203 protein-coding genes and 1 pseudogene (2 of these 204 running past the window's edge) are annotated in these 230,686 nt (G+C 55.4%); 96 read left to right on the top strand and 108 right to left on the bottom strand.

All coding sequences use genetic code 11. The annotated features are described in order from the left end of the window. The 4 genes from sapC to pspF all read right to left on the bottom strand — a co-directional run. Positions 1–51: the 5' end (the start) of a putrescine export ABC transporter permease SapC gene (gene sapC / locus K5Y30_RS01915; RefSeq protein WP_101764289.1), read on the bottom strand. Its footprint begins 840 nt before the window's first position; only the first 51 of its 891 coding nucleotides appear in the window; its start codon is at positions 49–51; its stop codon lies beyond the left edge, outside the window. After that, complete coding sequence (gene sapB / locus K5Y30_RS01920) at positions 38–1,003, bottom strand: putrescine export ABC transporter permease SapB (RefSeq protein WP_101764290.1); 966 nt, start codon at positions 1,001–1,003, stop codon at positions 38–40. Before sapB ends, sapC begins: the two co-directional genes overlap by 14 nt. A gap of 2 nt (positions 1,004–1,005) precedes the next feature. Continuing rightward, positions 1,006–2,628 (bottom strand): ABC transporter substrate-binding protein SapA, encoded by a 1,623-nt coding sequence (gene sapA / locus K5Y30_RS01925; protein WP_110866234.1) that lies wholly within the window; start codon positions 2,626–2,628, stop codon positions 1,006–1,008. A 464-nt stretch (positions 2,629–3,092) separates the two neighbouring features. Continuing rightward, positions 3,093–4,091, bottom strand: coding sequence for a phage shock protein operon transcriptional activator (gene pspF, locus K5Y30_RS01930; protein WP_222182223.1), 999 nt, complete (start codon positions 4,089–4,091; stop codon positions 3,093–3,095). A gap of 164 nt (positions 4,092–4,255) precedes the next feature. Here pspF and pspA point away from each other — a divergent pair, with 164 nt between their 5' ends. From pspA to tyrR, 7 genes are all read left to right on the top strand, one after another. After that, positions 4,256–4,921, top strand: coding sequence for a phage shock protein PspA (gene pspA, locus K5Y30_RS01935; RefSeq protein ID WP_222210361.1), 666 nt, complete (start codon positions 4,256–4,258; stop codon positions 4,919–4,921). A 60-nt stretch (positions 4,922–4,981) separates the two neighbouring features. Further along, positions 4,982–5,209, top strand: a complete 228-nt coding sequence (gene pspB, locus K5Y30_RS01940) for an envelope stress response membrane protein PspB (RefSeq protein WP_007888081.1) — start codon at positions 4,982–4,984, stop codon at positions 5,207–5,209. Next, positions 5,206–5,553 (top strand): envelope stress response membrane protein PspC, encoded by a 348-nt coding sequence (pspC, locus tag K5Y30_RS01945; protein ID WP_101764292.1) that lies wholly within the window; start codon positions 5,206–5,208, stop codon positions 5,551–5,553. The genes pspB and pspC overlap by 4 nt, the downstream gene beginning before the upstream one ends. A gap of 47 nt (positions 5,554–5,600) precedes the next feature. Beyond that, positions 5,601–5,849, top strand: coding sequence for a phage shock protein PspD (gene pspD, locus K5Y30_RS01950; RefSeq protein ID WP_007888070.1), 249 nt, complete (start codon positions 5,601–5,603; stop codon positions 5,847–5,849). Further along, the gene (locus K5Y30_RS01955; protein ID WP_222182220.1) at positions 5,830–7,227 is read left to right on the top strand and encodes a YcjX family protein; all 1,398 of its coding nucleotides are present in this window, start codon (positions 5,830–5,832) and stop codon (positions 7,225–7,227) included. Before pspD ends, K5Y30_RS01955 begins: the two co-directional genes overlap by 20 nt. Then, a complete protein-coding gene (locus tag K5Y30_RS01960) occupies positions 7,224–8,297 on the top strand; it encodes a YcjF family protein (protein ID WP_222210362.1) in 1,074 nt (357 codons plus the stop codon). Before K5Y30_RS01955 ends, K5Y30_RS01960 begins: the two co-directional genes overlap by 4 nt. 213 nt (positions 8,298–8,510) lie before the next feature. Then, the gene (gene tyrR, locus K5Y30_RS01965) at positions 8,511–10,076 is read left to right on the top strand and encodes a transcriptional regulator TyrR (protein WP_222210363.1); all 1,566 of its coding nucleotides are present in this window, start codon (positions 8,511–8,513) and stop codon (positions 10,074–10,076) included. Between the two features lie 135 nt (positions 10,077–10,211). On the opposite strand, the gene K5Y30_RS01970 is transcribed toward tyrR, so the two are convergent. The 3 genes from K5Y30_RS01970 to tpx all read right to left on the bottom strand — a co-directional run bounded on the left by K5Y30_RS01970 (position 10,212) and on the right by tpx (position 14,425). Next, entirely contained in the window at positions 10,212–12,260 is a 2,049-nt protein-coding gene (locus K5Y30_RS01970; protein WP_222210364.1) for a glycoside hydrolase family 31 protein, read from the bottom strand. After that, positions 12,257–13,636 carry a glycoside-pentoside-hexuronide (GPH):cation symporter gene (locus tag K5Y30_RS01975; protein WP_222182214.1) on the bottom strand — a complete coding sequence of 460 codons (1,380 nt, stop codon included), beginning with the start codon at positions 13,634–13,636 and terminating at the stop codon, positions 12,257–12,259. The genes K5Y30_RS01970 and K5Y30_RS01975 overlap by 4 nt, the downstream gene beginning before the upstream one ends. Positions 13,637–13,921: 285 nt before the next feature. Beyond that, entirely contained in the window at positions 13,922–14,425 is a 504-nt protein-coding gene (tpx, locus tag K5Y30_RS01980) for a thiol peroxidase (protein ID WP_101764298.1), read from the bottom strand. Positions 14,426–14,579: 154 nt separating this feature from the next. On the opposite strand from tpx, the gene ycjG reads away from it, so the two are divergent. Continuing rightward, a complete protein-coding gene (ycjG, locus tag K5Y30_RS01985; protein ID WP_222210365.1) occupies positions 14,580–15,566 on the top strand; it encodes an L-Ala-D/L-Glu epimerase in 987 nt (328 codons plus the stop codon). Here ycjG and mpaA read toward each other — a convergent pair. Then, the gene (mpaA, locus tag K5Y30_RS01990; RefSeq protein WP_222182210.1) at positions 15,535–16,248 is read right to left on the bottom strand and encodes a murein tripeptide amidase MpaA; all 714 of its coding nucleotides are present in this window, start codon (positions 16,246–16,248) and stop codon (positions 15,535–15,537) included. The two genes, ycjG and mpaA, sit on opposite strands and share 32 nt — an antisense overlap. A 209-nt stretch (positions 16,249–16,457) precedes the next feature. On the opposite strand from mpaA, the gene K5Y30_RS01995 reads away from it, so the two are divergent. From K5Y30_RS01995 to K5Y30_RS02005, 3 genes are all read left to right on the top strand, one after another. Beyond that, the gene (locus K5Y30_RS01995; RefSeq protein WP_222210366.1) at positions 16,458–18,077 is read left to right on the top strand and encodes an ABC transporter substrate-binding protein; all 1,620 of its coding nucleotides are present in this window, start codon (positions 16,458–16,460) and stop codon (positions 18,075–18,077) included. A 121-nt stretch (positions 18,078–18,198) separates the two neighbouring features. Beyond that, positions 18,199–19,182, top strand: coding sequence for a zinc transporter ZntB (gene zntB, locus K5Y30_RS02000; RefSeq protein ID WP_222210367.1), 984 nt, complete (start codon positions 18,199–18,201; stop codon positions 19,180–19,182). A 255-nt stretch (positions 19,183–19,437) separates the two neighbouring features. Continuing rightward, positions 19,438–19,584 carry a hypothetical protein gene (locus K5Y30_RS02005; protein ID WP_222210368.1) on the top strand — a complete coding sequence of 49 codons (147 nt, stop codon included), beginning with the start codon at positions 19,438–19,440 and terminating at the stop codon, positions 19,582–19,584. Between the two features lie 51 nt (positions 19,585–19,635). Here the strand turns inward: K5Y30_RS02005 and ttcA are convergent, their stop codons facing one another. Continuing rightward, positions 19,636–20,571, bottom strand: a complete 936-nt coding sequence (gene ttcA / locus K5Y30_RS02010) for a tRNA 2-thiocytidine(32) synthetase TtcA (RefSeq protein WP_222210369.1) — start codon at positions 20,569–20,571, stop codon at positions 19,636–19,638. Between the two features lie 281 nt (positions 20,572–20,852). Here ttcA and K5Y30_RS02015 point away from each other — a divergent pair, with 281 nt between their 5' ends. Next, positions 20,853–21,053, top strand: a complete 201-nt coding sequence (locus K5Y30_RS02015; protein ID WP_008106442.1) for a DUF2767 family protein — start codon at positions 20,853–20,855, stop codon at positions 21,051–21,053. A 56-nt stretch (positions 21,054–21,109) separates the two neighbouring features. On the opposite strand, the gene nifJ is transcribed toward K5Y30_RS02015, so the two are convergent. Both nifJ and K5Y30_RS02025 read right to left on the bottom strand, forming a co-directional pair. After that, positions 21,110–24,637, bottom strand: a complete 3,528-nt coding sequence (gene nifJ / locus K5Y30_RS02020) for a pyruvate:ferredoxin (flavodoxin) oxidoreductase (RefSeq protein ID WP_222210370.1) — start codon at positions 24,635–24,637, stop codon at positions 21,110–21,112. 138 nt (positions 24,638–24,775) lie between these two features. Continuing rightward, positions 24,776–25,432: an MgtC/SapB family protein gene (locus K5Y30_RS02025; protein ID WP_061718808.1), complete on the bottom strand. Its 657-nt coding sequence runs from the start codon at positions 25,430–25,432 to the stop codon at positions 24,776–24,778. A gap of 189 nt (positions 25,433–25,621) precedes the next feature. On the opposite strand from K5Y30_RS02025, the gene K5Y30_RS02030 reads away from it, so the two are divergent. Further along, positions 25,622–25,894 (top strand): DUF333 domain-containing protein, encoded by a 273-nt coding sequence (locus tag K5Y30_RS02030; protein WP_061718809.1) that lies wholly within the window; start codon positions 25,622–25,624, stop codon positions 25,892–25,894. Positions 25,895–25,910: 16 nt separating this feature from the next. Here the strand turns inward: K5Y30_RS02030 and K5Y30_RS02035 are convergent, their stop codons facing one another. Then, positions 25,911–26,903, bottom strand: a complete 993-nt coding sequence (locus K5Y30_RS02035; RefSeq protein ID WP_137385858.1) for a 2-hydroxyacid dehydrogenase — start codon at positions 26,901–26,903, stop codon at positions 25,911–25,913. Between the two features lie 171 nt (positions 26,904–27,074). On the opposite strand from K5Y30_RS02035, the gene K5Y30_RS02040 reads away from it, so the two are divergent. The 4 genes from K5Y30_RS02040 to K5Y30_RS02055 are packed head-to-tail and all read left to right on the top strand — an operon-like array spanning position 27,075 to position 31,559. Next, a complete protein-coding gene (locus K5Y30_RS02040; RefSeq protein ID WP_222210371.1) occupies positions 27,075–29,693 on the top strand; it encodes a YdbH family protein in 2,619 nt (872 codons plus the stop codon). Then, the gene (locus K5Y30_RS02045; protein ID WP_008106429.1) at positions 29,690–29,878 is read left to right on the top strand and encodes a YnbE family lipoprotein; all 189 of its coding nucleotides are present in this window, start codon (positions 29,690–29,692) and stop codon (positions 29,876–29,878) included. The genes K5Y30_RS02040 and K5Y30_RS02045 overlap by 4 nt, the downstream gene beginning before the upstream one ends. 11 nt (positions 29,879–29,889) lie before the next feature. Then, positions 29,890–30,210: a YdbL family protein gene (locus K5Y30_RS02050; protein WP_222182917.1), complete on the top strand. Its 321-nt coding sequence runs from the start codon at positions 29,890–29,892 to the stop codon at positions 30,208–30,210. 35 nt (positions 30,211–30,245) lie between these two features. After that, complete coding sequence (locus K5Y30_RS02055) at positions 30,246–31,559, top strand: MFS transporter (protein WP_222210372.1); 1,314 nt, start codon at positions 30,246–30,248, stop codon at positions 31,557–31,559. 5 nt (positions 31,560–31,564) lie between these two features. Here K5Y30_RS02055 and K5Y30_RS02060 read toward each other — a convergent pair whose 3' ends face one another. The 3 genes from K5Y30_RS02060 to K5Y30_RS02070 all read right to left on the bottom strand — a co-directional run bounded on the left by K5Y30_RS02060 (position 31,565) and on the right by K5Y30_RS02070 (position 33,666). Then, entirely contained in the window at positions 31,565–32,224 is a 660-nt protein-coding gene (locus K5Y30_RS02060; RefSeq protein WP_222182201.1) for an NAD(P)H-binding protein, read from the bottom strand. A gap of 48 nt (positions 32,225–32,272) precedes the next feature. Further along, the gene (locus K5Y30_RS02065) at positions 32,273–32,977 is read right to left on the bottom strand and encodes a GNAT family N-acetyltransferase (RefSeq protein ID WP_222210373.1); all 705 of its coding nucleotides are present in this window, start codon (positions 32,975–32,977) and stop codon (positions 32,273–32,275) included. An 89-nt stretch (positions 32,978–33,066) separates the two neighbouring features. Further along, positions 33,067–33,666 carry an FMN-dependent NADH-azoreductase gene (locus K5Y30_RS02070; protein WP_222182197.1) on the bottom strand — a complete coding sequence of 200 codons (600 nt, stop codon included), beginning with the start codon at positions 33,664–33,666 and terminating at the stop codon, positions 33,067–33,069. Between the two features lie 231 nt (positions 33,667–33,897). Here K5Y30_RS02070 and hrpA point away from each other — a divergent pair, with 231 nt between their 5' ends. After that, positions 33,898–37,794, top strand: coding sequence for an ATP-dependent RNA helicase HrpA (gene hrpA / locus K5Y30_RS02075; RefSeq protein WP_222210374.1), 3,897 nt, complete (start codon positions 33,898–33,900; stop codon positions 37,792–37,794). Positions 37,795–37,949: 155 nt separating this feature from the next. Here the strand turns inward: hrpA and K5Y30_RS02080 are convergent, their stop codons facing one another. The 5 genes from K5Y30_RS02080 to rstA all read right to left on the bottom strand — a co-directional run bounded on the left by K5Y30_RS02080 (position 37,950) and on the right by rstA (position 43,208). Further along, complete coding sequence (locus tag K5Y30_RS02080) at positions 37,950–38,756, bottom strand: serine protease (protein WP_137385851.1); 807 nt, start codon at positions 38,754–38,756, stop codon at positions 37,950–37,952. Positions 38,757–39,034: 278 nt separating this feature from the next. Then, on the bottom strand, positions 39,035–39,505 hold the full coding sequence (asr, locus tag K5Y30_RS02085) for an acid resistance repetitive basic protein Asr (RefSeq protein ID WP_222210375.1): 471 nt from the start codon (positions 39,503–39,505) through the stop codon (positions 39,035–39,037). Positions 39,506–39,675: 170 nt separating this feature from the next. Then, complete coding sequence (locus tag K5Y30_RS02090; RefSeq protein ID WP_222182193.1) at positions 39,676–41,163, bottom strand: carboxypeptidase M32; 1,488 nt, start codon at positions 41,161–41,163, stop codon at positions 39,676–39,678. Positions 41,164–41,175: 12 nt separating this feature from the next. Continuing rightward, complete coding sequence (rstB, locus tag K5Y30_RS02095) at positions 41,176–42,486, bottom strand: two-component system sensor histidine kinase RstB (protein WP_137385849.1); 1,311 nt, start codon at positions 42,484–42,486, stop codon at positions 41,176–41,178. Further along, complete coding sequence (gene rstA, locus K5Y30_RS02100; protein WP_101764317.1) at positions 42,483–43,208, bottom strand: two-component system response regulator RstA; 726 nt, start codon at positions 43,206–43,208, stop codon at positions 42,483–42,485. Before rstA ends, rstB begins: the two co-directional genes overlap by 4 nt. A gap of 176 nt (positions 43,209–43,384) precedes the next feature. Between rstA and K5Y30_RS02105 the strand changes: the two genes are divergently transcribed. Then, positions 43,385–43,798: a hypothetical protein gene (locus K5Y30_RS02105; protein ID WP_222182189.1), complete on the top strand. Its 414-nt coding sequence runs from the start codon at positions 43,385–43,387 to the stop codon at positions 43,796–43,798. Here the strand turns inward: K5Y30_RS02105 and K5Y30_RS02110 are convergent. Then, on the bottom strand, positions 43,795–45,186 hold the full coding sequence (locus tag K5Y30_RS02110) for an amino acid permease (protein WP_222210376.1): 1,392 nt from the start codon (positions 45,184–45,186) through the stop codon (positions 43,795–43,797). The two genes, K5Y30_RS02105 and K5Y30_RS02110, sit on opposite strands and share 4 nt — an antisense overlap. A gap of 224 nt (positions 45,187–45,410) precedes the next feature. Beyond that, the gene (gene ydgH, locus K5Y30_RS02115) at positions 45,411–46,367 is read right to left on the bottom strand and encodes a DUF1471 family protein YdgH (RefSeq protein ID WP_217546543.1); all 957 of its coding nucleotides are present in this window, start codon (positions 46,365–46,367) and stop codon (positions 45,411–45,413) included. A 539-nt stretch (positions 46,368–46,906) separates the two neighbouring features. On the opposite strand from ydgH, the gene pntA reads away from it, so the two are divergent. After that, the gene (gene pntA / locus K5Y30_RS02120) at positions 46,907–48,436 is read left to right on the top strand and encodes a Re/Si-specific NAD(P)(+) transhydrogenase subunit alpha (RefSeq protein WP_101764319.1); all 1,530 of its coding nucleotides are present in this window, start codon (positions 46,907–46,909) and stop codon (positions 48,434–48,436) included. Positions 48,437–48,447: 11 nt separating this feature from the next. Beyond that, the gene (gene pntB, locus K5Y30_RS02125; protein ID WP_222210377.1) at positions 48,448–49,836 is read left to right on the top strand and encodes a Re/Si-specific NAD(P)(+) transhydrogenase subunit beta; all 1,389 of its coding nucleotides are present in this window, start codon (positions 48,448–48,450) and stop codon (positions 49,834–49,836) included. A 79-nt stretch (positions 49,837–49,915) separates the two neighbouring features. Here the strand turns inward: pntB and uspE are convergent, their stop codons facing one another. Both uspE and K5Y30_RS02135 read right to left on the bottom strand, forming a co-directional pair. Further along, complete coding sequence (uspE, locus tag K5Y30_RS02130) at positions 49,916–50,872, bottom strand: universal stress protein UspE (protein ID WP_101764321.1); 957 nt, start codon at positions 50,870–50,872, stop codon at positions 49,916–49,918. Between the two features lie 118 nt (positions 50,873–50,990). Beyond that, entirely contained in the window at positions 50,991–51,743 is a 753-nt protein-coding gene (locus K5Y30_RS02135) for an FNR family transcription factor (RefSeq protein WP_008106391.1), read from the bottom strand. A 296-nt stretch (positions 51,744–52,039) separates the two neighbouring features. Between K5Y30_RS02135 and smrA the strand changes: the two genes are divergently transcribed. Beyond that, positions 52,040–52,606: a DNA endonuclease SmrA gene (gene smrA / locus K5Y30_RS02140; RefSeq protein ID WP_222210378.1), complete on the top strand. Its 567-nt coding sequence runs from the start codon at positions 52,040–52,042 to the stop codon at positions 52,604–52,606. Here smrA and K5Y30_RS02145 read toward each other — a convergent pair. Beyond that, a complete protein-coding gene (locus K5Y30_RS02145) occupies positions 52,603–53,523 on the bottom strand; it encodes a LysR substrate-binding domain-containing protein (RefSeq protein WP_222210379.1) in 921 nt (306 codons plus the stop codon). The genes smrA and K5Y30_RS02145 overlap by 4 nt on opposite strands. Before the next feature lie 322 nt (positions 53,524–53,845). Here K5Y30_RS02145 and K5Y30_RS02150 point away from each other — a divergent pair, with 322 nt between their 5' ends. Continuing rightward, on the top strand, positions 53,846–55,180 hold the full coding sequence (locus tag K5Y30_RS02150; protein ID WP_101764324.1) for an aromatic acid/H+ symport family MFS transporter: 1,335 nt from the start codon (positions 53,846–53,848) through the stop codon (positions 55,178–55,180). 88 nt (positions 55,181–55,268) lie between these two features. Next, positions 55,269–56,606 (top strand): VOC family protein, encoded by a 1,338-nt coding sequence (locus tag K5Y30_RS02155; protein ID WP_222210380.1) that lies wholly within the window; start codon positions 55,269–55,271, stop codon positions 56,604–56,606. Positions 56,607–56,660: 54 nt separating this feature from the next. Here the strand turns inward: K5Y30_RS02155 and K5Y30_RS02160 are convergent, their stop codons facing one another. After that, a complete protein-coding gene (locus K5Y30_RS02160) occupies positions 56,661–57,095 on the bottom strand; it encodes a DoxX family protein (RefSeq protein ID WP_222210381.1) in 435 nt (144 codons plus the stop codon). 192 nt (positions 57,096–57,287) lie between these two features. On the opposite strand from K5Y30_RS02160, the gene K5Y30_RS02165 reads away from it, so the two are divergent. Further along, entirely contained in the window at positions 57,288–58,805 is a 1,518-nt protein-coding gene (locus K5Y30_RS02165; RefSeq protein ID WP_222210382.1) for a carboxylesterase/lipase family protein, read from the top strand. Positions 58,806–59,018: 213 nt separating this feature from the next. Further along, on the top strand, positions 59,019–60,686 hold the full coding sequence (locus K5Y30_RS02170; protein WP_222210383.1) for a methyl-accepting chemotaxis protein: 1,668 nt from the start codon (positions 59,019–59,021) through the stop codon (positions 60,684–60,686). On the opposite strand, the gene K5Y30_RS02175 is transcribed toward K5Y30_RS02170, so the two are convergent. Further along, complete coding sequence (locus K5Y30_RS02175) at positions 60,683–61,525, bottom strand: LysR substrate-binding domain-containing protein (RefSeq protein ID WP_222210384.1); 843 nt, start codon at positions 61,523–61,525, stop codon at positions 60,683–60,685. The two genes, K5Y30_RS02170 and K5Y30_RS02175, sit on opposite strands and share 4 nt — an antisense overlap. A 126-nt stretch (positions 61,526–61,651) precedes the next feature. Here K5Y30_RS02175 and K5Y30_RS02180 point away from each other — a divergent pair, with 126 nt between their 5' ends. After that, the gene (locus K5Y30_RS02180; RefSeq protein ID WP_222210385.1) at positions 61,652–62,818 is read left to right on the top strand and encodes a methionine aminotransferase; all 1,167 of its coding nucleotides are present in this window, start codon (positions 61,652–61,654) and stop codon (positions 62,816–62,818) included. Positions 62,819–62,834: 16 nt separating this feature from the next. Further along, entirely contained in the window at positions 62,835–63,614 is a 780-nt protein-coding gene (locus K5Y30_RS02185; RefSeq protein WP_110866208.1) for a transporter substrate-binding domain-containing protein, read from the top strand. A gap of 542 nt (positions 63,615–64,156) precedes the next feature. Here K5Y30_RS02185 and pepT read toward each other — a convergent pair. Further along, entirely contained in the window at positions 64,157–65,383 is a 1,227-nt protein-coding gene (gene pepT, locus K5Y30_RS02190) for a peptidase T (protein ID WP_137385839.1), read from the bottom strand. Positions 65,384–65,509: 126 nt separating this feature from the next. Here pepT and K5Y30_RS02195 point away from each other — a divergent pair, with 126 nt between their 5' ends. Further along, complete coding sequence (locus K5Y30_RS02195) at positions 65,510–67,105, top strand: ABC transporter substrate-binding protein (protein ID WP_110866206.1); 1,596 nt, start codon at positions 65,510–65,512, stop codon at positions 67,103–67,105. Between the two features lies 1 nt (position 67,106). On the opposite strand, the gene K5Y30_RS02200 is transcribed toward K5Y30_RS02195, so the two are convergent. After that, a complete protein-coding gene (locus tag K5Y30_RS02200) occupies positions 67,107–68,033 on the bottom strand; it encodes a LysR family transcriptional regulator (RefSeq protein ID WP_137385838.1) in 927 nt (308 codons plus the stop codon). 148 nt (positions 68,034–68,181) lie between these two features. Here K5Y30_RS02200 and K5Y30_RS02205 point away from each other — a divergent pair, with 148 nt between their 5' ends. Together K5Y30_RS02205 and K5Y30_RS02210 are read left to right on the top strand one after the other, a co-directional pair. Further along, complete coding sequence (locus K5Y30_RS02205) at positions 68,182–69,603, top strand: M20 family metallopeptidase (protein ID WP_222210386.1); 1,422 nt, start codon at positions 68,182–68,184, stop codon at positions 69,601–69,603. Further along, on the top strand, positions 69,600–70,874 hold the full coding sequence (locus tag K5Y30_RS02210) for an MFS transporter (RefSeq protein WP_222210387.1): 1,275 nt from the start codon (positions 69,600–69,602) through the stop codon (positions 70,872–70,874). The genes K5Y30_RS02205 and K5Y30_RS02210 overlap by 4 nt, the downstream gene beginning before the upstream one ends. 599 nt (positions 70,875–71,473) lie before the next feature. On the opposite strand, the gene aldA is transcribed toward K5Y30_RS02210, so the two are convergent. The 3 genes from aldA to K5Y30_RS02225 form a co-directional block, all read right to left on the bottom strand. After that, complete coding sequence (gene aldA, locus K5Y30_RS02215; RefSeq protein ID WP_222210388.1) at positions 71,474–72,910, bottom strand: aldehyde dehydrogenase; 1,437 nt, start codon at positions 72,908–72,910, stop codon at positions 71,474–71,476. Between the two features lie 201 nt (positions 72,911–73,111). Continuing rightward, a complete protein-coding gene (locus K5Y30_RS02220; RefSeq protein ID WP_137385834.1) occupies positions 73,112–73,210 on the bottom strand; it encodes a YoaK family small membrane protein in 99 nt (32 codons plus the stop codon). Between the two features lie 14 nt (positions 73,211–73,224). Continuing rightward, positions 73,225–73,548, bottom strand: coding sequence for a hypothetical protein (locus tag K5Y30_RS02225; RefSeq protein ID WP_222210389.1), 324 nt, complete (start codon positions 73,546–73,548; stop codon positions 73,225–73,227). A gap of 366 nt (positions 73,549–73,914) precedes the next feature. Here K5Y30_RS02225 and rhaT point away from each other — a divergent pair, with 366 nt between their 5' ends. Next, positions 73,915–74,949 (top strand): L-rhamnose/proton symporter RhaT, encoded by a 1,035-nt coding sequence (gene rhaT / locus K5Y30_RS02230; protein WP_222210390.1) that lies wholly within the window; start codon positions 73,915–73,917, stop codon positions 74,947–74,949. Between the two features lie 27 nt (positions 74,950–74,976). Here rhaT and rhaR read toward each other — a convergent pair whose 3' ends face one another. Next, positions 74,977–75,843, bottom strand: a complete 867-nt coding sequence (rhaR, locus tag K5Y30_RS02235; RefSeq protein ID WP_137385833.1) for an HTH-type transcriptional activator RhaR — start codon at positions 75,841–75,843, stop codon at positions 74,977–74,979. Between the two features lie 15 nt (positions 75,844–75,858). Further along, positions 75,859–76,680 carry an HTH-type transcriptional activator RhaS gene (gene rhaS, locus K5Y30_RS02240; protein ID WP_222210391.1) on the bottom strand — a complete coding sequence of 274 codons (822 nt, stop codon included), beginning with the start codon at positions 76,678–76,680 and terminating at the stop codon, positions 75,859–75,861. A 290-nt stretch (positions 76,681–76,970) separates the two neighbouring features. Here rhaS and rhaB point away from each other — a divergent pair, with 290 nt between their 5' ends. The 4 genes from rhaB to rhaM are packed head-to-tail and all read left to right on the top strand — an operon-like array spanning position 76,971 to position 80,849. After that, complete coding sequence (rhaB, locus tag K5Y30_RS02245; RefSeq protein ID WP_222210392.1) at positions 76,971–78,443, top strand: rhamnulokinase; 1,473 nt, start codon at positions 76,971–76,973, stop codon at positions 78,441–78,443. Further along, entirely contained in the window at positions 78,436–79,692 is a 1,257-nt protein-coding gene (locus tag K5Y30_RS02250; RefSeq protein ID WP_176970493.1) for an L-rhamnose isomerase, read from the top strand. The genes rhaB and K5Y30_RS02250 overlap by 8 nt, the downstream gene beginning before the upstream one ends. Before the next feature lie 10 nt (positions 79,693–79,702). Continuing rightward, positions 79,703–80,545 (top strand): rhamnulose-1-phosphate aldolase, encoded by an 843-nt coding sequence (gene rhaD / locus K5Y30_RS02255; RefSeq protein WP_222210393.1) that lies wholly within the window; start codon positions 79,703–79,705, stop codon positions 80,543–80,545. After that, a complete protein-coding gene (gene rhaM / locus K5Y30_RS02260) occupies positions 80,535–80,849 on the top strand; it encodes an L-rhamnose mutarotase (RefSeq protein ID WP_008108878.1) in 315 nt (104 codons plus the stop codon). Before rhaD ends, rhaM begins: the two co-directional genes overlap by 11 nt. 67 nt (positions 80,850–80,916) lie before the next feature. Here rhaM and K5Y30_RS02265 read toward each other — a convergent pair whose 3' ends face one another. Beyond that, positions 80,917–81,570, bottom strand: a complete 654-nt coding sequence (locus tag K5Y30_RS02265) for a TetR/AcrR family transcriptional regulator (protein WP_222210394.1) — start codon at positions 81,568–81,570, stop codon at positions 80,917–80,919. A gap of 295 nt (positions 81,571–81,865) precedes the next feature. Here K5Y30_RS02265 and K5Y30_RS02270 point away from each other — a divergent pair, with 295 nt between their 5' ends. Further along, positions 81,866–82,123, top strand: coding sequence for a YdgH/BhsA/McbA-like domain containing protein (locus K5Y30_RS02270; protein ID WP_101764345.1), 258 nt, complete (start codon positions 81,866–81,868; stop codon positions 82,121–82,123). 81 nt (positions 82,124–82,204) lie between these two features. Here K5Y30_RS02270 and K5Y30_RS02275 read toward each other — a convergent pair whose 3' ends face one another. The 3 genes from K5Y30_RS02275 to K5Y30_RS02285 all read right to left on the bottom strand — a co-directional run bounded on the left by K5Y30_RS02275 (position 82,205) and on the right by K5Y30_RS02285 (position 85,437). Further along, positions 82,205–83,389 carry a sugar transporter gene (locus K5Y30_RS02275; protein WP_222210395.1) on the bottom strand — a complete coding sequence of 395 codons (1,185 nt, stop codon included), beginning with the start codon at positions 83,387–83,389 and terminating at the stop codon, positions 82,205–82,207. Between the two features lie 365 nt (positions 83,390–83,754). Further along, on the bottom strand, positions 83,755–84,012 hold the full coding sequence (locus K5Y30_RS02280; protein ID WP_101764347.1) for a hypothetical protein: 258 nt from the start codon (positions 84,010–84,012) through the stop codon (positions 83,755–83,757). 168 nt (positions 84,013–84,180) lie between these two features. Beyond that, positions 84,181–85,437 carry an MFS transporter gene (locus K5Y30_RS02285; protein WP_222182148.1) on the bottom strand — a complete coding sequence of 419 codons (1,257 nt, stop codon included), beginning with the start codon at positions 85,435–85,437 and terminating at the stop codon, positions 84,181–84,183. Between the two features lie 94 nt (positions 85,438–85,531). On the opposite strand from K5Y30_RS02285, the gene K5Y30_RS02290 reads away from it, so the two are divergent. The 4 genes from K5Y30_RS02290 to K5Y30_RS02305 all read left to right on the top strand — a co-directional run bounded on the left by K5Y30_RS02290 (position 85,532) and on the right by K5Y30_RS02305 (position 90,139). After that, a complete protein-coding gene (locus K5Y30_RS02290; protein WP_137385824.1) occupies positions 85,532–86,428 on the top strand; it encodes a LysR family transcriptional regulator in 897 nt (298 codons plus the stop codon). Positions 86,429–86,562: 134 nt separating this feature from the next. Next, entirely contained in the window at positions 86,563–87,780 is a 1,218-nt protein-coding gene (locus tag K5Y30_RS02295) for an ROK family protein (protein WP_222210396.1), read from the top strand. A 102-nt stretch (positions 87,781–87,882) separates the two neighbouring features. Continuing rightward, positions 87,883–88,587 (top strand): dethiobiotin synthase, encoded by a 705-nt coding sequence (gene bioD, locus K5Y30_RS02300; protein ID WP_222210397.1) that lies wholly within the window; start codon positions 87,883–87,885, stop codon positions 88,585–88,587. 178 nt (positions 88,588–88,765) lie between these two features. Continuing rightward, positions 88,766–90,139, top strand: coding sequence for a nucleobase:cation symporter-2 family protein (locus tag K5Y30_RS02305; protein ID WP_222210398.1), 1,374 nt, complete (start codon positions 88,766–88,768; stop codon positions 90,137–90,139). Between the two features lie 144 nt (positions 90,140–90,283). On the opposite strand, the gene osmV is transcribed toward K5Y30_RS02305, so the two are convergent. Genes osmV through K5Y30_RS02325 form a run of 4 tightly spaced genes read right to left on the bottom strand, consistent with a single transcriptional unit; the run spans position 90,284 to position 93,736 of the window. Further along, positions 90,284–91,420: an osmoprotectant ABC transporter ATP-binding protein OsmV gene (gene osmV / locus K5Y30_RS02310; protein ID WP_101764353.1), complete on the bottom strand. Its 1,137-nt coding sequence runs from the start codon at positions 91,418–91,420 to the stop codon at positions 90,284–90,286. Next, positions 91,420–92,067 carry an osmoprotectant ABC transporter permease OsmW gene (gene osmW, locus K5Y30_RS02315; protein ID WP_064738719.1) on the bottom strand — a complete coding sequence of 216 codons (648 nt, stop codon included), beginning with the start codon at positions 92,065–92,067 and terminating at the stop codon, positions 91,420–91,422. Before osmW ends, osmV begins: the two co-directional genes overlap by 1 nt. A gap of 9 nt (positions 92,068–92,076) precedes the next feature. After that, entirely contained in the window at positions 92,077–93,003 is a 927-nt protein-coding gene (locus tag K5Y30_RS02320; RefSeq protein WP_008108905.1) for a glycine betaine ABC transporter substrate-binding protein, read from the bottom strand. Between the two features lie 16 nt (positions 93,004–93,019). After that, positions 93,020–93,736, bottom strand: coding sequence for an ABC transporter permease (locus K5Y30_RS02325; protein ID WP_222182139.1), 717 nt, complete (start codon positions 93,734–93,736; stop codon positions 93,020–93,022). Positions 93,737–94,120: 384 nt separating this feature from the next. Between K5Y30_RS02325 and K5Y30_RS02330 the strand changes: the two genes are divergently transcribed. Then, positions 94,121–95,581, top strand: coding sequence for an MDR family MFS transporter (locus K5Y30_RS02330; protein WP_222182137.1), 1,461 nt, complete (start codon positions 94,121–94,123; stop codon positions 95,579–95,581). 31 nt (positions 95,582–95,612) lie between these two features. On the opposite strand, the gene K5Y30_RS02335 is transcribed toward K5Y30_RS02330, so the two are convergent. Together K5Y30_RS02335 and K5Y30_RS02340 are read right to left on the bottom strand one after the other, a co-directional pair. Further along, positions 95,613–95,909: a DUF1161 domain-containing protein gene (locus tag K5Y30_RS02335; RefSeq protein WP_222182915.1), complete on the bottom strand. Its 297-nt coding sequence runs from the start codon at positions 95,907–95,909 to the stop codon at positions 95,613–95,615. Positions 95,910–95,961: 52 nt separating this feature from the next. Continuing rightward, entirely contained in the window at positions 95,962–96,297 is a 336-nt protein-coding gene (locus K5Y30_RS02340) for a DUF1283 family protein (protein ID WP_222182135.1), read from the bottom strand. A gap of 130 nt (positions 96,298–96,427) precedes the next feature. Between K5Y30_RS02340 and K5Y30_RS02345 the strand changes: the two genes are divergently transcribed. Then, positions 96,428–96,757, top strand: a complete 330-nt coding sequence (locus tag K5Y30_RS02345; RefSeq protein WP_192233901.1) for a YnfA family protein — start codon at positions 96,428–96,430, stop codon at positions 96,755–96,757. A gap of 105 nt (positions 96,758–96,862) precedes the next feature. On the opposite strand, the gene ydfG is transcribed toward K5Y30_RS02345, so the two are convergent. After that, positions 96,863–97,609 carry a bifunctional NADP-dependent 3-hydroxy acid dehydrogenase/3-hydroxypropionate dehydrogenase YdfG gene (ydfG, locus tag K5Y30_RS02350; protein ID WP_222182133.1) on the bottom strand — a complete coding sequence of 249 codons (747 nt, stop codon included), beginning with the start codon at positions 97,607–97,609 and terminating at the stop codon, positions 96,863–96,865. Positions 97,610–97,993: 384 nt separating this feature from the next. On the opposite strand from ydfG, the gene guaD reads away from it, so the two are divergent. The 5 genes from guaD (at position 97,994) to dcp (ending at position 106,010) form a co-directional block, all read left to right on the top strand. Next, positions 97,994–99,322, top strand: coding sequence for a guanine deaminase (guaD, locus tag K5Y30_RS02355; RefSeq protein ID WP_222182131.1), 1,329 nt, complete (start codon positions 97,994–97,996; stop codon positions 99,320–99,322). After that, positions 99,319–100,761 (top strand): xanthine dehydrogenase small subunit, encoded by a 1,443-nt coding sequence (gene xdhA, locus K5Y30_RS02360; RefSeq protein ID WP_222210399.1) that lies wholly within the window; start codon positions 99,319–99,321, stop codon positions 100,759–100,761. Before guaD ends, xdhA begins: the two co-directional genes overlap by 4 nt. Next, a complete protein-coding gene (gene xdhB / locus K5Y30_RS02365; protein ID WP_222210400.1) occupies positions 100,751–103,117 on the top strand; it encodes a xanthine dehydrogenase molybdopterin binding subunit in 2,367 nt (788 codons plus the stop codon). Before xdhA ends, xdhB begins: the two co-directional genes overlap by 11 nt. Next, positions 103,104–103,886, top strand: a complete 783-nt coding sequence (gene xdhC / locus K5Y30_RS02370; RefSeq protein WP_222210401.1) for a xanthine dehydrogenase accessory protein XdhC — start codon at positions 103,104–103,106, stop codon at positions 103,884–103,886. The genes xdhB and xdhC overlap by 14 nt, the downstream gene beginning before the upstream one ends. 72 nt (positions 103,887–103,958) lie before the next feature. After that, positions 103,959–106,010 carry a peptidyl-dipeptidase Dcp gene (dcp, locus tag K5Y30_RS02375; protein WP_222210402.1) on the top strand — a complete coding sequence of 684 codons (2,052 nt, stop codon included), beginning with the start codon at positions 103,959–103,961 and terminating at the stop codon, positions 106,008–106,010. Between the two features lie 87 nt (positions 106,011–106,097). Here the strand turns inward: dcp and hpxO are convergent, their stop codons facing one another. Continuing rightward, entirely contained in the window at positions 106,098–107,255 is a 1,158-nt protein-coding gene (gene hpxO / locus K5Y30_RS02380) for an FAD-dependent urate hydroxylase HpxO (protein ID WP_222210403.1), read from the bottom strand. Between the two features lie 250 nt (positions 107,256–107,505). Between hpxO and K5Y30_RS02385 the strand changes: the two genes are divergently transcribed. Both K5Y30_RS02385 and K5Y30_RS02390 read left to right on the top strand, forming a co-directional pair. After that, positions 107,506–107,745 (top strand): hypothetical protein, encoded by a 240-nt coding sequence (locus K5Y30_RS02385; RefSeq protein WP_101764365.1) that lies wholly within the window; start codon positions 107,506–107,508, stop codon positions 107,743–107,745. Between the two features lie 75 nt (positions 107,746–107,820). Beyond that, positions 107,821–109,083: a phosphatase PAP2 family protein gene (locus K5Y30_RS02390; protein ID WP_222210404.1), complete on the top strand. Its 1,263-nt coding sequence runs from the start codon at positions 107,821–107,823 to the stop codon at positions 109,081–109,083. A gap of 41 nt (positions 109,084–109,124) precedes the next feature. Here K5Y30_RS02390 and K5Y30_RS02395 read toward each other — a convergent pair whose 3' ends face one another. The 11 genes and pseudogenes from K5Y30_RS02395 to K5Y30_RS02445 all read right to left on the bottom strand — a co-directional run bounded on the left by K5Y30_RS02395 (position 109,125) and on the right by K5Y30_RS02445 (position 119,697). Continuing rightward, positions 109,125–109,625 carry an RES family NAD+ phosphorylase gene (locus K5Y30_RS02395; protein WP_222210405.1) on the bottom strand — a complete coding sequence of 167 codons (501 nt, stop codon included), beginning with the start codon at positions 109,623–109,625 and terminating at the stop codon, positions 109,125–109,127. After that, a complete protein-coding gene (locus K5Y30_RS02400) occupies positions 109,625–110,107 on the bottom strand; it encodes an antitoxin Xre/MbcA/ParS toxin-binding domain-containing protein (protein ID WP_222182116.1) in 483 nt (160 codons plus the stop codon). The genes K5Y30_RS02395 and K5Y30_RS02400 overlap by 1 nt, the downstream gene beginning before the upstream one ends. Before the next feature lie 117 nt (positions 110,108–110,224). Then, positions 110,225–111,709, bottom strand: coding sequence for an FGGY-family carbohydrate kinase (locus K5Y30_RS02405; protein WP_222210406.1), 1,485 nt, complete (start codon positions 111,707–111,709; stop codon positions 110,225–110,227). A gap of 60 nt (positions 111,710–111,769) precedes the next feature. Further along, a complete protein-coding gene (locus K5Y30_RS02410) occupies positions 111,770–112,609 on the bottom strand; it encodes a class I fructose-bisphosphate aldolase (protein ID WP_222182112.1) in 840 nt (279 codons plus the stop codon). Continuing rightward, a complete protein-coding gene (locus tag K5Y30_RS02415) occupies positions 112,593–114,347 on the bottom strand; it encodes a glycerol-3-phosphate dehydrogenase/oxidase (RefSeq protein ID WP_222210407.1) in 1,755 nt (584 codons plus the stop codon). The genes K5Y30_RS02410 and K5Y30_RS02415 overlap by 17 nt, the downstream gene beginning before the upstream one ends. Further along, positions 114,340–115,329, bottom strand: coding sequence for a sugar-binding transcriptional regulator (locus K5Y30_RS02420; RefSeq protein ID WP_222182108.1), 990 nt, complete (start codon positions 115,327–115,329; stop codon positions 114,340–114,342). The genes K5Y30_RS02415 and K5Y30_RS02420 overlap by 8 nt, the downstream gene beginning before the upstream one ends. A gap of 13 nt (positions 115,330–115,342) precedes the next feature. Then, positions 115,343–116,338, bottom strand: a complete 996-nt coding sequence (locus K5Y30_RS02425; protein WP_222182106.1) for an ABC transporter permease — start codon at positions 116,336–116,338, stop codon at positions 115,343–115,345. Beyond that, complete coding sequence (locus K5Y30_RS02430) at positions 116,335–117,843, bottom strand: sugar ABC transporter ATP-binding protein (RefSeq protein WP_222182104.1); 1,509 nt, start codon at positions 117,841–117,843, stop codon at positions 116,335–116,337. The genes K5Y30_RS02425 and K5Y30_RS02430 overlap by 4 nt, the downstream gene beginning before the upstream one ends. A 10-nt stretch (positions 117,844–117,853) precedes the next feature. Beyond that, the gene (locus K5Y30_RS02435) at positions 117,854–118,879 is read right to left on the bottom strand and encodes a substrate-binding domain-containing protein (RefSeq protein WP_222210408.1); all 1,026 of its coding nucleotides are present in this window, start codon (positions 118,877–118,879) and stop codon (positions 117,854–117,856) included. Positions 118,880–119,144: 265 nt separating this feature from the next. Then, positions 119,145–119,300: pseudogene (locus K5Y30_RS02440) on the bottom strand (LysE family translocator); the annotation flags it as partial. Positions 119,301–119,358: 58 nt separating this feature from the next. Then, a complete protein-coding gene (locus tag K5Y30_RS02445) occupies positions 119,359–119,697 on the bottom strand; it encodes a cupin domain-containing protein (RefSeq protein ID WP_222182100.1) in 339 nt (112 codons plus the stop codon). Between the two features lie 105 nt (positions 119,698–119,802). Between K5Y30_RS02445 and K5Y30_RS02450 the strand changes: the two genes are divergently transcribed. The 3 genes from K5Y30_RS02450 to K5Y30_RS02460 all read left to right on the top strand — a co-directional run bounded on the left by K5Y30_RS02450 (position 119,803) and on the right by K5Y30_RS02460 (position 122,542). After that, positions 119,803–120,315, top strand: coding sequence for an AAA family ATPase (locus K5Y30_RS02450; RefSeq protein WP_222182098.1), 513 nt, complete (start codon positions 119,803–119,805; stop codon positions 120,313–120,315). Positions 120,316–120,493: 178 nt separating this feature from the next. Then, entirely contained in the window at positions 120,494–121,756 is a 1,263-nt protein-coding gene (locus K5Y30_RS02455) for a DUF1479 domain-containing protein (RefSeq protein ID WP_222210409.1), read from the top strand. 42 nt (positions 121,757–121,798) lie between these two features. Further along, complete coding sequence (locus K5Y30_RS02460) at positions 121,799–122,542, top strand: DNA-binding transcriptional regulator YciT (protein ID WP_222210410.1); 744 nt, start codon at positions 121,799–121,801, stop codon at positions 122,540–122,542. Between the two features lie 40 nt (positions 122,543–122,582). On the opposite strand, the gene K5Y30_RS02465 is transcribed toward K5Y30_RS02460, so the two are convergent. From K5Y30_RS02465 to K5Y30_RS02480, 4 genes are read right to left on the bottom strand one after another with little or no spacing between them, the layout of a single operon-like run. Continuing rightward, on the bottom strand, positions 122,583–123,536 hold the full coding sequence (locus K5Y30_RS02465; protein ID WP_222210411.1) for a sugar-binding transcriptional regulator: 954 nt from the start codon (positions 123,534–123,536) through the stop codon (positions 122,583–122,585). 15 nt (positions 123,537–123,551) lie between these two features. After that, positions 123,552–124,490: a sugar phosphate isomerase/epimerase gene (locus K5Y30_RS02470; protein ID WP_222210412.1), complete on the bottom strand. Its 939-nt coding sequence runs from the start codon at positions 124,488–124,490 to the stop codon at positions 123,552–123,554. A gap of 10 nt (positions 124,491–124,500) precedes the next feature. After that, on the bottom strand, positions 124,501–126,027 hold the full coding sequence (locus K5Y30_RS02475) for a glycerol-3-phosphate dehydrogenase (protein WP_222210413.1): 1,527 nt from the start codon (positions 126,025–126,027) through the stop codon (positions 124,501–124,503). A gap of 10 nt (positions 126,028–126,037) precedes the next feature. Then, positions 126,038–127,585: an FGGY-family carbohydrate kinase gene (locus K5Y30_RS02480; protein WP_222210414.1), complete on the bottom strand. Its 1,548-nt coding sequence runs from the start codon at positions 127,583–127,585 to the stop codon at positions 126,038–126,040. Between the two features lie 422 nt (positions 127,586–128,007). Between K5Y30_RS02480 and K5Y30_RS02485 the strand changes: the two genes are divergently transcribed. The 8 genes from K5Y30_RS02485 to K5Y30_RS02520 all read left to right on the top strand — a co-directional run bounded on the left by K5Y30_RS02485 (position 128,008) and on the right by K5Y30_RS02520 (position 135,127). Beyond that, the gene (locus K5Y30_RS02485) at positions 128,008–128,661 is read left to right on the top strand and encodes a DUF2291 domain-containing protein (protein ID WP_222182084.1); all 654 of its coding nucleotides are present in this window, start codon (positions 128,008–128,010) and stop codon (positions 128,659–128,661) included. Next, a complete protein-coding gene (locus K5Y30_RS02490) occupies positions 128,658–130,196 on the top strand; it encodes a sugar ABC transporter ATP-binding protein (protein ID WP_222182082.1) in 1,539 nt (512 codons plus the stop codon). Before K5Y30_RS02485 ends, K5Y30_RS02490 begins: the two co-directional genes overlap by 4 nt. A gap of 22 nt (positions 130,197–130,218) precedes the next feature. Next, entirely contained in the window at positions 130,219–131,274 is a 1,056-nt protein-coding gene (locus tag K5Y30_RS02495) for an ABC transporter permease (RefSeq protein WP_008104141.1), read from the top strand. A gap of 73 nt (positions 131,275–131,347) precedes the next feature. Then, a complete protein-coding gene (locus K5Y30_RS02500; protein ID WP_222182080.1) occupies positions 131,348–132,295 on the top strand; it encodes a D-ribose ABC transporter substrate-binding protein in 948 nt (315 codons plus the stop codon). 106 nt (positions 132,296–132,401) lie between these two features. Continuing rightward, positions 132,402–133,262, top strand: coding sequence for a DeoR/GlpR family DNA-binding transcription regulator (locus K5Y30_RS02505; RefSeq protein ID WP_101764389.1), 861 nt, complete (start codon positions 132,402–132,404; stop codon positions 133,260–133,262). A gap of 195 nt (positions 133,263–133,457) precedes the next feature. Further along, positions 133,458–134,189, top strand: a complete 732-nt coding sequence (locus tag K5Y30_RS02510; RefSeq protein WP_222182914.1) for a YoaK family protein — start codon at positions 133,458–133,460, stop codon at positions 134,187–134,189. A 202-nt stretch (positions 134,190–134,391) separates the two neighbouring features. Next, a complete protein-coding gene (locus K5Y30_RS02515; protein WP_061718879.1) occupies positions 134,392–134,601 on the top strand; it encodes a glycine zipper 2TM domain-containing protein in 210 nt (69 codons plus the stop codon). Between the two features lie 94 nt (positions 134,602–134,695). Continuing rightward, positions 134,696–135,127 carry a hypothetical protein gene (locus tag K5Y30_RS02520; RefSeq protein WP_222182078.1) on the top strand — a complete coding sequence of 144 codons (432 nt, stop codon included), beginning with the start codon at positions 134,696–134,698 and terminating at the stop codon, positions 135,125–135,127. Positions 135,128–135,157: 30 nt separating this feature from the next. Here the strand turns inward: K5Y30_RS02520 and idnD are convergent, their stop codons facing one another. From idnD to K5Y30_RS02540, 4 genes are all read right to left on the bottom strand, one after another. Further along, positions 135,158–136,198 carry an L-idonate 5-dehydrogenase gene (idnD, locus tag K5Y30_RS02525; RefSeq protein ID WP_255606553.1) on the bottom strand — a complete coding sequence of 347 codons (1,041 nt, stop codon included), beginning with the start codon at positions 136,196–136,198 and terminating at the stop codon, positions 135,158–135,160. Between the two features lie 11 nt (positions 136,199–136,209). Continuing rightward, positions 136,210–137,565, bottom strand: a complete 1,356-nt coding sequence (locus K5Y30_RS02530) for an MFS transporter (RefSeq protein WP_222210896.1) — start codon at positions 137,563–137,565, stop codon at positions 136,210–136,212. A 17-nt stretch (positions 137,566–137,582) separates the two neighbouring features. Then, entirely contained in the window at positions 137,583–138,875 is a 1,293-nt protein-coding gene (locus K5Y30_RS02535) for an MFS transporter (protein ID WP_222182077.1), read from the bottom strand. A gap of 74 nt (positions 138,876–138,949) precedes the next feature. Beyond that, positions 138,950–139,717, bottom strand: coding sequence for an SDR family oxidoreductase (locus K5Y30_RS02540; protein WP_222210415.1), 768 nt, complete (start codon positions 139,715–139,717; stop codon positions 138,950–138,952). Between the two features lie 286 nt (positions 139,718–140,003). On the opposite strand from K5Y30_RS02540, the gene K5Y30_RS02545 reads away from it, so the two are divergent. Next, complete coding sequence (locus tag K5Y30_RS02545) at positions 140,004–140,705, top strand: FadR/GntR family transcriptional regulator (RefSeq protein WP_110866446.1); 702 nt, start codon at positions 140,004–140,006, stop codon at positions 140,703–140,705. A gap of 85 nt (positions 140,706–140,790) precedes the next feature. Beyond that, positions 140,791–142,047: an enolase C-terminal domain-like protein gene (locus K5Y30_RS02550; protein WP_255606554.1), complete on the top strand. Its 1,257-nt coding sequence runs from the start codon at positions 140,791–140,793 to the stop codon at positions 142,045–142,047. Between the two features lie 46 nt (positions 142,048–142,093). Here the strand turns inward: K5Y30_RS02550 and K5Y30_RS02555 are convergent, their stop codons facing one another. Continuing rightward, entirely contained in the window at positions 142,094–142,927 is an 834-nt protein-coding gene (locus tag K5Y30_RS02555; protein WP_176970434.1) for a helix-turn-helix domain-containing protein, read from the bottom strand. 207 nt (positions 142,928–143,134) lie between these two features. Here K5Y30_RS02555 and K5Y30_RS02560 point away from each other — a divergent pair, with 207 nt between their 5' ends. Genes K5Y30_RS02560 through K5Y30_RS02570 form a run of 3 tightly spaced genes read left to right on the top strand, consistent with a single transcriptional unit; the run spans position 143,135 to position 147,735 of the window. Then, positions 143,135–144,700: a sugar hydrolase gene (locus tag K5Y30_RS02560; RefSeq protein WP_222210417.1), complete on the top strand. Its 1,566-nt coding sequence runs from the start codon at positions 143,135–143,137 to the stop codon at positions 144,698–144,700. A 13-nt stretch (positions 144,701–144,713) separates the two neighbouring features. Continuing rightward, complete coding sequence (locus tag K5Y30_RS02565; RefSeq protein ID WP_222210418.1) at positions 144,714–146,117, top strand: MFS transporter; 1,404 nt, start codon at positions 144,714–144,716, stop codon at positions 146,115–146,117. Between the two features lie 10 nt (positions 146,118–146,127). Then, positions 146,128–147,735, top strand: coding sequence for a carbohydrate porin (locus K5Y30_RS02570; RefSeq protein ID WP_222210419.1), 1,608 nt, complete (start codon positions 146,128–146,130; stop codon positions 147,733–147,735). Positions 147,736–147,978: 243 nt separating this feature from the next. On the opposite strand, the gene K5Y30_RS02575 is transcribed toward K5Y30_RS02570, so the two are convergent. After that, complete coding sequence (locus K5Y30_RS02575; RefSeq protein ID WP_110866151.1) at positions 147,979–148,287, bottom strand: hypothetical protein; 309 nt, start codon at positions 148,285–148,287, stop codon at positions 147,979–147,981. A gap of 125 nt (positions 148,288–148,412) precedes the next feature. Between K5Y30_RS02575 and K5Y30_RS02580 the strand changes: the two genes are divergently transcribed. The 3 genes from K5Y30_RS02580 to K5Y30_RS02590 all read left to right on the top strand — a co-directional run bounded on the left by K5Y30_RS02580 (position 148,413) and on the right by K5Y30_RS02590 (position 150,940). After that, positions 148,413–148,694, top strand: a complete 282-nt coding sequence (locus K5Y30_RS02580) for a VF530 family DNA-binding protein (RefSeq protein WP_110866150.1) — start codon at positions 148,413–148,415, stop codon at positions 148,692–148,694. Positions 148,695–148,984: 290 nt separating this feature from the next. Beyond that, complete coding sequence (locus K5Y30_RS02585; RefSeq protein WP_222182071.1) at positions 148,985–150,415, top strand: cytosine permease; 1,431 nt, start codon at positions 148,985–148,987, stop codon at positions 150,413–150,415. Positions 150,416–150,535: 120 nt separating this feature from the next. Continuing rightward, a complete protein-coding gene (locus tag K5Y30_RS02590; protein WP_222182069.1) occupies positions 150,536–150,940 on the top strand; it encodes a cupin domain-containing protein in 405 nt (134 codons plus the stop codon). A 46-nt stretch (positions 150,941–150,986) separates the two neighbouring features. Here K5Y30_RS02590 and K5Y30_RS02595 read toward each other — a convergent pair whose 3' ends face one another. From K5Y30_RS02595 to K5Y30_RS02610, 4 genes are all read right to left on the bottom strand, one after another. Then, positions 150,987–152,105 carry a beta-propeller fold lactonase family protein gene (locus K5Y30_RS02595; protein WP_222210420.1) on the bottom strand — a complete coding sequence of 373 codons (1,119 nt, stop codon included), beginning with the start codon at positions 152,103–152,105 and terminating at the stop codon, positions 150,987–150,989. A gap of 9 nt (positions 152,106–152,114) precedes the next feature. Continuing rightward, on the bottom strand, positions 152,115–153,458 hold the full coding sequence (locus K5Y30_RS02600) for an enolase C-terminal domain-like protein (RefSeq protein WP_222210421.1): 1,344 nt from the start codon (positions 153,456–153,458) through the stop codon (positions 152,115–152,117). Then, positions 153,436–154,788 carry an MFS transporter gene (locus tag K5Y30_RS02605; protein ID WP_222210422.1) on the bottom strand — a complete coding sequence of 451 codons (1,353 nt, stop codon included), beginning with the start codon at positions 154,786–154,788 and terminating at the stop codon, positions 153,436–153,438. The genes K5Y30_RS02600 and K5Y30_RS02605 overlap by 23 nt, the downstream gene beginning before the upstream one ends. Before the next feature lie 726 nt (positions 154,789–155,514). Then, the gene (locus tag K5Y30_RS02610) at positions 155,515–155,766 is read right to left on the bottom strand and encodes a helix-turn-helix domain-containing protein (protein ID WP_101764402.1); all 252 of its coding nucleotides are present in this window, start codon (positions 155,764–155,766) and stop codon (positions 155,515–155,517) included. 147 nt (positions 155,767–155,913) lie between these two features. Between K5Y30_RS02610 and K5Y30_RS02615 the strand changes: the two genes are divergently transcribed. Then, complete coding sequence (locus tag K5Y30_RS02615; RefSeq protein ID WP_222182059.1) at positions 155,914–156,942, top strand: NADP-dependent oxidoreductase; 1,029 nt, start codon at positions 155,914–155,916, stop codon at positions 156,940–156,942. A gap of 109 nt (positions 156,943–157,051) precedes the next feature. Continuing rightward, positions 157,052–158,305: an SfnB family sulfur acquisition oxidoreductase gene (locus K5Y30_RS02620; protein ID WP_222210423.1), complete on the top strand. Its 1,254-nt coding sequence runs from the start codon at positions 157,052–157,054 to the stop codon at positions 158,303–158,305. On the opposite strand, the gene K5Y30_RS02625 is transcribed toward K5Y30_RS02620, so the two are convergent. From K5Y30_RS02625 to K5Y30_RS02645, 5 genes are read right to left on the bottom strand one after another with little or no spacing between them, the layout of a single operon-like run. Next, on the bottom strand, positions 158,302–159,669 hold the full coding sequence (locus K5Y30_RS02625) for an LLM class flavin-dependent oxidoreductase (RefSeq protein ID WP_222210424.1): 1,368 nt from the start codon (positions 159,667–159,669) through the stop codon (positions 158,302–158,304). The two genes, K5Y30_RS02620 and K5Y30_RS02625, sit on opposite strands and share 4 nt — an antisense overlap. 12 nt (positions 159,670–159,681) lie before the next feature. Next, positions 159,682–160,668: an ABC transporter permease gene (locus tag K5Y30_RS02630; protein ID WP_370634169.1), complete on the bottom strand. Its 987-nt coding sequence runs from the start codon at positions 160,666–160,668 to the stop codon at positions 159,682–159,684. After that, a complete protein-coding gene (locus K5Y30_RS02635) occupies positions 160,661–161,674 on the bottom strand; it encodes an ABC transporter permease (RefSeq protein WP_222210425.1) in 1,014 nt (337 codons plus the stop codon). Before K5Y30_RS02635 ends, K5Y30_RS02630 begins: the two co-directional genes overlap by 8 nt. After that, entirely contained in the window at positions 161,671–163,194 is a 1,524-nt protein-coding gene (locus K5Y30_RS02640) for a sugar ABC transporter ATP-binding protein (protein ID WP_222182044.1), read from the bottom strand. Before K5Y30_RS02640 ends, K5Y30_RS02635 begins: the two co-directional genes overlap by 4 nt. Then, positions 163,184–164,161, bottom strand: coding sequence for a sugar ABC transporter substrate-binding protein (locus K5Y30_RS02645; RefSeq protein WP_222182043.1), 978 nt, complete (start codon positions 164,159–164,161; stop codon positions 163,184–163,186). The genes K5Y30_RS02640 and K5Y30_RS02645 overlap by 11 nt, the downstream gene beginning before the upstream one ends. A 294-nt stretch (positions 164,162–164,455) precedes the next feature. Here K5Y30_RS02645 and K5Y30_RS02650 point away from each other — a divergent pair, with 294 nt between their 5' ends. Next, complete coding sequence (locus K5Y30_RS02650) at positions 164,456–165,220, top strand: hypothetical protein (protein ID WP_176970418.1); 765 nt, start codon at positions 164,456–164,458, stop codon at positions 165,218–165,220. 134 nt (positions 165,221–165,354) lie between these two features. After that, positions 165,355–166,095 (top strand): nitroreductase family protein, encoded by a 741-nt coding sequence (locus tag K5Y30_RS02655; RefSeq protein WP_101764410.1) that lies wholly within the window; start codon positions 165,355–165,357, stop codon positions 166,093–166,095. A 37-nt stretch (positions 166,096–166,132) separates the two neighbouring features. On the opposite strand, the gene rluF is transcribed toward K5Y30_RS02655, so the two are convergent. Beyond that, on the bottom strand, positions 166,133–167,014 hold the full coding sequence (rluF, locus tag K5Y30_RS02660) for a 23S rRNA pseudouridine(2604) synthase RluF (RefSeq protein WP_176970416.1): 882 nt from the start codon (positions 167,012–167,014) through the stop codon (positions 166,133–166,135). A 179-nt stretch (positions 167,015–167,193) separates the two neighbouring features. Here rluF and K5Y30_RS02665 point away from each other — a divergent pair, with 179 nt between their 5' ends. Further along, on the top strand, positions 167,194–167,931 hold the full coding sequence (locus tag K5Y30_RS02665) for an HPP family protein (RefSeq protein WP_222210426.1): 738 nt from the start codon (positions 167,194–167,196) through the stop codon (positions 167,929–167,931). Here K5Y30_RS02665 and K5Y30_RS02670 read toward each other — a convergent pair. From K5Y30_RS02670 to K5Y30_RS02695, 6 genes are all read right to left on the bottom strand, one after another. Next, positions 167,901–168,842 (bottom strand): metallophosphoesterase, encoded by a 942-nt coding sequence (locus tag K5Y30_RS02670; protein WP_222210427.1) that lies wholly within the window; start codon positions 168,840–168,842, stop codon positions 167,901–167,903. The genes K5Y30_RS02665 and K5Y30_RS02670 overlap by 31 nt on opposite strands. 12 nt (positions 168,843–168,854) lie before the next feature. Beyond that, the gene (locus tag K5Y30_RS02675; RefSeq protein WP_222210428.1) at positions 168,855–169,673 is read right to left on the bottom strand and encodes a carbohydrate ABC transporter permease; all 819 of its coding nucleotides are present in this window, start codon (positions 169,671–169,673) and stop codon (positions 168,855–168,857) included. Further along, positions 169,670–170,584 (bottom strand): carbohydrate ABC transporter permease, encoded by a 915-nt coding sequence (locus tag K5Y30_RS02680; RefSeq protein WP_222182035.1) that lies wholly within the window; start codon positions 170,582–170,584, stop codon positions 169,670–169,672. Before K5Y30_RS02680 ends, K5Y30_RS02675 begins: the two co-directional genes overlap by 4 nt. Then, entirely contained in the window at positions 170,584–171,858 is a 1,275-nt protein-coding gene (locus K5Y30_RS02685; RefSeq protein ID WP_222210429.1) for an ABC transporter substrate-binding protein, read from the bottom strand. Before K5Y30_RS02685 ends, K5Y30_RS02680 begins: the two co-directional genes overlap by 1 nt. Positions 171,859–171,885: 27 nt before the next feature. Beyond that, positions 171,886–172,986 carry an ABC transporter ATP-binding protein gene (locus K5Y30_RS02690; protein ID WP_222210430.1) on the bottom strand — a complete coding sequence of 367 codons (1,101 nt, stop codon included), beginning with the start codon at positions 172,984–172,986 and terminating at the stop codon, positions 171,886–171,888. A gap of 129 nt (positions 172,987–173,115) precedes the next feature. Continuing rightward, complete coding sequence (locus K5Y30_RS02695; protein ID WP_222210431.1) at positions 173,116–173,778, bottom strand: GntR family transcriptional regulator; 663 nt, start codon at positions 173,776–173,778, stop codon at positions 173,116–173,118. A gap of 168 nt (positions 173,779–173,946) precedes the next feature. Here K5Y30_RS02695 and K5Y30_RS02700 point away from each other — a divergent pair, with 168 nt between their 5' ends. The 7 genes from K5Y30_RS02700 to K5Y30_RS02730 are packed head-to-tail and all read left to right on the top strand — an operon-like array spanning position 173,947 to position 181,399. After that, positions 173,947–175,437: an ABC transporter substrate-binding protein gene (locus tag K5Y30_RS02700; RefSeq protein WP_110866135.1), complete on the top strand. Its 1,491-nt coding sequence runs from the start codon at positions 173,947–173,949 to the stop codon at positions 175,435–175,437. Next, complete coding sequence (locus K5Y30_RS02705) at positions 175,434–176,294, top strand: ABC transporter permease (RefSeq protein WP_101764420.1); 861 nt, start codon at positions 175,434–175,436, stop codon at positions 176,292–176,294. The genes K5Y30_RS02700 and K5Y30_RS02705 overlap by 4 nt, the downstream gene beginning before the upstream one ends. A gap of 1 nt (position 176,295) precedes the next feature. After that, positions 176,296–177,210 (top strand): ABC transporter permease, encoded by a 915-nt coding sequence (locus K5Y30_RS02710; RefSeq protein WP_222210432.1) that lies wholly within the window; start codon positions 176,296–176,298, stop codon positions 177,208–177,210. Then, on the top strand, positions 177,207–178,610 hold the full coding sequence (locus K5Y30_RS02715; RefSeq protein WP_222210433.1) for a M20 family metallopeptidase: 1,404 nt from the start codon (positions 177,207–177,209) through the stop codon (positions 178,608–178,610). The genes K5Y30_RS02710 and K5Y30_RS02715 overlap by 4 nt, the downstream gene beginning before the upstream one ends. Next, positions 178,610–179,608, top strand: a complete 999-nt coding sequence (locus K5Y30_RS02720) for a 1-aminocyclopropane-1-carboxylate deaminase/D-cysteine desulfhydrase (protein ID WP_210080645.1) — start codon at positions 178,610–178,612, stop codon at positions 179,606–179,608. The genes K5Y30_RS02715 and K5Y30_RS02720 overlap by 1 nt, the downstream gene beginning before the upstream one ends. Beyond that, complete coding sequence (locus tag K5Y30_RS02725; RefSeq protein ID WP_222210434.1) at positions 179,608–180,591, top strand: ornithine cyclodeaminase; 984 nt, start codon at positions 179,608–179,610, stop codon at positions 180,589–180,591. The genes K5Y30_RS02720 and K5Y30_RS02725 overlap by 1 nt, the downstream gene beginning before the upstream one ends. Continuing rightward, positions 180,581–181,399: a sulfurtransferase gene (locus K5Y30_RS02730; RefSeq protein ID WP_222210435.1), complete on the top strand. Its 819-nt coding sequence runs from the start codon at positions 180,581–180,583 to the stop codon at positions 181,397–181,399. The genes K5Y30_RS02725 and K5Y30_RS02730 overlap by 11 nt, the downstream gene beginning before the upstream one ends. Here the strand turns inward: K5Y30_RS02730 and K5Y30_RS02735 are convergent. The 7 genes from K5Y30_RS02735 to K5Y30_RS02765 all read right to left on the bottom strand — a co-directional run bounded on the left by K5Y30_RS02735 (position 181,385) and on the right by K5Y30_RS02765 (position 189,932). After that, positions 181,385–182,992, bottom strand: coding sequence for an ABC transporter ATP-binding protein (locus K5Y30_RS02735; RefSeq protein WP_192233821.1), 1,608 nt, complete (start codon positions 182,990–182,992; stop codon positions 181,385–181,387). The genes K5Y30_RS02730 and K5Y30_RS02735 overlap by 15 nt on opposite strands. 242 nt (positions 182,993–183,234) lie before the next feature. After that, complete coding sequence (locus tag K5Y30_RS02740) at positions 183,235–184,209, bottom strand: sugar-binding transcriptional regulator (protein WP_008104043.1); 975 nt, start codon at positions 184,207–184,209, stop codon at positions 183,235–183,237. A 193-nt stretch (positions 184,210–184,402) separates the two neighbouring features. Further along, positions 184,403–185,260, bottom strand: coding sequence for a phosphogluconate dehydrogenase C-terminal domain-containing protein (locus tag K5Y30_RS02745; RefSeq protein ID WP_101764427.1), 858 nt, complete (start codon positions 185,258–185,260; stop codon positions 184,403–184,405). A gap of 4 nt (positions 185,261–185,264) precedes the next feature. Then, positions 185,265–186,074: a sugar phosphate isomerase/epimerase gene (locus K5Y30_RS02750; RefSeq protein WP_222210436.1), complete on the bottom strand. Its 810-nt coding sequence runs from the start codon at positions 186,072–186,074 to the stop codon at positions 185,265–185,267. Then, positions 186,074–186,847, bottom strand: coding sequence for a triose-phosphate isomerase family protein (locus tag K5Y30_RS02755; protein WP_222210437.1), 774 nt, complete (start codon positions 186,845–186,847; stop codon positions 186,074–186,076). The genes K5Y30_RS02750 and K5Y30_RS02755 overlap by 1 nt, the downstream gene beginning before the upstream one ends. A 3-nt stretch (positions 186,848–186,850) precedes the next feature. Further along, positions 186,851–188,596: a dihydroxyacetone kinase family protein gene (locus K5Y30_RS02760; protein ID WP_222210438.1), complete on the bottom strand. Its 1,746-nt coding sequence runs from the start codon at positions 188,594–188,596 to the stop codon at positions 186,851–186,853. Position 188,597: 1 nt separating this feature from the next. After that, positions 188,598–189,932 (bottom strand): MFS transporter, encoded by a 1,335-nt coding sequence (locus K5Y30_RS02765; RefSeq protein WP_222210439.1) that lies wholly within the window; start codon positions 189,930–189,932, stop codon positions 188,598–188,600. Positions 189,933–190,378: 446 nt separating this feature from the next. Between K5Y30_RS02765 and K5Y30_RS02770 the strand changes: the two genes are divergently transcribed. Both K5Y30_RS02770 and tkt read left to right on the top strand, forming a co-directional pair. Next, positions 190,379–190,837 (top strand): RpiB/LacA/LacB family sugar-phosphate isomerase, encoded by a 459-nt coding sequence (locus K5Y30_RS02770; RefSeq protein ID WP_101764432.1) that lies wholly within the window; start codon positions 190,379–190,381, stop codon positions 190,835–190,837. A gap of 29 nt (positions 190,838–190,866) precedes the next feature. Beyond that, on the top strand, positions 190,867–192,858 hold the full coding sequence (tkt, locus tag K5Y30_RS02775; protein WP_222210440.1) for a transketolase: 1,992 nt from the start codon (positions 190,867–190,869) through the stop codon (positions 192,856–192,858). Between the two features lie 65 nt (positions 192,859–192,923). Here tkt and K5Y30_RS02780 read toward each other — a convergent pair whose 3' ends face one another. The 3 genes from K5Y30_RS02780 to K5Y30_RS02790 all read right to left on the bottom strand — a co-directional run bounded on the left by K5Y30_RS02780 (position 192,924) and on the right by K5Y30_RS02790 (position 195,088). Beyond that, the gene (locus K5Y30_RS02780; protein WP_137385767.1) at positions 192,924–193,529 is read right to left on the bottom strand and encodes a TetR/AcrR family transcriptional regulator; all 606 of its coding nucleotides are present in this window, start codon (positions 193,527–193,529) and stop codon (positions 192,924–192,926) included. A gap of 54 nt (positions 193,530–193,583) precedes the next feature. Then, complete coding sequence (locus K5Y30_RS02785) at positions 193,584–194,339, bottom strand: alpha/beta fold hydrolase (RefSeq protein ID WP_222210441.1); 756 nt, start codon at positions 194,337–194,339, stop codon at positions 193,584–193,586. A 68-nt stretch (positions 194,340–194,407) separates the two neighbouring features. Further along, positions 194,408–195,088 carry a type 1 glutamine amidotransferase domain-containing protein gene (locus K5Y30_RS02790; RefSeq protein ID WP_179451778.1) on the bottom strand — a complete coding sequence of 227 codons (681 nt, stop codon included), beginning with the start codon at positions 195,086–195,088 and terminating at the stop codon, positions 194,408–194,410. 204 nt (positions 195,089–195,292) lie between these two features. On the opposite strand from K5Y30_RS02790, the gene K5Y30_RS02795 reads away from it, so the two are divergent. Further along, positions 195,293–196,309, top strand: a complete 1,017-nt coding sequence (locus K5Y30_RS02795) for a lipoate--protein ligase A (protein ID WP_222210442.1) — start codon at positions 195,293–195,295, stop codon at positions 196,307–196,309. A gap of 96 nt (positions 196,310–196,405) precedes the next feature. On the opposite strand, the gene K5Y30_RS02800 is transcribed toward K5Y30_RS02795, so the two are convergent. Then, positions 196,406–197,797, bottom strand: coding sequence for a PTS transporter subunit EIIC (locus tag K5Y30_RS02800; protein WP_222210443.1), 1,392 nt, complete (start codon positions 197,795–197,797; stop codon positions 196,406–196,408). A gap of 304 nt (positions 197,798–198,101) precedes the next feature. Between K5Y30_RS02800 and K5Y30_RS02805 the strand changes: the two genes are divergently transcribed. Then, a complete protein-coding gene (locus K5Y30_RS02805; RefSeq protein ID WP_222210444.1) occupies positions 198,102–199,301 on the top strand; it encodes an enolase C-terminal domain-like protein in 1,200 nt (399 codons plus the stop codon). Between the two features lies 1 nt (position 199,302). Here K5Y30_RS02805 and K5Y30_RS02810 read toward each other — a convergent pair whose 3' ends face one another. Next, positions 199,303–200,019 (bottom strand): GntR family transcriptional regulator, encoded by a 717-nt coding sequence (locus K5Y30_RS02810; protein WP_192411866.1) that lies wholly within the window; start codon positions 200,017–200,019, stop codon positions 199,303–199,305. A gap of 105 nt (positions 200,020–200,124) precedes the next feature. Then, on the bottom strand, positions 200,125–200,796 hold the full coding sequence (locus K5Y30_RS02815; RefSeq protein WP_222210445.1) for a pirin family protein: 672 nt from the start codon (positions 200,794–200,796) through the stop codon (positions 200,125–200,127). Positions 200,797–201,000: 204 nt separating this feature from the next. Between K5Y30_RS02815 and K5Y30_RS02820 the strand changes: the two genes are divergently transcribed. Next, on the top strand, positions 201,001–201,564 hold the full coding sequence (locus K5Y30_RS02820; protein ID WP_222210446.1) for a TetR/AcrR family transcriptional regulator: 564 nt from the start codon (positions 201,001–201,003) through the stop codon (positions 201,562–201,564). A gap of 2 nt (positions 201,565–201,566) precedes the next feature. Here K5Y30_RS02820 and K5Y30_RS02825 read toward each other — a convergent pair whose 3' ends face one another. From K5Y30_RS02825 to K5Y30_RS02845, 5 genes are all read right to left on the bottom strand, one after another. After that, positions 201,567–202,148, bottom strand: coding sequence for a TetR/AcrR family transcriptional regulator (locus tag K5Y30_RS02825; RefSeq protein WP_222210447.1), 582 nt, complete (start codon positions 202,146–202,148; stop codon positions 201,567–201,569). Positions 202,149–202,279: 131 nt separating this feature from the next. Further along, the gene (locus K5Y30_RS02830; RefSeq protein WP_222210448.1) at positions 202,280–203,713 is read right to left on the bottom strand and encodes an efflux transporter outer membrane subunit; all 1,434 of its coding nucleotides are present in this window, start codon (positions 203,711–203,713) and stop codon (positions 202,280–202,282) included. A 1-nt stretch (position 203,714) separates the two neighbouring features. Continuing rightward, positions 203,715–206,870: an efflux RND transporter permease subunit gene (locus tag K5Y30_RS02835; protein WP_222210449.1), complete on the bottom strand. Its 3,156-nt coding sequence runs from the start codon at positions 206,868–206,870 to the stop codon at positions 203,715–203,717. 2 nt (positions 206,871–206,872) lie between these two features. Further along, positions 206,873–208,015 carry an efflux RND transporter periplasmic adaptor subunit gene (locus K5Y30_RS02840; RefSeq protein ID WP_222210450.1) on the bottom strand — a complete coding sequence of 381 codons (1,143 nt, stop codon included), beginning with the start codon at positions 208,013–208,015 and terminating at the stop codon, positions 206,873–206,875. 310 nt (positions 208,016–208,325) lie between these two features. Further along, a complete protein-coding gene (locus K5Y30_RS02845) occupies positions 208,326–208,967 on the bottom strand; it encodes a glutamate racemase (protein WP_222210451.1) in 642 nt (213 codons plus the stop codon). Positions 208,968–209,071: 104 nt separating this feature from the next. On the opposite strand from K5Y30_RS02845, the gene K5Y30_RS02850 reads away from it, so the two are divergent. Then, positions 209,072–209,623: an AAA family ATPase gene (locus K5Y30_RS02850; protein ID WP_222210898.1), complete on the top strand. Its 552-nt coding sequence runs from the start codon at positions 209,072–209,074 to the stop codon at positions 209,621–209,623. Positions 209,624–209,665: 42 nt separating this feature from the next. Here the strand turns inward: K5Y30_RS02850 and K5Y30_RS02855 are convergent, their stop codons facing one another. Then, on the bottom strand, positions 209,666–212,026 hold the full coding sequence (locus K5Y30_RS02855) for a membrane-bound PQQ-dependent dehydrogenase, glucose/quinate/shikimate family (protein WP_222210452.1): 2,361 nt from the start codon (positions 212,024–212,026) through the stop codon (positions 209,666–209,668). 367 nt (positions 212,027–212,393) lie between these two features. Between K5Y30_RS02855 and K5Y30_RS02860 the strand changes: the two genes are divergently transcribed. The 3 genes from K5Y30_RS02860 to K5Y30_RS02870 all read left to right on the top strand — a co-directional run bounded on the left by K5Y30_RS02860 (position 212,394) and on the right by K5Y30_RS02870 (position 215,866). Further along, positions 212,394–213,323: an aliphatic sulfonate ABC transporter substrate-binding protein gene (locus tag K5Y30_RS02860; RefSeq protein ID WP_222210453.1), complete on the top strand. Its 930-nt coding sequence runs from the start codon at positions 212,394–212,396 to the stop codon at positions 213,321–213,323. Then, positions 213,320–214,663: an LLM class flavin-dependent oxidoreductase gene (locus tag K5Y30_RS02865; RefSeq protein ID WP_222210454.1), complete on the top strand. Its 1,344-nt coding sequence runs from the start codon at positions 213,320–213,322 to the stop codon at positions 214,661–214,663. The genes K5Y30_RS02860 and K5Y30_RS02865 overlap by 4 nt, the downstream gene beginning before the upstream one ends. 237 nt (positions 214,664–214,900) lie before the next feature. Then, the gene (locus K5Y30_RS02870) at positions 214,901–215,866 is read left to right on the top strand and encodes a GT-D fold domain-containing glycosyltransferase (RefSeq protein ID WP_222210900.1); all 966 of its coding nucleotides are present in this window, start codon (positions 214,901–214,903) and stop codon (positions 215,864–215,866) included. Between the two features lie 84 nt (positions 215,867–215,950). Here the strand turns inward: K5Y30_RS02870 and K5Y30_RS02875 are convergent, their stop codons facing one another. Then, a complete protein-coding gene (locus K5Y30_RS02875; protein WP_222210455.1) occupies positions 215,951–216,583 on the bottom strand; it encodes a DapH/DapD/GlmU-related protein in 633 nt (210 codons plus the stop codon). A 132-nt stretch (positions 216,584–216,715) separates the two neighbouring features. Here K5Y30_RS02875 and K5Y30_RS02880 point away from each other — a divergent pair, with 132 nt between their 5' ends. Continuing rightward, the gene (locus K5Y30_RS02880; protein WP_222181982.1) at positions 216,716–217,618 is read left to right on the top strand and encodes a ParB/Srx family N-terminal domain-containing protein; all 903 of its coding nucleotides are present in this window, start codon (positions 216,716–216,718) and stop codon (positions 217,616–217,618) included. Between the two features lie 131 nt (positions 217,619–217,749). Here the strand turns inward: K5Y30_RS02880 and K5Y30_RS02885 are convergent, their stop codons facing one another. Next, positions 217,750–218,844 (bottom strand): tRNA-dihydrouridine synthase, encoded by a 1,095-nt coding sequence (locus K5Y30_RS02885; RefSeq protein WP_222210456.1) that lies wholly within the window; start codon positions 218,842–218,844, stop codon positions 217,750–217,752. Positions 218,845–218,947: 103 nt separating this feature from the next. Between K5Y30_RS02885 and K5Y30_RS02890 the strand changes: the two genes are divergently transcribed. After that, positions 218,948–219,823 (top strand): LysR family transcriptional regulator, encoded by an 876-nt coding sequence (locus K5Y30_RS02890; protein ID WP_222210457.1) that lies wholly within the window; start codon positions 218,948–218,950, stop codon positions 219,821–219,823. Positions 219,824–220,092: 269 nt separating this feature from the next. Here the strand turns inward: K5Y30_RS02890 and K5Y30_RS02895 are convergent, their stop codons facing one another. Further along, the gene (locus K5Y30_RS02895; protein ID WP_222210458.1) at positions 220,093–222,486 is read right to left on the bottom strand and encodes a TIM-barrel domain-containing protein; all 2,394 of its coding nucleotides are present in this window, start codon (positions 222,484–222,486) and stop codon (positions 220,093–220,095) included. A 14-nt stretch (positions 222,487–222,500) separates the two neighbouring features. Next, positions 222,501–223,802, bottom strand: a complete 1,302-nt coding sequence (locus K5Y30_RS02900; RefSeq protein ID WP_222181975.1) for an MFS transporter — start codon at positions 223,800–223,802, stop codon at positions 222,501–222,503. Between the two features lie 230 nt (positions 223,803–224,032). Here K5Y30_RS02900 and uxuA point away from each other — a divergent pair, with 230 nt between their 5' ends. From uxuA to K5Y30_RS02920, 4 genes are all read left to right on the top strand, one after another. Next, positions 224,033–225,226, top strand: coding sequence for a mannonate dehydratase (gene uxuA, locus K5Y30_RS02905; RefSeq protein ID WP_222181973.1), 1,194 nt, complete (start codon positions 224,033–224,035; stop codon positions 225,224–225,226). After that, complete coding sequence (uxaC, locus tag K5Y30_RS02910) at positions 225,223–226,641, top strand: glucuronate isomerase (RefSeq protein WP_222210902.1); 1,419 nt, start codon at positions 225,223–225,225, stop codon at positions 226,639–226,641. Before uxuA ends, uxaC begins: the two co-directional genes overlap by 4 nt. Before the next feature lie 121 nt (positions 226,642–226,762). Beyond that, on the top strand, positions 226,763–227,539 hold the full coding sequence (uxuR, locus tag K5Y30_RS02915) for a Uxu operon transcriptional regulator (RefSeq protein WP_222181971.1): 777 nt from the start codon (positions 226,763–226,765) through the stop codon (positions 227,537–227,539). A 46-nt stretch (positions 227,540–227,585) separates the two neighbouring features. Continuing rightward, positions 227,586–228,479, top strand: a complete 894-nt coding sequence (locus tag K5Y30_RS02920; RefSeq protein ID WP_008110036.1) for a LysR family transcriptional regulator — start codon at positions 227,586–227,588, stop codon at positions 228,477–228,479. 108 nt (positions 228,480–228,587) lie between these two features. Here the strand turns inward: K5Y30_RS02920 and K5Y30_RS02925 are convergent, their stop codons facing one another. Together K5Y30_RS02925 and K5Y30_RS02930 are read right to left on the bottom strand one after the other, a co-directional pair. Beyond that, entirely contained in the window at positions 228,588–229,970 is a 1,383-nt protein-coding gene (locus tag K5Y30_RS02925; protein WP_222210459.1) for a Xaa-Pro peptidase family protein, read from the bottom strand. A gap of 590 nt (positions 229,971–230,560) precedes the next feature. Next, positions 230,561–230,686, bottom strand: the final stretch of a protein-coding gene (locus tag K5Y30_RS02930) for a sorbosone dehydrogenase family protein (RefSeq protein WP_222210460.1). It continues 1,167 nt past the right edge of the window; the window shows 126 of its 1,293 coding nt (coding positions 1,168–1,293); its start codon lies off the right edge, out of view; its stop codon occupies positions 230,561–230,563.

Here is a 230,686-nt window from a genome sequence, read left to right on the forward strand (position 1 = left end):
ACGCAGCGTGCTGGGCAGCCGCTTCTCGTCGTAGACATTATCTAAGGGCATACCATTCCTTATGTTTCAGCGGGTTAAGTGCCGCACCCAGAATGTCGGATAACACGCTGACCAGAATCACCAGACCGCCCACCACCATCACGCCAGCGGAAATCGCCGCGTAATCCTGCTGGCGAATCGCGTTAATCAGCCAGCGGCCGAGGCCCGGCCAGTTGAACACCACTTCGGTAATCATCGCCAGAGTCAGCATGGTGGAAAATTGCAGGCCAAGGCGCGGAATCACCGGCGGCAGCGCATTGTGCAGCACGTGGCGGCGGATCACCGTGAAGCGCGACAGCCCGCGCGTGGCGGCGGCTTTGACGTAATTTTTGTCCATCACATCGCTGGTGCTGCTGCGCAGTAAGCGGATCATCTCGGTAGCAGGCGCAACGGCGAGAACGACCACCGGCAGAATCATGTGCGTTAAGGCGCTGACCAGCATTTCATGACGCCACGGCGACGGGCTCAGCCAGGCATCAATCAGCGCGAAGCCGGTAACGTTTTGCACCGGATAGAGCAGGTCGAAACGTCCGGACACCGGCAACCAGCCGAGCGTTAACGAGAAGAACAGCGTAAACAGCAGCGCCAGCCAGAATACCGGCATCGAGAAGCCGAGCAGCGCCAGCGCGCTGATGGCTTTATCCTGCCATTTTTTACGCATCACGCCGGCGCAAATTCCCAGCGGAATGCCCACCAGCAGCGCCAGAATAAATGCCATCACGCACAGCTCCAGCGTGGCGGGAAACACTTCGCGCAGCTGAAGATCAATCGGCTGGCCGTTGGTGCTGGAGACGCCAAAATCGAACTGCAGCAAGCCCTTAAACCAGAACCACCACGCATCAAACAGCGACGCACCTTCAAGCGGGGCGTTTGGCGTGAAGTAGCTCAGACTGAAGCTCACCAGCGACAGCAAAAACAGGGTGATCAGCAGCAGCACCACGCGACGCAGAATATAGATAATCATGCTTACTCCTCGCTGCTCTCATCGCGGTAAACGCCAGCGAACGAGGCGTTACCAAACGGGCTCAATACCAGGCCTTTGATGTCATGCCGATAGGCTTGCAAACGCAGCGATGACGCCAGCGGCAGCACCGGCAACTCCTGCGCCAAAATCTGCTGAGCCTTGTCATAGCTGTCAATGCGCGCCGATAGCTGCTGGGACAACAGTGCATGCTGCAACGCTTCATCAAAAGCGGGCGAGCACCAGTGTGCGTAGTTGGTTTGCGAACGGATCGCCGCGCAGCTTAACAGCGGACGGAAGAAACTGTCGGGATCGTTACTGTCGGTTGCCCAGCCGGTGAGCGTGAGGTCATGGTTCATCTCCATCAACTGCGCTTCCTGGAAGCGGCCTTCCACCGGCGCGATAGTGACGCGCACGCCAACCTGAGCCAAATCCGCTTGCAACAATTCAGCGGTTTTTAGCGGGCTGGGATTCCACGACTGCGAGGAAGAGGGCACCACTAAACGTAAATGTAAATCTTCCAGCCCCAGCGCTTTCAACTCTTCACGCGCTTTAGCCGGATTGTATTCGGTGACGCGCGCATCGTTGTCATACGCCCAAGACGCACGCGGCAAAATGGAGGCGGCAGTTTCGGCGGTGCCGTAATAGATCGACTCCATCAGGCGTTCGTTATTGATCGCCAGCGCCAGCGCGTGACGCACTTCCGGGCGATCCAGTGGCGGTTTGCGCGTGTTGAACGCCAGATAGGCGATGTTCATGCCGGGACGCAGCGTCATGCGCAGGCGCGGATCGTCACGCAAAATGCTCAGCTGGCTGGCGGCGGGATAGGCCAGCACATCGCATTCGCCGGTCAGCAGTTTGGATAACCTTCCGGTGCCGCCGACGCCCAAATCAATCACCACCTGCTGCAGACGCGGCACGCCTTTCCAGTACTGCGGATTACGCGCCAGGCGGAGATATTGCCCGGTACGGTATTCGCTCAGCTGGAACGGGCCGGTGCCGACCGGTTCGCGGTCCAGCTGTTCCTGCTGGCCTTTAGCGCTGAGTTTATTGGCGTACTCCTGCGACAAAATCGGCGCGTAATGCGTCGCGATATGCCACAAGAAAGAGGCGTCCGGGCTGTTCAGGCGGATTTCAACCGTATCGCTATCGAGCTTTTTCACGCTCTGCACCGAATCGGCAAACTGCAGGCTATCAAAATAGGGATAGCTGCCGCCGTTGACGTTGTGCCACGGATGCTTGCGATCAAACATGCGTGCAAAGCTGAACACCACATCATCGGCGTTCATTTTACGCGTCGGTTTAAACCAGTTGGTGTGCTGGAAGGCGACATCTTTACGCAGGTGAAAACGGTAGGTTGCGCCGTTATCCCGCACTTCCCAGCTCTGGGCGAGGTCGGGAATCAGCCGATAAGTATAAGGATCCACGTCCAGCAGCCGGTCATACAGCTGCGCCGCCAGCGTATCGACGACTAAGCCGCTGCTGACCATTTGTGGATTGAAGGTATTAACCGTGCCGTTAACGCAATAGACAAAACCGCTGTTGCGGATGTTGTCCGTTGGCGCGGCCCACGCTGACGCGCTCATCATGCTGAGACCCAGCAGCAGAGAGGGGAATAATTTTGGCATAGAACTCAACGATTCTGAGGCAATAGCGTGAGTGTATCTTAAACGTCACGTACTCCCCAAATTCGCGACGCTTCTGTTGTGTTTTTCGCCAAACTGGCGATGGGGTAATCACAATCTCTGTGTGGAGATGAGAAAAATTCTCAATTAAGGGTTTACAGATGATAATAAGAATGATTATTATTCTTCTGCGCTTCGACGGTGGCTCTACCGAAGAAGAGCACGACATTGCTCACATTGCTTCCAGTATTAGTTGCCCGCGTTAACCCGCGGGCCTTTTTTCGTCCTGTTTCGAGCGGCTGCTGCGTTGGCTGCGCTCGTCCACCCTGGTCACATACTTATGTATGCTCCCAGGGATGTCCTCGCTTGCCGCCTTGCATCTACTCGAAACAGTTAGAAAAAAACACCGTGCGATTTGCTTAAAAAAAATAAAATCAAATTAATACACGCCATTTATGGCGACCTGGTTAATCCTCGTCACGGGCCTGAATACCGTGCTTTTTCATCATGGCGCGTAATTGGTGATACGTCACACGCAATAACTCGGCGGCGCGGCGCTGGTTGTATTTGGCTTGCTGTAAACTCGCTTCAACCAGCTCGCGTTCCTGTTGATTTTGCCACTGACGCAAATCCAGCGGCAGGGAAGGCAAGGCAGATACGTCCGCCTGGGCAATGACGTCGGCGGGCGGCGTGCGGGGGGCGAACGGGTTAATGATAATGTTATCCAGCTCATCGTCGGCGCTGTGATGGCGATAAACCGAACGCTCGACCACGTTCTTCAGTTCACGCACGTTGCCGGGCCAGCTGTGATTCAGCAGCGTCAGCTGGGCGCGATCGCTGAAGCCAGGGAACAGCGGCAAGCCCAGTTCGCGGCACATCTGAATGGCAAAATGGTTGGCCATCACCAGAATGTCACTGCGACGTTCACGCAGCGGCGGCAGCTGCACCACATCAAAGGCGAGGCGATCGAGCAGGTCGGCGCGGAATTTTCCGGCGGCGGCAAGCGCCGGCAGATCTTCATTGGTGGCGCACACCAGACGTACATTCACCTGCAACGATTGATTGCCGCCAACGCGCTCCAGCTGGCCATATTCAATCACGCGCAGCAATTTCTCCTGCACCAGCATCGGCGCGGTGGCGAGTTCATCAAGAAACAGCGTGCCGCCATCGGCGCGTTCGAAGCGTCCCAGATGGCGTTTTTGCGCCCCGGTAAACGCGCCGGCTTCATGACCGAAGAGTTCGGAATCGAGCAGGTTTTCATTCAGCGCAGCACAGTTCAGCGAAACAAACGGCCCTTCCCAGCGGTTTGACAGATAATGCAGGCGGCTGGCAATCAGCTCTTTGCCGGTGCCGCGTTCGCCAATCACCAGCACCGGTTTTTCCAGCGACGCTAAGCGGGAAACCTGCTCTAATACTTCCAGAAAGTTATTGGATTCACCCAAAAGGTTGTCTGAACTGTTCGACATGATGAAATTCGCCACTGATTAATCAATTTCACTACCTTAAGGGATGTTCTGGCGGATGTAAAATAAACAAATTGCGTAAAATCAATAAATTAAAAGTTGGCACGCGAATTGTATTAGTAATGAGCGCCTCGCGCACCTACATACAAAATTTGAGGAACATCATTATGGGTATTTTTTCTCGTTTCGCCGACATCGTGAACGCTAACATCAACTCTCTGCTGGAGCGCGCCGAAGATCCGCAGAAACTGGTACGCCTGATGATTCAGGAAATGGAAGACACGCTGGTAGAAGTCCGTTCAACCTCAGCCCGCGCGCTGGCAGAAAAGAAACAGCTGCTGCGCCGTATTGAGCAGGCTGACATTCAGCAGGCCGAATGGCAGGAAAAAGCGGAGCTGGCGATCAATAAAGGTAAAGAAGATCTGGCGCGTGCTGCTTTAATTGAGAAGCAAAAGCTGACCGATTTGATTGCTGCGCTGCAGCAGGAATCGACTCAGGTTGAAGAGACGCTGGACCGCATGAAAGGCGAGATCGGTGAGCTGGAGAAAAAACTCACTGAAACCCGTGCGCGTCAGCAGGCGTTAACGCTGCGCCATCAGGCAGCATCGTCATCACGTGATGTGCGTCGTCAACTCGACAGCGGCAAGATTGATGATGCGATGGCACGTTTCGAATCCTTTGAACGTCGCATCGATCACATGGAAGCAGAAGCAGAAAGCCAGCGTTTTGGTAAACCAAAAGGTTTGGATCAGGAGTTCGCCGAGCTGAAAGCCGATGATGAAATCAGCCAGCAGCTGGCCGCGCTGAAAGCTAAAATGAACCGCCCTGAGTGATCGCCACGGGCCTGATTGCGGGCCCGAGTTAAAAATGGTGTTAGTGATTAAGGAGAGTCAATGAGCGCACTTTTTTTAGCCATACCTTTAACGATTTTCGTGCTGTTTGTCGCACCAATTTGGTTATGGCTGCATTACAGCAACAAACGCAACGGCGGCGCCGATCTATCGTCGAGTGACCTGCAGCGTTTGCAACAAATTACCCAGGATGCGCGCCGCATGCGTGAGCGTGTTGAAGCACTGGAAGCCATTTTGGATGCCGAACATCCAAACTGGAGGCAACCATGATGAATGGCCGTAAACTGTGGCGCATTCCGCAGCAGGGCAAAGTACGCGGCGTCTGCGCGGGTATCGCCGAGTACCTCGACATTCCGGTGCGCTTGCTGCGTGTGATTGTGGTGCTGTCGCTGTTCCTTGGACTGTTTATGTTCACCATCGTCGCCTATTTTATTCTGGGCTTTGTGCTGGACGAGAAACCCGTTGATGCGACATCTGAACGGGCACCCAGCGCACGTGAACTGCTCGACGAGCTGGAAACAACGCTGCAAAGCGATGAGCGAAAGGTGCGTGAAGTTGAACGCTACGTTACTTCAGAGACGTTTAGCGTGCGCAGCCGCTTCCGCCAGATTTAAATTCCCGGGCTTTCGGGCCCACTTCTTCTATTGTGATAAGAGGCTCTATGCAAACTCAACGTTTTACTGCTCTGCGCCGTCGCGCGACACCTGCGTTGATGTCGGCGGGGAAATTTATCATCATTAGTGCAGTAACTTACGGGCCCGGCGGTATCGCTGGCTGGGCGGTGAAATCGGTGGCGCGCCGTCCGCTGCGCCTGTTGCTGGCGGCCGCCCTGGAACCGTTGCTGAGCAAAGCGTTTAAACGTTTATCGGCACGATTCATCAGGGAGAACGATGAAAAGACTGCAAAATGAATTTGTGGCGTTGATGAACCGCGGTGTTGACCGCCATCTGCGCCTGGCTGTAACCGGTTTAAGCCGTAGCGGTAAAACCGCGTTTATCACTTCGCTGGTTAACCAGCTTCTCAATGTCCACAGCGGCGCACGTTTGCCGCTGTTTTCCGTGGTGCGTGAAGATCGCCTGCTGGGCGTCAAGCGTGTGCCGCAGCGCGAACTCGGCACGCCGCGTTTCACCTACGACGAAGGTCTGGCGCAACTGTACGGCACGCCGCCGATGTGGCCGACGCCGACGCGTGGCGTAAGCGAAATGCGTCTGGCGCTGCGCTATCGTCCGGATGAATCGCTGCTGCGCCATTTCAAAGATACCGCCACGCTCTACCTCGAAATTGTCGATTACCCCGGCGAATGGCTGCTGGATCTGCCGATGCTGGCACAGGATTATCTCAGCTGGTCACGCCAGATGGTGGGCTTGCTGCAGGGCGATCGCGCGGGCTGGTCAGCGCAATGGCGCAGCTTGTGCGCCGATCTCGATCCTTTTGCGCCCGCCGATGAAAATCGTCTGGCAGCCATTGCCGCTGCCTGGACCGATTATCTGCACCAATGCAAAAGCGAAGGCTTGCACTTTATCCAGCCGGGCCGCTTTGTATTGCCGGGCGATATGGCCGGCGCGCCGGCGCTGCAGTTCTTCCCGTGGCCGCAGGTCGACGAGATGCAGGTTAGCAAGCTGGCGCAAGCGCCAGCAGGCAGCAACTTCGCCATGCTGCAGCAGCGTTTCAACTATTACTGCCAGCACGTGGTGAAAGGATTCTATAAAAATCATTTCCTGCGTTTCGATCGCCAAATCGTGCTGGTCGATTGTCTGCAACCGCTTAACAGCGGGCCGCAAGCGTTCAACGATATGCGTCTCGCCTTGACGCAACTGATGCAGAGTTTCCACTACGGTCAGCGCACGCTGTTCCGCCGTCTGTTCTCTCCGGTGATCGATAAGCTGCTGTTTGCCGCCACCAAAGCCGATCATGTGACTTCGGATCAGCACGCCAATATGGTGTCGCTGCTGCAGCAACTGGTGCAGGACGCGTGGCAGAATGCGGCGTTCGAAGGCATCAATATGGATTGCCTCGGTTTAGCCTCGGTGCAGGCCACAGAAAGTGGGCTGGTTGATCATCGTGGCGAGAAATTACCGGCGTTGCGCGGTCATCGTCTTGCCGATAATGAAGCGCTGACGTTCTATCCTGGCGAAGTGCCGCCGCGCTTGCCTGGCCACAATTTCTGGCAGCAGCAGGGATTTCAGTTTGAACAATTCCGGCCGCAGCAGCTGGATGTCGATCGCCCGCTGCCGCACATTCGCATGGATGCCGCACTGGAATTTTTACTGGGAGATAAATTGCGATGAGCGACGAAACACCTTTAAAAGGACGCATAGATTTTTCCCGTCCGCTGACGGTGGAAGCGGAAAAACCGCTGCGCGCCGCACAAACCTTTAGCGCGGACAGCGAGAAAGCCTTTCTCGCCACGGCGGAAGCCGAGCCGCTGGAAGAGGGCGAAGGCGAAAAAGTGGTGGAAGCCGCGCTGCGGCCGAAGCGCAGCCTGTGGCGTAAAATGGTGGGCGTTGGCCTCGCTATTTTCGGCGTCAGCGTGGTGGCGCAGGGCGCGCAAACGCTGCACGATGCGTGGCTGGTGCGCGACTGGTTTACCCTCGGCACCGGCGTGGCAGGCACATTGATAGTTGCCGCGGGGGCGGGTGCGCTGATTGGTGAATGGCGGCGTTTATATCGTCTGCGTCAGCGGGCCGAAGAGCGCGATATTGGCCGCGAATTGCTGCACAGTCATGGTGTCGGCAAAGGTCGCGCGTTCTGTGAAAAACTGGCGCAACAGGCGCAGCTCGATCAGGCGCATCCTGCACTGCAGCGCTGGCATGCGGCGCTGCATGAAACCCACAACGATCGTGAAATTGTCACATTATATGCCCAACTGGTGCAGCCAGTGCTGGATCGTCAGGCGCGCCGGGAAATAAGCCGTCACGCCGCCGAATCGACGTTAATGATCGCCGTCAGCCCGCTGGCTTTGGTCGACATGGCGTTTATCGCCTGGCGCAATCTGCGGCTGGTCAATCGCATCGCGGCGATCTATGGCATTGAGCTGGGTTACTTTAGCCGCATCCGCCTGTTCCGCTTAGTGCTGCTCAATATGGCGTTTGCCGGGGCTTCCGAACTGGTGCGCGAAGTCGGGATGGATTGGATGTCACAGGATCTTGCCGCACGCCTGTCAACCCGCGCTGCGCAAGGGATTGGTGCCGGTTTGCTCACCGCACGTCTCGGCATTAAAGCCATGGAGCTGTGTCGCCCGTTACCGTGGCTGGAAGATGATAAGCCGCGTCTGGGCGATTTCCGTCGCGAGTTAATCGGTCAGCTGAAAGAATCCCTGGTAAAAAGTGGGGATAAAGCAGGGCAGGCTGCTAAATAATCAGCACTTGCGTACCTTTCACGCTGCAACTGGCGTGAAAGGTAAAATTATCTGTGTTACCACGCATATTCGGCGGGATTTTTGTTGGTCACTCCGTTACACTTCCCTTTATCACCTGCCTCTGGCTGTCAACTTTTCCTGACAGGCCTCTTCTGAGGCGCTGCAAGTTAGCGTATTATCACTAAAATCAAAACCTGACTAAGGCTCATCGCAATGCGTTTGGAAGTTTTCTGCCAGGACCGAATCGGTCTGGCGCGCGAGTTGCTCGACCTGCTGGTTGCCCGCAATATCGACCTGCGCGGCATCGAAATTGCGCCACTTGGTCGCATTTACCTCAATTTTACCGCGCTGGAGTTTGAACCCTTCAGCAATCTGATGGCGGAAATCCGCCGTACACCTGGCGTGACAGATGTGCGTACCGTCTCGTTTATGCCCTCTGAACGCGAGCATCGCGCATTGAGCGCGCTGCTGGTGGCGATGCCAGAACCGGTGTTATCCATCGATCTGAAATGCAAAGTCGAGCTGGCCAATCCGGCAGCACAGAATCTGTTCACCCTTGATGAACAGAAGCTGCGCAATCAAAACGTTGGCACCCTCATCACCGGCTTCAATTTCCAGCGCTGGCTGGAGAATGATCGCGTTGACGCACAGGCGCAGCATGTGGTGATTCAGGGACGCGATTTCCTGATGGAAGCGCGACCAATTTATCTGGCAGAAGAAGAGGGCCAGAGCGACCTGCCGGTCGGCGCGATGATCACCCTGAAATCGACCGCGCGTATGGGCCGACAGTTGCAGAATCTTACCGTTACCGATGAATCGGAGTTCGATCATATCGTGGCGGTTACGCCAAAAATGCGTCAGGTGATCGATCAGGCGCGCAAGCTGGCGATGCACGATGCGCCGCTGTTAATCGTGGGCGATACCGGCACCGGCAAAGATATGCTGGCGCGTGCCTGTCATTTGCGTAGCGCGCGCGGCAAAAAACCGTTCCTGGCGCTGAACTGCGCCTCATTGCCGGATGATGTGGCGGAGAGCGAGCTATTTGGTCACGCTGCCGGTGCTTATCCCAATGCGCTGGAAGGCAAGAAAGGCTTCTTCGAGCAGGCTAACGGCGGTTCGGTATTGCTGGATGAGATTGGCGAAATGTCGCCACGCATGCAGACCAAACTATTGCGTTTCCTCAACGACGGCACGTTCCGCCGCGTGGGTGAAGAGCATGAAGTGCACGTTGATGTGCGCGTGATTTGCGCCACGCAGAAGAATTTGATTGAGCTGGTGCAGCGTGGTGAGTTCCGCGAAGATCTGTTTTATCGCTTGAATGTGCTGACGCTCAATCTGCCGCCGCTGCGTGAACGTCCACTGGATATTCTGCCGCTCACCGAAATGTTTGTCGCGCGTTTCGCCGATGAACAAGGCTTGCCGCGTCCGCGCCTCTCATCGCAGCTAACGCCGTTCCTGACGCGTTATAACTGGCCGGGTAACGTGCGCCAGTTGAAGAATGCGCTGTACCGCGCGCTAACGCAACTGGAAGGTTACGAGCTTGGGCCACAAGATATTGTGTTGCCAGAGCAGGCGCTGGATGTGTCATTTGGTGAAGAGGCGATGGAAGGTTCGCTGGACGATATCACCAGCCGTTTCGAACGTTCGGTGCTGACGCGTCTCTATCTCTCTTATCCCAGCACGCGCAAACTGGCTAAACGCCTCGGCGTCTCGCATACCGCGATTGCCAATAAGCTGCGTGAATATGGGTTAGGGCAGAAGCGCAACGAGAGCGAGTAATAAGGCGCGTACATCTCGTAACGTCGTTCCGCCTGTAGGGTCGCCATTCATGGCGGCCTGGTCCGCAAACGTGCATCTACACTTGCAAGCAGATGTCTTGTCATTGGTCGCCATGAATAGCGACCCTACGGTTATTTAGCTGGTTTTTTCGTCGGGTGCGCGAATATTTACCTGACTTCCTTCCCTCATAAACACCGGAATTTCGCTCAGTGGCGCGGCAACGCTGATGCGTTGGCCGCCTTGATAGCACTCGCCATTGCGGGCAATCCATTGCTCGCCAGCAGGTAACCACACTTCACGTTCACGCTGGCCAGCGTGTAGCACCGGCGCCACCAGAAGGTCGCGGCCCAGCAGATACTGATCTTCCACTTGCCAGCTCTCTGGCTGCTGCGGGTAGTGATAGAACAGCGGGCGCATCACCGGATCACCGAGCTCATGCGCTTCGCGCATCAGGCCATCAATATAGGGGCGAATCTGCTCACGTTGCAGCAGGCAGCTTTTCATCAGCGCGTAATTCTCCTCACCGTAACTCCATACTTCATTGGGTGAGCCGCTGTTGCACTGCGCAATGCCATCGCGCCAGGTTTCTTCAGGTGCAATTTGTGGCTCGCGGTAACCATGCAAACGCATCACCGGACAGAATACCGCCCATTGGAACCAACGGATCAACAGTTCATGAAACGCCGGATCATGAGTATTCCCGCCCTGAAAACCGCCGATGTCGGTGGTCCACCATGGAATACCTGCCATCGCCATATTCAGCCCGGCAGTAAACTGATTACGTAAGGCATGGAACGAGGAGTGAACGTCGCCCGACCAGGCAAGCACGCCGTAACGCTGGCTGCCCGCCCAGGCGCAGCGCACCAGATTGACGATCTCGCTCTCGCCCTGTTGTTGCAGACCTTCATAAAATCCGCGGGCAAACAGCTGCGGATAGATATTGCCCACTTCCTGTACCGGGCCGAGATGATAGCGGTAATTATCAAAATCGTAGGCGCGGTATTCTGGCTCTGCTTCGTCGAGCCAGAAAGTGCGGATGCCGTGGTCATAATAGTTGCGCTTAACTTCCTGCCAGACGAACTCGCGTGCGGCGGGATGCGTGGCGTCAAAAAAGGTGGTATTGCCCATAAAATCAAGGTTCACCGATACGCCGCGCTCGCTGTTAACCAGCAAGCCTTTGGATTTCATCAGACGATAGTTATCACTGCGGCTATCCACCGTGGGCCACACCGACACCATGGTTTCGATGCCCATCTCTTTCAGCTCCTGCACCATAGCACGCGGATCCGGCCAGTCGCGCGCATCGAAACACCAGGTTCCCTGATTTGGCCAGTGGAAAAAGTCGATGACGATCACCGAGAGCGGTAGCTGCAGGCGGCGATATTCGCGCGCGACCTCCAGCACTTCCTGCTGAGTGCGATAGCGCAGTTTGCATTGCCAGAAACCGGTCGCGAAGCTGGGCATCATCGGCGCTGTGCCGGTGGCGCGTCCATACTGACGCACGATCTCAGCGGGTGTGTCGCCTGCGGTGATCCAGTAATCCATCTGATCGGTTACTTCGGCTTGCCAGCGCGTGCCGTTTTTACCAAAGGTCACTTCGCCGATGGCCGGATTATGCCACAGCAAGCCGTAGCCGAGATTGGATACCATAAACGGCACGCTGGCCTGCGAGTTGCGCTGCGCCAGCTCAAGCGTGCAGCCTTTCAGATCGAGACAATCCTGCTGATACTGGCCCATGCCATAGATTTTCTCTTCGGCACGCGCTTCAAAGCGCACGCTCAGCTGATATTTCCCTCCCGGAATCGGTCGAAAGGCGCGCGCATCCAGCTTCAGGGCGCTGATGTATTTGTCCTGGCTCTTTTCGCTGGCACCGATGCCCACGGTGCTGCGCTGACGCCAGAACTCCTCGAGCAGCAATTCGCCGTGCTGATTATAGAAAGCCAGCTGGCCGCGAATATTCAGCGTGGCGGTGATATTGCCGTTACGCAGGCTGAGAGATTCATGCTCGCGCTGGATCTCCACCTCGCAAGCCGCAGGCGATAACAACGCCCAGTCATGGTCGATCAGTTCGGGCTGACAGGTGGCTCGTACTCGCAGGCTATGCGCGCCCCAGGGTTCGATAACCAGCGTCTGACGGTCAAATGTCCAGATAATACGCTGGGATTCGGCGCGTAATTCACTCATGACAACTCCTGTGGTTGTAAAAGGGGGGAAGCAGTGGCAGTCGGTTGGGCTGACACTTTGTGCTGATTGATGGTGCGCATGGTGGCATCGTTTAGTTTGTAGCCGCGCATCGCCAGCGCGCTTAACAGCGACAGCAGGCCGGGAACTACCGAAAACAGTGCCACGATGGCCATCATGGCGGCGGGTTGCTGATGCGGTGCCTGAGCGACGTAACCGCTCAGGCCAAGCGTCCAGCCGACAATCGCGCCGCTAATGGCCATGCCCATTTTCAATACGGCGAGCAGAGTCGAGAAGACGGTGCCATCGAGGCGTTTTCCCTGACGATATTCACCGTAATCCACCACATCGGCCATCATCACCCACATCAGCGTGGTGGTGACTTGATAGAAGCTGGAGACGATGAATGTCATGCCAACCAACAGCGCCAGCGAGCCGGGAAGGAACACGATGCTGATGCTTAGCACGCCAGCAGTAATGGCGCTGAGCGTAAAGGCGGTGATTTTGTTCAGGCGGCGCGTCAGCAGTTTCGCCAGCACGCTACCGACGCTTTTGCCGACAATATGCGCGGCCAGCAGCCACATGAAGAGGCTGGCATCACCCAGAAAATAGGTGACGTAGTACATCATCGCGCCGAGCCGCACCACGCCGAATGAGATATTGCAGAACACCAGCAACGCGACCACGCGCCACTGATCGTTACGCAGCAAATCGCGCAGATCGGCAAGAAAGTTGCCGTGGTTAGCGGGAGCATTGATGCGTTCGCGTGTATTGAGAAAACAGATAAAAAACAGCAGGGTTGCCAGCGTCGCCATTATCGACATTGCTGCGAAGTAACCGTCCAGTTTGTTACCGCCGCCCAGCCAGGTGGCGAGCGGGATCATCAGGAAAGTGGACATCGCGCCGCCCAGCGTGGCGAGGAAGAAGCGCCATGATTGCAGGGAGATGCGCTGATTATCATCGGCGGTGATAATCGCCCCCATCGAGCAGTAAGGAATATTGATGGCGGTGTACATCAGCATCATCAGGCTGTAGGTCACGGCGGCGTAAATCATCTTGCCAGTCAGCGACAGGCTTTCCGGCACCGCATAAATCAACATACAGCTCACGCCGAACGGTACCGCGAGCATCAATAGCCAGGGACGGAATTTGCCCCAGCGTGAACGGGTTCGGTCAGCCACCATCCCCATCGCCGGGTCGATCACCGCATCGGCGACGCGCGCCAGTAAAAACAGCGTGCCAACAAAGATTGCGGGCAAACCCACCACATCGGTGTAGTAAAAGGTGAGAAAAATAATGACGTTATCGATGGCGATATGGCTGGCCATATCACCGAGGCCGTAACTGAACTTTTCTTTAATGGATAAGCTTGCTTGCATAAAGATTCCCGCCTGTCTTTGAATCGCTTAAGTGCAATTGACGGTTAGTTATAGGTAGCGATGCTGATGGGAACAATTGCGGGATTTGTTACGGGTTTTATGTTTTTTAATTAATGTGATACGGGTAACAAGAATCACAGTAAAAATGCAACATGGCGGGAAGAAGTGCTACGTATCGCGATAAATCAACAGGTTGAAAATTGAGCCATCCTGAAGGTGAGCATAAAAAAAGCACCGACGCGTTAATCATTCGGTGCTTTTTGTTTCGCCTGGCAGGCGAGAGATTTACTTCAGCGCAGCCAGCGCGGCATCGTAGTTTGGCTCTTCGGTGATTTCATTCACCAGCTCGCTGTAAATCACTTTATCGTTTTCATCCAGCACCACAACCGCACGTGCGGTCAGGCCTTTCAGCGGGCCATCAGCAATCGCCACGCCATAGTTTTCTTTGAACTCGGCGCCGCGCAGGGAAGAGAGCGTGATCACGTTGCTGACGTTCTCTGCGCCACAGAAGCGTGACTGGGCGAAAGGCAGGTCGGAGGAGATGCACAGCACAACCGTGTTGTTCGCTTCACCTGAACGCTCGTTAAACTTACGCACCGATGCCGCACACACGCCAGTATCAATGCTTGGGAAAATGTTCAGAACTTTGCGTTTGCCTGCATAATTAGCCAGGGATACGTCAGTAAGATCTTTTGCGACCAGGTTGAAAGGTTTAGCTTGCTCGCCAACTTGTGGGAACTGGCCTGCAACCGGCACCGGATTGCCCTGAAAGTGAACAGTCTGAGACATGCGATTTCCTTTTTTAACGATGAAATATCTGACTTTTGGAACGTCAGAACAGGTATAGCGCTTGTTTATGACATAATTTTTAAGGGTTTACGAGCGCATTTCCTGCCGATAATCGAGCCGGCTCGCATTAAAGCGACGGATTTAAGGAGAAATAATGAGAACAGTGAAGAGTTATCCGGAAGCCTGGCCGTTACATTCGCCTTTTGTTATTTCGCGCGGCAGCCGCACCGAGGCGCATGTTGTGGTAGTGGAAATCGAGCAGGATGGCGTTAAAGGTGTTGGCGAAGCGACGCCTTACGCGCGCTACGGTGAAAGTGAGGAGTCGGTGCTCAAGCAGATCGCCTCGCAGCTAAGCGCGTTGCAAAGCGGCATGACGCGAGAAGCGCTGCAACAGGCGTTACCGGCGGGCGCGGCACGCAACGCGATTGACTGCGCAATGTGGGATCTGGCACGACAGCAGCAGGGCGAAAGTCTGGTGCAATTGTGCGCGGTACCACTGGCTGAAGAGATTGTCACCGCACATACCATCAGCATCGATACGCCAGATGCGATGGCCAGCAGCGCGCAGGCGCTGTGGCAACATGGCGCGCGTTTATTGAAGATTAAAATGGATGATCACCTGATCAGCGAACGTTTGGTGGCGATACGCAGCGCGGTACCGGACGCGACTTTGATTGTCGATGCCAACGAATCCTGGCATGCCGAAGGCCTGGCGGCACGCTGTCAGCTGCTGGCCGACCTCAATGTCGCGATGCTGGAACAGCCGCTACCGGCCGCAGAAGACAGCGCGCTGGGCAACTTTATCCATCCGCTGCCAATCTGCGCCGATGAAAGCTGCCATACGCGTGAAAGCCTGCCGCAGCTGAAAGGGCGCTATGAGATGGTGAATATCAAGCTGGATAAAACCGGCGGATTAACGGAAGCGCTGGCGCTGGCAGAGGCGGCGCAGCAGCAGGGATTCGCGATTATGCTCGGCTGCATGCTCTGCACGTCGCGGGCGATTCGTGTGGCATTACCGCTGACGGCGCGCGCGACCTTCGCGGATCTCGACGGTCCAACCTGGCTTGCGGCCGATGTTGAACCGTCGCTGCATTTCTCTCACGGCGTACTCAAGCCGCTGGCTGCCAGCGCAGCAGATTGATCATCGCTTCCAGATAGACTTCGGTGGCTTCGTCCACCGAAATCGGCGGCATCTCGGCGGTAATGCATAACAGGCCGAGATCGTCGCACCAGCTGCCAAACGAACCCGGCGTGGCATAACCCACGCTGCTCACCACCGGCAGCGCGGTCTGCTGCGCCAGCCACTGCGCTAAATCGCTGTGGTGCGGATCATCAATACAGGCCAGCGGTTCATGCCACGAAACCACCCAACGCGGTTTGATCTGATGAATCAGCTGGCACAGCGCGCGGGTTTCTGGTTCGGAAGAGGGCGCTGATCCGGTTGAAAGCACCACATCACGCTCATCCGCTTCGCTGTTCCAGCGATACACCGTGTCGCCATGCTGCCAGTTAGCGGCGGGGAAGTTACGGTTGAGATCGACGCCATTGGCGTTGGCGCGCAGCCCCAACTGACAACCATCGGGATTGACCGCCAGAACAACGTGATGACGCCGCAGCCCGTCCGGCAAGGTGCGCATCGCGCCCGATAAGGTGGCAATCGCGGCATTCTCGTCGCCGTGCGTGCCAGCAATAATCAGCCCGCTTTCGGCATCGGCGGCGGGTGCCGGAAACCACAGCAGCGGTGCACCCAGCACCGATTGCCCGTATTGTTGCCAGACAGCGTCCAGCTTGCCGCGCAGCGGACGTGGATGGTATGACGACATGACGTTCCTCTATGAAATGCTTCCAACACCGCCAAAAGCTTTCTGGCGCTCAAGGTAAAAATGTGACCGGGAATCCAGCCTCAACATAACGGTAAATAGCCTGCGGGGAAATAGCTATATATCAATCAGCAATTTGCGATAAAGTGCCAAAAGTTGCTGGCGACACAATCTCTTCGCGGTCGCCATTTTTTTCGCGTAAAGGAGTGGTGATGAAACTAACGTTCCGCAAAACGCTGACTGCCTTAATTGTAGCCAGTGCAGCCTCACCCGCATTCGCCGCCAACGTGCCGCCGGGCGCACAGCTGGCCAGCACCCAGGAAATTGTTCGCCATATTAAAGATGAACCCGCTTCACTCGATCCGATGAAGGCGGTTGGCTTGCCAGAAATTCAGGTGATGCGCGATCTGTTTGAAGGGCTGACCAATCAGGACGCCCACGGAAAAATCGTGCCGGGCGTGGCGCTAAGCTGGAGCAGCAACGACAACAAAACCTGGATCTTCACCCTGCGGAAAGATGCGCGCTGGTCAAATGGTGAGCCGGTTACCGCGCAGGATTTTGTCTATAGCTGGCAACGTTTAGTTGAGCCGAAGAACAGTTCGCCGTTTGCCTGGTTCGCCGCCTTAAGCGGCATTGAAAACGCCGAAGCAATCACCAAAGGACAGATGAGCGCCGATAAGCTGGGCGTGACGGCAACCGATGCGACCCACCTTAAGGTGACGTTGTCACGTCCTGTGCCGTGGTTCCCGAGCATGGTCGCCAACGCCGCGATGTATCCGGTATCGAAGCAAGTAATTGAAAAAGAGGGCGATAGCTGGACGTCACCGGGCAAGCTGGTGGGCAATGGCGCTTATCAGCTGCAGGATCGCGTGGTGAACGAAAAAATTGTATTGGTGCGCAACGCTAACTATTGGGATGACCAAAAATCGGTGCTGACGAAAGTCACGTTTATTCCGATTAATGAAGAATCCAGTGCTACCAAACGCTATCGTGCCAACGATATCGATATCACCGAATCCTTCCCGAAAAACATGTACGCGCTGCTGAAAAAAGAGTTGCCTGGTCAGGTGTATACGCCGGATCAGCTTGGCACCTATTACTACGCGTTCAATACCGAGAAAGGGCCAACCGCTGATGTACGCGTACGCAAGGCGCTGTCGTGGAGCATCGATCGTCGCATCATTGCGGAGAAAGTATTGGGCACCGGCGAAAAACCGGCCTGGCACTTCACGCCGGACGTTACCGCCGGTTTCACCCCGATGAAGAGCTATCTGCAGCAACATAGCCAGCAGGAACTGAACGCGCAGGCCAAAGCATTGCTGACAGCGGCAGGTTATGGACCGGGCAAACCGCTGCATTTGACGCTGCTCTACAACACCTCGGAAAGCCATCAGAAAATTGCTATCGCGGTGGCGTCAATGTGGAAAAAGAATCTTGGCGTGGATGTCACCTTGCAAAATCAGGAGTGGAAAACCTATATCGACAGCCGTAACAGCGGCAATTTCGATGTGATCCGCGCGTCATGGATCGGCGATTATAATGAGCCTTCAACCTTCCTCAGTCTGCTGACCTCGACCCACACCGGCAATATCGCGCGCTTCCGCAGTGCCGATTACGATGCGGTGATCACCAAAGCCAGCACTGAAACCAGCGTGGCGGCGCGTAACACCGATTACAACAAAGCCGAGCAGATCATCGCCGATCAGGCACCGATCGCACCGATCTACCAATACACTAACGGCCGCTTAATCAAGCCGTGGGTGAAAGGTTATCCGATCACCAATCCTGAAGACGTGGCGTACAGCCGCGAGCTGTGGATTGAGAAGCATTAATCCCGCACATCCGCAGGCGGTGATTGTCACCGCCTGTCATCTTTGCTCACAGCCTTATGATTGCAACTGGTCTGCGCCACGCTAGACTGTATCGTATTGATTTTGATAGTGAGGCGAGTTCGTGAACGTCATTGAAGGAAAAGCGTTACAAGTATCCGATGCCATTGTGTCCTGTCAGCTGGATGGCGCAGGCGGCATGATCCCCATCGAAGATAAAGACGTCATCAACTGCGAACGTCCCTGCTGGTTGCACCTCAATTACACCCAACGACAAAGTGCGGAATGGCTGCAAAACACGCCGCTGATCCCCGATTCGGTGCGTGATGCGCTGGCGGGCGACAGCATGCGGCCGCGCGTGACAAGGCTCGGCGACGGCTTCATGATTGTATTGCGCAGCGTTAACCATAACGCCGATTCACGTCCCGATCAGCTGGTGGCGATGCGCGTATTTATCAACGATAAGCTGATTGTCTCGACGCGCCGGCGCAAAGTGTACGCCATTGATGCCGTGCTGACCGATCTACAACAAGGTAACGGTCCGGTTGATGGCGGCAGCTGGCTGGTGGATGTGTGCGATGCGTTAACCGATCACGCCAGCGAATTTATCGAAGAGATGCACGATAAAATTATCGAGCTGGAAGATGCGCTAATGAATCAGGAAGTACCAGCGCGCGGCGATTTGGCGCTGCTGCGTAAGCAGCTGATTGTGATGCGTCGTTATATGGCACCGCAGCGCGATGTCTATGCGCGGCTGGCTAGCGAGAAGATGGCGTGGATGAACGACGACGATCGTCGCCGTATGCAAGAAGTTGCCGATCGCTTAGGTCGCGGATTGGACGATCTTAATGCGGGCGTGGCGCGTACTTCGATTCTGGCGGATGAAGTGGCGTCAATCCTTGCGGAATCGATGAACCGCCGCACTTATACCATGTCGTTGATGGCGATGATTTTTTTACCGGCCACGTTCCTTACCGGCTTATTCGGCGTCAACCTCGGCGGCATTCCGGGCGGCAATTGGGCGCTGGGCTTTACCGCTTTCTGCGTGCTGCTATTGGTGATGGTTGGCGGCGTGGCGATATGGTTGAAACGGCGGAAATGGTTGTAAGGCAGAAAAGCGGATTAAACCTGATCGATATCAATATCCCGCCAGCGCAATCAGGGCAAACTCTTTCCCGCAGGTGAATGCAACGTCAAGCGATGGGCGTTGCGCTCCATATTGTCTTACTTCCTTTTTTGAATTACTGCATAGCACATTTGATTCGTACGACGCCGGCTTATCCGCCGGCTTTTTTTTGCCCGCCTGGCTTGCTCGGCCAACCTTTCCTATGCTTAAAGGACATTCAGCGACAAGGAGAAGGGCATGCAAGCGATCATTGCCAGCGAACCAATTCCTACCGATCCACCACCGATTCCCGAACCGATTCCACAACCGCAGCCGATACCACCCGCACAGCCACCGCACGATCCCGAATTCCCACCGATCCAGGATCCACCGCCGCACCGCTAATAAAAATGGCGCGTAGCCGAAGCGACGCGCCTTTTTTCACAGCTAATACCGTTATTTTATTTCCAGCACATCTAGACGCACGTTAAGATTCGGCGCGTCGTCTTCTTCTGGCTGCCAGCCCGCAGGTTGTACCGGCAAGCTTTCGCGATCAAACGCCAAATCACCGCCATCCACCACGGCATCACCGTGTTTGATGCCCTTGAAATCGAACAGATTAATGTCGGCCATATGTGATGGCACCACATTCTGCATCGCGGTAAACATGGTTTCGATACGGCCCGGATAACGTTTATCCCAGTCACGCAGCATGTCGGCAACCACCTGACGTTGCAGATTCGGCTGCGAACCGCACAGGTTGCACGGAATGATCGGGAACTGGCGCGCTTCCGCAAAACGAATGATGTCTTTCTCGCGGCAGTATGCCAGCGGACGAATCACAATATGTTTACCGTCATCGCTCATCAGTTTTGGTGGCATGCCTTTCATCTTGCCGCCGTAGAACATGTTGAGGAACATGGTCTGCAGAATATCGTCGCGATGATGACCTAAGGCGATTTTGCTACAACCCAACTCGGTGGCGGTGCGATACAGAATACCGCGGCGCAGACGCGAACAGAGCGAGCAGGTAGTTTTGCCTTCAGGAATCTTATCTTTAACGATGGAATAAGTGTCTTCGTTAACGATGTGATACTCAACGCCCTGTTGTTCCAGATAGGCTGGCAGAATATGCTCCGGGAAACCGGGCTGTTTCTGGTCGAGATTCACTGCTACCAGCGAGAAATTCACCGGTGCGCTCTGCTGCAAATTACGCAGGATCTCCAGCATGGTGTAGCTGTCTTTACCACCAGACAGACAAACCATGATGCGATCGCCTTCTTCAATCATGTTGAAGTCAGCAATGGCTTCGCCAACGTTGCGACGCAAACGCTTCTGCAGTTTGTTGAGGTTGTACTGCTCTTTTTTTGTTACTTCTTGATTTTCTGACATTATTTTCACGCTTGAGAGTGAAGGCGAGGGCCGTTAGCGGCTGAAGCAATCTTCAACGGCAATAAACCCTATAAACATGACTGCGTATGGTACGGATTGCGGGCGCGAATGCTAGCCTGAAGTGATCTCTTTCTGATGATAACTCATTGCGCTTGAGACATAGACGCACACTTTGTCAGAACAATCTGGCTATTTATTGATCTGGGCAAATATTTACCTCATCTGGGCCTGACAGGATGGCCGAAGTGCTTTTTTTACTTTCTTTAGGTGAGGAGCGGCAAATGCAAACGTACGATATGGTTTTTGAAGAGGCATGTCGGCTGGTGGGGCAATGTTATCTGGAGCTGGCACAGCGTGGCGCAGCAACCGAAAAAGAGGTGTTAGCCAGCGAGTTGCGCAATCTACAGTTGCGCTATCGTGAACTCACCGGCTCACCGAATCGGGCGGTAGAGATGGCCATCGTTCAGCTCAAGCCTTGTTAATCCATCAACATTAACCCAGCAAAGAAACGCCCGGTCATCGCGCCGGGCTTTTTCATCTACTCACTTTTCTCGGTTTTCCCGGCTAACTCGGCCAGCCGCTGATAACGCTGACTGGCGGCTTCCGTTGCATCACGCCACAGCTGCGACGCTTCTTCTGGCCGCTGAGTTTGCAACTGGCGGAAACGCTGCTCGTTCATTAATGCTTGTTCGAGTTCCGAGGTCGGCGAACGCGAATCCAGCGCCAGCGCGGCTTTACCTTGCTGGGCGCGTCGAGGATCAAAACGATAAAGCGGCCAGAAACCGCTGGTGGTCAACAGGCGCATCTGCTCGTGGCTATAAGCCAGATCGTAACCATGCTCTTCACACGGGCTGTAAGCGATGATCAGCGAGGGTCCCGGCCAGGCTTCCGCTTCCTGAATCGCTTTCACGGTTTGATTGAGCTGCGCGCCCAGCGAAATCTGCGCCACATACACATGCCCATACAGCAGCGTCGACATGCCGAGATCCTTGCGCGCCTTGCGTTTCCCCTGTTCGCCAAACTTGGTCACCGCGCCGAGCGGCGTCGCTTTTGATGCCTGGCCGCCCGTGTTCGAGTAGCACTGCGTATCCAGCACCAGCACGTTGACGTTTTCGCTCAGGCTCATCACGTGATCGAGGCCGCCGTAGCCAATGTCGTACGCCCAGCCATCGCCACCAATCAGCCAGACCGATTTCTCCACCAGCGCATCGGCTGCATCGTATAACGCTTTGGCTTCAGGCTGCGGTAAAGCCGCGAGCAGGGCGCGCAGCTGTGTAATCTGCTCGCGTCGCTGCGATGTGGTGACATTGTCACCTTTTAGTTCATTAACCAATGCCGCCGGTAGCTGCGCAGCACATTGCTCCAGTAACCTCAGTGCGCGCTGTTTCTGCTGGTCGACGCTCAAGCGGAAGCCCAGACCAAATTCGGCGTTATCTTCAAACAGCGAATTCGCCCACGCCGGACCGCGACCTTCTGCATTGGTGGTGTAAGGCGTGGAAGGCAGATTGCCGCCATAAATGGAGGAGCAGCCGGTGGCGTTAGCAATTAGCAGGCGATCGCCATACAGCTGCGTCAGTAGTTTGATATAGGGCGTTTCCCCGCAGCCCGAGCAGGCACCGGAATATTCAAACAGTGGAGTAATCAGCTGCGAGGTGCGGATATCAATACGTTCCAGCTGCTCGGCAGTGATCTCCGGCAGCGCGAGGAAGGCATTGTAATTGACCTTTTCCGTCTCAACATGCTCCAGGCGTGATTTCATGTTGATGGCTTTGATTTCTGGATGCTGGCGATCGCTGGCCGGGCACACTTCCACACACAGATTGCAGCCGGTGCAATCTTCCGGCGCCACCTGCAGCACGTATTTCTGTCCGCGCATATCGCGCGATTTCACCTCCAGTGAAGCGAGTGAAGCTGGCGCATCGTCCAGCGCTGCAGGATCAACCACTTTGGCGCGAATGGCTGAGTGCGGGCAGGCGGCGACGCAATGGTTGCACTGCGTACAGAGATCGGGCTGCCAGATCGGCACGGCTTCGGCGATATTACGCTTTTCCCATTGCGTGGTGCCAACTGGCCAGGTTCCATCAGGCGGCAGTGCCGAAACCGGCAGTTTATCGCCAAGGCCGGCAAGCATCGCTGCGGTGACGGTTTTAACGAAATCGGGTGCGCTATCGGACACCACCGGCGGGCGATGCGGACTGCGATCGTCTACCGGCTGCAGTGGCACCCTCTGCAGCGCTTGTTGTGCCATCGCCAGCGCTTGCCAGTTGCGCTGCACCAGCTCTTCGCCTTTGCTGCTGTAGCTGCGCGCAATGGCGTTTTGCAGTTCAGTTAATGCGCTATCGCCTGGCAAAATCTGGGTCAGCTGGAAAAAGGCCATCTGCATCACGGTGTTAATGCGCGCGCCCAGCTGGCATTCGCGCGCGATACGCGCAGCGTTGATCACATAAAATCGCGCCTGTTTATCGTTGAGCTGGCTTTGAACTTCCTGCGGCAGGCGCGGCCACACCTCCTCAGCGCTGTAAGGCGTATTGAGCAGAAAAATCCCACCCGGCTTAAGCTTATCGAGCATCGAATACTTATCGATAAACTGCAGCTGATGGCAGCCAATGAAATCGGCTTGCTGAATCAAATAGGCGGATTGAATCGGATATTCACTGACGCGCAGATGGGAAACCGTCAGGCCGCCGGCTTTTTTCGAGTCGTAGACGAAATAGCCCTGCACCTGCCACGGTGTGGCGTTACCGATTATCTTCAGGTTGTTTTTACTGGCGCTGACGCTGCCGTCGCTGCCCAAACCATAAAACAGCGCTTCAAGCCGTGCGCGATTCGGCACGATATTGGCTTCCAGCGGCAGCGAAAGATGGGTGACGTCGTCGTAAATGCCGACGGTAAAACGCGCTGGCGGTGTTTCGCGCAGCAAGGCACGAAACACCGCCAGCACCGCATCGGGTGCGAACTCTTTCGATGACAAACCATAGCGACCGCCGATTACCTTCGGCAGCGACGCACGCTCGCCACGGCTGTAAGCTTCAGCCAGCGCGGTCATCACATCCAGGAATAGCGGTTCGCCGAGCGCGCCGGGCTCTTTGGTGCGATCGAGCACCGCAATTCGCTGGGCGGAAGCGGGGATCTTTTGCAGCAAATGCGCCGCCGAAAACGGGCGATAGAGGCGCACTTTCAACAGCCCGACTTTCTCGCCACGCTGCAGCATTTGATCAATCGCCTCTTCCGCCGTGCCGCAGCCGGAGCCCATCATCACCATTACGCGCTCGGCCTGCGGATGGCCGTAAAACTCAAACGGCTGATAATGGCGGCCGGTATTTATGCCAAACGCGGTCATTGCAGCCTCAACGTGCTGCGTGCAATCGTCGTACCAGCGGTTGGTGGCTTCGCGTGACTGAAAATAGGTATCAGGGTTGGCGGATGTGCCGCGAATCGTTGGTCGATCTGGCGTTAATGCACGAGCGCGATGGGCGTTAATTGCCTCGGCGGGCATCAGCGCCTGCAAGGTTTCATCGCTGATCGGCACGATCTTGTTGATCTCGTGCGAGGTGCGGAAGCCATCGAAGAAGTGGATAAACGGGATGCGGCTATTCAGTGAGGCGATTTGGGCAATCAGGGCAAAATCCTGCGCTTCCTGCACGCTGGAGGCGCAGAACTGCGCGCAGCCGGTTTGTCGTACTGCCATGACATCGGAGTGATCGCCAAATATCGACAGCGCGTGCGTCGCCACGGTCCGCGCCGCGACGTGCAGCACAAACGGCGTCAGCTGGCCCGCCAGTTTGTAGAGCGTCGGGATCATCAACAGCAATCCCTGCGAAGAGGTGAAGGTGGTTGAGAGTGCGCCGGTTTGCAGCGCGCCGTGCACCGTGGCAATCGCGCCGCCTTCAGATTGCATCTCGACCACGCGCGGCACATCGCCCCAGATATTACGGCGGCCTTCGCCGGACCAGCTATCCGCCAGCTCGGCCATGGTTGAGCTGGGCGTGATGGGATAAATGGCAATCACTTCGCTGGTGCGGAAGGCGACTGAAGCCACTGCACCGTTACCGTCGACGGTAATCATAAATCGTCCTTTGCTACGCTGAGAAACCCGCAAAATTTACGGGGGTTATCAATTCAGTTTAGCAAAGGGCTAAGACGCGACTTTTTCATCTGTGTGCTGGCGAGATGGCAGCGCACCGCAATCTAACATTGATGATTTTTACATCATCTCCAGCGATTGAACGCCTTTGATTTCCATCACTTTGTCATAGATGTTATGCATTGGTGTACGTCGTGACAATGTCACCTCAACGCTCAATTCGCACAGACCAACCTCTTCATCACGGTTCACTACGGCGATGTGACCGTAGCGCACATTTTCGCGTTGCAGCACCAGCAACACCAGCGGCACGCTTTTCGGTTTGAGGTGCACCAGCAGCGTATGGTGACGGCCAATCAGCCAGTGACTGATGCGACGGAACGTCTCCAGCACCACCAGTGCCAGCACGGTGCCGTAAATGCCGATTTCATACATGCCGCTACCGATCACCAGACCAATCGCCGCCGTTACCCATAAACCGGCAGCGGTGGTGAGACCTTTCACCACTTGCTTTTGAATAATGATGGTACCGGCACCGAGGAAGCCCATGCCGCTCACCACCTGCGCCGCAATACGACTGGGATCAAGCGCCACATGGTCGCTGACTAACATGTCGGCAAAGCCATATTTCGATACCAGCATAAACATCGCGCTGCCGATACCGACCAGAATATGCGTGCGCAATCCGGCCTCTTTGGCGCGTAGCTGCCGTTCCAGGCCGATCAATCCGCCGAGAATCCCAGCCAGCGCGATGCGGATCAGCATATCCGTCAACATCGTTCTCTCCTTATTTGTTGATAAACAGACCATCCGCCGGGTGAAAAGGGCGGAAACATCTCAAACAGGATAATTCTGCTTGCAAACAATGAAATTAAATTTTGTAAAAAGCTGTGTCGCCTATCGATCCCTCACCGCACCTGACATATGCTGGTGCGACTTTTTCGCTCATTCCCCGGAGCCCCATCGATGAAAGCCGCTCTCTTCCTGCTGGCTGGCGCCACCTTGTTACTTTCTGCCTGTAGCAGCAACAGTGACAACGAACCGCCGCAACAAGCTACTGCCGCCCACGTACAACCGCGCGTTGTGATGTCATCAATGGCTGAAGTGAATTGCAGTAATGCCGGGGGATCGCTGGCGTTTTCGCGTCAGTTAGACGGTTCACGCATTGGGATGTGCCAGTTGGCTAATGGTCGTCGCTGTGACGAACAGGCGCTAATGGGTGGAAGCTGCGCCCGCTAAGGCAGGCGCAGAAGGGTTAAGCGGTGACCTGATTCGGGCTGGTTTCGCCGCGCTCCAGCTGCTGCAAGTTGCTGAGCGTGGTTTCTGAAATTGCCGTCAAGGCTTCGGCGGTCAGGAAAGCCTGATGGCCGGTGAATAGTACGTTGTGACAGGCCGACAGACGACGGAACACATCATCCTGAATCACGTCATTCGATTTGTCTTCAAAGAACAGATCGCGCTCGTTTTCATACACATCCATTCCCAGCGAACCAATCTTCTGCTGTTTAAGCGCATCGATCGCCGCCTGTGAATCAATCAAACCGCCACGGCTGGTGTTGATGATCATCACGCCATCTTTCATTTGGCTGAACGCCTGCGCGTTGAGCAGATGGTGGTTTTCCGGCGTAAGCGGACAGTGCAGCGTAATCACATCGGCTTCAGCGAACAGCGTTTTGAGATCGACATATTCCGCGCCCAGCTCCAGCGCCGCCTGGCTTGGATAGGGATCGAACGCTAACAGGCGCATGCCAAATCCCTTGAGAATACGCATCGCCGCGATACCAATCTTGCCGGTTCCGACCACGCCCGCGGTTTTGTTATGCATGTTGAAGCCGGTTAAGCCATCCAGCGAGAAGTTAGCGTCGCGCGTGCGTTGATAGGCGCGGTGAATGCGACGATTCAGCGTCATCATCAGGCCAACCGCATGTTCCGCCACCGCTTCTGGCGAATACGCCGGGACGCGCACCACGTTTAAGCCGAGCGCTTTCGCCGCCGCCAGATCGACGTTATTGAAACCGGCACAGCGCAGCGCAACGTGCTTCACGCCCAGCGCCGCCAACTCTTCCAGCACCGCTTTGCTGGCATCATCGTTGACGAAAATACACACCGCATCACAGCCCGCGGCGTTCTTTGCCGTCGCCGGTGTCAGCAGGAAGTCAAAAAACTGCAGCTCAAATCCGTAGCTGTCGTTGACGTGTTCAAGGTATTTTTGGTCGTAATGCTTGGTGCTGTAAACCGCAACTTTCATTGTTTCGCTCCTGAAAAATGCAACGTCGGTATCACAACAGGATAACGTTTTCCGCGTCATTTTGCTGTGCTTCAGCCAGACTATGTCGCTAACACCTTCATTTGCCGGACGTAACATGCCATCATTTGGCTCCTCGTCAGGATTGTGTAAAGAACAGGAACGTTAACTGCCATGACGCGTGGCCTTCGCCGAACACTTGCTGCGCTGCTGGCGCTAATACTGCTGCTATTGGGATTGCTGCTGACGCTCACGCAATGGTTGCCGCGTCTGGCCGGTATCTGGCTGCCTGAAAACACCCGAGTGGAACTCAACGGCACGCCGCGCTGGCAGCAAGGCGCGCTGCATTTCCCTTCGGTGCGCTATTTGGCGGGCGATTGTGTACTGGCAAACGTCAGCGATGCGGCGCTCGGCTGGCAGCAAAAGCGCTGGCAACTTAGCGCGGGAGAAGTCCAACTCAATAGCGACTGCCTGCAATCGCTGCCGCACAGCGAAGCCAGCGGTGCGCCGCGCAGCCTGACTGACTGGCAGAAGATGTTGCCTGGCGCCGATGTCCACCTGCAAAAAATCACCATTCTGCCGTGGCAACAATATGCCGGACGTTTCGATCTCACCTTAAATAACGATGTGCAGCGGCTGCATTATCAGGGCGACAACCTGAGTGTGGATGCGCGGTTGCAAGGCCAACTGCTGCAGATTGCCCAGCTGCAGCTCAGTCATCCTTTACTGCCCAAACCGCTCAACCTGCATGGCGATGTCACCTTGCCAACCTTTGCCGATGGCTTGCCGGTAGCGGGCGAACTCAGCGCTGACCTCAATATTGTGCAGTGGCAGCAGCCGCTGGCCCTGACGCTTAACTGGCGGCAACAGCAAGGCACCTTGACGGTGAAGCAGCAGGATGAGGATCAGCCGCTGCTGCAGCTGCCGTGGCAGGTAGATGAGCGGCAGATTCGTATTACGCAAGGTCAATGGCGCTGGCCGCAGGCCGATCAGCCGCTATCGGGTGGCGTGGCAGTAACGCTGGAAAACTGGCAGCAAGGACTGGAAAACACGCTAGTCAGCGGGCGATTTAATTTGCTGACGCAAGGGCGCGGCGGTAAAGGCAATCTGGTATTAAGCGTTGGCCCTGGCAAACTGAGCATGGTCGATAGCGCCTTGCCGTTCCAGTTGACCGGCGAGAGCAAATTCGCCGATCTGCAGCTGTTTGGCAGCATGCCGGGCTTACTGCACGGCGTGCTGACCGATCCGCAATTGACCCTGAAACAAGGCGCGCTGCTGCGTTTGCGCGGTCGCTTGCTCTCAACGCTGGAAGTGGATGAAGCGCGCTGGCCGCTGGCGGGCGTGACGGTGGCGTCGAGCGGAATTAATGGTCGCCTCCAGGCGATACTTAAGGCACACGATCCCAGCTTTGGTCGCTTCAGGTTGCATCTCGATGGCCGCGCCAGCGATTTCTGGCCCGACAGCGGCGTGTGGAACTGGCGTTATTGGGGGGACGGCCTGATCGAGCCGCTCACCGCCAAATGGGACGTGAAGGGCACCGGCAGCTGGCAGGACACTTTGATCAGCCTCGACACGCTGAATACCGGTTTCGATCAGCTGGCGTACGGCATGGTGCAAGTGGCTAAACCGCGCCTGACGCTCAATGCGCCGGTGCGCTGGCAGCGCGATCCCTCGCATCCGGCGTTTAACGGTGGCTTCACGCTCAAATCCGGTCAAACCCAGTTCAGCTACGGCGGCTGGCTGCCGCCATCAGAACTCAATTTTGAAGCCAAAGGCAGCGATCCCAGCCAGTTTATCTGGCGCGGTCAGCTGACGGCGGAGGATATTGGCCCGGTACGCGTGCATGGCCGCTGGGATGGCGAACGTCTGCGCGGCGAAGCCTGGTGGCCGGCGCAATCTTTGACGGTGTTCCAGCCGCTGCTCAGCAGCGATTTAAAAATGCGTATCCAGTCGGGTGAACTGCGCGCGCAGGTGGCATTCTCGGCGGCCAGCGAGCAGGGCTTTGAAGCGGGCGGTCACTGGACGGTGAAAAACGGCAGCCTGTGGATGCCGGACAGTGAAATCAACGGCATCGATTTCTCGCTGCCGTTCCGGCTGAAGGATCATCAATGGCAGCTTGGACGGCGCGGCCCGGTTTCACTGCGTATCGCCGAAGTAAAAAATCAGTTCTCGCTGCAAAACATCACCGCCGATTTGCAAGGTCACTATCCATGGCAGGAGCGCCAGCCGTTAACGCTCAGCAACGTCAATCTCGATCTGTTAGGCGGACACGTCAGCATGCCCGAACTGCGCATGCCACAGCATCAAGCGGCGCGCGTCTCGCTGAAGGAGATCAATCTCAGCAAGCTGGTCAGCGCGATCAAACCCAAGCAGTTTGCCATGTCTGGCAAGGTCAATGGCGAATTGCCGCTGTGGGTGAATAATCCGCAATGGCTGGTTGAAAAGGGCTGGATCGCCAACAGCGGTCCGCTCACCTTCCGGCTGGATAAAGATATGGCGGACGCGATTGTCAGCAATAACTTTGCGGCCGGAGCGGCGCTGGATTGGCTGCGCTACATGGAAATCTCGCGTTCATGGGCCACTATCGATCTGGATAACTTCGGCAATCTGATCATGCAATCGGAAGTGAAAGGCGTTAGCCAGTTCAGTAACCGCCGACAGACCGTTAATCTGAACTACCGGCATCAGGAAAATTTGTTCCAGCTGTGGCGCAGCCTGCGCTTTGGCGATAATTTGCAATCTTGGGTGGAGCAAAATGCCACCTTACCCTCGAAGAAGGATCCCCAACCATGAGCCTCAGGGCATTACTGGTGCTGGCAGCCTGGCTGCCGCTGATTGGCTGCGTGCCGCGCATTGAAGTTGCGGCGCCGAAAGAGCCCATCACCATCAATATGAACGTCAAAATTGAGCATGAGATTCACATCAAGGTGGATAAAGATGTGGAAGCGCTGCTGAAGAATCAGAGCGGACTGTTTTGAGGAGAAGCATGATGAAACGCAAGGGGATCGCGCTGCTTGCGGCGCTGCTGCTGATGCCGTCTGCCTGGGCGCTCACGCTGGATGAGGCGCGTCAACAGGGGCGCGTGGGCGAAACGCTCAGCGGCTATGTGGCGGCGCGTCAGCAGGACGAAGAAACGCTGGCGCTGGTCAAGCGCATCAACGATGGCCGCCTGCAGCAATATCAGCGCGTGGGGCAGCAAAATAACCTGACTGCCAGCGAAGTGGCGCGCATCGCCGGCGAAAAGCTGGTGAACCGCGCAGGTAGCGGCGAGTATGTGCGCGGCATCAATGGGCAGTGGCTGCGTAAGTAAGGTTTATCCGCAGATAATCTTTTTGGGAGCTTAAAATGCCAATGCCGCAAACGACAACGGATGCACAGAAGCGCGCCTTAATCGCCGGTTCAGTAGGCAATTTCATTGAATGGTACGAGTTTGCGGTTTATGGCTTTCTCGCGACGGTGATCGCGCAGAACTTCTTTCGCCTGCAGGGCGAAGCCGAGCTGACCGGCATTATTTTGACCTACGCTTCCTTCGCCATCGCCTTTTTCTTCCGTCCGTTGGGCGCAATATTTTTTGGCCGCATGGGCGATCGTATTGGGCGCAAGCCGACGCTGATTTTTGTCTTGATCATGATGACGCTGGTAACGACCGCGATCGGCATTATTCCCACCTATGCCAGCATTGGCGTGGCGGCGCCGCTGATCATTACCGGTCTGCGTATTCTGCAGGGCTTGTTTGCTGGGGGGGAATACGGCGGTGCGGTGTCACTGATGACAGAGTTTGCCCCCAAAGGGCAGCGAGGACGTTACGGTGCCTGGCAATCATTCACCGTGGCGTTGGGCCTGCTGGCGGGCGCTGGCATTGTCGCGTTGCTGTCGGCGGTGTTGAGTGTGGATCAGATGCACAGTTGGGGCTGGCGCATTCCCTTCATCCTCGCCTTGCCGATGGGGATGGTGGCGCTGTGGCTGCGCTATAGCATGGAAGAAACGCCCAGCTTCGTGCGTCAGCAGCAAACGCAAAAAGCGCATCAGCCAATGGCGGTCAGCGCCAGTTTTGGCGCGACGCTCAGGATTATCTTGCTGGCAATCAGCCGCGTGATGGTGTGGTCAGCGGCGGGCTATACCTATCTGGTGATCATGCCAACCTATCTGCAATCTTCGCTGCACACCGGCTTTAACCAGGCGCTATTGATTGCGGTGATCTCCAATCTTGGCTTTGCCGCCACCATCATTCCAGCGGGCATGCTTAGCGATAAAATCGGACGCCGCAGCGTGATGGTTATCGCGGCATGTTTGTTGCTGGTGCTGGCATTGCCGTTACTCAAAGTGTTGCAGGCCGATTCCTCAACGCTGTTGATCAAGGCGCTGGTAGTGTTTGTGGCGGGGGGGATTGTGGGATTGCTGGCAGGACCGGGCCCGGCAATGTTAGCTGAAATGTTCCCCACGCGCGTCCGCTATACCGGGCTGGGACTGGCCTATTCACTCTCTAACGCAGTTTTCTCGGGGTGTGCCGGACTGATTATCACCTCCCTGATTAAGCAAACGGGGAATCTGGATATCCCCGCCTGGTACATCATGGTCACAGCTGCAATCAGTATTCCGGCGCTGATGACGCTAAACAAAAAAGACCATCTGCGTTCGCTGGATGAAGCAGATGGTTGAAGACGCTAGCGTGTTGCCAGTTGCTTAACTGCTTCATGCACCGGCACTTCACCGCCGGTTAACTCAATGATCACCCGGCTGACCGCCGGTTGATCGATGATTTCAGCCAGCGTCGCCGCCACGTCATCGCGAGGAATATCGCCATACGGGATGGCCAAACCAGCACGCACCCGGCCTTGGCTTTGCTCATCCGTTAGCGTGCCGGGGCGTAAAATCACCCAATCCAGATCGCTTTGCGCCAGCTCGACATCCGCTGCTTTCTTCACGCGCATGTAATTTTCGAAGCTGGCGGAGAGGTTTTTGTTTCTGCCGGCTTCAGGGAAAGCCGACACCAGCAGAAAGCGTGAGATGCCGGCCTGCTGCGCGGCAGCAACCGCGGTGGTTAATCCTTTGCCATCAATGGCGTTCGTCATCTCTTCACCGCCTTTGCCGCCGGCACCGGCGGTAAAGACCACCACATCGCTGCCCTTCATTAGCGCGGCCAGCGATGTTGCGTCCAGCGCGGTTAAGTCGCCGTTAACCGGCTCCGCACCCCGTTCACGCAAAGGCTGCTCCTGTTCCGCTTTGCGAAACAGCGGGCGCGCAACGTGCCCGTTTGCGGCCAGCAGTGATGCCAGACGACGGCCAATGTTGCCTGCGCCGCCAATGATAAATACCTTGGACATGAGTACCTCTTCAATTGCGTGGATAACAGCGAGTCAGTATAGCCAACGTCAATCTGCGGAGAAAAAGCAGCGCAGCTTTTGCCTTTCGCGTCCGTGCTGATCCATATTCTCCACCGCCAGCCATTGGCTTAAGGCCTGCTGAATCGGCGGCCATTCGCCATCAATGATTGATAACCAATCGGTATCGCGATTGCGCTGTTTGCGCGTCATTGCCTGACGAAAGCGGCCTTCAAAGGTAAAGCCGATGCGTTCAGCGGCGCGTCGGGAAGCCAGATTTAGGGAATCACAACGCCAAGCCACGCGGCGATAACCGAGCGCGAAGGCCTGCTGCAACAGCAGATATAACGCTTCACTGCCCAATACGTTGCGCTGCATCAGCGGCGACCAGGTCACATGGCCAATCTCAATCGCGCCGTTCTGCACGTCGATATTGGCGAAACAGACCGCGCCAACCGCTTGCTGATTAGCCTGATCGATCACCGCATAACTGACCAATCCACGGTCACCTATTTTGTTAGCAATCCAATCGTTCATCTCGGCTAACGATTGCGGCTGCGATGCGCCAAGCCAGGTCCAGTCGCGATCGTCGGGTGCCAGCAAAAAGGAGGTAAGCAGGGCAGGCGCGTGATTGAGTTGAAGCGGTGTGAGATGGCAAAAGCGGCCAGTGAGAATAGCAGCGGGCGGGAAGATTGCGGGTTGCCAGTCGGGTAGCGCAAAACCGATAGGCTGACCATATTGATTGTGTTGTGTCACTTCATCTCCTTTCGCTGTGCTGAAAAATAACAGCAAAAAAAATGCCCGCCAGTTAAGCCTGACGGGCATTGATCATGCGAAAAAAATGATTACGCAGCAACAATTTGTTTGATGGCGTCTTTTGCATCGTTAGCCGCTTTGGTCGCCACTTCTGGACCATAAGCGATGCCTTCCGCGAACACGAAGTCTACGTCAGTGATACCGATGAAGCCGAGGAACAGCTTCACGTACGGGGTCAGCAGATCGCTGGCCGTATCTTTATGGATGCCGCCACGGCTGGAGAGGATCACCGCACGTTTGCCGGTCACCAGGCCTTCCGGACCTGCTTCGGTGTAACGGAAGGTCACGCCAGCGCGGGCAATCAGATCGAAGTAATTTTTCAACTGAGTTGGAATGTTGAAGTTGTACATGGGGGCGGCAATAACCACGGTGTCATGGGCTTGCAGTTCAGCAATCAGCTCATCGGAGAGAGACAGCGCTTCCTGCTGACGTGGTGACAGTGGGGCATCGGATGGGCGCAGCGCGCCAACCAGCTCACCATCCAGCACCGGAATCGGCTGCGCGGCTAAATCACGTACGGTAACCGAGTCACCTTTAGCGCGTGCTTCGTCAGCGTAGAAGTCAGCCAGTTGATTTGACTGAGAGTAACCAGCGAGGATGCTTGATTTCAGAACTAAAACTTTGCTCATGGTATTTTCCTGTGCGTTACGCGGTTGGCTTACCGCTCAATGCTTTACACTGTACGGAGTTAGCCCGCGGGGTAAAAGCGCAATATTTCGAGATCAATGTTCGAAATAATTGAATAACCTCGCACGTCCCGTTCAGGCAGGTGTTCCAAATTGTGCTATGATGCCGCCCATTAATTGCTTGAATCCGCCGGGAAATCATCTGCCCGCTGCAACAACAGGTAACGCATCGCTATGTCATCATCCGACTCTTCACCTTTAGCCTCCCTCTGGCCGCGGCTCGATAATCTGACGCTGCGCGACAGTCAACGTCTGCGACGTCGACTGCTGGGCGCTGCAAAGGTGAAAAATCCTGCGGCGCAGCAGGGCATTGTGGCTGAACTGGAGCCGGAATTTGTCGCGGCGGAGCAGCGCCTGGCGCAGCGCACGGCGGCGACACCGCGCATCACTTTCCCTGACAACCTGCCGGTGAGTCAGAAGCAGCAGGACATTGCTGATGCGATCGGTCAGCATCAGGTGGTGATCGTCGCGGGTGAAACCGGATCGGGTAAAACCACGCAGCTGCCGAAAATCTGCCTGGCGCTGGGGCGCGGGGTTAAAGGGCTGATTGGTCACACTCAGCCGCGTCGTCTGGCGGCGCGCACCGTGGCCAACCGCATTGCCGATGAGCTGGAAACCTCGCTCGGCGGCACCATCGGTTACAAGGTGCGCTTTAACGATCAGGTGAGCGAAACCACCCAGGTTAAGCTGATGACCGACGGTATCCTGCTGGCAGAAATCCAGCAGGATCGCCTGTTGCTGCAGTACGACACCATCATTATCGATGAAGCACACGAACGCAGTCTGAACATCGATTTCCTGCTCGGCTATCTGCGCGAACTTTTGCCGCGTCGTCCCGACTTAAAAGTCATTATCACGTCAGCGACCATCGATCCGCAGCGCTTCTCACGCCATTTCCACAATGCGCCGGTGATTGAAGTGTCCGGCCGGACGTATCCGGTCGAAGTACGTTATCGCCCAATGGTGGAAGAGGCTGACGACACCGATCGCGATCAGCTGCAGGCTATTTTTGATGCGGTCGATGAGCTGGGACAAGAGAGCCGCGGCGATATCCTGATCTTTATGAGCGGCGAGCGCGAAATCCGCGATACTGCCGATGCGCTGATGAAGCGCGATATTGCGCACACCGAGATTCTGCCGCTGTATGCGCGCCTGTCGAACGCCGAGCAAAACCGTGTGTTCCAGTCGCACAGTGGACGCCGCATCGTGCTGGCGACCAACGTGGCGGAAACCTCGCTGACCGTGCCTGGCATCAAATACGTTATCGATCCTGGTACCGCGCGTATCAGCCGCTACAGTTTCCGCACTAAAGTGCAGCGCTTGCCGATTGAGCCGATTTCGCAGGCTTCCGCTAATCAGCGAAAAGGGCGCTGCGGCCGCGTTTCGGAAGGTATCTGTATTCGCCTCTATTCCGAGGATGATTTCCTCAGCCGCCCGGAATTTACCGATCCTGAAATTCTGCGTACTAACCTCGCCTCGGTGATTCTGCAGATGACCGCGCTGGGACTGGGCGATATTGCTGCCTTCCCATTTGTCGAAGCACCGGACAAGCGCAATATTCAGGATGGCGTGCGCCTGCTGGAAGAGCTGGGTGCCATCACGCTGAGTGAAGACGAAACCTACAAGTTGACGCCTTCGGGCCGCCAGCTCGCGCAGTTGCCAGTCGATCCGCGTATGGCGCGCATGGTGCTGGAAGCGCAAAAATTTGGCTGCGTACGTGAAGCGATGATCATCACCGCGGCGCTATCGATTCAGGACCCGCGCGAGCGTCCTTCGGATAAAAAGCAGGCATCTGACGAAAAACATCGTCGTTTTGAGGATAAAGAGTCTGATTTCCTCGCCTTCGTAAATCTGTGGAATTACCTGCAGGAGCAGCAAAAAGCGCTCTCCAGCAATCACTTCCGCCGCTTGTGTAAAACCGAGTTCCTTAACTATCTGCGCGTGCGTGAATGGCAGGATATCTACACGCAACTGCGTCAGGTGGTGCGGGAACAGGGGATGCCAGTCAACAGCGAACCTGCGCCGTATCGTGAAGTGCACTGCGCTTTGCTTACCGGTTTGTTGTCGCATATTGGTCAGAAAGATAACGACAAGCAGGAGTTTACCGGCGCTCGCAACGCGCGCTTCGCCATCTTCCCCGGTTCCGGGCTGTTTAAGAAGCCGCCGAAGTGGACCATGGTGGCGGAACTGGTGGAAACCAGCCGTTTATGGGGCCGCGTTGCCGCCCGTATCGATCCGGAATGGATCGAACCGCTGGCGCAGCATCTGATTAAACGCAGTTACAGCGAACCGCACTGGGAAAAAGCAAAGGGCGCGGTGATGGCGACGGAAAAAGTGACGCTTTACGGCCTGGCAATTGTGCAGGCGCGTAAGGTTAATTACAGCCGCATCGATCCGCAACTGAGCCGCGAGCTGTTTATCCGTCATGCGCTGGTGGAGGGCGATTGGCAGACGCGTCACGCGTTCTTCCGCAATAACCTGAAACTGCGCAACGAAATTGAAGATCTGGAGCACAAATCGCGTCGTCGCGACATTCTGGTCGATGATGAAACGCTGTTTGCTTTCTACGATCGCCGCATTGGCAGCGACGTGGTGTCTGCACGCCATTTCGATAGCTGGTGGAAGCAGGCAAGCAAAGAGAATCCGGATCTGCTGAGCTTTGATAAGCAAATGCTGATCAAAGACGGCGCGGACAAAGTCAGCCAGCTCGATTACCCCAACTTCTGGCATCAAGGCAACCTGAAACTCAAACTGAGCTATCAGTTTGAACCGGGCGCGGATGCCGATGGCGTGACGGTGCACATTCCGCTGCCGCTGCTGAACCAAATCGAAGAGACCGGTTTTGAGTGGCAAATTCCTGGCGTGCGCCGCGAACTGGTTATCGCGCTGATCAAATCGCTGCCCAAGCCGGTGCGCCGTAATCTGGTACCCGCGCCCAACTACGCCGAAGCGTTTCTCGGTCGCGTAACGGCGATGGAACTGCCGTTGCTGGATGCGCTGGAACGCGAATTCCGCCGCATGACCGGCGTCACCATTGACCGGGAAGCCTGGCAGTGGGATCAGGTGCCCGATCACCTGAAAATGACTTTCCGGGTGGTTGACGAGCACAACCGTAAGCTGCAGGAAGGCAAAAATCTGCATCAGCTGCGGCTGCTGCTGAAAGGCAAAGTGCAGGAAACGCTGTCGAAAGTGGCGGATGATGGCCTGGAACAGAGCGGTTTGCACATCTGGAGCTTTGGCGATTTGCCGCAAAGCTACGAGCAGAAGCGCGGCAGCTATCAGGTCAAAGCCTGGCCGGCGCTGGTGGATGAAAAGGACAGCGTGGCGATTCGCCTGTTCGATAGCGAAGTGGAACAGCAGAAAATGATGTGGCGCGGTCAGCGTCGCCTGCTGCTGCTCAACATTCCGTCGCCAACCAAGTATCTGCACGAGAAGCTACCGAACAAAGCCAAACTCGGTTTGTACTTCAATCCCTACGGCAAAGTGCTGGAACTGATCGATGACTGCATCGCCTGCGGCGTGGATAAGCTGATGGCGGAGGCGGGCGGCCCGGCGTGGCAACAGGAAAACTTCGAACAGCTGCGCGACAAAGTGCGTGCTGATTTGAATGAAACCGTGGTCACCATCGCTAAACAGGTCGAACAGATCCTGACCTGCGTGTTCAATATCATCAAGTTCCTTAAAGGACGCGTGGACATGTCGCTGGCGCTGGCGTTAGGCGATATCAAAGCGCAAATGAATGGCCTGGTGTATCGCGGTTTCGTCACCGGCAATGGCTGGTCGCGTCTTGGTGATACGCTGCGCTATCTGCAAGGTATTGAGCGTCGTCTCGAGAAGCTGCCGGTCGATCCTCACAGCGATCGTGCGCGTATGCTAAAAGTGCAGGCGGTGGAGCAAGCCTGGCAGACGTGGCGGAATAAATTGCCGCCTCAGCGTCAGGATGATGCCGACGTGCAGGCGATTCGCTGGATGCTGGAAGAGCTGCGAATTAGCTATTTCGCCCAGCAGCTGGGCACGCCTTATCCAATTTCGGATAAGCGTATTCTGCAGGCGATGGAGCAGTTGAGTTAATTGTTAGATGGCGCGATAAATCGCGCCGCAACGAAACAGCGCGGTTTTAACATCGCACAATTCTCGAAGAAAACGGCAAGGCGGGGCAGCGGCCCCAGGGATGGCCCACGACGACGTTACGGAGCGGCCCCGCCTTTTTGCCTGAGAGCGCGGAATTACTGAGCTAACTCTTCCAGCTTATCTTTAAAGGACGGCACCGCAATCGCGCGGTTATCGGCACGGTAACGATCGGCCGGCGCGGGTGCTGAACTCTGTACCGCAATCAACTGCCACTCATCACCGTTCTTCAACAGCAGCGGCGAACCGCTGTCGCCCGGCAAGGTATCGCATTGATGCGACAACACTGCACGCTGCGCCCAACCGGTCACTAAACAATCGCTGTGCGAATAGAGCGTATCCAGATGATCGGCCGGATATCCGGCTTGCGTCACTTTACGTTGCGTGGTTTTCAACGCGGCGGTTAAATCGCCACGCGAACCCTCAAACAATGGAATCGGCACAATACCGGAGGGCGGGTTATGCAAAATAACCAGTCCATAATCGTAGGGTGCGGCTCCCGGCGGCACGATCCAGCCTTCGCCGTCTGCCTGCAACCGGCGCGCTAAAGAGGGCTCAACGCGCGCATCAATATCATGAATCTCGTAGCGCCAGCCTTTCGCGCTGGCCATAAAACGCAGCGCCACCGGCTTATCAAATTTGCCGGGCGGAGCCAATAAACAGTGTCCGGCGGTCAACGCCAGATGGGCCGAAATCAGGGTGGCAGTGCAGAGGTTACCGCTTTCGGTCTCTAACTGACCGATGGCATCCCAGGGCGCGGCGCTCACGTCGCTAATCGCCTGGCGATGATCTTTGCCAAAGAACAGTGTTTTGATGTCTTCCGGGCTTGGCCCATCTTCATCATCGGCATGTGCTGTGTGGGTAAAACTGAAAAGACCAACGAGTAACAGGATAGCCAGGCGCATAGTTCTCTCAATGGCGAGAATAAGTAGAAGTTGTTGTCATCACGCTTGAGCGATAACTATAGTCGGTGAGCGGTGAAAAAGGGAGAAATATTGGAGTAATCAGCACGCTACAACGACTAGATAAAAAAGCTGGCTGCAACTATGCCACAGAGGATCATCACAATCAGAATAATTTCGAAGCGATAGCGACGCACCATTTTTCGCTACTCCAGTAAATAAACACCCGGCATAACCGGGTGTTTTCAATCATCAATACGGTGTTGGCGCTAAAGGCGATCTTATTTAGCTGCTTTTTTCACTTTGTGATGCTTTTTAGCAGCCTGAGCTTTCTGCGCAGCTGGCTTGGTTACTTTGTGGTGCTTTTTAGCAGCCTGAGCTTTCTGTGCAGCTGGTTTGGTTGCTTTGTGGTGCTTTTTAGCAGCCTGAGCTTTCTGTGCAGCTGGCTTGGCTGCTTTTTTGTGGTGCTTTTTCGCAGCCTGGGCTTTCTGTGCCGCTGGCTTGGTTGCTTTTTTATGATGCTTTTTAGCGGCCTGAGCTTTCTGTGCAGCTGGCGCTTTCTTCTCTACTTTTTTGTGCTTCTTAGCCGCCTGCGCTTTCTGAGCAGCAGGTTTCTTATGGTGTACTGCTTTGTGTTTCGCTGGCGCTGCAGTGGTTGCTGGCGTTGCTGGAGCAGCTGTGGTCTCAGCAGCGAAAGCAACAGAAGACATACCCATAGCAGCGGCGATCACCAGTGCAAATAATTTTTTCATTGCAAAATCCTCGAACTATTTTTTCATGTGTAGCCCACTGCGGGGCCGGTGAAAACACTATATGAAAAACAATTCAGGCTTTCCGTGAGGCATTGGTATCGGCGTGTAACGGATTGTACAAAGCGGCGTAAAGGAAGAGAAAAGGGCGGCCGCATCGGCCGCCGCGCAGTTTACTCAGAGAGATAACGTTGTTCAAGGTGCTGACGGAAATAGCGCGGATTCAGCGCTTCGCCGGTGGCATTAATCAGCAGCTGCTGCGTTGGGAAACGGCTGCCGTGCTGCCAGATGTTTTGCTGTAACCAGTCGAACACCGGCTGCAACTCACCTTGCTGGATCAGCGTCTCAACCTGCGGAATCGCACGCTTCACTGCCTGGAACAGCTGGGCTGCATACATCGCGCCCAAGGTGTAGGTTGGGAAATAGCCAAACGCGCCGTCAGTCCAGTGAATATCCTGCATGCAGCCATCGCGATAATTACCACGCGTATCAATACCCAACGATTGCTGCATCTTCTCGTCCCACAGCGCCGGGATATCATCAACCTCAATCTCGCCCTCAATCAGCGCGCGCTCGATCTCGTAACGTAAAATCACGTGCGCCGGATAACTCAGTTCATCAGCGTCGACACGAATAAAGCCCGGCTTCACGCGCTGCGCCTGACGGATAAAGTTGTTTAGCGCCAGCGCAGGCTGATCGCCCATCAGCGCCACCACCTGCGGATGGATATGTTGCAGGAAGGCTTCACTGCGCCCCAACTGCATCTCCATAAATAGGCTTTGCGACTCATGAATTGCGGTAGAACGCGCTTGCGCCACCGGCTGACCGCGCCACTGTTTTGGCAAATTCTGCTCGTAGCGCGCATGGCCGGTTTCATGGATCACGCCCATCATGGCGCTGAGGAAGTCGTTCTCGTTGTAACGCGTGGTAATACGCACATCTTCCGGCACGCCGCCACAGAACGGGTGCGCACTCACATCTAAACGACCGTGATTGAAATCGAAGCCCAGCGTTTTCATCACGCTCAGGCCGAGCTGTTTCTGCGATTCGATAGCGAACGGACCCACCGGCTGCGCGATCGGGGTTTGCTGCTGCTTCGCCACGGCTTTTTGTAGCAGGTCGGGCAGCCAGCTTTTGAGATCGCCAAAGGTTTGATCCAGCTGCGCGCTGGTCATGCCAGGCTCAAACACATCCAGCAGCGCGTCGTAGCGCGATCCGCCGAGTGCATCGGCACGCAGCTGCGCCTCTTGACGACTCAGCTTGACCACTTCTTTCAGATTGGCGGAGAAACCTTGCCAGTCGTTCGCCGGACGCTGCTGACGCCAGGCGTGTTCACAGCGCGAACCGGCCAGCGACTTGGCTTCAACCAGTGAGGCGGGCAGCAGCGTTGCTTGCTGCCAGGCGCGCTGCATCTCGCTCAGGTTAACCTGTTCGACATCATTCAATGATTCCTGCTGCGCGGCATCAAACAGCACGCCGAGGCGTTTATCGGTCAGCACTTCGTGCATGAACACGCTCAGTTCGGCCATCGCTTCACCGCGCGCCTGGCTGCCGCCCGGCGGCATGGTGGTTTGCATATCGACACCGGCAATGGCGCCTAAATGGCCAAAGCGGGAGAGACGCTGAAAAGTGCGGCTAAGTTCTTGATAAGCTGAAGTCACGTAAAAAGCTCCTTATGACGGTAAGCGTGGCGCAATGTCCCGCAAGGGTAGATCAACCGGCCAGCAAAAGCGAACGCTGGCGCCGCCAAGCGGGCTGCTCTCAATCGAGACATTTCCCTGCATGGCCAGCGCAATGGAGTGCACGATCGCCAGACCCAAACCACAACCGCCGGTGGCGCGATCGCGGCTTGGATCGAGGCGTACAAAAGGTTCAAACACGCGGGCGCGCTCTTCCTGCGGAATGCCCGGACCGTCGTCTTCCACCTGCAAACAGCCCAACGCGCCATCAAACCATAAGCTGACGCGCAGGCGCTGTTGCGCATAGCGCAGGGCGTTATTCACCAGATTATCCAGCACACGCTCCATCAGGCGCGTATCGGCGCTGCCGACGTTCTCCAGCTGCGGGATATCCAGCGCAATCTGCGTCTGCGGATTCATGGTTTGCACGTCTTCAATATGTACACGTAGCCATTGCGCCAGATCGAAGGATTGCAGATGAAGATCAACGCGCGGACGATCCAGGCGCGCATACGTCAGCAACTCCTCAATCAAACTCTCCAGCTGACCCACATCGCGGTTCAGCGCGGCGGATTCCGTGGCGGTGAGGTTATCGCTCATCTCCAGCCGGTAGCGCAGTCGCACCAGCGGCGTACGCAACTCGTGTGCGATGCCGTCAATCAGTTGTTTCTTACTGGCAACCAGCGTGTTGATGTTCTCCGCCATCTGATTAAACGCCACGCCAAGACTGTGCAGGCTAGACGTGCTTTCAAAATGGGTGCGCACGTCGAGTTCGCCACGGCCAAAACGCTGCGCGGCTTTCTCTAGCCGCTGCATCTCTTGCCAGTGCGGACGCAGCCAGATAAACACCGGCAGCGCCAGCGACATCCCGATAAATGCCAGCAGCGCGATATCCAGAATGCGCATCTGATGCAGATAGAAAAGATACGGAATCGGGCCAACGGAAAGCACATAGTGGCTGCGCGGAATATGCTGTAAGAAGGTGTACTGATCGTCAATCGCCACGATTTCGCCAGCGCGCAGACGCTTCATGTCTGCATCACCCAGCTGATATTTGCTCATCGGTTCAATATTCAGATCAAACGACAGGTCAAGATCGAGGCTGCGAATGGTTTTGCTCCAGTCGCGCGGTGGGATCTCGCGCAGTTCGCTGCGCATCAAAAAAAGCGAGCTGGCCATCAAGTCGTTCATCGACTGGCGTCCGGCGCGTTCGGCGGTGAATTTGTACACCAGCCCAACCAGCAGCGTCATCACCAGAAAACAGACGAACAGCAGCAAATAGAACTGAATAAAGAGCTTTCTCATGCGGAACGGGTATCCCAGGCCTGCGGCGCGAACAGATAGCCTTTGTTACGGATGGTTTTGATGCGGAATGGTTCGGTGGCGCTGTCGTAGAGTTTTTTGCGTAAGCGAGAAATCGCCACGTCGATGCTGCGATCCATGCCATCGTAGGTGACGCCGCGCAGGGTTTTCAGCAGCGCATCGCGATTGAGGATCTGTCCGGCGTGATTCGCCAGTTCCCACAGCAGATCGAAATCGGCGGTGGATAGCACAATATTCTCCTCAAACAGCGTCACCTGGCGATTGAGCGAGTCGATGGTCAGGGAACCAAAACGCAGCACGCGTTGTGAGCTTTGTAGGGCGGGCGTCACTTCCGGCTGACCGGCATGCGCCTGACGCAGATGCAAACGCAGGCGCGCCAGCAACACCGCCGGCGGCGTGGTTTTGAGGATGTAATCGTTAGCGCCCATCTCCAGCGACAGAATGTGGTTCATGTCGCTGTCAAGCGAAGTGAGCAAGACAATCGGACCTTGCCAGCTAGCACGCAGATCGCGGCACAGTGTCATGCCATCTTTGCCGGGTAACATGATATCCAGCATCACTAAATCGGGATCGTGCAGGGCGATGGTGGCTTCGGCGCGGTCACCGCGCGTTTCAACAATAACTTCAATATCGTGGCGGCCAAGATAAGCGGCGATCAGTTCGCCTACTTCTGGCTCATCTTCCACATAGACGATTTTGTTCATAATTTACTGTGACGGATGAGAATCTCAGCAGCATAGCTTTTCCTGGTCCTGAGCTCTACGCTATCGCACGAAATATCCCTGCGTGACTGGTATGTATACCGTGAAATGTGCCATCATTAGCGGCGCGTTGTCGCGCAAGGTTCGGAACCGTAACGAAAAACAGGAGGAGTGCGAGAGTGTCTGATAAAGAGCTGGCTTCAGCCGGATACAGTGATCGCATCTGCTTCAATTACAGTGATTTTCTCTCCGCTTCCTGCAAAAAACGCTGGAGTTTTGTCGATGCCATTTATGGCGTGATGCCTATTTTTGGCATGGTGACGCGTAAATCGGCGCACAACCTTCAGGCCAGCGACGATCATCTGAAAGAATTAGCATTACAAATCATTTCAACACAGGTGAGCGACGAGATTAATATCGCGCGTTTGATCACCCTGGCCGAACAACAACACATCAGCCGCTTTGATATTCAGCTGCCGTATCCGCTGTCAACCGAGCAGCTTGACGCTATTCATCAGGAATACCGTAAGCCGCTCAATCTGTCACAGCAGGATGACCTGCTGTGCGTTTCCATTCCGGTTCAGCCGCACTAATTCGTTAGCTGCCACAACGCGGGCAGTGACGCCGCAATCAACAACACAATCGCGATGCGCTCCAGCTGTGACAACAATTTGTCGCCACGGCCGCCGCGTCGTGCAAACAGGAACAGCAGCAATCCAGGCGCATAGAGCACAACAGAGAGCAGCAGATGCAAAGGACCCGACGCATACAGCAGCCAAATGCCATACGCGCTGGCACCGACGCCGGTAAACATCGCCCAGGGTTTGTTCTGCCCGCGCACCACCTTAATCAGATACAGACCCACCAGCAGATAGGGCACCAAAATCATTTCTGAAGCGATGGTCAGCAGCGTGTTGTAATCCGCACCGGTTAAGGCGATCAAAATCAGGCAAACCTGTACGCTGCCGTTGGTCAGCCATAACGACGCCGAAGGGGAGTTGTGGCGGTTCTGACGCGCGATGCTGCGCGGGAAGGCACCTTGTTGTGCGGCGAGGAACGGCACTTCAGCGGCCATAATCGTCCAGCTCAGATAAGCGCCGCACACTGAAATAATCAATCCGACCGCAATCACCGCATCGCCCCAGTGACCGAGCAAATGCTTCATCAAACCCGCCATAGAAGGATTGCGCATCTGCGCCAACTCGGCACGCGGAATCACGCCTAACGACAGCAGCGTAACCAGCAAGTAGACCAGCAGCGCGGCCAGCACCGCCATCAGCGTGGCGCGTCCGACATCCTGTTTATTACGCGCACGCGCAGAGACCACTACCGCGCCTTCCACACCAATAAATACCCACAAGGTGATCAGCATGGTTTGCTTCACCTGCTGCCACAGCGGCTGACCGAGTTCCACGCCGCTGAAATCAAAGCGGAAGCGATCATAGTTGAATGCCAGCAGCGCCAGCACCACAAACAGCAACAGCGGCACCAGTTTTCCCAGGGTCGCCAGCACATTAATGCTGGCCGCAGTTTGCACGCCGCGCAGCACCAGACAATGCACCAGCCACAGCAGCACCGACGCGCCGAGCATCGCCTGCCACGTATTGCCATCACCAAACACCACGCGATCCGGCGTGTCGGTAAAGAAACTCAGCGCCGAGAAGACAATCACCAGATAAGAGACGTTGGCAATGACCGCACACAGCCAATATCCCCACGCCGAGCAGAAGCCCATCAGCTCGCCAAAGCCGGCGCGCGCATAGGTAAAGATGCCGCCATCCAACTCCGGCTTCAGCCGCGTTAGCAACAGCATGGCGAGCGACAGGAAGATGATGCCAACGCCGGTGATGAGCCAGCCGATCAGCAGCGCCGCCGGGCCGGCAACCGCTGCCATATTTTGCGGCAGGCTAAACACGCCAGCGCCCAGCATAGAGCTGAGTACCAACGCGGTGAGCGCACTAAGACCTAATTTTTTATCCAAAACGCCCATCCTAAACAGCAGAGTATGCTGGGTGGTGACGATTCCGCTGGAGTGTCGCGTGGCAATGAGCCAACTTTGAAACGGAATCCCCTAAAAACAGGCGGCAGATTTTACGGAGTGCAAAAGGGGAAGGCAATGCAAGACTATGCAAATCTGCGCACAGATTATGCAGTTAGTATGAAGGAGATTTTGAAAAGGGCGACGGACGCCGCCCTTAATCGCTATTACTTGAACAGATCGGCGGTGACGGTCAGGTTGCCGCCGCTCTGGTTCTGCCATTGACGCGTGATGTGGTAGTACTTAGCGCCTTTTTCCACTGCGCGTTTGCCAACCGCTTCCGAGATTTCGGTTGGGGTACCAAAGTGATCGGAGAAGGTGATGGTGTCAAACGGCTGCATCTGCGCAGCAGTAATCGCATTCACTTCCTGCACGCTACGGCCATCGGCAGTTTTCACCGTGTAACGTTGGCCGGTTGAGCTTTGCGTTTCGAAGAAACGACCAACGTTGCGGCTTGGGGTATCCGAAGAGGCCACGCCAGGAATGGCCACTTTAGTGGCGGCGGTGCCACCTGCGGCCAATGCTGCTTTACCGGCTTCAGAATCTGCTGGGATTGAATCAGAGGTGTTCTGTACTTTACGTTCTGGCGCATCAGCCTTGTAAACATACGCGGTCACGTACTGGTTGCCGCCGTTGTTAGCATCAACCTGACGCACGATAAAGAACGATGCCGCACCTTTATTTTTGGCTGCCTTGGCAATCGCTTCATTAACATCTGGCTGGCTGGAGAAGAAGCCATTTACCGATACGGTGTCATACGGCTCAAGGCGATAGGCTTCTGCTTTCGGCAGCTCTTTCACGCCTAAGAAGGTGCGATATTTAGTGGAGTCATCCGCTTTCGGTGCGTTAGCTTTATACAAATCAGCCGTTACGCGCCAGTTACCGCCGTTGCCGTTGCTATCATTAATACCCTGAACATAGAAAGAGTCAGCGCCTTTGGCATCGGCTTGTTTGGAGATGGCATCAGTTGCATCGCCAATCGCATTGAAACGGCCGCTGATATTAATACGTTCGAATGGTTTCAACGCGGCCGCTTGCTCTGGCGTTAACTCTTTAGCAGCAAACGCATTCGCTGCCAGCAGTGATAACAAGGTTGACGCCAGAATGGTGTTCTTCAGCTTCATAAAAATGATCCTTCGCCTTACGCAAAATGAGTACGAAAACGTGCTGGACTCTTGATGTATAACAGATTAGCCGTTGATTATTGCATGTAATAATCGGCCTGTCTCAGCCAATTTAAGCGCATAACATTGACAATCTCTGCCGTTTATTCATCGACCTGTCATTGACTTCTGTTACGGCTCTTTTTTGCACAGATAACCACTTATTCTGGTAACACTTAGTACCATAATAGTTAAAGCATTGTTAATTAAAGGTTTTTAAAAACACTTAATTCGACATGACACGATTTTGCGCAGCAGAATATTTTTTAATAAACACCAAATGCAGTGGCAAAACATGGCATTCAATCTTTGTGTCTGAATATTTGTGTGAATGTCATAAGTGGGCGTTATCGCTGTGGATCACTCTTCATATTTTCAGTAGGTTATAAAGACTTTGTTACATTGTGCATTTTGCTCATAAAAAGCTGAAACACTGTTTCGGCTTTTGAGCTTTTTGCCACTTACAGAACCTCATCCTTTAATTGTTGAAAGGAAACAGTATGTTAATTGGGATACCCAAAGAACGGTTAGCCAACGAGTCGCGCGTGGCCGCCACGCCAAAGACCGTTGAGCAACTGATCAAGCTGGGATTTAGCGTCACCGTTGAACAGAGCGCAGGACTTCGCGCCAGCTTTGATGATGAAAGCTTTATCGCCGTCGGCGCCACCATTACTAACACTCACGATGTGTGGCAATCGGACATCGTTTTGAAAGTGAATGCGCCGGACGATCAGGAGATTGAACTGACGCGCGCCGGTAGCACGCTGGTGAGCTTTATCTGGCCTGCGCAGAATCCCGCGCTGTTAGAAAAGCTGGCAGCACGCAACGTCACCGTGATGGCGATGGATTCGGTGCCGCGTATTTCTCGTGCGCAGGCGCTGGATGCGTTGAGCTCAATGGCGAACATCGCGGGTTATCGCGCCATCGTTGAAGCCGCTCATGAATTCGGCCGCTTCTTCACCGGTCAAATCACCGCTGCCGGTAAAGTGCCGCCAGCCAAAGTGATGGTGATCGGTGCGGGCGTCGCGGGATTAGCGGCCATCGGTGCGGCAGGCAGTTTAGGCGCCATCGTGCGTGCTTTCGATACGCGTCCGGAAGTGAAAGAGCAGGTGCAGAGTATGGGCGCCGAGTTCCTTGAGCTGGACTTTGAAGAGGAAGCGGGCAGCGGCGATGGTTATGCCAAAGTGATGTCTGAAGCCTTTATTAAGGCAGAGATGGAGCTGTTTGCCGCGCAGGCGAAAGAAGTGGACATTATCGTCACCACCGCGTTGATTCCTGGCCGTCCGGCCCCGAAGCTGATTACTGCCGAGATGGTTGCCAGCATGAAACCAGGCAGCGTAATCGTCGATCTGGCTGCGCAAACCGGCGGTAACTGCGAATTGACGGTGGCCGATCAGGTGACCTTAACCCCTAACGGCGTGAAGATTATCGGTTATACCGATTTGCCAAGTCGCCTGCCAACGCAATCCTCACAGCTTTACGGCACCAACCTTGTCAACCTGCTGAAACTGCTGTGCAAAGAGAAAAACGGCGAAATTACCGTTGATTTCGACGACGTGGTGGTGCGCGGGGTGACGGTGATACGTGATGGCGAAGTGACATGGCCAGCGCCGCCGATTCAGGTTTCCGCCGCGCCGAAAGCGCAACCCGCCGCACAGCCGCTGCCGAAGGCCGAAGCCAAACCGGTTTCGCCATGGCGCAAGTATCTGCTGCTGGCATTGGCGGTGGTGCTGTTTGCCTGCCTGGCCAACGTCGCGCCGCCGGACTTCCTGTCACACTTCACCGTGTTCGCGCTCTCTTGCGTGGTCGGCTATTACGTGGTGTGGAACGTGAGTCACGCATTGCACACGCCGTTGATGGCCGTCACCAACGCCATTTCCGGCATTATTGTGGTGGGTGCGGTGCTGCAGATGGGCCACGGCGGTTGGGTAACGATTCTTTCGTTTATCGCCGTACTGATCGCCAGCATCAATATCTTCGGTGGTTTCACCGTCACCCAGCGCATGCTGAAAATGTTTCGTAAGAATTAAGGGGTAGCAACATGTCTGGCGGATTAGTTACTGCAGCATATATTGTTGCCGCGATTCTGTTTATTTGCAGCCTTGCCGGTCTCTCGAAACACGAGACCTCAAAGCAGGGTAATATTTTTGGTATGAGCGGCATGGCGATTGCGCTACTCGCCACCATTTTTGGCCCGAACACCGGGAACGTGGCCTGGATTCTGCTGGCGATGGTGATCGGTGGTGCGATTGGTTTGCGTCTGGCGAAGAAAGTCGAAATGACCGAAATGCCGGAACTGGTTGCCATTCTGCACAGCTTCGTGGGTTTGGCGGCGGTGTTGGTGGGGTTCAACAGCTACATCGATCACGCTCCGGGCCTCGCGCCGGTGATGGAAAATATCCATCTGACCGAAGTGTTCCTCGGCATCTTCATCGGTGCGGTGACCTTTACCGGCTCACTGGTGGCGTTTGGCAAACTGCGCGGCAAGATTTCCTCTTCAGCGCTGATGCTGCCACATCGTCATAAAATGAACCTCGCGGCCTTGGTAGTTTCCTTCCTGCTGATGCTGTGGTTCGTGCAAACCGGTAGCACCGGCGCGCAGGTGTTTGCGCTGCTGCTGATGACCCTCATTGCGCTGGTGTTTGGCTGGCATTTAGTGGCGTCGATTGGCGGAGCGGATATGCCAGTAGTGGTTTCGATGCTGAACTCATACTCCGGTTGGGCAGCAGCGGCGGCAGGCTTCATGCTGAGCAATGATTTGCTGATCGTTACCGGTGCGCTGGTCGGTTCTTCCGGTGCCATCCTCTCTTACATCATGTGTAAAGCGATGAACCGCTCCTTTATCAGCGTGATCGCCGGTGGTTTTGGTACCGACGTAAGCGTGGGCGGCGAAAGCGATGAAGTTGGCGAGCACCGTGAAATTACGGCGGAAGAGACGGCAGAAATGCTGAAAGCCTCTTCTTCTGTGGTGATCACGCCGGGTTATGGCATGGCGGTAGCGCAGGCGCAGTACCCGGTTGCTGAAATTACCGAAAAGCTACGCGCGCGCGGTATCAAAGTTCGCTTTGGTATTCACCCGGTTGCCGGTCGTTTGCCTGGTCACATGAACGTACTGCTGGCGGAAGCGAAAGTACCATACGATGTGGTGCTGGAAATGGATGAGATTAACGATGACTTCAGCGATACCGATACCGTTTTGGTTATCGGCGCGAATGACACCGTTAACCCAGCCGCACTGGAAGATCCGCGCAGTCCAATCGCAGGCATGCCGGTGCTGGAAGTGTGGAAAGCGCAGAACGTGATTGTATTTAAACGCTCTATGAGCACCGGATATGCGGGTGTCCAGAATCCGCTGTTCTTTAAAGACAATACGCAGATGCTGTTTGGCGATGCGAAAGCGAGCGTGGAAGGCATTCTGCGCGCGCTGTAAAAAAAGCAGGGCGGTGATGTGATTCACCGCCCTGAGTAGAAATAAGTAGGGCGGCCATGGGGAGCCGCCCTTTTTTTAATCAATCGTCTTCATCTTCTTCGTCATCGTGATCAATCGGCGATTTGAAATCGTCTGGCTTGATCGCCAGCAAATCACAACGCAGATGATCAATCACCTGTTCCGCAGTGTTACCCAGGAACGCGGCTGACAAACCGGTACGGCCGATGGTGCCGAGCACCACAATGCCGGCGTCCAGATGCGAGGCAATGTCCGGAATCACTTCCTCGGGCAAACCTTTCGCCACGTGGGTGAACTCTTCACTGATGGAGAATTTTTGACGCAGCGCTTTCATCGCCACTAAATGCTGGCCGCGAATCGCGTCGTTATAGACGCTGGGATCAAAGTCGGGCAGTTCGATAGCAATGTTGATCGGTGTGATGGGATAAGCGCCAACCAAATGCACTTCGGTGTGATTCACCATCTCGGCAAGCAGCGTGGTTTCACGAATCAGCTTCTGATTCAGCTCATCATGATGCGGCTCTTCGCTGGCTAAGTTGACCGCTACCACCGCTTTGCCGCCTTCAGGCCACGCCTGATCTTTCACCATCCACACCGGACATGGACATTTACGCAGCAGATGCCAATCCGTCGGCGTAAATATTACCGCTTCGAGGCGATCGTGCTGGTGCGCCATTTTCAACACTAAATCATGCTGATGTGCCAGAATTTCCTGGATGATGGCTTCATAGGGACGGTTATGCCAAACCACTTTGATTTCAATTTCAACGCCAGCCTCAATATATGCTTGGGCCTGTTGGCGGATCCATTCGGTACGTTGACTGATCACCCCTTTGCGCATATTGGAGCGCTCGTCGGGCGACAGCAGCGTGGTCATTTCATATGAGAAGTCGTAAATAGGCAGGAAAGCTTTGATTTTTCCGCCAATACGTTGATTGAGATAAACCGCACGACGCAGCGCGGGCTGATCGTCCTGCTGGGCATCAATAGCCACCAGAATATTTTGGTACCGGGACATAAGCCGATCTCCTAAAACCAAAGCAAGTTGGGTTAAAGATAGCCTAAGTTTGGACAGGGCAGAAGCGGAAAAGTTGTTGCCGGATCAATAAAATAACTTTTATTAACCCGGCACAGAATCACGCGGCTTGTTCGGTCTGGCCAGCTAATTCTGCCAGCAGAGCGTGGTTCTCAATAGTGATATATTTGCCTTTTACGGCCAGCATGCCACTTTTCTGGAAGCGACCCAGCAGACGACTGATGGTTTCTACGGTTAGTCCCAGATAGTTACCAATGTCGCCACGCGTCATGGTCAAACGGAATTCACGCTGTGAGAAGCCGCGCTGACCGAAACGACGCGACAGATTCCAGACAAATGCCGCCAGACGCTCTTCAGCATTTTTCTTCGACAGCAGCAGAATCATATCCTGATCGCCTTTGATTTCACCGCTCATCAAACGCATCATCTGCTGACGCAACGCCGGCATTTTACCGGAGAGGTCGTCGAGCGTTTCAAACGGGATTTCGCACACCATCGCGGTCTCCAGCGCTTGCGCAAAGCTTGGATGTTTGGCACCGACAATGGCGTCAAAACCCACCAAATCGCCTGCCAGATGGAAGCCAGTAATTTGCTCGTCGCCTTGTTCAGTGATGGTGTAGCTTTTGATGGTACCGGAGCGGATTGCGTAGAGAGATTTCAGCTCATCACCGGCTTTGAACAGCGTCTGGCCTTTTTGAATCGGCTTTTTGCGCTCAATGATGTTATCCAGCTGATCCAGTTCGTGCTCGTTCAGCGTGAAGGGAATACACAATTGGCTGATACTGCAATCCTGACAATGGATGGCACAACCGCCAGACTGAATACGTCGAATGCTGCGTTTTTCCTGGATCATATAGTTACGCTCGATGATTATTGACTGCGGTCAATTTTAACATTTTTCTAAGCGAAGGGAACTCATCCGAGCAGTAAATGTCCTTAAAACCCCACAAATGTCAGGTATTACGCGGTTTGCGCTGGTCTGACTGAAGCGCATTTATTGTTCTGGAACGTTTTGTTGCCAGGTTTACAGCTATGGCGCGCTTGATACAGCGCAAAAAGTGACAGATGTTTTGCCCATAATCCTTTGCTACTCTTTTGCTTTAGCGTCGAATTGGACGCGCAGGCAAACACCAGGCGAGAGGAAACACCATGAACCTTGATGATGAAGACCTTTTCCGTGATGCCATGGGTGATGTGACACCATTAAAAAATTGCGCTAATACCCAATGGCTGCGCGCACCTTCGCCTAAAGCGCCGAGTACGCCGCAGGAAAGTGACGAGCAGGAAAATTTCCTCACGCGTGGCTATCTCGACATCGTTCCGCTGACCACACCGCTGGAATTCAAAGTTGAAGGCGTACAGCAAGGCGTGCTGGATAAGCTGCGACTGGGCAAATATCCGCCTCAAGCCAGCCTTAATCTGTTGCGTCAGCCGGTGGAAACCTGTCGTCAGGCGCTGTTCAGCTTTATGCAGCAGGCCAATAAACATGGGTTGCGCAATCTATTGATTATTCATGGCAAAGGGCGTGACGATGAGTCGCACGCCAATATCGTGCGCAGCTATGTGGCGCGATGGTTGCCGGAGTTTGCAGAAGTGCAGACCTTTTGTACGGCGCAGCCGAAAGATGGTGGGGCGGGCGCGCTCTATGTCGGTTTACGAAAAACCGAACAGGCGCGCCTTGAGAACCGTGAGCGTCATGCAAAACACAGTCGCTAGCTGTGGAATTTGCGGATGGTCGCCATCAACACTTCGGCGCTCAGGCTTAATGGACTGCCGCTGCGTGTAATAATGCCCACCGGTTCGCCTGGCCCTGGCGAGGCAATCGGTAGCGCGCACAACGCATCGTGATTTAAATCTTCTTTGATGGCGCCAGAAGGCACAAACCACACATAGTCGTAACGCAATGACAGCTGTCGCGCCAGCGATGTCGATGAGGTTTCGACGCAGTTTGCTGGCAAGGTACAACCTTGCTCATTCAGCATATGCTGCGCGATACGGCGCGGTGCGGTGCCTTCCGGCGAAATCACTACCGGCCACTGCATCGCGCGCGACAGCATAACGTTCTCGCTTAATAGCGGATGATCGGGGCGCACCACCAGTTTAAGTGATTCCAGAAACAGCAATTCATAAGTGAGTCCGGCCATCATATCGCTGTCCGCCATACGACCAATCCCGACATCAAACTCACCGGCACGTAAACCGGCCAACAACACGTTGTTATGCAATGTCGCAACCTGCACCGTGGTGTTAGGTTGCTGTTCATGGAAGCGATCGAGGATTTGCGGCAGCATGCCCATCGCCGCAGTCGTCAGCGCGCCGAGTCGAATCACCACCGGTCGGCCCGGCTGCGGCGCGTTGAAGCTCTGACCAGCATGATTAAGCGCATCCAGCACTTTCACCGCATGAATCAGAAACTGTTCGCCCAGCGTGGTGAGCTGCGCGCCGAGTCGTCCGCGCTCAAACAGTCGCGCGCCCGCCAACTCTTCCAGCTCATTCAGTGTTTTCGATAAAGCGGGCTGGCTCAGATTGAGCGTTTCAGCGGCACGACCGAGCGTGCCTTGCTGCGCCACCGCCACAAAGGTATGTAAATGACGCAAGCGAATGCGCTGATTGAAAAGGATATTTTTGTCCATACGCTCAACATAATGAGTTATGCCGAGGAGCAGCAATGAGGAAACGTTAATTATGTTAACTTGCCTGCAAATTTATATTAACAAAACCACCGCTATGCAAGCTTCGCCACTAACCTGCTGTATCTATTAGTAAAGCTGAAAAAGACACTTTTTGCAGCCTATTCACGCGTTTTAAAATCAACAACATACACCGATAAAAGTTGAATAATTCTCAGTTACATTCAAAAAGAGTGCCTGTTATTGTTAACGATGAGCTATGATAAGCGCCGTTTTTTTTACTAAAACTGATGCCCTAAACGGTTAAAAGTGCAGGAGTCGTTACGTGACCAGCGTTGAAGCAGTAGACGTTCGCCAGCTTATCAATAAGAGTGCGCTTAGCAGCTGGCAGAAGCGCTTAATCGCGCTGTGCTTCGTGGTGGTGGCGCTGGACGGCATGGACATTGCGCTGATGGGCTTTATTGCGCCCACGCTGAAAGCCAGTTGGGGCGTCACTAATCATCAACTCGGCATGGTGATCAGCGCGGCGTTGATTGGTCTGGCATTGGGTGCGATGGTCGCCGGACCGCTGGCCGATCGCTATGGTCGCCGCGTGATGATCCTCATCAGCGTGCTGTTTTTCGGTCTGTGGACGCTGGCCACGGCGATGGCGCAGAACATCGAACAGATGATGCTGTTCCGCTTTCTCACCGGCTTAGGGCTTGGGGCCGCGATGCCCAACGTGGGCACGCTGGTGGCCGAATACGCGCCCGAACGTCGCCGCTCATTTATTATTACCGTGGTGTTCTGTGGCTTTACCTTTGGTGCCGCGACGGGAGGCTTTGCCGCTTCGTGGCTGCTGCCGCGCTATGACTGGCACTCCGTTATGCTGATGGGCGGCGTGCTGCCGCTGCTGGTGCTGCCTTTTTTAGTGCGCGGCTTACCGGAATCGGTACGTTTTCTGATTAGCCGTCGCGCGCCTGCCGCACGTATTCACGCCATCCTCGAACGTATGCTGCCCGGCAGCGTGCAGCCGGATAGCCATTATCAAAGCACTGAGCTGCCGACCGCGCGTAAAGGCTCGGTGGCGACCGTGGTGTCGCGCCGCTATCTGTTCGGCAGTTTGATGTTGTGGGGCGGCTACTTTATGGGGCTGTTCCTCGTTTACCTGATTGGCAGCTGGATGCCTTCATTGATCAGCACGCTCGGCATGTCGGTGACGGAAGCGGCGATTGTTACGGCGATGTATCAGGCCGGCGGAACCCTTGGCTCGCTGTTTGCGGGTTGGTTGATGGACCGCATCAACGCCAACCTGGCGCTGGCGGTGATCTATTTCTGCGGTGGCATTGCGATTGTGGCGCTGGGTTTTTCACCCGCGCAGGTCGGCTTAATGAGCGCCATCGCTTTCTGCAGCGGCTTCTGTTTTAACGGCGCCAATACCGGCATGAATGCGCTCTCCGCCAGTTATTACCCAACTCATGCGCGTGCCACCGGCTCCAGCTGGATGCACGGCATTGGTCGCATCGGCGCCATTATTAGCGCCTTTGTCGGTGCCGAGTTGTTAACGCTTGGCTGGACGTTCAGTCAGATCTTCCTGCTGCTGGCGATTCCTGCCGTGTTAACCACCATCATGCTGGTGCTGAAATGTCGCTTTGGTGACCAGTCAAACCTCACCGAGTGACAAGGCGATCACAGTTCCACGAAATTGTTACCCGCCGCTAAAGGGTTGATCTACAGTAGCAACAACCCGTTAGCCCAAGGTGATGATGATGCCAAACTTTCTCAGCAGCGATGCCATCCGCACGCTGTTCTCGCAGGCAATGTCGACCCTGTATCAGCAGGAAGTGCCGCAATACGGCACGCTGACGCAGTTGGTCACCGCTGTTAATGAACGTACGCTGGAAGCCAATCCCGAGTTAAAAAACCGCTTGTCGGCCGCCGATGAACTGAGTCGCCTGAGCGTCGAGCGTCACGGTGCGATTCGCGTCGGCAAGGCTGATGAACTCAGCACGTTGCGCCAGATGTTTGCCGTGATGGGCATGGAAGCAGTGGGGTATTACGACCTGTCGCAAGCCGGTGTGCCGGTGCACTCCACGGCGTTTCGTCCGGTCAGCGATCGCGCGTTGCGCCATAATCCATTCCGCGTTTTCACTTCGTTGCTGCGTCTGGAACTGATTGATGATGCGGCGCTGCGCGAGAAGGCCGCTGCAATTCTCGCCGCGCGCGATATCTTTACGCCAGGTTGCCGCGCGTTGATCGCTAAGCATCAGCAGCAGGGCGGTTTGAACGCCGCGGATGCCGCCACTTTCGTGCATGAAGCGCTGGAAACCTTCCGCTGGCATGCGCATACCACCGTAGACAGCGCCACTTATCGCGCACTGAGCCAGCAGCATCGTCTGATTGCCGATGTGGTGTGTTTCCGTGGTTGCCACATCAACCATTTGACGCCGCGCACGCTGGATATTGATCGGGTGCAAGCGCTGATGCCTTCACGCGGCATCGATCCCAAAACCCTGATTGAGGGCCCGCCGCAGCGTAAAGTACCGATTCTGCTGCGCCAGACCAGCTTCAAGGCGCTGGAAGAAGCGGTGCACTTTAACGATGGCACGCCGGGCACGCACACCGCGCGCTTTGGTGAGATTGAACAGCGCGGCGCGGCGCTCACCCCGAAAGGACGCGAACTTTACGATCGTCTGCTGGCCGAAGCCGGTACCGGCAGCGATAACCAGCATCACCAGCAACATCTAAGTGAAGTGTTTGGTGATTTCCCCGACGACGAAGAGTCTTTGCGCGAGCAGCAGCTGGCGTGGTTCCGCTATCGCCTGACCGAAAAAGGCGAGCATTTGCCGCCACGCGCGGGCGAAAGCGTGACGCAGTTGCTGGCTGAAGAGCGTTTGAGTGCCGAACCGATCGTTTACGAGGATTTCCTGCCGGTCAGTGCCGCGGGGATTTTCCAGTCGAATCTGGGCGACGTGGCGCAAACACGCAGCGCGGGGAATGCCAGCCGAGCGGATTTTGAAAGCGCGTTAGGTTGCGCGGTGCAGGATGAAATGGCGTTGTACCAGCAGATGCAGCAGCGCAGTCTGGAACGCTGTGGCGTAGCCTGAGGGGAAATGTTACAGCCGGTCTGAAATTCAGCAGACCGGCTGCTTTTCTTGTGGTTATTGCAAGCGCGAATCACGCACCAGCGTGTACTTCCCGGCACCCAAAAACATAATGGCGAGCGCACCCAGCAGGTAAAGCGCTTCTGTCTCCAGCGCCCACGCACCGACGTCGGTGCGGTGCCAGACAGCGCCCATTTTTACCAGCAGTGTCGCAACAATCATGTTCACCGCAATGACGAACGCCACAGGGCGCGTCAAAAATCCGATGATCACCATTACAGGTGCCGCTATTTCCCCGATGTAAGCACCGTAAGCGATGAAACCTGGCATTCCTTTGACGGCGAGCATGTGCGCAATCCAACCCACGCCATGCACCACTTTGAACGCCCCATGAAACAGCAGCAATCCGCCAAACGTCAGGCGCAAAAGCAGTTTGCCAAGGTCCGGGTGATCGCACATCCGGTTGAACATTTGATTAATGCCACCAAACATGGTGTTTCTCCGTCGCGCCAGGTTAACTTGCAACCTTAAAACAAATGGCCTCGATGGGGTTAGCCAAAATATTTGATGGAGTTGTTCAAAGAATCGCGCCGCGTTTCGGCTTAATCTGCAAATGCTTTCAGAACATGGACATTCGTCCAAGGCCTGCAAATAATGGAACGATGCATTATCAGGGAACCCGAGATGAAAAATGAACGACGTCTGAGGATCATGACCGCAGAAGGGGAACTCAGAGGCCTGATGGACGAAGATCTTTTTGTCTTTAAAGGAATACCGTACGCAGCTGCACCTACTGGCGCTTTACGCTGGCGACCGCCGCAGCCGGTCCAGCCGTGGCAAGCGGTGCGTGATGCGACCGAATGGGGCGCAGCAAGCTGGCAAAATCGTGACTATTGCGTGGCCGCCGGCGGTGGCGATCCCGGTCGCTTCAGTGAAGATTGTCTCTACCTGAATATCTGGACGCCAGATGTCGAGCCCTCGCGGCCGTTGCCGGTGATGGTCTGGTTGCACGGCGGCGGTTTTTCCATCGGCGCAGGTAATCTCGATCCCTATCGCGGTAAAGCGCTGGCGGTGCAAGGCGTGGTGGTAGTAACGCTCAACTATCGGCTTGGTCACTTCGGTTTCTTCTCTCATCCGGCGCTGGACGCGCAATATCCCGCCGGGCGCGTGATCAACAACTTTGCCTTACTCGATCAAATTGCTGCGTTGCAGTGGATTCAGCGCAACATTCCGGCCTTTGGCGGCGATCGCCATAACGTGACGCTGTTTGGTGAATCCTCCGGCGCGCGCAGCGTGTTATCGCTGTGCTGTTCACCGCTCTCCGAGGCGCTGTTTCACAAAGGCATCGTACAAAGTGCCTACAGCTTGCCCGACATCTCGCAAAAGCAGGCACAACAGATTGGTTTGCAGGTCGCGGCGCATTTTGCTTTACCCGAAGATGCCAGCGCCGAGCAGCTGCGCGAGCTGCCCGCCGAACAATTCTGGCCGTTAGAGCGCCCCCTGGCGCTCGGCCCGGTTCCCATCAGCGGCGATGCGGTGCTGCCGAAACCGATGTTAACCACGTTTATCTCCGGCAAGCAGCATCGCATTCCGTTAATGATTGGCAGCAACAGCGATGAAGCCAGCGTGCTGGACTATTTTGGCGTGGATGCCACCGCGGTGTTGCGCCAGATGCGCAGCAAGAACCGCGTCAGTTATCGCCTGATGAAGTGGCTGTACGACATTCATGATGATGCGCTGCTGGGACGCGCGGTGGCGCGTGATATGGCGTTCACGGTGTTACCCTTGATAGTCGCTCAGGCGCAGCACAATATCGGCATGCCCGCATGGCGTTACTGGTTCGATTACGTCTCCGAAAACGCGCGCGATCTCTATCCGCATGGTACCTGGCACGGCAATGAAATTCCCTATGTCTTCAATACGCTGGATACGCTAACGCCGCCAGCGGAACGCAGCTACAGCGAGCAGGATAAAGCGTTCGCCTCCACAGTCAGCGCTTATTGGGTCACCTTCGCGCGTGAAGCCAGCGAGTTTAGCTCGCACTTAGCGGGTGAAGTAGATTGGCCAGCCTGGCGACCGGGCGACGATCTGACGCTGGCGCTGGGCGAACAGGGCAAAGCCCAGGCGGTGGTGAAGGCGCGCTTTATGCGTGGACGGCTGCGTTTGTTCCGTTTGATGATGCGCAGCCACGTTAAGCTTTAATGAGCGTGCTAATGGTGTAATCTGGCAAATCAATTTATAAGGCAAATTTTCGCCTATCTTGCTGATAAATCTTAAAAGCGCATATTCCTCACCCGCGTCAGTAAGCAATTAATTAGCTTACAAAACCGTTACATTTTCCCAATCCGATGCCGATAAACGCAATATGCCCGATTTTATCGGGCCTCCTTCGCGTTTCACACCAAGGGATTATGTATGGGTATCTTAAAAAATTTCACCATCCGCGCCGTATTGCTCACCATTCTTGGGCTGTTTTGCCTGCTGTGGTGTGCCGTTGGGCTGTTTAGCGTCCACTCACTGAACGCCCTCGGCGAGGGCAACGAGATTGACCGCCAACTGGTCAATCAAATGACGATTTTAAGCAAAGGAAATGATCAATATTTTCGTGTCGTTACGCGTCTGTCTCGCGTGATGGAAGGCCGCGCCTCCGGCAGCGCAGTCGGTGCTGATGCTTTTACCCCGGTGCAACAAGCGCTCGACAATATGAAAACGCTGCTGGCGCAGTTTAAAACCATGGCGCCAGGTCCGATGGATGCGGAGACCGCCAATAGCGTCATCACCAACTGGCAAAAACTGCTCGATGAAGGCATCGCACCGCAGGTTTCGCTGGCGCAGCAGGGCACGCTTGAAGCCTATCGTGCGCAAGCCAATAACGTCACGCCGCCGCTTAGTCGTGCGTTTGGTGCCAGCGCGGAAGCTTTCAATAAAGCCGCAGGCAGCAAACTGGATGAGACGCGCGTCACCGTCGATAAGCTCACCAGCATCACTAAAGTCATTATTCTGGTGGCGGTGGTGATTGGCTTGTTTATCTTGCTGTTTACCGATCGCTATCTGGTGGCGATGCTGGTGAAACCACTGGAGCGTATCCGTAACCATTTCACGATTATTGCGCAGGGCGACCTCAGCCAGCCGGTGGAAGATTTTGGCCGTAACTGCGTCGGCAAGCTGGTGCCGCTGCTGCGTGCCATGCAGGACAGCCTGCGCGAAGCGGTAAGCGCGATTCGCAGCGGCACTGAAAACATCTATCGCGGCGCAGCGGAGATCTCCTCCGGCAACAACGATCTCTCATCGCGTACCGAAGAGCAGGCGGCCGCGCTGGAGCAAACGGCGGCCAGCATGGAGCAGTTAACTGCCACCGTGAAGTTCAACGCTGACAACGCGCGTCAGGCCAGTTCGCTGGCCGAAACCGCCACCGGCACCGCGCAGCAGGGCGGACGGTTAGTGGGTGAAGTGGTTACCACCATGCAAGGCATCTCCGGCAGCTCGAAGAAGATCGCTGAGATAACCAGCGTGATAAACAGCATCGCCTTCCAGACCAACATCCTGGCGCTGAACGCCGCGGTAGAAGCCGCACGCGCCGGTGAACAGGGCCGCGGTTTTGCCGTGGTGGCCAGTGAAGTGCGCAATCTGGCACAGCGCAGCGCCGGTGCGGCGAAAGAGATCGCCACATTGATCGAAGATTCCGTGCAGCGCGTGGAAAAAGGGTCGGCGCTGGTGAGCAGCGCGGGCAGCACCATGCACGACATTCTTAAGTCGGTGCAGGATGTAAATGAAATCATGAAGCACATCGCTGCGGCGTCAGAAGAGCAGAGCAAAGGGATTTCGCAGGTCGGTACCGCCGTCACCGAGATGGACAGCGTCACTCAGCAGAACGCCTCGCTGGTTGAGGAAGTTTCTGCCGCTGCCAGCGCGCTGGAGCGCCAGACGCAGGAGCTGCAGGCCTCGGTGGCGAAATTCCGTCTGTCGGACAGCGCGCCTGTGAATAAGGTCGTGGTATCGCCAACCGCGCTGCGTCGGCCGTTGTTGACCGGCGCAGGCCTCGCACAGCCGAAATCAGCCTCTGACGAATGGGTCTCGTTCTAAACCTCAGATAACCACGCCACCAGTTCCGGCAGGAACGGTGGCGCATCTTTTTCCGCCCGCTGTAACAGGCTGTAGCTTGCGCCGGTCGCCACACTGGTGGCAAACGGCGCAATCAGTCGCCCATTCACCACATCGTTCTGCACCAAGGTGACATCCGCCACCGTGATGCCAAATCCCTGAATCGCAGCGCTGATCGCGAGATCCATGGTGGCGAAATGCTGATTGCGCGCCATTGGTAACGCGGCATCCAGCCCGGCCAGCCAAAGCTGCCAGTCGCGTGAATCCGGCGTGGGATGCAGAAAAGTAAACTTTGCCAGTTCGCCAATCTGCGTGGGCGGCGTGACGCTGCTGGCCATCACCGGCGTTAAACGCTCCTCAAACAGGCAAATCGAACCGGCTGGCGACGGGCCAAACACAATCGCCGCGTCAAAGTTATCGAGCTGTGAGCCATGATCGAGTGTGGTGGTCAACGCTACGTGAATATCTGGCCGCTGCTGTTCCAGCGCCACCAGACGCGGCACCAGCCAGCGCATGGCGCAGGTAGGCGCTTTCAGACGAATCGAGGCGTTGCTGCAGCTGGCTTTTTCTGTGGCATTCACCAGCATGGCGAAACCTTGCTGCAGTTCCGGCAGCAGCGCGGCACCTTGTTCGGTGAGATGCAGGCCACGCGCGTGGCGGGTAAACAGCGCGAATCCCAGCCAACTCTCCATTGTGGCGATTTTACGGCTCACCGCGCCTTGAGTGATGCACAGTTCGCTGGCGGCACGCGTCAGGTTGAGATGGCGCGCGGTGACCAGAAACGCGTGGATGGCATTGAGCGGCAGAGCAGAGCGGGACATAACAACCTCAAGCTATGATTTTTAATCATGGCTATTATGACAACAATTCGCTTGTCGACTCAAGCCGCACACCGTTGAATAGAAATCTACTTTCGATACGTGGTTATGCAACCTCACGAGGCACCGATGACCCTGAATAGCAGTGTTAACATCTCTTCCAAACAGCCCGATGTCGGCACGACGATTTTTAGCGTCATTGGCCAGCTGTCGGCGCAACATAAAGCCATTAACCTGTCGCAAGGCGCACCGAACTTCCCCTGCGATCCACAGCTGGTTGAGCTGGTCAGCCAGGCGATGCGTGACGGTCATAATCAATACGCTTCAATGACCGGCCTGCCGTCGCTGCGTGAAGCGCTGGCGGAGAAAGTTCACACGCTGTATGGCCAGCACTATGATGCCGGCAGCGAAGTGCTGATCACCGGCAGCGCCAGCCAGGGCATTTACATGGCGATTTCCGCGCTGGTCCACGCAGGCGATGAAGTGATCTTCTTCGAGCCGGCGTTTGACAGCTACGCGCCGGTGGTCCGTCTGCAGGGCGCTACGCCAATTGGCCTGAAGTTGCAGGTGCCGGATTTCGCCATCAATTGGGACGAACTGCGCGCCACCATTACGCCGCGCACACGCATGATCATCATCAATACGCCGCACAATCCCAGCGCGCAGGTGCTGTCAGCTGCGGATCTGGATCAGTTAGCCGCGTTGACGCGCAACACCGATATTGTGGTGCTGTCTGACGAAGTCTATGAACACATCCTGTTTGATGGCCGCAAGCACTGCGGCATGGCAACGCATCCGGAACTGGCGCAGCGCAGCGTGGTGGTTTCCTCCTTCGGTAAAACCTTCCATGTCACCGGCTGGCGCGTGGGTTATGCGCTGGCACCGGCAGCGCTGATGGAAGAGATCGTTAAAGTCCATCAGTTCATGATGTACGCCGCCGATACGCCGATGCAGGTCGGTTTTGCTCACTATCTGCAAAATCCGCAGAACTATCTGCAGCTGTCGCCGTTTTATCAGGCGAAGCGCGATCGCCTGCTGACCTTGATGCAGGATTCGCCGTTTAAGCTGCTGCCGTGCGCCGGTTCGTTCTTTATGTTGGCCAGCTACGGACATTTCAGTGACGAAAGTGATAGCGAAATGGTAAAACGTCTCATCGTCGATCACGGTGTGGCCACCATTCCGTTGTCGGCGTTTTATATGGACGGCACTGACAATAAATTAATTCGCCTGTCATTCGCAAAAGACGACGCAACACTTCAGGCCGGTGCAGAAGCGCTCTGCCAGGTCAAAGGGTAACTTAGGGGTAAATATAATGAAAAAATTGAACGCACTGTTTGTCGCTTTGGGCATGCTGACTTCGGCGCACGCGCTGGCGCAGGAAACCTTACGCTATGGTCTTGAATCGCAGTATCCGCCATTTGAGAGCCGCAACGCGCAGGGCGAACTGGAAGGTTTCGATATCGAACTGGGTAAAGCGATTTGTCAGGTAGGCAACTTCGACTGTAAGTGGGTGGAAAGCAGCTTTGATGCGTTGATTCCGGCGCTGCAGGCGAAAAAATTTGATGCCATTAACTCCGCAATGAACATCACCGAAGCGCGGGCGAAAAGCATCGACTTCACTAAGCCGATCTACCGCATTCCGACCATGTTAATCGTGAAAGAGGGCGAGAAGCTGCTGCCAACCGCCGAATCACTGAAAGGGAAAAACATCGGGGTGCTGCAGGGTTCGATCCAGGAAACCTATGCCAAGAAGCACTGGGAAGCGCAGGGCGTTACAGTGACCTCTTATCAGGATCAGAACCAGGTTTACAACGACATGGTTGCCGGTCGTCTTGACGGCACGCTGGTGATGTCAGCTGCCGGTCAATCGGGCTTCCTCGAAAAGCCGCAGGGTAAAGGTTTCGCCTTTGCCGGCAAGCCGGTAGAAGATGACACCATTCTCGGCACCGGTATCGGTTTTGGTCTGCGTAAAGGCGATGACAAACTGAAACAAGAGCTGGATGCGGCAATCACCAAGGTGCAAGCCGATGGCACCGTCACTAAGCTGGCGGCGAAATTCTTCCCTGGGATTGATGTTTCAGCGAGCAAATAACTTAAAACAGGTCGCGTAATGCTTGCCGGTTTAACCAACGGTGTTTGCGCAGGCCGGGGCCACTTTTGGTCCGGCGGTCCTCGCGCCGCTTACGCGGTTCCTTCACTTCGTTCGTCTGCCTGACGGACCGGCGGAGACGTGACTTCCATGTCCCGGCTCCGCCTTTCGCCCGCGTCCTGCGGGCTCTCCTGGCTTCCTCGCTTCGTTCAGCGCTGCGGATTGCCTGCCCAAAAGTGGCCCCGGCCTGCTTCTTAGCTTCCGTACATGTTGTTGAAAACGACTCAATTTTGAGAGGCGCTGGCACGTCTGCTGCGGCAAAAGGGCTATTCGCAGCGCTGAGGCTTTTACGTTGGGCCAGGAGCCTCACCCATGGATGCGTGAGGCAGTTCGGGGTCGGCCAGGACGGCCGATCCGCGAACGGTCCGTTGGCACAACGTGGAAGCCGAAGGCACCGCGCTAGCGGCGCGAGGACGGCCCGTGACGCAGCAGATGTGTCAGCGCCCGCAGGAGTTCGTGTCGTCATTTATGACGACCTTCTTCTTTTATTTCGCGGCTAAATAACACAACGCTTCGGCCACCTGATACGACTTCACAAATGAGGGAACCGGCAAAAACTCAAAACGCGAATGGAAATTGTGCGCGCCGGTGAAGAAGTTCGGCGTCAATAATCCTTTCGCTGATAGCGCTGCACCGTCGGTGCCGCCGCGCATCGGGATCACCTTCGGTTCCACGCCCACTTGCTCTAACGCGGCAAAAATCAGGTCAATCGCACGACGATCTTCACCAATTGCATTACTTATATTGCTGTAAGTATCGTTAATCGTCAGCGCTACATGGCCGGTGGGATAACGCGCGGCGATTTCATCGGCCACTTCCACCAGTTGCTGTTTCTTTGCATCAAAACCCTGCAAATCGAAATCACGAATCGAGGCTTTCAACACCGCGCGGCTGGCGTTGGCATTCATATCGTTGAACCAGATATAACCTTCGCGGCCTTCGGTATGTTCGGGGGTTTTTAAGCGATCGAAGCGGGAGATGAAGTCATGCGCCATCAGCAGCGGATTGACCAATACGCCTTTGCCCGACATCGGATGCGCCGGCACGCCGGTAAACACCAGCTCAGCGGCGGCAGCATTGAAGTTTTCATACACCACTTCACCCAGCTCGCAGCAGTCGATAGTCCAGGCGAAATCGACGTTAAAGCGCTGCTCAAGATCCAGCGCTTTAGCGCCGCGCAGGCCAATCTCTTCATCGGGCACAAACGCCACCACGATATCACCGTGATCGCCGCGCAGGTTCTCCAGCAACGTCATCACCACCGTCACCGCTGCTTTGTTATCGGCGCCCAGCACGCTGGTGCCGTCGCTGAAGATAATCTCCTGCCCGAGATAAGGTTTGATCTCCGGATGTTCCGCCACGCGCAGCCAGATGTCCTGCGTGCTGTTAAGGCACAGATCTTCCCCGGTGAACCTGAGGGTTTGCGGGTGGATATCCGGCGACAGGCCAACATCCACGGTATCAATATGGGTGATAAAACCGATACGCGGCGCATCAGGGCGATTACCGGGTTTCACCGCAGTGACCGTGGCGTGCTGGTCAATCACGATATCCTGCAAACCCAGTTCGCCCAGCTCTTTTGCCAGTAACTCCGCCATCGCATGTTGGGACGGCGTACTCGGCAGCGTGGTTGATTTGGCATCGCTCTGGCTGGAAACCGCCAGATAACGGTAGAAACGCTGGGTCAATTGGCTGGCAAGTTGGTCTGTCATCACAATTCCTTATTAGCATTGCGGCGTCTGTAGTACGCGTGCTGGTTAAATCATGTTATTTATTAATCAGATGAACATTACATAACGAAGCAGACTCATGGAAGTCAATAAAAAGCGAGGATCATGATGAAAAAAATGATGGCAAATCTCACTCTCACTGCAATCGGCTTGGCGGTCGCGGGCGGGGTTTCGGCAAAAACGCTGGTGTACTGTTCAGAAGGATCGCCAGAGAACTTTAACCCGCAATTGTACACGTCGGGAACCAGCGTCGATGCCAGCGCGGTACCGATTTTTAACCGACTGGTGGACTTCACGCCCGGCACCACCGAACTGGTGCCGAGCCTCGCCGAGAGCTGGGATATCAGCCCGGATGGTAAGGTCTACACCTTCCATCTGCGCAAAGGGGTGAAATTCCAGAGCAACAAGCTATTTAAGCCGTCGCGCGATTTTAACGCCGACGACGTAATCTTCTCGTTTATGCGCCAGATGGATGCCAAAAACCCCTACCACAATGTCTCCGGCGGTAACTATGCAAACTTCGAAAGCCTCGAGCTGGCGAAGCTGATCACCAGCATTGAGAAGGTCGATGACAATACCGTGCGCATCACCTTAGCTCACGCTGAAGCGCCATTCCTCGCCGACTTAGCCTGGTATTTTGCCTCGATCCATTCGGCTGAATACGCCGACCAGATGTTGAAAGCCGGCACGCCGGAGAAGGTCGATATGGAGCCGATTGGCACCGGGCCGTTTGAGCTGGTGCAGTATCAAAAAGATTCGCGCATTCTCTATAAAGCCTTCCCGGAATACTGGCAGGGCAAGGCGAAGCTCGATCGTATTGTCTTCTCGATCACGCCGGACGCCTCGGTGCGTTATGCCAAGCTGGAGAAAAATGAATGCCAGATTATGCCGTTCCCCAATCCGGCCGATCTGGAGAAGATGCGCACCAATCCCGATTTAACGCTGGAACAGAAATCAGGCCTGAATACCGGTTTCCTGTCGTTCAACACCACCAAAGCACCGCTGGATAACGTCAAGGTGCGTCAGGCGCTGGCGATGGCGATTAACAAACAGGCGATCATTGATGCCATCTTCAAAGGTACTGGCACGGTAGCGAAAAACATCCTGCCGCCGGACGTGTGGAGTGCAGATAAAGATCTGAAGGATTACGACTACGATCCGCAGAAAGCCAAAGCGCTGCTGCAGGAGGCGGGGATTAAGCCAGGCACCGAAATCGCCCTGTGGGCGATGCCGGTACAGCGACCGTATAATCCAAACGCGCGACGAATGGCGGAGATGATTCAGGCGGACTGGGCCAACGTGGGTATCAAAGCCAATATCGTCAGTTATGAGTGGGGCGAATACCTCAAGCGCGTGAAAGGCGGTGAGCATCAGGCGGCGCTGATGGGCTGGACCACGGCGACCGGCGATCCGGATAACTTCTTCGGCCCGCTCTACAGCTGCACCTCGGCGAATGGCGGCTCCAACTCGTCAAAATGGTGTTATCAGCCGTTTGAGAAGATCATTACCGAAGCGCGCGCCGAGCAAAATCACGACAAACGCGTGGCGCTGTATCAGCAAGCGCAGCAGATTATGCATGATCAAATGCCAGCGGTGATGATTGCTCACTCAACCATCTTCGAGCCGGTGCGCAAATCGGTGAGTGGTTATCAGGTCGATCCGTTCGGTAAACACATCTTCTACCCGGTGGATATCAAGAACTGAGTCACGGCTTCCAGCGCTGGCGCAGCGGTTCCTCTAACGCATCCAGCTGTTGCAGCATAAAGGTGAGAAACACATTCAGGGCGGCACTGCGAGGTCGCCCTGATTGCGTCTGCAGCTGCAAGGTGCGCTGGCTCAGCTGATCGATGCCTACCGAGCGCAAAATCAAACCGTGCGTTTCCGCTTCCTGCAGCACGGTAAAGGCGCTGCAAATTGTCACCGCCTGCGGCGTGCGCAGCAGGAATTGAAACAACATCGAAAAGGTATCGCAGGTCATCACCGGCTCAACCAGGCTGCCATTCATATGGCTGGCGAGCTCAAACAGTTGCCGCACGGTGGTGTTTTGCTGCGGCAAGGCCAGCGGATAGTGACTGAGATCGGCGAGCGTGACCTGCGGCGCGTTGGCCAGCGGATGCGTTTGATGCATCACGATTAATACCGGTGCCGGCCACGAACCCATCACTTCCACACCGCGCTCAGCGTGAAGACTAAATTGCAGCGCCACGTCACACTCGCCGTTGCGCAGCGCTTCCGCCACGCCTTGCGTGCTGGCGACTTTCACATCAAACAGCACGCCCGGATTGTCATTGCGAAAATCTGCGATCAAACGCGGTAGCAGCGTAAATGCCAGCCCATCGGTGCAGGCCACGCGAATCAACGTGCGGCGCACCGCTTTCAGTCCCTTAATTTCCGCCAGCGCATACTCCATATCCAGCAGGTTCTTTCGAACGTGATGTGCAAAGATTTCGCCCGCTTCGTTCAACACCATGCCGCGCGCGTGACGCGCAAACAGCGGCACGCCAACCTGATTTTCCAGCCGCTGAATTTGCCGGCTGATCGCCGACACCGCCACAAACAGCTGTTCGCTGGCGGCGCTGAGCGAGCCAGTATTAGCGACGGCGAGAAAATAGCGGATTTCACTGCTTAACATGCGGATGCCTCATGGTGGTGCATGCCTCGAAATCGGGCAGGCTAGCTTTGCTATAAAAGCAAATCTTACTCGATAAATTGATAATTGTGGCAAAGCAGTGTTTCCGCAAAGATGCCTTAACGACAAAACAATAAAAGACAGGGCAAACATGACAGCACAACAGGCGGTTCAACAGGCCACCGCTTATTTTGACAGCGGGGAGTTTCAACGAATTTTGGCGCGTCGCGTGGCGCAACGTACCGAAAGCCAGCGCGACGATCGTGACAACGAATTACAGCGCTATTTGCAGGATGAGATCGGCCCGCAGCTGATCGCTCTGGGCTTCACGTTGCATTTCATCGACAACGCGGAAGCTGCTAATCGACCGTTCCTCGTGGCGGTACGCATTGAAGATCCCATGCTGCCAACCTTGCTCAGCTATGGTCACGGCGATGTGGTGTTTGGTGATGATGAAAACTGGCGCGACGGCTTATCGCCATGGCAGATGGTTGAAGAGGGCGATCGCTGGTATGCGCGCGGCAGCGCAGATAATAAGGGCCAGCACTGCGTCAATCTGGCGGCGCTGGAGCAGGTGTTTGCGTTGCGCGGTGGCAGCCTGGGCTTTAACTGCAAAATACTGTTCGAGATGGGTGAAGAGATCAGCTCGCCGGGGCTGGCGCATTTGTGCCAGCAGCATGGCGAGCTGCTGCAAGCCGATCTGTTTATTGCTTCAGACGGTCCGCGTCTCAATGCGGTTCGTCCAACGCTGTTCCTGGGCTCACGCGGCGCGGTTAATTTCCGTTTGACCGTTAACGCGCGTGACAACGCTTATCACTCCGGCAACTGGGGCGGATTGTTGAGCAATCCGGGTACGCAGTTGGCCAACGCCATCGCTTCGCTGGTCAACGCGCAGGGCGTGTTGCAGGTCGAGGCGCTGAAACCCAACTCTTTGACGCCGCAGGTGCGCGATATTCTCGGCGATATCGAGGTGGGCGGCATGCCGGGCGATCCCGATATCGACGTGAACTGGGGCGAGCCGGGACTGACGCCAACCGAACGCCTGTATGGCTGGAACACGCTGGAAGTGTTGTCGTTTCTCACCGGCAATCCGGCGCGTCCGATGAATGCTATTCCGGGCAGCGCCACCGCCGTTTGTCAGCTGCGTTTTGTGGTGGGTACCGACTGGGAAAATCTCGCCCAGCATGTGCGCGCCCATCTGCATCAGCACGGTTTTGACTATGTGGAGGTGGAGTTTATGCGCGGATCGCCCGCGACACGCCTTGATCCCACCGATCCGCTGGTCAATTGGGTGCTGACCAGCATGGCGGAAACCAGCGGCAAGAAACCGGCGCTGCTGCCTAACCTCGGCGGCTCGCTGCCCAATGACGTGTTCTCCGATATTCTCGGTTTGCCAACCTTATGGGTGCCGCACTCGTATCCAGCTTGCGGCCAGCATGGCGTCAACGAGCATATGTTGAAATCGATTGCCCGCGAAGGTTTGCAGATTATGACGCGTCTGCTGTGGGATCTCGGCGAGCAGGGAGCGGAACTGGTGGCGCAGCATCGTGCGCACGTTGGAGGTGGCCAATGAGTACATTAAATACCACGATGCCGTTGAACGCAGCGAAGCCCAATCTGCACAAAACGCTGTTCGCGACCTGTATCGGTAACGCGCTGGAGTGGTTTGATATCGCCGTGTACGGCTTTTTTGCCAGCTACATTGCGCATGCCTTCTTTCCTACCAGCGATCCGTCGGTTTCAATGTTGCTCACCTTTGGCAGTTTTGGTGTGTCATTCCTGATTCGTCCGCTGGGCGCGATTGTGCTGGGCAACTATGCCGATCGTCACGGTCGAAAAAAAGCGCTGCTGTTATCGATCAACCTAATGATGCTCGGCGGCGCGGTCATCACCTTTATGCCGAGCTACAGCAGCATTGGCCTGATGGCACCGCTGCTGATTTTGCTGGCGCGTCTGGTGCAGGGTTTCTCTGCCGGGGGCGAATTTGGCAGCTCGACGGCGTTCCTGGTTGAACACTTCCCGGAGCGCAAAGCCTTTATCGCCAGCTGGCAGTTCGCCACGCAGGGCGCCAGTACGTTGATGGCGTCGGCATTTGGACTCGGACTGACGCAGATTCTCAGCGAAAGCCAGATTCAGGATTGGGGATGGCGTATTCCCTTCGCCTTCGGCCTGCTGATTGGCCCGCTGGGGATCTATATTCGACGTCACGTACATGAACCGGCGAGCTTTGCTGAGCACAAACCGGAAGCCGCGCCGCTGAAAAGCCTGTTTGGCCGCCAGAAGGAATTGATGTTGTTGGCGATCGGCCTGATGGTGATTTCGACTGCGGTGAACTACATGCTGAACTATGTGCCGACTTACGCCACCAAAAATCTGCACCTGTCGGGCAGCGTGGCGTTTACTGCTACCTTGTTGGCGGGTGTGATTTTGACGGTGGTCACGCCAATTATGGGGTTATGGGCCGAGCGGGTGGGGCGCGTGCCGCTGATGTGGGGATCGTTGATTTTGCTGATCGTCACCATCTATCCGGCCTTTAAGCTGGTGGTTGATCACACCACGCCGACTACGTTGATTTTGCTGGTGTGCTGGATGGCGCTGCTGAAGTCGATCTACTTCTCAACGGTGCCGTCGGTGATGGCGGATCTGTTCCCGATGGGTACGCGCGCCAGCGGCATGGCGATCAGCTATAACGTGGCGGTTACGGTGTTTGGTGGCTTTGCCCCGCTGATTTGTACACTGTTGATTAGCGTGACCGGCACCAGTCTGGCGCCCGGTTATTATCTGATGGCGATGTCGGTGTTAAGCGGCCTGGCGCTGCTGCGCAGCCAGAAGCGGGTTTTATAAAGGTTTCAGGGTTACAGGTCGCCACTTATGGCGTAATGCTTGTCAGCTAAGGCAACGGCGAGTGTGCTGGCCGGGGCCACTTTTGGGCCGGCGGTCCTCGCGCCGCTAGCGCGGTACCTTCACTTCACTCGTCTGCCTGACGGACCGGCGGAGACGGGACGTCCTTGTCCCGGCTCCGCCTTTCGCCCGCGTCCTGCGGGCTCTCCTGGCTTCCTCGCTTCGTTCAGCGCTGCGGATTGCCGGCCCAAAAGCGGCCCCGGCCTGCTCATCAACTTCAGTGCGTATTATTGAAAAGGGCTCATTTGCCAGAGGCGCTGGCGCGTCTGCTGCGGCAAAAGGGCTATTCGCAGCGCTGAGGCTTTTACGTTGGGCCAGGAGCCTCACGCAGGGATGCGTGAGGCAGTTCGGGGCCGGCCATGGATGGCCGATCCGCGAACGGTCCGTTGGCACAACGTGGAAGCCGAAGGTACCGCGTTAGCGGCGCGAGGACGGCCCGTGACGCAGCAGATGTGTCAGTGCCCGCACGAATAGCAATCCTGAAGAAAAATGCTTTCTTACTAACAAGCATTTCGCTGTTCATGGCTTCTGGAGATCACTATCTACGAGAACTGCAAATACGCCACGTGCGTCTGCAAGAACTCTTCCAAACCGTGACGGCCATCAGCGCCGCCAATGCCCGATTTACGCCAGCCCGCATGGAAGCCTTGCATCGCTTCGAAGTTCTCGCGGTTGATATAGGTTTCACCAAACTTCAACTTACGCAGGGCAACCATCGCGGTGTTGAGGTTCTGAGTGTAAATCGATGAGGTCAGACCATATTCACAGTCATTCGCCAGCGCTACGGCTTCATCAAGGGTTTTAAAGGTCATCACTGGCAGCACTGGACCAAAAATCTCCTGCTGCATGATCTCCATATCCTGACGCACGCCCGTGATAATGGTTGGTTCAAAATAGAAGCCTTTGCTGCCTGCACGCTTCCCGCCTAGCACTACTTTGCCGCCATCCGCGACCGCGTTCGCCACTTTCTGCTCAACGCGTTCCAGCGCGGCCGCAGTGATTAGCGGCCCCATATCGATATCGTTTTGCTCGGCCGGATTACCAAACTTCACCTGCTGCATGGCGGTAGTCAGCGCGCTAATAAAGCGGTCGTAGATGCCTTCCTGCACGTAAACGCGCTCAGCACAGTTACACACCTGTCCGGTGTTGATCACGCGGGAGCTAACAATCGCTTTGACCGCCAGATCGAGATCGGCATCATCCATGACGATGGCTGGCGCTTTTCCGCCCAGTTCAAGCGAGACTTTGGTAACGTTTTTCGCTGCGGCTTCCATGGTGGCTATACCGGCGTTGACGCTGCCGGTCAGACTGACTAAGCCGACTTTCGGGTTGCCTGCCAGCTCCTGACCAATCTCCGGGCCATAGCCGTAAACAAAGTTGATCACGCCTTTCGGCAGACCAATTTCATGGATGATGTGCGCAAAAATCGCCGCATTGTTAGGCGTCAGCTCACTTGGCTTGATAACAATGGTATTGCCGGTTACCAGCGCGGGCGCGGCTTTACGTGCAATCAGGAAGAAGGGGAAGTTCCACGGCAGAATGCCGGTGGTGACGCCAATCGCTTTCCTGAACACAAAGATGTTTTCGTTGGGACGATCGCTATTAACGATCTCGCCATCATAACGGCGTGCCCATTCGGCCATGTACTCAAGATAATCAGCTGTAAACAGTACTTCAGTTTGCGCCAGACCCTGGGTTTTTCCGCCTTCGGCGACGATAGTGGCGGTCAGTTCTGGTTCACGCTGACGAATAGCAGCGGCAATTTTGCGCAGCCAGTTGCCGCGTTCAACGGGGGGGAGCGCTTCCCAATTCGGCTGCGCCACTTCAGCAGCGTCGATGGCCTGCGCGGCGTCGTGTTTACTGCCTTCCGGCACGCGCGAAAGTAATGCCTCAGTTGCTGGGTTAATCACTTCTATCCACTTATCGTTCTGATCGGCAACAAACGCGCCATTAATATAATGTTGATGGTGTGTTGTCATGTGCAGGTTCTCCGCGATCGGTTTCGTTAAAGATTTGTGAATTGCAGAGTGAAACAGATCAGGGCATAGCACCTTTTTGCTATTGCCAATGCAACTTGAGGGATGGCAAAGAAGGGAAGAACAACACGACAGACGCAGCATTCCTGGCGAAATGCCGCGCTTTCAGCGGCTTAGTAGTGATTTAAGGTATGTTAAAAAATGTCAGGAACCTGGCATCGCCGCGCCGCTGACAATAAACCACGCCAAAAAACTGACGCCAGCAATGATGATGGCAATAGGGAAAAGCAGTCCGATTTTCATAGTCATCCCGAGAGTTAAGCGATCTGCACGATCGCGCGATGGGTTTTCATCATACTGAACAGCTGGAATTGCGTGGCGTCGTCGACCTTACGCAGATGCTCACCTTTCTGATAATGAATCGCATGAACGTGACCCAGCTGTCGCCACACCACAATCACCGAAGCCAGCAGGGCGCAATTCTCCTCGCTCTGCACGCAATCCAGCGTGGCGTAATGTGCTTCATCTAATCCATTAATAAAGACGTTCAGCGCCTGCGCCGGCACGATGGCCCGGATGTCATCCAGCATCACGCGGCTCACCGATTGTGACAGCAAAAGCCGCAATCTTTTGGTATTCATCTCAATCCTTCGTCCTGATGATTTTCCCAACGTTATACGGATTAAACGCCTGCGGGGAAAGTCTGGTACGCGGCTTTGTGTGACTGCCATGTTAACTGTTGCAGTGGCAGTGAATCAAAAACTGTGCTGATCGGCACAGCATAATAGAAAAATATGTCGAATAATAAGCCACTTATAAAAATCACCCCATGACCTGCCTGCAAATGCGATTTTGTGATCCTTATGTTGACGACCCACCGAATTTTGCCAGCAACCTCCGCTTTCCGGCAGCCATCCAAAGGCTGACGAAAAGCTGCCCACCGTAGACTGCCGGTAATCGGGAAACCGCCGGTTTCCTGTTGGCCTCAACCTTACGAAGGAATAACAATGAACAGTGCCATCATTGCAGGTATTTTCTGGCATCTGGTGGGTGCCGCCAGTGCCGCCTGTTTTTATGCTCCATTTAAGCAGGTGAAAAAGTGGTCCTGGGAAACGATGTGGTCAGTAGGCGGCGTCATGTCGTGGCTGATTCTTCCCTGGGCAGTCAGTGCGGTATTATTGCCGAACTTCTGGGCGTATTACGGCAGCTTTAGTTTCTCTCAACTGATGCCGGTATTTCTGTTTGGTGCCATGTGGGGCATCGGTAACATCAACTATGGTTTGACCATGCGCTACCTCGGGATGTCGATGGGCATTGGTATTGCCATCGGTATCACGTTAGTGGTGGGAACCCTGATGACGCCGCTACTACAAGGCCGCTTTGTCGAGCTGTTCAGCTCACCCGGCGGACGTATGACGCTGCTCGGCGTGTTAGTTGCGCTGATCGGCGTAGGGATTGTATCGCGTGCCGGTCTGTTAAAAGAGCGGGCGCTGGGCATCAACGCCGAAGAGTTCAACCTGAAAAAAGGGCTGATTTTGGCCGTGATGTGCGGCATCTTCTCGGCCGGCATGTCGTTTGCGATGGATGCCGCCAAGCCGATGCACGAAGCCGCAGCCAATCTGGGCATCAATCCACTCTATGTCGCGTTGCCAAGCTATGTGGTGATCATGGGCGGTGGTGCGTCAATCAATCTGGCTTACTGCTTCATCCGTCTGGCGGTAAAAACCGATATTTCAGTACGCCGTGATTTCTCCGTCGCCAAACCAATGCTGCTGGCCAATATCGCGTTTGCCGTGCTGGGCGGCACCATGTGGTATCTGCAGTTCTTCTTCTACGCCTGGGGACACGCCAAAATTCCGGCACAGTATGACTTCATCAGCTGGATGCTGCATATGAGCCTCTACGTGCTGTGCGGTGGTTTGGTTGGTCTGGTACTAAAAGAGTGGAAATCGGCGGGTCAACGTCCGGTTCGCGTTCTGTCACTGGGTTGTGTGGTAATTATCATTGCTGCCAATATTGTTGGATTAGGCATGGCAGCCTGATGTAAAGCCTGACGCCGCTACGGCACGTCAGGCTTTCACTTTCTCTGCTGAGAGTTCACGCTGCGGCAGGAAACGCTGCCGCCAGGCGCTCGGCGTTAAACCGGTTTCCCGCGTAAACACCACCGAAAAGTAGTTACTGTCATCGAAGCCGCAACGCGCGGCCACTTCACTGATTAAGCAATCCTGCGTCCGCAGCAGATATTTCGCCTGACACAGCTGTAGTTGCCGCAGATAGTGTCCCACGGTCATACCGGTTTGCTGGCGAAACAGTTGTTTCAACGCACGCTCGCTCAACTGATTCTGCTGGCAGAACACTGCCAAATCGAATGGACGGCTGATGGCACCTTGCAGCGCCGACATCAGCAGATCTAATTGTTCTCCTTCAGGTAATGCCCAAGGCCGATCGGCAGCATAACCGTGACGGCGCAGAATCAATGCTAATTGCAAAAACAGCGCCTCAGAGAGTTGAATCGATAGCGAATCACTTTTGCGGCTTTCGCGTTCCAGCTGGCTAATCACACCGCGCGCTAACGCCATCCCGCGGGTGGTCAAACGCCAGCAGCCCGGCGAATCTTCTTCTTGCGGCGGCAACAACTGGCTCCAGTCAAGGCTAAGACGAAAGCGATCGCGGCAGTAAAGAATGTTATCCAGCGCCAGATCGTTGACGCTGTCATAACTGTGGCAGTCATTATCGTGAATGTAAAAAACGTCGCCGCAGGTTACCAACCATGGACGATCGTTCAACACATGCAGGCCGTTACCGCGCCAGACGATAACGATTTCACTGAATTCATGACGGTGCGGAGGAAAGGAGGGCTGCGGCATGCGCTCGGCCACCGCAATCGGCAGATTGGTGGCCGGAAAATAGTCTTCGCGCGTTAAGATCAGCGACATGAGGAAACGCTCCAGTTATAGCATCTGCTGGCGCTCCGCTCTGGGCGCACAGCCAAATTCCCGCCGGAACAGCGTGGAGAAGTGATTGCTGTCACCAAATCCACACTGGTAGGCGATGTCTGTAATGCGCATATCGCTATGACGCAGTAAATGCCGCGCCTGTAACAGGCGAAGCCGATTAAGGTAACGCTGCGGTGTATTACCGGTTTGCTGCTTCATCTGGCGGTGCAGAGTGCGCAGCGACAATGAAAAACGATCGGCTAATGCATCCCACACAATCTCTTCACTGTAGTGCTCATTGAGCCAGTCGAGCAACCGATGTAAGCGTGCTTCCTGATCCTGTAATTGATCGTTGTGAGCCGCTTCGCGCAACAACACCAGCAGTTGCAGAAAAAGTTGCTCCTGGCGTGCGTGACGTTCCAGTGACCACACATCTTGCTGCTTCATCTGCGTAACGATTTGTAGCGCCTGCGCCATCACCTTGTGATTAATGCGCCAGTGCGACGCGTAGTGATCCTCTTCTTCGCGCGGCAGGAGCGCCTGCAAACCCGAGAGAAAACGAAATGACGCCGGACTGCGATACAGCACGTTGGTTAGACACAAATTTTCCGTTTGCTCATAAAGATGACGATCGTGATCGCGCACAAAGCACACGCATCCTGCGGATAAAGCTTGCGGCTGACCGTTAAACACATGAATGCCAGAACCTTGTTCCACCAACACGATTTCATGGAAATCATGATGGTGCTCCGGAAATGCCTGCTGCGGCACACGCGGCTCGATGGCGATGGCGTAATTCCCTTCAGGGAAGAAATCTGCGCTATGTAGAACGGTCATGTTTCGCCTCTTAATTAACTCAACCGTTGCCGAGTCTACGCAGGCGCCCCGCACCTTACCTTGAATTTTCATCTTAGTGACGCAGGAAAATGGCTAATTTTTCAAGATCTCACCGGCGATTGACAGAAATGCGGCAAGGCTCACATCTCGCCACTTGTGTGGTTCTGTGAGCTTTCTCACGAACTTCTTTGTCAGCCTGCCAGTGACTATTACGCACTGGCAGTAAGGGGAAGGTGGCAAAAAGCGGAGATTTCTAATCTGTAGTCATCTCATTACAGGAAGAACACGCCATGAGTATGCGTAACATTGTTGCCATTGATTTAGGCGCATCCAGCGGGCGCGTGATGCTCGCACAATGGAGTTCAGCGAATCAGCAGATCAGCCTGCGCGAAGTGCGTCGCTTCACCAATCAGCGTGTGCGCCGTGCAGATTATGATTGTTGGGATTTGGAGCGACTGGAGCAAGAGATTCGTTTAGGGCTGGCCCAGCTTGATGATGAAGGCATTGTGCCGGACAGCATTGGCATCGATACCTGGGGCGTTGATTTGGTGTTGCTGGATGCCAACGGTAAACGCGTCGGCGAGGCGGTAAGTTATCGAGATAAGCGTACAGAAGGGCACATGGCTCAGGCCATTAACGATCTCGGCAAAGGTGCAATCTATCAGCGCACCGGCATTCAATTCTTGCCGTTCAACACCCTTTATCAACTGCACGCACTGCATCAGCAGCAGCCAGATTGGCAGGAAAAAGTGCAGTATGCGCTGATGATTCCTGACTATCTGCACTATCGCCTTACCGGCCAGATGAACTGGGAATACACCAACGCCACCACCACACAACTGCTCAATATTCACAGCGGCGAATGGGACAGCGATTTGCTTGCGTGGGCTGGCGTGCCGGCTAAGTGGTTCGGCAAACCCACATCGCCAGGTAACACTGTCGGTAACTGGACCAGCGCCAGCGGCAACCACGTTCCGGTGATCGCGGTTGCGACTCACGATACGGCGAGCGCGGTTTTGGCCACCCCGTTAATGCAGGATGATGCCGCTTATCTCAGCTCGGGAACCTGGTCACTGATGGGGATTGAGAGCTTGCAGCCTTGTGTCAGCACGGCGGCGCTCAATGCCAACGTAACCAATGAAGGTGGAGCAGAAGGCTACCGCGTTCTGAAAAACATTATGGGTTTGTGGCTGCTGCAACGTGTCTGCACCGAGCTGCAAATTACCGATCTCTGTTCGCTGATCAAAGAAGCCGCAAAAGAGCCCGCCTGTCGTGCGCTGGTTAACCCCAATCACAGCCGTTTTATCAATCCAGACAGCATGGTTCAGGAGATTCAAAACGCCTGCGCCGAACAGAACATGCCCGTACCGCAGACGCCGGCTGCGCTGGCTCGCACCATCTTCGACAGTCTGGCCTTACTCTATCGCCAGGTGATTGGCGAACTCGCCACACTGCGCGCGGCACCGCTGCGTCAACTGCATGTGGTGGGCGGCGGCAGTCAGAACCCGCTGTTAAATCAATTGTGTGCCGATGCCTGCCAACTTCCGGTATTGGCGGGGCCGATTGAAGCCTCGACGCTCGGTAACGTCGGCTGCCAGCTCATAGCCTTAGGCGAATTGCGTGACGTGAGTGATTTACGCCGCTGCATTAGCCAAAACTTCCCGTTAGAAAAATTTGAACCGTTGAACAACAGCGCCTTCGCTGCCCATCAGGCACGCTTTGCCGCGCTCAGCCAACCTGCTAAGGAACTTGCATATGACTAAGCTGATTGAACAGGCCTTCGAACTGGCCAAACAACGCTACGCCGCCATCGGTGTGGATGTGGAACAGGTAATGGCACAGCTGGATGGCATTCCGGTCTCGATGCACTGCTGGCAGGGTGATGACGTGCGCGGCTTCGAAAATCCGAACGGTGAACTGACCGGCGGTATTCAGGCTACCGGCAACTATCCGGGACGTGCACGTAATGCTGATGAGCTGCGCTCTGATGTTGAAAAAGCGATGTCACTCATTCCGGGTGCTAAACGCCTCAACCTGCATGCGATTTATCTGGAGAGCGATAAGCCGGTCGACCGTGATGCGATTGAACCGAAACACTTCAGCAACTGGGTGGAATGGGCCAAAACGCACAAGCTGGGCCTCGATTTTAATCCAAGCTGTTTCTCCCATCCGCTGAGCGCCGATGGCTTTACCTTGTCACACGCCGACAAAGGGATTCGTCAGTTCTGGATCGATCACTGCAAGGCCAGCCGTCGTATCTCTGCACACTTTGGTGAGCAACTGGGTACCGCATCCGTTATGAATATCTGGGTGCCGGACGGAATGAAAGATCTCACCGTCGATCGTTTAGGACCGCGTCAACGCCTGGCGAGTGCGCTTGATGAAGTAATCAGTGAAAAACTCAATCCTGCGCACCACATTGATGCGGTAGAGAGCAAACTGTTTGGCATCGGCGCAGAGAGCTACACCGTGGGTTCCAATGAATTCTGCCTGGGTTATGCCAGCAGCCGCCAGACCGCGCTGACTCTGGACGCCGGCCACTTCCATCCAACCGAAGTGATTTCCGACAAAATTTCCACGGCCATGCTGTATGTGCCGCGCCTGCTGCTGCACGTAAGCCGTCCGGTGCGCTGGGACAGCGATCACGTGGTGATTCTCGACGATGAAACCCAGGCCATCGCTACCGAGATCGCGCGTCACAAATTGTTCGACAAGGTGCACATCGGTCTCGACTTCTTCGATGCGTCGATCAACCGCATCGCGGCGTGGGTAATTGGGACACGCAATGCCAAAAAAGCGCTGCTGCGTGCTCTGCTGGAACCTACCGACCAGTTACGCAAGCTAGAGAGCGAAGGGGATTACACCGGCCGCCTGGCGATGCTGGAAGAACAAAAATCGTTGCCGTGGCAAGCGGTGTGGGAAGCCTGGTGTCTGCGCCACGATGTCCCTGCTGATGCCAGCTGGCTGAGCGAAGTCCGTCATTATGAACAACAAACACTGCGTCAACGTTAAGGGACACACCATGCAAAATATTCTCTCTTCCGCTTTTGTTCAGGGAATGGTTAAAGCGACCAGCGACATGTGGTTGAAGGGCTGGGATGAACGTAACGGCGGCAACGTCAGCTTACGTTTACTGCCGGAAGAAGTTAAAGATTTCGCCGGTGATTTCTATGCCGAGCCGCGCTGTATTGAGCTCACCAAACCTGCTCCAGCACTGGCCAATGATTGGTTCCTGGTCACCGGGTCGGGTAAGTTTTTCCGTAACGTTCAGCTCGACCCGGCCGACTGTCTGGCGCTGCTTCATGTGGATGACAAAGGCTTGTCATACAAAATCCATTGGGGTTTGAGTAACGGCGGCCTGCCAACATCAGAGTTGGCAGCTCACTTCCAGTCGCACAGCGTGCGCAAGCAGGTCTCAAACGGCATTGATCGCGTCATCATGCATTGCCACGCCACCAACTTTATGGCGCTGAGCTATGTGGTCGATCTGGATTCCGCACGATTCACACGCCTGTTGTGGGAAGGCAGCACCGAATGTCTGGTGGTGTTCCCGGATGGCGTAGGTATTCTGCCGTGGATGGTGCCCGGCACCGATGGAATTGGTCAGGCAACGGCAGACGCAATGGCAAATCACAGCATTGTGATGTGGCCGTTCCATGGCATCTTTGGCGCGGGTCCAAACCTCGACGAGACTTTCGGCCTGATCGATACGGCGGAGAAATCCTCCGAAGTGGTGGTAAAAGCGCTGTCAATGGGCGGCATTCGTCAAAGCATCACCACTGAGCAGCTGATCGCGCTGGGTGAACGCTTCAACGTTAAGCCGTGGCAAGCCGCGCTGCAGGCGGAGCGCAGCGATGTTGCGTAAAGCCTTTGTGATGCAGGTGCATGCACACTGCCACGATGAGTATCTGCGCCGTCATACGCCAATTTGGCCGGAGCTGGCTGAGACGCTAAAAGCGCATGGCGCGCACAATTACGCTATCTGGCTGGATGCTGAACGCAATCTGCTGTTTGCCAGCGTGGAAATTGAGTCTGAAGCGCGCTGGGAAGCAGTGGCAAAAACGGAAGTGTGTCAGCGCTGGTGGGCATCGATGAAGGATTTAATGCCATCGAATCCGGATAACAGTCCGGTGAGTGCAGCGTTGAAACCGATGTTTTTCCTGCCTTAACGCTCGCTCACCTCAGTATTTGTATGGAGGCAATAATTTTAGGCCGACACGGAAGTCGGCCTGAATTTTATTTGGTGCTCAATTCACAATATCCCGCCAGAGCGGGCCAGATTGCCATCTGCGTATCCACGATCTGGTCAAGGTCCTCACGATTAGCGCCTTCACGCGCACGCACCGACATTCCCTGCAGTAAACACGCCAGGTAGCGGGCTAACCTTGCACTATTGGCACATTGCGGTAACTCGCCGCGCTGCTGCCGGGTATCAAGAAATGCTTTTAACGCTGATTCCTGCGCGTGATGCTGTTGAGCCAGCATTTGCGCCACTTCTTCTGAGCCGGAAGAGAGCGCGCTCGAGGTACAAATAAAGAAACAGCCAGCAGGCTTATCACATTCGGTGAAGCATGCGGCGGTTGCGCGAAAATAGGCTTCAATGGCCGTTTTCACGTCTAAAGCATCATCATTTAGCACGGCGTTGCGCTGCGCGCTGAACGTTTCAATGTATCGCTGCATCGCCGCACGGAATAACCCTTCTTTATTTTCAAACTCAGCATAAAGGGTTGGGGCCTTAGCGCCGGTAGCGTTAACCAAATCGGACAGCGAAGTGCCTTCATAGCCATGCGCCCAGAACAACATCAATGCCTTGTCCAGGGCATCGTTGCGATCAAACACTTTCGGACGGCCGCGCATTTTCCTGTTCACCACATCGATAACTTCTGTCATTGGGCACCTCAAAGCGTAGAAACACCCCATTAAATTACCGATCATTAAATAAATATGCAAGCGCAGCCCGGAATGAGTCTATTCGTCTTTGCCCGTTTGTGCTTTTTGCTGGCGAAAGCACCCAAATGGATAAGTCAAAAAGGGCTGGGAAGCCCATAATCACGCCACTTCCGATTAAAATAATGACCGTTAATAAAATGATTGACGCGCGGGTCCATTCGGCAGTAGCATTTAATTAACGGTTGTTAACTTAATCGCGACCGACCCCAATTCACCTGTTTAAGAGAGCAAAATTATGAAAAGCATCAAACTGACTTTGGCCGCTGTAGCATTGTCTTCAATCGCGTTTGGTAGCATGGCTGCAGACTTAGTAAACGAAGCGCCGTTGAATCAACAACAGATTGGTGTGGTTAGCGCATCAGGTAGCACTAACCTGACATCGCTGGAGAATCAGCTAGCGGAAAAGGCCAGTGCTGCCGGAGCAAAGTCATTCCGCATCACTTCGACCTCTGGCAACAACAAGCTAAATGGCACAGCAGTAATTTATAACTAAGAGAATTGAGCGGAGGGCAATTAAGCATTCCGCAGGAAGTGAATAAAAGGCTTCAGAAGATAACCTTCTGAAGCCTTTTTTTTATCCGTTAGAACGCAGCTGTGGATAGCGGCGGAAGATAGCGATACACCAAAACAGTGCGGCAAGGCCAATAATGCCGCCGACGTTACCAACATCCGACATTTGCATATGCAAGCTGACCTGATTACCGAGCAGCGCACCCGCGCCGATACCGATGTTATAGATACCCGAGAACAGCGACATCGCGACGTCGGTGGCATCCGGTGCCAGCGCCAAAACGCGCACCTGCATCGCCAGACCAATCATCATCATTGCCATGCCCCAAATGATGCACAGCATGGTGATTGCAGCGGGACGTACTGCAGCAAACACCAGCAAGCCCATGCTTAACGTGATCATCGCAATTGCGGCGATCAGCATCGCAGAAGGGAATCTATTGCCCAGCGTACTAAACAGCACGCTGCCGAGAATGCCCGCTGATCCAAACAGCAGTAACAGCAGCGTGGTGAAATTATCATCGGCATTAGCCACCACCTGCATAAACGGTTCGATGTAGCTGTAAGCGGTGTAATGCGCCGTCACCACCACGGTAACCAGAACGTACATTGCCACCAGCGCCGGACGGCGGAATAGCATCGGAACGCTGCTCAGTGAACCCGTGTGCTCGCTCGGCAGACGCGGCAGTATGCGCATCAGCAAAATCAGCAATACCAAAGCAGACAAGCCGATCATGCCGAAAGTAGTGCGCCAGCCAAGATATTGACCGACGATACGCCCAATCGGCACGCCCAGCACCATCGCCAGCGCGGTACCGGTTGCCAGCATACTCAACGCCTGAGTTTTCTTGCCTGCAGGCGCCACGCGAATGGCCAGCGAAGCGGTAATTGACCAGAACACGGCGTGCGCTAAGGCAATACCGATGCGCGAGATAACCAGTGAGGTGAAATCCCATGCCAAAGACGAGAGCACATGGCTGGCAACAAACACAATGAACAACACCGCCAACAGCAGGCGACGCTCAATATTGCGCGTTAACAGCATCAACGGCAGTGACAATAGCGCGACAACCCACGCGTAGATGGTCAGCATAATGCCAACATCGGCAGTCTTCATGTCATAGCTGGCGGCGATATCCGACAGCAGACCGACAGGCACGAATTCTGTGGTGTTAAAGACAAAAGCAGCAATAGCCAGCAGTACAACGCGTAGCCAGGCCGTTTTACGGGAAACAGTAGTAGATTGCATGGAGTTCAAATCAGTCAGACGGCAAATGAAAGGGCAAAAAGCACCCCAGAAAGTGACCGGAGTCACAAATTGCCGCTATTGTGGAGCATTAATGAGCGGAGGGAAACCGTTTGTCGGGCTTTTATTACTGAATATTTTTTATCAAGAGTGGCGTAATTAATAGCCTGAGGTTTTTACGCTTTCTGTCATCAATACGAGAGCGAGCAAGATTAACAACGGGGGAGAAAGAGGCAACTGGACCTGACGCCACCTTGAACGCCTTAAGGTCCAGTTATTATTACACTTAAATTTATAATTATTATGAAACGCCGCAGTGCTGCTTAACAAAAGAGTTAGGTCTGCTGACCACTCTCACATCATGATTATCAGAGTCGCACCATATGTTTTAGTGCCACACTATTCTGAGTCGTCATGTTTTTTTTTAACCCCACCGGACAGCAGTGCTCGCAGCCCAGCGCGCTGGCATAAAATTTACGCGCTTGCTGAATGGCGGCATTTGGCGTGTAGAAAGTCCCAAGGAAACGGCGTGCCTCATCGGCGGGTAGGTACGGGCATCCCGTTGCGTGTACTACATGGTTGTCGTTATAGCCGGCATGCTTATCGACGTAATAATAGAGTCCCATCTATCGTCCTCATTGCTGTGAAATAATAAAAGTCTAACTATTGTTGGAATGGAATGAATTATAGCGACGATTGGCCGTTTTGTTTTATCTGGGACTGTGAGATCACCGGATGGCGTGGACTTGATGAGAGAACGGGGCGCATTAGCCCCGTTTAACAGATGAAAGGTATTACAGTTTCCGGCACTGCAATCGCCAGCCGACCAACAAAGCCATTAATAATAGCAAGCTAATGAATGCCGTAACGCCCATCCAGCCATAGCTGTGCCAGAACACGCCGCCCAATGTACCCGCCACGCTGGATCCAACGTAATAGCTAAACAGATAGAGTGACGATGCCTGGCCTTTAGCCCGACGCGCACGCGGGCCAATCCAGCCGCTGGCAACAGAGTGCGCCGCAAAAAATCCGGCGGTGAACAACATCATGCCGGGTAAAATCAGCCACAGTGAGTTAAACGCCGTCAGCAGCAATCCCGTCAGCATAATCGCAGTTGCGCCAATCATCACCGGACCGCGTCCAAAGCGGCTGGTCATCGCGCCGGCTTTCGGTGAACTCCAGGAGCCGGTCAGATAGACCACCGACAGCAATCCCACCACCGCCTGGCTCAGCGACCAGGGCGCACTCAGCAGGCGATAGCCGATGTAGTTGAACAGCGTGACGAACGCGCCCATCAGCAGGAAGCCCTCAGCGAACAGCAGCGGTAATCCTTTATCGCGCCAGTGTAAACGGAAGTTGATCAGCAAACTACGCGGACGCAGCGAAGCTGGACGGAAATGACGCGATGCAGGCAGGATTTTCCAAAACATCAGCGCGCCCGCCAACGCGAAACAGCCAATCACGCCCACCGCAACGCGCCACGAGAAGAAATCGGTCAATACGCCCGTCAACAGGCGTCCGCTCATGCCGCCAATCGAGTTACCGCTGATGTACAGCCCCATGGAAAAGGCGATAACGCGTGGATGTATCTCTTCACTCAGATAGGTCATGCCAACCGCCGCAACCCCGCTCAGCGATAAGCCAATCAGCGCGCGCATCAGCAAAATCCCCTGCCAACTACTCATGGTGGCGGAAATCAAGGTACAGATAGCCGCGAGCAACAGCGCGGTAACCATCACCGATTTACGCCCAATCGCATCCGACAGCGGCCCGGTAAACAGCAATCCGAATGCCATTAAGCCGGTCGATAGCGAGAGAGAAATACTGCTTTGCGCTGGAGAAACACCAAACTGTTGCGATAACACCGGCAAAATGGGCTGCACGCAATACAGCAGGGCGAAAGTGGCAAGACCGGCAGAGAACAGCGCCAGCGTAACGCGCATAAATTGCGGCGATCCGCGTTCAATCCATTCTGAAGGGGTTGCAGCTGGAGCAGGCTTTACGGACAACTCGTCTTCATCGAGTATCACCGCCTGAGAAGAGCGACTCACGGAACATCCTCGTTTGAACAATCATGCCGTTACTGTAGGAAAGGGCGAATAGGTTGTACAATATATTAATAATCTCAAATGAGACTTTTAAAGTATGAATGTTGAGTTGCGTCATTTACGCTATTTCGTTGCCGTCGCGGAGGAACTGCATTTTGGCCGCGCCGCGCAGCGCCTGAATATTTCGCAACCGCCGCTGAGTCAGCAGATCCAGCAACTGGAGCAGGAAATTGGCGCCCAGCTGTTTACCCGCACCAATCGCAGCGTACAGATCACGCCCGCCGGCGCGCTGTTTTTGCAGGATGCGCGTGCCATTTTGTTACAGGTGGAGCAGGCCACCCGCCGCGCCGCACGCGTGCATAGCGGGCAGGAGGGCGAGTTGCGCATCGGCTTTACCTCCTCAGCGCCGTTTACCGGTCTGGTTTCTGACGCGCTGTACCAATTCCGTCAGCGTTGGCCAGAAGTACACATTCAGATGCAGGAGAACAACACGCGGCAGCAGCTTGCGCCACTTCATGATGCTCGACTCGATCTTGGTGTGATGCGCAATACGCCGCTGCCCAGCGATCTGCAGCACCGCGTGTTACTGCGTGAGCCGCTATGCGCGGTAGTGCATTGGGCGCATCCGCTGGCCGATGCAGAGTCGATTTCCATTCAGGCATTAGCCAACGAGCCGTTCGTATTTTTCGATCCGCAAGGCGGCACTGCGTTGTACGGTGAAATCCTGGCGCTGCTGCATCGCTATCAAATCAAACCTTTTATTACGCAAGAAGTGGGCGAGGCGATGACCATCCTTGGTCTGGTGGCGACCGGACTCGGCGTTTCGATTCTGCCGGCGTCATTCAGCCGTGCACGTCTGGCTGATGTGGTGTGGATCCCGTTGCAGGAGAGCGACGCGATTTCTGAAGTTTGGCTGGTCTGGTCAGCGACGCGAGAACCGACGGCGCAAATGACCAATATGATGTCGCTGATGCTGCAAAATGCAGAGAATTGAGTCCGCAGTTGAATGAGGGCCCAAACTTTATGTGCGATAAATCACATTTCTAATCAAATATTTGACGCTGCTGGTCAATCTGCATCACCATAGCTGCTGTTTATTTAGAAGCGCGAAAATAATGGGAGCTGGGCGTGAATCTGTACAGTCAACCTGGTCATATTGATCAGATAAAACAGACCAACGCAGGTGTGGTTTACCGACTGATTGACCTTTACGGCCCGATTTCGCGTATTGAGCTTTCTAAACGTGCCCAGTTAGCACCCGCCAGCATTACCAAAATCGTGCGTGAAATGCTCGATGCCCATCTGGTTCAGGAAACTGAATTTCAGGAGCCGGGCAGTCGCGGTCGTCCCGCGATTGGTTTGATCCTCGATACGCTCGCCTGGCACTATCTCGCCGTGCGCATTCAGCCCGGATTTATTACGCTGACGCTGCGCGATCTCAGCAGCCGCGCGCTGCAGGAAGATCGCCTGCCGCTGTACGCCAGCGCCGACAAACCACTGCTGCAAACCTTGCACGAGACAGTGAATGACTTCTTTATTCGTCATCAAAGCAAGCTGGAGCGTTTGACCGCCATCGCCATTACTTTGCCGGGATTGATTAACGCCGCTTCTGGCGTGGTCCATCGCATGCCGGGTTATGACGTGCAGGATATGCCGCTGGGAGAAACGCTGGCGCAGCGCACCGGTCTGCCGGTGTTCGTGCAGCATGATATTTCCGCCTGGACGTTAGCCGAAGCGCTGTTTGGCGCATCCAGTGGCGCGCAACATGTGATTCAGATTGTGATTGATGAAACCGTCGGCGCGGGCGTGATCAGCGGCGGACAACTGCTGCACAAAAATGGTCGTACGCTGGTGGAAATTGGTCATACGCAAATCGATCCTTACGGCCAGCAGTGTTATTGCGGCAATAATGGCTGTCTGGAAACCGTCGCCAGCATCGGAAGCTTGCTTAATCTCACCGCCCAGCGTTTGACGTCGCAGCCGGACAGTGTATTGCATCAGACGCCGTTGACGATTGAGAGCTTATGCGCAGCCGCGCAGCAGGGCGATCGCCTGGCGCGTGATGTGATTGCGGGCGTCGGACACCATATTGGCCGTATGCTGGCGATGATGGTAAACATCTTTAATCCTCAACAAATCCTTATCGGTTCGCCGCTGAATCAGGCCGCCGATGTGCTGTTCCCTGCGGTGAGCAGTACCATTCGACAACAAGCCTTGCCCGCATATAGCAGTGAAATCCAGCTCACACCAACGGCTTTCAGCGATCCCGGCACCTTTGGCGGCGCCGCACTGATAAAAGACGCGCTCTATAGCGGCCATTTATTGGTAAAACTGTTGCAGGGATAATTACAGCTCACCTTAAGTTTGTCCTAACGCAATCTGCCCGCGAAAACATTTCCTTAAACTGCCTCCTTCGCACGTTACACATCGCTTTAATGAAGGAGGAGAATGGTGAAAACGCTTTTTGTCACCGGTACCGACACCGCGGTGGGTAAAACCGTGGTATCACGCGCGTTATTACAGTGCTTTGCCAAGGCGAATCTGTGCGCCGCAGGCTTCAAACCTGTCGCCAAAAGCGCGCAACTCACATCTGAAGGCTTACGTAATAAAGATGCTCTGTTATTACAGCAGGCTTCAGGTCTCGCTCTAGATTATTCCGCCGTCAATCCTATAGCCTTACAAGAGGATGAAATCAGCACCAGCGCGTCGCAGCGTATTGATTATCCATTGCTCAGTCGCAGCCTGAACGATTTGCAGCAGCGTGCCGCGCGCGTGGTGGTGGAAGGCACCGGCGGCTGGCGCAGTTTAATGAACGATTTACAGCCTTTGTCCCACTGGGTGCGGCAGGAACATTTGCCGGTTGTGATGGTAGTCGGCATTAAGGAAGGTTGCATCAGCCACGCTTTACTGACCGCCGAGGCGATTGCGCAGGATGGATTGCGACTCGTGGGTTGGGTAGCCAACCGTATTAATCCCGGTCTGGCGCATTACGCTGAAATTATTGATGTTTTGAGAAACAAGTTAGGTGCACCTTTATTAGGCGAGTTGCCTTATCTGCCGCGCGCAGAACAGCGGGAACTGAGTAATTATCTGGATATTTCACTGCTCGATGACAATTTTACGCACGACAACAGTGCAAAGCCTGCGGCCTGATGAAACAAAAAGCCGCAAATGATCAATGGCTGAATCTAAGATTTCAGATTCAGCCTTCCTCTTTACTGAATTAATTGCCAGAATATTCAATATCTTACTTCCAATTTTTAATAAACCCCTTGTTCTGGCGTGATTCATGCATCAGCAGCTCTGATGAATATCTTGCCGGAGCACCTGTATGTCGCAATCAGATGAGAAAGGTTTGTTGTATGGGCTGAATGACCGCATCGGTCCATTGCCTGCATTTTGTGCCGCACTGCAACATGTGCTGGCCAGCGTAGTGGGCATCATTACGCCGCCGCTGATTATTGGTTCCGTGTTGGGATTACAGGCATGGATCCCTTATCTGATCAGTATGTCACTGCTCGTTTCCGGTCTCGGTACTTTCCTGCAGGCGCGCCGCTTTATGGGCATTGGCGCAGGCATGATCTGCCTGCAGGGCACCAGCTTTGCCTTTCTCGGGGTGATTCTGTCGGGCGGATTGATGGTCAAAGCGCGCGGCGGATCGCCAGAAGAGATCATGGCGATGATCTTTGGCTGCAACTTAGTAGCGGCGATGATTCCGATGTTGATCAGCCGCTGCATCGCGCCATTACGCAAAGTGTTGACGCCGGTGGTTACCGGCACCGTTATTACCTTAATTGGTATCAGCCTGATCAAAGTCAGCATCACCGATTGGGCTGGCGGCCATAACGCCAGCGATTTTGGCGCGCCCGGCAATCTGGCGCTCGGTGCCTTGACGCTGCTGGTGATTATCGTACTTAACCGTTCGCAAAATCGCTGGACGCGGCTGGTTGCGGTGGTGGCCGGCATTGCTGCGGGCTGTATCGCCGCAGCGTTAACCGGCCATCTCACCCTTAAGCCAATGGATGATACGCCGTGGCTGGTAATGCCGGCGCTGTTCCGTTTTGGTTTTGCCTTTGACTGGACCATCTTTATTCCCATCGCGCTGGTATCGGTGATAGCCGTGATTGAAGCGGTGGGCGACCTCACGGCGAACTGCATGTTGTCGCAGCAGCCGATTGAAGGCGAAGCGTTTGAGCGCCGCATGCAGGGCGGTATTTTCGCCGATGGCATCAGCTGCTTGCTCGCCGCCGTGTTCTCTGCCTTTCCCAACACCACTTTTGCGCAAAATAATGGCGTCATCCAAATGACCGGCGTTGCCAGCCGTTATGTTGGCATGGTGATCGGCGTAATGCTGGTGCTGCTCGGTATGTTCCCGGCGATTGGCTACATGCTGCAGCAGATTCCACCGCCGGTGCTGGGCGGCGCGACCATCGTGATGTTTGGTAGCGTGGTGGCTGCCGGTATCCGCGTGATGACGCAAACGCCGCTTGGCCGTCGCGAGATGCTGATTGTTGCCGTGTCGTTTGGTATCGGTTTGGGTGTCGAAGCGGTACCTGAAGTGCTGAAACAGTTCCCGACACTGATTAGCAACCTGTTTGGTCACGCGGTGACTACTGGCGGGATACTGGCGATTATTTTGAATGTCGTGCTGCCTTCAGAGCGCAGCGAAGCAGTGGCGGCAAAAACGGCTGAGGAGTCGCGTTAACAAAGCGCACGGAGTCAAATAGCCGAGGGGCATATGGCAGAGGAGTAAAGCATCCCGCGCCAGGGAAGGCGCGGGCTGAGCCTCAGGGATGATTTATGGCGACTTTACGATCTGCCATATGCCCCTCGGCGACTGCTTAAGGTTTTACGGATTCAACCGACGGCGCGTACGTCCAGAACTGAGATAATCGGCAATGTAATCCTGCGATATCTCGCCGCTATAACGACCTTCCTCATCGACGATCGGCATCCACACCGTGTTGTGCTCATAGAGCTTCGACAGCACCACGCGCAGGTTTTCTTCCGCTTTGCCGGTCACTTTAAAGGTATGCAGCATCTCTTCGCAGCGTCCCGTGGCGCCGCGCGCTTCACGACGCTTCACAAATCCCAGTGGCTTGCCATCTTCATCAACCACCGTCACCGAACGCATATCGTTATCGTCCATGGTGGCGAAGGCCTCCTGCAGTGGCGTATTACGCTGCACGGTGATGGTGGGCTGCTGATCGGTGACATCGCCGGCCTGCACCAGCAACAAACGTTTCAGCGTACGGTCCTGACCGACAAAGGAGCCAACAAAGTCGTTCGCCGGTTTGGCTAACAGCTCATCCGGGCTGGCGCACTGCACAATTTTGCCCTGACCAAATACCGCGATGCGGTCGCCGAGCTTCAGCGCTTCATCAATATCATGGCTAACCAGCATCACGGTCTTCTTCAACTGGCGCTGCATCTCAAGGAATTCGTTCTGAATCACTTCACGGTTGATTGGGTCGACCGCGCCGAAAGGTTCATCCATCAGCAATACCGGTGGATCCGCAGCCAGCGCGCGAATCACGCCAATACGCTGCTGTTGACCGCCGGACATTTCGCGCGGATAGCGATGCAGGAACTTGGTCGGATCGAGCGCCACCATGCTCATCAATTCCGTGGCGCGTTCACGGCAGCGCTTCTTATCCCAACCCAACATGCGCGGCACCACGGTAATGTTCTCCTCGATGGTCATATTCGGGAACAGACCAATCTGCTGGATGACATAGCCAATATTGCGGCGCAGGGTGACGGTATCTTGTCCGCTGGTGTCTTCACCGTTGATCAAAATCCTGCCGCTTGAGGAGGGAATCAAACGGTTAATCATCTTAAGGGTGGTGGTTTTGCCACAACCCGATGGGCCGAGCAGCACGCACATTTCCCCGGCAGGCACTTCAAGGCTGACGTTGTCCACGGCATTGAGTGATGTGCCGTTCTTTTGCGTAAAGGTTTTCGTCAGGTTTTCCAGTTTTATCATTATCGAATCCCCTTAGGAGTCAGCGCCGACTGCAAACGGTGTAGCAGCCAATCAAGCACAATCGCGAGCAAACAAATCATCAAGGCACCGGCAATCAACATGCGCACATCGCTGCCGCTGATCCCGTCGAGCAGTTGCAGGCCCAAACCACCTGCACCAATCACGGCGGCAATCGCCATCACGCCGACGTTCATCACCACCGCTGTACGAATACCGCCAAAAATCACCGGTAGCGCCATCGGAATCTCGACCCAGCGCAGACGCTGCCAGAAGGTCATGCCAATCCCGCGACCGGCTTCACGCAGTCCGGGAGACAAATTCTCCAGCGCGGTGTGGGTGTTACGCACAATCGGCAGCAGCGAGTAGAGGAACACGGCGGTGATAGCGGGAAGGGCGCCAATGCCCTGACCGATCATAGAAAACAATGGAATCATCAAACCAAACAACGCGATGGTGGGAATGGTTAACACAATGGTGGCGATGCCGAGCACCGGCGTGGCCAGCCACTTAAAGCGCACAATCAAAATGCCCAGCGGTACGCCAACGATAATGGCGAAACCGACCGCCACCAGTACCAGCCACGTGTGTTGCCAGGTGAGCGTCATCAAGGTGTGCCAGTTATTCATGATGTAATGCAAGGTATCCACAGCGCCTCCTTACAGCATGTTCTTGGATTGAAGGAAATCACGCGCCACCTGTTGCGGCGACTGATGATCAATATCGACACGCTTATTCATCTCGGTGATCGCTTCGTCATTAATCAACGCGGAGAGCTGATTAAGCGCCGTATCCAAACCCGGATGGCTCTCGAGCACATCCTGACGCACTACGGGCGTGACGTTGTAACTTGGGAAGAAGTGCTTATCATCTTCTAACACTTTGAGTTCGAACCCTTTCACGCGGCCATCGGTGGTGTAGATCAAACCGGCATCAACAAAGCCATCGCGAATCGCGTTGTAAACCAAGCCGGGATCCATCTGGCGAATCTGCGGACGATCGAGCGGCATGTTGTAGGCTTTCTGCAATGGCTTAAGACCATCGGAGCGGCCCGAGAATTCCAGGTCCAAACCCAGTTTCCAGTTATGATCCGGATCGTTCTTGCGTACCTCTTCCAGCTTCGCCACCAGTTGCGACATGGTGTTGATGCCTTCTTTCTCCGCACGATCGCGTTGCATGGCAAACGCATAGGTATTGTTCATCGGTGCAGGATTGAGCCACACCAGCCCTAACTTCGCATCCAGCTGTTTTACCGTTTTATACGCGTCTTCGGTCGACATAGGCTTATTGATGTGGTTAAAGATGATCAGCGAAGTACCGGTGTATTCCCATGTCATATCAATCTGTTTATTGATCATCGCGTTACGACCAATAGTGGTGGCGATATTGGTCTTGGGAATCACCTGAAAACCTTTCTTTTGCAGCCAGATTACTGTCATCGCGGAGAGGATGTGCTGCTCCGTAAAGCTCTTAGTTGCCATGGTAATCGGTGTTGCAGCCGCAGCGCTTTGGCTGATTGCCAGCGTCGCGGTGAGTGCCAGCGCAGTACGTTTAACCCAGCGCGCCAGTTTGTTGGCAGTGGCCATCACAAAGCTCCTTGTGTTAAGCCGCAGAGTGCGGGCTGAGATAACGTCCCAATGCCGCGAGCAGCATGTCGAGCACCAGCGCAACCAGTGCGGTGGCCACAGCGCCGAGGATCAGCGTAGGGAAGTCGTTGAGGTAGATGCCGGGGAAAATCAGCTCACCAAAACTGCTGGCACCGATCAGGAACGCCAATGGCGCGGTACCGACGTTAATCGCCGTGGCGATGCGCACGCCTGCCAGAATCACCGGCAGCGCATTGGGAATTTCCACCTGACGCAAACGCTGAAACTTCGTCATACCTATACCGTTGGCGGCTTCAATCAGCGACGGCGGTACCGCGCTTAAACCGGCAAAAGTATTACGCACAATCGGCAGCAGCGAGGCGAGGAACAGGGCAATCAGCGCGGGACGATCGCCGATACCGACAATCACCATCGCGAGCGCCAATACCGCCAGCGGTGGCAGCGTGTTACCCACGTTGAAAATTTGCATCACGTACTCTGCCCAGCGACGAGCGAACGGACGGCTAAGCAGGATGCCGCTGGGAATGCCCACCAGTAACGCAAAGAACATTGACCAAAACACTAAAAACAGATGCTGCTGCCCGAGATAAACCAAATCTTCCCGCCGGTCGCGCAGCGTGTTCAGCCCCAGCCCCCAAACCAGCAGGGCAAGCACCGCAACAATCGCGAGCAGAGCCAGCCCAGCGCGGCGGGCGAGCGATGCATTTTGCATAGCCAGTGTCTCCCTGATTCAAGAAATCGTTCGATAGGTAATGTCATTCCCAGGATGGCGGCGCAGTGTTAAAACGCACACATACGAAAATCCTTCACCCCGTTAAATTGCAGTTAAAATGACTGTTATCAGATGCTTTTTCAGTGAATATCTGGAAAGCACCGCTTAGACCTATAGCAATGCTTGTCGATAAGCGCTAGTTTTTGCGGCAAAATCAGACAGATAGAATTAATAAAAAACGCCATCTAACCCGCGTGGAATAAGGCATCATCCGACAATAAAAAATTTTCATCGAAATAAGTGACGTCGTCACAGATGGGGCGCACGTAGAGGAAACTGGTTTGGTGAATTTTCAGCTAGCCTTATTAGAAATTAAGGAGACGTATGACTGAAACTGCAGAATTGAACACGGAACATCGCCACTGGATTCTTATCGGCTGCATGCTCGCTATGTTTATGGCGGCGATTGAAGTCACCATCGTGGCCACCGCCATGCCGACCATTATTGCCGATCTTGGCGGCTTTTCGCAGTTTGGCTGGGTATTTTCCATCTATCTACTGACGCAAGCCGTCAGCGTGCCGCTGTATGGCCGACTGGCAGATATGTGGGGCCGCAAACGACTGTTGTTTATCGGTGTTTCGCTCTTTTTAATGGGATCGATTCTGTGCGGATTTGCCCACAGCATGGCGTGGCTGATCCTGTTTCGCGCTTTTCAGGGGTTAGGTGCCGGCGCGATTATGCCGCTAACGTCCACCATTGTGGCGGACGTCTATTCGCCGCGCGAACGCGCCAACGTACAGGGCTGGCTCTCCAGCGTCTGGGGCGTGGCGGCAATCATTGGTCCGCTGAGCGGCGCGTGGCTGGTGCAGCACTTTAGCTGGTCGGTGATTTTCTGGGTCAACGTGCCGATTGGCGCCATCGCCATGCTGCTGCTGGCGCGTTTTCTTCCATCGCGTGAACAAAATCAGGCCACCACGCTCAATCTCACCGGCAGCTGCTGGCTGATGATCTGCGTAACGGCGTTGCTGGTCGCGCTGCTGCAGGCAGAAGTGCTCGGTTTCTGGCTGGTGCCGTTCCTGCTGCTGGCGGTCATTGCTGCCTGGCGTTTAAAACAGCATGAACAGCGTGCTGATGCGCCGCTGTTCCCGCTGGAAATCTGGCGCAGCCGGCTCATCGTTGCTGGCAACATCGGCAACCTGATCATCGGTGCCAGTATGATGGGCATCAGCGCCTTTCTACCAACCTGGATTCAGGGCATCACCGGCGGCACGCCGCTGCAGGCCGGCAGCGCACTGGCGATGATGTCGATTGGCTGGCCGCTGGCCAGTACATTGAGCGGTAGGTTGATGCTTATCACCTCCTATCGCTTCACCGCGCAGTTGGGCGCGCTGCTGCTGATTGCGGGCAGCGCATTACTGCTGCTACTGCGCAGCGACAGCTCAATCGTGCAGGCCGGATTCACCGCCTTTGTGATTGGCACCGGCATGGGCATGACCAGCACCACGTTTCTGGTATCGGTACAGAACCATGCGCATTACGATATTCGCGGCATTTGCACCGCCTCAATCATGTTCAGCCGCATGATCGGGTCGGCGATTGGTACCGCGTTATTGGGCGCGGTGCTGAACCTCAATTTGTCTCTGCGTCTGCCGCAGGCCGACGATCCGATGCAGAAAATCATGTCGCCTGAAAGCCGTCAGGCGCTGTCGGAGGCGACATTGCATGACTGGACCGGACAAATCGCCAGTTCTTTACATTGGGTGTTTGTAGTGTCGTTGCTGATTGCGCTACTAACGTTGTGGGTGGCGTGGATAATGCCGCGGCAAAGGCCGGAAGTGGAGTAAAAGCAGGGCGGCCAGAGAGCCGCCCGAAAGTTTACTGCGCTGGCGTATCCTGAGAGCTGCCCGCGCTGTCTGGCACGGTGCTGTCACCATCACGGCCATTTTTCTTGTAGACGATTTTCTGTGTGTCGTTCTCACAATGACCCACAACCTGGCCGCCGACCTGATCGGCTTGATCATTGGCCACGATATCCAGCGTGAAGTCCGATTCGGCGACGCCGTTGTTAATGATTTTTTTGCTGATGTCCGCTTTGACGCTTTCACAAGACGCCTGCGCCAATACCGGCAGCGACAAGATCGCCATCAGCAGAACTGCATTACGTTTTTTCATCATTCACTCCTTTGGTCAGAAATCCTGTCAAAACTATAGCAGTGATAAACGATTAAGGTGCAATTGGACGTCCGGTGCGGCGGTCGAGGCAGCGCAGCGTATTCGGTTCCCAATAGGCGTTAACGTTGTAGCTCTTTTCGCAGGAATCGCGGGTATCAAAGGCTTTGTCCGCTTTATCAAACTCTTTCTCAACGCGCGTATTGACCTTATTACGCAGGTTTTTGGTATCGTTCCACTGCTCTTTGCTCTGGCGCGCGGCTTCATTACTGGAGGCGCTGCTACCATCTTCAATAATCAGGCGTTCGGTTTTGGCCGCAGCGATGGGCGCAGCCATTAACAGGCTCGACGTCACCACGGTAGCCAGCAGGGCGGAAAACAGTTTTTTCATCGTCATTTCCTTCAGTTAACACCAGCACAGCCGGGATCGCGGCTGTAACAACCATGGGCGCTAGTATATCATCGCTGCTTCTTTGCTCACCAGCGGTGAGCGCTTTGTTTAGCTTAGCGAGAGATTTTCTATGCTGGTCAAAACCGCCTTGCTGTTTTTTATCACTGCGATAGCGGAAATTGTTGGCTGTTTCCTGCCGTGGCTATGGTTGAAGAAGGGCATGACGGCGTGGCTGCTGGTGCCGGCCGCGGCAAGTCTGGCGCTGTTTGTCTGGTTGTTGACGTTGCATCCCGCCGCGAGCGGGCGCGTTTATGCGGCCTATGGCGGCGTATACGTGCTTACGGCGCTAATCTGGCTGCGCGTGGTGGATGGCGTAAAACTGAGTACGTGGGATTGGGTCGGCGCGCTGGTCGCCTTGAGCGGCATGTTGATTATCGTGACCGGTTGGGGCCGCGCGTAATCATCGGCCACACCGGCGTTCGATATTAGGGGAAACATCCCGATGAGGTCGTCGCGGCGAAAGCCATCGGAGCGCCTCACAGGATGGTCGCCCCGTGTATTTCGATTAACCTTTATGCACCTTCAGTCCCGCGGTGGTTTGCGTGACCGGCATAATCTCCAGCGTATTGATGTTGACGTGCTTCGGCAGCGTCGTCACCCAATACACCGCTTCGGTGACATCTTCCGCCGTCAGCGCGGTGGTGCCTTCATAAACCTGGCCCGCTTTATCGTCATCGCCCTTGAAGCGCACGTTTGAGAACTCGGTACCGCCCACCAAACCTGGCTCGATATCGGTCACGCGCAGCGCGGTGCCGTGCAGGTCGGTACGCAGATTCAGGCTGAACTGGCGCACGAACGCTTTGGTCGCGCCATACACGTTGCCACCCAAATAGGGCCAGCTGCCGGCAATCGAACCGATATTTACGATATGACCGACGTTGCGCTCAACCATTGCAGGCAGCACCGCACGCGTCATGTACACCAAACCTTTGTTGTTGGTGTCGATCATATTTTCCCAGTCTTCGATATTGGCTTTGTGCGCCGGTTCCACACCCAACGCCAGGCCAGCATTGTTAACCAGCACATCAATATTGCGCCAATCAGCGGGCAGGGAGGCGATCGCTTCATCGATGGCAGCGCGATTACGCACGTCCAGCTGAACGGTATACAGATTGTCGCCCAGCTCATCTTTCAACTCTTTTAAGCGCTCAGCGCGACGTCCGCTGGCGATCACTTTGTGACCTGTAGCAATGAAGCGGCGGGTGATACTTTGACCAAAACCAGCAGTTGCGCCAGTAACAAAAATAATCATCTCACTGTTCCTTATACGATTTCAGGTTATCAGCCACACCTTAGCATTAACCTCGAACCCATGCTCATGAAAACCAAAAGCAGCGTGTTGCAGGATTTTTCCTGCACATTACGAGTGCAATGGCGCACCACAAAGACGCATCTCAACAGGCGATTATCACGCCATGCGCAGTAAAACTCGCCGCAATGTTAAATAGCAACCGTTTGCGATAGCAGGCAACCGGTTGCGCATACGTTTGCTCACCAAGCTTGACACAAAAACCCACCAAATCAACCTATTATATTGAAAGTAAACAGTATTTTTTGTTCTTTGCATTGGCATGCGCTTTGCAAACTATCTTTAAGGCAATTACTTGCACTCATAAAAAAGCACCAAGGAACCATTATGCCTTACGCACCTGAAACGCTGCTGCGCGCAAGCTTCTTTGATTTCACCGCTCTGGCCGCGCAGCCAGACGACATTGCTGCCAACGCGCGCTATCTCGAAGATGGCTTATTAACGCTGCGTGACGGCAAAGTGGTCAGCCTGGAAAGCTGGCAAATCGCGGAAGGGCGCGTCGATCTCACGCGCGTCACCGATCTGCGCGGTAAACTGATCGTGCCCGGCTTTATCGATACCCATATTCATTATCCGCAAACCGAAATGATCGGCGCTTTTGGCGAACAGCTACTGGAGTGGCTCAACCAATACACTTTCCCGGTGGAGAGCCAATATCACTGTCCCGATCACGCGGCAAAAATGTCGGCGTTCTTCCTGCACCAGCTGCTGTCGAACGGCACCACCACCGCGCTGGTGTTCGGCACCGTGCATAAGCAGTCGGTCGACTCGCTGTTCAGCGCCGCGCAGCAGCTGGATATGCGACTGATCGCTGGCAAAGTGATGATGGATCGCAACGCGCCTGAATACCTGACCGAAACGCCGGAAGAGAGTTATCAGCACACGCGTGAACTGATTGAGCGCTGGCATCAGCGCGGTCGCCTGAGCTATGCGCTCACGCCGCGCTTTGCACCGACCTCGTCGCCGGAATTGCTGGATAAAGTGCGTCAGCTGCGCGAGGAGTTTCCTGATGTCTGGATGCACACGCACCTAAGTGAAAATCCGCAGGAGATCGCCTGGGTAAAAGCGCTATTCCCGGAGCGCGCAGGCTATCTTGATGTTTATCATCATCACCAACTTACCGGCAAACGCAGCGTGTTCGCGCACTGCCTGCATCTGGAAGATCAAGAGTGGCAATGCCTGCATGACACCGATTCATCGATTGCCTTCTGCCCGACCTCAAACCTGTTCCTCGGCAGCGGTTTATTCAACATCAAACGCTGCTGGCAGCAGGGCGTGCGCATGGGCATTGGCACCGACGTGGGCGCAGGCACCACCTTTAATCTGCTGCAAACGCTGGGCGAAGCCTACAAAGTCGGCCAGCTACAGCAATACAAACTCAGCGCCTGCGAAGCGTTTTATCACGCCACCTTAGGCGGCGCGCACGCGCTCGATCTGGATGACGTCATCGGCAATTTTAACCCCGGCAAAGAGGCCGATTTCGTGGTACTCGATGCGGCGGTGTCGCCGCTGCAGAAGCTGCGCAATGCCAACAGCAAAGACATCTGGGAGCGGCTGTTTGTGATGATGACGCTTGGCGACGACCGCAACATCGCGCAAACCTGGGTGAGCGGCAAGCCGGTTTGGCAGCGCGAAAGTGAGGAGCAAATCGCATGATCCAGTTCTTACTCAACGATCGTTTAATCACCGAACGCGAGCTTGATCCCAATCTCACCGTGCTTAACTACCTGCGCGGCCAGCAGCAGCGTCGCGGCACCAAAGAGGGCTGCGCGTCTGGCGACTGCGGTGCCTGCACCGTCACGCTCGGTAAAGTCGTCGATGGGCAGATGCAGTATCAGGCGGTGAACAGCTGTTTGACGCTGGTCAGCAGCCTGCAAGGCAAGCAATTGATTACCGTGGAAGATCTCAAGCAGGGCCGCGAACTGCACAGCGTGCAGCAAGCGATGGTGGATTGCCACGGCTCGCAATGCGGCTACTGCACGCCGGGTTTCGTGATGTCGCTGTTTACTCTGCAGAAAAACAGCGCTGGCTGGGATCGACATCAGGCAGAACAGGCGCTGGCGGGTAATTTATGTCGTTGCACCGGCTATCGTCCGATCATGGATGCGGCGCAGCAGGCGTGTGAACAACCTGATGCAGATGCCTTCAGCGCCAATGCACCCGCGCTAGTACAGCGTTTACAGGCGCTCAGCAACGATGAAGTACAGATCATCGAAGCCGCGGGCAGCCGCTGCTATCTGCCGAAAACAGTAGCGCAACTCGCCGAGCTCTATCAGCAATATCCTGAAGCCCGCCTGGTGGCCGGCGGCACCGATCTGACGCTGCAAATCACTCAGCAATATCAGCGCTTGCCGCTGCTGATCGCGCTGGAGCAGATTGATGAGTTGAAGGTCTGCCACGAAAATGAAACGCATCTTTACCTCGGTGCCGCCGCCTCATTGCAGCATTGCTATCAGTTTTTAGCGCAGCACATTCCGGCGTTTAGCAGCATGCTGGAGCGTTTTGCCTCATTGCAAATTCGTAATCAGGGCACGCTCGGCGGCAACATTGGTAACGCATCGCCGATTGGTGATTGCGCGCCGATGCTGCTGGCACTGAATGCGCATCTGGTTTTGCAGCAGGGCGACAAGCAGCGAGAAGTCCCGCTCGACCATTTTTTTACTGCATATCGCCAAACGGTCTTGCTGCCGGGTGAATTCATTCGCAGCATCACCATCGCCAAAGTGACGGTGTCACCCAACTTTGCGGCGTGGAAAGTGGCTAAACGGCTGGATGATGATATTTCCGCGGTTTTCGCTGCCATCAATCTGCAAATTGAAGAAGGTGTGATTGTGAAAGCGCGGCTCGCCTTTGGGGGTATGGCCGCCACGCCGAAACGCGCGCTGGCGGCTGAAGCACAACTGCTGGGCCAACCGCTGAATCTCAGCACCATCGAAAAAGCCTGTAGCGCGCTGAGTGTGGATTTCCAGCCGCTCAGCGACTTCCGCGCCAGCGCCGATTATCGCCTGCAGGTGGCGCGCAATCTGTTACGCCGCTACTACGCACAAGCGTCTGGCGAGCTGACCATTACCGAGGTATCGCGCTATGTCTCATAACCGTCCGGAACTGAACGAAACGCTGCTGAAAGCCCAATTTGCCACCAACATGCAAACGGGCGTCGGGCGCAGCAATAAACATGAAAGTGCCGATAAGCATATCTCCGGTGAAGCGCTGTATATCGACGACAAGCCGGATCTGCCGGGATTGCTGCATCTCTGTCCGCGTCTGAGCGAGCATGCGCATGCGCGCATCACCAAACTGGATGTGCAGCCATGTTACGCGGTGCCGGGCGTGGTCAGCGTGCTGACGTGGCGCGATGTGCCGGGGCTCAATGATGTCGGTCCGCTCGAACCGGGCGATCCGCTGCTGGCGCAGGACACAATCGAATATTTCGGTCAAATCGTCATTGCCGTCGCCGCTGATTCACCGGAAGCGGCGCGTGCCGGCGCCGCAGCGGCGATTGTCGAGTACGAAGCGCTACCGGCCGTCCTCGACGTGCGTGAAGCGCTGGAACAGCGTTTCTTTGTGCAGCAGCCGCATATTCACCAACGCGGTGATGCCGACGCTGCGCTGGCGCGGGCGTCACGCCGTATTCAGGGCGAATTTCACATCGGCGGTCAGGAACATTTCTATCTGGAAACCCAGACGGCGCTGGTGATCCCCGGCGAAGATGACAGCTTGCAGGTGTTCTCCTCGACGCAAAATCCCACCGAAGTGCAGAAGCTGGTGGCGGAAGTGATGGGCATCACCATGAACAAAGTCACCATTGATATGCGGCGCATGGGCGGTGGCTTTGGCGGCAAAGAGACGCAGGCGGCAGGCGTGGCGTGTTTGTGTGCCATCGCCGCGCGTCAGCTGCGTAAACCGGTAAAAATGCGCCTGGCGCGCCGCGACGATATGCAGATCACCGGCAAACGCCATCCGTTTTTTGTCCGCTACGATATCGGCGTCGATGACAATGGTCGCTTCTGCGGCGTGAAGATCGATCTGGCCGGCAACTGCGGTTATTCGCTCGATCTCAGCGGATCGATTGTCGATCGCGCGATGTTCCACGCCGATAACGCGTATTACCTCGGCGATGCACTGATTACCGGCTACCGCTGCCGCACACATACCGCCTCGAACACCGCGTACCGTGGCTTCGGCGGGCCACAAGGCATGGTGGCGATTGAGCAGATCATGGATCACGTCGCGCGCGAAGTGGGAGTAGATCCGCTCGAACTGCGCAAACGTAACTATTACGGCAAAACCGATCGCAACATCACCCATTACCACCAGCAGGTGGAAGACAATCTGCTGGATGAGATGACGGAGCAATTGGAAACCAGCAGCGAATACGCCGCGCGGCGTCGTGACATCAGCGCATTTAACGCCAGCAACCGTTTTATGAAACGCGGACTAGCGCTGACGCCAGTGAAATTCGGCATCTCTTTTACCTCCAGCTTCCTCAATCAGGCCGGCGCGCTGATTTTGATTTACACCGATGGCACGGTGCAGCTCAATCACGGCGGCACCGAAATGGGCCAGGGCTTAAACACCAAAGTGGCGCAGATTGTGGCGGAAGTGCTGCAGATTGATATCAGCCAGATTCAGGTGACCGCCACCGATACCGGCAAAGTGCCCAACACCTCGCCAACCGCAGCGTCCAGCGGGGCCGATCTCAACGGCAAAGCGGCGCAAAATGCGGCGCAAATCCTGCGCGATCGCATGACCGAGATGCTGTGTCAGCAACATCAATGCGCGGCAGACGCGGTGCATTTCAGCAACGGTATCGTGCGCGTCGGCGAGAAACACTTCACCTTCGCCCAGGTTGCACAGCAAGCGTGGCTTAATCAGGTGCCGCTTTCTGCCACCGGTTTCTACAAAGTGCCGGGCATCCATTACGATCGCGCCGCCGGACGCGGCAAACCGTTCTATTACTTCTCCTACGGCGCGGCCTGCTGTGAAGTGCTGGTGGATACGCTGACCGGCGAATACCGTTTGCTGCGCGCCGACATTTTGCATGACGTGGGCGCGTCGTTGAATCCGGCTATCGACATCGGCCAGGTTGAAGGCGGTTTTGTGCAGGGTATGGGGTGGCTCACCTGCGAAGAGCTGGTGTGGAACGACAAGGGTAAATTGCTTACCGATGGCCCGGCCAGCTACAAAATTCCGGCGATCAGCGATGTGCCGAGCGACTTGCGCGTCACGCTGGTTGAGAACCGCAAAAACCCGCAGGACACGGTGTTCCACTCCAAAGCCGTCGGCGAACCGCCGTTCATGTTGGGCATCGCCGTGTGGTGCGCATTGCAGGATGCGGTTGCCAGCGTTGATAACTATCGTCGCCATCCGCAGCTGGACGCGCCCGCCACGCCGGAGCGGGTATTCTGGGGGATTCAGCGCTTATCAGGAGCGGACCATGATTTATCATGACTGGATCAGCGTGTTGCACAGCCTGCGGGAAAAACGCGAAAGCTGCGTACTGATCACTGTGCTCAGCGAGCGGGGCTCCGTGCCGCGCGATCGCGGCAGCAAAATGGTAGTCAGCGCCAATGACACCTTTCTCACCATTGGCGGCGGCCATCTTGAGTATCAATGCATTGCGCAGGCGCGCGAGATGCTGCAGCAGCGCTGCACTCAACCGCGCAGTGAAGAGTTTGCGCTGGCTGCACGTCTCGGCCAATGCTGCGGTGGTCACGCCACTTTACTGTTTGAACCGCTGATGCAGCAGCAGCCGGAAATCCAGGTGTACGGCGCAGGCCACGTCGGCCAGGCGCTGGTGAATCTGCTCGCCACCTTGCCGTGCCACATTACCTGGATTGATAGCCGCGCCGCGCAGTTTCGCGCCGTGCCGCCCGGCGTGACGGTGCGCCAGGTTGATGATCCGATTGACTGCGTGCACGAAGCCGCGCCCGACAGCTATTTTGTTGTGATGACGCACGATCATCCGCTCGATCTGGCGCTCAGCGAAGCGATCTTGCGCCGCGGCGATTTTCGCTATGCCGGTGTGATTGGTTCTGCCACCAAAGCCCAGCGCTTTCGCTATCGCTTAGAGGGCAAAGGCATTGCAGCAGATTCTCTCGCACGTTTGCGCTGCCCGATTGGTTTGGCGGATGTGAAGGGCAAGTTACCGGCGGAAATTGCCGTCGCGGTGGCGGGAGAAATCATCAGCGTTTATCAGCAGCAGGCGATAAGTTGTTGAGTGACGAGGAAACTGCCAGGATAGAACCATCCCGCCGCCACCGTGCGGCGTTGCTGATTATCAGGAGCGATAATGAATTCACGAGCCAATCCGTTTTTCACCGCCAGCACCTTGCCGTATCAAACCCCGCCATTTGACCAGATTCAGGAAGAGGATTTTCTGCCGGCGCTGGAAGCGGGGATTGAAGAGAAACGGCGCGAAGTGGCGGCGATCGCCAGCAATCCTGACGCGCCAACCTTCGCCAACACCTTTGAGGCGCTGGAGCGTAGCGGCCAGTTGCTGAAGCGCGTGAATCTGGTGTTTGGTGCCATGACTTCCGCCAACACCAGCGATCGGCTGCAGGAAATCGATGAACTGATTACCCCGCAGCTCACCGCGCTCAATGATGAAATCTACCTGAACAGCCAGCTGTTTGCTCGCCTCGATACCGTTTACCAGCATCGCGGCTCGCAGTGCCCGGATGCCGAAGCGATGCGGCTGGCGGAAGTCACCTGGCAGCATTTCCAACTGGCCGGTGCCAGCCTGAGCGACGCGGATAAAACCCAGCTGCGCGCCTGTAATCAGGAGCTGGCGAGCCTCAGCACCCGCTTCGGCAATAAGTTGCTGGCGGCCACCAAAGCCGGTGCTTATGTGGTGAGCAATGTTGCGGCGCTGGCCGGATTAAGTGAAGAAGAGCTGGCGCATGCCAAAGCGGCGGCCGAAGCACGCGGCTTGCACGGCGAATGGCTGATTGCGCTGCAAAACACCACGCAGCAACCGGCGCTGCAGGCGCTGGAAGTGCGCGCCACGCGTGAAGCGCTGTTCCAGCAGGCGCTAACACGCAGCGAGCAGGGCGATGATAACGACACGCGCGACATCGTGTTACGCATGGCGCAACTGCGCGCGCAGCAGGCGAGTTTGCTCGGTTTCAATACCTATGCCGAATGGAGCATGCAGGATCAGATGGCGAAAACGCCGGAGGCGGCTTTTGCCTTTATGCGCAATATTGTCCCTGCCGCGCGGGCTCGCGCTGAACGCGAAGCCGCCGACATTCAGCGGGCCATTGAAGCCGCGCATCACAGTTTTCCGCTGCGCGCCTGGGACTGGAGTTTTTATGCCGAGCAGGTGCGTAAAGCCCAATACGCGCTGGATGAGAGCCAAATCCGCCCGTACTTTGAGCTGAATAACGTGCTGGAAAAAGGCGTGTTTTGGTCGGCCAGCCAGCTGTTTGGCATTCGCTTTAGCCAGCGCCACGATCTACCGGTTTATCATCCTGACGTTAACGTTTACGAGATTTTCGATGCCAACGACACGCCGCTGGCGCTGTTCTACACCGATTTCTTTAAGCGTGATAACAAAAGCGGCGGCGCGTGGATGAGTAATTTCGTCGACCAAACCACGCTGCTCGGCACCAAACCGGTGATCTACAACGTGTGCAACTACACCAAGCCGCAGGCAGGCCAGCCGGCGCTGCTGAGCTGGGATGAAGTGATCACGCTGTTCCACGAGTTTGGTCATGCGCTGCACGGCTTGTTCGCCACGCAACGTTATCCGAGCTTGTCGGGCACCGCCACGCCGCGCGACTTTGTCGAGTTCCCGTCGCAGATTAATGAGCATTGGGCCAGCAACGAAGCGGTGTTTGCCAACTATGCGCGCCACTACAAAACCGGCGAGGCGATGCCTGCTGAGCTGCGTGACAAGATGGTGCGCGCCGCGAAGTTCAACAAAGGTTACGACATGACCGAGCTGCTGGCCGCCGCGCTGCTGGATCTGCAGTGGCATTCACTGACCACACACGACAATCCGCAAGACGTTAGCCACTTCGAGCTGCAGGCGCTGGCCGCCGAAAACATTGCGCTGGCGACGGTTCCGCCTCGCTATCGCTCCAGCTATTTCCGCCATATCTGGGGCGGCGGCTATGCAGCCGGTTATTACGCCTATATCTGGACGCAGATGCTCGCCGATGATGGCTATCAAGCCTTTGTTGAACGAGGTGGATTAACACGCGAAAACGGTCAGCAGTTCCGCGAACATATTCTGTCACGCGGTAACAGCACCGATTTGCAGCATCTGTGGCTGGCGTGGCGCGGCAAAGAGCCGGAGATCGGCCCTATGCTGAAAAATCGTGGACTGGAAGGGGCATAACTCACCACTGTGTTCGTAGGGTGCGCATTTATGCGCACCTGGTCACCATAAATGGCGACCCTACAAAAAATGAATAGGCGGTCTCATTTACCCGAACGGGCCCCCTTCAATGGTATCGCACATGCCGGCCAGCACGCGCTCGCCGGTTTCGTTTTTCAAATCTGCATACCATGCCGCCGTCACTTCCGCGTCTTTAGCGTGGGTCACATCGCAGCGCTTACGGGCTTTCAACACCAAATCTTTGGTGCGATCCACACGTCGGGCTTCATAGCGCAACAACGCATCCTCAATCCCTAAAGAGTGTGACGCCAGCGTCTGCGCCAGCACCACCGCATCTTCCATCGCCGCACAACCGCCTTGCCCGATATCCGGCGTGGTGCTGTGTGCGGCATCGCCCAGCAACGCCACGCGACCTTTAACAAAACGGCTAAACGGTTCGATGTCGTGGATTTCCACACGGTTGGTGGTTTCCGGATTAAGGCGTTCAATCAGACGCTGCACCGGTTCGGCCCAGCCGCTGAAGTAGCCTTTGAGATCGTTTTTCAACGTTGCGCGATCTTCCGGCAAGCCTTTTGGCAGCGGAACATCAAAGAAGAAGTAGAAGCGGTTATCGCTGACCGGCATCAGCGACACGCGTTTGCCTTCGCCGACAAAAGTGGTCCATTGATCGGCGGGCGCAATCGCCTCATCAATTGTCACCAGGCCGTTCCAGTTGACGTAACCGGCGTAACGACGTTCCACGCTTTCACCCAGCACATAGTGGCGGATCACCGAGTGCGTACCATCGGCGGCAATCAGAAAATCACCTTCGGCCTGGCTACCGTCATCAAACCAGGCGGTGACGCCATGCTCGGTTTGCTCAACCTGCGTGACGCGTTTACCAAAGCTAATGCGCGAACGTCCGTAGGTATCGATCAGCATCGCCTGCAATTCCGCGCGCGCCACCGGATAGGGATATTCCCCCACCTGCTGCACCAGCGGTTTCATGCTGAAGCGGGTGAGCGTGCTGCCGCTGTGCGCATCGTTGTAGGCCATAAACGCCATGTTGCCGCCGAGTGCGCGCAGCGGCTCTTTCATGCCCAACGCGTTGAGACATTTCACGCCGTTGGGCCAGATAGAGATCGCCGCACCCACCGGCTTCATCTCTTTCACTGCTTCAAATACGGCGGTGTCAAAACCCGCTTTCTCCAGAGCAACCGCAGCACTCATACCGCCAATGCCCGCGCCAATCACAATCGCTTTCATATCCGTCTCCTTTGCTATGCATTAAAGACTGCAACTTTTGTACCAGGTTGGAAGATTGGCCGAATGGAGGCTAACTCATTGATTTAAAATCAACGAAGCAGCATCTGATCTTGCCGCTCTGCACTACAGTGGCGCACGCCCATGCACTGCAGCAGAGCAACTTCTGTGAAAGAGTGAATCGATTGTTTCAGCATGGTAATTGGCTCCGCAGCAGCCATACTCATTACACCCGTTCTGCGAGGACTAAATCATGAAATGGATAATGGCTTTTACCTTGCTGTTCAGCGCCAGCGTGCTGGCACAACCGCAATGGCAGCCGGAGCGAAAAGCACCGGTGGTACAGCTGACGCCGATTGCCGCGAAGTGCGATGTTTCAGCCTGTCAGCAAAACTGCTATGTGCAGCAATCACAGTGTAAAAATGACAATAACGGCGGCTGCGGCTCGCTGGCACAAATTTGCGTACAAAACTGTGCCAGTCAGTGTCGTTAAATGAAATAAATCTGTCATAACCGAGTGCTAGCGTGTTTCCCCGGCAAGGTAATATTCTGATAACAGGGGAAAATAATGAAAACCCGCTTCACACTGATTGCAACGGTTATTCTGCTGGCACAGCAAGCACATGCGGTTTCACTGCCCGATGCGGCCGCGCTGGCAGGCTTAACCTCTACCGGTTCCACCTCCGCTTATAGCGATCTCGAGCAGCAATCGCTACAGGCTGAACGTCAGGCGCTGCAAGGTGACAGCAGCACGTTGACGCGCGAGCAACTGGAAAAAGCCAAACAGACCGCGAAACAGGCAGACACGCAGTGGCTGAAAAACAGCGGCTACGATTTCAAAATGAAAGAGAACCAGCAGGCCGGAATTGCGCTGCTTTCGGGCTTTAGCACGTTGCCCGCCAGCGTACTTGATGCCAGCCAGGCCACCGTCACCCACATCAACCTGAACGCCACGCAAAATGTGCGTCATCAGGCTCTGGCCGATGCAGAAGCCATCAGCTATCTCTATTTCCTCTCCGATGCGCTTGGTCCGCGCCTTGGCAAAGCCTTCCTCGCCGCTTACGACAAAGGTGAGATCGGTAAGGCCGCCGCGCTGATTAAAGCCAGTGAAGTCAGCACCAGCGCGGCGAAAAAGCACTTTAACTATCCGCGGCCGTTCCTGCGTAAAGGCAACAGCATCCATCTGGTGCCGGACGATGTGGTGGTCAAAGACAACGTGCGTTACACCGCCGACGGCGGCTCTTTCCCGAGCGGCCACACCAACACCGGTTATACCGATGCCTTGTTACTGGCCGAAATGGTGCCGGAACGTTTTGAAGCATTGGTGACGCGCGGCGCACGCTACGGTTATTCGCGTTTAGTGTTGGGCGTGCATTACCCGCTGGATGTGATGGGTTCGCGCATGGTGGCGCAGCGTAACGTGGCCAATTATCTCAACGATGCGCGCTATCAGGCACTGTTTAGCGAAGCGCGCGATCAGCTGCGTGCCGCGCTGGCAAAAGAGTGCGGCACGTCGCTGGCAGAGTGTGCGCGCAGCAATGGCAAGGACGATCCGTATCGCTCACCGGCGATGAAGCAGTTCTATCGTTTCACCATGAGTTACAACCTGCCAAAAGCCAATGTGCAGAATACGCCTGTCAAGGTCCCGCAGGGCGCGGAGATCCTGCTGAAAACCGCGTTGCCGCAATTGTCTGATGCGCAGATTCGTAGCCTGATGGTGAAAAGCGCGCTGCCAAACGGTTATCCGCTGTCAGGCAATGATGCGGATCAGTCATTCTGGCAACGTGTGGATTTAACGGCGGCGTATGCTTTAGCGAAACCGGCGCGTTGATATTTAGGTCGCCATGAATGGCGACCCTATGAAAGCCCTCGTCATTCTTTAATCCGGCGATCAAGCGCGAAGGGCGCTGAAGTGGCTTGTGCAAATAGGGCCGCAGCGGCGGGGTGGTCGGGATTGAGAATGGCGTTGTCTTCGCCGGTCAAAATGCTGGGTACCGTTAACAGCAAAGGAAAGCCACCTTGCACATCGAGGAACGCAGCGCCAATCGCCTGTGTCTCTTCCTGCTGCTGATACTTTTGCCAATCGCTGGGCAGTTTACTGCTGTCCAGCGCCATGATTTCGCTCTCAGGGATCGGCAGGGTAAAAACCATAAAGCGGCTCTTCTCCAGCATCGCTTTACCGGCATGCACCACCAGTTCCAGCGTGGCGAGCGCCTTTGAACTGCTGAGATACACCGTCTTAATACCGGGCGGATTCCAGCGTCCGCCCCATTTTTCAGCGCCAGCGCCGCTAAATGCCTCGCTGGCGTACTCTTCTTTCACGAGTCGATAAAACAGCCGATAGGGAGCATCCGGTTCCTTCCGTTGCGTCATTACACAATCACTCCGTGTTCCAGGCGACCAATCAGCGTTAACACCGCATCACAACCCGCAGGCGTGCTCAGCATCTCCATTGGCAATGCATCATCCAGTGCCAACGCAGGTTGATACATCCAGTGCATGGCAGCGTCAACGTCACCGGCAAATAATTGCAAAACGGCATCCAGAATTTCGAACACCTGATACACGCGCGCACCTTGCTCCACCGAGAGTTGCGATCCGGCTTTCTCGCGGCGGCGATAGGTATTGCGATCGATAGAGACCATCTGGGCCACATCCAGCGGCGTTGCTTTCAGCACCGTAGCCGCGCGTTCAACGATGCCGACATCCAGACCTTCGGTGATCAACTGGTGCGCTTTCAGCGGATTACGCGGTAAGCCCATTTGATCCATAAACGATTGCTGAGCGTTCTGGATCAGCGTGGGATCGAAGACGCGTGCGGCATTGCCGTGATTGAATGGGGATGCAGTTGTCATAACAACCTCCTGAGCAATGTTCATTAGAACATTTTGATAGCTCAAGTGTACATTACTGCGCAGGGGTTGTCATTTTTTATACGACCTTAAAACTAATGCATTGTTAATAAACAATAATCAACTGGCTTCCTGCCACATCTCGCGCATCGCCAGCTCCAGCTTTTTAAACACCCGATAACGCGCATCGTGAAAGGCTACGCGCTCCGCTCGCGGCAACAATTCGCCGGGATTGATCTGCACCGCCTGCTGCGCGGCCTCGGCAAGATTGCGCCACGCGCCGACGCCCACACCGGCACACAAGGCGGCGCCAAGCGCGCCGGTCTCTTTGCACTGCGCCACGCGAATCGGTATGCCTAACACGTCAGCAAACATCTGCGGCCAGATGCAACTGCGCGCCGCGCCGCCCGACAAAATGGCCTGCGTAAAAGGGATGCCTGCCGCACGCAAGCGATCAATATGCGCCCGATGGGCAAAGGTCACGCCTTCAAACAGCGCGAACAGCATATCGGCGCGCGTATGCCAGCCGCCTAAGCCATAGAATCCGGCTTTGGCCGGTTCCGATTTGCGTCCGGAATAAAGATAAGGATGATAGAGCGGTAGCTGGGCATTGGGTTGCACGTGCGCCACGCTATCGCTGCTGCGCACCGCGCCCTGACCGCCGCGACCATCGTCAAATTCGCGCAGGAACCAGTCGAGATTCGCCGCCGAGGTGGCGCTGGCCTCAATCGCCATATAACGGTCGGACTCAATAATGGAGTTCATAAATACCGGGCGCAGATAATCGGGTTTATCTACCACCACCTGATTGATGCTCCACGTACCGGCGACAATCGAGGCTTCACCGCTGTTCACCACGCCAGAACCCACGGCGCTGGCCACCACATCAAAAATGCCCGCCACCACCGGAATGCCTGCCGGTAATCCGGTGAGTTGGGATGCACGTTCTGTGACGTGGCCAACCACCTCGCAGGATTCACGCAGTCCAGGCAGCAGGGCGAGCGCCTCTTCGATGTCGTACAGCGCCATCAATTCACGGCTGTAGCGGCGCGCACGATAATCAATTAAGCCGGCGCCGGCGGCATCTGAAAAATCAGCGCTAATCGCACCGCTGAGAAAATGGGCGATAACGTCTTTCGCCAGCAATAAATGTCCGATTTGCGCCCAGCGCTCGGGTTGATGTTGCTTAATCCAGCTGATCAATACCGGCGTTGCCGCAGGCCAGGGTTTTTGCAGCGAAATCTGGTAGATGCGCTTATCCGCGCCGCTCATTTCCAGCGCGTGCACTGTGTCACAAGCTCGATGATCGATAGACTGAATACCAAACAGTGGCTGCTGATGCTTATCCAGCGCGTACAAACCGTTGCCGTGGCCGGCCGCGCCAACCGCAATCACATCGCTGGCGGGCGTCTCCGCCTGCTGCAGGCAACGGCTCACCGCATCGCTGACGCCATGCCAGATATCCGCCACCGGCCGTTCGGCGTAGCCTTCCTGTGGACGATGGGTTTCTCCCGCGCACTCGGCCACCGACAATACGCGACCGCTGAGATCAAACAGCACCGCTTTGATCATGGTGTTTCCGGCATCAATACCAACTATCTTCATATCCGACTCCGTGCAACTGGCGAAGACGGCGCACCGCTTAAGCGCCGGTGCAGGTAAGGCTCAACCCTGCTGATAGATTTCCAGGGCGTCCGCGCCGCTGGCGCCCTGATGAATAATCGCCATCAGCGCTTTCACCACGCGTGACGGATTATCGTGTTGATAAACATTGCGGCCATACACCATCCCGCTGGCACCTTGCGCCATCAGCGCGGCACTTTTCGTCAGCACGCCAGCCAGTTCACCTTTGCCGCCGCCGCGCACCAGCGTGGGACAGCGCGCCGCTTCCACCACGCGATGAAAATCTTCCACGTTCTCAGTGGGATCGGCTTTGATGATATCGGCACCTAACTCACGCGCCAGCCGCACCAGCGGCACAATTTTCTCGACATCGCCGAGTGAGCCGTAAGCCGCGCCTTGTCCGGCGGGGGCCATCACCAGCGGTTCAATCATCAGCGGCATGGCGTAGCGATCGCAAGCCTGGCGCAAGCGGCCAATATTTTCGACGCACATGCGAAAAATGCCCGGTTCATCCGGGATCAGATAGAGGTTCACAACCACTGCGGCGGCGTCCATCTGCAACGCGGCAAGAATCGGTTCATCCGGATTGTGCAGCACCGCCCACATTTCCCGGTGACGCGCCGCGTTGTAGGCATTGCCCACATCGGTGCGCATCACCAGCGCCGGTTTGCGTCCCGCCACACGCTGCAGCAGATCGGCCTGACCGTAGTTGACCTGAATCGCATCCGGCTGCGCGGCGACCAGGTTATCCATCACGCCCTCAATATTCTCCAGTCCGATGAGAAAATCGGGCTCGTTGGCGATACCGTGATCGATGGCGACATCCAGACATTTGCCGTGCTGAAACAGACGCTGCATGCGCACTTTATTGGTTACTAACATGTCGTGTTTCCTCCTGAAAAACCGTGGGATAAAGGCCGGTAAGTCCGTGCAAACGTGCCAGATTGGCGCAGCCGCGCTGCAGCTGCTGCGCGCGTTCGCTATCGCTCCAGCCGAGCGTCGCGGCCATTAACTGCGCGATCTCCTGCACCAGCGGCGCGCTAAGTTCACCGCAAATCGCCAGCGAGGTGCGGCGCACCAGTAAATCCTCCAGCTGACAAACCTGTTCATGCTCAATCAGATAACGCAATTCGACATTGCTGTAGGCGGCGTGATGCTGCAACATTTGCTCGCCGTGCTGCTGGATCAGCGCCAGCAGCGGCAGGGCGCGGCTGCCGTAACGTTTGGCGAGTTGCATCACGCGCGGCAGCGGCACGGCATAACGCTGCGCCAGTTGCGCCAGCCACGCGGTTTGTCCTGAAGGTTTGGGAAAATCACGTCCGCCGCCAATCGGCACATCACCGCTGGAGACCTGCCGTTTTTCGCCGAGCAGCCGCAGCACGCGATCCGCCGCCTCTTCACCAAACTGGCGGAAAGTGGTCCATTTGCCGCCGACTAAACAGAGCGTGCTCCAGGCGCGATTGGCGTCAGCCGGCAACACCACTAACGAGTGGTTCCGCGAGATTTGGCCGTTAAGTTTGGCCTCGCTGGCGGGCAGTGGACGCACGCCGCAGAAGGTGTAAACGATGGCGGAATCCGGCACCTCGATATGCGGGAAGACGAAGCGCAATGACTCAAGGATGTAACTCTTTTCCTCCTCTTCGCACACCACCGCATCGGGATCGTCCACGCGGATATCGGTGGAACCCACCAGCACCTTGCCGAACCACGGAAACATGATGCAGACGCGGCCTTCCTGATTCTCGAAATAGACCATTTCGCCATCCAGCATCTGCAGCAATTCGGGATGATCGAGGATCAGATGCGATCCTTTGGTGCCGCCAATCAGCTTGGGTAGATCGTTGCGTGAAGAGATGCGTTGGTTGAGCTGATCGATCCAGGCACCACCGGCATTCACCAGCACATGTGGTTGCAGGCTGAAGCGCTCGCCGCTTAACGCATCCTGCAAAATAACCGTTTCGCCCTCGGCGCTGACCAGCTGCAGATAATTGAGCGCAAGCGCCTCTGGACTAGCTTTTTCGGCATCATCAATCAACTCAAATCCCAGCCGTTCCGGCGCGCTGATCCAGGCATCGTAATAGCTGGCGCTGTATTTCACCCAGGGCGCGAAACCCGGCCAGCGGTCACGCGTGGCGGCTTCATTGCGCACCTGATGCTTCGGCATCGATCCATATTGGCGGGTGTAAATGTCATACAGGCTAAGCCCGGTTTTGATCAGCAACGCCCCGCGCCGCGTCGGTTTATCGCTCAGGCGTAGAAAACGGCGCGTGGCATTCACTAAGCCGCCAGCGAGATTATCGATCGGCACCGTGGTGCGTAGGGGGAAAACATAGTGCGAGGCATTTTTCAGCAGGCGATCGCGCTCGGTGACCGACTCTTTGACCAGCGAAAATTCACCGGTTTCCAGATACCGCAAACCGCCATGAATCATGCGCGATAGCGCACCGCTGGCGGCCTGGCACCAGTCGCCTTTTTCCACCAGAAGCGCCGGAATGCCCTGCAGCGCCAGCTCACGAAAAGTGCTGATGCCGTTGATGCCGCCGCCGACAATCAACACCGGTGTCGATGAACGCAGGCGCAGGGCGCTCAGGCGTTGTTCACGGGTTTTAATGTTATCCATGAGATGCACCTCGGCTCAGGGCCAATTCCAGTACGCCTGCCGCAGTCGATTCATCAGTGACCATGCCTTTCAGCCACTGACCGTGCAGCACGCAGTCAATCGGGTCCACTTTGTCACGACCAGCCACCACCGCCATTGAGAAGGGAATGCGTTGCAGTTCAGGCAACGTCAGGCCAACTAAACGCCGGTTGGCATCGAACGGAGCCGGTTGGCCGTTAGCATCCAGCAGCCAGGCTAACAGTTCACTGCGCGCACCGCTGGTTTCAATGCTGGAGGAAGCATGGCGCGCCGAGAGGTTAAGATCGTAGTAGCTGGAATTGTCGCTATGAATCGATCCTAAACCCACTACCGCTAACGTTGCGTTACGCGCTTTATCCAGCACCTGGTCGACGGCGCTAATGCCCATCAGCATGTCGCGTTCATCGGCAGAATCAGTAAACAGAGGGGCGTGAATCTGCCATGCGTGTCCGCCAAGACGCGCCGCCATTTCCGAGGCTACATGATTGACGTCGGTGTAATGTTTGCCTTGCACGCAGCCAAGCGCGGGTACCACTTGAACATCGTATTTACGTGAGGGCTGTAATGCTTCAACCAGCGCACTTACACCTTTGCCACCAGTAATAGCAATGACATCGCCATCCTTTAGACGTGATAACAAATATTCTGCCGCCGCTGCGCCGACCATTTGCAGACTATTATCCTCACTGCGTGCAACGTTCGGCGCCACCACCACCTGTTGTAACTTGCCGAGGGCAGCCAGATCGCTCTCCAGTTGATGTGCTGAAAGCCAAGGGGATTTGATGGTGATTTCCACCATGCCGCTCTCCTTGCCCTGACGTATCAGACGATTAACGCTGGCAACCGATAAGCCGGTTTCAACCGCAATCTCCGACTGTTTCTTGCCATCGAGGTAATACATCACCAGAACCTGGTAAATCTGACGCGCGCTATGAAACGCAGGGTGCTCATTAGCGAATTCCATGGGCGATAATTCCTTATGCAGCACGGTATTTATTCAGTAAGTGATCGATTGAGACGGCGGCCAGTAAGATCAAACCTTTAATCAACTCCTGCCAGTAAACGGAGACGTTGATTAATATTAGCGAGCTGGTGACGATCGACAGCAATGCAACACCAAGCACCGCGCCAAGAATCGAGCCAGTGCCACCTTTCAGACTCGCGCCGCCAATGACCGCCGCTGCAATGACATTCAGTTCCATACCGACACCAAAGGTTGGCGTTGCAGAGCCAAGACGTGCCATATAAATAATTCCGGCGAGTCCTGCCAGCGTAGAGGTCAGTACTGTGACCCACAATTTGATGCGATTAATGTTGATGCCGGAATAGGCGGCGGCACGTTCATTACTGCCGGTGTAGAACACTTTGCGAAATAACGTGGCTTTACGCAGCAAGAAGTCGAACAGCGCGACCAGCACGAAGAACAGCAGGATAACGAACGGAACGCCCCACAGAGCGCCCTGGCCAATAAATTTGAAACTCACGGGCAGGGTAAATAATGATAGCGGCGTTCCCTGAGTGACGATCATACACAGGCCGCGCACGATAACCATCGCCGCCAGCGAAGCGATAAAGTGACTGAGGCCGATTTTTGTTACCGTCAGCCCCATTAAAAAGCCAACCAGCGCCGCCGCCGCAATGCCGCCTACGCCAGCCAGCCAGGGATCCACGCCGCTAATAAATAGCTGCCCAGCGACCACCATTGAAAGACAAACCACTGCGCCAACCGAAAGGTCGATACCGCCAACTATTAGCAGAATAGTCATGCCAATCACCACAATGCCTTCAATTGAAAACGACAGTAGCATCGCCTTCATGTTGGCCCAGGTGAGAAAGTAGGGGGAAGTGAAACTCATCACCATGAAGATCAGTGCAATGATCGCAATCAGTCCCACTTCGCGCTGTTTATGAATGCCGCCAAACAGAGACCAACGCGATTTTTGCAGTGTAGGCAAGGTGGTATTCATTGTCATACAGCCTCCGCTTCTGGAATGATGCCAGCCGCTAGCCGCATCAGGTTCTCTTCATTCATTGCCTCACCGGTCACTTCTCCGCTCATGCGCCCTTCATGAATCACGATGATGCGATCACACAGGCCAATGAGTTCCGGTAACTCTGATGAAATCACGATTAAACCCACTCCGCTGGCCGCCAGTTTGGCGAGGATACTGTAGATCTCAGCCTTGGCGCTGACATCCACGCCACGTGTTGGTTCGTCAAGAAATACAATTTCCGGCTGTACCGATAATACGCGTGCTAGCGCGACTTTCTGCTGATTCCCACCTGATAGCGACGACACCGGATCGCTTAATTTGGCAAGCTTGAGTTTCACTTGCTTTGCCAGCGCCTCTGCCTGCTGACGCTCAAGCTGTGGACTGAGCAACAAACGATGATGACTGACTGCGTTGACATCCAGAGCCGAAATGTTCCATTCGATCGGCATCGTTAAAAAAAGTCCGGCATCTTTGCGATCCTCCGACAAATAGACCATGCGCAGCGCAATACTCGCGGCGTAATCCCTCAATGTCACTGCTTTGCTCTTGATACGGATTGCGCCACGTTTGATGGGCAGTAAACCGCAGATACCCTGCGCAATTTCGCTGCGTCCTGCCCCCATCAAACCGCCAATGCCAAGGATTTCGCCGGGACGCAAATCAAAATTGATATCGTGGAAATGTTTGCCATCGCCAAGTTCACGCACTTCAAGCAATGGTGAAGCGGCGCTAACTGGGCGTTTATCAGGATAGAGTTGCGACAGTTCGCGTCCGACCAAACGTGTAATCACTTCATCGGGCGTCATGTTTTGCAGCGTTGAACTGTGTACCGTAAGGCCATCGCGCAGAATGGTGATGTGCTGGCATAGCGCAAAAATCTCTGCCATGCGATGGCTGATATAGACCACTGAAATACCTTGCGCCTGCAACTGGCGCACAATCGTAAACAGCGTTTGAGCCTCTGGTTCGGTTAGCGCGGCGGTGGGTTCATCCAGAATGAGCAGGCGACAATCCAGCGTCAGCGCTTTGGCGATCTCCACCAGTTGCTGCTGAGAGAGAGAAAGTTCACCCACTTTTTTAGTCACCGCTATCGGCGCGAGTCGATTCATCACCTGCTGCGCTTTTTCACGTAGTACTTTATGCGGCATGAGCACGCCGCGCTGGCTAGCGGCATGCGCCATCCAAATGTTTTCATAAATGCTGATATCAGGACAAAGAGCAATTTCCTGATGTACCAGACCAATGCCAAGACTCTGTGCTTCACGTGGTGAGCGAATGGTCACGGCCTTGCCACACAGCAACATCTCGCCACCATCTGGACGCAAAATGCCATCAATAATGTTCATCAACGTTGATTTTCCAGCGCCATTCTCTCCGGCCAGCGCATGAATTTCTCCCGCCCGGAGCGTGAGATCTACCCCCTGTAAAGCCCGTACCGCGCCAAAACTTTTAGTGATGCCACGTAATTCCAATAATGCTGTCATAATCGTCGCCTTACTCATTGATGCCTTTAGTGCCGCGGCGTTTCAGATAAACATCCCAGCGGAAATCATCGGCGTTGTCTTTAGTCACCACCGCATAACCGTTATCAAGGATTGGGAAGGCAAAAGGATTGGTCCCGTTGCGTTTGGCATCATTCATCGGATCGATCAGTTCAGGATGAGCAGCAAGGAACAAGGTCATAAAACCCATATAGCCCTGGATGCCCTGATTTGGATTGATTGCGCCAAATACCTGACCGCTTTTAATCATATCCAGCACCTTAGCGTTAACATCCACGGTCATCACTTTCACTTTGCCGCCGTTTTCAGCCACTGCCTGCGCAGCACCAATCGCAGAGCTGGCTTCCGGCATAAAGATGCCTTTCAGATTGGGGTTCGCCTGCAACATTGAGAGTACGGCGTTATAGGCTTTCGAAGGGTCCTGATTCGTCGCAGCGCGTGCGACTAATTTGCTGTCAGGAAAGGCGGTTTTCATCTCATTAATAAACGCAGTGACACGCCTATCGTGATTATCCTGACCGGGGTTTTCCAGCACCGCAAATTCGGCACCTTTACCCATTGCTTTCCCTAGTTCGTCGGCTGCGGCTTTACCCACACGGAAATTGTCTGAAGTGATATAAGCAACGCGTTTACTGTTAGGTGAATCGGCGGCAAACGTCACCACTGGAATGCCCATTTCAGCAGCACGATTAATGGGCTCAATAAAGGGGTCAGGATTCATTGGATGAAGAAAAATACCGGCGGGTTTTTGTGCCAGGATTTGTTCAAAGCTCGAGAGTTGCTGGTTAACGTCATAAGCGGGTGTGCCACCGTATACTGTCTTACAGCCCAGCTGATGCGCAGCCTGCTTGAACATTTCGTAAACCGGGAACCAATACTCTACGCCTGTCACCATAACGTTCATGTAGTAAGTTTCGCCGGATTTACAGCGAAATTGAGGCGCATCCGCTGCTTGCGTGATGCTGGTGAAACTGCCCGCCATCAATAAACTGGCGAGTAGAACAGTGATTTTTTTCATGTTTATTCCCCGGAACTGACGCTGAATGTGTATGGCTCAGCCGTGACGACAAAACGCGGAATAACGAGCCGGGGTTAACCTTGAAAATTATTTCTTATGCATGAAATAATTTTCAAAAGGTATAAAAGCTGGCGGGGAAAAGATCAAACGTTGGTTAATGAATTGTTTCTGACTTGTGAGTGCGTTCACTAATTGCGCAAGGGGCTCCTGGCGTTTTACACATTTATTGACGAAAGCTATTTACGCGCATCCAGCGCTGCAAACGCATATAAAACACAAATCCTAATGCCACACCGCCCAACGATATATATCCGGCGCGTTTGCCCTGGCACAGCGAGCGCGATACCAGATAGATCATATTGGGGCCGGGCGTTAACACTAATCTCAGCGCCACTAACGCAAACGCCAACAACTCGATAATTCAGGCATTTAGACTCCTCAGAAGAGTACCGCTCAATCACGGTAAGCGTTAAACAATTTCATTCAACTTCGGTACGATCGCCGCGAGTACTGGGATGAGAGATCACTAAAAACTCAACGGAAGCAGCCGATTTATTACGCGCTTGATGACGAGCATTCGGCGGAATTTCGATGCCTTGCTGTGACGAGAGATGATGCATTACACCTTCAAGTTCCATAGTGAGTTCGCCACTGAGTACAAAGAAAAATTGACGCGAAACGCTGTGGAAGTGGCGTTGCTCTGCAGTGTCAGCAGGCATTTTTTCATGAATAACCAGCATCTCCTGATGATTGACAAGCGTCCAGCCATCACAGTTATCTCCCCAGTTATAGTGCTGTGCATTTTCTTTTGAAATCATTGTTTTTACTCACTTTTCATTGTCTTCAGCAGGTTATCTGTTTTAGCATAAACTCTGTTCTCGAAAAACGTTAAGTGAACATCAATGCAAAATAGGAATTGAATAATGCTCATCACGTTTAGTGGATTACCCGGCACCGGCAAAAGCACCATTGCGCGCTTATTAGCGCAGCAGATCGGCGCGGTGTATTTACGCGTCGATACTATCGAACAGGCGTTGCGATCGGGTGAAGAGAGCGAGAAAGCCATCGGGCCGGAAGGGTATTTCGTCATCTACGGATTGGCGCGCGATAATTTGCTGCTTGGTTCCACCGTCATAACCGACTCGGTTAACGACCTGCAACTGATCCGCAATGCGTATCGCGATATCGCCCTGTTAAGCGGTTCGCCGCTGCTGGAAGTCGAAGTGATCTGTTCCGATCGTAACAAGCATCGCTTTCGCGTCGAAAATCGCGCTTCCGATATCAAAGGCCTGAAACTGCCGGATTGGCAGGCGGTTGAACAGCGTGAATATCAAACCTGGGAACGTGATCATCTGCAGCTAGATAGCGCATTGCTCTCGGCGCAGCAGTGCGTTGATGCCATTCTGCAAGCGCTGTCGAAAACGTCACAATCCTGATCTTTCAGTGGTGGCGTAAAACGCGCCGCCACTTTCACCTGAAACCCATCCTTCAAACTTAATGTGATCAACCTCCGTATTCAGCACATGCGGGATTGTTTATTGCTGCGCATTTGTTATGAATGAAGTGTAATTTAGTTTCAAATGAAACTCGCAAGTTAATGAATCGGAGCATGTCATGAATAATACTTTCACTTCATTGCAACAACCTGATGATTTCAAACATAACGTTCGCCTGATGAAAAGGGTGCTAAGGGAGCAGATCGGCGATGTTGAAGGTCTTTTTGAACAAGTCAGAAGCAAAATCGTCAGTGAAATTGCCGCTGCTCGCGCGGAAGAGGCGCAAAACGGCAGCGCGTGGCCGCAGGTGAGTCAGCAGGATATTGCGGCGGGACGTATCACCGATGAAGTGAAGGATCATATTCGTCGGCGCGGTTGTGTGGTAGTGAAGCAGACATTCCCGCGCGATCAGGCGCTGGCCTGGGATGAATCAATGCTCAAGTACCTCGATGACAACAATTTCGACAACGTCTACCAAGGGCCGGGCGATAACTTCTTCGGCAATCTTGATGCGTCACGTCCGGAAATCTATCCGATTTACTGGAGCGATGCGCAGATGTCAGCGCGCCAAAGCGAGGCTATGGCCCAGACGCAATCATTCCTTAATCGCTTGTGGACGTTCGAGTCGCGCGGCACGCGCTGGTTTGAACCCGACGTCAGCATCATTTATCCCGATCGTATTCGTCGCCGCTTGCCTGGTACTACGTCCAAAGGTCTCGGTGCGCACACCGATTCAGGCGCATTGGAACGTTGGTTATTGCCGGCGTATCAACAGGTGTTCAGCAAAATTTTCACCAACCAGTTTGATCAATACAATCCCTGGGATGCGGCGCATCGCACTGAAGTGAATGAGTATCAATCGGGCACCACCACCAAGTGTTCGGTATTCCGTACCTTCCAGGGCTGGACCGCGCTGTCGGATATGCAGATTGATCAGGGCTTGCTGCATGTGGTGCCGGTACCGGAAGCAATGGCCTATTTGTTACTGCGTCCGTTGTTGAAAGATGTACCGGAAGATGAGTTGTGCGGCGTCGCGCCGGGCAAAGTGCTGCCGGTTTCAGCGCAGTGGCATCCGGAACTGATTGAAGGCTTGTGTTCGATTCCCGCGCTGCAGGCTGGCGATTCGGTTTGGTGGCATTGCGATGTGATCCACTCGGTAGCGCCGGTAGACGATCAGCAAGGCTGGGGCAATGTGATGTACATTCCCGCCGCGCCGCTGTGCGAGAAAAATGCAGCATACGCGACAAAAGTGGCGCAGGCGCTGGCCAGCGGTGCGTCGCCAGGCGATTTCCCGCAGGAGGATTATGAAACGCAGTGGCGCGATCGCTTCACCCTCGATGCGCTGAATGCCAATGGTCGCCGCAGTCTGGGATTGAGCTAAATTTCTGGTAAGCTTGGCAAAAATTTCACAGCAGCGGGTGTTATGAACGCACGTCATCAGCAGATTATCCAATTGGTCAGCGAGCGCGGCAGCGTCAGCGTAAATGAGCTGGCGCATACCACCGGCGTCTCAGAAGTGACGGTGCGTCAGGATCTCAATCTTCTGGAGAAAGGCGGCTTTCTGCGCCGCGTGCACGGTTCCGCTGTGGCGCCAGAAAGTGATGATGTTGGCGCGCGTATGCAAACCCGTTTCGCGGTGAAAAAGCGATTGGCCGAATACGCAGCGTCGCTGGTGAACAGCGGTGAAACGGTGTTTATCGAAGGCGGCAGCACCAACGCCTTGCTGGCGCGTGAACTGAGTGAACGCAACGACATCACCATTATTACCGTGAGCCATTACATCGCCGGATTACTGCGCGAAAAGGGCGGCGATGTGATCATCCTCGGCGGCCTGTTTCAAAAAAGCAGTGAATCGGTGGTGGGGCCGCTAACGCGTCTGTGCATTCAGCACCTCAATTTCCATAAGGCGTTTATCGGTATTGATGGCTGGGATGCGGTCACCGGCTTTACCGGCCGCGATATGCTGCGCTGTGACGTAGTCAACGCCATCATGGAAAAACCTACACACACCATCGCGCTGACGGATTCCTCAAAGTTTGGCCAGATTCATCCGTTTGCGCTGGCACCGCTTCAGCCGTTTAACCAACTGATCACCGATGCCGAACTGGAGGCGAGCTATCAAAAAGCGCTGCGCGAGAAGGGCGTGGAAGTGAGTTTGGTTTCATAGGAAAACCAAGTGCGCATGAATGCTTACCCTTAACTCTTTATCAATCCACCAAAGCCTGCGCCGTCACTTCATCCGTAATCAAACCGGTCACCAGACCGCTGGCCAGCACTGCGCGAATCGCGGAGACTTTACTGGCGCCGCCCGCCAGGGCGACAATCTCTGCGCGATGCGAGAGATCGAGATCCACCGACAAAGTGCGTGCCGTTAAGTTGGTGTGAATCATCTGTCCGTTGGCATCGAAGAAATGTCCCAGCAGTTCGCCGACCGCACCGGATGAGGAGATATCATTGATCTCCGCTTCATCAATCATGCCAGCTTCAACCAGCTGAGCGGCGGGTTCCACGGTGCCAATTCCCACCAGTTTGACTTCACTCTGCGCCGCCATCGCAAACACTTCGCTCACGCCGCGCTGCGCCAGTAACACTTCACGATCTTCCTGGGTATTCGCAAAGAAAGGCACGGGCATCATGTAGGCCTGCGCTCCGGTTTTCTCGGCGATGCGATGCATGACGTCGTGGGGATTGAGCGCGTAGTTGCGAGTTAAACAGCCGAGCAGCGAAACAAAACGCATCTGCGGCGCATCAATACGCGGCAACTGGTGGATGGCGGCGGAAAGGGTGCGGCCATGCCCCAGACCTAAGGTGGTAGAAGGCGACGCGGTGAGCAGGTTACGCAGGTAATCCGCGCCCGCCATGCCCAGCGCGCGCACCGGCAAGCCTTCTTCGCCAAGATCGGGTGCGACATGACAGAAGTTAAGCGCGAATTTCGCGCGCAGCCGATCTTCTAATTCGACGCAGGCGATGATATCGCCATCAATCGACACCTTCACCGCGCCTTCCGCCACCATGCGCGCAATCATGCGGTGTGTTTTCACCGACGGCAGCCCGAGTCGTTTCGCCACTTCCGCCTGCGTTAAGCCGCCGACATAGTGCAGCCAGGCGGCGCGCAGCGCCAGAGATTCGTCGCGTTCAGTCGAGGTTGGTGCCGGTTTCATTATTTATACGTCCTGTTAATTAGCCAAATGCAGATCCTGCACGCCGGTATCGATATGCCCGGCCCAGAAGGCGACGCTCTCGGCGATCTCCGCCACCACGTTGCTATCGGTTGGCTCGCGCTCTTTAAAACTCAGCTCAAGGCAGATCTCATTATCCTGCGCACCGCCGCGCGCCAGCGCGTCCAGCAGCGGCTGCGGCTGAATGCGGCCGCCGGCATTGTACTGCAATGTAAAAGGTCTGTGTCCGCCTTTATCCAGCATGCTCTGTTTAATATGGATAATCGGCGAGTAACGCGGCACCGCTTCGGCCCACGCATAAGGATCATAATCACGCGGATCGGCGGAAGTGACATCACCGTGATCGATATCCGCCATCATCCACATCGGCAGCGCCATTGGGGCAGCACTCAAACGCTGCTGTAGCGCCAGACAGGCCGGAATGGTTTCGCCAAACTCGCGGCCCACGCTCATGGGTTCCCAAAACAGGTATTTCAATCCGGCGGCTTTGGCGTGTTCGGCAACGTCGGCCCAGCAATCCATGGCGATATCGATCAGCGCGTCGCGGCGCGCAACATCGTTGAAATCCTGCTGGGTAAAGATGGCGAACTGCGAACCCACCGCGTCGCCGCCCAGCTCGGCGGTGATATCGGCGAAGGTTTTAAACCAGTCGACGTAATAGCGGCGCACTTCGACATCAGGATGACCAAAATGGTTGAGGCGACCATACGGCCCGGTCATGCCGGAGGTGACTCGCACGCCGGTGGCGCGCAGCGCCTGCTGCATCAGCCGTGTCATGCGCGTGATGGTCGCAGCGGGCCAGCCGGGATTGATGAATTCATGGGTGAGCTGCAAATCACGGATGCGGATCTGCTGCGCCACGGTGGTAATCAAATCCTGCGGGTCGGCAAAGCGGTTCACCAGCGGATTGGTATTCAGTGACAGCGTTAACGGCATATTTCACCTCTTATCCGGCATGCGCACGCAGCGGCGCGGGAGCAGCAACGGTGGCGTTGAACCACTGAGTAAAAGCTTGTTGCTGCGCGTCATCGAGGTGCAACTTATGCTTGGTGCGGCGCCACAACACATCCTCGGCCTGCTGCGCCCATTCGTTTTCCACCAGATAACGCACCTCGGCCTCGTACAGCTGGCCACCAAAGTGGCGGCCAAGATCGCCCAGCGCATTGGCATGACCGATCAGCTTATCGATACGCGTGCCATACAGCCGCGCATAGTGTTTACGCAGCGCCTGTGGCAGCCACGGCCAGCGCGCTTTTACCTGCTCTAAGAAACTGTCGAAATCGGCGTGTGGCATATCGCCGCCCGGTAAGGTGGCGCCACGCGTCCAGTCCGCGCCCATGTTGGGGAAGAACGGTGCCAGCTTCTGTATCGCGTGTTCAGCCAGCTTGCGGAAAGTGGTGATCTTGCCGCCAAACACATGCAGCAGCGGGGCGTTTTGCTGATCGTCGAGGTCAAACACGTAATCACGCGTCACCGCCGACGGATTGCCTTTGCCGTCATCAAACAGCGGACGCACGCCGGAGAAGCGCGTGATCACATCGCTGGCGCGCAGTTTCACCTTGAAGTAGCGATTCACCACGTCGATCAGGTATTGCTGCTCGCTGTCGTCGGCGGTAACCGCTTCTGCTTTGCCTTGCCACGGAATATCGGTGGTGCCGATCAGCGCTTTATCGCCTTCATACGGATTAATAAAGATCACCCGCTTGTCGGTATTTTGCACCAGATACGCCTGCTGACCTTCCCAGAACTTCGGCACAATGATGTGCGAGCCTTTGACCAGTCGCACGTTGCGACTGCTTGTGGTGTGCGTGACCTGATTGACGATATCCAGCACCCACGGTCCGGCGGCGTTGACCAGCACTTTGGCAAACACGGTGCTTGAGGTACCATTGGCATCCTGCAGGGTGATTTCCCACTTGCCGTTATGACGTGTCGCCGAGACGCAGCGGGTACGCGGCAGAATGGTGGCGCCGCGCTCGGCGGCATCCAGCGCATTCAGCGTCACCAGTCGCGCATCATCCACCCAGCAATCGGAGTACTCGAATCCTTTACTGTAACTGTCCAGCAGCGGCGCACCTTCAGGATCGCGGCGTAAATTCAGCGAACGCGTGCCCGGCAGTTTCTGACGGCCGCCAAGGTGGTCATATAAAAACAGGCCAAGGCGCACCAGCCACGCCGGACGATCGGTTGGGCTGTGCGGCAAGACAAACCGCATCGGCCAGATGATATGCGGCGCGGCGTTGAGCAGCACTTCGCGCTCGATCAGCGCCTCACGCACCAGACGAAACTCGTAATACTCCAGATAACGCAGCCCGCCGTGCACCAGTTTGCCGGAGCGCGATGACGTGCCCTGCGCGAGGTCATCTTTCTCACACATCATTACCGACAATCCGCGACCGGCAGCGTCACGCGCGATACCGGCACCGTTGATACCGCCGCCAATCACAAACAGATCCAGCATGTGTTCACTCATGATTTACTCCTTAAAACTGTTTTAGCGCGTGCCAGGCGGCAGGAAGATCGTTACGCAGCTGCTGATAGGTGGGGAACAGCTGGTTGTAGCGCTGCATCAGTTCGCTCGCTGGCGCTTCGGGCGCATCCAGCAGCGGCATCACCCAGGTTTTGACGCAGCTCTCCATCGACGGATACGCGCCAATCGCCACCGCCGCCATCATCGCGGCACCGGCCGCTCCGGCTTCGTCGCGCTGGCTGATGCGCACCGGCGCACCAATGCAGGCAGACAAAATCTGGCGTAACGGCTGCGAACGCACCGCGCCGCCGGTTAAACGAATTTCGCCCGGCAAACTGCCCATCGCCTGATAGCAATCGCGCGCTGCAAAACCGATGCCTTCAATGACCGCCCGCACCAGATCGCCAAAATTGTGGGTGTAACTCAGGCCGGTAAAGCTGGCGCGCGCCTCGGCATTAACAAACGGTCCGCGCTCACCGGCAATCGAGATATACGGGTGATAGAGCAGGCTGCCGGGCTTCGCCGCATTGAGCCAGCGATCGATATGGCCCACCAAACGGGCATGATCGATTTCACAGCCAAAGCTGTTAAGCAGATCGCTGGCGAGATTCAGTAGCCAGTCAAGATTGAGCGTTGATGCCATATTGGTTTGCACCTGCGTGACATAGCCCGGCCACGGCAGCGGGATCACGTAGCCGGTTTGTGCCGGATTCAGCCACACCTCACCAATGGTGACGCTGCGCAGATGTACGCCGGTCGAGCCAACAATCGAGCAGGCGGTATTGGCTTCGCCGGTGTGCACGCCAGCGCCAAGCGCGGTCATCGCCATATCGACATAGCCGAGGCAGATTGGCGTGCCAGCCCGTAAACCGGTGGCCTGCGCGGCTTCCGCGGTTAACGGATGCGTGGTGTCTGTGCCTTCAATGATCTCCGGCAGCAGATGACGATGCTGTTCCAGCCCCAGCGCGGCAATCACCTGATCGTCATAACGCTGGTGGCGGAAGTTGCCAAAGGTAAAGCTGGCCTCAGAAGGATCAGTGGCGCGGATGCCGGTGAGATTGAGGTAAAGCCAATCTTTGCAGTGCAGCGCCACTTCGCTGTTAGCTAACAGCTCGGGATAGAAGTGATCCATGTGCGCCAACTGCGATCCCTGCTGACAGGTGTTGAGTCCGGTGCCGGTAGCGCGAAAGCGCGCGGCGGCTAACGGGTGCTGATTGAGTTTTTCAACCGTTGGTGCCGCGCGCGCATCCAGCCAGATCCAGGCATCGCCGACCGGCTGATTGTTGGCACCCACCAGCCAGCTGCCGTCGCCTTGCGCGGTGACGGCCACGGCAACCACCCGCGCGGCCAGGTTGTCGACACGCTCGCCCAGTTTGCGTATCGCCGTGACTGCATCCTGCCAGGTTTGGCTCATTGACTGCTGCGCTGCGCCGCCTTCGCTGCGGTAATAACGGTTACGCACCGATGCGCATGCCAGTTGCGTGCCTTCCAGATCAAACGCCACCGCTTTAACCACTGAGGTGCCGGAATCCAGACCCAGAATGATATCGCCACTGTCCACATACACCTCCGAAAGAAGAAGAGTTCAATTCATCGCCGCCAAACCGAAAGGTGTTAACGGGCTGTGATGAATTTGCTAAATAATGTCTTACACCACTTCTCACTGAGATAACATATTAACTGTATTATTTTTCGATAAAACCAATAAATTTCACCTGAAATAGCGATTGCGATCACGAATCAGGCGTCAAAACCTTACAGGTAGAAATGAGACAACACGGCGAACAGGCTGATAAGGCGGGGTTTATTGCGCTTTGTGATGGGGTCCACATCAATTAAGCGATCCAGATCGCTCTCCTGAAAAAATTGCGCGTCACCTGTTGACAATTTAGTCACATCAGCACAATTCTCATCACACAAATTATCACATTTATAACATTATCGGCGCGATTATCGCAGCTGATGTCAGTGAGAGGTCACGTTATGTCCGATGTCTCAATCCAGGCCCAGCAAATCTCCCGCAAGCGCGTCCAGCGCTACGCCACCCTCGGCGTGGTGGTAGTTGCGCTGATCGCGGCGATGGCGCTCGACACCAAAGTGGTAAAAATGGGCTCCGCCGAAGATGCGCAGGAGCAAGGCTTCTCCCCCGACAGTTACGGCCAGAAAACCTTCCCGACCATCCAGCAGGATGTGGCATCACGCGCAGTAGATGCCAAAACGTTAGCCGATGCGCTGCAAACTAATCAGCAGGAAGCGGTGCAGAAATATGGCGTTGGCGCACCGCTGCCGGTCTTTGCCGTCAAGTTCTCCGGCGTGGTGCAAGCCGGGCAGATGGGCATCTTCCCGATGAAAATCGATGGATTGCCGGGAGATATGCAGGTGCGGCTGCAAACCGGTCCGGCGATTACCGGCACCGATCTGCGTGACGCTAACGGCAAGATCCAGTTCGGTGATTTCACGAACCAAATCGAATATCAAAATGCCGGTTCCGCCATCAATCGTGCGATGAAAAGCGCGGTGCTCGACAAGCTGGATCGTGATGCGTTGCCGGGCAAAACCGTGCAGGTGGTTGGCGTGTTCCGCTTACTCAACGCGAAAAACTGGATGGTGACGCCGGTCAGCATGGAGGTGAAATGAAACCGTTCAACCTCAATCCCGCCTTGCTGAAAGGCGAAGTGATCCTGCAAGCGCGCAACGTCAGCAAAGTGTACGGCTCCACGCACGCGCTGAAGGGCGTCAATTTCGAAATTCGTCGTGGCGAAGTGACCACGCTGTTTGGTGAAAACGGCGCGGGTAAATCGACGCTGATGAAAATTTTGTCTGGTGTGATTACGCCAACAACCGGGGAAATCTTGCTACACGGCGAGGAGAAGACCTTTCGATCCGCCACCGAAGCGCGTGACTGTGGCATCTCGATTATCCATCAGGAGCTGAATCTCGCGCCGAATATGAACGTGCGCGACAACATCTTTATGGGGCGCGAAATCATGAAGCCGGGCGGCGTCGATTATGCCGAAGAGGCGCGCGTAACAGCGCACCTGATGGCGGCGCTGGAGGAGGAGATCGATCCGCTGACGCCAGTGGAGAACCTGCGTCTGGGACAGCAGCAGATTGTGGAGATTGCCCGCGCGCTGTCGGTGAATTCGCAGATTCTGATCATGGATGAACCAACCTCAGCACTGAGCGCAGCGGAAGTGGCGGTGCTGTTCCAGGTGATCCGCGATTTAACCAGTCAGGGCGTGGCGATTGTCTATATCTCGCATCATCTGGAAGAGGCGCTTGAGATTACCGATCGGGCGGTGGTGCTGCGCGATGGCGTGATGACCGCCTATGCCAAACGCGATGAGATCGATCTCGAATGGATCGTGCGCAACATGGTTGGCGATCACTTTGATCTGGGATCGCCGCCGCAGGGCTACGACTTCGGGCTGCCAGCGCTGACGGTGAAAGATCTGACGGTGAAAAGTAAAACCGGCATTCGGCTGGTGGACAACTTATCGCTGGCGGTGCAAGCAGGGGAGATTGTCTGCATTTACGGGCTGATGGGCGCGGGGCGCACCGAGCTGCTGGAGTGCATCGCCGGACGTCTGCAGCAAAGCAGCGGTCACATTCTGCTGCAGGACACCGATATCTCCGCGCTAACCATCTCACAACGCATTCAAATTGGGCTGGCGCTGGTGCCGGAAGATCGGCAGCGCGATGGCCTGGTACAAACCATGTCGGTGGGGGAAAACCTGTCGCTGGCCAGCATCGGCGACTTTGTACGCGGACTGGTGCTCTCCAGAAGCCGGGAAAAACAGCTGGTCAACGACAGCATTCGTAACGTGACGGTGAAAACCTCTGGCGGCGATGCGGCGATTGGATCGCTCTCCGGCGGCAATCAACAAAAAGTGGTGATCGGCAAAATGCTCGCCACCCGTCCCAAAGTGATACTGCTGGATGAGCCGAGCCGCGGCATCGACATCGGCGCTAAAGCGGAAGTGTTTCGCCTGCTGGCGGAGAACGCCAAAAAGGGGCTGGCGGTGGTGTATACCACCTCGGAAGTGGGCGAATGCCTGAGTATTGCCCATCGCATTGTGGTGATGAGCAAAGGGCGCATCTCCGCCATCTTCGACGCAAGTGTCAGTAAAGAACGCATTATGGCCGCTTCAGGCGAGTCTCTGGTGGCATGACATGAAAAGTGGAGCAAAAGGTATGACTGACAGAACCCAAACGCTGGACACGCCGCCGGTGGTCAACAAGAAAAAAAGCGACAAGCAGCTGAATGTGGCGCGTCTGCTGCTGGAAGGGCGCGCCTTTATCGCGCTGCTGGTGATTATCGCTACCTTCTCCATGTTGTCGCCCAACTACTTTACCGGCGCTAACTTTCTCACCATGGCGTCGCACGTGGCGATCTTCGGTTTGCCGGCGATCGGCATGCTGCTGGTGATCCTCAACGGTGGCATTGATTTATCGGTGGGCTCCACGCTGGGTCTCGCTGGAGTGATGGCCGGATTTATGATGCAGGGTATCAACCTCGAAGCGCTCGGCGTGGTGCTCTATCTACCGGTGTGGGCGGTGGCGATTTTGACGCTGGTGGTCGGCGCGCTGGTGGGATTAGTCAACGGCGTGCTTATCGCCTGGTTCCGCGTTCCGGCCTTCGTCGCCACGCTCGGCACAATGTATGTGGCGCGCGGCATTGCGCTGCTGATCACTAATGGTCTGACCTACAACAAACTCTCCGGCAGCGAAGCGCTGGGGAATACCGGCTTCGACTGGCTCGGTTTTAATCGCATCTTCAATATCCCGGTTGGCGTGCTGGTGCTGGGCGTAGTGGCGCTGGCGTGTGGTTTCCTGCTCAGCCGCTCAGCGTTTGGTCGCTGGCTGTACGCGTCGGGTGGTAATGAACGCGCGGCTGATCTGTCGGGTGTGCCGGTGAAGCGCATCAAAATCAGCGTCTATGTGTTGTCTGGCGTCTGCGCGGCACTCGCCGGGCTGGTGCTCTCCTCACAGCTCACCTCGGCCGGCCCAACCGCCGGTACCACTTATGAACTGACTGCGATTGCGGCGGTGGTGATTGGTGGCGCGGCACTGACCGGCGGACGCGGCAACGTGCGCGGCACGCTGCTTGGCGCGTTCGTGATTGGTTTTCTCTCTGATGGCCTGGTGATTATCGGCGTCTCTGCTTACTGGCAGACGGTGTTCACTGGTGCCGTGATCGTGCTGGCGGTATTGCTCAACACCTTGCAATACGGACGGCGCGCTCGCTAACTCACGCGCGCTGTTTCAGCAGCGCGCGGATATCCGTAAAACCTGTACCCCAAATAATAACGGAGCACCAACTATGTTCACTAAACGTCTCTTCATCGCGGCCGCGGCTATGGCCATCACCACTTTTGCTGCACCCACCTGGGCAGATAACGGGTTAATGACCATCATCGTTAACGATCCTTCCAACCCTTACTGGCTGACGGAAGGTCAGGTAGCCCAGAAAGCCGCGGAAAAGCTGGGCTATAGCGCCAAAGTCAGCGCCCACAAAGGCGATACCAATACCGAAAGCCAGCTGATTGATACGGCGATCACCAATAAATCGAAGGCGATTATTCTCGATCCGGCGAACGCCGATGGTTCGGTCGGCTCGGTGAAAAAGGCCATCGCCGCCAATATTCCGGTATTTATCATCAACGCCGAACTGAATCAGAGCGGGCTCGCCAAAGCGCAGCTGGTTTCCAACAACGCGCAGGGCGCAGCGGTTGGCGCAATGGAGTGGGTGAAGCAGGTGGGCGATAGTGCGAACTATGTCGAGCTGGTTGGCCCGCCGTCAGATAATAATGCCGCCACCCGCGCCAACGGTTTTGATACAGTGCTGACGCAATATCCCACGCTGAAGAAAGTCGGCCAGGAAGTGGCTAACTGGGATCGTACGCAGGGCTTCAACAAAATGCAGTCGCTGCTGCAGGCCAATCCCAATATTAAAGGCGTAATCAGCGGTAACGACGAAATGGCGCTGGGCGCGATCGCTGCGTTGAAAGAAGCTGGCAAGCTGAATCAGATCAAAGTCGGCGGTTTTGACGGTTCACCGGATGCGGTTGACGCCGTAAAAGCCGGTACGCTGTCCTACACCGTGATGCAGCCGGTGGCGCAGTTCGCGCAGAAAGCGGTAGAGCAGGCGGATAGCTTCCTGAAAACCGGCAAAACCGGTGCGGCATCCGAGAAGCAGCTGTTTGACTGCATTCTGATCACCAAAGAGAACGCCGGTAACTTTGCTTCACCGTTTGTGTTGAAGCAGTAAATAAACCAGGTCGCCATTAATGGCGACCTCAGCATTTGCCAAAACCTGTTTTAAACGCTGTAATGAGTGCCGAAACCGCTTCTCGCTTCACTTTCCCGGATGAAATATGGCGCACAACCCGCAGGACTCTTCACTTGGCGTATTTATGGCCGAAACCTTACCCAGCGATAGCCGCCAGGCGCGGCAACTGGCCCGTCGCCAGTTAATCGCCGAAGCGGTGATGGCAGAAGGGGCGATTCGCATCGAAGATATCACCGATCGCTTCGGCATTAGTTTGATGACCGCCCATCGTGATATCGATGAAATGGTTGAGCGCGGCCTGCTGCATAAATCGCGCGGCGTGGTGTCCGCGACGCCAACTAGCCTGGTTGAGTCCAGCGATATCTACCGCGCTACCCGTCAGCTGGAAGAGAAACAGGCGATTGCCGATGTGGCCGCTACCTACCTCGAACCGGGACAGGCGATTTTCCTCGATGATTCCACCACCGTGCAGCAGATGGCGCGGCTGCTCTCGGCGCGCGCGCCGCTGACGGTGATCACCAATTCGCTGACCTTAATGAACGAGCTGCGCAACGGCCGCGATATCACCTTGATGGGCCTCGGCGGACAGTTCTATCACTGGTGCAATGCATTTATGGGCCGCATGACGCGGGATGAAATTGCCAGCCTGCGCGCCGATGTGTTTTTCGTCAGCATGTCAGCGATTATCGATGATGCTGTGTTCCACCAATCCGCCGAAACGGTAGAGACCAAACGCGCGATGTTTGATGCCGCGCAGAAGCGCATTCTGATGATGGATAACACCAAGTTTGAACGCCGGGCACTGCACCGTTTTGCGCATCTGAGTGAATTCGATGTGGTGATTGTTAATCAGGGCACGCCGGTGCCTATTTTGCGGCGGATGCAGGATTTAGGCGTGAATGTGGTGGTCGCACCGATGAAAATAAATCATTCGGTTAATTCGTGAAAAGGCGGTCACCCTAAATGGCGACCTTTAAATGACATGCCAATCTTTACATTAATTTAAATATATCCCGCCTCGTTGATTTTTTTTACTTTCTTTAATCTGCTCAGCGTCTTATTCGGGGATTTCCTGGTTATGTACGCTGCGTAGTGCTCTATGGTTATTATTCGGCCCTGGTTCAGAATAATGAGGTATCTGATGCTGATTAAACTTAAACGCACACGAACGCATGATGAGGACAGGAATCTGGCAATGTGGCTCGCCACGGCCGCCGGTGTGCTCAATGCAATCGCCTTGGGGGCGTTTGGCTTTTTCCCCTCGCATATGTCAGGTAATACCTCTCAATTATCCAGTGAAGTATCGAACGTTAATTTCCGTGATATCACCTTTTTAGCCACCATCCTGTTTGCCTTTGTTTGTGGTGCGGTCACGGCGAGAATGGTGGTGATCAGCGGATTAGCCAATGGCAATCGCATTATATTCTGCCAAATATTGTGGGTTGAAGGGCTGGCCTTAATAGCGTTATCGCTGTTTGAAATGTTCTTTTATTCGTCGGCCAACAACCGGGAAGTTATTGTCATTCTGGGCTTCCTGATGGGCGTGCATAATTCAACCTCTACGCAGTTATCCAATGGCCGCGTGCGCTCCACCCATATTACCGGCACGTTAACCGATGCCGGAATTTCGCTGGCATCGGTATTAGCCGCGCTGTTCCGCCGCGATCCGTCAAAACAGTTCTCAGGCCAGAAACGTCAGCTGTTGACGCATCTGACCACGATATTTTCCTTCCTGATCGGCGGGATTGTCGGCCTGATGATGTTTAAACATCTAGGTTTTAAAGCCATGTCGATGGTCGGCGGCATACTGCTGATTGTTGCCACGTTGGCGATGGTGAGAACGGTGGTGCGGGTTAAGCGGGCGGCTTCCTGAAATGATGGAGTGTGTGCAAGGCGGCGACTTTTTCGCCGCCTCGCTAGTGCCAGCCGCAAATAAGAATTTTTACCTTCCGTCTCATCATAAAACACCTTAAATTCACGCCGACGAGCAGTGCCAGTCACAACAGATTGGGTATTTTAACAACAATCAAATAAACACTTTTGCATGCCATCTATTCATGGCAGTGAGGCTTTGTATGCTTTTAAAACGCAGCTGTAATATTGCTATTGTCGTACTGGTCATGTTTTCTGTTACCGCGTGTGGCATGTCGCATCGTGGCAGAAATACCGCGATTGGTGCTGGTGTTGGTGCGGTAGGCGGTGCGGTACTTACCGGTGGTAGCACCTTCGGTACATTGGGTGGCGCGGCGATCGGTGGTTTAATCGGACACGAAGTTAGCAGGTAAGGCAATATTCTCGCGTAACGATGAACTTTATTTCACTCTCATTTATGCTGCACAGGATATCAATACTGTTCCTACCGCAAAAAGAGGTGATGACATGGAGTTCCACCGTAAAAACTGGCATGAGAAAGCCTTCGATTTAGCGAATCGAGGTATTTCACTCGATATGCTGGGTGAGCATCAGGCTGCAGCCTGTTCATGGGGTGCAGCCGCTGAATTAGCCAAAGCGCATCTGCGAGATGACGATATCTATTTCTGGATTATGAGCGGCTATGGCGCAATATTAATCCAATGTCAGCGCTATCAGGAAGCCATTGAAGCGGCAAAAGAAGCCTTTGATTGGGAAGCGCAACAAAATCAGATTCTTTCCCGCATGACCGTGGCGCGTGCGCTTTATGCGCTCGGCGCAGTTGAGGGTGCAAAAGTTTATTTCCAGCAAATCTATGCCATGAAAGGCGATGATATCTTTGTTGCGTTTCCGGAACTCGATCACGGCACGCTTCGCGAATTAATCATTCTCACGAAATAACCGGAGAGGTTTAATCTCCGATTTGTTTTTTTAAAAAATCAGTTGTACTTTAGCCGCGCGCTCTTTATCCGCAGCCAGTTTCAGCGCGCGTGCCGCATCCTGCATCGGTATTTCGGCTGAAAGCAGCGGCAGCGGATTGATTTTTCCTTGCTCAAGCCAGCGTACTGCGGTGGTGAATTCGCTGGTGAAACGGAAGGAGCCGCGTAGCTGTATCTCTTTGACCAGCAATGGTCCGATTGGATAGTTTACCTCTGCCGCGCCCATGCCAAGCTGCACGATAATGCCGCCCGGACGAGTAAAGGCGACCAGCGAAGCCACCGCCGCGCCTGCGCCGGAAGCTTCAAAACAGACATCAAAACTGCCGCCATTTTCCGCCCAGCGCGCAATTTGCTGTTCTTCACGCGGATCCAGCGCCGCGCTGGCACCCATATTGATCGCCAGCTGACGACAACGTTCGCTGATGTCGGTAGCTACCACTTCGGTGGCACCCGAAGCCAGTGCCGCCGCGATGACCAGACAACCGATCGGTCCGGCGCCGGTGACCAGCACGCGCTTGCCGGTCAGATCGCCTGCCTGGCGTACCGCATGAATACACACCGCCAGCGGTTCGGCAAAGGCCATCACTTTGGCATCCGCGCCATCGCTGTACGGTACGCACTGCACGGGATTAACCGCCACATATTGGGCAAATCCGCCGTTAACATGCGGGTAAAACTGCGCGCTGCCCATAAAGCGCATTGAGCGGCAAAGATTCTGTTTTCCTTCCTGACACAGCGCGCACAGCTGGCACGGTTGGGAAGGATTGATCGCCACGCGCTGGCCAACCTTCAGGTCGCTGTTTTCTGGCACTTGCTCAATGATGCCGACAAATTCATGGCCTAAAATCATCGGCGCTTTCAGTACCGACATGCCCGCGCGCCCATGCTGGAAATAGTGAATATCCGAGCCACAAATCCCGCCACGCTCAACTTTGACTAACACTTGCTGCGCGTTCCACTCAATTTCCCGCGACTCACAGCGCACATCATGTGCGGCATTGACGATCACCGCGTTCACTGTTTTCTGCTGCATTATGCTTCTCTCTATGCGTTTGAAGGGGTTTCAAATTTCTTCTTATTTTCAGCCGGTTGTTCGCCGGGCGGCGTCATCACTTCAATTTTGCCAACCAGCAGCAGGTAGGCCAAAAAGCCCATCAGTGCGACGGCAGCGATGTACCACATCGCGTATTGGAAGTTGTGGGTGCGCTGTAAAATAACGCCGATGATGATCGGGCTGACAATGCCGGAGAGATTGCCAAAAATATTAAGAAAGCCGCCAATGGTGCCGATTAAGTGGCGCGGAATCACATCGCTGCACACCACCCAGCCGAGATTAGAGAAGGCGTTGGCGAAGAAGGCGATAGAGAGAATAGCGATGGCAATTACCGGGCTGTCCTGGAAGAAATTCACTAGCGCAATCGAACAGGTGAGCAACATCCCCAGCATTACCGGCAGCTTGCGTGCGAAGGTGCGGCTGCGGCCACGCTTGAGCAGGAAATCACTCAGCGTTCCGCCGCACAGCACGCCAGCCATCGCCATCAGGTAAGGGAACATTGCGCCAATCCCCGCTTTATCGATCGACAGATGCAGCCCTTTTTCCAGATAGACAATAAACCAGGTCAGGAAAAAGTAGAGCGTCGACGAGGCCGCGAACTGCGCGATAAACAAACCCCAGGTGGTGCGCTGGCGCAGAATGTGTTTTACCGACTGCCAGTTAACCTTGCCGTTTCCGGTTTGCTGATTCACTGAACCGTGGCCGCCGCCTTTGCGGATGATATCGAGTTCCGCATCATTCACTTTGCTGCTGTGCTGCGGGTCGCGATAGACAATCAGCCAGTAAATGCCGAACACAATGCCCACCAGGCCAGAGAGATAAAATGACATCTCCCAACCCCATTGAGAGACGATAAACGACAGCACCGGCGTCAGCAGCGCCAGACCAATATATTGCGCGCTGGAATAGGTTGCCGTTGCACGCGCACGTTCATGGTCGGGAAACCAGGTGGCGATGATTTTGGTGTTGGAGGGAAAAGAGGGCGCTTCTGCTACGCCAATTAGCGCGCGGCACACCAACAGCATCATAAATGACGCGGTTGCGGTGGTGAAAAAGTGATGCGACGCCAATCCCATTAGCAGGGTAAACAGGCTCCACAGCACAATCGCGCTGCCGTACAGCCAGCGCGAACCAATACGGTCAAGCAGATAGCCGACCGGAATCTGGCTCAGAGCATAAAACCAGGTAAACATCGAAAACAGTAAACCTAACTGCGTGGCGGATAAGAAAAACTCGCCCTGAATATGGGAACCGGCTACCGCCAGGTTAGCGCGATCCATATAGTTGATAGCGGTGACAATAAACAGCATGAATAAAACGCTTAAACGCGTGCGCGTGGGTTTCATGGTCATGACTTCATTCTCTATGAGTGTGCAGAGCGGGTTTGTGCCGTTGGCGTGCTCAGGCTACTAAAGGTGGTCAGCGCGGTGAGTAATACCGCCACAACCAGCGATCCGCCCATAAATACATAAGAGGCCGCTGGGCTGCCGGTCAGGCCATTGAGATAGCCCACAATCCATGCGCCGACGAAGGATCCCAGCGCACCGAAGCAGACCACGAAGGACAGCGCGCCCGCCACAACGTTGCGTGGCAGCATCTCAGGGATCGCAGCGAAGAAGGGTCCGTACGGCGTGTACATCGCACCGCCCGCGATCACCAGTAGCACCCATGAGAGCCAGAAGTGCGTCGCACCGAGCGTAAAGGAAGCAATGAAGCACACCGCGCCCAGCCCAAGGAAAAGCAGCACGATGTTTTTACGCTGCTGGTATTTATCGGAGAACCAGGATGCGGTCAGCATCAGCGGCACGGCGAGCAGATAGGGCGCGGCTGAGAGCCAGCCGGTCGCGACAATACCCATGCCGGACGCGCTCTTCAGCATGGAAGGCAGCCACATGATGAAACCGTACATGCCGATATTCCAGAAGAAGTGGATAAACGCCAGCGCCAGCACTTTAGGCGAGCGGAAGGCTTCACGGTAATTCTTAACCGGTTTGATCGACTGCTGCTCTGCCGCCAGCGCGTTTTCCACCGCACGCTTTTCGGCCTCGTTCAGCCATTTGGCATCACGCGGCCGGTCGGCATAAATTTTCCACCAGATGAACGCCCATAAGATGGCAGGCACGCCTTCAATAATGAACATGCCGCGCCAGCCAAAGGCGTTCACCAGATAGCCGGAGAGAATCGACATCCACAACACGGTAATCGGATTGCCGAGGAACAGAAAGGTGTTGGCTTTGGAACGCTCCGCGCGCGTGAACCAGTGGCTGAGGAAGATCAGCATCGCCGGCATCACCACACTTTCTGCGACGCCGAGCAGGAAGCGGATCACCGCCAGCAGCGCCACGCTGTGCACCATGCCGGTGGCGGTGGCCAATGCGCCCCACAGGATCAGGCTCCAGAAAATCAGCTTCTTCGCCGAGTGCTTTTCCGCGTAAATGCCGCCCGGCACCTGAAAACAGAAATAACCGAGGAAAAACAGTGCGCCGAGTAATGCCGAAATGGCGGGCGTGATATTGAGATCTTCAGCCAGACCTGCGGCGGCACCAAAACCGTAGTTGGCACGATCGAGGTAGGCGAGGCTATAGGTAATAAAGGCAATCGGGATGAGTTTTCCCCACCGACTGGCCGGTAAAATCCCTGCAATATTCTGGTTCATGCTATGACCTCAGGTCGCTTGAGTAGGATACAGCTGAGTCTTGATGCCCAGCTTAGGTCGTCTAAATCAGCCCGTTATAAGGTGGCGAGCCAGCCGCCATCCACGTAAATCATCTGGCCATTGACGTAATCGGAAGCAGAGGACGCCAGATAGATGGCGGTACCAACCAGTTCGTCGGGTTTTCCCCAGCGACCAGAAGGATTACTGCTGCAGACCCATTTGTTGAACTCTTCGTTTTCGACCAGCGCTTCGTTCATATCCGTTAGGATATAGCCCGGCCCAATGCCGTTGGTCTGGATATTGAACGGCGCCCATTCAGCCGCCATCGATTTGGTTAACAGCTTGATGCCGCCTTTTGCCGCAGTGTAGGGCGCGACGGTAGGGCGCGCGGCTTCGCTGGTCAGCGATCCGATATTGATAATTTTCCCACCGCGCTGGCGTTCCACCATGCGTTTGGCTGCAGCACGTGAGACGAGGAACGCGCTGGTGAGATTGATATCCAGCACCCGCTGCCAGTCGCTCAATGCCAGTTCCAGCATCGGTTTGCGGAACTGAATGCCTGCGTTGTTGATCACAATGTCGACGTGAATGTTCTCTTCATCAAGCTGCTGGAATACCGCTTCAATCGCGGCTTCATCTGCCACATTGAACAGAAAGCCTCGGGCATCAAATCCTTGTTGCTGTAATTGCTCCAACGCCTTATCCATGTGCTCCTGACGCGTGCCATTCAGCAGCACTTTTGCGCCGGCTTGCGCCAGGCCTTGTGCATAAGCAAATCCCAAACCGCGCGTTGAGCCGGTAATCAGGGCGGTTTTCCCGGAGAGGTTAAATAAGGTCTGCATAACAAAACGTCCTTCATGTAACATGACTAACAAGTTGGATGAGTTACTTTTACGTTATGCGCAGAAAGGCAGCAATTGGCAGGCGAGAGATTTGTAAGATATCTCACAATTTTTTAATGCCATCGTCAGAAGGTAATTATCTACTTTTGAAGATTAACCTAATGAAAGTAATAGTTAAATTTCGGGGGTTTCCAGTATCGCTTTTGCTGCGCGAAAAATTGCTGCTTGTGTTGCAAGCAGTGACGCGTTAAAAAGCGGTAGACATGTAGGACAAGTGAGTAAAGCCGTGGCGCTGGAAAGTATCCAAAAACATAATGTGGTTGATGTCATCTACGAGCAGATGAAGCAGAACATTCAGGATGGTCTGTGGGAGCCGGGCTGTAAGTTGCCGTCTGAAGCGGAATTGACCGCAACCTTTCAGGTGAGCCGCGTCAGCGTGCGGAGTGCCGTGCAGAAGCTGCGAGACCTTGGCGTGGTGGTGACGCATCAAGGGAAGGGTACCTATGTTACCCGCGAAGTGGCGCGCTACGGATCGTTCAGCGATAACCAGCCCATTCTGCACCTTTCGCAGGAAGAGTTTGATGATATGCGGGTTTTCCGTCAGACCGTCGAGTTCAAATGTATGGAGCTGGCAGTGCAGAACGCCACTGATGAGGATGTCAAAGTGCTGGAAAGCGCCCTAAATCGCATGCTGGTGAGTAAAGATGACTACAAGAAGTACTCGTTGGCGGACTACGATTTCCATCTGGCGATTGTGAAAGCTTCGCACAACAAAGTGTTCATCCACGTCATGGAATCCCTCAAGGGGATTTATGTGCATTACCTCGAAGAGTTAAATCGAGTGTTAGGCATCACGCTGGAAAGCGTTGAAGCCCACATTAAAGTCTTTATGGCGTTGAAAAACCGCGATGCCTCGCTGGCAGCCGAGACGCTTAATAGCGCGATGACACATAACGTGCACGCCATTGAAGATGTACGCCATAACTGAATAACCAAAAGCCCTGCACAGGGCTTTTAAATACACATAACATGTAGGACATCATACAGCATGTTATCCAGTTACCGTGAGGATCATGATGAGTAACCTGAAAATTACCGATGTAAAAACCATCCTTACCGCGCCAGGCGGCATCGATTTGGTGGTGGTAAAAATCGAAACCAGCGAACCCGGTTTATACGGTTTGGGCTGCGCCACCTTTACTCAGCGTATCTACGCGGTCGCCGCCGCGATTGAAAACTACATGAAGCCGTTTTTGATCGGCAAAGACCCAGCGCGTATCGAAGATATCTGGCAATCGGCGGCGGTCAGCGGTTACTGGCGTAACGGTCCGGTGATGAATAATGCGCTCTCCGGCGTAGATATGGCGCTGTGGGATCTGAAGGGCAAGGTTGCCGACTTGCCGGTGTATGAACTGCTTGGCGGCAAATGTCGCGATGGCGTGCCGCTTTATCGTCACTGCGACGGCGCCGATGAGATCGAAGTTGAAGATAACATTCGCGCACGCATGGAGGAGGGCTATCAATATGTGCGCTGTCAGATGGGCATGTATGGTGGCGCGGGTACCGATGATTTGCGTTTGATTGCCGGCAAGCTGGCCAAAGCTCGCAATATCCAGCCGAAAGTGTCACCGCGTAATCCTACTCACGGCATCTATTTCGATCCGGATGCTTATGCGCGCGCCGTACCGCGCCTATTTGACCATCTGCGCAATAAGCTCGGTTTTGGCGTCGAGTTTATTCATGATGTGCACGAACGCATCACACCGATCGCTTCAATCCAGCTGGCGAAATCACTCGAACCGTATCAGCTATTTTTCCTCGAGGATCCGGTTGCGCCAGAAAATATCGACTGGCTGAGTAAATTACGCATCCAAAGCAGCACACCAATTGCCATGGGCGAGCTGTTCACACAAATCAACGAGTGGAAGCCATTAATTCAAAACCAGCTGATCGATTATATTCGCTGCCATGTCAGCACCATTGGCGGCATCACGCCGGCGAAGAAGCTGGCGACCTTTGCGGAACTGTTTGGCGTACGCACTGCGTGGCACGGTCCGGGCGATATCTCACCGATTGGCGTGGCAGCAAACCTGCATATTGATCTGAGCATCACCAATCTTGGTATCCAGGAGTACACGCCGGTGAATCAGGCGCTGCAGGAAGTGTTCCCAGGTTGTCCGGAGATTGATCGCGGTTATGCCTACCTCAGCGATCGTCCGGGGTTGGGCGTGGATATCGACCTGAAAGAGGCGGCGAAATATCCGGTTTCAGGCGGCATTCCGGACTGGACTAACGCGCGTCTGCCAGATGGCACGGCGGCACGTCCCTAAGCGATTTGAGTGTGTGAATTCCGGGGTATTAACCCCGGATTTTTATTTATAACAGCCGGGCGCGTGAACGCTCGCTGGAAGGTGTATGACCGAACACGTGTTTGTAGCAGACCGTGAAATGATTGCTGTTGGAAAATCCGCACATATAAGCGATGTCAGTAATGCTCTCTTCACTTTCGCGTATTTTCGCCCGCGCAGACACTAAACGCAGTCGCTTAATGAAATGCTCAGGCGTCATGCCGGTAGTGTCTTTAATCTGACGATAGAGCGTTCTTTTGGTCAGTAGAAACTGATCGCTTAACGCGTCCCAATTAATCTCTTCGAAACAGTTATCCTGAAGCCAGCCAATTAGCTGATGCAGTTTATATTTGGTGTGACCGCGGCTGATGTTGCTGATTGCCTGATTAATTGCCATCAATAACTGAAAAAAGGCCACTTCTTTAAAAGCGTGCGCCATTTCATTTGAATTGGGCTGCTGGGACTGGATAAGTTGCGCGATTAATGACTGACAGGTACTGCGTTGCTCAGGTAATAACCATCCTTGCTGTAACTTTGAGGCTTCATTAATACGATTAATTAACGTGTCGGTATTACTCAGGAAGTGGAAATCCTGCTGGCGATTAATCAGCACATTGGTGAGTTTTAACGTGCCGAGTTCATCATAGAAGTGATGGTCGCCTTCGTTGACGAAAAACACATCACCTTCCTGGATATAACTCGGTTTACCGTTAATCACATGCAAACCATGTCCACTCTCCACCAACACCAGTTCCGCGAACTCATGGCAATGTTCGTGATTATTATCCTCAGGATCGCTGGAATAGACGGAAAATTGATCGCTGCTGTGAATGAAATAATCATCAATGTGAAGCTTGTGCATGGTGCGGGCGTTCCTGGAAACGAGAGGTAAGGCGCTTACCTTAAGGCAAGGTTTTTACGCTTTCCAACTTAAGTGCAGAAATTGTGATCGCATCCTTTCACACCACTCTGCCAGTGACATCAATACCCTCGAAATGGCAATTTCATAATAGCTGGTGGATAGAGGTCGCCCGTAATCTTCTCGGCATCACTACATGAGGAGATAACGATGGCACAAGGATTTCAGCAACTGAAGGATCACCGCCTGAAGAGAAATAGCCGCTTTCTGCAACTGGCCGAATCTCTGACCCCAGAATTACAGCAAACAACGATTCGCCCGCGCGCCATCGTTCGTCTGCATAAGGATGATCGGCATCCCCATGGCTGGTTTGCAGAAGATATTGCCACGCCAGATTCACTGGATGCACAGCGCCTCAATACCGGCGATGAAGTGATTCTCGATTTAGGGACGCATTGCGTCGGCTACCTTCATCTCAGCTGTGAGGTGATGGGCAGCCCTCAGGATGCTCCGGTACATCTTCAGTTTATCTTTGGCGAAATTACCCCAGAAGTTGCCGAGGATTTTGCAGACTATTCTGGCTGGCTCAGTAGCAGCTGGTTGCAGCAGGAGCACCGCTATATTGATGTGCTGCCGGAGAACATTCAGCTTGCGCGCCGTTATTGCTGCCGATATGTCAAAATCCGCGTCGTTGCCACTTCGCAAAAATTTGGCATTCGATTAAGCGACATCGCCTTTACCTGTGTTTCATCGGCCCAAACGCTACCTGCGCTGACGCGCTTTAGCGATCCGCTGCTGCAGAAAATCGATGATATCAGTGTGCTGACGCTGAAGAATTGCATGCAGAGCGTTTTCGAGGACGGGCCAAAGCGTGACAGACGACTATGGCTGGGCGATTTACGCCTGCAGGCTCTAGTGAATTATCACACTTTCCAGCAGGACAGCCTGGTGCGCCGCTGTCTGTATCTTTTTGCCGGTGTAACCCGCGAGGATGGCATGGTTGCAGCCAATCTGTTTATGCAACCAGAAGTGATTGCGGATGATACCTACCTGCTGGATTACTCGTTGTTCTTCGTGGCGACCTTAGCCGATTACTTCGCTCATTCTGGTGACCGGGAAACCGTTGAGGATCTGTGGCCAACGGCGTGGCGACAAATTGAACTGGCGCTTGAGCGCCTGGATGCAGATGACCTGCTGCAGGATAGCGAGCAGTGGTGGGCATTCATTGACTGGCATGAACAGCTCAATAAGCAGGCTCCGGCGCAGGGCGTGTTTATCTATTGTCTGCAGAAAGCCCTGATCCTTGCCGAAGCCGTGGCGCCGGCATCTGTAGCGGTAATTGAACAACTGCTGCGGCGCTTAAAAGACGCCAGTATGCAGCATCTCTGGCAACCCGAAATGGGCTTCTTTGCCAGCGGGAAAGATAAGCAGATTTCATGGGCCTCGCAGGTATGGATGATTCTTGCCGGGGTAGGTGATGAAACCTTCCAGCTGGCACTGCTCAACAGATTATCGTCCGATGCGCCCGCGATCGCTCTCCAGACTCCCTATATGATGCACCACTACGTAGAGGCACTTATACAGTGCGGGCAACATGCTGGGGCAGAGCAGGTGATTAAAGCTTATTGGGGAGAAATGGTTAATCGCGGTGCCGATACCTTCTGGGAAGTGTTCAATGCCGAGGATGCCACGCTCTCGCCATACGGCAGTCACCTGATCAATAGCTACTGTCATGCATGGAGCTGTACGCCTGCATGGTTATTACGTCAAAAATAAAAAGAGAAAAAATATGACCTCTACCTTCGCTCAATGGCAACAACGACTGGGTTACGGAATTGCCGATCTCTCCTGTAACCTGGTCTGGCAGCTTATCTCGCTGTACCTGATGTTTTTTTATACCGATATTATGGGGCTACCGGCCTATTATGCCGGCCTGATGTTTCTGGTTACGCGCTTAGTTGATGGTGTGGCTGACGTACTCATGGGGCTGGTAATTGATAACACCTCAACCCGCTGGGGGCGCTGCCGTCCGTGGCTGCTGATCGGCGCCATACCTTTCGGTCTGCTCTGCGTAATGGTTTTCTGGGTGCCCGAGTTTTCGACCACCGGTAAGCTGATTTACGCCTTTATGACTTATCTGTGCCTTTCGTTTCTGTATACGCTGGTGAACATCCCTTTTAGCGCCATGCTGCCGTTCCTGACCAGTGATGCTAAAGAGCGCACGGTGTTATCGACGGTGCGTATCATCATGGGTTCACTGGGATCAACGCTGGTGGCTGTCGCCACGTTGCCGCTGGTTAAAACGCTGGGTAATGGCAATCAGGAGCAAGGTTTTCTCTACACCGCGGTCATCTTTGGCTGTATCGCCAGCTTCTTCCTGCTGCTGAGTTTCCGCAATGTGGAAGAGCGGATCAATGTCGTCAATGAAAAAATGACACTGTCACGTGCGTGGTTCGGCCTGAAGAACAACCAACCCTGGAAGATCTTTGCAGTTAATATTTTCCTGATGTGGGGCGCATTCTTCTTCCAGACCGGGGCGCTGGTCTATTACTTCACCTATCACGTTCGCAGTGCGGACCTGACCGCCTTAGCCGCCGGAATTTCAACCTTTGTTCCGCTGCTGGGTACGCTTACCGTGCCGTGGCTGGCCTCCCGCATGAGAAAGATCTACGTCTACCAGGTTTCCTGCGCGGTGAATCTATTGGGGATGGCGGTGATGATCCTGTCCAATGATAGCGTTATGGGCCTGCTCACCGGTGCAGTAATTCTGTCGATTGGGGCGGGTCAACGTACGGTAATCTACTTCTCTATGCAGGCCGATCCTGTCGATTACGGCGAGTGGAAAACCGGCATCAATACCGCTGGCATCCTGACGTCCGTCAATGGTTTCCTGGGAAAAGTGGCGATGGCCAGCGCTGGCGCGATTTCAGGTGGATTACTTTCCTGGGGCGGCTACATGGCGAATCAAAGCCAGTCGCCTGAAGCACTTCTGGCTATCAAAGCCTGCTACCTCTATATCCCGGCCGGACTCATTCTGCTGTCAATGATGTGGATGGGACGCTTCTACAAGCTAGACGCCCAATATGAGCGTATTCGTCGCGAGCTGGATCAACGTAATAGCGTCGAGCCCCAGCCAGAGATGACCGCCGTTGCTGACAACGCCCTTACCACTGTGAACGCCAATCTAAAATAACGAGAAAAAAATGAACAAGATCTCTCTACACGCTGCGCTCTGCTGTGCGCTAGCGGGGGGCGCTTTTGTGCCTATGAATAGCATGGCAGCGGTAAAACTGACGGTAGAACAGCGACTTGAACTGCTGGAGCAACGTCTCAACCAAGCTGAATCCGATGTCAAAAATGCCCAGGCAAGCGCCGAAACCGCGCAGCAACAGACGCGTTTAGCTGAGCGTCGTGCCATGGAAGCCGAACAAAAACTGGCCCAGCAGCAGGCCCAGACAGCGGAAATTCAGGGCGCGACAACGCCAACCGCCAGCAAAGGCAAAGCGGAAGATTTCGAATTTTCCGGCTATGCGCGTTCGGGCATGTTGGTCAACGGCAAAGGACGAGGAGGGCGCGGCGGTCCCGGCGTTTCGCCCGCCAGCTCAATTGGTGGCGATGCGCACGTTGGGCGTCTCGGCAACGAAAAGGATAACTATGTCGAGCTGAGTTTTATCAAAAAACTGCAGTTTGAGGATGGGTCACATGCACGCTTCAAAGCCATGCTGGCGGATGGCGCGAATAATCCCGATCCCTGGGTGCAGGATAATGATAGCCACCATATGAATATTCGCCAGGCTTACGTCGAGATGGGCGATTTGCCGAGCTTTGGTGGCGTGGCGAAAGACGCCACGTTGTGGGCGGGTAAACGCTTCGACCGCGACAACTTTGATATTCACTTCACAGACAGCGACATTGTCTTCCTCGGAGGAACCGGCGGCGGCATTAACGACATCAAATGGACGCCTAGCCTGAGCAGTGATTTTTCCATCTATGCACGTAATTTCGGTGACTTAGGCAGTGACAGGTACAACGATAACGATGTGCAGAATGTCATGCTCACGGCCAATACTTTCTGGAATGGTTGGCAATGGATGATAACTGGCATGAGTGCGCAGGGTAACGATGACCTGAAAGATAACACCTCAACCACGGGTAGCTATGCCTACCGCAGTGATAACACGGCGAAACAGGGCATCTATAGCATGCTGGCATACCACGATAAGAGTCGATTTTATGGTCTGACCGAAGGGAGCTCTGAAACGGCGATCCAGATTGGACGAGGACTGGGCGCTGAAGCCCGGCAACCAGGCAGCGACGGGGATTTAACCGCGAATGCCAATACGCTACGTTTTGCTTCGTATGGCATCATGCCGATTAATGAAACCTGGGATCTCGCACCGTCCGTGATCGCTCAGCACAGTGAAGATCGCTACCGTCAGGGCGATCGTTATGACTGGACAACGTTCAACCTTCGAGCCTCGCAGGCGATCACCGAGAATTTTGCGTTACTGTATGAAGCGTCATGGCAGTACATGAATCTGAATCCGAATGGACGAACCTACAACAATGACGGCGATGTCGCGGCGTATCGCGCGGTTAAAGGGGATTTCTATAAGTTAACCTTTGCGCCAACGTTCAAAGTAGGCGATGTATTTGATATCAAAGCACGCCCGGAGATCCGCTTTTTTGCCAGCTACATGAACTGGTCAAAAGAACTGGATAACTATGCGATGAACGATGATTTTGGTAGTGCCGGATTTACTTCGGGTGGGAACTGGAATTTTGGCGTGCAGGCTGAAATATGGTTCTGATAGTCGATGCGCTGATTTTGCTGTGATTAAAACCGACGCCCAAGCTTATACGAGGGCGTCAATTCCAAGGCGGACATCTGAATTTAGCCGTTACAATCAAAGGGCGCATAATGTATATTATGTTAAATGAGATATATAATCGCGCACTCAAACCGTCATCCGCTCATCACCTGCCTTCTTTCACCTCCTTCACCAACAATCCGTGCCAGCTCCCGGCGACGGACTGTTGTACTCACGCTGCCGTTATCTGCGCCCTTTAATCACTGACGCCTTCCAGTTGAAATCACTGACTTCACTCTCTTTCAGCGATTCAGGTTTCTTCCTGCGTGTAGGCGTTTTCTTTGCCTTTTCAGCCAGCGCTTTCTCTTTGGCCAGTTTCGTTGTCATGATTTGCTGTCGGGCTTCGGCCGTGAACTCTTTCTCTTTCTTTGCATCCGGCTCTTTGCCGGTGCGCTGGCGATACTTCTCCATCAATCCTTTAAACGCTTCTTCTACTGCAACGCGTTCACTCAGATTGAATTGATCGATGGAAATCATTTTCTTGTCGTTCATAGCGTACCGTCCAATAGTGATTTTCTGGCAACAAGTGTACAGCATTTACCGGCAATGAAGATCGCGCCATTGCCGCTCGCGTGGCTTTCTTGTAACCTTTGCCGTCAACATTTTAAGGATTTCCTATGAACGATCATCGCTCCAAAGATCCCTTGCACGGCGTCACGCTTGAGATGCAAATTAATGCGCTGGTCGCCCATTATGGCTGGGCCGAACTGGGTAAGCTCATCAATATCAACTGCTTCAAAAGCGATCCAAGCGTTAAATCGAGCCTGAAGTTTTTACGCCGCACACCCTGGGCACGCGCTGAGGTTGAAGCACTGTATCTGGATTCACTGGATGATTTTGCTGCGGATAAGGCAGATGATTCCGCGCCCAATCCCTGGACCATGGGCAAAGATCAGTAGTTTCTGGCGACAAAACCGGCAGCGCTACGTGAATTCTCGGCAACTTCCACCCTGCTCTTTTTACAGAATTCACGTAGCGACATCATATAAGTTCTCCCATTTACCCTCCGCTCTGTCACTTTCATAACTTCCCAACCTTGCCCGCGTCATCACATTTTCCAATGACCGATCGTATTGTAAGTTTCCATTCTGCATGACAATATCGCTACATGTATATACATGTACCACCAAGAGAAGCCACATCATACTAACAATAATTCCCCACCTTTAGACGCTTCAGCGAGGAAACTATGTCAGCCGAATCACCTGCAGCAGATTACGCCGGCGCAGAGAAACAGCGCTTGTCAGAAACGCGATCCATTGATTACATTCCTCCGAGCGAACGCCACGGACATCCTTTCAGCCAGTTCACCTTGTGGTTTGGCGGCAATTTGCAGATCACCGCCATCGTAACCGGTGCGCTGGCGGTGGTTTTGGGCGGTGATGTGGTGTGGTCGATCATCGGCTTGCTGGTTGGGCAAGTTGTGGGCGCGGCGATCATGTCACTGCATGCGATTCAGGGACCGCGCCTCGGATTGCCGCAAATGATCACCAGCCGCATGCAGTTTGGCGTTTATGGTGCGGTGATCCCGTTAGTGCTGGTGTGCATCATGTATGTCGGATTCTCTGCCAGCGGCACGGTGTTAGCCGGACAGGCGCTGGCCAAACTGATCGATACCAGCAATGCGTCAGGCATGATCCTGTTCAGTGCGATTATCGTCGTCATCGCGGTGCTGGGATATCGCGTGATTCACAAGCTCGGTAAAGTGGCCAGCGTGATTGGCGTGCTCGCCTTTGTTTACCTGTTTGTCACGCTGCTCTCAACCCATGATCTGTCCGCGGTGTGGCAGAACCAGCATTTCACGGTCGCTAACTTCCTGCTTGCCGTTTCGTTGTCTTCTTCCTGGCAGATTGCATTTTGTCCGTATGTCTCTGACTATTCGCGCTATTTACCGGCTTACGTCTCAGCAAAAAAACTCTTTAGCTGCGTTTTCTTCGGCACGGTTTTAGGAACCCAGGCTTCGATGACGTTAGGTGTGATTGTCGCGGCGATTGCCGGCAAGGCTTTTTCTGGCAACGAGGTTGGCTATATTGTCAGTTTAGGCAGCAGCGCCACCATGGCGATGGTGATCTACTTCGCGATCTGCTTCGGCAAAATCACTTTCACCACGCTGAATGCTTACGGCAGCTTTATGTCACTCACCACCATCGTTTCTGGCTTCCGTCAGAAAACCGCATTGAGTCGTGGCGGCCGCATTTTGTTTGTGGTGTTGATGGTGACGATTTCTTGTGTGATTGCGCTGATTAGCGAACCCGCATTCCTGAAATCCTTCACCCATTTCCTGCTGTTTTTACTTGCTTTTTTTGTGCCGTGGAGCGCAATCAGCTTGACCGATTTCTACCTGATCACCAAAGGTAAAGTCGATGTACCGGCGCTTTCCCAGCCCAACGGACGTTACGGTCGCTGGAACTGGGCGGGCATAATTGTCTACTTCTGCGGCGTGCTGGTTCAGTTGCCGTTCATTGATAATCCACTGCATCACGGTTCGTTAACCTGGATTTTTGCCGGTAATGATGTGTCGTGGATTATTGGCTGGTTTGTCACCGCGCTGCTGTGGTTAGCCGCAAGAAACGTCGATCGTCGAGGGACATTATCGCACTCTGTTTATCCCAATCAGTGACATTGTCACGCATCTTGCATTAATGAATTGCGCTCACAAGTGCTTGCAGCTTTGAGCGCATTATCATTCAGCCAACCCGCCGCTACACTTTAACCATGCTGCACTTACATGGAGATAAAGATGAAAGATCAATTTGACGGCAATGGTATTTTCCCTAAAGGGCCTAAAAACGACGCTTTTGCACAATATTTTACCGGAACCAGCTATCTGAGCATGCTAACGACAGAAGGCGTCAACATCGGCAACGTGGTATTTGAACCGGGCTGCCGCAACAATTGGCACATCCATCATGGCGGCGGGCAGATTTTGCTGGTGACTGGCGGAACCGGTTGGTATCAGGAGTGGAATCAGCCAGCGCGTCAGTTAGTGGCGGGCGATGTGGTCAACATTCCAGCGGGATTGAAGCATTGGCATGGCGCGGCAGCAGATAGCTGGTTTGCACACATTGCTATCGCCGTGCCGGCTGAAGGCGCTTCCAACGAGTGGCTGGAACCTGTTTCTGACGAGGAATATAAGCAACTTTAAGGTGCGCATTTTGATAGCGGTCGCCATTAATGGCGACCCTACGGGATTATTTGTAACTTACCACCGTCACCCAATTGGCGTCACCGCCGGCCGGTGCTTCACCAACCCGTTTCAGCGCCCCGCTTTCGTGATCAATAGCATAGCTGCCGGTCACCACACTCTTTTCGCCGCTGGCAATCAACCAACGTCCGTCAGCGGTGATCGCAATGCCGCGCGGCTGCTTCTCGACTTGCCAGCTATCAATCAGCGTCAGTTTGCCGTCCGCCTTGTTAATCCGGTATCCGCTGATGGTGCTGCTGGTCCGCTCGCTAACATAGAGAAAACGGCCGTCCGACGTCAGACGAATATCGGCCGCCCAGATGCGCGGCGTAGTGTCGCTGTAGCCCGGCGGTCGCTCTTTGCCGTGTTGCAGCTGATATTTTTCCGCTACCGCATTTGGCGTCTCCGCCACTTTCACCAGCTCACCGCTGGCTTCACGACGAAACTGCGTAATGATGCCGCCCATCTCGCCGATGTTGTAGAGATAGCGATTATCCGGCGACAACACCGAATGGCGCGGTCCGTTTTCTGTCGCCGTTTTAACATAGCCGTTGCCTAACCCCGACAGTTCGCCCTCGGCGCTTAGTTTCAACTGCAGCACGCGATCGGTGCCGAGATTGCCGACATAAGCATGCTCGCCGCTCGCATCGACAATCACCGAGTGCGCGGCATGTCCGGTTTTATAACTCCCGACCGGCGGCGCAATCAGCTTGCCGTCGCTATTGAGTCGATAAACGTGCACCACATCGCCATCATAGGACGCGCCCAGCAGAAAACGACCCTGCGGATCCGTGCTGATGTAGGGATAACTGGCCGCAGCAGATACGCTATTCAACGGGCTGAGATCGCCCGTTTTGCTGTCGATGTTCCAGCTCACCAGTTGCAGCGGTTTACTGCGAATCGCGGCGTAAAGATGTTTGTGATCGGCGCTCAACGCCATCGGCATCACTTTGCCGCGGGCCTGAGTGCGTCCCAATAGTTGCAATGCACCGGTTTGCTCGTTCAGCACGTAGCGCGCGATGGTGCCATCGTCGGCTTCTGAAACGTAGACAAAAGTCTGCGCCAGCAACGGCGCGCTGGCGGCCAACGACGCTAAAAGCGTCGCCGCGCGTAATAGGTTCTTCATGCTGTTTCCTTAGCGTACCAATGACGGACGTTTGGCGTCATAGCGCCAGTTATCGATCAAAAACTGCATCCCCAGCGCATCGTTGCGATTTTTATCCGGCAGCGCGTTATACAGTGCATGCGCTTGTTCGATGCGATCCATATCCAGCTCGATGCCCAATCCCGGCCCCGGCGGTAACTCCAGATAACCATCGCGGATCTGCGGCGGTTGACGCGTAAGCTGCTGACCATCCTGCCAAATCCAGTGCGTATCAAAGGCAGTTTGACGATCGCCCGGCGCGGCTGCACCCAGGTGCGCCACCATCGCCAGCGAAATATCAAAATGGTTATTGGAGTGGCAGCCGGTTGTCAGCCCCCATTCGTTGCACAGCTGCGCCACCACGTTGGCGTTACGCATCGTCCAGAAGTGCGGATCGGCGAGCGGAATATCAATGGCATTCAGTTGCAGCGCATGATGCAGCTGGCGCCAGTCGTTGGCGATCATATTAGTCGCGACCGGCACACCGGTGGCGCGGCGAAACTCGGCCAGCGTTTCCCGACCGGAATAGCCTTGTTCAGCGCCACAAGGATCTTCCAGATACGGCACCTTCCCCGCCAGCTGCTTGCCAAAGCGAATCGCCTGCTCCAGCGACCAGCTGGCGTTAGGATCGACGGTGACGCGTGCTTCTGGGAAGCGCGCCAGTAGCGCTTCCACCGTTGCCACTTCCACTTCACCTGCCTGCACGCCGCCTTTGAGCTTGAAGTCGCGGAAGCCGTATTGCTCAACTGCCGCTTCGGCCAGTCGCACCACGGCCTCGCTGTCCATCGCCGCTTCATGACGCAGACGGAACCAGCCTTCTTGCTCATGCTCCCCCGATCGATAGTGCATATTGGTGCGCTTGCGATCGGCGATGTAGAACAAATAGCCCAGCACCGGAATGCGGTCGCGCTGTTTACCGCTGGCAAGCAGATCCGCCACCGGCAGGTTTAACAGCTTGCCCTGCAGATCCAGCAGCGCCGCTTCTATGGCGGCGGCGGCGTTATAAAACTTCTCCGGATTCATCTGCGGGATATGAATGTCGTTGGTGTGTGAGGTTTGTTGCTGACGTGCCTCGCTGCTGAACAACTGGCTCAGCGTCGCGTTGAGACGAAGCAGTGAACTGCCTTCAATCAGCGGGCGAAACTGTTCCAGCAACTGCAAGGTGGATGCATGACACGGCGTTTCGCCAACTCCGCTATGTCCGGCGGAATCGGTCAGTATCACGATGATGCGCGTGAAGTAGCAGTTATGGGCGCCGCCAATGTTCAATAACATGCTGTCGTAACCGGCAACCGGCACGATGCGCATCGATTTAATGACTGGACTGTCTGACATGGTTTCTCTCCGTGTGACCGAAAGCGGGTGGAACAGGTTTGCGACGCAGCAGCAAATAGAGTCCGGTCACCACGGACACGCTGGTTAGCGCGTAAAGTCCGCCGGTGGTGCTGCCGGTGTGCATTTCGAGGTAGCCGAATACCGTGGGCGCAAAGAAGCCACCGAGGTTGCCAATCGAGTTGATCAGCGCAATGCCTGGCGCGGCAATCGAGGCGGGTAATTCACTTTGTGGCATCGGCCAGAAGAACGCCGCGCTCACTTTGGAGCCGATACAGGCCACAATCATCGCCACAAAGCCAAACCACGGCGTACCCAGCGTAGCCATAAAGGTGCCGCACGCGGCGATCAGCATGGCGATGCCGAGCCCTTTATCCAGTTTATCGCGATAGCGGTCGGTGGCTTTGCCGAGCAGGAACAGCGCGACGATAGCGAACAGCCACGGCACGGCGGTCAGCAATCCGGTTTCAAAGCTGTTGAAGCCCTGAATGCGCTGAATGATTTGCGGCAGCCAGAACACTAACGTGTAACCGGTCATGGTCATGGTGAAGAAGATCAGGCAGTAAGACAAAAGGCTGCGATCGCTGATCAAGCCCCAGCGGCCGTGTTTCACCGCGTGCTCTTCGCGCGCATCATCTTCCAGCGCTAACTGCTGCGCCAGCGCCTGCTTCTCGGCATCGCTGAGCCACTTCGCGCCTTCCGGTTTGGATACCAGCACAAAGGCAGCCAGCAAGCCGATCACCATCGATCCGCCGCCTTCCATAAACATCACCCATTTCCAGCCCGCGATGCCGCCAACATCATGCATCATTAAAATGGCGCCGGTGAGCGGACCGGAGAACAGAAAGGCGCTGGCAGTGGCGCTCAACACCATCGCGGTGGCACGTCCTCGCCACGCATTCGGCACCCATTGACGGAAGTAGAACAGTACGCCAGGGAAGAAGCCGGCTTCCGCCACGCCGAGCAGGAAACGCAGCAGATAGAAATGCAGCGGCGTACTCACAAAACCGGTAAGCACCACCACCATGCCCCACGTAATCATGATGCGCGTCAGCCACACGCGTGCGCCGAGTTTCTTCAGCATCATGTTGCTCGGCACTTCAAACAGCGCATAGCCGATAAAGAACAGCCCCGCGCCTAAGCCGAAAGCGGCCGCACTAATACCCGCGTCCGTTTGCAGTTCGGCTTTAACGAAGCCAATGTTAGCCCGGTCAATCTGGTTCACAATTAACATCAGCGCCAGCATCGGAATGATGCGGCGGAAGAACTTGCCGATGGCTGAGGCGATATGCGCGTCATGATCGGGCGATAATACGTATTGTTGTTGTGTCATGCGTCACCTGTAGGGAGAAAAGCATCGCTATAGGTATACGCAGCAGAGTGAGGCCTGGTGTATGTGGCATTGCCCGAGACCGCTTAGGCAAATGCCCTATGATTGTTAAAATTCATGGTGTTATATTAATTCGCGTCGAAAAGTTTACGCTTGGTTTGTGCGCTGGCTCACTACGGGCCCCGTGCCTGAGCATACCTCACATTAAACTGAGCGACTTTCGTTCGCCATAGGCTCAGATTGTTTCAGTTTTGCCGTGCGGCGACCGAGCAAAGGGCGCCTGGCCGCGCCCTCTGCACTCCCGGGCCTTGCGCCAGCCCAATCCGCCGCTGCGCGGTACCTTCACTCATTCACGATTCCTGACGGACCGGCGCCGATTCGCTCCTGCTCAGCGCCGCCTCTCGCCGCATCCATGCGGCTCGCCCTGGAATCCCTCATTCGTTCAGCGGTTTAGGATGTCGCCTCAACACCCGCGCTGCTGCATCAATGCATTAATTTGACTCACCATCGCTATAAATCCCGTAGGGTCACCATTTATGGTGACCTGGTACACAAATGGCCCAGGTTCCATAAAGTGCTTTCTCAGAAGTTGTTGTTTGAAGACATTCGGGTAGTTACAGCTATGAAAACTAGGATAATGTAGATAATTAATTTACCTGAAGGACAAATCCTCCCGATAAAGCAAGTAACTTCAAAAGTTACATATTGAAAATTCATGCAAGGATGAGGTCAACCCTCATCAAATAAAGTGTCCAGGTCTTCTAGCTGGGGAAATGAGAAATCAATGGCTGAAAGTTTCAATCCCAGTGACGTCAAATAAAGAGTAAATGCTTTCAACGATCCCGCGTAATGGCCATTTTCAATCTGTGAAATAACCGTGCGATGAATACCTGCACGCGTCGCAGCGTCGGCTTGAGTCCAACGGTTAGCCTTGCGCCTTTCCTGACATTTAGCGCCTATTGCTTGCAAACCAGGCAACATAAAACCTCTGTTGTTGGTATATGATAACAATGTCTATATTTTTACCAAAATGTTATCATATAGCAACACTTAAGTTCTGCACAGGCGGCCTTAATGCTTTTTCCTCGTCTACACTTGCCTGACGTGGAAACGCTAATAGAGGTAAAAATGTCGCAATCTACTCAACGTAATCAAGCTTGGCTATTAGCTTCACGCCCGCATGGCGAACCGGTAAAAGAGAATTTTCGCCTGGTGGAGCAGCCCATTCCTGACGTGAAGGACGGCCAAATCCTGCTGCGCACGCTCTATTTATCGCTCGACCCGTATATGCGCGGGCGCATGGATGACAGCAAATCCTATGCTGCACCTGCTGAACTCGACCAACCGATGGTTGGCGGCACGGTGAGCGAAGTGGTGGAATCTAAACACGCGGATTTCCAGCAAGGTGATGTGGTCCTCGCGCAGAGCGGCTGGCAAAGCTATGCGGTTTCGGACGGAAACGGCGTGGCGAAACTGGGCGATCTGCCCCATCCTTCCTGGGCGCTGGGCATTCTCGGTATGCCGGGCTTCACGGCCTATATGGGCTTGATGGATATCGGCCAGCCAAAACAGGGTGAAACCTTAGTGGTCGCGGCGGCTACCGGCCCGGTCGGTGCAACGGTGGGTCAGCTTGGCAAACTCAAAGGCTGCCATGTGGTAGGCGTTGCGGGTGGTGAAGAGAAGTGCCGTTATGCGATTGAGAAGCTCGGTTTCTCCGCCTGTATCGATCACCATCGTGACGATTTTGCAGAACAGCTGGCGGCTGCCTGCCCGGACGGCATTGATATCTACTTCGAAAACGTCGGCGGCAAAGTGTTTGATGCCGTATTCCCGTTGCTGAACACCGCAGCGCGCGTGCCGGTCTGTGGCCTGGTTTCTGGCTACAGCAGCCGCGAATTACCGCCGGGACCGGATCGCACCCCACAAATCATGGGCGGCATTCTGAAGCGTCGTATTCGCATGCAGGGCTTTATCATCTTCCAGGATTACGGCGATCGTTATCCTGAATTCCTCAAAGCGATGACGCCGCTGGTGGAGCAGCAAAAAATCCACTACCGCGAGCACATGATCGACGGGCTGGAAAATGCCCCGCAGGCGTTTTTCGATATGCTGAAAGGCAAAAACTTCGGTAAAACCGTGGTGAAAGTCGCGCAGTAAACCGTTGTGTTAACGCTATTTTTCACTTTGCATAGCCGCAATTGAGATATGGCGCGCGCTGAGCGCATGAGAAGATATTTTCCCTACATCGTCATTATCGGGAGTTCTCATGTCGCTCAGCCAAACCCACATCCTGAAGGTCAATTCCCAACAGCCTGAAGCACCCGTTCCCTTACCTGCTGAACCGGCGCATATCATTCGTGATGATGCCGAAGCCATTGAGATTGCTCAACGTCTGGCCACAGAGTTTGCGCGTGACGCCGCACTGCGCGACCGCGAAGGCATCTTGCCGCTCAACGAATTGGATGCGTTCTCACAAAGTGGCTTGTGGGCGATGGCGATCCCTAAAATCTATGGCGGCGCGGGCGTATCCTGGGTGACGGTGGCGAAAGTCATCGCCATCATTTCGGCGGCAGATTCCGCGCTCGGTCAGCTACCGCAGAACCATTTAGCCGGCGTGGCGCATCTGGTGGCGGATGGCAGCGAGGCGCAGAAACAAGAACTACTGGGCGAAGTGCTGGCTGGCTTGCGCTGGGGCAACGCTTTCTCCGAGAAGAATTCGCGCACCGTCGCCGATTTCCAGACGCGTTTTCAGCGTGAAGGTGATGACGTGGTGATCAACGGCGAGAAATTCTACGCCACCGGCGCACTGCTGGCGCATCGGATTCACGCGGTGGCGCTCGACGATCAGGATCGCGCGCATCTGATTGTGCTGGATCGCAACACGCCGGGCGTGACCATCATTAACAATTGGTCGAGCTTTGGTCAGCGCACCACGGCATCGGGCACCGTGCTGCTGGAGAACGTGCGCGCCCCGCTATCCCGCGTGATCCCGGCTTATCAGGCGTTTGAGCGCCCGACTGCCGCCGGTCCGATTTCGCAGATTATTCAGGCGGCGGTGGATGTGGGGATTGCGCGCGGCACGATTGAAGACACGCTGCATTTTGTGCGCGAGCGGTCACGTCCGTGGATTGATAGCGGCCAGGAGCGCGCATCTGATGATCACTTCACGCTGGCGGCGGTCGGGGATTTGAAAATTCGCCTGCACGCCGCTGAAGCCTTACTGTGGCGCGCTGGCGAAGCGATTGATCTGGCGCTGCAGCAACCCGATGAAAGCACGGTTGCAGCAGCAACGGTTGCTACCGCTGAAGCCAAAGTGTTAACCACCGAAATCGCTATTCTGGCAGGTAACAAGCTGTTCGAACTTGCGGGTACACGCTCAACGCTGCAGGAGTTCAACCTCGATCGCCACTGGCGCAATGCGCGCACCCACACCTTGCACGATCCGGTGCGCTGGAAGTATTACCACGTTGGCAATTATTACCTCAATGGCACCCTGCCGCCGCGTCATGCCTGGAATTAACGGTGGCGAAAACGTGCCGCTGGATGGTCAGCCGTGAGTCGCGGCTGACCAAACAACCGTTCACGCAACGTCACGGCTTGCGCGGGCGTTTCACGGATAAGCCCTCGGCTACGCAGCACCGGCATCACATGCTGGATAAAATCCTCAAAGCTGCCGGGACTAATCGCCCACGCCAGATTGAAGCCATCAACACCCGATCCCATGGCAAACTGTTCCAGCTGATCGGCAATGCTCTCTGGGCCGCCGATCAGCAGCGGATGCAATCCGCCAATGCCGATGTAGCGCGCTGCATCACGCAGCGTCCAGCGTTTTTGATCGTCAATGCGCGTCAGGCTGGCTAAGGCTGAGCGACAGGCATCGGTTTCACGAAACGCTAGCGGCGTATCCAAATCCTCCTGTGACCAGTCGATACCGGTCCACGCAGAGAACAGCGCCAGCGCGGCCTCTTCGCTGATGTACTGCTGATAATCGCGATATTTAGTCTGCGCGGCTTCATCACTCTCTGCGGTGATCACCGTGATCGCTGTGACGAAACGCAGCGAAGCCGCATGGCGCCCTTCTGCTGCGGCTAACTGGCGAATGCGTTGGATATCCGCAGCAATGGCCTGCGGCGTAACGCCGCCGAGAAATATCACTTCCGCGTTGCGTGCAGCGAATTGCGCCCCGCGACTGGAGGTTCCCGCCTGAAACAGCACCGGCGTGCGCTGCGGACTGGGCTCGCTTAGGTGCGCATCCGGTACCTGATACCAGCGCCCGGCATGCTTGATAGCATGCACTTTGGCCGGATCGCTATAAACGCTGTTTTGCTTATCGCGCCGCACCGCGTCCTCTTCCCACGATCCTTCCCACAGCTTGCCGGTGATATCGAGAAACTCCTGCGCGCGATCGTAGCGTTCATCGTGCGGAATTTGCTGCGTCAGCCCCAGATTACGTGCCGCTGAATCCAGCATTGACGTCACCACATTCCAGGCGATGCGCCCGTTGCTCAGGTGATCAAGCGTGGTGAATTTGCGCGCAAGCAGATACGGCTGTTCGTAGGTGGTGGAAACGGTAATACCAAAGCCCAAATGTTGCGTCACCGCTGCCATTGCAGAAACCAGCAACAGTGGATCGTTAACCGGCATTTGTGTCGCCAGACGCAACGCCGCGTCCGGCTTGTTTTGCCACACGTCCAGCTGGCCCAACGCATCGGCGATGAACAGCGCATCAAACCCGGCGCGATCCAGCTGTTGGGCAATATCGGTCCAGTAACGCAATTCGGTATAGCGATGAGCCTGATCCTGCGGATGCCGCCACAATCCTGCGGAGATGTGGCCCGGCACATTCATCATAAAACCAAACAGTAAAAACGGTGCCCGGCTCATCTTTGACCTCTCTCAGCTATGACGACGCGCGCGCAGGGCCCCAACGGCCAGCACAATGAAAATTAATCCGCCGGTGGCGACCTGTTGCCAGTAAAAATTCCAGCCGACCAGCAGCAAGCCGTTGGCGATAAAGCTCAGCAGGACTACGCCAAGCAACGTGCCCAACACATTAGGCCGACGTGACGGCGCGAAGGTCGCGCCAATAAAACTGGCACCAATCGCATTCAGCAGATAGGCATTGCCCGACAGCGGCACCCAGGCTTTGACGTTAGCCGCCAGAATCAAACCGACGATACCGGCAATCAACGCCGCGAGAATAAACGCCAGCGCAGTGAGCCGTTTCACCGGCACGCCCGAATGCTGTGCGACGCTGTACTGCTCGCCCATCACCCGCAACGAACGTCCGGTGGCGCTGCGATGCAGCAACTGATAGAGCGCCAGCGCAACCAGCAACAATAGCCATAACGGCAGCGGAATGCCGAGCAGCGCGCCGTGACCTATCGCCGAAAACCCATCGGGCAGTTTCTGGCTCAGCAGATAAACCGGTTGTCCGCCGTTTGACGACAGTTGCTGCACGCTTTGTCCGATAAACAGCGTGCCAAGCGTGGCGAGAAACGGCTCCACGCCTAACTGTGTCACCAAAAAGGCGTTAAACACGCCAACCAGTAGCGCAGCAATTAATGCCGCGATCAGCGCCACTGGCAAACTGACCTGATGCAGCACCAGTGTCACCAAAACCAGACAGGCAATATCGATCGCCGTGCCCACCGAAAGATCAATCGCGCCAATGCGTGTCACCAACGTCATCGCCAGGGCGACAATCGCCAGCGGCGCGACGTTATTGAGCAACACACTGCGAATATTGGAGACAGTGGCAAAAGCGGGTGCCGCGACAATAAAGAACACGAGCAGCGCTATAAAGGTCAGCACGATGATGGCGCGTAGCCAGCCGGTCTGGCGCGGGCGTGGCGCGACAGCTGATAACAAAGAATCAGACACCTTGCGTTCTCCTTGACTGGCGACGACGTAACAGCGCGGTTAACGCCACCACTAATAGGATCAACACGCCTTCGACGCCGTTTATCCAGTAACTTGAGACATTGATCAGCTGAAAGCCGTTGGCAATCAGGCTGAGAAATAGCGCGCTAATCAGTGCGCCGCCAAGTGTCGGCACCAGACGACGGGAAAACACCACACCCAACAGCGCGGCCGCGATCACCATCAACAGATTGTCGTTGGCGCCAGGTGAACTGCCGCTTAATAGCGACACCGACGCAATTGCCGCGATAGCCGCACTGACGCCACACAACACGTAGCTCAAGCCCTGATAGAGTTTGACGCCGATGCCCGCTGCATTCGCCGCTTGCGGATGGCTGCCCACCGCCTGCAAGCGCAGGCCAAAGGACGTCAGGCGGCTCAAGGCGATCACGCCAAACGCCAGCAGCAGAAACGACCAGCCCAGCCACGACACCGCTAACGGACCGTTGCTTAATAACAGATTTTGCAGATCGCTGCTGGCCGACACCGAGGCGTTGCTGGTCAGCACCATTTCGAGGCCGATAGCGATATTCATGCTGGTGAGCGTTGCCAGCAACGGCAAAATCCCCAGCCAGACAATCGCCAGCGCGTTGAACAAACCCACAGCCGCACCGGTAAACAGCGTCAGCAGCAAGGTAATCGCGATGGGCTGACCGGCGTTGAGCTGGCTGGCAAACACCGCCGCACTAAGGCCAAGGTTGGCGGCAATCGACAGATCAATGCCGCCGGTAATACCCTGCAAGCCGCCGCCGCTTAAAACCAGCGTTAAGCCAAGCGCCAGCGTGCCCACCACCGCGGTCTGCTGCAGCACGTTGCCAAGATTCATCACCGTAAGAAAAATCGGCGACAGCCAGGCAAAGACGGCTAAAACCAGCAAAATAATCAGCAGCGAAACGTGTTGCAGCCACTGCTGACCGCGCACGCTGCGTGGCGCTGCAAGCGGTGCAGATTGGGTAACATCACTCATGAAGCACGCTCCGTTAACGCGCCGGTGCCCGAAGCCCAGGAGAGAATTTCCTGATGGCTGGTGTGCTGTGCCTCCAGCGTGGCGACATGTTCGCCGCGCGCCAGCACCATAATGCGATCGGCCAGCGTTTGCAGTTCGAGTAAATCGGTGGAGAACACCAGAATCAGGGCGCCATCATCAGCCAACTGCTGCAATGTGTGATAAATCGCTGCCTTAGCCGCAATATCAACGCCCACCGTGGGCTCATCCAGCAAATACAGGCGCGCACCGGTGTTTAACCATTTGGCCAGCACCGCTTTCTGTTGGTTGCCGCCCGAAAGCTGGCGAAGCGCCGCCAGCTGCCCCGGCGTGCGGATATCCAGTTGCTGAATGTTCTTCGCCACCAATTCGCTCTCCGCCTGACGCGATACGCCACCCCAGCGCAGCAAGCGCTGCACCGTGGTTAAGGTGACATTGTCACGCAATGACAAGTCTAACGCGACGCCGTTGGCGCGGCGATCTTCTGGCACAAAGGCGATTCCGCGCTTCACTGCGGCATGTGGAGAGGCCGGCACGCCGCTCACTTCGCCCAGCGTAACCTTGCCGCTGACGCCGTTTTCCAGCCCGAACAGCGCGCGAATCAGCGCTTTACCGCCGGAACCTAACAAACCGGTGATGCCGATGATTTCACCTTGTCGGCCGGTGAACGACACACTGTGAAAACTGCCGGGGGCGCTGAGCGCACTAACCTGCAGCACTTGCGCACCGGCGCGGCGCGACTGACGCGGTGCCAGTTCATGACGCGCGTCGCCTACCATCGCCGCGATCAGTGCCACCGGTGATAGTTGATCTGCGTTGAACTGCGCCACGTCTTTGCCGTCACGCAGCACCGTGACGCGTTGACACAGTTCCTGAATTTCATCGAGATAGTGCGAAACATAAAGCAGCGCAATGCCCTGCTGGCGCATGCGTTCAATTACCCGGAACAGCGCATGCACTTCATGGCGCGCCAGCGCGGCGGTCGGTTCATCCAGCACCACCACGCGCGGCGCGTTTTGCAGCACACGACAGATTTGCACCAGTTGCTGCTCCGCCACGCTCAGCGTGGCGATCAACGCATCAGGATCGAGTTGCAAACCAAAGTGCTGCTGCAGCTGCTGCTCTGCCTGCTGGCGCATACGACGTCGCAGGATAAACGGCGTACCGGCTAAGCGCGGTTCGTTGCCAAGCCACAGCGCTTCCGCCACCGTTAGCGAGCCGGGCAACAATCGCTCCTGATGCACGATGGCGATGCCCTGGCGTTGCGCCTGCGCGGGCGTAGCGAGCGTAAGCGGCTGGCCATCCAGCTCGATGCTGCCGCGATCGGCGGCGTGAATGCCGCCTAACACTTTGATCAGCGTCGATTTACCCGCACCGTTATGGCCAATCAAGCCGTGTACTTCACCGGCATGCACGCTGAGCGACACCGATTGCAGCGCAGGCACGCCATCAAAAGCTTTGCTGATGGCGTGCAGTTGCAACAGCGGCGCGTTATTTACCATCCGTTTGACCCAGGGTTTTCTGCGCTTCGGCAGCGTTCTCTTTAGTCACCAGAATCGACGGCACATAGGTTGCGGGCGGCAACGAACGATCGCCAGCGAGGTATTTCGCCACGTTCTGCACCGCCGTTTGGCCAATCACATACGGCTGCTGCGCCACCACCGCTGCCGCGCTGGATTTGGGATCTTTAACCAGCGACACCACATCCGGGCTGCCATCCACCGCGTACGTTTTGATTTCGTTGCGTCCGGCAGCGTCTACCGCCTGGGTGGCGCCGATTTGCGGCACATCCCACGCCGCCCAAATCGCCTGCACTGAACCTTTCGGATATTTATTCAGTAATTGACTGATTTGCGCATACGCATCCTGCACGGTATTCGGGATGACATCGCGCAATTCAGGTTGGATAATTTTAATTTTCGGATACCACTTCAGCACGGCTTTTAACTGGTCGTAGCGCATTGCTACTACCGGCACGCCATAGAAACCGTTAAATACCAAAATATTGCCTTCGCCGCGCAGGTCATTCACCAGTTTTAATGCTAACTGTTCGCCAATATAAAAGTTATCCGATGTAGTGACGTTAATACTGGATGGGCTGGCGGTATCAACAGTAAATAAAGGAATGCCCGCTTCGCGGATTTTTTTCAGCCAGGGTTCCAGCACCGACGCCGTGCCGAGCGTTTCAATAATGGCATCCGGCTTTTGCGCAATAAGCGTTTGAATCTGCGCAATTTGCTGTGACTCTTTACGCCCGCCATCCAGTGCAATCGGCGTTCCGCCAAGGCGTTTCACCTCATCAATTTGTCCCTGATAAGCTTTCAAATCCCAATAGTGATCGGTACCCGCGACGGTGATGCCAATACGTTTACCCGCCAGCGACGGAATCGGTTGTTCTTCGGAGTATGCCATTCCTGATAATAGTGATAGAGAAGCCAATAACAGACCTGCCAGGCGGTGCTTTTTCATTCTTAATATCCCTGGAAACAATAAAATAATGTTGTATAACGCCTGTTATCTGGCGTGTGAAATAAAAATTATCACAGCCATTTTTTATCCATAATGCTATTTTCTCCTTAGGCTAGCTGGTGATTGGTAATAGCCAATACGCACTATTTCGGTGCGTTTTTTCCCGCTGCGCTTTGCCGGTTATTTATGCACAGTTACGTAAAGATACTGGTAATCCATACAGATAAGGTTCAGGATGGTCGCTCATCCTGGATTAGCACCCACGGCAATTCACCCTCAATCTGAGGGCTCGTTATGTACTTTTATTCAACTGAAACCGTTTGCGCCATTACCGGTGCCAACCGCGCCAATTTACGTCGCTGGTTGCGCGGTGGATTAATTTCTGAGAATCACGTCAATAAGGACTGGAGCCGACATCAGGTTGATGAAGTGCTCGCCATGATGGCATTGACCGCGGGTGGCGCCACGCTGTGGCAAATCTATCAGGGCCGACACTGCGGGCTCGATTACTCTTCGTCTGGTTGGGTGGCACGCCGCGGCGATCTGCTACGTCAGCTGGAGTTAGGTTCCGACCGTGAACTGGCGCGTACTGTGCGCAATCTGGCGGGCGATTACAGCAGCGATGATTTCGTCAATGTGCTGATGAAACCGCTCAATCGCTGGCTGCGTGATGATACGCGTCGCGGCGCATCGCGCAGGTTAACGCGCTTCCATGAGGCGATCGTTCATCATAGCGACTGCGTCAAACGCGCTTCAGCCCGTCAGCAGCAGATGCCGCTGTTGCTGGAAGTGGTCAGCACCGGCGATGAAACGGAAGTGTGGCTGGAAGCTATTCGCCTTACCGGACAAGGATTCTGCGTCGATGTGGATCAAACCTCACAACCGATGCTGTACGGTTCAGAAAGCCGCCACGATCATCACTTGCTGTGGTGTGGTGCCGGGATCAGCCATGAACGCATGACCCAATTCCAGCGCGGATTACGTTCCGGTAAACCGGTGATGCTGAGCGGACCCGACCGTAGCGTTCATCCGGCTGTTGCTGAAGCCAGAGTCGCTTAGCCGGTGCTTTACGCACCGGTCTTATCGCATTCCGCACTTTGCTTATTCAAAAGAAGTAGTTAGCCACGGCAACAACGGTTAAGTCACATATCTCCCTCTTCTGTTACGCTCTCGCCTCCCAATCAGGAGGATCCATGAGTTCATTAATCGATATTTTCACCAGTCATAAAAGCGATCGCAGTTTTACCGACCTTCCCGTTGCGGATGCGGTGCTGGATCGCATCATTTCGGCCGCGTATCGCGCGCCAACCTCGGTGAACTCGCAGCAGGTCTCTTTGGTGGTGACGCGCGATGCTGAAAGACGGGCACAAATCTCCCAGATTGCTGGCGGTCAGCCGTGGATTGCCAAAGCGCCGGTGTTTATTACCCTGGTGCTGGATATGCATAAATCGCGTCTGGCGATGAACGCTATCGACCGCGAGCAGATCGCGCAGCAGAGCATCGAAAGCATTGTGTCGGGCTCAACCGATGTGGGTATTGCGTTGGGTTCTATCATGGCGGCAGCGCGTGCAGAAGGTTTGGGCATTGTGCCGATTGGCGGTATTCGTCGCGATGCGCAGGCGTTAATCCGCTTACTGGATTTGCCGGAATATACTTTCCCGGTGGCGGGCGTGGTGATTGGCCATGTCGATCAGCCTGCGCATCAGAAGCCGCGTCTGCCGCTGGCCACCTTCCGTCATGAAGAGCGCTATCAACGTGATGGACTGGAGCAGCACATCGCTGCCTACAATCAGGAGATGGTGCAGCACTGGAAAAATACCGGACGTGAAGATGGCGAGAGCTGGAGTGAAAGTGTTAGCGGTTATTATCACAAGATTTACTTCCCGCACGTGCTGGACGCGCTGAAGAAGCAAGGGTTTGGCAACGACAAGTGACGGCTTTTCCCCGCGCGCTGTGCGCGGGGAAAGAGAATTAACGCCCTTTCTTCTTACGACCCGGCTGCGCGAAACGCTGACGATTAGCCGGTTTTGCACCCGCTTTCTCGCCCGGTTTTGCAGCAACCGCCGCGGGCTTTTTCGCCGCGCTGGCTGGTTTCTTCTTGGCCTGCGTCTTCTGCGTTTTTTGATCTTCAGATGATGAGTCTTCAATCAGTTTGAACAGGTCGATCAGCTCGTCATCGGTCAAATCGCGCCACTCGCCGAGCGGAATCCCTTTCAGGCTGACGTTCATGATGCGCGTACGTTCAAGCTTGGTGACTTCAAAGCCGAAGTGCTTGGTCATACGACGAATCTGACGATTCAGCCCCTGAACCAGAATGATGCGGAAGACAAAGGTCGACTCTTTTTTAACTTTGCACTTCTTGGTGACGGTGCCGAGCATCGGTACGCCCGCGCCCATTCCTGCAATAAATTCATCGGTGATCGGCTTATCGACGGTGACCACATACTCTTTTTCGTGGTTGTTACCGGCACGCAGGATTTTATTCACCAGATCGCCGTGATTGGTGAGGAAAATCAGCCCCTGGGAATCTTTATCCAGACGACCAATCGGGAACACGCGTTTGCTGTGATTGACGAAATCGCCGATGTTGTCACGCTCACCCTCTTCCATGGTGGTGATGATGCCAACCGGTTTGTTCAGCGCAATCAGCACTAAATCTTCTTCGTCACGCGGCTCAATCAGCTGCCCGTTCACTTTGACTTCATCCCCTGCAAACACCTGCGCACCGACGGCAGCGCGTTTACCGTTTATGAAAACGTTGCCTTGCTCGATGTAACGATCGGCATCGCGGCGTGAGCAGATTCCGCTCTCGCTGATGTATTTGTTCAGGCGTGTGGATGAGTTAGGCAGCATGGTTCCTCCGAAAAAAAACGGACTATACAGCAACCTTAGGCGTTGGTTAAGCATCGCGACAATCATCAGCATTTCTCTTACCACGATATAACAGCACACTAACAATGTGGTTGTTGTCAGCGGATCGATCAGCGACAATTCGCACCCATCGTTTTTTCTTATGACAGAGTGATTCCGTAATGACAAATCAGCCATCGGTGACGTGGATAACCTCCGTGCGCACCTTTCTGGCCCGCCTTTGGCCTCATCCGTTACCGGGAGGCAGAAAGCAAATGGTCATCGCCAGCATTGGCGCGGGATTGGGTTTAATGATTACCAGCCTTACCAGCCACTGGCTGCTGGGTGAAGTGAATCTGTGGTTTGTCGCGCCGATGGGCGCTTCAGCGGTATTGCTGTTTGGTCTGCCGAACAGTCCGCTGGCGCAGCCGTGGTCAATTGTCGGCGGCAATCTGGTGGCGGGCGTTGTTGGCGTCACCACCGCGCTGTGGGTTCCCCATCCCGCGCTGGCGTGTGGCATCGCGGCCTGTGTAACGATTGCACTGATGTTTCAACTGCGCTGTTTGCATCCACCGAGCGGCGCGGTGGCGCTGACCGCAATTTTAGGCGGTAACGGCGTTCAGCAACTGGGTTACCACTTTATTCTGACGCCGGTGCTGTTGAACTCGGTTTGCCTCGCGCTGCTGGCGTTGCTGTTTAACAATCTCGCCGGACGTCGTTACCCGCATCCGCTGGCGGCAACGGAAACCAAAGCGCCGCCTGTGGTGATCGACGTACCGATTACGCGTGAAGACCTGCATCAGGCGCTGGAAAGCGGTGAAGTGCTGGATATTGATGAGGATGATTTGCAGCAGTTGCTGCAACGCGCTGAAGAGATTGCGATTCTTCGTCAGCGCGGGCAAATGCCAGCATCATCATGAGCGGTCGCCATAAATGGCGACCCTACACCGTATTCTTTCACGATGATTTCATCACCCTCAATTTCAACCACCGCAAACGGCACCTCGTCGGCCCCATCCAGCATGCCTTTGAGCGTATAAAAGCCTGTCCGACCGATGCGCGCAAAGTCGCCGCGGTGATCGTGTCCAGAGAAACAGCATTGTATGTTGTAACTAGAAAGCAGCTCTGCCAGCGCGCTGCCGTTGAGTAAGTTGTGGCTGTTGTGCGGTGCCAGCGGATAATGCCCAAACACCACCACTTTCTCCCCTTGCTGGCGGGCTTGCTGCAACTGCTGCTCAATCCACGCCATTTGCTGCGTTCCTACCGCACCGTTCCAGGGTTTCGCCTGCGGCTGCTGGCGCGCGGTCAGGTCCACCAGCATCGCCTCCGCCTGCTTGCGATCGTCACCGTTCTGCGTGTTGCAATAGAGGCTGATGTCGTTGCCGTCATAAACAATAAAACGCCAGCCCTGCAGCCCAAAGGCGTAATAGCTTTTGGGTAGCGCAGCGGCTTCGTTGAGATGCTGCGCGATGGTCTGCGCATCGTGATTACCCAGCACCACCGCATGTGGATGTTCGAGGCGATCGTAAATCGGCAATATCGCCGCGTAGCTGTTCCAGTCGCGATCGACTAAATCCCCCAGCGTAACGACAAAATCCAGCGGCTGCTGATTCATCACCGCAATCGCCTGCGGCAGCTTATGCAGCGCGTGACGATAGTAGAGATTTTTCGCCATATCGGCGTCGATGTCGGCATATTGCGGATCGGCAATCAAACCAAAACGCAGCGTGCTGCTCAGCGGCGCGGAACGCACATCGGGCAAGGCATAGAGCTCGGCGACATCGCCCAGCAGTTCACGCTGCAGTTCAGTCAGCGGATGGGGATAAGACACGAAAAGCACTCCTTAGCGAATACCGGCACGCATAAACGATTGAATAAACTGGCGCTGGAAGATCAGGAACAGCACTAACAGCGGCAACGTCGTCATTAACGTAGCAGCGCCAATCAACGCCCATTGCACGCCCTGCTCCGGCGCCGAGAACAGTTGCAGGCCCACGGTGAGCGGCCGCACGTTGACCGAATCGGTAATCACCAGCGGCCAGAGGAAATCATTCCAGTGGAAGCTGATCGACACCAGCGCAAACGCCACATAGATCGGCTTCGCCAGCGGGATGTAAATCTTGCGCAGAATGTAAAAGCGGCTGGCACCTTCCACAATCGCCGCCTCTTCCAATACCAGCGGAATACTTTTAAAGGTCTGGCGTAGCAGAAAGATGGCGAAGGCCGATGAGAAATACGGCAGCGCGATGCCGGTCAGCGTATCGCGGAAACCCAGCGCGCCGATGGTTTTGTAGTTATTCAGAATCAGCACGTCGGGGCTGATCATCAGCTGCAGCAGGATCAGCGCGAAGATCGCGCCGGAGAATTTCAGGCGGTAGCGCACTAATGCGTAAGCGGCCATGGTCGCCAGAATCAGCTGCACCACCACAATCATCAGCACCAGCAAGCTGGTATTGAGGAAGTAGCGACCAAAGGGCGCGGCGTGCCAGGCATTAACGAAGTTCTGCAAGGTCAGCGGCGAAAAAAGCGAAAAGCTTGCCTGATCGGATGCCGGATGAATCGCCACCCAGATCGCCACCAGAATCGGTAAAAACCACAGCAACGCGGCAAGCCCAATGCCCATATTCAGACACAGGCGACCAAACGTGATTGTTGGCTTCATTGGTAATGGGCTCGCTTGTCCAGCAGGTTGAATTTAAGCAGTGCAATCGCGGCGAGGATCACCAGCAGTACCACCGTCATTGCCGCTGCGGCGGGCATATCCCAGAAGCTGAAGGCGGTGCGATAGATGTAGAACAGCAGCAGGCTACTGCTGTTATTCGGCCCGCCGTTGGTCATCGCGATCACCTGATCGACGATGCGAAACGCATTCATCGAGGCATTGATCAGCACAAACAGCGTGGTGGGCATCAGCAGCGGCCACTGCACGCGGCGGAAGAAATAGCGGCGCGACGCCCCTTCTATCTGCGCGGCTTCGCTGAGGCGCGGATCGATCTGCTGCAAAGCGGCGAGATAAAAGATCATAAAGAAGCCCGCTTCGCGCCATACCGATACCGCCATCAAACAGTACAAGGCGCTACCCGGTTCGCCGAGCCAGTTCATCGCTGGCAGCGAAAACAGCGCCAGCAGCTTATTCAGCAAACCCAGCTGCGGCGTGTAGAAGAACAGCCACAGATTGGCGATGGCGATCATCGGCAGCAGCGAAGGAATAAAGAACGCAGTGCGCACCAGCGCATTGGCACGCATGTGACGATTGACCGCCAGCGCCATCAGCAGCGCCAGCGTTACCGCCAGCGGAATGGTGATCAACGCATACAGCAGGTTATTCCACAGCGACTGAAGGAAGATGTCGTCATCCAGCAGCGCAAGATAGTTATCCAGCCCAACAAAATGGGCTGGACGACCGTTACGTGCTGCGCTGAACAGGCTTTCCCATACGGTCGCAACCGCCGGATAGTGCGTAAACAGCAGTAAAAAACTCAGTGCCGGTAAAATCAGCAGGTAGCCATACAGCTGCATCGACCATAACCGGGGCCGCCGAACCGGCGCAACGGTGAGAATCGTGCTCGTCATTATTGATAAGACTTCAGCAGACGATCGGCTTGCTTCTGCGCGCCTTCCAGCGCTTCGGCTGGCGTTTTCGCCTGCGTCACCGCCGCTTCTACCGCGTGATTGAGCGCATCCTGAATCTGCACGCTGTTGTAAGTCGAGAGTTCTGGCTGCGCATACTTCAGCTGTTCACGCGCCACCAATGCCTGAGGAACCTCTTTAACGTAATCCTTCATCACCGTGGTATCCCATGCCGCCGGAGAGGTCGCTACATAACCGGTGGCGATGCTCCAGCGCGCCGCCTGCTCGGGTGAGGTTACCCAACGGATAAACTCCATCGCCGCATTCTGCTGTTCTGGTGAGGTATTTTTGAAGACATACAGGTTACCGCCGCCGGTTGGGCTGCCGCGCTGGGTTTTCTCCGGCAGCATCGCCACACCGAACGGGAATTTCGCATTATCACGCACGTTGGTCAGGTTGCCGGTGGTGGTCACCATCATGGCAGTTTTGCCGCTGATGAAGTCCTGCGGCGTGGTGCCCCACGCAATGGCACCCTTCGGCGACACCTCCTCTTTCTGGCCGAGATCGGTCAGCCACTGCAGCGTTTCCACGTTGCCCGGCGTATTGAAGTGCACCGCGGTGCCTTTGCCGTTATCCAGGCGACCGCCGTTGGTGGCGGACAAGCCCTGGAAGTTCCAGTAGCCGTTTGGTGTGGACGGAATCTCGATGCCCCATTGGCTGACGCCGTTAGCATCTTTGATCGTGAGCTTCTTACTGAACTCGACCACTTGCTGCCAGTTGGCCGGTGGCGTATCGGGGTTTAAACCGGCTTTCTCGAACGCCTGTTTATTCCAGTACATCACCACAGTTGAACGCTGGAACGGTACGCCCCACACTTTGCCGTCAATATGACGCAGAAACGCCGGATAGAAACCGTCGATCCATTTTTTGCCTTCATCGCCCTGCGCTAAATCGCTGGCCGCTACAATCGCACCGGCATCAATCAGTGAATACGCTTCGATATCACCGATCACCGCCAGCTGCGGCGCGTTGCCACCACGAAAGGCGGTCAGCGCTTTGGTCACGGTGGTGGCGTAGTCACCGGTATACACCGGCTGAATGCTCACGTCCGGATGCACTTTCTGGAAATCCGCCACCAGCGAATCCACGGTGTGGCTCACTTTACCGCCCACCGCGATCGGGTAATACATTTGTAGCTTGACCGGTTCAGCCGCAAAAGCTGAGGTGGTGATGGCGAGCACTAATGCAGAAAGACGTGAATAACGAATCGCAGACATGATTTTCCCTTGGGCAAATGACAACGGTTAAACGGCGTATTTTTTCTGTGAAGCAAACATCTGTTGTTCGGCTGGCACGCAGCGCTTACCGCTCTCGCGATGAAACAGATATTGCCGCGCGGCGGACCACTGCAATCCCACTTCACTGCCATCGGTGAAGCGCTGCATGCCCGGCACTTTAATGGTCAGCGGTTCGCTGATGCCAGCAAGCAGGCACACCAGCAAGGTATCAGTGCCCATATATTCAGAACTGATCACCCGCGCGGTCAGCGCCGCCTGTTCTGCAGCGATCGGCTGGATATCTTCGGCACGCAATCCAAGGCTCAGCGGCGCGTCGCGGTATTCCACTACCGGCGCGGTGAGATGCAGCAGATAGTGATGCGCGCCATTGCGCTGCAGCGGCAGGATGTTCATCGGCGGTGCGCCAATGAACTGTGCGGCAAACACGCTGGCGGGATTGTTGTAGAGATCGTCTGGCGTGCCGTGCTGTTCAATGTGGCCATCGTTGAGCAGGATAATGCTGTCGGCCATGCTCATCGCTTCAGTCTGATCGTGCGTGACGTACAGCATGGTCAAGCCGAGTTTTTTCTGCAGTGCGCGGATTTCACGGCGCATGCTTTGCCGCAGCCTGGCGTCGAGGTTCGACAGCGGCTCATCCATTAAACACAGCGTGTTATTGGCGATCACCGCACGGCCCAGCGCCACGCGCTGTTGCTGTCCGCCGGAGAGCTGCGACGGCAAACGATCCAGCAGCTTATCCAGCTCCATCAGCTTGCTGACGTTATCCAGGCGGGCAGCAAACGACTGTTTCTCCTCGCCGCGCGCTTTCAAACCAAACAGCAGATTTTCACGCACATTGAGGTGGGGAAACAGCGCGTAGGACTGAAACACCATAGATAGCTTGCGCTGCGACGGCGGCAGATGGGTGATGTCGGCGTGTTTAAAGTGGATCGCCCCGCGATCGGCTGTTTCCAATCCGGCGATGGTGCGCAGCAGCGTCGATTTACCGCAGCCCGACGGACCGAGCAGCGCGACAAACGCGCCTTCTGCCGCGTCGAAGCTGATGTCGTCAAGGGCGATTTTCTCGCCCCAGGCTTTAGTGATGTGGTGAAGCGAAAGGTGGCTCATGCATCCGCGATCCAGAAATCAGAATGGCGGTAAGCTAGCGGAAGGAAATGAAGGTTTTATGTCATTGCGGTGACCGCGCGGTTAAAGGCCACCGTAAGGTCGTCATTAATGACGACCTTCAAACATCAATCACTGATTAAAATAGTGTTGATGCAAAATCGCAGCACCATCATCAATCGCTTTCATCAATATCTGTTCACTGGTGACCGCATCACCCGCCTGTAGCGCTTCCAGCAGATGATCATAATTATGATGCCCATTCACCACCTCGGCCGGCTGCGGATAGAGATAGTTAAAGCACGGCCCGATCTGCACCCAAAGCTGTTCGATCAGCGCCTCCAGCGTTGGCATTTGCGCATAGCTATACAGCGTAAAACGGAACGCGCGATTGGCTTCTAACGCTGCTTCCGCATCACCGCTCTGTTTGGCTTGCATAAAGCGCGCGCAGAGTTTTTTCAGCTCAGAACTCTGTTTTTTTCCCACAAATGGCGTCGCCGCCCTCACCGCTAAACCTTCAAGCTGCTTACGAATCAGCGTAATCTCATCAAAGCGCTGACGCGTCATTTCCGGTACCAGAAACGCCGCAGCTGGCGTGGCGTCTAATGCTCCGGCAGAAACCAGTCGCAACAAGGCTTCACGCACCGGCGTGATGCTGGTACCCAATTGAGCCGCCAAATCGCGCGTCACCAGCCGTGCGCCAGGTTTTAACTTGCCAACAATCAGCGCGCTGCGCAGTGACGATTCCACCTGCGCGGTCAAACTCATGCGCTGCGCTTTATCCATTTCGATCATACGTTGAGGGCCTTCTACTGAATTTCGCAAATGGTAAGTTATTTTTAATGTTTTATTGCCAACTTGCCAGATTATAGGATATATCATGTATTACAAATAAGCACAGTCTTGATTCTGGCAGTATCCACTCTTTTCACTACCTTGCCGTTGGCAATTTTGGGAAACGTTATGAGACTACCTGCAGTGAAGTTTGCCACCACCGCGTTGCTATTTGCTCTGATGCCAGCCGTACAGGCAGCGGAATTGACCATTGGCCAACCCACGTCTGCCACGGCGATGGATCCCGGCTTTCTTAAAGAATCTGCCACCTTAGTCGACAACCTCTTCGATACCTTAGTGCGCCGCGCCGATGACATGTCATTACAGCCGGGCTTAGCCACTGAGTGGAAAGCGATTAACGACACCACCTGGCAATTTACCCTGCGCCAGGGCGTGAAATTTACCGATGGCGAGCCGGTGAACGCCGAAGCGGTGAAGTTCTCCATCGATCGTATTTTAGACCCCGCCAATCACGCACCGACGATTTCCTATATCCGCACCATCAAATCGGTGGATGTGATTAACGACTATCAGGTGCAGATCCATACCAACGGCCCGGATCCTCTGCTGCCCACGCGCATGAGCCGCTACCCGGCTTACATTGTGCCGCCAGCGTACGTGAAGAAAGTCGGCGCCAGCGAGTTCGCACGCAAACCGGTAGGCAGCGGCGCTTACAAGCTTGATAGCTTTATCCCGGATGAAAAAGTGGTGATGGTCGCCAATGAAACTTACTGGCGCGGCAAACCGGCGATTGATCGCGTTACCTGGCGTCCGATTCCCGAAGCCACCGCACGCCTCACCGCGCTGCTGACCGGCGAAGTGCAGCTGATTGAAAGCGTGCCTGCTGATTTAGTGCCCGCTCTGAAAAATCGCCCCAACGTCGAACTGGAACAGGTGAAAGGCGGCGGACTGACGATTTATCTCGGCCTTAAAGATGATGAGAAACCGCTGAGTGATGTGCGCGTCCGTCAGGCGCTTTCGCTGGCGTTAAACCGTCAGGCTTATACCCAACAGCTGCTGCACGGTTTCGGTACGCCAACCGGTACCATGGCCGGAGCCAATGACTTTGGTTATCTGGCGGTTCCAGCCACCGCGCAGGATGTGGCGAAAGCCAAATCGCTGCTGGCTGCAGCCGGTTACGCCAATGGCTTTACCCTGCGCTTCCAGGCGCCGCGCCGCTATATTGCCAGCGCCGATGTGGCGCAAGCCATCGTGCAGGATTTAGCCGCCATTGGCGTGAAAGCCGAGCTGGAGGTACCGGAATGGTCGGTTTACACCCAGCAGGTCGCGTCCCAGAAACAGGCTCCGATGTATATGCTGGCGTGGGGATCCACGCAGACGCTGGATGCCGATGCCGCGCTGTTCCCCATCCTGCGCAGCGGCGAGCCCTATTCCACCGTGCATGATGCAGAGCTGGATAAGCTGCTCGATCAAAGCCGCCAGATTGTCGATCCCGTTGCGCGCAAAAAAGTGTTAGAGCAGATTCAGCAACGCGTCGCGGAACAACAGCCGCTGCTGCCGCTGTACCGTGAAGATACCTTGTATGCGCATAGCACGTCGCTCAACTTCAAAGGCCGCGTCGATGCCCGCATCCCGCTGTTTGATCTGAGGCTGAAATGATTTCACCGGGCACCGTGCTGCAGCGCCGTCCGCGCCGCCTGATTTACGGCGATGCGGTGATCGGCAGCCTTTTGCTGATCGTGGTAATTGCCGCGGCGCTGCTCTCTCCATGGCTGCCGTTGCCCGATGCCTTAAGTAATAACCTCAATGAAATGTTCCTGCCGCCGGGTTCGCCCGGCGCGCAAGCCACGCATTGGCTCGGCACCGATCAACTGGGCCGCGATCTGCTGGCGCGCATTCTCTCCGGCACGCGCTTGTCGCTGTTGGTGGTCTTGGTCGCGGCGGCGATTGGCGCGGTGATTGGCGTCGCGCTTGGCATGATCGCCGGTTACGCCGGCGGTTGGGTTGATGCGCTGATCATGCGCCTGATCGACATCCAGCTGGCGGTGCCGTTTATTCTGTTGATTCTGCTAGTGATTGCGCTGATGGGCGCATCACTCACCAACATCATTGTGATTATGGGCTGTACCAGCTGGGCGATTTATGCCCGCGTGGCGCGCGCCAAAACCTTAGAGATTCGGGAACTGGAATATATTCAGGCGGTGCGCGCCATGGGCTTTTCGCCGCTGCGCATACTGCTACGGCATATCCTGCCCAATCTGCTGACGCCGCTGGTGGTGTTGCTAACGCTGGATATTCCACGCCTGATCGTGCTCGAAGCCTCAGTGGGTTTTCTCGGTATGGGCATTCAGCCACCCACGCCAACGCTGGGCAATCTGATTGGCGAAGGTCGCTCTTACATGCTGTTGTCGCAATGGCTGGTGCTCTATCCCGGTTTGGTGATTGCGGCGCTGGTGATTGGCTGCAACCTGCTCGGCGATGCGCTGCTACGTCGCACGCATACGAGGCTGGATTAAGATGCTGAACATTCTGCTCAATCGCCTTGGCCAATCGGTATTAGTGCTGCTCGGCGTGTCGCTGCTGATTTTCTTTAGCCTGCACATGACGGGCGATCCGGCGGCGCTGATGATGCCACCCGGCTCCAGCCAGCAGGAGATCGCTACTTTTCGTCATAGCATGGGCTTTGATCGTCCGCTGCTGTGGCAATACAGCCACTATCTTGGCGGCGTGCTGCACGGCGATTTTGGTGAATCGCTGCGCTACAGCCAGCCGGTATTGGCGTTGATTGCCGAACGTCTGCCGGCGACGGCGCTGCTGGCGGTGAGTGCGCTGACATGGAGTTCGCTGCTCGGTCTGCTGCTCGGCATTATCAGCGCCCTGCGGCCGCACAGCCTGTGGGATTTGTTATGCCGTCTGCTGGCCTTCTCCGGCCAGGCGATTCCGGTGTTCTGGCTCGGGCTGCTGCTGATTCTGCTGTTCAGCCTGAAGTTACAGTGGCTGCCCTCCAGCGGTTACGGCACTTTCGCCGCGCTGGTAATGCCGGCGCTCAGTCTGGGTGCGTTTTACATGAGCGCCGTGGCACGCCTGACGCGCGCCAGCCTGCTGGATGTGCTGCAACAGGATTATATCCGCACCGCGCGCGCCAAAGGGCTCAGCGCCTGGCGCATCGTGGTACGCCACGGTTTGCGTAATGCGCTGATACCGGTGATCACCGTGCAAGGCATGTATTTCGCCTCGCTGCTCGGCGGCGCACTGGTGACCGAGATTATTTTTGCCTGGCCCGGCATTGGTCGTCTGGCGATTCAGGCGATTCAAAACCGCGATTTCCCGCTGGTGCAGGCGATTGTGTTGCTCGCCGCCGTGGTGTTTGTGGCGATCAATTTGCTGATCGACCTGCTCTATCTGGTGCTGAACCCGAGGATTCGTTTATGAGTCGCCTTGACGCCACGCTTGAACTGCTGAGTGAACTGACGCGCTGGCCAAGCGTAGCCGGTCAGTTATCCTCGCAGCGCGGGTTGGCCGCCTGGCTGGAACAGTGGATGGTGGCGCAGCTGAATGCCGCGATCGTCTATCCGGTGGCGTCTCAAACCGATGATGTCCCGCCGCTGGTCCATGTACGCATCGATAACGGCAGCAGCAAAACCGTGGTGCTGTACAACATGTATGACGTAATGCCTGCGGATGATGCCGGCTGGGATGTGCCGCCGTTTGTCGGTGGCGTGTGTCACTGGGACGATTTCGGCGCGGTATTTGTCGGACGCGGTGCAGAGAACAACAAAGGCCCGGTCTCCGCCCTGCTGATTCTGCTACGTGAACTGCAGCAGAGCCAGCAGCTCGATTTTAATATCGAAATCCTGCTTGAAGGCGAAGAGGAAGTGGGCAGCGGCGCGCTGCGGCGTTATCTGGCGCAACAGCCTTGCCCGATTGCTCCCGCTGAAGCGGTGCTATTTCCGTCACTGTGTGAATACGGTGGCGGCGCACCGCGCGTCTATCTCGGCTTTACCGGACTGGCCAGCGGACGCCTCAGCGTCACCGGCGGCGCATGGGGCGGACCGTCCTCCGCGATTCATGCCAGCAATGCCGGTTGGATCGCCAATCCGGCGTGGCGTTTAGTACAGGCATTAGATGCCATCGCGCCAGCAGAACACAGCGGCGTATTGGCGTGTCACGCCACGGACGATGAGGCGAATCAATTATTGGCGACCTTAGCCGCCGAATTCAGCATCGATGACGAACTGAAGTTCCGTCGCAGTCAGCGCCTGATGATCGCCGGCGACACGCTGAGCTGCCTGCAAACGCTGCTTGGCAGCGCGGTGTTAACGCTGGCAGAACTGCACAGCGATCCGCCAGGCGGACGCGGCGTCATCCCGTTCCGTGCCAGCGCGGAACTGGCGTTTCGCATCCCGCCGGGTTTCGATCAGGACGCGATGATTGCCGACGTGCAGCAGCGTCTGGCACAAGCCGATTTAGCCGGCAGCGAGCTGCACCTGTTTGATCGCTATCCCGGCGTGCGCTTTAGTCGCAGCGCCAGCGGCGTCGATGCCCTGATCGCCAGCTATCAAACGCTGGGCGCGGCACCGCAAATCTGGCCGTGGGCGCCGGGCTGTGCGCCCGCCTACGCTTTCGCGGCCGTCGCGCCCGCCTTTCTGATTGGCGGATTAGGCCACGGCGGCAACGCTCACGCCGTCAATGAGTTTGTCACGCTGGCGGGACTCGAACGCTTCCAACAATCCATGAGCTTATGGCTCAACGCATTCAATGATTCGGCCATTGGCCGGGTCGCGCCACACCAGGGAAACACCGCAGTACACAAAAATAAAGGTAGTAAATAATGAAATCAGTAGAAGAGTTTGAACGCGTTCCGCTCGGCTTCTTCCCCACTCCTCACGAGCCGCTGCCGCGGCTCAGTGAGGCACTTGGGATTACGCTGACGATCAAACGTGATGACTACAGTGGCTTCGGCGGCGGCGGCAACAAAGTCCGCAAGCTGGAGTATCTGATGGCGGAGGCCTGCAAAACAGGCGTGAATGTGGTGATCACCACCGGCGGGCATCAGTCGAACCACGCCCGCATGGTGGCTGCCGCCGCACGCAAGTTTGGTATGCGTCCGGTGCTGGTGTTGCGGGGCAATCCGCCCGCAAGCTGGCAGGGTAATCTGCTGCTGGATAAGCTGTTCGGGGCCGAGGTGCAGTTCCTCGATCCCGACGGCTATTTCAGCCAGATTGAAGGTGCGATGCAGGCGCACGCGGATGCGGCTCTCGCGCAAGGTGAAACCCCCATGATTATTCCGCTGGGTGGCGCAACGCCACTCGGCGCATTGGGTTATGTACGCGCAGTGGAAGAGATAGCGGCGCAGCTGGCACCCAGCCAGATGCCCGCACCCGATTTCATCGTCGCGCCCACCGGTTCCGGCGGCACGCTGGCGGGATTGCATGTGGGCACGCGTCGCTATTGGCCCAATACTAAGGTGATTGGCGTGAGCGTCAGCGCCAAAGCCGACTGGTTCCAGCCACGCATTGCCGGCATGGCGCAGGATTGTGCCGATCTGCTGCAATGGCCGCAGCAGTGGCAGCCGGAGGATATCTGGATTGAAGATGGTTATGTCGGTCAGGCGTACGGCGTGCCATCGGACGGCGGCATCGCTGCCATCTATCAACTCGCCCAACTGGAAGGCGTGCTGCTGGATCCGGTCTACACCGGTAAAGCGATGCACGGCCTGTTCTCGCTGGTCGAACAGGGGCGCATTCCGCAGGGATCGCGCGTGACCTTCGTGCATTGTGGCGGTTCTCCGGCGCTCTATCCCTTCGCCGATCGCCTGCTGGAGGCGTAATGGAAGCCTTGTTGCGTGTACTGGATGAAGCCACCGTCGCGCAATTAGGCGGCGGGGATGTCGCTTTAGCGCTGGAAGACGTCAAAGCGGTGATTCAGCTGATGCGTCTCGGCGAGGCGCAGATGCCCGCCGAAAATCACATCGACCTCGGTACGCCGCTCGGTAAAGCGTATGCCTTACCGGCGCGCGTCGGCGGCACCTACAACGCCGCAGGCGTGAAGTGGACCGCACATCGTCCACAGCGACCGGATGCGTTGCCCGCCGCCCTAGCCTTGACCCTGATTAACGATGCGCAGAGCGGCATTCCGCGCGGCTTGCTGGCCAGCGGGGCACTCACCGCGGCGCGCACTGCGGCGGTGAGCGCACTGGCGTTACAGCTGGCCGCACCGCGTCCGGTAAAGCGCGTGCTGCTGCTCGGCGCCGGTTTACATGCTCAGGCGCATCTGCGCATGCTGCAGCAGTTGTTTCCGCAGCTGGAACAGATTGGCGTGTGGAATCGCTCTCCTTTTAAACTCAGTGCGTTGCGCGAAGTGCAAATCGAAACCGATCTGCCGCTCGCTCTGGCGCAGCCTTATGACGCCGTGCTGACCTGTACCAGCGCCGACCAGCCGATTGTCGAAGCCGCAGCGGTACGTCCCGGTAGGATCATTGTGCAGGTCGGTTATCACGAAGTGAGTTTTGCCGCCATCAAAGCCAGCAGCAAGGTGGTGGTGGATGCGTGGGGCGATTTTGCCCAGCGCAGCGCCAAAAGCCTGTTCCAGATGTTCCGCGCCGGGGAGTTTGCTGAGCAGGATGTGGCGGCCGATCTCGCCGCGCTGCTGCTGGATCACTGGCGTCCACAGCCCGATAACAGCGTCTATTTTTCCTCGTTTGGACTCAATGTATTTGATATCGCCCTCGCCGCCCGCGTGCTACAGGCCGCCGAGCACGACGAACTCGGTTCGTTGCAGTCGCTGTTTTCAGGAGTCCTGCATGATCATTGATGTGCTTTCACTGCATCAGCGCCAGGCGCGCGGCGAAGCGTTTCTGCTGATCGATGTCCGCGAATTTGCCGACTGGCAACGCGCCACCTTGCCTGGCGCGCAGCACTGTAACGTCTACGACTATTTTATTGAGGATTGCAGCGAGGCAGGTTTAGCGGTGATGGCTGCCGAAGCCGCCACCGCGCTGCAGCCGATGTTTACCGCCTATCCCAACGCCACGCCGGTGTTTTTCGAGCAGCAGGTTGGCATGCGTTCACCGCGCGGCGCCTGGTTCGCCTGGCTGCTCAAGCGTGATGATGCGCTGATTCTGGATGGCGGCGTGGATGCCTGGATTGCAGCAGGCTATGAACTCGCGCCGGGATTGGGATTAAGCCGCACCGTGGCGCATCCACCGGCAGCCAACGCACCCGCGTGGAATCGCGAGCTGGTGTGCAGCCGGGAACAGGTGTTAGCAGCGGATGGCGTGGCGGTGATCAACGTGGATGCCCGTCGCCCCAGCGAGTTTGACGGCAGCTTTGCGCATGCCTGCTGTCAGCGCGCCGGACGGATTCCACATTCTCAGCTACTGTTCTGGGAAGATGTCATCGCCAGCGGCCATTTCTTATCAGCGCCGCAGATTGCCGCACGCGCCGAGGCGGCAGGACTGAGTAAAAACGCGAAGTTGCAGGTTTATTGCCATCGTGGTGCCCGCGCCGCCACGGTGTTGGCGGCGTTAAAACTGGCGGGCTATCCCCATGTTTCGGTGTACGTCGGTTCCTGGCACGAATGGGCCGAGCACCACGAACTGCCGCTGTTACACGGCAGCTGATCGCAGCGCCAGCGCCTGCTGCACGTCCGGCGCAGCGGCGAGCAGTTGGCGGGTGTAATTGTCCTGTGGATGGTTAATCACGCTGGCGGTCGCGCCCGATTCCACAATCCTGCCGTGATACATCACCACCACGCGGTCGCACAACTGACGCACCGCGCCGAGATCGTGGCTGATAAACAGCACCGATAATCCCAGCTTGTGGCGCAGCGTATTAAACAGCGCCAGAATCTGCCCGCGCACCGATAAATCCAGCGCCGCTACCGCTTCATCCGCCACCAGCAGCTTCGGCTCCATCGCCAGCGCGCGCGCAATGGCAATACGCTGACGCTGACCGCCCGAGAACGCGCCCGGCAGACGGGTGGCATGTTCGGCCTTCAATCCCACCAACGCCAGCAGCTCTTTGACCCGCGCATCCACCGCCGCGCCTTTGCGCAGTTGCCAGACGCGCAGCGGTTCGGCGATCTGCTCACCGACCGGGATTTTCGGATTCAAGCTGGCATAAGGATCCTGGAAAATAATCTGCGTGTGGCGACGTAAACTATGGAGCTGACGGCCTTGCAAATGCTGTCCCTGAAAATGCACCTCGCCGCCATCCGCCGTAATCAGGCCAATCGCCGCGCTGCCCAATGTGGTTTTTCCAGAGCCGGATTCGCCAATCAGCCCGACAATTTCGCCCTGCGCAATCGACAGGTTCGCCGGATGCAAAACGGTTTGCCGTTTGGCGGGCCACAGCGGCATGCGGCGTGGCAGCGGATAGCTTTTACTGATATCGCGCAGCACCAGCAGCGGCGGCTGTGCAACCGGCGCAGTCGCCTCGGGGATTTGCGCTGCCGAAGCAGCAATCAATTTGCGCGTGTAAGGATGCGTTGGCGCGCCGAGCGTACTCAGCACCGCACCCTGTTCAACCAGCTGCCCTTGCTGCATCACGCAGACGCGGTCGGCGTAGCGCGCCACCACCGAGAGATCGTGGGTGATCAACAAGATCCCCATGCCCATCTCCTGCTGCAACTCCTGCAACAGTGCCAGAATCTGCGCCTGAATAGTCACGTCCAGCGCGGTGGTCGGCTCATCGGCAATCAATAACTCCGGCTGACCGCTGATGGCACTGGCGATCATCACCCGTTGCCGCATGCCACCCGACAGCTGATGAATATACTGCCGCGCGCGCTGCGCTGGATTGACGATGCCGACGCGATCCAGCAGCGCTATCGCTTCCTGCTGCGCCTGTTTCCAGCCGAACTGACGATGACGCACCAGCACTTCGGCAATCTGTTCACCAATACGCAGCGTGGGATTCATGCTGGTCATCGGCTCCTGAAACACCGTGGCGATGCGGCAACCACGCAATTGCTGGGTGGTGCGCGCATCCAGCGGCTCGCCATTGAACACCACGCGGCCGCCACTCTGCTGCACGCCCGCCGGCAACAAACTCATCAGCGCCAGCGAGGTCAAGGTTTTGCCAGATCCCGATTCGCCAACTAACGCCAGGATTTCCTTGCGATCGAGATGAAAAGAGATGTTATCCACCAGCAAGCGCTGATCGTGAGTGTGCAGCGAGAGATTTTCAACCGAGAGCAAGCGCGCGTTAGTCATCAGGCAGGGATTCTCAACAAGGAAAAATACAGGATATATCCTGAACATAGCACGAACAAGACCGTTAAGTTATGGCACTGCGCGTTGCGGAATAAGGCTGTTCATTGAGTTTAAAATATTCCGTATTAACGGCGATGATCGCCGTTGAATCGTAAAACGATAAACTTTTTCGCAGAATGCTCATTGGTTAAGCGTCTTTCGGTCACCATAAATGGCGACCCTACAAAGGCTTGGCCGTTTAACTAAACCTTCTCCTGCGACAAACTCAGAATGGTGCGGATGTTCTGCGCGGTGGTGGCGATAATATCGATCGCGCCAGTGCGCAGTGCGCCGAGGATCGCCATCGCTTTGGTATTTTCCGCGGCAATGGCGATCACGCAGGGAATCTTGCGGAGTTCATCAATGCTCAGCCCAATCACGCGATCGTTCATCACGGTATCCACGTGCTGGCCCTGCGAATTAAAGAAGTCATAGCCGGCGACATCGCCCGTTACGCCCTGATTAACACTGGCGTCGATGATTTCGTGCGGCGTGAACCAGCCGAGTTTCACCATATAGCTGTTTTCATTCATGTCGCCGATGCCCACCAGCGCCACATCGGCTTTACGCGCGCGGTCCAGCGTCTCTTTGATGGTGCCGTTTTGCATAAACGCATCGCGCAACGCGCGGTTCTCAACATAAGCGGGCGCGTAAAGCGTTTCGCTGATGCCGCCGAACTTCTTCGCCAGACGACGGCTGATATGGTCGGCGTTAATGGCATCACCGGGACGATGCGTGCCGCCAATACCGCTGATAAACAGACAATTACGCGTCGGCACCTGGCCGGGATAATCGGCGACAGCGGCCACGTTGCGTCCTTGCCCAACGGCAACAATGGCGTCGTCTTTCAGCGACTGCGCTAAATGTGACGACACCAGTGCGGCGACCTGACGTCGCTGCTCTTCCTGATCGGGCTGATCGAGCGCTATTAGTGCACGTTGCAGCTGTGGGAAGCGATTTTGCAGCTGTTGTTCGAGGCGGGTACTGAAGACGGGATGGTAACGCACGTTGATTTCGACGATGCCCTCTTCGCGTGCGCGTTTGAGCAGTCGGCCGACTTTAATGCGGGAAATACCAAACTTACGCGCAATCTCCTCCTGGGTGATTTCGTCCTGATAATAGGCGACAGCTATTTCCGTCAGCAGCTCGGAGTCCTGAGAAAGCGTGTTTTTTTCCATCCGTAACCTGTCTTTTGGGTGTTATTTGAAGATGTAAAGACCACGCCATGTAGGGTGCGCATTGATGCGCACCAGGTCACCATAAATGGCGACCCTACAAAATGGGGCGAGATCTGACTTTGGCAGGGAGTTATATCATTGATACGACTCGCTTCGCCAGACCACAGCGCCGCGAGTCGATCGAGCGTCACGCTTAGCGCTTGATGGCGTCGATTTTCAGCATACGGGCAATCACGATATCCAGCTCTTTCTGATCGAAGATCTGTTTCCAGTCAGGTTTCACAATCTTCTCACGACCGTACTCCATGGCGATCATGCAGGCATCCGAGAACGGGTTTGTGGCGCGGAACGCCACGGCCAGTGCGATCTGAATATGGCCGTACAACATCGCTTTAGCCGCTTCTTCCGGCACGCCGCTGTGCTTCACGGTTTCATCCAGCGCCTCTTTCATAAACGCACCCACCATGCAGGCTACGGTTTCCACCAGCGTCGGTTCCAGATACGCCAGCTGCGTCACGGTGACCCAATGCACCTGCTCCACCGGGCCGTACATCACGCTGATCACCTTGCTCAGCTCGGCTTTCTGCTCATCAGAACCGGTTTCATAGGAAGCCGCCACGTGCTGAATCGCCGCGATACCGCCGAAGGCATCGGCATGTTCTTCTTTGGTATAACGCTCAAGGAATACCGACGGATGGCAAGGATGCGCCACCGCGTATTCAATGCCATCACGATGGGCGATCAGATTGGCGTAGGCCGCCGCAGGGTCCAGCGTCAGCAGAATCGCGCCCGGTTTCATCTGTGGCACCACGCCTTCAGACACTTTGCCCAGCACGATATCCGGCACCGCCAGAATCACCACGTCGCTCAATGGCACCACGGAGGCCGCATCAGAGAGTTCGCGCCCCTGCGCGCTCACCTGCTCTTGCGCCTTGGGTGAGTTCTCACAGTAAAACACCTGGTAATCGCTTTTCTGGAAGTTGGCAGAAATACGCATACCCATTTTGCCGCCCGCGCCAATCACGGTGATGGTTTTCAGTTGCACGCTCATGTTGTTACTCCTGATCTTGTTTACTACGTAAGAATTCCACGGTGCGGCGAGTCCATTCGGCTTCTCGCTCGCAGGTTACGGCGGCATCGTCTTGCCACGGCAACCAATGTTCGACGATTTGGTTAATGCCTTTATCCGCCGGGCGCACGCTGGCGATCATCCGGTCGTAATCCAGCAAGCCTTCGCCCATCGGGCAGCCAGCAAAGGTAAAGCCGACCCAGCCATCACGGCGCGTGAAGGCAAAGTCTTTGATATGCAGATTGCCGACGCGCGCGGCGGTGTTGGCAATCACCTGCTCTGGCAGTTCGAGTCCGGCGACACAGTTGGCGGGGTCGAGACACACGCCGAGCCACGGCGACAGGAACTTGTTGATCACTGACATCATCGCGCCGCTGTTCACCTGCTCGTATGTCTCCAGACAGAGACGCACCTGCTGGCGGGCAAAATCCGGCAACACGGCGCCAATCAGCTCGGCGGCTTCGTCGAGCGTGGGACGGTGATCGGCGGTGTAGAACATCGAGCGTATGACGCGCGCATCAAGGATTTCCGCCATGTGCAGATAACGACGCAGATGCGCAGTGCCGAGGCCACGCGTGCCGAGTTCCAGCGTGATGCCGAGCGCATCAGCCTGCTGACGTAGCGTCAGCAGTTGTGCGTCAGTCCAGCTTTCAATCGCCGGGTAATCGCAGATTTGAAACACCGACACATCGAGATCGGCGGTCTGTTGCAGCATCTGCTCCAGCGTCAGCGGATGAGGGGCTTTCGATGACATGCGCCAGAAAAAGGCGTAGGTACTTAGTCCGATACGGCTCATTAACGCAGCTCCTGAGCCAGCTCACTGGCTTCATCAATAATTTTTGCCAGGGCTTTGGGATCGTGGGCAAAGCGCCCCAGAAACAGGCCATTTACATCCGCGCCGAGGCGCTGAATCAGTCCCGGACCGGCACTGCCGCCGTAGATGATTTTCAGCGTGATACCGGGCGGCGTGGCGAGCTGCTGCAATCCGGCGCACACGGCGCGGATGTAGCTGTCCGGTGCCGGTTGCGGCGCACCAATTGCCCACTGCGGTTCGTAGGCAAAAAACACTTCGCCCTTTAAGCCCTGCTGCGCCGACTCGGCCAGCGCTTCGGCCAGCTGCTGTTGGCACAGCGCGATCGCCTGCTGAGGTTCTGCCTGCACTTCTTCGCCGATGCACAGCACCGGCGTGATGCCGTGACGCAGCGACATCGCCACTTTGGCAGCAATCTGCACTTTGTCTTCGTGGAAATGACGACGGCGCTCAGCGTGACCAATTTCGGCCAGCGAGCAACCTAACTCCTGCAACATACTGGCGCTGACTTCGCCGGTCCAGGCACCGTTCTCGGCCTGGCAAACATCCTGAGCGCCGAAGCGAACCGGCGTGTCAGCGAAGATGGCTGCAACCGCCGGAATCGCCGGATAAGCCGGTAACACAAACACGCCCACGTCGCCGTTTTTCACCGCAGCATGGTTGGCTAATGCCACTACATCCCGACACCATTGCAAGGTTTGCTGATAGCCGAAGTACATTTTTAAACTGACGCCGAGCCAGATTTTTGGCTGAGACATGCTTCAAGCTCCTTGTTCAGAGGCACTGTGTTCTTTTAGCAGATCGCCGACGGTATTGACGATTAATGCCAGCGAAATGGCTCCGGCATCCGGCGTGCCAACGCTTTTTTCTGCCAGCGGACGCGCTCGCCCCATTTTTGGCACCAGCTGCGCGGTGTCCTGCGCAGCTTTATCAGCCACCTGCGCCGCCTTCAGCCAGGCGTCCGTTAACGACGCACCGGCGGCAACCGCCTCATTCAGGCTGTCGCTGAACGGCACCAGCACATCCACCATGGTTTTATCGCCAACGCGCGCTTTACCAAAGTGCATAATGCCTTCTTTCGCTTCACGTACGCCGGTGGCCACACGCTGTGCATCTGGTGTCTGACGATCGCCAAGCGCGGTACCCAATGCAGTGAGCGCCACGCCCCACAACGCGCCGGACGTGCCACCCGCTTTATCCGCCCAGGCATCTGCCGCGCGGCACAGCAAGCTGCCCGCCCCGGCACCGCGCGCAGCGACTTCACGCGCTTTCTCAACCGCGCCCAGCACGCCGCGCTCCATGCCGATACCGTGATCGCCGTCACCGGCCACCGCATCGATATCGCCAAGGCGCTCAGCGTTACGCTGTAACATTTCCGCCACGGATTCGAGCAGCTGCAGCACGCGCTTCGCGCTCTCTTGCGATTCCGCGGTGGCTGCTGGCAAGGCTTCTTCCGTGCTTTCAACGCGCTCAGCGGCGCTTAACGGTTCGGCCACCAATACGCTGCCTTTGCGGTACGCTGGCGTATTAGTCGGCGCGTGCCACAAGGTTTCCAGCTGATCGTCCAGCCACATCAGCGTCAGTGACGCACCGGCCATATTGAAGCTGGTGACAAACTCACCGACGTCCGGCTCAACCACCTGCAGGTTGGCGGCCTCCAGCAGTTGCGCGACGCGACGATAGACAACAAACAGCTCTTCGTATTTCACCGAGCCCAGACCGTTGAGGATCACCGCCACGCGCTGACCGTCAGCTTGCGGGATATCGGCTGGCAGTTCATTGAGCAAGCGCTCCACGAAGATCTCGGCCAGCTCATCCGCACTCGGCATGTCGGTCTCTTTGATCCCCGGCTCGCCGTGAATGCCCAGTCCCAGCGCCATGCGCCCTTTTTCCACTTCGAACAGCGGATGCGAAGCGCCCGGCAGGCTGCAACCGGAAAACGCCACGCCAAAGGTACGCGTGCGTTGATTCGCGTGCTGTGCCAGCTGCAGGACCTGTGATAAATCGTGACCCGCTTCAGCCGCGGCGCAGGCGGCTTTGAACACACAGAGATCGCCAGCCACACCGCGACGCTTCTCCAGCTCATCTTTACCCGCGCTGGAGATATCGTCGGTCACCGCCAGCACTTCGCAGGCGATGCCTTCCGCCCGCAGACGCTCGCACGCCTGGCCGAAGTGCAGCACATCCCCGGCGTAGTTACCGAACATCAGCAACACGCCCGCGCCGTTATGGGCCGCACGCGCTACGTTGTAGATCTGCTGCGCCGACGGCGAAGCGAATAAGTTACCCATCGCCGCGCCGTGTGCCAGACCTTGTCCAACCAACCCGGCGAACGCCGGATAGTGACCGGACCCACCGCCCACAATCACCGCCACCGTATTCGGCTGGCTGCGGGTGCTGCGCACCACGCCTCCGGCGACCTGACGGACTTTATCGGCGTTGGCGGCGACAAAGCCTTCGATAAGCTCAGCGGCAAAGGCTGAAGGTTGGTTAAACAGGTACGTCATATTAATGCTCCTGAGCTAAAGAGGTCGGCTGAGACGGCGAGCGACGGCGATTAAGTAACAGCATGAGGAACGCTGACAGCAGCATGAATCCACCCACCACAAACATCGGCAAGGCGTAGCTGTTGGTGGCGTCATGCAGCGCGCCTGTGATGTAGCCCGCGGAGAAACCCGCTACGTTTCCTAAGGTATTGATCAAGGCAATGGCTGCGGCGGCAGACGCGCCGGTCAGGAACTGCGTTGGTAAGGTCCAGAAGTTCGGCAGTGCAGCGAAGATGGAGCTGGCGGTAATCGCAATCACCATAATGGTGGTGAACGGCGAATCCATATACAGCGCCAGCGGGACGCTGATACCGCCTGCCAGCGCCGGAATGGCGATATGCCAGGTTTTGCAGCCGCGACGCGTGGCATCTTTCGACCAGAAGAACATCACCACCGCCGCAATCAGATACGGCACGCCGGTAATCAGCCCTTTCTGCATCACGTTAAAGGTGGTACCGAACTGCTGCTGGAAGCCCGCGATGATGGTTGGCAGGAAGAACGCCAGCGCATACAGGCCATAAATAAAGCCGAAGTAAATCAGGCACAGCATCCAGACGCGGCCGTTGCCCATCACCGAGCGCAGGCTGTGTTTTTGATGGCCCTGCTTCTGTTGATGCTCGGCTTCCAGTTCGGTGGTCAGCCAGGTTTTCTCTTCGGCGGTCAGCCACTTGGCCTGACGCGGCGAATCCACCAACCAGAACAGCGCGACGATACCAATCAGAATCGCGGGAATCGACACGCCCATAAACATCACGCGCCAGCCTTCCATGCCGAACAGGCCGTGCTGCTGAATCAGGGACGCGGCTAATGGCGCACCGAACACCACCGTTAGCGGCTGGGCAAGATAGAACAGCGACAGGATTTTGCTGCGATGACGTCCCGGCACCCACATGCTGAGATAGAGAATCGCGCCTGGGAAGAAGCCGGCTTCGGCGATACCCAGCAGCAGACGCAGCGTATACAAGCCTTCCACACTGCTCACCCAGGTAAACAGTAGCGAGACAATGCCCCAGCTGATCATGATGCGCGCCAGCCAGCGACGCGCGCCGAACTTATGCAGCGCCAGGTTGCTTGGCACTTCCAGCAGGATGTAGCCAATAAAAAAGATGCCCGACGCCAGGCCAAACTGCAGTGCGGTGAGGCCAAGGTCTTGCGTCATGCCGTTGGGGCCGGCAAACGAAATCGCGGTGCGATCGAGGAAGTTGATAAAGAACATCAGCGCCACGAACGGCACTAAGCGCCAGGAGATTTTTCTGATGGTGGATTGCTCCACCGCCGTCATTGTTGGTTGGTTCATAACGCACCTCCACGACGTGCGTGAGTGATCATTTCTTTATGTGGTGTTGACCAAACGCCAAAGAGGCGCTGGCTGCAGGAGTACTGAGAGGTACGGTGTAAATGACACATGTTCGAGTCCTCGATGGGTCTTCTTGTACATTGGTATAGTCATGCGAACATATGAACACTACACGGATAATTGTGCATCTCTCAACTGCAACACGCGAAAGTGTGAGCAGCCGCATAAGATTTGATTTTGGTCAACTTATCGGATTGTTACGCCCATTCGCCGCCGCACAGGCGGTTTCAAAGGGCTCAGTGAGGTATTCAGGCACGATGCTGACGGTAATTCATATGAACAACCATTGAACATATGATAGTATTTGTGGCAGGCTAACCATGAACATCTTCTCGCCTGCTGAACAAACGTGCAGGCGTCATTGCACACCCTGCTGGAGAACGACGATGAAAACTATCGCAATTGGCGCCGATGATGCGGCTATCGAATTGAAAAATGTGATTAAAAAGCTGCTGGAAGAGAAAGAGTATGTGGTGACGGATTACACCAATGACGCGCAAAACGACCGTCCGATGTATCCGGATGTGGCATTTGCGCTCGCCACCGCTATCCAGAAGAACGAATTTGAGCGCGGCATTCTGCTGTGCGGCACCGGCATCGGCGTGGCGATTGTCGCCAACAAGGTGGAAGGCGTGCGCGCGGCGCAGTGTCATGACACCTTCTCTGCTGAGCGTGCTCGCAAGAGCAACAACGCGCAGATCATGACCATGGGCGCGCGCGTCATCGGGCCTGAGCTGGCGAAGAACATCGTGAATGCCTGGCTGGCATCGGAATTTGAAGGTGGCGGCTCAACCGCCAAAGTAGACAAGATCGGTTACTACGAACAAGTATCCCACGCTAAATAAGCGCCGACGTCGCACCTCTGGAGAACCTTATGTCTACACGCCGGGAAAGAGCCAACGCCATCCGCGCTTTAAGCATGGATGGCGTACAACAAGCCAATTCGGGACATCCGGGCGCCCCGATGGGCATGGCGGACATTGCTGAAGTGTTGTGGCTCGACTTTTTGCAGCACAATCCACGCAATCCCAACTGGGCTAACCGCGACCGCTTCGTTTTATCGAACGGTCACGGCTCAATGCTGATTTACAGCCTGTTGCACCTGAGCGGTTACGATTTGCCGCTCAGCGAATTAAAAAATTTTCGTCAGCTGCACTCTAAAACGCCGGGGCACCCGGAATACGGTTATACCGCAGGCGTTGAAACCACCACCGGCCCGCTGGGTCAGGGCATCGCCAACGCAGTGGGTTTTGCCATTGCCGAGCGCACGCTGGCGGCGCAGTTCAACCGTCCGGGCCATGACATCGTAGACCATAACACCTACGTGTTTATGGGCGACGGCTGCATGATGGAAGGCATCTCACACGAAGTCTGCTCCATCGCCGGTACCCTGAAGCTGGGCAAACTGGTTGCCTTCTACGATGACAACGGCATCTCCATCGACGGTCACGTTGACGGCTGGTTCACCGACGACACCGCCGTACGCTTCGAAGCGTACGGCTGGCACGTGGTGCGCGGCGTGGACGGTCACGATGCGGACGCGATTAAAAAAGCGGTGGAAGAAGCCAAAGCGGTTTCCGACAAGCCTTCGCTGCTGATGTGCAAAACCGTGATTGGCTTCGGTTCGCCGAATAAAGCCGGTACGCACGACTCGCACGGCGCGCCGCTGGGTGCCGATGAAATCGCGCTGACCCGCAAGCAGCTGGGCTGGAACCACGGTCCGTTTGAAATCCCTTCAGACATCTACGCGCAGTGGGATGCCAAAGAAGCCGGCCAGGCGAAAGAGTCCGCATGGGACCAGAAGTTTGCCGCCTACGCCGCCGCGCATCCGGAGCTGGCTGCCGAGTTCAAACGTCGCGTGAACAATGAGCTGCCGGCGAACTGGGCCAGCGAGTCGCAGAAATTTATCGAGCAGCTGCAGGCCAGTCCGGCGAAAATTGCCAGCCGTAAAGCCTCGCAGAACGCCATCGAAGCCTTTGGCAAAATCCTGCCGGAGTATCTGGGCGGCTCCGCTGACCTCGCGCCGAGCAACCTCACCATGTGGTCCGGCTCGAAGCCAATCAATGAAGACGCGGCGGGCAACTACATCCATTACGGCGTGCGCGAGTTCGGTATGACCGCCATCGCCAACGGTATCGCGCTGCACGGCGGCTTCCTGCCGTACACCGCCACCTTCCTGATGTTCGTCGAGTACGCGCGCAACGCCGCCCGCATGGCCGCGCTGATGAAAATCCGTCAGATCATGGTCTACACCCACGACTCGATTGGTCTGGGCGAAGATGGCCCGACGCACCAGCCGGTTGAGCAGATGGCCAGCCTGCGCGTAACGCCAAACATGAGCCTGTGGCGCCCGTGCGACCAGGTTGAATCGGCGGTGGCGTGGAAATATGCCATTGAACGCGTTGACGGCCCATCGGCGCTGATCTTCTCGCGTCAGAACCTGGCGCAGCAGGATCGTAGCGCTGAGCAGCTGGCCAACGTGGCGCGCGGCGGTTACGTGCTGAAGGACAGCAACGGCACGCCAGAGCTGATCCTGATCGCCACCGGTTCAGAAGTGGAACTGGCGGTGGCGGCGTTTGATCAGCTGACGGCCGAAGGCCGCAAGGTGCGCGTGGTTTCCATGCCATCCACCGACGCCTTCGACAAGCAGGACGCGGCGTACCGTGAATCCGTGCTGCCGAAAGCGGTTGCCGCACGCGTGGCGATTGAAGCGGGTATCGCGGATTACTGGTTCAAATACACCGGCCTGAACGGCGCGATCGTCGGCATGACCAGCTTCGGTGAGTCAGCGCCTGCGGATCAGCTGTTCAAGGAGTTTGGTTTTACGGTTGAGAACGTGGTTAATACGGCGAAATCGGTTTTTTGATTTCAGGTAGCCATTAATGGCAACCTGACAAAATCAAGGGCAGCTCTGTTGAGTCGCCCTTTTTACTAAGCGGTGATACGAATGATCTTTTGCGTCATGCTCATGGCGGAATCAAACGGCCCGGTATTGCGCACGATTTTCACCATCACGCTGGCGCCCACCCACAGCTGATACAGGCTTTCCGCCACACGGCTCGGTTTATCATCGATAGACAGCGAACCTTCCTCAATACCCGCTTCTAACGCATCCGCCAGTCGCGCGATAATGCCGGCCGTGCCGGTCTGTAGCGTGCCGCGCATGCTATCCGAGAGATCGGCAACTTCCGCGCCCAGCTTCACCGCCAAACACTTGCCCTGACAATCGGAGAACGATTGCGATTCACGCCACAGCTGCCAGTAGTTCATCAGCCGCTGCGCCATCGTCAGGCCCGGCTGGCTCAAAGTCGCGTCAAGTTCAGCCAGATAATCATCGAAATAGCGCGCCAGCATATCCACCCCAAAAGCCTCTTTCGAGCTGAAGTAGTGATAGAACGAGCCTTTTGGCACACCGGCATCGGTGAGGATTTCATTTAATCCGACAGCCGAAAAACCCTTGCCGGCCATAATGCGTTGGCCAGTGGCAAGGATGTGATCGCGGATTTCATTGCTATGCAATTGGGATGTAGTCGTCATAGCGTTAGATTACCAAATACTAGACCAGTCGTCTAGGTGCTGAACATGCGTTTACTACTGCGATAAGCTGCGTGCCGCTTTCTCGATCACCGCCGCAATCTCTTTAGGCTGTGAGGCGTAAATCGCATGATTTCCTTTTAACTCCGTCACGCTGCTGTGCGCACGTTGCGCCATAAAGCGTTCCAGTTGCGGATTGATCGCGCGATCTTCGGTTGCCACCACCGCCCAGCTGGGTTTGGTTTTCCAGGCTGGCGCACCGGCCGGTGCAGCAAAGGCCGCGACGGCAGGCATCACCTGAGAACGCGCCAGCAAATCGGTCTGTTTAACAGGCAGATCTGCGGCAAAATCAGCGTGGAATTTTTCCGGTTTCAAATAGAGATAATGGTCAGGCGTTTCAGCGATAGATTGCGCGGCAGGCGGATATTTTTTCGCCAGACTGAGCAGCGAATCCCCTTGCTCCGGCTGGAACGCGGCGATGTACACCAGGCCGGCAACTGAGGGATCGTTACCCGCATCGCTGATAATCATGCCGCCATAACTGTGTCCGACCAGCAGCGATTTGCCCTGCTGCAGCGCCAGAACGCGTCGGGTAGCCGCCGCATCATCGGCCAGCGAAGTTTGCGGTTCCTGCACAATCGACACTTTATAACCGGCTTTATCGAGAATGCGCGCCACCGGATTCCAGCCCGAGCCATCCACAAACGCACCGTGAACCAGCACAATGTTTTTCACCGGCTCAGCCAGTGAAGCCTGCGCATATATCGACAGAACTGCGCCTAACGCTAACGTGGTTAATGATTTTTTAAACATGATTTTCTCTCCACAATTTTCACGATGCAGAACAAGGGAGGCGGACAGCGGTTCGCCTCCCGATGCGTTTATTGCGCCAGTTGCTTAATCAACTGTTGCGCCGTCTCTGCTGAAGACGTTGGGTTTTGTCCGGTAATCAGCAAACCATCGCTGACGACATAGGAACTCCAGTCCGCACCTTTCGAATACAGACCGCCCTTCGCAATCAGCTCGTCTTCCACCAGGAAAGGCACCACCTGAGTCAGGCCGACCGCTTCCTCTTCGCTATTGGTAAAGCCGGTGACTTTACGGCCTGCTACCAGCGGTTTTCCCTCCGGTGTTTTGACGTGACGCAGTACGCCCGGCGCATGACACACCAGTGCAACGTGCTTATTGGCGGCCAGGAAGCCTTCAATCAGCGCGATTGAATGCTGATCTTCTGCTAAATCCCACAGCGGACCGTGACCGCCTGGGTAAAACACCGCGTCGAAATCGGCTGGCGATACGCTGTCCAGACGCACGGTGGCGGCGAGTTGTGCGGTTGCTGCTGCATCCGCTTCAAAGCGATGCGTTTGCTCAGTCTGGAAATCGGGTTCATTGCTTTTAGGATCTAACGGCGGGTTGCCGCCTTTCGGTGACGCCAGCGTGATTTCTGCGCCAGCATCTTTGAAGGCGTAGTAAGGCGCGGCCAGCTCTTCCAGCCAGAAACCGGTTTTACGTCCGGTGTTACCTAATTGGTCGTGTGAGGTTAAAACCATAAGAATTTTCATCATCAATCTCCTGCTTGCTGGGTTTAAACTTCTAAACTAGACCAGTCGTCTAGCGCTTGAATTCAAAGTAACAGCTAATAGACCAGTCGTCTAGAGATTAATTCATTTTTTTACTGAAATGAAATGCGCTGCTGTTTCTTACCTTTCGATCCGCTTCAGCGTACTCTGTCCCGGTTTGCCCTTTCTCACGGAACTGGAGGAATAATGTCCACCCTACGTTTGCTAATTTCTGACTCACACGATCCCTGGTTTAACCTCGCGGTTGAAGAGTGTATTTTCCGCCAGATGCCGACAACGCAGCGCGTGCTGTTTCTCTGGCAGAATGCCGAAACCGTGGTTATCGGTCGCGCCCAGAATCCGTGGAAAGAGTGCAACACGCGGCGCATGGCGGAAGACGGCATCAAGCTGGCACGACGCAGCAGCGGTGGCGGCGCGGTGTTTCACGATCTGGGCAACTGCTGCTTCACCTTTATGGCCGGCAAACCGGAATACGATAAATCGGTCTCCACGGCGATTATTCTGCGCGCGCTGGAACAGCTCGGCATTCCGGCTGAAGCCTCGGGTCGCAACGATATCGTGGTAAATGTGGAGGGTGAAGTACGCAAAATTTCGGGATCTGCCTATCGTGAAACGCCGGATCGCGGCTTTCATCACGGCACCTTTTTGATGAATGCCGATCTGTCGCGTCTCGCCGATTACCTCAATCCAGACATTAAAAAGTTACAGGCGAAAGGCATTACCTCGGTGCGATCGCGCGTGGCCAACATTGTCGATTTGGTGCCGGGTATCAGCTTTGATGCGATCTGCCATGAGGTGATTGCCGCTTATTTCGATTACTACCAGGAAGAGTGCGAGCCGGAGCATATTTCCCCCGCCGCACTGCCTGATTTGCCTGGTTTTGAAGAGCAGTTTGCGCGGCTAAGCAGCTGGGAATGGAATTTTGGTAACGCACCGGATTTCTCGCACCTGCTCAATGAGCGCTTTGTCTGGGGCGGCGTTGAGATCCACTTTGATGTGGAGCGCGGCGTGATTTCACGCTGCCAGATTTTCACCGACAGTCTGAACCCTTCGCCATTAGAAGCGCTGGCATTACGTCTGCAGGGCGCGGTATATCGGCCTGAAACCCTATTGGCGCAATTGGCGCAGTTGAAAACGGAATATCCGCAGCAGATGAATGAGCTGAGCCAGCTGGAAAGCTGGCTGGTAGCGAGTGTGAGCTAAGTGTAAATTGGTCGCCATAAATGGCGACCCTACATTTGTTTGGCGGGGTTTTCGTAGGGTGCGCATTCATTCGCACCTGGTTGCATAGGCAATTTATTACTTATTCTCTGCCTGAATAACTAAATCAGGTTCTTTGCCTACTAACATCAACGTCAGACTGAATGACAAAACAAGCGCAATGGCGACGCCGGAAACGGCCCAGATAAAGTACGGGCCAATATAGGCCGGCAGACTAAATATACTGGAAAGAATGTAGCCGTATAAACGCACGCCAAAGAAACCGATAAAGGCTGAAGCCAGTGCACTGGAAACCGTTGCCGCGATAAAGGCTTTTTTGTAGCGCGTTAATACGCCAAACAGCGCCGGTTCCGTGATGCCTAATAACGCTGAAATCGCGGCTGAAAGCGTGACCACCTTGTCCTGACGATTTTTACTTAATTTCCAGATAGCAAACGTTGCACCGGCAATCGACATATTTGCCATAAACATCATCGGCATCAACATGTCATAACCGCGATCGCTAAAGTTCTGTAGCGCAATCGGTGTCATCGCGTGATGCATGCCGGTCAGCACCGCCACCGGACGAATGGCGCCGACAATCAAGCCAGCAAAGCTTGCTGAAATACTGAATAAGCCCTCAATAAACAGCGCCAGACCTTTGCCGAGCCAAATTCCCATCGGGCCAATTACCACCAGCGCGGTTAATGCCGCCAGGAACAGCGTTAAGGTTGGGGTAAATACGGTTTTCAATACTTCCGGCATAATACGATCCACCCCGCGATGGATATAGCTGAGAGCCAGAATAGAGAAGATGACCGGGATAACGCTGGAAGCATAATTAAATACCGAAACCGGCAGCACGCCCATCAGCCAAAACGCGCTTACTGCGCCCTCCTGATGCGCCGCCAGCGATTTTGCCGCATCGATTAAAGAGGGATACATTAAACACGCCGCCACGGCTGCAGCTAAATACTCGTTGGTTTTAAATATTTTGGCGGCAGAGACCGCTAAAAAGAACGGCAGGAAATAGAACACGCCGCTGGCGATTAAATCAATCACCATCACCGTATCGCTTTTGGCCGAAACCAGCTGTAACGCCACCAATCCGGCTAGCAAACCTTTGATCATCCCGGCGCCAGCAATGGCGGGAACAATCGGGCCAAATACGCCCGAAACGGTATCCATAAACAGCGATATCAGGCTTTTGCGCGCTTTCTCGTTTTGCGCGGGCTGAACGCCATCGTTATTTAACGCCGGAACGATTTGCTCATACCAGCTATTGACCTTGGGCCCGATAATAATCTGGAATTGTTCACTCTGCATTTGCGCGCCCAATACGCCGGGCAAGGTTTTAATTTCGCTCTGGTTAACTTTATTGTCATCAATAAGGTCAAAGCGCAGACGCGTCATGCAATGCCAGACTTTATTGATATTATTCTTACCACCCACTAAGTGGATTATATTTTTTATTACTTCCTGCGTTCCCATACGTGCTCCTGAGGGAAGAAAAACAGCCTGATGAAATCTGCACTGGATGGTAATAAATAACGCTCGACAAAACAAACCAATAAATCATGACTGCTATCACAAAACCCGCTGCAACAGGGATATTAAGTTTTAAAATAGTAAATTGGTCTGTTTTTATCGCGATAAATACTCTTTTTTACTGACCAATATTTATTGGCTGAAAAAGGGTTTGCGTCTCAATAAAAACCCGGTAATGATACGCCAAAATAGCTTATCTACAGGCCTTGAAATTGAGCGCAGTCACTACGCCACAGGAGTATTTCACGTGACCCCAACTCTTATTGAAAGTATTGAGTGTTTTATTACCCGCCCCGATCGCCATAACCTTATTACCGTACGCGTCACCACCAATAAAGGGATTATCGGTCACGGCTGCGCCACCTTTCAACAGCGTCCTTTGGCGGTAAAAACCATGGTGGATGAGTATCTGGTGCCGCTATTAGTTGGACGCGATGCCAACAATATTGAAGACCTGTGGCAGATGATGAACGTTAATGCCTATTGGCGTAACGGGCCGGTGACCAACAATGCCATTTCGGGCGTGGATATGGCGCTGTGGGATATTAAATCGCAGTTAGCCGATATGCCTTTGTATCAGCTTTGGGGCGGCAAAGCGCGCGATGCGATTGCAGCTTACACCCATGCCAGCGGTGAAACGCTGGAGGAACTTTATACCTCCGTTGATAACGCCTTAGAGAAAGGCTATCGCCATATCCGCTGTCAGCTGGGCTTTTACGGCGGAACGCCGAAAGAACTCCACGCACCGGAAAATAGCACCTCCGGCGCTTACTACTCGCAGCAAGAGTACATGACGAATACGGTCGAGATGTTCCGCGCGTTGCGGGAGAAATACGGTCACTGTTTTGAAATACTGCATGACGTGCATGAGCGCTTATTCCCGCAGCAGGCCATTCAGCTGGTAAAACAGCTTGAGCCGTATATGCCCTACTTCCTTGAGGATGTGCTCCCACCCGCACAAACTGGCTGGCTAGCGCAGTTGCGTCAGCAAAGCGCGGTGCCGTTAGCGTTAGGCGAATTATTTAATAATCCCGCAGAATGGCACGAGTTAATTGTCAATCGTCGCATCGACTTTATTCGTTGTCACGTCTCGCAGATTGGTGGTATTACGCCGGCGCTGAAACTGGCTGCACTGTGTCAGGCATTTGGTGTGCGACTGGCATGGCACGGACCGGGCGATATGACGCCGATTGGCGTGGCGGTTAATACACATCTGAATATTCACCTGCACAATGCTGCGATACAGGAATTTATTCCACGCTCAACGCTGACGGATGCCATTTTCCCTGGCGCGCCGGAAATTAAAAATGGCTATCTCTATCCGCCGCAAGCATCAGGTATTGGCGTCGGCTTTGATCAGGCGTTAGCGGAAAAATATCCGGTGGTTTATCGTCCGCATGAATGGACGCAGAGTCGCCTGCCAGACGGCACCATGCACACGCCATAAGTTAACGCTGTTGCTGGCGGAAACGCAGATTATCCGGGTTATGCGGAATCAGATAGGTGCAGGTGTAATGAATATCAACGATGTCGCTGATTTCATACACCTGCCCGCCCTGCAAAATACCACGATTAATAATGTGCATCGCCGGACTGCCTTTTTTACAACCCAGTAGCGTCGCCTGTTCGCGATTAACGCTAATCGCGCGATAGCTGGTGAGTAAATGTGAGATTTGGTAGCCTTTGGACAACACATATTGCTGTATCGAGCGCTCAATAACCTCACCGTTGAGATCGGTAAATAAGGTTGCGGGCATACGCGATATTTCAATTTGTACTGCCACATTATCGACATAGCGCAGTCGGGAAAACTCCCAGATAAAGGCGTTGTCGTTAATGGCAAATATCTGTTGCTCATCACTATCGGGGCGCCTTTTACGCAGGCTGAGTGAGCGGTAATGCATCTGATCAAAGCGCTTTTCGGTGATCGAATTATAAACCAGCGGGTTATTACGCACCGTTTCATTAATCCAGATACCTGATCCCTGCACGATACGTACCGCGCCGATACTCACCAGTTTCTCCAGCGCCTGGCGGATAGTGAAACGCGATACGCCATACTCTTCGGCCAGCTGGCGTTCAGGCGGTAATTTGCGTGGCGCGGAGGTATCTTCCTGATAGATCTTGCTCAGCAAATCCTGGGTAACGAACTCTTTCTTTTTCATTGGATTACCCTCCTCCTGTGTGGTGTTCGCAGATGATAACACGATGTTATGAGGAGGAAGGGTTAGGTACGCATCAATGGGCAGAGGTCGCCATAAATGGCGACCCTACATCCCTTCCTGCACCAGAAAGGCGATTAGTGTTGCATCCCTTTCTCCCGTCAGCGCGGGCAATGGCGCGCTATCGCTCACGGAATCGCCCTTGTGCAACCGTTCATTATCGATACGCACAATGCCGTCCAGCACGGTAATCCAGCTGGAATAGCCTGCACGCTGTGGCACATCCACCTGTTGGCCGCGTTCCAGTTTCAGGTCATAAATATATACCGCCTGATTCAGTGGCAGTGGCGCCTCGCTGCCGTGCGGCCCTGCCAGTAACGTCCATGCGTTTGCTGCCGCACCGTCCACACGGGTAAAGGTATTGACCTGCGGTTCACCGCCGGTTTTTGCTGGGCGAATAGTAGCCTGCAGCATTTCGGTTTCGATAAAAGGCGCAGACTCGGCAAAGCGTATCCCGCTGCCGGCATTTAGCAGCAGCGCGCGTTTGGCGTTAAGGGAGTGCGTTTCACCCTGCTCGGTGCTGTGCAGCAGCGAACCGCGCCAAACGTAGCTGAAAATCTCGCTATCCTGATGAGAATGCAGCGGGATAGTGGCATCCAGTTGCAGCGTCATTTGGTCGACAATCGCCAGCGGTCCAAACGCTTCACCAGGACGCTGACGGCGAATGGTGAAAGGACCATATTCAAACAGCTGATCGCGTTGGGCGCGCAGGATGTTCATGATGTTATTCCTTGATGATTTTTTCTGTCCACCATCATAGTGGGCTGAAAAATCATGAACAGCAGACAAAACTGCTCGCTTAAATCAAAAAAACTGAACAACGCTAAAGCGCCGAAATAATAAGGTTGGGTTAATGTTTTTATTCATCGCCAGTACAGCTTTAATTGCGTAAAATAGCCGCTTTATTCTGTGAGTGTAATAATCATGAACCGAAGCGAACAGATTCTTGCCGCCGCCGAGCAATGCATGCGGCTGAAAGGCTTTCACCAGACATCGATTCAGAATATTGCTAACCAGGCCGACGTCAGCATTGGTTTAATTTATAAATACTATAAAAACAAAGAGGCGATCATTGAGGCATTAGTCACCAATGTAGTGCAGCGGATGATCACGCTACTCAATGCTGACTTTGAACGTATCGCGCATATGAAAGGACATTATCACGAAGCGGAAGATATTGTGCCGGCGGCAGTGGAAAACAGTATTATTCTGCTGATGGAAGTGTCATCTGAAGCCACGCGTAATAATCGCATCCAACAAATCATGCTCAATGCCTGGCATGAGCTTAAAAATAATTTTATTGCTCAGGAGCAGGCGCTGCACCCCGAGCAGGATGCCAATGCCATTCACACCCGCTTATATGTGATGTCGCTAATTATTGACGGCATTATTATTCGCCGCTGCATGAAGCAGCGCGATATGGCGCCGGGATTTATGCCGTTTTTCAATGCGGTGGTGAGTGATGTCTATCCGCACAGTGCAGTGTAAACTCAGCCGAACAGATGCTGGCTAAGAATGCCGTTGACCCGCTGCATTTCATTGTGATCGAGGTCGCTATCGCCAAAGGCGCGACAGGCAACGCCATCCACCAGCAGCAATAAAAATTGAATGCGATTGGCGTGCAGTGTTGGCTCGCTTTCAGGTTGTTGCGCGCGAAAAACAGCCTCTAACTCAGCAAGTAATAATTGCTCCTGCTGGGCCAGAATGGTGCGCACCGATTCATTACGCGACGCCTCAGAATACATTTCCAGTAATAATTTCCGGTCCTGACTCGGCCAATGCTGCCAGAATGGCGAATCAGCGTTGATAATATCCTGAGTCGATTGTTGCGCGGGTAAATATTGTACTAAAAACTGGCGCCAGTTCTGCGCGATGCTTTTTATTGTTTCCGTCACAATAAGCTCTTTACTGCTAAAGTAACGATATATTTGCCCTGCCCCTAACGCTGATTCGCGGCTAATATCCGCCATGCTGGCGCCATGAAATCCGGAGCGACTAAAACAGACTTTCGCTGCAGAAATAACCTGCTGCTGGCGCTGTAAGAGAAAATCGTCATGTTCAGAGTGACTCACATTGGCTCCGAAAAAGAATGTATCGTTTTAATCCCGTCATCATACGCGATGCGTTTCCGGTGAGAAACCATGACAATGTTTCCATTATTGGCGGTTGGTGCGCATAAATGCGCACCCTACGAAATCTGCAATTATTGCGCGCTCATTATTTCAGATTCTTTCAACGCCGTGCCGCCACCCATCACTTTATAGAAGGTGATCAAATTCAGGTAATAGGCTTGCTGCGTACTCACCAGATTGGTTCGGGCACTGTACAGCGTGCGCTGCGCGGTTAACGCATTGAGATAGCTATCAACACCGTTGCGGTAACGCAGATCCGCCAGATGATAATAGGTTTGCGATGCCGCCACATTATTCTGCTGACTGCTGAGCTGATCATTGATAGTACCGCGACGCGCCAGCGCATCCGCCACTTCCTGGAAGGCGGTTTGCACCGCTTTCTCATACGCCGCTACGTAATACTCCTTCTGTGCTTTGGTGTATTTCAGGTAAGAGACGTTGTAGCCGCCCTGGAAAATCGGCAGTGAAATGCTCGGCGCAAACGACCAAATGCCCGCCCCGTTTTTAAACAGCGTCGACAGATCGCTACTGCCGACGCCGCCGCTTCCCGTCAGCGTAATGCTCGGGAAGAAGTTGGCACGCGCCGCGCCGATACTGGCGTTGGCAGACTTGAGATTATGCTCGGCTTGCAACACATCAGGGCGATTCAGCAAGGCCTCCGATGAGACGCCCGCAGGCACCTCGCGCAGTGCGTTACCTATCGATTCAATGCTGTCAGGCAGCAGGTTATCCGGCACGCTGCGGCCCACCACCAAATCCAGCGCGTTTTTATCCTGCGCCACCAGCGTGCTGTAGCTGGCGACATCGGCCTGCGCGGATTGATAGGTGGTTTCCGCAGACGAGACATCCACCATTGAGGCGATACCATTTTCCATCTGCTTGCGCGTCACCTGCCATGATTGTCGCGCGCTCTCGGCGGTCTCTTTAGCAATCGCCAGATTGCTGCGATCGGCGGCGAGCTGCAGCCAGTAATCCACGGTGTTGTACAACACCGTCAGGCGCGTGCTGCGTGCGCCCTGCAGCGTGCCGAGATAGGTTTCATACTGCTCGCGCGTCAGGCTCTGGTTTTTGCCAAACAGATCGAGTTCAAACGAACTGACGCTACCTTCTGCCGAATAACTGTTGCTGATGGCGGTTTGATTGCCTTCGCCTGTTAACGCGCGCGAACGCGTGCCGCTCACGCCGGCGCTAATAGCCGGGAACAGATTGGCGCGCTCTTCACCGTATTGCGCATGCGCGGATTTAACGCTGGCCACCGCTTCACGCAAGTCGCGGCTGCTATCCAGCGCCATCGCCACCACCTGGCGCAGTTTGGCGTCGAGCACATAATCCTGCCAGCTCAGGTCGCGGTAGTTGCTGGCTGGTGTGCCTTGCAATGAACGATAGGCTTCACCGCTCGGCATCTGGCTGCTGACCGCGCCTTGCGGGCGCTCATAGTGCGGATCGAGCGACACACAACCCGACAGCAGCGCGGGAACCAATACCATTAAGAGTTTTGCCGACATGTTATTCCCCCGCCTTGGGCACAGATGCATGATTATCGTCATGCGGTATCGCCGGGAACACGCGACGCACCAGAACAAAGAACAGCGGTACAAAGAAGATCGCCAGCAAGGTAGCAGTCAGCGTGCCGCCAATAATACCGGTACCAATCGCAATACGGCTGTTGGCGCCCGCGCCGGTGGAAATCGCCAGCGGCAATACGCCAGCGGTAAATGCCAGCGAAGTCATAATGATGGGCCGCAGGCGCATCGATGCCGCGTGCGTCGCCGCCTTCACCAGGCTTTCCCCTTTGCGGTAATTGTCTTCGGCGAACTCAACGATCAGAATCGCGTTCTTCGCCGACAAGCCAATGATGGTTAACAGCGCCACCTGGAAGTAGACGTCGTTTTCCAGCCCGCGCAGGCTGATCGCCAGCAGCGAGCCGATCACGCCGAGCGGCACCACCATCATCACCGAGAACGGCACCGACCAGCTTTCATACAACGCCGCCAGGCACAGGAACACCACAATCAGCGAGATGCCATACAGCGACATCGCCTGGTTGCCGGAGAGTTTTTCCTGATAGGACAAGCCGCTCCACGCAAAAGTGGTGCCCACCGGCAGTTTCGCTGCCAGTTTTTCCATCGCGCTGATCGCATCCCCGGAACTCTTGCCGGCCGCCGCCGAACCTTCGATTTCGTAGGACGCGAGGCCGTTATAGCGAGACAACACATCCGGGCCGTACGCCCACTCTGAGGAGGCGAACGACGCAAACGGCACCATGGTGGTATTGCTGTTGCTATCGCTGCCGCGCACGTACCAGCGATCGATATCTTCCGGCTTGCTGCGGAACTGTTGATCGCCCTGCATGTAAACCTTCTTCACACGGCCACGATCGGTGAAGTCGTTGATGTAGCTGCCGCCGATCGCCGCACTGAGCGTGTCGTTGATGTCGCTGATGGTGAGACCCAGTGACTGCGCTTTTTCATCATCGATATTGACCTGCAGCTGCGGTAAATCCGGCAAGGTATTAGCACGCACCGCGCTGAGCAGCGGATCCTGATTGGCTTCGGCAATCAGCTGATTGCGCATCTGCAGTAGCTGGTCGCGCCCGGTGGCACCACGCGCCTGCAGCTCAAAGGTGAACCCGTCTGACTGCCCTAAACCGGACACCGACGGCGGCGAAAGCACGAAGATCTGCGCATCACGAATGCTGGCCAGGTTCGCCATGGCACGCGCGGCAATGGCATCGGCACTGTTTTCTGCACCTTTACGCTCGCTCCAGTTCTTCAGCGAGATAAAGCCAATCCCGGCGTTCTGGCCGCTACCGGCAAAACTGAAACCGTTCACCAGCATGCTGACGTTGACGTTGTCTTTTTCTTTGGTGGCGAAGTATTCCTGCACCTGACGACGAACCGCGCTGGTGCGGTTTTCCGTCGCGCCCGGTGCCAGTTGGTATTGCACCATGATATAGCCCTGATCCTCAGTCGGCAGGAAGCCGGTCGGCAAACGCATATACAGCACCGCGCAACCGATCAGCAGCACCGCGTAGAGCAGCAGATAGCGCACCGAACTGTGCAGCACATGACCCACGCCGTTGTGATAACGCGTCTGCACGCGCTCGTAGCTGCGATTAAACCAGCCGAAAAAGCCCTTTTGACCGCCTTCTTCGTTGTGCGGTTTGAGCAGCGTGGCGCACAACGCCGGCGTCAACGTTAACGCCACAATCACCGACAGCACCATAGATGACACAATGGTGATGGAGAACTGACGATAGATAACGCCGGTTGAGCCGCTAAAGAAGGTCATCGGCAGAAACACCGCCGACAGCACCAGCGCGATACCAATCAGCGCCCCGGTGATCTCTTTCATCGACTTTTCAGTGGCCTGACGCGGCGGCAAGCCCTCTTCGCGCATCACACGCTCGACGTTCTCCACCACCACGATTGCGTCATCCACTAACAGCCCGATGGCAAGCACCATGCCGAACATGGTTAAGGTGTTGATCGAATAACCGAACAGCGACAGCACGCCAAAGGTTCCCAGCAGCACCACCGGCACGGCAATCGCCGGAATCAGCGTGGTGCGGATGTTCTGCAGAAATACGAACATCACGATCACCACCAGAATCACCGCCTCGATCAGGGTTTTCACCACCTCTTCAATCGAGATTTTCACGAAGTCGGTGCTGTCGAGCGGATACGCCACTTCATAGCCCGGCGGCATGCTGCTGCGGAACTCGTCGATGGTGGCTTTCACCTGTTCGGCGGTTGAAAGCGCATTGGCGCCGGACGCCAGCTGCACCGCGATCCCTGAAGCCGGATGACCGTTCGCCAGCACGTTGGCGCTGTAATCCTCATCACCCATTTCCACGCGTGCCACATCACTCAGATGCACCACCGATCCGTCGCTTTGGCTTTTCAGCACGATATTGCGGAACTGTTCGGGCGTTTGCAGACGCGAGCGCGAACGCACGGTCGCCACCAGCTGCTGCTCTTTGCTGGCAGGTTGCGCGCCCAACTGACCGGAGGAAACCTGGGTGTTCTGGCTCTCTAGCGCGCTGGTCACATCAGACGGCATCAGCGAATAGGAGGCGAGTTTGGCGGGATCGAGCCAGATGCGCATGGCGTATTCAGCACCAAACACCTGCACGCTACCGACGCCCGGCACGCGCGCCAGCGTATCTTCCATGTTGCTGACCATGTAGTCCGCCACATCGGCCGAGGTGCTTTGGTTGGTTTTATCGTACAGCGCCAGAATCAGCAGGAAGTCGCTTTGCGCCTTCTCCACCGTCACGCCTTGCGTGGTAACGGACGTCGGCAAGCGGCTTTCGGCCTGCTGCACTTTGTTCTGCACCTGCACCTGCGCAATGTCCGGATCGGTGCCCTGCTGGAAAGTGACGCTGATTTTTACCTGGCCGGTTGAGGCGGTGCTGGTGGAATCGAAATAGAGCAAGCCGTCGAGGCCGGTGAGCTGCTGCTCGATCACCTGCGTGACGCTGCTTTCCAGCGTTTCCGCCGACGCGCCGGTGTAAGTGGCCTGAATACTGATCTGCGGCGGTGCGACGTCGGGATACTGCGCGATCGGCAGACTTTTAATGCTGAGCACGCCAAACATCATGATGCAGATGGCGATCACCCAGGCGAATACCGGGCGGCGAATAAAGAACTGAGCCAACATAGTTACTGGCCTCCGCTGCTGGCGCTGTTCGGCGTCACTTCAACTGCTTTTACCGTCATCCCGGCCTGCACTTTGGCGGTGCCTTCGACAATCAGCTTGTCGCCGCTGTTTAAGCCATGGGTGACCAGCCAGGTGTTGCCGATAACCCGATCGGTCACCACTTCCCGGCTCTGCACTTTGTTCTCGTTATCCACCACCAGCGCCGTGGCGTTGCCCTTGGCATCACGCGTGATGCCCTGCTGCGGTGCCAGAATCGCATCGTTTTTAATGCCGTTGGTGACGCTGGCGCGCACATACATGCCCGGCAACAATTCATGCTGCGGATTGGGGAAGATCGCGCGCAGCGTAACGGTCCCGGTGGCTTCATCAACCGCCACTTCGGTCAGTTCCAGCTTGCCGGGATGATCGTAATTACTGCCGTCTTCCAGTTTTACCGTTACCGGCACCACATCGCTGCTCTGCTGAAGGGAAGCCTGCTGACGCTTCAGTTTCAGCAGTTGCACGCTGGATTGGGTGAGATCGACATAGATCGGATCCAGCGCACGAATGGTCGCCAGCGCCGTGGTTTGTGCCGAGGTCACCAGCGCGCCTGGCGTTACCGACGAGATGCCGATGCGGCCAGAAATCGGCGCTTTGATTTGCGTGTAGTTGAGGTTGATACGGGCGCTTTCGACTGCGGCACGATATTGATCAACCGACGCCACGTTCTGTTGATAGGTTGCCAGCGCATCGTCGGCATCCTGACGCGATACGCCGTTCTCTTTCACCAGCGCGCTATAACGCGCGGATTTCAACTGGCTGCTTTTCACTAGCGCCTGTGCATTTTTCAACTGCGCAACGGCCTGATCGTAACTGGCCTGATAGCTGGCCGCATCGATTTGATACAGCACCTGACCGGCTTTGACTTCATCGCCTTCGGTAAACAGGCGTTTCTGGATGATGCCGTCCACCTGCGGACGCACTTCCGACACCATGCTGCCCACCACGCGTCCGGTGAGTTGGCTATCGAGCGTCACCGACTCAGTTTGCAGCGTTTTCACGCCAACTTCGGTGGTCATCTCGCCCGCTGGCGGGGCGCTATTCTGGTCACAGGCGGCGAGCAATAACACCAGCCCGGCGATGGCCGTGCGCTGAAAATTCTTCATGAATAATCCTGTAGTGAACGTTCATTCTCAATCTTGAGTCTACCAAATCGCGGATGTGGGCGTATGTCAGGAAAATGAAAAGAGCACTCCTGAAAAGCAGCAGCAGAATAGCGTCCTCTTTGATTGAGGATTTTTAGGGGTTAATCGCGATAGGTTACAAAGTGTTGCTAACGATAATGAGTAATAACCATTAATGCAAATGATTATTATTTACATGAGGGTGAACGTTAACCCGATGCGCGGCCTTACCTGCGCCTCGTAGGGTCGCCATGCATGGCGACCTCCATCCAGGTGCGCATCAATGCGCACCCTACGAAAAATCACGTACCACCTTTAACGCCAGCTGCGGGCTGGTTAATGGCTGACTATCGGCGCTAAACAGCCTGGACGCCGCCGCCATAGAAACCTGGGCCAGCGCCACATGATCCGCACCCTGCTGTTTCCCGTCTGCCACTGCTTGCACAATCATCTGCAGATACGCATCCTGTTGACCCGCTTTAAACGCCGCCCATGCGCCAGGAATCAGCTGCACCTCAGGATGCTGTTCAACCGGTAGCGTCGCTGGGCAAAACAGCGCGCGGGTAGCCGCTAACGTGGATTCCGCCGCACACAGCACCAGAGATTTTCCCGGCAAACGGTGCACTTCATCAGCCAGCATGCGATCGGTGCGATACACCGGGCAATCATGCCCTTCAGCGTTAAAATCATCGGCGACCGGCCCCAGCGTCGAGCAGGTAATCAGAATCGCGTCGAACCACGGCGTCAGGCTGCGTAACAGCTGTTCCAGTTTGTGCTGCTGCGACGCTGTCATGCCACCGGTCAGCTCGGCTTCCGCCAGCAAATGCGGCATCACAATATGACTTAGTTCGCCATTTCTCATGCCCAATGCGTGCGCGGCGTCATCGAAAATAGCGATATTACTGGCGGCGGTATGCAGGCAGGCGATGGTCATAATTGTTCCTGTTTAGCTTTTATGCTTCAATTTATGCAATTATTTTATATGATTATCAATCGGTTATTTCAACGGATTATCACATCGCTGCAAGGAATTTGATCATGGCTTCCTCTCTCACGCTTGCGGAACTTGGCCCACGTATCTGCATTCTGGGTCCATCGAATAGCGGAAAATCCACGCTAGCACAGGCCATTGCTGCTAAAACCGCATTGCCACTGATTCATCTTGACCAACTTTTTCATTTGCCAGGAACACATTGGCAGGCGCGCAGTGAAGCGGAGTTTCGACAACTGCATCTTGACGCTATTGCGGGTGAAAAATGGGTGATGGACGGTAATTATGTGCGCTGCCTTCCCGAACGCCTCATAAGATCCAGCGGAATAATCTTGCTTGATGTTCATCCCGCTCGCAGCCTACTGCGTTATATCCGCCGCACACTTTTTGATGCCCAACGCATAGGCGGCGTGGTTTCTCCCAACCAGCGCGAGCACCTTACCTGGGAAATGATCCGTTATTTGCTGGTAACTACGCCTGGCCATCGCCAACGCAATCGCCGGATGTTCGAACAGTGGACGCTACCCAAAGTGTTCCTGGCCTCTCCAGCCCAGCTCATCGCCTGCTATCAGGCGTGGGAATTGTCGCGCGCCAGATAAAAAAAGGCGCCACAGCGGGCGCCTTATTCTATTTCACTGCGATTACTTCAAACGGAATGCCACAACGCTGTCACCCGCCTGGGTGCCGAGCGAACCGTGACCGCCTGCGGCAATCACCACGTACTGCTTACCGTCTTTACCCATAAAGGTAGACGGCGTGGCTTGCGCACCGGCACTCAGCTCGGTCTGCCACAGCAGCTCGCCAGTGGTGCTGTCGTAGGCGCGGAAGAAGTTATCCGCTGTTGCACCGTGGAACACCAAATCCCCTGCGGTCAGCAATGGACCACCGTGCGCCACCATGCCCATCGGGAAGCCGATTGGGAAGCGGCCAGGCAGGAAGCTGGTCTTCAGGTTTTTGGTCACGCCCACACGGCGCAGCCATTCGGTTTTACCGGTCTTCAGATCCACGCCCACCATGCGGCCCCAAGGCGGCGCAACACAGGGAATGCCGAGGCCTGACGCCATCTGCTGGATATGGATCGCGTAGTCACCGTGGAAGTTTTCGTTCCAGTATGGCGTGCCATCTTTGGTAAACAGGCGCTCGGTGGCGGTCTGCTCGGTGCGTTTGATCAGGTTGTACTTGTAGGCCAGACGCACTGGCGCGGCAATCAACATTTGACGCTGCGGATCGACAGCAACAGAACCCCAGTTGAACACACCAATGTTGCCAGGGAAGATCAGTGAACCGCCTTCAGTTGCTGGCGTCCATGGATTGCCATCATAACGCAGGCTACGGAAATCCATGCGGCATGACATCTGGTCAAACGGCGTGATGCCCCACATTGACTTCTCGGTCAAGGGCTGCGGAATGAAGTTCAGGCTGGAAACCGGCTGAGTCGCCGCAAATTTCTCACCCGCTACGCCACCTTCAGTAGAAACCTTCACCTGGTTCACCGGATACACCGGCTGGCCGGTAAGACGGTTCAGCACAAACAGGTTGCCGGTTTTGGTCGGCAGGATCACCACAGGCTGCTTCTGACCCTGATAATCGATGTCCACCAGCGAAGGCTGTGACGGATTATCGCGGTCCCACAGATCGTGGTTGGAGCTCTGATAGCGCCATTTGAACGCACCAGTTTGCAGATCCAGCGCTACCAGCGCATCGCGGAACTTCTCGGTGTTGCTGTTCGGATCGCGTTCAATGCCCACTTCATCCGGTGAAGCGTTACCAAAGGGCACATAGACTACGCCATTTTTCAGGTCAGCACTCAGCGTGCCCCACGCCACTGGCGTGTCCTGCGGGTAGTTTTGACCTTCAGCGATTGGCGCGGTGTTTTCCGGGTTGGCCGGATCAAAGTTCCACACCAGACGACCGCTTTGTACGTCATAGGCACGAATCACGCCTGACGGGTTGCCGCTGTTGAAGCCGTTATCCATCACGGAACCGCCAACGATCACCAGCTTGCCCGCCACCAGCGGTGCTGCGGTTTGCATCAGCGCATGTGGACGCACTTCACCCATGTTGGCGTGCAGATCAACCACACCGTTCTGACCGAAATCAGCGCACGGTTTACCGGTATCGGCATCCAGCGCAATCAGCTGCGCATCGGTGGTGGCGTTGAAGATACGCTTACGGCAGATAGCCGGATTCGCTGCGCTATCCTGCGCGGCAGCCGGAGTTTCTTCGTAGTAGCTTACACCGCGACAGGTCTGATGCTGCTGCAGGTAAGAGCGATCTTTATTTGGCGTGAATTTCCACTTCACCGCGCCGGTTTCCGGATCAAGCGCATGCACTTCGTTATGCGGCGTACAGAAATACAGCATACCGTTGGCTTTCAGCGGCGTGGCTTCGAAGGTGTATTCGGTGGCATCCGCATCCTGGCGCAAATCGCCGGTGTGATAGGTCCATGCAACTTCGAGGTTTTTGACGTTCTCTTTGCTGATCTGATTCAGCGCCGAGAAACGCAGGCCGTCAGACGAACCACCGTACGCGGTCCAGTCGTTAGCGGCGCCCTGCTCGTTGTTCTGTTCGCGGGCATTGCTGATGGTGCCTTGCTGCGGAACCGGATCGTAGAAGCACAGACCAATCACCACCAAGATCATGATAATCACGGTGCCGCCGAGGAAGCCGTGGAAACGGCGTTCGCCGTGATACAGCGGTTTCACCACCCACGGCATCGCCAGCCACAGGCCGATCACGCCGAACAGGTCACCGCGTGGGATCCACTGCCATTTATCAAAGCCCACTTCCCAGATAATCCAGGCGAGCGTAATCCACATCAGCACCGCATACAGCGCCAGCGCGCTGCGCTGGTTGCGGAACAGTAAAATTGCGGTGATGAGTAAGCCCACCGCCATCAGCGCATAGAAGGCGCTGCCGCCCAGCATTAACAGCTTGCCGCCCATATACAGCAAGGCAATCGCCAGAATCGCGAGCACGATACTGGTTAGTTTGTTAACCATGCTAATCCCTCAACCATTTTCATCGAAAAACCTCAAAAATAACCCCACATAAAATCAACAGAATTTTAACGTACGTTACCGTTAAGTAAAAACCCGTTGCGAGGTGTGTCGTTAGCTCCGCTAATGAATGTAGTTTGGCTAATGGCTGCTAGCTGCCGCCTCGTTCATTCTGTGACTGAAATCACGTTTTATTTTCGTTGTGAGAATTAATCATTACTGAGGAAAATTCGCATTTTTTGATAACGGAAAATGGCGAGGATGCGCGATTTGGGGGCATTTCCGCCTGAGACATAACCTTGCGCAGATTTATTACTACGCCCGCTGTAGTAGAAAACTTACGCTGTTTTCTTTTTACCCGGGAAACGTTATGAAAATCACTTTATTAGCCAGCTCATTGTTGCTCCTCGCGGTGACTTCTCACGCTGCAACTGACCCACTGATCGTCGGCGATCAAAAAGGCAATGCTCGCGCGGTGATGTCCGCCGCTGGCGAGCTCAACAATGTGCCGTATGAAATCAAATGGTATGAGTTCCCCAACGCTGCGCCGCTGCTGGAGTCGCTCAACTCCCAGCATCTGGATGCCGGGTTGGTCGGCGATGGTCCGCTGTCGTTTGCCGTGGCCGCAGGCGCGCAAATCCGCGCTATTCAGGCATCGCAATATCTCGGCAATGCCATCCTGGTGAAAAAGAACAGCGCCCTGCACAGCATCGCCGACCTAAAAGGCAAGAAAGTGGCGACGGTAAAAGGATCGGCCGGGCAAAACATGGTGCTGAATGCGCTGCACGAAGCGGGTTTGCCAGATGACAGCGTCAGTTTTGTCTTTACCACGCCGTCGGAAGCGACGCTGGCGCTGGATAATGGCGCGGTGGATGCCGTGGCAACCTGGGAACCTTATGTGTCCTTTGCCGTGGCGCAGTCCGGCGATCGCATCGCCATCGACGGCAAAAACTCTCCGGTTTCAAACTATCTGGTGGCGACCGATAGCGCCATCGCCAGCAAGCGTGAGCAGCTCACGGACTTTCGCGAGCGCCTGATCCGCGCACGCGCGTGGGGCGTGGCGCATCCACAAGCCTACGCCAGCGAGATCGCCAAACTGCTGCGTCTGCCAGATGCGGTGGCGCTGAGTAAAGTGCAGCGTGAAAACAACGCGCCGGTTGAGGATTACGCGTTGGTGGAGAAACGCCAGCAGCTGGCAATTGATACCTTCACCCGCAGCGGCCTGATCAAACCCGGCTTAAAAGCCGACAAACTGGTGGATGCCTCCTTCTTTAACGCCAATGGAGCCGCCAAACCATGATGAACCTGGCGCTCTACCTCGACTCCGGCATTCATCAGGGCGGCTGGCGCCATCCCGATTCGGCCGCGACCGGCGGCAGCAACTGGCCGCTGTACCGCAAAATCGCCCAGCGCGCCGAAGCCGCGAAGCTGGACATGATTTTTGTCGCGGACAAGCTGGCAATTGATGATGTTTACGGCGGGCATCTGGCGCACACGGTGCAGCATCGTCAGGTTGGCTGGTCTGAACCCTTAACATTATTAGCCGCGCTGGCGGCGGTGACTGACAACATCGGCCTCGGCGGCACCGTATCTTCCTCCTATTCGGCGCCTTACACCACCGCGCGACAGCTGGCGAACATCGACCATATCAGCGGCGGACGCGCGGCGTGGAACGTGGTCACCTCGCTGAGCCACGCCGAAGCGCGCAACTTTGGTCGCAGCGAGCACTTTAGCCATGAAGACCGCTATCGCCGCGCGGCCGAATTTATCGATGTCATGAAAGCGCTGTGGGACAGCTTTGAAGAGGACGCGCTGATTCTGGATAAAGCGCAGGCGCGCTTTGCCGACCCGACACGCTTCCATCGGCTTGATCATCAGGGTGAATCTTTCGACGTGCAGGGACCGCTTAACTTGCCGCGTCCGCCGCAAGGCCATCCGGTGGTGATTCAGGCTGGCGTATCGGAAGCCTTTATCGATCTGGCCGCGCAACAGGCGGAAGTGCTGTTTGTGGTGCAACCCAATCGGGAACGCGCGCAGCAGTTTTATCAAAACCTAAAACAGCGTGCGCTGCAGTATCAGCGTCAGCCCGATCAACTGCGCATTCTGCCCGGCATGGTGCCGATTGTCGGCAATACGCAGCGCGATGCCGAGGAGCGTGCGGCGTACCTGAAATCATTGATTACCGTGGAATCGGGCCTCAGCTTTGTCTCGGCCAGCATGAATATCGATCTGTCGCAGTATCCCATTGACGGTCCGGTTCCTGATCTGCGTGAAAAGATCACCGGCAGCAAAGGCCGCTTTCAGTATGTGATCGCCAGCGCCATTGAGCAGAACCTGACGCTGGGTGAGATGGCAAAACGCTACGCCGAGAGCTTGTCATTCCCGGCGCCGACCGGCACGGCGGATAGCATTGCGCAGCAGATGATTGACTGGTATCAGCATCAGGCCTGCGACGGTTTTGTCATTCTGCCCACCTACATTGACGAGAACGAAGATCGCTTCCTCGAACAGGTTGTCCCGCGCCTGCAGGCTGCGGGCGTCTTCCGAAGCGACTATCAACCGGGCACGCTGCGCGATCGTTTAGGCTTAGTAAAGCCGGAAAATCGCTTTCACCGTTCGTCATCAATTGAAATAACTTAATTAATCATTATTGCGCTGCTGCGATTATTCCTGGCGACAATTATCATAGCAGCGCGAATAAGCGCGGTTTTATTACGCTTTTTATTTACGCCCTCTTCATTGAACCTTTTTTAAATTGATTAGCCATTGCGTGGCAATGACTTTTTGAGAGTTTCCTCAGCCTGTTATCCCAGATTGAGCGTGATATAAATCACGTAACTGCTCTGCGGCAAGGCCGCTAATAAAAAGAAGGTGATGATGATCAGCGCAGATTTCTTTTATCGTAAATTACGTTTTCCTTTTAAACTCACACACGCTGCTTTTAAGTTTCCGGTAGCCAATGCGCGAGCCCGGCAATATCAGGTGATGTCGCCTGAACAGACCATTGACCTGCTGCTCAGCGACCACAAGCTCTCCGTAAGCCGCTATGGCGACGGCGAACTGGAAATGACCTTGTTCAAGAATATCGGTTTTCAATCTTTCGATGAACGACTCTCTATTCGCCTTAAAGAGATATTACGGCGCGGAAGTCAGCCGAAGAATCCCTGTTTATTATGTATGCCCGATGCCTTTCGCGGCACCTCGAATATGCGTTTTGGTTCGGCCCTATTCTGGTTTTTTCATAAAGCGTTTTATTTTCGCCATTATGAAACGTTATTAAAGAAAGATTATCGCTACGGCAACACCTCCGTTACGCGCCCCTATCACGATTATAAGGATAAGCAGCAGGCTGCTCGCGTATTTAATAAGTTCAAACAGCTGTTCAGCGATAAAAAGATATTAATTGTGGAAGGCAGCGGCACGCGTCTCGGCATCGATAACGATCTGCTCGATGGCGCGCGGCAGATTAAACGCATCACCACGCTCAATCGTAATGCCTTCTCGGTCTACAACGATCTCTACAGCTCGGTACTGGCGCACGCACACGATTACGATATGGTGCTGATGTCGCTCGGCCCCACCGCCACGGTGCTGGCTTACGATCTCAGCCAGCATGGCATTCGCTGCATTGATACCGGCCACATTGATATAGAGTACGAATGGATGCGCAGTGCCGCGCGTGACAAGGTGCAGGTGGCCGGCAAGAACGTCAATGAAGTTGGCGTGTTACTCAGCGACGATGCGCGCGACGCCGATGAGCATTATCGCCAGCAGATTTTGCTGCATGTCGGGTTGCCGCAGGAAGCGGTGTTGTCGGCGATGGTGATGCATCCGCCGATCTAATCCACATCGCAAGCAATCGCAAAAACAGGGCATTTTGAGATTGCTTGCGATTCGCTGCGACGACAAATGGCGCTTGCAGCGGAGTTATCTGCCGTGCCGCTGGCAAAATGCGCGGAGATCGGAGGACTGAAAATCCGCCAGATTCGCCATCAGCTTCTCCAGCGGCCAGTTCCACCAGGCAATCGCCTGCAGCTGTGCGGCAATATCCGCCGCGAAACGTGCACGGATCACTTTGGCTGGCACGCCACCGACAATGGTGTAAGGCGGCACATCTTTCGTCACCACCGCACCGGCCGCCAGCACCGCGCCATCACCCACCGTCACGCCCGGCAGTACGATCACGCCATGGCCAATCCACACATCATTGCCAATGATCACGCGATCGGCGCGACGCTCGGCAAAGAAGCCATTATCGCGCTCCGCCTGCGCATCGTAGTATTCCGGACAGTAGGTGAAACGGTGCTGCGAGGCGCGATCCATCGGGTGATTGGGTGCGCCAATCCGCACATGATTAGCAATGGCGGTAAAGCGCCCAATTTGCGCATCGGCGACGCAGCAATGCTCTCCCAGATAGGAGAAGTCACCCAGTTCGCTGTATTCGATATAGGTTTCGGCCAGCACTTCACATTGCGCGCCAATCTGGATTTCGCGCATGCGCACGCTGGGATCGATAACGGTGTGTTGCAGTTTTGCCGGTTGCACAGCAGCAAGTGCCATAATCAAAGCTCCGTGTGGTCAGATGTCTGGATGACCGGTTGCAACTGGGCAACCGCGAGCGACAACACTACAGCGGCAAAATGACACTAATGCTATTGTGCGCATCTGTTTCAGGCGATTTGAGGAAAGGGAATGAGAACACCGTGGTCAATACTGGCGCTGTTGTGGTCAACCGGACAGGCATCCGCCGCGCTGCCCGCCGACATCAAAGCCGGTGATATTGTGCAAGTGCAGTTAGCGCAACTCCATCCGACGCAGGCCGCGATTGGCTATCGTCAGCTGGATTACAAACAGCATCGTTATGAAGCCGAACCGAAAAAGCTGTTCGATGATTATTGCGAAAGTATGGGGCAGAAAGGCGTTGATAAATTTGACAGTAAATCACGTCTCTCGCAGCCCAGCAGCTTCAGCTGTAAAGCGCCGGTCGGCAGCGAACCGGGGCCGATGAAAACGGCGGTGATTGCGCCGGATAACGTGCTGTACCTTACCGATGGTCATCATACTTTCAGCAATTTCGCCGATATCGCCGGTCTTAACACGCCGGTGCAGGTGCGCATCACCGATGACTTCCGCAGCCTGAAAACCATGTCCGCCTTCTGGCAAAAAATGGAAACGGCACATCTGGTATGGCTGGATACGCCTGCTGGCAAAATTAAACCGGACGCGCTGCCGAAAGAGTTGGGCCGCCAGCATATGCAGAATGATGAATATCGCTCGCTGGTCTATTTCGTGCGTGACATTGGCTTTGAGAAGGAGCAGAATCCGCCGCCGTTCCTCGAGTTCTACTGGGGCAAATGGCTGGAAACGCAGCTGCCGCTGAAGAACTTTGACCTCAACAATCGCAGCGGTTACGCCAAAGCGCTGGAAACCATCGCTGAGAAGATGACCAGCGTGCCGAAAGACACGGTAATTGCGCACAGCGATAGCGGCCCGCTGACGGCGGATCGGTTAGGTGCACGCAAGAAAGTGAATGAGAAGAAGCTGGAGAAGCTGGTCTCCGACAAGGGCAAACTGACGTGGGCTTTTGCGCAATAATCATACGGTCGCCATAAATGGCGACCCTACAAAGGATTGGTGCGTTTTTCGTAGGGTGCGCGTTCATGCGCACCTGCATACATATGCAAATTAATGAAAACGTTACGCTCACTCAGCGCTTTTGCCAAACGTTAAACCAATTCGCAGTTTTTCACACCCGCCGATGGCGCCAGCAGATTTTTATCAAATTCGCGCAGTGCCACGCCATCACGAATACGCATCGGCCAGTCGGGATTGGCCAGCGCGCTTTTGCCTATCGACACATAATCTGCGCCCTGCTCCAGCGCCTGCGCCGCCGTGCTGGCATCACTTAACGCGCCATTGGCGATAATCGGCAATTTCGGTGCCGCCTGGCGCGCAATTTGCACCAGCGACAGCGGCGAATCGGCAAATGCCGGTTGCAGCGCGTCATATTCAGTCAGATGCAGATAATCCACGCCGGCCTCAGCAATCGCGGCGAATACCAGACGCGCGCCCGCTTCACCTTCTTGCCATTTGTGATGAAAATCATTCACTTTGCCCTGTGAGAGGCGAATTCCCAGCGTAACATCCTTGCCTACGCGCTGGCGCACCGCGGCGATCACCGCCAGCGTCAGAGACAAACGTGCCACGATATCGCCGCCCCAGCGATCGTTGCGCTGATTGGTGTAATCGGTAAAGAACTGGTCAAGCAGATAGCCGTTAGCGCCATGAATTTCGATGCCATCGAAACCCGCTTCGCCGATTGCCCGCGCCGCAGTGTGCGCAAAGCTGTCGATCACCTGCTGGATCTGCTCTTCATCCATTTCGCGTGGCAGCGGATAGGCACCATGACCGTGATAGAAACCGAGTTGTTCCCCGCGCGGCTGCACTGCTGAGGGCGCAAGCGTGTCCGGACGATAGATGTTGCCCTGCGATATCGCCCCGGCATGCATCAACTGCGCAATGATTTTGCCGCCATGCTGATGCACCCGATTGGTGATCGCGCGCCAGCCGGCGCTCTGTTTGGCGTTAATCAGCCCCGCCTGAAACGCATAGGTTTGCGACCAGGCTTCATCGATATAGATGCCTTCGGTGATGATGGCGCTAAAGCCGCCGCGCACGAAGCGCTGATAGTAGTGCTGCATACGTTCACCCGGTATGCCGTCAACGCTGGCGGAGATGCGCGTCATAGGCGCCACCAAAATGCGATTCTTCAGCGCCAGCCGATTCAGTGTGTCGCTCTGAAAAAGATGTTTATCACTCATATTGCTCTCTGGATGCGGATTATCTACAGAGCGCAGTATATTCGGTCGCCACAGGGACAAAAATGGCCGATGATGATACGTCTGTATAACGGAAATCGTTACAATGAACTCAAAAGATGTTGAGGTGTTCCTGATGGTCACCCAGACGCGCAGCCTGACGCAGGCCGCGCGGCGACTGAACACCACGCCGATGACGGTCTCACGCCGACTCGCCTCGCTGGAAGAAGATCTCGGCGTGCGCCTGCTGCATCGCACCACCCGCGCCATTGCGTTAACAGATGAAGGTGAAGAGTTTCTGCCTTACGCCAAGACCCTGACGGAAACCGAACAGAGCGCGCGCAATCTGTTCTCGCCAGATAAACAGGGCGCCACCGGCCAGCTGCGCATCACCGCGCCTTCTGGCTTTGGCCGCCGCACCATTATTCCATTGCTGCCCGCGCTGATGGCGGAGAATCCCGAACTGAAAATCGATTTCCAGCTCAGCGATAACGTCACCGATATTGTTGGGCTCGGCTGCGATGTCGCCATTCGCATCGCCCCGCTGCGGGATTCACGCTTAGTGGCGCAGCGGCTGGCGGACAATCCGCGCGTGCTCTGTGCTTCTCCAGACTATCTGGCGCGCTTCGGCACTCCACAACTGCTGGCCGATTTGCATCAGCATAACTGCCTGCGTTTATCCGGCGTGCCGCAATGGAGTTTTACAGTCGACGACCATATTTCCAGTGTCAGCGTTGAGGGCCGTTTCAGCGGCAGCAATGTGGAAGGCGTGCGCACTTTGTGCGTGGCGGGCAGCGGCATCGCCCAGCTCTCTGCGTGGGATGTGCAGCAGGAACTGGCGGCAGGTGAACTGATTGAAATTGCCTTGCAAGATGCCCAACCGCAGCTGCTCGGCGTCTGGGCGCTGTTTCCCACCGCACGGCATCTGCCAACGCGCGTCACGGTTTTTCTAAACGCCCTAAAACAGGCGATGGCGCGCTAATTCAGAAAATGTGAACGGCGAATCAGGGGCAAAATCTGGATGCGGAAGAGGTGGGATTAACCGCGAAGAAAATTAAAATCGACGCGTTTCTTGAACTGATTCTGGCAGGAAAGATCAGCGACGCGACATCGGTTACCGCGTTTCTGCTGGCGCGGGCGAAAGGGTTAATTTATTAATCTATTTTGCTTTTTTCAAGGTGCGCATGAATGCGCACCCTACGAATACAACATCGATGTAGGGTCGCCATTCATGGCGACCCATCACCAGCATTACACTGCTGCAATATCTGCCAACACTGCTTCTGCCTGCGCCTTATCGACCGCCACGCCATCAATAAACAACTGACGCTGTTCACCCGGCGGCAGCATCACTTTCAACGTCTGCCAGGCTGGCTGGAAGCTGCCTTTACACTGGAAGCTGAGGTGAATCGCCTCAGCATCGCTGCGCATTTCCCAATTCAGCCAAAGTGCGTTGCCCTGCTGATAAGCCCAGCTTTCGCCATCATCCTCAAACAGCACACCCTGGCTAACCCCTTTGCCTTTCAGCGGGAACAGCTGCAAGGTGCGGCGATCGTCAGCTTGTGCATCAACATGACGCAGGCGATCGCTGAGCGGTAAGGCCGCTCCGGCACGCACCAGCATCGGCTGGGTTTCCAGCGGAGCCGCCAGCGTGATCCATTGACCGCCGCTGAACCATTGCTGGGTAGCAAAGTCATACCAGCCGGTTTGGTTATCGGGCAGCCACAGGCGACGCTCGCGCTGACCGGGTTCGACCACGCTGGCCACCAGCAGATCGCGGCCCAGCATAAACTCATCGCACTCGGCGAACGTCTGCGCATCCTGTTCATGATCGAGGAAAGTCGGACGCAGCATCGGTTCATCGTCAGCATGCGCCTGCCACAGCAGCGTATAGAGATAAGGCAGCAGTCGATAACGCAGTTCAATCGCGGCGCGGATCGCAGGCGTAGCCGCCGGATACATCCAGGGTTCATTGACGGTGTGATCGTCATTCCACGAGTGAATGGTGAAACGCGGATGCATCACGCCGTTTTGTACCCAGCGCACAAACAGTTCTGCATCTGGCTTATCGCCGGAGAAACCACCGACATCATGTCCCACGTTGTATAAACCGGACAGGCTCATGCCCAATCCCATGCGGATGTTGTAACGCAGCGTGGTCCAGTTGGTGCGGTTATCGCCGCTCCAGGTTTGCACATAACGTTGCATCCCGGCGCAGCCTGAACGGGAAATCAGGAACGGGCGTTTTTCCGGTGCGAAACGCTGCTGCGCTTCCATTGAGGCGCGCATCATCAGCAGCGGCATCACCGGGCGAATGTGTTTGATGGCAATTGGCGTACCGAAACCGTGGCAGCGCGCTTCGCCATCCCATACTTCATATTCGTTGTTGTCATTCCAGGTGGAATCGATGCCCTTTTCCAGCAGCTGTTTGGTGACGTTTTCCTGCCACCAGGCGACGGCTTGCGGATGGGTAAAATCGAGATGTGAACCTTCGTCATCCCAGAACACCGAACGCTCAGGCGCATCCTCTTCCGAGTCGCGGATAAACAGCCCTTGTTCCGCCACTTCGTTATAACGCGGATGATCCTGCAACAGGCACGGTTTGATATTAGCGGCGAGGCGCAAGCCCGCGTCGTGAAATGCCTGGCTCATCACTTCCGGCTGCGGCACTTTGTCGTAGTTCCAGTTGAACACGTAGCGCTTGTTGTTAATTGAGGTGTAGCCCGATGAAAGCTGGAATGAATCGCACGGAATATCGTGCTCTTCGCACAGGCGGATGAAGTTCATCAGCTGATTTTGCGCATCTGACGCATCGGTGTAATGCATGGTTGAACCGCTGTAGCCGAGGCTCCATTTTGGGCCGAACAGCGTTTTACCGGTCAGACGCACAAAGGCTTTGGTGACATCCAGCACCTTGTCACCAACAAACAGGTAATAGTCGATATCACCGCTTTCGGCCTGCCAGCGGCGATACGGTTTGTGATAGTTATCGAGTTCATTACCGAGATCAAACCAGCTGCTGCTGAGGTTATCGTAATAGAGACCAAAGCTAACGTCGGTACGACGCGTGATGGTAAACGGCACATGCTTGTACAGCGGATCGGTGGAGGCCGCGTTGTAGCCCATCGCATCAAGGTTACGCATCTCATAGCGCTGGCCGTTACGCTGCAAATCGCCACTTTTCTCGCCCAAGCCATAATAACGATCGTCGTTCATGCGGCACTGATAGTGCGCCACGCCATCGCCGTGCGCGTTGATTTGATAAGCACTGGTTGGACGGTCGCAGGTCAGCAGCTGCCACGTGCCGTGGCTGTCGCAATATTGCCACTCCAGCGCCAGCGGTTGATGGACTCTTACCCGCAGTTTATCGGTGGCCACCACCAGCGTGTCGCCCTCTTCTTCCAGCGTGAACGATGGCAAAGCGAAGCCGGCCAGGCTATCGCGCTGACGCCCTTCCCACGGCACATCGCTTTCTGGCGCGATGCTCCAGGTGCGATCAAGGCTATACGTGCCCTGACGTTTAATCACCACGCGGAACATACCCGTTTCCAGCACATACAGACACAGCGTGTGTTTGCCGTCGACGGTTAACGCCACGTGGTGTGCATCGGAACCGGCTAATGACCAATTTTTTAACGTTTTCATCGTTACCTACTTTTTCATGCGCGCTGGGCGCGACGTTCAGCAATAAAAGCAATCAGGAATACGGCGCCAATCAGGTCGAAGAAGCCCATGGCGACAAACAGCGGATTAAAGCCAATGGTGTCGGCGGTCACGCCGATCAGCAGTGAGAACAGGAAGCTAGAGATCCAGGCAAACGAGCCGCGCATGCCGTTGACGGTGGCCATCTGGCCTTTATCAAACTTCTCCACCACCAGCGCGCTCAGCATGCAGGAGATGATTTGATGGCCGAAACCACCAATCGAGATTAGCGCAATCGCTACGTAAGGATCTTTAGTGACCGCCACCAGCGCCAGCGACAGCATCAGGAAAGCGCCCGTCACCGAACTCGCCACCACGGAATTGACTTGGGTAAAACCAAAGATTTTGGTGTAGAGCCGCGTCAGATAACCGCTGGCCGCGCTGCCTAAATCGGCGGCGAGGAACGGCAGCCAGGCGAACATAGCAATCTGCTTCAGATCCATACCCAGCTCTTTCGCCAGATAGAGCGGCACCCAGAAGCTCAGCACGCCCCAGGCAGGTTCAGCCATAAAGGCGGGAATGGCGATGCCGTAAAAACGTTTGTTTTTCGACACGGTTTTCAGCGCGGTAAAGAACGGCAGTTTCACTGCTGGCGGTTCATTATCCTGACGAATAAATTCCAGTTCCGAGGCCTGCAGATTGGGATGTTGCTCCGGATCGCGATAGAACCACCACCACAGCACCACCCAACCCAACGCCAGGCAGCCGGTGAACAGGAACGCGCCCTGCCAGCCAAAGGAAGCGTGCGCAAAGTAGATAATCGGCGGTGCCAGCATCGCGCCAAGCGAGAAACCCACCCCCGCCCATCCGGCGGCGATAGGACGCTCTTTTTTCGGGAACCATTCGCCAATCACTTTGGCGTTAGCGGGCGTGGCTGCTGCTTCTGCACCGCCCATGACAAAACGCAGGATAGCCAGATGCACCCAACTGGCCGCGCCAGCGTGGAACAAACAGGCGACGGCCCAAATGGTGGCGCAGATCAGGAAGCCGACTTTCAGGCCAATAACGTCGATCAGCCAGCCGCAAATGGGTTGAAAGAAGGTATACGCCAGCTGGAATGCGCCGACGATCCAGGAATATTGTTCGGTGGTGATGTTAAGACTGGTTTTGAGCTCCGGTGCCAGCAAGCCCAACGAGTTACGGGTGATGTAGTTGACCGTAACGCCTGCTAAGAACAGCACCAATACCCACCAGCGCAGATTGCGCAAGGTGCGTTTGGTGCCTGCGGCGGTTATCCCTGGGTTTAAACTGCGGTTCATCTGATTCTCCGTTAGTGAGTCATTTCTAACCATCCGCCAGGAGTGAACCACAGTTGCGAAAAGTGGTCGCCAGATTGATGTCGCAAATGTGATCTGGTTAACCAAAATCACTTACCAGGTTGACTTAACCCCGTAAAGAGCAGAGTTTTAATCCGGAATCGCGTAGTTATTATCTGATGTAGCGCGCTAATAAAGAATATTGGTCAACCAATAGTGAGTGAGGTAACAACATGAAGCAGACCTGGCGCTGGTACGGCCCCAACGATCCTGTCTCTCTGTCCGATGCGCGCCAGGCGGGCGCAACCGGCATCGTCACCGCACTGCACCACATCCCTAATGGCGAAGTGTGGTCAGTCGACGAAATCATGCAGCGCAAGGCGCTGGTGGAAGCCGCCGGTTTGGTGTGGTCGGTGGTGGAGAGCGTGCCGATTCATGAAGAGATTAAAACCGGCAGCGGCCGCTGCCAGCACTGGATCAGCAATTATCAGCAGTCGCTGCGCAACCTGGCGCAGTGCGGCATTAAAACCGTGTGCTACAACTTCATGCCTATCCTCGACTGGACGCGCACCGATCTCGAATATCTGCTGCCGGATGGCGCGAAAGCCCTGCGTTTTGATCAGATTGAGTTCGCGGTGTTTGAACTGCACATTCTGCAGCGTCCCGGCGCGGAGCAGGATTACAGTACGCAAGAGATCGCCGAGGCTGCTGAACGCTTTGCAACGATGAGTGAAGAGCACCGTAACCGCCTGATGCGCAACATCATCGCCGGTTTGCCGGGTGCGGAGGAAGGCTACACGCTGGATCAATTCCGCGCCCAGCTGGCGCGTTATGAAGGTATCGGTAAGGCCGAGCTGCGTGAGAATTTTGCCACCTTCCTGCGCGCCATTGTCGCGGTTGCGGAAGAAGTGGGCGTACGCATGGCGGTACATCCGGACGATCCGCCGCGCCCGATTCTCGGCTTACCGCGCATCGTTTCCAACGCCGACGATCTGCAATGGATGATCGATACCGTCAGCAGCCCCGCCAACGGTTTCACCATGTGTACCGGCTCGTACGGCGTGCTGGCAGAGAATGATTTAGCCGGCATGGTTAAGCGCTTCGGCCCGCGCATCTACTTCGCGCATCTGCGTTCCACCAAACGGGAAGAGAACCCCAACAGCTTCCATGAAGCCGCACATTTGGCTGGCGATGTCGATATGTTTGCGGTAATCAAGGCGATTGCCGAAGAGGAGCAGCGACGCAAAGCCGCAGGACAGCCGGATTTGATTCCGATGCGTCCCGACCACGGCCACCAGATGCTGGATGATCTGAAGAAGAAAACCAATCCCGGCTACTCGGCGATTGGTCGTCTGAAAGGATTGGCTGAAATTCGCGGCGTCGAACTGGCGATCCACCGCGCCTATTTTGCTCAGGACGCCCAATAATGCGCTTTATGGATGAAGATTTTCTGCTGCAGAGCGACGTCGCGCGGCGCTTATATCACGACTTCGCTGCGGATATGCCGATCTACGATTATCACTGTCACCTCAATCCGCAGGAGATTGCTGAAGATCGTCGCTTCGCCAACCTTGGCCAAATCTGGCTGGAAGGCGATCACTACAAATGGCGCGCGCTGCGTGCCGCGGGCGTCGATGAGTCGTTGATCACCGGCAAGAACACCAGCGACTACGACAAGTATCTCGCCTGGGCGCAAACGGTGCCAAAAACCCTCGGCAACCCGCTCTATCACTGGACACACCTTGAACTGCGTCGCCCGTTTGGCATCACCGATACGCTGTTTGGCCCGGACACCGCGCCTGCGATCTGGCAGCGCTGCACGGAACAACTGGCGACGCCGGAATTTTCTGCGCGCGGCATCATGCGCCAGATGAAGGTGCGCATGGTGGGCACCACCGACGATCCGGTTGATTCGCTGCTCTATCACCGCCAAATCGCCGATGACCGCAGCTTTGATATTGACGTTGCGCCGAGCTGGCGTCCGGACAAAGTCTTCAAAATCGAGCTGGAGGGTTTTGTCGACTATCTTGGTCGTCTGGAAGCCGCCGCCGATGTCGGCATCGACAGCTTTGATGCGTTACGCCGCGCGCTTTTGCGGCGTCTTGACCACTTCTCCGCCCACGGTTGTCGCGCATCGGATCACGGTATCGAAATCCTGCGCTTTGCGCCGGTGCCGGACGACAGCCTGCTCGATACTATTTTGGCGAAACGTCGCCGTGGCGATGTGCTGGATGAATTGGAAATCGCCCAGTTCAGCAGCGCGGTGTTGGTGTGGCTCGGCAGCGAATATGCGCGGCGCGGCTGGGTAATGCAGCTGCACATCGGCGCGATACGTAACAACAGCACGCGCATGTTCAGCCAGCTCGGGCCAGACAGCGGCTTTGATTCGATTGGAGATAACAATATTGCCTGGCCGCTGGCGCGCCTGCTGGATGCGATGGACCTCAACGATCAGCTGCCGAAAACCATTCTTTATTGCCTCAATCCGCGCGATAACGAAGTGCTGGCCACCATGGCGGGCAACTTCCAGGGCGCGGGCATTGCTGGCAAGGTGCAGTTCGGTTCTGGCTGGTGGTTCAACGATCAGCGCGATGGCATGCTGCGTCAGCTGGAGCAACTGTCGCAAATCGGCTTACTCAGCCAGTTTGTCGGCATGCTGACCGATTCACGCAGCTTCCTCTCCTATACGCGCCACGAATACTTCCGCCGTATTCTGTGCAATCTGCTGGCGCAGTGGGTGAAAGACGGCATTGTGCCGCACGATGAGCCGATGCTCGGCAGCATGCTGCGCGACATTTGCTTCAACAATGCCGAACGCTATTTCGCGCTGAACGCCAGGTGAGTTAGGCCTGGTCACGGCACGCCGTGACCAGGCCGATTCTTATTCGCTATGCTATAGTGCGCGTCTCTGAGTGAGGCTGTATCAGAGGTTGTGAATCCTTTAACACACAGAAAAGAGCACGATGAAAACTCAAACTTCAGCACAGCGCCCTTATCAGGAAGTCGGGGAAATGCTCCGCCAGATGATCACGCAGAAACAGTATGCGGTGGGCGAACGGCTGCCGCCGGAGCGCGAACTCGCCGCGCTGCTGGATGTGACGCGTACGCTGGTGCGAGAAGCGCTGATCATGCTGGAGCTAGAAGGATTAATCGAGGTGCGGCGTGGTGCGGGCATCTATGTGATTCACGATTCGCCCCAGCAACCCGTTTCGCTTCATAAAGCCAGCAACGATGCCGGCCCCTTTGAAATGTTGCAGGCGCGTCAGCTGCTGGAAAGCAATATCGCCGAGTTCGCCGCGCTGCAAGCCACGCGTGAAGACATCATGAAGATGCGCCAGGCGCTGGAGCTGGAAGAGAAAGAGCTGGCTTCCGGTGCGGTCAACCAAAGTGAAAACGGCGATCGCAATTTCCACCTGGCGATTGCCGAAGCCACGCATAACAGCATGCTGGTTGAGCTATTTAAGCAATCCTGGCAGTGGCGCGAAGATAACGTGATGTGGAGCCAGCTGCATCGTCATCTGGTCAACAACGATTACCGCAAACAGTGGCTCGACGATCACAAAAAGATCCTCGCGACGCTGATCAAGAAAGACGCACGCGCCGCCAAACTGGCGATGTGGCAACACCTGGAAAACGTGAAACAGCGGCTGCTGGAGTTCTCAGACGTTGATGATATTGATTTCGATGGTTATCTGTTTGAATCCTGGCCGCTGTACGCCACTCATAATCCGCCTAACTAATTTGCGTTTCCTCTTTTGACGCCACGACAGTAATAAGGTCAACCACATGCTGCGGGAAAACTTCAACGACCTGATCTATTTAGTGATGGTGGCGCGCGAATGCAGCTTCACGCGCGCTGCGGCCAAATTAGGCGTGTCGCAATCGGCGCTAAGCCACTCGATTCGCGGTCTTGAAGAGCGATTAAACACGCGTTTATTAACGCGCACCACGCGCAGTGTCGCGCCAACCGAAGCAGGTGAAAACCTGATTCAGAGCGTGGCACCGATGATGGCTGACATTGAAAAAGCCCTGCTGCAACTAGCCGATAATCAGGGCAAGCCGTCGGGGAATATTCGTATTACCGCGGGCGAACATGCGCTGTCTTCGACGTTGTGGCCGCTGCTCAAACCGTTTCTGCAAGCCTATCCGGAAGTGAATGTAGAGCTCTCTGTTGATAACACCTTAACGGATATCGTCAGCGGGCGTTTCGATGCCGGCGTGCGACTCGGCGAGAGCATTGAGAAAGATATGGTGGCGGTGAGAATCGGCCCTGACTGGAAAATGGTGACAGTTGCATCGCCTGACTATTTGCAAAAACACGGCATTCCCACCACGCCCTACGAATTGCAGAATCACAACTGCATTAATATGCGCCTTCCTACGCTGGGAGGATTATATAGCTGGGAGTTCAGCAAAGATGGCAAAGATATTCGCGTTAAAGTTGAAGGGCAGCTGATATTTAATAATCTGGCTTCGCGTATTGATGCGGTACTGTCCGGCATGGGTATTGCCCATGTACCCGAGGATACCGTTAAACAGCACATCGCCACCGGCGAACTGCAATGCCTGCTTGAAGACTGGAGCGAACCGTTTAGCGGATATTATCTCTATTATCCGAGCCGCAAACAGCACACCGCCGCGTTTGAGAAATTGATTGAAGCGATTAAATACAAGGGCTGAAAGTTTAGCATCTATGACGTAATACTTTGGTCACCATAAATGGCGACCCTACGACGATATAGCACGATTTTGTAGGGTCGCCATTCATGGCGACCTCAGCTAATAACATCAACTCACCACGCTCAACGCCAAATCCTTCGCCAAAAAGAACGGCCTTAAATACGCCACGCTATTCGACAGCGGCAAGATTTCATCGCTGAGCTGAATGCCGATGGTTTCCCGCAGATAACGGCGGCGGGTTTCGATGCGCTGCCACAACGCCGGATAATGGTTGCGGATATCGCTTTGCAGCGCCGCATCGGCAAGCACCACGCACTCTTCGGCGCTGGCACCGTTATAACCCGGCACCGACGGGATGATATCAATTTGCAGCAACATGCCGCTTTTCAGCCGTTCGGTTGAATGGTGATAAATCGGCGACGACATCCACTCTTCATCCGCCACCAGATGTCCCGGATTGAGGTGCCAGCCAAAACGGGCTTTTGGCAAAACCTGCTCGATAAGCTGATACAGCTCGCCACCGCTCATGCCGCAGCGAATGTTTTCCAGCCACGCCACCACCGCCGAGAAATAGGGTTTGGCGATGCGATCCAGATAATCTTGCTGGCCTGGCGGCAGCTCGCTGTGATCGGCGATGACGAAGCCGCTGCGGCTGGAGAGTCCGCCTTTGAAGGCGGTGGTTAGCGAGAGCGGATCGCCGCGCTGCACTTTTTTGTAAGTCGGATAGAAATTCGCCTTGTCGAAACGGCTGCCGGTCGCGGCGATGGTCACCACCGTGTTGCATTGCCCTTCGGCGTGCAGTAACGCGCCCAATTCTGTTTCACGCACGCCCACCTCGATGGCATTCAGCGCCTCCAGCATGCACTTTGACGCGAGGTTTGCGCCATATTCGTAATGGGCGATTTCATTGGCATTGCAGGTGGTGCGCACGCCGTTATCGCCAATAAACAAGTGGATGGCATTTTCTAACATGCCGTCATCGCTGAGCGTGCGCTGAATGGCATCGACAATAAAGTACGGCAGATCAAACATCGCACGCCCATTGCCGGCGGCGGGCGTAAACATCTTCCAGCCCACCAGCCCGACTTTATGGCCGTTCGCTAAGCCAGCATCTTTGAAGAGACTTTCCAGCGGCACTTCATTGTCCATGGGCTGATTGGGAAGTGAGAAGTACGGCGTGTGCAGCAGCGCGGCCGCTGTGCGTGAGAAGCACGCCATTTTCAGGTTTTCGTTGCCCAGCACCAGCGTGCAAGCTCCGGTGTGATTCAGTAGCAGCAATCCCTCTTCAAAACGCGGGATAAATCCGCTCAGATATTCGAAATTGCCGCCGTGTTCCTTGTCGGCATAGATCACCAGCCAGTCAAAACCCTCGCGCTGCATGCCCGCCAGCAGCGCGTTCTTGCGCTGCACAAGCGTATCATCGGTGAGAAAAACCGGTTCAACGTCGCTGAACGTCATCGGCGCGGTAATCGGCCCGAACGTGATTGCCATGATGCACTTCCTCGCATTACAGAATGAGATGAGGATAGTCGCGTTTTTAGCGCAGCGGATTTTGATCCACGCGAAAAAAGGCGGAGGGGTGAGCTCCGCCTTGTCTCAAGTTCCAGTCAGTGTGCCTGACCGGTCAGTTGCAAAAGGGCAACGATGATTTGAAGAATGATGCGGACGATGTCCAGCAGCAATCGAACAAGTTCCATCACTTTCCTTCTCCTCTGAGAGGAGCGCGCCTTTCAGCTGCCGGGGCTTTGACTCCACCCGCCGACCGCCTAAGCACAATTGTGAGGAGTGCTGAGCGGCTCTCATTGTAAAAGCCACAGGCCAGCACCACCTGAAACCTGCCGGGATTTAACTATCCGCGCCCCTGGAGTCATCAGAAAAACAATGAGGCTTCGCTCGTCACTCAACACCTGTATAACCATACAGTATTATGGCAAAACTTGAAATATCTCGCCGCACATTTTATTATCGCTGTTGTGAGGAGTGCTGAGCACCCCGTTCGCGGCGCGGTTACCAGCCGGTTAGCGAACATAAAAAAAAGGATTTGGCTTAATGCCAAATCCTTTTTTATTACCTGCGATTAATTATCTGGCGGAACTGATACGCCAAATGGTATTTCCCGCATCATCGGCAATTAATACGCCGCCCTGCTGATCGGTGGCTAAACCGACCGGCAAACCGCGCACCTGCTTCTGATCGTCGGTGAGGAA

The sequence above is a fragment of the Pantoea sp. DY-5 genome (assembly GCF_019795955.1).
GTDB classification, from domain to species: Bacteria; Pseudomonadota; Gammaproteobacteria; order Enterobacterales; family Enterobacteriaceae; genus Pantoea; species Pantoea leporis.

Coding starts and splice junctions, on each gene's coding strand:
- sapB (WP_101764290.1), bottom strand. CDS start 1,003: ATGATTATCTATATTCTGCGTCGCGTGGTGCTGCTGCTGATCACCCTG.
- sapA (WP_110866234.1), bottom strand. CDS start 2,628: ATGCCAAAATTATTCCCCTCTCTGCTGCTGGGTCTCAGCATGATGAGC.
- pspF (WP_222182223.1), bottom strand. CDS start 4,091: ATGTCGAACAGTTCAGACAACCTTTTGGGTGAATCCAATAACTTTCTG.
- pspA (WP_222210361.1), top strand. CDS start 4,256: ATGGGTATTTTTTCTCGTTTCGCCGACATCGTGAACGCTAACATCAAC.
- pspB (WP_007888081.1), top strand. CDS start 4,982: ATGAGCGCACTTTTTTTAGCCATACCTTTAACGATTTTCGTGCTGTTT.
- pspC (WP_101764292.1), top strand. CDS start 5,206: ATGATGAATGGCCGTAAACTGTGGCGCATTCCGCAGCAGGGCAAAGTA.
- pspD (WP_007888070.1), top strand. CDS start 5,601: ATGCAAACTCAACGTTTTACTGCTCTGCGCCGTCGCGCGACACCTGCG.
- K5Y30_RS01955 (WP_222182220.1), top strand. CDS start 5,830: ATGAAAAGACTGCAAAATGAATTTGTGGCGTTGATGAACCGCGGTGTT.
- K5Y30_RS01960 (WP_222210362.1), top strand. CDS start 7,224: ATGAGCGACGAAACACCTTTAAAAGGACGCATAGATTTTTCCCGTCCG.
- tyrR (WP_222210363.1), top strand. CDS start 8,511: ATGCGTTTGGAAGTTTTCTGCCAGGACCGAATCGGTCTGGCGCGCGAG.
- K5Y30_RS01970 (WP_222210364.1), bottom strand. CDS start 12,260: ATGAGTGAATTACGCGCCGAATCCCAGCGTATTATCTGGACATTTGAC.
- K5Y30_RS01975 (WP_222182214.1), bottom strand. CDS start 13,636: ATGCAAGCAAGCTTATCCATTAAAGAAAAGTTCAGTTACGGCCTCGGT.
- tpx (WP_101764298.1), bottom strand. CDS start 14,425: ATGTCTCAGACTGTTCACTTTCAGGGCAATCCGGTGCCGGTTGCAGGC.
- ycjG (WP_222210365.1), top strand. CDS start 14,580: ATGAGAACAGTGAAGAGTTATCCGGAAGCCTGGCCGTTACATTCGCCT.
- mpaA (WP_222182210.1), bottom strand. CDS start 16,248: ATGTCGTCATACCATCCACGTCCGCTGCGCGGCAAGCTGGACGCTGTC.
- K5Y30_RS01995 (WP_222210366.1), top strand. CDS start 16,458: ATGAAACTAACGTTCCGCAAAACGCTGACTGCCTTAATTGTAGCCAGT.
- K5Y30_RS02005 (WP_222210368.1), top strand. CDS start 19,438: ATGCAAGCGATCATTGCCAGCGAACCAATTCCTACCGATCCACCACCG.
- ttcA (WP_222210369.1), bottom strand. CDS start 20,571: ATGTCAGAAAATCAAGAAGTAACAAAAAAAGAGCAGTACAACCTCAAC.
- K5Y30_RS02015 (WP_008106442.1), top strand. CDS start 20,853: ATGCAAACGTACGATATGGTTTTTGAAGAGGCATGTCGGCTGGTGGGG.
- nifJ (WP_222210370.1), bottom strand. CDS start 24,637: ATGATTACCGTCGACGGTAACGGTGCAGTGGCTTCAGTCGCCTTCCGC.
- K5Y30_RS02025 (WP_061718808.1), bottom strand. CDS start 25,432: ATGTTGACGGATATGCTGATCCGCATCGCGCTGGCTGGGATTCTCGGC.
- K5Y30_RS02030 (WP_061718809.1), top strand. CDS start 25,622: ATGAAAGCCGCTCTCTTCCTGCTGGCTGGCGCCACCTTGTTACTTTCT.
- K5Y30_RS02035 (WP_137385858.1), bottom strand. CDS start 26,903: ATGAAAGTTGCGGTTTACAGCACCAAGCATTACGACCAAAAATACCTT.
- K5Y30_RS02040 (WP_222210371.1), top strand. CDS start 27,075: ATGACGCGTGGCCTTCGCCGAACACTTGCTGCGCTGCTGGCGCTAATA.
- K5Y30_RS02045 (WP_008106429.1), top strand. CDS start 29,690: ATGAGCCTCAGGGCATTACTGGTGCTGGCAGCCTGGCTGCCGCTGATT.
- K5Y30_RS02050 (WP_222182917.1), top strand. CDS start 29,890: ATGAAACGCAAGGGGATCGCGCTGCTTGCGGCGCTGCTGCTGATGCCG.
- K5Y30_RS02055 (WP_222210372.1), top strand. CDS start 30,246: ATGCCAATGCCGCAAACGACAACGGATGCACAGAAGCGCGCCTTAATC.
- K5Y30_RS02060 (WP_222182201.1), bottom strand. CDS start 32,224: ATGTCCAAGGTATTTATCATTGGCGGCGCAGGCAACATTGGCCGTCGT.
- K5Y30_RS02070 (WP_222182197.1), bottom strand. CDS start 33,666: ATGAGCAAAGTTTTAGTTCTGAAATCAAGCATCCTCGCTGGTTACTCT.
- hrpA (WP_222210374.1), top strand. CDS start 33,898: ATGTCATCATCCGACTCTTCACCTTTAGCCTCCCTCTGGCCGCGGCTC.
- K5Y30_RS02080 (WP_137385851.1), bottom strand. CDS start 38,756: ATGCGCCTGGCTATCCTGTTACTCGTTGGTCTTTTCAGTTTTACCCAC.
- asr (WP_222210375.1), bottom strand. CDS start 39,505: ATGAAAAAATTATTTGCACTGGTGATCGCCGCTGCTATGGGTATGTCT.
- rstB (WP_137385849.1), bottom strand. CDS start 42,486: ATGAGAAAGCTCTTTATTCAGTTCTATTTGCTGCTGTTCGTCTGTTTT.
- rstA (WP_101764317.1), bottom strand. CDS start 43,208: ATGAACAAAATCGTCTATGTGGAAGATGAGCCAGAAGTAGGCGAACTG.
- ydgH (WP_217546543.1), bottom strand. CDS start 46,367: ATGAAGCTGAAGAACACCATTCTGGCGTCAACCTTGTTATCACTGCTG.
- pntA (WP_101764319.1), top strand. CDS start 46,907: ATGTTAATTGGGATACCCAAAGAACGGTTAGCCAACGAGTCGCGCGTG.
- pntB (WP_222210377.1), top strand. CDS start 48,448: ATGTCTGGCGGATTAGTTACTGCAGCATATATTGTTGCCGCGATTCTG.
- uspE (WP_101764321.1), bottom strand. CDS start 50,872: ATGTCCCGGTACCAAAATATTCTGGTGGCTATTGATGCCCAGCAGGAC.
- K5Y30_RS02135 (WP_008106391.1), bottom strand. CDS start 51,743: ATGATCCAGGAAAAACGCAGCATTCGACGTATTCAGTCTGGCGGTTGT.
- smrA (WP_222210378.1), top strand. CDS start 52,040: ATGAACCTTGATGATGAAGACCTTTTCCGTGATGCCATGGGTGATGTG.
- K5Y30_RS02145 (WP_222210379.1), bottom strand. CDS start 53,523: ATGGACAAAAATATCCTTTTCAATCAGCGCATTCGCTTGCGTCATTTA.
- K5Y30_RS02155 (WP_222210380.1), top strand. CDS start 55,269: ATGCCAAACTTTCTCAGCAGCGATGCCATCCGCACGCTGTTCTCGCAG.
- K5Y30_RS02160 (WP_222210381.1), bottom strand. CDS start 57,095: ATGTTTGGTGGCATTAATCAAATGTTCAACCGGATGTGCGATCACCCG.
- K5Y30_RS02165 (WP_222210382.1), top strand. CDS start 57,288: ATGAAAAATGAACGACGTCTGAGGATCATGACCGCAGAAGGGGAACTC.
- K5Y30_RS02170 (WP_222210383.1), top strand. CDS start 59,019: ATGGGTATCTTAAAAAATTTCACCATCCGCGCCGTATTGCTCACCATT.
- K5Y30_RS02175 (WP_222210384.1), bottom strand. CDS start 61,525: ATGTCCCGCTCTGCTCTGCCGCTCAATGCCATCCACGCGTTTCTGGTC.
- K5Y30_RS02180 (WP_222210385.1), top strand. CDS start 61,652: ATGACCCTGAATAGCAGTGTTAACATCTCTTCCAAACAGCCCGATGTC.
- K5Y30_RS02185 (WP_110866208.1), top strand. CDS start 62,835: ATGAAAAAATTGAACGCACTGTTTGTCGCTTTGGGCATGCTGACTTCG.
- pepT (WP_137385839.1), bottom strand. CDS start 65,383: ATGACAGACCAACTTGCCAGCCAATTGACCCAGCGTTTCTACCGTTAT.
- K5Y30_RS02195 (WP_110866206.1), top strand. CDS start 65,510: ATGAAAAAAATGATGGCAAATCTCACTCTCACTGCAATCGGCTTGGCG.
- K5Y30_RS02200 (WP_137385838.1), bottom strand. CDS start 68,033: ATGTTAAGCAGTGAAATCCGCTATTTTCTCGCCGTCGCTAATACTGGC.
- K5Y30_RS02205 (WP_222210386.1), top strand. CDS start 68,182: ATGACAGCACAACAGGCGGTTCAACAGGCCACCGCTTATTTTGACAGC.
- K5Y30_RS02210 (WP_222210387.1), top strand. CDS start 69,600: ATGAGTACATTAAATACCACGATGCCGTTGAACGCAGCGAAGCCCAAT.
- aldA (WP_222210388.1), bottom strand. CDS start 72,910: ATGACAACACACCATCAACATTATATTAATGGCGCGTTTGTTGCCGAT.
- K5Y30_RS02220 (WP_137385834.1), bottom strand. CDS start 73,210: ATGAAAATCGGACTGCTTTTCCCTATTGCCATCATCATTGCTGGCGTC.
- K5Y30_RS02225 (WP_222210389.1), bottom strand. CDS start 73,548: ATGAATACCAAAAGATTGCGGCTTTTGCTGTCACAATCGGTGAGCCGC.
- rhaT (WP_222210390.1), top strand. CDS start 73,915: ATGAACAGTGCCATCATTGCAGGTATTTTCTGGCATCTGGTGGGTGCC.
- rhaR (WP_137385833.1), bottom strand. CDS start 75,843: ATGTCGCTGATCTTAACGCGCGAAGACTATTTTCCGGCCACCAATCTG.
- rhaS (WP_222210391.1), bottom strand. CDS start 76,680: ATGACCGTTCTACATAGCGCAGATTTCTTCCCTGAAGGGAATTACGCC.
- rhaB (WP_222210392.1), top strand. CDS start 76,971: ATGAGTATGCGTAACATTGTTGCCATTGATTTAGGCGCATCCAGCGGG.
- K5Y30_RS02250 (WP_176970493.1), top strand. CDS start 78,436: ATGACTAAGCTGATTGAACAGGCCTTCGAACTGGCCAAACAACGCTAC.
- rhaD (WP_222210393.1), top strand. CDS start 79,703: ATGCAAAATATTCTCTCTTCCGCTTTTGTTCAGGGAATGGTTAAAGCG.
- rhaM (WP_008108878.1), top strand. CDS start 80,535: ATGTTGCGTAAAGCCTTTGTGATGCAGGTGCATGCACACTGCCACGAT.
- K5Y30_RS02265 (WP_222210394.1), bottom strand. CDS start 81,570: ATGACAGAAGTTATCGATGTGGTGAACAGGAAAATGCGCGGCCGTCCG.
- K5Y30_RS02270 (WP_101764345.1), top strand. CDS start 81,866: ATGAAAAGCATCAAACTGACTTTGGCCGCTGTAGCATTGTCTTCAATC.
- K5Y30_RS02275 (WP_222210395.1), bottom strand. CDS start 83,389: ATGCAATCTACTACTGTTTCCCGTAAAACGGCCTGGCTACGCGTTGTA.
- K5Y30_RS02280 (WP_101764347.1), bottom strand. CDS start 84,012: ATGGGACTCTATTATTACGTCGATAAGCATGCCGGCTATAACGACAAC.
- K5Y30_RS02290 (WP_137385824.1), top strand. CDS start 85,532: ATGAATGTTGAGTTGCGTCATTTACGCTATTTCGTTGCCGTCGCGGAG.
- bioD (WP_222210397.1), top strand. CDS start 87,883: ATGGTGAAAACGCTTTTTGTCACCGGTACCGACACCGCGGTGGGTAAA.
- K5Y30_RS02305 (WP_222210398.1), top strand. CDS start 88,766: ATGTCGCAATCAGATGAGAAAGGTTTGTTGTATGGGCTGAATGACCGC.
- osmV (WP_101764353.1), bottom strand. CDS start 91,420: ATGATAAAACTGGAAAACCTGACGAAAACCTTTACGCAAAAGAACGGC.
- K5Y30_RS02320 (WP_008108905.1), bottom strand. CDS start 93,003: ATGGCCACTGCCAACAAACTGGCGCGCTGGGTTAAACGTACTGCGCTG.
- K5Y30_RS02325 (WP_222182139.1), bottom strand. CDS start 93,736: ATGCAAAATGCATCGCTCGCCCGCCGCGCTGGGCTGGCTCTGCTCGCG.
- K5Y30_RS02330 (WP_222182137.1), top strand. CDS start 94,121: ATGACTGAAACTGCAGAATTGAACACGGAACATCGCCACTGGATTCTT.
- K5Y30_RS02335 (WP_222182915.1), bottom strand. CDS start 95,909: ATGAAAAAACGTAATGCAGTTCTGCTGATGGCGATCTTGTCGCTGCCG.
- K5Y30_RS02340 (WP_222182135.1), bottom strand. CDS start 96,297: ATGAAAAAACTGTTTTCCGCCCTGCTGGCTACCGTGGTGACGTCGAGC.
- K5Y30_RS02345 (WP_192233901.1), top strand. CDS start 96,428: ATGCTGGTCAAAACCGCCTTGCTGTTTTTTATCACTGCGATAGCGGAA.
- ydfG (WP_222182133.1), bottom strand. CDS start 97,609: ATGATTATTTTTGTTACTGGCGCAACTGCTGGTTTTGGTCAAAGTATC.
- guaD (WP_222182131.1), top strand. CDS start 97,994: ATGCCTTACGCACCTGAAACGCTGCTGCGCGCAAGCTTCTTTGATTTC.
- xdhA (WP_222210399.1), top strand. CDS start 99,319: ATGATCCAGTTCTTACTCAACGATCGTTTAATCACCGAACGCGAGCTT.
- xdhB (WP_222210400.1), top strand. CDS start 100,751: ATGTCTCATAACCGTCCGGAACTGAACGAAACGCTGCTGAAAGCCCAA.
- xdhC (WP_222210401.1), top strand. CDS start 103,104: ATGATTTATCATGACTGGATCAGCGTGTTGCACAGCCTGCGGGAAAAA.
- dcp (WP_222210402.1), top strand. CDS start 103,959: ATGAATTCACGAGCCAATCCGTTTTTCACCGCCAGCACCTTGCCGTAT.
- hpxO (WP_222210403.1), bottom strand. CDS start 107,255: ATGAAAGCGATTGTGATTGGCGCGGGCATTGGCGGTATGAGTGCTGCG.
- K5Y30_RS02385 (WP_101764365.1), top strand. CDS start 107,506: ATGAAATGGATAATGGCTTTTACCTTGCTGTTCAGCGCCAGCGTGCTG.
- K5Y30_RS02390 (WP_222210404.1), top strand. CDS start 107,821: ATGAAAACCCGCTTCACACTGATTGCAACGGTTATTCTGCTGGCACAG.
- K5Y30_RS02395 (WP_222210405.1), bottom strand. CDS start 109,625: ATGACGCAACGGAAGGAACCGGATGCTCCCTATCGGCTGTTTTATCGA.
- K5Y30_RS02400 (WP_222182116.1), bottom strand. CDS start 110,107: ATGACAACTGCATCCCCATTCAATCACGGCAATGCCGCACGCGTCTTC.
- K5Y30_RS02405 (WP_222210406.1), bottom strand. CDS start 111,709: ATGAAGATAGTTGGTATTGATGCCGGAAACACCATGATCAAAGCGGTG.
- K5Y30_RS02410 (WP_222182112.1), bottom strand. CDS start 112,609: ATGTTAGTAACCAATAAAGTGCGCATGCAGCGTCTGTTTCAGCACGGC.
- K5Y30_RS02415 (WP_222210407.1), bottom strand. CDS start 114,347: ATGGATAACATTAAAACCCGTGAACAACGCCTGAGCGCCCTGCGCCTG.
- K5Y30_RS02420 (WP_222182108.1), bottom strand. CDS start 115,329: ATGGAATTCGCTAATGAGCACCCTGCGTTTCATAGCGCGCGTCAGATT.
- K5Y30_RS02425 (WP_222182106.1), bottom strand. CDS start 116,338: ATGACAATGAATACCACCTTGCCTACACTGCAAAAATCGCGTTGGTCT.
- K5Y30_RS02430 (WP_222182104.1), bottom strand. CDS start 117,843: ATGACAGCATTATTGGAATTACGTGGCATCACTAAAAGTTTTGGCGCG.
- K5Y30_RS02435 (WP_222210408.1), bottom strand. CDS start 118,879: ATGAAAAAAATCACTGTTCTACTCGCCAGTTTATTGATGGCGGGCAGT.
- K5Y30_RS02445 (WP_222182100.1), bottom strand. CDS start 119,697: ATGATTTCAAAAGAAAATGCACAGCACTATAACTGGGGAGATAACTGT.
- K5Y30_RS02450 (WP_222182098.1), top strand. CDS start 119,803: ATGCTCATCACGTTTAGTGGATTACCCGGCACCGGCAAAAGCACCATT.
- K5Y30_RS02455 (WP_222210409.1), top strand. CDS start 120,494: ATGAATAATACTTTCACTTCATTGCAACAACCTGATGATTTCAAACAT.
- K5Y30_RS02460 (WP_222210410.1), top strand. CDS start 121,799: ATGAACGCACGTCATCAGCAGATTATCCAATTGGTCAGCGAGCGCGGC.
- K5Y30_RS02465 (WP_222210411.1), bottom strand. CDS start 123,536: ATGAAACCGGCACCAACCTCGACTGAACGCGACGAATCTCTGGCGCTG.
- K5Y30_RS02470 (WP_222210412.1), bottom strand. CDS start 124,490: ATGCCGTTAACGCTGTCACTGAATACCAATCCGCTGGTGAACCGCTTT.
- K5Y30_RS02475 (WP_222210413.1), bottom strand. CDS start 126,027: ATGAGTGAACACATGCTGGATCTGTTTGTGATTGGCGGCGGTATCAAC.
- K5Y30_RS02485 (WP_222182084.1), top strand. CDS start 128,008: ATGTCCGATGTCTCAATCCAGGCCCAGCAAATCTCCCGCAAGCGCGTC.
- K5Y30_RS02490 (WP_222182082.1), top strand. CDS start 128,658: ATGAAACCGTTCAACCTCAATCCCGCCTTGCTGAAAGGCGAAGTGATC.
- K5Y30_RS02495 (WP_008104141.1), top strand. CDS start 130,219: ATGACTGACAGAACCCAAACGCTGGACACGCCGCCGGTGGTCAACAAG.
- K5Y30_RS02500 (WP_222182080.1), top strand. CDS start 131,348: ATGTTCACTAAACGTCTCTTCATCGCGGCCGCGGCTATGGCCATCACC.
- K5Y30_RS02505 (WP_101764389.1), top strand. CDS start 132,402: ATGGCGCACAACCCGCAGGACTCTTCACTTGGCGTATTTATGGCCGAA.
- K5Y30_RS02510 (WP_222182914.1), top strand. CDS start 133,458: ATGCTGATTAAACTTAAACGCACACGAACGCATGATGAGGACAGGAAT.
- K5Y30_RS02515 (WP_061718879.1), top strand. CDS start 134,392: ATGCTTTTAAAACGCAGCTGTAATATTGCTATTGTCGTACTGGTCATG.
- K5Y30_RS02520 (WP_222182078.1), top strand. CDS start 134,696: ATGGAGTTCCACCGTAAAAACTGGCATGAGAAAGCCTTCGATTTAGCG.
- idnD (WP_255606553.1), bottom strand. CDS start 136,198: ATGCAGCAGAAAACAGTGAACGCGGTGATCGTCAATGCCGCACATGAT.
- K5Y30_RS02530 (WP_222210896.1), bottom strand. CDS start 137,565: ATGAAACCCACGCGCACGCGTTTAAGCGTTTTATTCATGCTGTTTATT.
- K5Y30_RS02535 (WP_222182077.1), bottom strand. CDS start 138,875: ATGAACCAGAATATTGCAGGGATTTTACCGGCCAGTCGGTGGGGAAAA.
- K5Y30_RS02540 (WP_222210415.1), bottom strand. CDS start 139,717: ATGCAGACCTTATTTAACCTCTCCGGGAAAACCGCCCTGATTACCGGC.
- K5Y30_RS02550 (WP_255606554.1), top strand. CDS start 140,791: ATGATGAGTAACCTGAAAATTACCGATGTAAAAACCATCCTTACCGCG.
- K5Y30_RS02555 (WP_176970434.1), bottom strand. CDS start 142,927: ATGCACAAGCTTCACATTGATGATTATTTCATTCACAGCAGCGATCAA.
- K5Y30_RS02560 (WP_222210417.1), top strand. CDS start 143,135: ATGGCACAAGGATTTCAGCAACTGAAGGATCACCGCCTGAAGAGAAAT.
- K5Y30_RS02565 (WP_222210418.1), top strand. CDS start 144,714: ATGACCTCTACCTTCGCTCAATGGCAACAACGACTGGGTTACGGAATT.
- K5Y30_RS02570 (WP_222210419.1), top strand. CDS start 146,128: ATGAACAAGATCTCTCTACACGCTGCGCTCTGCTGTGCGCTAGCGGGG.
- K5Y30_RS02575 (WP_110866151.1), bottom strand. CDS start 148,287: ATGAACGACAAGAAAATGATTTCCATCGATCAATTCAATCTGAGTGAA.
- K5Y30_RS02580 (WP_110866150.1), top strand. CDS start 148,413: ATGAACGATCATCGCTCCAAAGATCCCTTGCACGGCGTCACGCTTGAG.
- K5Y30_RS02585 (WP_222182071.1), top strand. CDS start 148,985: ATGTCAGCCGAATCACCTGCAGCAGATTACGCCGGCGCAGAGAAACAG.
- K5Y30_RS02590 (WP_222182069.1), top strand. CDS start 150,536: ATGAAAGATCAATTTGACGGCAATGGTATTTTCCCTAAAGGGCCTAAA.
- K5Y30_RS02595 (WP_222210420.1), bottom strand. CDS start 152,105: ATGAAGAACCTATTACGCGCGGCGACGCTTTTAGCGTCGTTGGCCGCC.
- K5Y30_RS02600 (WP_222210421.1), bottom strand. CDS start 153,458: ATGTCAGACAGTCCAGTCATTAAATCGATGCGCATCGTGCCGGTTGCC.
- K5Y30_RS02605 (WP_222210422.1), bottom strand. CDS start 154,788: ATGACACAACAACAATACGTATTATCGCCCGATCATGACGCGCATATC.
- K5Y30_RS02610 (WP_101764402.1), bottom strand. CDS start 155,766: ATGTTGCCTGGTTTGCAAGCAATAGGCGCTAAATGTCAGGAAAGGCGC.
- K5Y30_RS02615 (WP_222182059.1), top strand. CDS start 155,914: ATGTCGCAATCTACTCAACGTAATCAAGCTTGGCTATTAGCTTCACGC.
- K5Y30_RS02620 (WP_222210423.1), top strand. CDS start 157,052: ATGTCGCTCAGCCAAACCCACATCCTGAAGGTCAATTCCCAACAGCCT.
- K5Y30_RS02625 (WP_222210424.1), bottom strand. CDS start 159,669: ATGAGCCGGGCACCGTTTTTACTGTTTGGTTTTATGATGAATGTGCCG.
- K5Y30_RS02635 (WP_222210425.1), bottom strand. CDS start 161,674: ATGAGTGATGTTACCCAATCTGCACCGCTTGCAGCGCCACGCAGCGTG.
- K5Y30_RS02640 (WP_222182044.1), bottom strand. CDS start 163,194: ATGGTAAATAACGCGCCGCTGTTGCAACTGCACGCCATCAGCAAAGCT.
- K5Y30_RS02645 (WP_222182043.1), bottom strand. CDS start 164,161: ATGAAAAAGCACCGCCTGGCAGGTCTGTTATTGGCTTCTCTATCACTA.
- K5Y30_RS02650 (WP_176970418.1), top strand. CDS start 164,456: ATGTACTTTTATTCAACTGAAACCGTTTGCGCCATTACCGGTGCCAAC.
- K5Y30_RS02655 (WP_101764410.1), top strand. CDS start 165,355: ATGAGTTCATTAATCGATATTTTCACCAGTCATAAAAGCGATCGCAGT.
- rluF (WP_176970416.1), bottom strand. CDS start 167,014: ATGCTGCCTAACTCATCCACACGCCTGAACAAATACATCAGCGAGAGC.
- K5Y30_RS02665 (WP_222210426.1), top strand. CDS start 167,194: ATGACAAATCAGCCATCGGTGACGTGGATAACCTCCGTGCGCACCTTT.
- K5Y30_RS02675 (WP_222210428.1), bottom strand. CDS start 169,673: ATGAAGCCAACAATCACGTTTGGTCGCCTGTGTCTGAATATGGGCATT.
- K5Y30_RS02680 (WP_222182035.1), bottom strand. CDS start 170,584: ATGACGAGCACGATTCTCACCGTTGCGCCGGTTCGGCGGCCCCGGTTA.
- K5Y30_RS02685 (WP_222210429.1), bottom strand. CDS start 171,858: ATGTCTGCGATTCGTTATTCACGTCTTTCTGCATTAGTGCTCGCCATC.
- K5Y30_RS02690 (WP_222210430.1), bottom strand. CDS start 172,986: ATGAGCCACCTTTCGCTTCACCACATCACTAAAGCCTGGGGCGAGAAA.
- K5Y30_RS02695 (WP_222210431.1), bottom strand. CDS start 173,778: ATGATCGAAATGGATAAAGCGCAGCGCATGAGTTTGACCGCGCAGGTG.
- K5Y30_RS02700 (WP_110866135.1), top strand. CDS start 173,947: ATGAGACTACCTGCAGTGAAGTTTGCCACCACCGCGTTGCTATTTGCT.
- K5Y30_RS02705 (WP_101764420.1), top strand. CDS start 175,434: ATGATTTCACCGGGCACCGTGCTGCAGCGCCGTCCGCGCCGCCTGATT.
- K5Y30_RS02710 (WP_222210432.1), top strand. CDS start 176,296: ATGCTGAACATTCTGCTCAATCGCCTTGGCCAATCGGTATTAGTGCTG.
- K5Y30_RS02715 (WP_222210433.1), top strand. CDS start 177,207: ATGAGTCGCCTTGACGCCACGCTTGAACTGCTGAGTGAACTGACGCGC.
- K5Y30_RS02720 (WP_210080645.1), top strand. CDS start 178,610: ATGAAATCAGTAGAAGAGTTTGAACGCGTTCCGCTCGGCTTCTTCCCC.
- K5Y30_RS02725 (WP_222210434.1), top strand. CDS start 179,608: ATGGAAGCCTTGTTGCGTGTACTGGATGAAGCCACCGTCGCGCAATTA.
- K5Y30_RS02730 (WP_222210435.1), top strand. CDS start 180,581: ATGATCATTGATGTGCTTTCACTGCATCAGCGCCAGGCGCGCGGCGAA.
- K5Y30_RS02735 (WP_192233821.1), bottom strand. CDS start 182,992: ATGACTAACGCGCGCTTGCTCTCGGTTGAAAATCTCTCGCTGCACACT.
- K5Y30_RS02740 (WP_008104043.1), bottom strand. CDS start 184,209: ATGGAAAAAAACACGCTTTCTCAGGACTCCGAGCTGCTGACGGAAATA.
- K5Y30_RS02745 (WP_101764427.1), bottom strand. CDS start 185,260: ATGAGCGTGCAACTGAAAACCATCACCGTGATTGGCGCGGGCGGCAAA.
- K5Y30_RS02750 (WP_222210436.1), bottom strand. CDS start 186,074: ATGAGCCGTATCGGACTAAGTACCTACGCCTTTTTCTGGCGCATGTCA.
- K5Y30_RS02755 (WP_222210437.1), bottom strand. CDS start 186,847: ATGTCTCAGCCAAAAATCTGGCTCGGCGTCAGTTTAAAAATGTACTTC.
- K5Y30_RS02760 (WP_222210438.1), bottom strand. CDS start 188,596: ATGACGTACCTGTTTAACCAACCTTCAGCCTTTGCCGCTGAGCTTATC.
- K5Y30_RS02765 (WP_222210439.1), bottom strand. CDS start 189,932: ATGAACCAACCAACAATGACGGCGGTGGAGCAATCCACCATCAGAAAA.
- K5Y30_RS02770 (WP_101764432.1), top strand. CDS start 190,379: ATGAAAACTATCGCAATTGGCGCCGATGATGCGGCTATCGAATTGAAA.
- tkt (WP_222210440.1), top strand. CDS start 190,867: ATGTCTACACGCCGGGAAAGAGCCAACGCCATCCGCGCTTTAAGCATG.
- K5Y30_RS02780 (WP_137385767.1), bottom strand. CDS start 193,529: ATGACGACTACATCCCAATTGCATAGCAATGAAATCCGCGATCACATC.
- K5Y30_RS02785 (WP_222210441.1), bottom strand. CDS start 194,339: ATGTTTAAAAAATCATTAACCACGTTAGCGTTAGGCGCAGTTCTGTCG.
- K5Y30_RS02790 (WP_179451778.1), bottom strand. CDS start 195,088: ATGAAAATTCTTATGGTTTTAACCTCACACGACCAATTAGGTAACACC.
- K5Y30_RS02795 (WP_222210442.1), top strand. CDS start 195,293: ATGTCCACCCTACGTTTGCTAATTTCTGACTCACACGATCCCTGGTTT.
- K5Y30_RS02800 (WP_222210443.1), bottom strand. CDS start 197,797: ATGGGAACGCAGGAAGTAATAAAAAATATAATCCACTTAGTGGGTGGT.
- K5Y30_RS02810 (WP_192411866.1), bottom strand. CDS start 200,019: ATGAAAAAGAAAGAGTTCGTTACCCAGGATTTGCTGAGCAAGATCTAT.
- K5Y30_RS02815 (WP_222210445.1), bottom strand. CDS start 200,796: ATGAACATCCTGCGCGCCCAACGCGATCAGCTGTTTGAATATGGTCCT.
- K5Y30_RS02820 (WP_222210446.1), top strand. CDS start 201,001: ATGAACCGAAGCGAACAGATTCTTGCCGCCGCCGAGCAATGCATGCGG.
- K5Y30_RS02830 (WP_222210448.1), bottom strand. CDS start 203,713: ATGTCGGCAAAACTCTTAATGGTATTGGTTCCCGCGCTGCTGTCGGGT.
- K5Y30_RS02835 (WP_222210449.1), bottom strand. CDS start 206,870: ATGTTGGCTCAGTTCTTTATTCGCCGCCCGGTATTCGCCTGGGTGATC.
- K5Y30_RS02840 (WP_222210450.1), bottom strand. CDS start 208,015: ATGAAGAATTTTCAGCGCACGGCCATCGCCGGGCTGGTGTTATTGCTC.
- K5Y30_RS02845 (WP_222210451.1), bottom strand. CDS start 208,967: ATGACCATCGCCTGCCTGCATACCGCCGCCAGTAATATCGCTATTTTC.
- K5Y30_RS02850 (WP_222210898.1), top strand. CDS start 209,072: ATGGCTTCCTCTCTCACGCTTGCGGAACTTGGCCCACGTATCTGCATT.
- K5Y30_RS02855 (WP_222210452.1), bottom strand. CDS start 212,026: ATGGTTAACAAACTAACCAGTATCGTGCTCGCGATTCTGGCGATTGCC.
- K5Y30_RS02860 (WP_222210453.1), top strand. CDS start 212,394: ATGAAAATCACTTTATTAGCCAGCTCATTGTTGCTCCTCGCGGTGACT.
- K5Y30_RS02865 (WP_222210454.1), top strand. CDS start 213,320: ATGATGAACCTGGCGCTCTACCTCGACTCCGGCATTCATCAGGGCGGC.
- K5Y30_RS02870 (WP_222210900.1), top strand. CDS start 214,901: ATGATCAGCGCAGATTTCTTTTATCGTAAATTACGTTTTCCTTTTAAA.
- K5Y30_RS02875 (WP_222210455.1), bottom strand. CDS start 216,583: ATGGCACTTGCTGCTGTGCAACCGGCAAAACTGCAACACACCGTTATC.
- K5Y30_RS02880 (WP_222181982.1), top strand. CDS start 216,716: ATGAGAACACCGTGGTCAATACTGGCGCTGTTGTGGTCAACCGGACAG.
- K5Y30_RS02885 (WP_222210456.1), bottom strand. CDS start 218,844: ATGAGTGATAAACATCTTTTTCAGAGCGACACACTGAATCGGCTGGCG.
- K5Y30_RS02890 (WP_222210457.1), top strand. CDS start 218,948: ATGAACTCAAAAGATGTTGAGGTGTTCCTGATGGTCACCCAGACGCGC.
- K5Y30_RS02895 (WP_222210458.1), bottom strand. CDS start 222,486: ATGAAAACGTTAAAAAATTGGTCATTAGCCGGTTCCGATGCACACCAC.
- K5Y30_RS02900 (WP_222181975.1), bottom strand. CDS start 223,802: ATGAACCGCAGTTTAAACCCAGGGATAACCGCCGCAGGCACCAAACGC.
- uxuA (WP_222181973.1), top strand. CDS start 224,033: ATGAAGCAGACCTGGCGCTGGTACGGCCCCAACGATCCTGTCTCTCTG.
- uxuR (WP_222181971.1), top strand. CDS start 226,763: ATGAAAACTCAAACTTCAGCACAGCGCCCTTATCAGGAAGTCGGGGAA.
- K5Y30_RS02920 (WP_008110036.1), top strand. CDS start 227,586: ATGCTGCGGGAAAACTTCAACGACCTGATCTATTTAGTGATGGTGGCG.
- K5Y30_RS02925 (WP_222210459.1), bottom strand. CDS start 229,970: ATGGCAATCACGTTCGGGCCGATTACCGCGCCGATGACGTTCAGCGAC.